This window comes from Xenorhabdus doucetiae (assembly GCF_000968195.1).
In the GTDB taxonomy this organism is placed as follows: Bacteria; Pseudomonadota; Gammaproteobacteria; order Enterobacterales; family Enterobacteriaceae; genus Xenorhabdus; species Xenorhabdus doucetiae.
This window is the reverse complement of record NZ_FO704550.1, coordinates 3,054,285-3,284,970: the sequence shown is the minus strand read 5'-3', so window position 1 is coordinate 3,284,970 and position 230,686 is coordinate 3,054,285. Positions and strand designations below refer to the sequence as shown.

Genomic DNA, 230,686 nt, shown 5'->3' with positions numbered 1-230,686 from the left:
CTGAATATAATTGTCATACCACCCATAACTGGTGAAGGCTACTAGCTTATTTGATTCTTGGTGTGGAGCAGACACCAGCCTCACGGGGTTACTTTCTTTCGGAGTAGTTTCTACCTGCTGAAATTGAAAAGAACCCGAATAACTGCCTCCACTTACTGATACTGCACCTATATTTTTTATAAACTCTGCTTTATCAGGAACATCTGCCCCGTTCTGCTTCTTCTCCAGATAAAGATTAGAATTATTGTTAAGGGCGTTTTGATTGGCGGTATTGGCTAGATCGTAGACTTTCTTAACAGCTTTAGAGGTTGCAACGGTTATCTCACTATCACTGTCTGTCTCATTACTGAGTGTAACGAATCCCGGCTCCGCCTGAGTTGCATATGGGTGATTACGGCTTTTTGCGTGCTGATCAATCGCTTCTTTGATTAAATCTTTGACATATTCCGGCGTGGTAACGATAGCAAGATTGCTATCTTCTGAAATAGGTACATCAGGTTTTTTATCTTGCATGGTTATTCCCTCATTTAATCAACAATACTACATATTGCTAAGTAACATGAAGGCGGTGGGATACTCCTCCGCCTGTGAACATCAATAAATGGGTTCATCAATACTGGAGAGTACGGCTTGGTTTAATTCAGTAAGTGAATTGCATGTTTTGATGGCAGGATGACATAAAATAACAAACGAGGAATTAATGAATTTTATTAGATGATTGATAAAACTTGGCAAAATAAAGATGAAATTTCTCACCTTTTAAGCCATTGGTTTTATTAATCTCGGCGCTGTACGGAAATTGATAAAAAAATCAATACTGTAACTAAATACCGTTAAAATCAGCCAGTCGCTGCTTCTGTTCATCGCTGAGACTGAAAGCAAAGTCCTCATGCTCACTCTGCCACGTGCCAAAACTCATCAGGAACGCAATAGCAGGGTCTATCTTATTCGCGGACTTCTTCTTGTTCGGCTTGATGTTGGCGTTTGCGTCGGTTTCCATCACCACATTGGACATTGCCCATGCGAGAACCGGATCGCCGTTGTGACGAATCACCTTGCGGTTAACGAATACTTCGGCAGATTTAGCCACCGGGCTAAAGCGCATATAGGTTTGCGGGAACGGCTCAACATCCAAACCAGCCCCCTGTAGCTGAGTTCTTAGGTGCGTGGCGTTCCATGTGTCAAAGCCAACCAGCTTGATATCAAACTGCTGGCTGTCCTTGAGAATGTCATCCCGGATACGGTCATAATCAATGCAGTCGCCTGTTGTGGTGCGTATCCAGCCCGCTTGCGCCCATTGGCGGTAGATTGCCCGGTTCTTATTGGCCGGATTCTGTAACTGCGCTTCGGGCAGGTAATGGCGGGTCAGTAGTAACAGTTCGTTATCCACGGGGAAGGTGTAGCAAACACTGGTAATGTCACCTGTTGAAGACAAATCTAATCCGGCGTAACACTCCAGCCCTTTAAGGTCGTTTTCATCATAATCTGTCTGGCAGGCGTTCCAAGCCCCTTCGCCCATCCACGGGGTTTCACCCTGACACCAGATATTAAAGCGTTTGGTTAGCATCTCTGTCCATTGTGAGGGAATGCCTCGCGCTTTCTGGATGGTGTCATGCAGTGATGCACTGTCCACGGAGACATTGAGATTCGGATTGGCCTTAATCCAAAGGGATTCGTCATCAATCTCGTTCTCGTCGTCCAGTTCGTAGATCAGGGCAAACAGGGATTCATTTTGCTCTTCGCCATCCAGTATCTGACAGCAATAATCATAGTGCTGCTTACAGGCCGATATCACGTTACTGCCCGCCGTGGTAATGGCAAACAGGAGTCCTTCGGGGCGGGCACCCATGCCTAATTCAAGGGCAGAATAGACCGCATTATCAGGGTGTAGATGATATTCATCGACAATGGCCAGACTGGGATTGGTGCCCTCAATCGTCGAGGCTTTGGCGGCCAGTGGTTTTAACAAGCTGTTGCTCTTCGTGTAAGTGATTTTGTGTTGCTGGATGGATACCCGCTTTTTTAGGGGCTTAGATAACAGGCTCATCTGGCGGGCATCATCAAACACAATACGCGCCTGATCCCGGCTGACGGCGGCGGTGTAAATATCCTGTTGTCCCTGTTCCATTACCAGAAACCAGTTCGCCAGTATCGCGGCCACGGTGGATTTCGCATTTTTGCGCGGCACTTGAATATAAGCGCTGCGGTATTTCCTGCGCCCCGTCGCTTTCACCTTGAAGCCGAACAGGTTAGCAAAGGCAAATTGTTGCCACGGCTCTAAGGCAATGGGTTGACCGCGCAAGTGGCCTTTGACGTGCGGACAGAGGCGGGAGAAGCCAATAAAACGCCCGACAACCTCGCTATCAAACGTATAAAGCGGGTTATTCAGGTCGTTATAGTAGCGTTTTACCGCCTGTTTCAGGCGCTGACAGGCCGGAATGGTGCCGTTTTGGATATCAAAGGCGTACTGTTCCCATGCGTTCATAAGCGATCTAATTCGTCCTCTGCCTCCGTTTCCACCGGGTTTCTACGCCGTGATACCGGGTCAAAGCCCAGCAAGGAGGACATTTTAATCATGATTTTTTCTGCGTCGGCCTTGGCCTTTAATGACGGGTTACTGGTCGCCGCGCCGCGTGAACCTTCCACCGCAAACCCGCGCAGTTCAATATCTTCAATGGCTTTACGGTAGATCGCATAATTGACGCAATACAGCTCTAAGTTGTTCCAGTCTGCCGGGCTGAGGTCGTCACGCTCATTTAACAGTTTTGCTTTCGATTTCCATTGATCGGCGGCGATAACGTTTAAGTAAACCGGGGGTTTGGGTGCTCTTGCCATAATGTATTGTTTCCTATAAGAATTACTGCTATCTAAAAAAGTGCCGCGCATAAAAATCTGAGGACGGCGGTGGTGCCACGAAAGGGGGTGTTTGTCATTTTTGACTCCCCCACTCCCTCTATATGCTCCCCTAACGATTCCGAAAGCATTCCATTAGCTCCCGTTCACGCTGTGTAGTACGCCTCGCCATGAGCTTTTCAGGCGCAATCTGTTTTGATTGTTGATAGTGTTCACTGTGCTTTAATAAGCCTTTAACTAATTGTTCGGTCTCTTGTTCGTTCATGATTGATACATCCAGTCATTACGCCTTGCCGCTCGTTCTTCCTGTTCCCGGTAGTGTCCTTGTCTTCGTTTCTCTTTCGTCGCGGGGTCAGTCGTGACCGTCTTTCGACTATGGCAGCTATTGCATAGGGGCTGGTGATTGAAGTCAGGCCAAAACAGTACATCACTACCGCCGTCAATGGGGATGATGTGATCCACAATGGTGGCTGGTGTGTAGACACCCAACTTAAGGCAGTGGACACATAACGGGTTCACTTTCAGGAATTGCAGACGGTATTTATCCCATGCCGGGGTATAGCCGCGCTCACGCCTTGAGCCTCGCTTGCTGTCTTGCATACGTCGGGCTTCCCGTTTGTGCTCATCACATCGGCCGGATTTTACCCGCTGTTTGCAGCCGGGATAGGTACAGCGTTTCAAAGGTTGCCAAGGCATTAGTAGACTCCGATATCACGATAGACAGACCACAGGGACTTGATGGTAAACGGCACTTCTTTAAGCTCAAGGTCGGTTGCCATCTCCCGGTTTTCATACAACAAGCCAATATAAAGCAGGCAGCCCACCTTGATTGCGGGCGTAAAGGCTAAGCCCTCATCAAACCGCTTGCCGATATGTTGCTGACAGGCTTCCAAAGCAGCATCGGCATAGACAGCCAAGATTACATCGTCGTAGTCCCCATCAATACGGCAATGGAGTTTGATTTCATCAAGGCTGATTTCTGGCTGATTCATTCATCCCCCTTACTGGCTGGCGTTTTGATTTGGATTTCTTGCTTCCATGCCTGGCTGAATTCATCACCCCCTTCACGCGGTGATAAGCCCTCCCGTTCACGGGCTTCATTCGGTGACATCACCCCTGACTTAATCGCCGTCTCATAGCTCTGGAAGCGTTCCCGTGGGTTAGCGCGCAGTAAGTCGGCTGTATCAAACTCGACTTGGTAACGTATCCCCCGTTTCGGTGAGGCCATCAATAAGGCTGATTTGATTTGTTGCTCAAAGTTGGCGAGCCACGGGCGCATGGTGATAGTCAGAAAGGCACGCGACGCTTCGCTAAAGTTGCTGTAGGTGCTGTTTGAGTACTCTTGCAGAAAGATAGGGCTGACGTTGAACATCCGGGCGATATCGTCAATGGTGAAACGGCGGGAAGACAACCACTCCGCATCTTGGTTACTCATCCCCAATTGTTGGTACTCCATCCCGCCCTCAAGAATGGGCGTCTTACCTGCATTACGGGCACCTTTATAACGTTCGAGGGCTTCCAGTGCCTTGGCGCCTTTCGTCCCGTCCAGCCAGTCAGCGGATTTAATTACCCCCGCCGCCATCATGCCCTCTTTCATAATGCTGGCGCCGTGGCGTTGTTGCGCCAGCCCCAAGCCCAAGGTTTCACGACAAACAGTGACGGGCGAGCGGCCAAGAAAACCGTCTTCGGTGGCATAGCGCAGGTGCAGGACTTCTTCTTGCAGGTAGGTTTTTACCTTGCCGCTATAGGGTTCGGTGATGGTGTAGGCGAATCGGTGATCGGATAACCGTTGTGGTACGACTGCTGACGCCGGGTAAGGGTGTAATGATTGCGGCTGACCATCCCGCCCCCAGACAATCACCGCATACGCATTGCCATTTAACAGACAATGACGCATCAGGGTTCTTTTAAACTGGTACGGGGTCTGGCAGTCATTCGGGCACTCATTGAGCAAGTAATCCACCGGGTGATCGCTGAGCCACTCGCGGGACTCTTTACTGTTTTGGTGCGCAACCCGATAGAGGTAGCAAGGCATAGAGGCAACGGCTTCACTAATGACAGTAACGGCATTCATCACGGCGGGTAAGCCCTCTGCCGTGGACGGTGAAACATGCTCCCCCGATTTAGTGTTAGATACGCCCGCCAGAGAAAGAAACTCCTCCATCGTCATACTACGGGTTTCAGGCGCTTTTCGCTTAAACAGCCACATGGTTACACCTCAGACAGTTGCAGCCAGTAATGACGCAAATCATCCACACGGGGCGTAACCCCATTGAGTGAGCGCTTGGCAATCTCCACCCCACTCTCAGGGTAGGCGGGCAGGCTGGTGATCGTGATTTCCCGTAGTTCAGCCTCCACGACGGTTCTGACATACGGTTCTTGACCAATATCCCATTGATCCTTCAATGCCCTGAACCCAAAGGACATACCAGAGATATCACCCCGTTCAACCAGCGTTAGTACATCGCGGCCTAATTGGGTATTCGGTGGGGTTAACTCGAAGCGTAGCCCGGTAGCATCTTCACTAAGCTGTAAGGTGCCGGATGTGGTGCGGCCTAACAGGTTCATATGATCATGCTCATACAATGCCCTGACATCTGCGCCAGAAGTTAAGCTGGCACGAAAGGCATTCGGGGCAAACTGTTCCACGAACTCATCCCACAAGAGATGGGATCGGCTGTTCCACCGGATCGCGTAGCCGACCAGCTTTTTATCTGATGCTGACAAGGAGGCGGTGCGGATTTCAAAATCATTATTCATCTATGGACTCCAGGACTGAAAAGGGGCGCTGTGCCCCTCTTGCTTATTTGCCGGCTTTCAGTTCCAGCACCTTGATTGCGTTGGAATCCACCAAGCCCCCGCCCAAATATTTATCAGTGTGAACCTTATAAAATCCCGGTTCGGTGATATTGTCAGGACGGGTGCGGGTGCCTGTTTCGTGGTCAACGATGAAGTAACCGCGCTTGAAGTCACCCAGACCGATAACGTTATCCGGCATAAATTCAAGATAGTGGACAGGCAAGCCCAGCAGCATATCGGGATCACCCGCCTGCAAACGTTCGCGCCAGATATAATCGCCGTTGCCGTTTTTCAGCTTCTGTACCTTGGCGGCTGTGTTGGAGTTCATCACCCATACGGCGTTCTTGCGGTACTTGTTCCTGAGCAAAAACTTAAGGTCAATCAGGCTGTCGGCTTCAAGGGTGGCAACTTCCAGCTTTTGCAGGGTGCCAAATGCGCGCGCTTTGTCGGCTTGGGTATCACGGGGATAGGACAGGAAGCCTTTCGCTTTTTTGCTGCCGTCACCGTTCACCAGATCCGTTTCTTCGGTATCGACGAAGGTGTCGGCAATTTCAGCGGTCAGCCAACCTAAGATATCCACGTCGCTAAAATCGATAATCTCTTGGGTAGTCTTGGGATAGGCGTAAATAGGGAACAGCTTAATGCTGACTTCTTCCATCTTCGGCGTAGCTGTCTCACCGCGTGCCTTGCCCTCTTCCCCGTGTACTACCGCTGCCCCACCGATCGAAACCAACTGTTTGTATTCGTTGCTGCGTGTGGTCTTGAGGGTACAGATCCGGCGCATGACCGATTCATCCGCCAATTGCTGCATGATCTGCCTGTTCAGTTCAGGAATAACGGTATAGCCACCCTCTGACGGGACACCCGTAGACAAGGCGCGGGTTTCGCCGGTCACGATATAGTGTCGCAGTTCGTCATTACTGAGTTTTTCACTGGTCGGCTGGGTCTTTGCCTGATGGCGCTCTTCATTAGCAATTGACTCATAACGGGCAATTTCAGCATTCAGGGTGTCGAACTGGTTGCGCAGTTCGTCAAACTGTTTGGCTTCATCTTCGGTTAGGGAACGTTTTTCAGTTTCGGCTTTGGTGAGCAATGAACGCATCTGGGTAGTTAAATCGGCTTTTTGCTGGCGTAATTCAAGTAGCTTTTTCATGGTGTTTTGTGGTTGGTTTTTATATGCTTTAAACACTATTTAACATCATGAAAAATGATAAAAAAGCCCCTAAAATTCAGAGGCTAAACTTGCGAAAACATGAGGACGGAATATTTACAAAAATTTTCATTCAGTTAATGGAAATATTGCAGTATTTTGCTCCACCATTCTTTTTTTGTTATTGATATATTATATTCATTACAGCAAACAATATAAAATTCATCATATTTTTCATTGGGAAATCCATAATTATCACCCATCATAGCGGAATCATCATCCATATAAAAAGGAGAACTTTGACCAATGTATTTATTGTTTTTATATAAAACAGCAAAATATGGCCTTGGGTAATTTATATAATAATAAATTCCGATAGCATTCACAGGAAGAGGTGTATAAAAAACCACTCTATAATCGTCTTTCTTACGTTCACCGCTCTCTAAAAAAGAAGGTAAGAAGGTTACATGTGATAACACAAACCACCATAGAAAAAATATGAACATAATGCCATATTTAATTATCTTAGTAACCTTCATATATTACCTTGTCCTTTTCTAATGGGTCAGTCCAATATACATCAGAAAATACAACGAAATCACCACCTTCATTATGTATGTCTTGCCATTTTCTGAAATCTTGATTGAACACAGGAACGTAACCTCTATAATTTTTGTATAACCATCCAAACGCACCAGAAACAAAACTCGCCATATAAACAGGGACTTCTTTTCTGGGTACAATACCTTGTCTTGACCATATACCTAGTGGCTCACTTATAATATGCTCATCCGTGAAATCATAGGTATCTTTTATGTAAAAGCCTAACTTCTCTACCGTGAATATCTTCTTATTTCCTTTTATGTCAAAATAACCTCTCACAGCAACTTTTAGAGTACCAACACCTATTGCTCCCATCAATTCATCCATAGTGTCCCGATACTTTCCAAAACGCCTGTAATTAATTTGAGATAAATAATCAAGTTCAATCGCGCTGTTTTCATAACCTATATGTATCAATCCATTAGCTTCTTTTTCTTTATTCCTTTCAAATATATCGGTAAACAATCTTTTTTTTCCATTTTCACTAGCCCAAATATTTTTTAACTCGTCAATATTATCAGTTATTACTTCATATCTTCTAGCCCAATCCATTTTTACAATTGAATTATTAACTTGTTCTTTAGGTATCTCCATTGCATTACCATTGACAAAACCATCTCTTATTCTTTCATTAAACTTAAATGCAGGTTTAATTGAAAACCAATGTTTCATCAAAGCTGATGCTGTCGTCCATCCCATCTTATCCATAATTTTTGGAATATCATAAAGCGATAATTCATCAAATAGAATCGTTGTAGTTTCACCGCCTTTAACGGTTTTTGTTTTTAAAATACTCATTTTTTCATCCCTATTTTTGTTTGGTATAAATATTCAACTTCGAGATCTTCCTCTTCTTTTGAATTTATCGTATCCGTGATGCCTGTCTCTTTCGATACGCCTTTTTTCAGTCCTTTTGCCGTATTAATACCATAAGCAACATGGCAACAATTATCCCCAGTAACCTCATTTTTCAGCGTAAATTTTTTGCTGAATAAAGCCTCTACTGCCGTTTCAAGTGGCTTAATTAACGACGAAAATCCAGATAAAAGCGGCCTTTCCTCTTCACGTCCCTGCAATTGCGATATCGCGTAACCCGTTGTCCCTGCCGCGCGGTGTGTGAATGACACCGACTTATAATCAAGCTGTACCGTTTCATACGGGATCTGGTCATTGTCATCAATTGAGTGCGGGTAGTGACAGGAAAAATCAACAATGGTTGCGCCAGTCAATTTTATTTCATAAAAGAATTCGAGTTGTCCGGCAAGGTTTACGCGGTAACACTTAAAAAGGGCATCCAGCAATTCGTTCTTGTCTATTGCTAACCCCAACAACGGGGAAGATTTATCAATGGGTTTGGTAAAACTGACCGGAAGGTGATTGACGTTCTGATCGCGCGTCATCCCATGTCTGATATGTAATACCTGTATTTCATCCTCCCGACCAGCCTGATAGCGGTTACCGATAGATTCCGGCGTTGAACAACCCGCCGAGATTAAGCCTTGTTTCTTGCCCTTTAACGACAAGTAAATGAGATATGACATTCCTGTCTCCTGTAATCTGATTTTCAATGGATGCTCATTACAGCATCAATTAAACAGGATATAACAGCAATGCTTATCTATTCCAGCATGAATAAAAGATCACCAACAAAATTGTGATTAATCTCTCTTCTTAAATAAAATCAGATAATTACCTAATTTAAATTTCAGATAGTACCCTAATAAAAAAACAAATTGATGCACTACATTTATCTTCTTATATTTATCCGGCTTTTATTTGCCTGCCAGAAGATACCCCCCTGAAAATCTTTTTGTCCCTCTCAACTGTACACCCTGTGCATTTACCTCTGAATGCCTTGTCCTGCCTGAGTTTGTGGCGGTGTACATGATATACACCAACTGTGCACAACTGTTCACCCTGACGATAACTAACTGGTGTATAGGATGTATAGTTGATGTACAGTTAAAAGATAACTATACACCTTATTTTTACCTTTAATATCATGTAATTATTCTATTTTATGCACAGGGTGTACAGTTAACACCAAAAGTTTATCTGGAGGTTAACCTCTGTGCAGTTCAGGCACTGCCGGAAGCCATTCTTCGGCCTCTTCGGATAACGCCACGTTATACGAATACCCTTGCTTTGTCCTGACTTTTCGATAGTCCTTCCGGTACTCCTGCATAATCTTGGGGATTGAATCACCAAATTTTGTCAGGGTTAACGGCCGTTCAAATCCGTGCGCTTCCATAAAAGACAAATAGGCATGATAAAGATAAATACGCGGTGCCCGTGGGCTGATATTTTTATTCCCCATCTTCATCCCGATAATATTATCCACGGACACCAGATAACCACAAAAGCGATATAAGGGATCTGAGTGGCATTTCACTGATAACGCTTCGCTGGAATCCCGTTGTGCCTGTAGTAATTTTTTAGCCTTATTCTGGTCGGCAAATTCGGTTAATAAATGGCGAATAATCACCGGCAATTCCCGGCTGATTTTCTCCAGCAATTGTGGATCTTTTTCTGATTCCTTGACCGGAATATTAAACGGGAATATCACCCGCCGCCGTGAAATGCCGCCATTGCGTTCGGTAAAGCTCATCGGTTCGTTATTGGTGGCTAATACCACGGCTTTAATAATCGTGGAAAACTGTTTTTCATATTTCCCGTCAACTTCAATCAGGTCGCCGCCTGTAATGGCCTTAATGCCCGCCCCCTCACCGACATATTTAACCTGATCGGGCAGCGTAATTAAACTCTTACCCACAAATTGATAACGGCCTCTCGCTTCATCCAGCGCTTTCATATTACCACTGGCCGTATTGTGTTCTCCTGCTAATAACGTTGCGATATACGTAAATACACTCTTGCCGCTGCCACCTTCACCAGTGACTTCAATAAATAGCTGCCAGTCATAGCGGTTTGCCAGGATCATAAACAGGGCGGCATTAATACGCGCCATCTTATCTTTATCCTGACCTGCCGAATGAGACAGCCAGCGATAAAAATAAGGCGCATGATCCTGTAAGTTTTCATCTGCGACAGGTTGGGTAAATTCAATGCCGTTATGGTTGATTAACCAATGTGCCGGCTGATGTGGCCTGAATACCTGTTCTGACAAGTCATACACACCGTTACTAAACCCAATTAAATCACGGCGTTGTTCACCAATAACCGGAATTTGTAATTTCATGGCACTGATAGCATTGTTGATCCCATTGGGGCTATAAGGGGTTTCATGCTGATTAAAGATTGCCACCATTGCGCGGAGCAGTTCACTGTCCGGCACCGTCTCCCATGTTGCGCCATTATAGCGATAGACCATTTCACTTTCAGGATTCACCGCCACTTTGCCGTAATATTCTGCAAGCAGTTCCCCGCGTTGACTGGCGGCCATTTGTGCCAGATGGGGACTTTTTTTCTTATTTTCGTGGATCACGGCTGCTTCTGCGTTCACTGCCTTTTTCTCCCCCACCTGATATAGCCCGTGACTGAATGCCTGCTTTGCTGCCTCAATGCCGTGACGCTGGCGATAGTCGTCCCAATCGGCTTTATACTCCGTGGGCGGTAGCGCGACCCAGCCATTAATCGCTTTGGCGGTCTTTTCTGCCGCTATCTTGCCGACGTTCTTCTTGGGTTTGCCGTTTTTGTCCAGCGCTCCCGGTTCGTGCCAATCGTTATCGGCGGCAAGAATGATCTTCGCGTCTGGCCACCGTTCCCTGACCTGTTCGGCCACGTTAGGTAAGTTGCCTTCATCAAGCGCTGCCAGTACCACGCCTTCATGTAACTGACTGATCGTTAACGCCGTTGCATAACCCTCGGTAATGATGCACGTGTCCGGTGTGCCGGTTATCTCAGATACGGGGATAACACTGCCCTTTTTCTGTGAGCCTGCAACAAGTCGTTTTTCACCATTGGGCTTAATAGTTTGCGCACCCGTGATAGTGCCGTTCAGTGTTTGGATGATCAGTAATAAAATCCCCTCTTTCAATAACCGTTGTTTGGGGCATTGCAGCCCTTTTTTCGCCAGATAACCGGATTGCCCAAGCGTGGCTTGAGACAAGAGCCTGTTCACCTTCTCGACTATCGAGGGAGCCTCCGATTTGGGAACCACTTGATTGGCAGGCTTGGGTTTCGGTAAGGGCAGAGCCAGCGCACCCGAAACTAACTTAGCGGCTGCAAAGACTGTGATCCCTTTGGTTCTCGCCACTAAATCCAGCCCGTCACCATGATTCGGCTCATCACACTGGCGACAATGCCAGTCGCCGTTATGGTGATCGTCGATGAAGTGAAAACGGTCAGTTCCCCCACATATCGGACAAGCGCCATGCTTGCCCTTTGCCGGAACCTCAACGCCACAGGCTGGCAACAGACTTTGCCAATGATTCATGGCGGATTTTTTCACGATATGGATAACGTCTATTGGGCGGATTTCTTCATTGTTTTTACGGCTGTTATATCCATATGCAGATGATTGACTCATGGCTTATTCCTCATAAACAGCCGCTTGAAGCGCATGGTAGACTTCCTGATTGATATCACAGGCCAACGCAATCAGGTTATTTAAATCGATAGAACATTCAGACTTGGCTTTTTCAAGAATGACGTAAAATAAGGAGGCCGCGAGCCTTGTATTGTGCATGGCCTGATCCAGTGATATCGGCGCTCTGCGCTCGTACACGCTGACGATTTCAGTATCAACGGTTTCATTATCTGGCACACAAGCACTGCGAATATTTTTGGCGGCTTTCTCCGCACCGCGCAATGTTTTGTATTTGTAGCGGACAGTTTCTTTTTTTATCTCGCCTGTATGCTGATTTGTCGTAGTGACAATGATCTTATACCAATCGCCATTGAAGATGCTTGATTTCTTATCCAAACCCGATCATGCTTGCAATCATGAAAATTCATCTGACACCAGAACAAAAACGTGCCCTCGAATTGATGCATGATACCACTCGTGATAGTCGAGTCTGTGATCGCATCAAGGCCGTGCTTTTGGCGTCAGAGGGCTGGACAGCTCAGATGATTGCTCAGGCCTTACGTATTCATGAAACTACGGTAAGCCGTCACCTAAAAGATTTCATCGCGCAGGAAAAACTCACCCCCGAAAATGGCGGTTCTGAAAGCCATCTCTCTGCCAAACAAACCGCCGATCTGGTTGATTATTTGACGGCAAATTTGCTGCATACGACCGCTCAAATTGTGGATTATGTACGAGCTCGTTGGCAGGTGTCTTTCAGCGTGGGAGGCATGACGAAATGGCTTCACCGACAAGGTTTCAGCTACAAAAAGCCAAAGGGCGTTCCTCATAAATTCGATGCGGATAAGCAGCAACAATTTATTGATGACTACCAGTCTCTGAAAGACCGGGCAGGTCAGAATGAACCTATCCTATTTATTGATGCGGTGCATCCTTCGCAGTCCACAAAGCTCAGCTATGGTTGGATGAAAGCGGGGAAAAATCAGGTAAAAGTGGTCGAAACCACCGGCAGTCGTACCCGTCTCAATCTTCTGGGCGCCCTCAATTTACAACGAATTGAAGACACCGTGATCCGTGAATACCCGAGTATCAATGCCGAAAATATCGCGTATTTTTTCGGCGCTATTAGAGAAACTTACCCACTTTCGCAAAAAATTCATATTATTCTGGATGGGGCGGGTTACCACCGGGCAGAATTGGTGAAAGAGGTGGCATATGTCCTTAATATTGAACTGCATTACCTACCGCCTTACAGCCCAAACCTCAATCCAATAGAGCGATTGTGGAAGTATATGAATGAGCAAGTACGTAACAATGTTTATTTTCCGGATGCGAAGACATTCCGTGAAACCCTTCGTCACTTTTTTCATGTCACTTTGCCAGAAAAAGCGAAAGAACTCACGACTAGACTGACTGACAACTTTCAGATTTTAAAACCTGCATCTTCAAGTTAGATTGGTATAAACATGGCTTACCCCCTGAATGGAGATAAGGCGCATAAGGTGAATATCCACCAGCCGTTGATTGCTTGATGCAATTAGGCATGTAAATTTAAGGCGAGTTTGGGTATGCTGTTGTACAGCCATAATCGTTACCTCAGCTAACGGTTTGGTTAGAAGCCCGGCTAGTGCTACAACACTGTTGGGCTTTGTTATTTTTGAATGCTACAACATTCAAGTGGATTCCAGTATAGGTATTAAATGGATTCCAGTTCAAGTGTTTATTTGTTATTTTTTCTATGTATACTGGATTCCATGTAAAACATGAGAATTCAGATATGACAAGAGACCACATAAATAACAAATCACAAAAGTTACAAGCTAGAGCGCCACATGAAGTTGTCGAAGCTATGGAAGCATTGAAGAAAGAAGGTGAGAGTACAGCACAATTTATCGTCACCGCACTACAAGGTGAGATCAAACGCCGCCAACGCAAAGCCAAGGCATCATCTGAGTAACAACCAACCAATCGACAATAAATCCGGTAGCTTAAATCAACTATGGGGGAAATCCCTATAGTTGCCACAGATAGGAAAATATGAGATATGGTTGACCTTCCACTACGGAAATTAGTAGGTTGGCTAACCTCGTCAACGTTATTGACTTGGTTCACAAACTCTCTTAAGAAGGATAAATTAACGGTTTGTTTTTCCTTGTAAAGCAAATCTGAAATACTCCCAAATTTAATAAATGAGATATCCGCTGAATCGATATTCAAAATATCCCTCTGGCTATTTTCAGAGTGAGCGAGTTCCTGACCGATTAAGGCCATATTTTTAGATGTCATATTTTTACCCTGCCTTAATTAATAGATTTTCGGCTGTACGGGTTATTTACATTGTCTACTGTTGGCGGGTTACGTACCCAGTGCAACAAATCACTGAGCAACCAAGCACAAGAATTGCGGCCTAATGGCTTACGGGCAGGGAAGCGCCCTTCATTTTCCAGTTTCCATGCTGACGTTCTAGAAATAGAGGTAATGTGATGGCGTTCCTTTTCGCGGACAAGGCGATCATAAGGTTCGCCATACTCGGAAAGGATAGAGCGGCGTTCTTCTGGTGTAGGAGAATTATACTGAATGGTCATGTTACCCTCACTGTTTAGTTGTTTTTGTGAGGGTATTTTACTTAATAGAAATTATTACGAAAGAAAGCCACATTTGTTACGTGTATATCACAATTATCATGTTCATCATCAACTTCATTAATTCCCATTATTGAACTGCTTTTAATATAACTACATTTTCATAATTACCCGCCAATACATCCAGTCGCTCGCACCATTTGTTTAAAGCATCTAACTTCTCTGGCAAGTATTGGCTCTTGTTATATATAGCCATAATGCCCGGTAAGGCATGACCTAGAAGCTGTTCTACGATATGTGGCGCTATGCCCATGTCATTTAATTTAGTTGCAAACGTTCGCCTTAAGTCATGCAAAGACCATTCCTCACCATGCTCTAACCTTCTCCATATATTTCTGCCACATTGTGATACAGATTCAGGGCTTTTAAGTTCCCCTAAGAGATAACCACTTTTATGATTTTGGTAAATTAGTTTTTCTAAAAAAGGTTTCAGGCATTCAGGTATTGGACGAATTATCTTATCATCTGATTTGCTATTTTCTTTTGGAACCGTCCATAACATGGAATCAAAATCCCATTCAGACCATTTAGATAACCTAGCTTCTTGTGAGCGACAACCAAATACAATTAAAATCCTCAACAAATTACTATAATAAGGTAAATACATGTTTGTATTTAGAGACTGCCACAGTTGACTAAGTTCATTATCTTCTAAATATCTTTTTCCTTTACTTTGTTTTCTTCCAACATCTGAAATAGTTAAATCATCCAGTGCATTACTGATTGCAAATCTTCTAACACGACAAAATTTTAGTGCTTGCTTGCACATTTGAAGAATATATCCAGCACCAACGGGAGCTGTTTTTTTAGTTCTATCAAAACATTGGAGCCAATAACGAGTTTCACAATCGGCCAATGCCATATTTCCAATGTAAGGGTATATATGCTTCTTTAATTGAGAAACGTGTTTATCAATGTTTTCCCTACTATCTTTTGCGTAGTTTTCTATCCAGTATTCCATAGCTTCTTTTACTGTGACAGGCTTTAGCGATTCCTGCATAGTCAAGTCAAATTGGAGCTTTGGATCTTTACCTGACGCAAGCCAGTTACGACATTTATCCCGCATATCACGAGCCAGTTTGAGACTCATATCAGGATAGCGCCCAATGGTAAGACGGTTTAACTTTTTACCATCAAGTCGGTAGGTAAACACCCAACTAATACCACCAACTTTAGATGCTTTTGCACTCAATCCAGCACCATCAGCAAAAAACTCAATATTATCCCTTTCTTTTCCGTGCAGGTTTTTAAGTTTTTTGTCACTGAGCTTGTTTAGTTCAGCAGCCATGATCACCCAAAATATTTATACAAATGTTTATACATAGTGTGCTGTAAAAATGAGTAAACGTCAATAAACACTGAAACAACACACAGCATGAAATAATTACATCCCATTGATTTATTGGTGTTTTATGAAATATCAAGAAAACACAAAAACATAAAATTATTTTATCTACCATGAAATGATGGCGCATGTCCCCCTGTTTGCCCACGGCCAAGCCAAAAAGGTGTTGATTATTGGCGGCGGTGATGGCGGGATGCTGCGAGAAGTTTGTCGCCATCATTATCTCGACAGTATCACAATGGTAGAAATTGATGCGGGTGTCGTCGAATTCTGCCGCCAATATTTGCCAAATCATCATGCCGGTGCCTATGACGATCCCCGGTTCAAGCTGGTGATTGACAACGGGGTTAATTTTGTCAAAACCACATCTGAAAAATTTGATGTCATCATTTCTGATTGCACCGATCCTGATGGGCCAGGTGAAAGCCTGTTTACCTCTGAATTTTATGCAGGCTGCGCCCGTTGCCTGAACGAAGGGGGGATTTTCGTCGCCCAAAACGGTGTCTGTTTCCTGCAACAGGATGAAGCCGTCAACAGCCATAAAAAGTTGAGTCACTATTTTGTTGACAGCAGCTTTTATCAAGCCGCTATTCCAACCTATTACGGTGGGATCATGACGTTTGCATGGGCAACCCAGAATTCGGCTCTACGTCAGGTGCCTTTGACAACACTGCAACAACGCTTTGAAGATACGGCCATAACCTGCCGTTACTACACGCCAGCCGTACATGCAGGCAGTTTTGCACTACCGCAATACTTACTGAATGCACTATTTGGAAATCCATAATCACCCATTAGCCGGGAGGTGAACTAAATTGCGCAAACTGAAATTGCACGGCTTTAATAATCTTACAAAAAGCTTGAGTTTCTGTATCTATGACATCTGTTATGCAAAAACGAAAGCCGATCGCGACAGTTATATCGCGTACATTGATGAACAGTATAATGCGACCCGCCTGACTGAAATACTCAGTGAAACTTGTTCAATCATTGGTGCAAACATTCTTAATATTGCTCGTCAAGACTATAACCCACAAGGTGCGAGCGTTACCATTCTGATTAGTGAAGAACCCATTGACCCTAAACTGGTGGATAATACAGAGAACCCTGGCCCACTCCCTGATTCTGTTGTCGCCCATTTGGACAAAAGCCATATCTGTGTGCATACTTATCCAGAAAGCCACCCAGATGGCGGTATATGTACCTTTAGGGCAGATATTGAAGTGTCAACCTGCGGTGTTATTTCCCCCCTTAAGACGCTGAATTATCTAATTTATGAATTGGAATCTGACATTGTGACGATGGATTACCGTGTTCGTGGTTTTACCCGAGATATTCATGGAGTAAAACTCTATATTGACCATGAAATTAGTTCCATCCAGAATTATCTGACAGAAGAAATCCAAGCTCAGTATCATATGATCGATGTGAATATTTTTCAGGAAAATCTCTTTCATACCAAAATGATGTTGAAACAATTTGATCTGAATGAGTATTTGTTCAATTCCACAGCCGAAGAATTAAGTGAAACGGAAAAGAGAGAAATCACCCGTTTACTCAAAAAAGAGATACAGGAAATCTATTACGGCCGGAATTTACCTGATCTGTAAATAAATTTACTCGACTTGATCTATTTGACTGGCAGAATATCAATCTGCCAGTCATTCATTTTACTTTCATCCAACTCAAGCATAGTGCGCTTTATTATTTTGACGGCACACCTAACTCAGTACTGGTTGTAATTTCAACACCATAAACGGTTTTTAGATAATCAAGTGCTTCACTATGATCAACCTCTGGTAAAACGCAAACTGCATCAGATAATACGGTGATGCCATAACCTCGGGTAAATGCACTATAGGCGGTATGCCGGACACAGCAATTGGTATGCTGCCCTGTTAAAACAACTTCTGTGACACCGTATTGCCCGAAAACCTCATCCAAATCGGTTCCATCAAAGGCACTATAAAAATGTTTGGGAGAAACAATTTCACGTTCGGAGCCAATAGGAGCCAATGCATCAACCACCTCAGCACCCCACGTTCCTGCCATAGCATGTTTTCCCCAAATGCCCATTTCCCGATCATCTGCATAATGGGCATCATTGGCATACACCACTAACCAATCAGGTTGATTTCTGGCATAGTTAATCACCCGCTGGATCACTGGGATAATTTCCGTTGCCTGCTTTTCATTGGCGAGCACACCTGTTACGAAATCATTCAACATGTCAATTACGATAAGAGCTTTCATCTGTAAGACCTTCTTTATGTTTTATATGCTGTTTTTCCTAAAAATAACAATAGAAAAACAATAAAGTGTATTTGATAATACAACAATATTCTTCCTATATAGAAAAATATTCCACTTTTTTATTAGGAGGAAAGGCCATAATAAAGACCGGCATTATAAAAACGCTTAAATATAATATAATTCATAACCTTATATTTCAACTCATCAATTATTCCAAAGTATTTTATGGATTTATAAACCTAACCTTTGAAAAAAGACTTTACTAATAACCATTAATATTTACTTTAATATGTTAATAAAATTACATCAATCCCATGACAGATTAAATAATGAACATAATTTGAGTGTTTTTTGGTAATGATTTTAGAGGAATAGAAACAGCAATTAAATAATAATAATCAATTGAAACCAGTATAGTTTGACAATTTAAAAATAAAATTTGTTATCTAACTAACAAATTTAGTTTATTTATTTGCATGAATTTTATTTTATGAACATTATGATATCTAAATGAATTCATTATAAAACACCCTACAACATACAATAAAAATGAAGATAAAAATCGCCCTCATTGATGATCATGTTGTTGTCCGTTCAGGCTTTGCCCAATTATTGACACTTGAAGATGACATTATCATCGTTGGTCAATACAGTAGTGCCAATGAAGCATGGCCGGATTTACTCAGAAAAACGATTGATATCGTCATCATGGATATCTCCATGCCCAACGAAAGCGGCCTACAGCTTCTGGCACGGCTTCGCCCCACCTGCCCAAATTTTCGCACAATCATGCTAAGTATTTATGACACTGCCGCACTGGTACAAAGTGCGCTGGATTCAGGTGCACGAGGTTATCTAACGAAATGTTGTGGGCCAGAAGAGTTAATTCAAGCAGTGCGTACTGTCCATAAAGGCGAAATTTACCTCTGTGCTGATGCCTTAAAAGCCCTGCGTCAAAAACCTCAGGAAGTTGTTGCCTTGCAAGCGCTGACCCCAAGAGAAAGAGAAATTTTCTCTCTATTAATTAATGGGAACAGTGTCAAAGCTATTGCTGAACAGCTTGAACTTAGCCATAACACAGTCCATGTCCATCGAACCAGAATCTTAGATAAATTACACTGTAATACCACTATTGATCTCGTTCATTATGCCTTCCAGAATCAAATCATTACGAGTTAATCAATGAATGAAAAATTTCTCTTCATTTTACAATCACTATTTCTCTGTCTATTTTATTCACTGATTTGGATTTCATTATGGGTAATTAGTTTTTATTTTCACAATAGTGGCCTACAGGCAACGTTGTTTTTACCCCAAGGAATACGTTTAGTATTTATGATCTTATTGGGACGACGTTATCTTCCAATCCTGCTGGTTAGCGAAACCAGCATCTTGCTGTGGCTAAAAAGCGAGCAACTCATTATCTACCCAATCATTCTGATCTCCCCATTTATTAGTGTGATAACAGCATTAGCCATTCAAAAGATATGGTGGAATTACTCCCTTTACTGGCAACAGCTTTCTATCCTGTTGGCAGGTGTTATCATTAATAGCCTTTTGCAAATCTTATTCTTGAGTGTTTCATTACCTGATAAAATCAGTTTTATTTTTCTCTCTTCTCTGACTGGAGGCGTCTTACTCTCTCCGTTCGTTTATCTGATTTATGTTTATTTATATGAGAAATATTGGAAAAACCAACATACCAAAGCCGATATATCCGATCCACAATTAAGAACATCTTTGCTGATGTGGTGTTTCCTATTTAGCCTACTGGGAATAAGTGGTCAATATCTTCTATCCTCGGAAATAGAGTGGTTACTGTCAATTTTAGTTTTTATTCCTAATATAGTTATGGCCTATCGCTATGGTTGGCAAGGCGGCGTTCTTTCCGCGTTGCTAGGAAGTTTACTTGTCACTTCTGCCCGCCAATTCAATGGCTCGTTCAGTGAATTACAGGAATTAGAGATTTTTTTAACCACTCAGGCTTTATTAGGGATAGGGCTTGGTATTGCTATCAGTCGCCAACAACAATTAGCCGGTAGCTTAACCTATCAAAAACAGTTGGCAAATAATTTAAACCGCTATCGTGAACGGTTAGAAAAAGAGTTATCAACACGCCATATTTTGATGCAAAAATTAGTTCATACAGAAGAAGATATTCGTAAAAATATTGCTAGAGAGCTTCATGATGCCATTGGGCAAAATATCACTGCCATTCAAATTCAATCCATGCTAATAAAACGGACTTCAACGTTATCATCAGCCCATAAATCTGCCGAACAAATTAAAAATCTCTCTCAACAAATACATCAAACAACGCGTCAACTTCTACGTGAACTGCGCCCACCTGCACTCGACGAAATGTCCCTTGAGCAATCAATTCATCACTTAATCAATGAGTTTGCCTTCGAGGAACAAAACATTCTCTGCCATTTTGATTACCAGCTACTACATACCCCCAGTGATAACACGATTACTCTGACGCTTTACAGGCTGGTTCAAGAGTTACTGAACAACATTAGTAAGCATGCTAACGCCAATCAAATAAATATTACATTGAAGCAAAAAAGGAATTTAATCGTGCTTCAGGTCAGAGATAACGGAATTGGTATCATTGATGATAAAAAAAATACGGGATTTGGGTTAAAAGGCATCGAAGAACGAGTCCGGGCACTGGGGGGTCATTGGAGACTCAATACCCAACAAGGAACCCATGTCATTATCTATTTACCGATAAATACAGACAGGGATAATGAATAGCCAGATATCCTCCACAGGAATACTAAAGCAACAACGACTCATATCTTATTTATGGAGACACTTATGCAAGGCACCAGCCATGAGCAAATATCACAACATTATCGTTATTGGCGAAACCATTTGCTCATGTCAATGATTATAGGCTATGCCGCATTCTACCTAACTCGCAAGAGCTTGAATGTGGTTATGCCAGCCATGCAGTTGGAATTGGCTCTTAATAAGAATGATATTGGCTGGATAACCAGTTTATTTTATCTTGCTTATGGCAGTTCAAAATTTTTTTCTGGCATTTTCCATGATCATACGGGTTATCGCTGGTTTATGGGGGTGGGGTTATTGATGACAGGCATACTGAACATTATTTTTACTTTCTGTTCATCACTGCCCTCCTTACTGTTTGTCTGGACGTTAAATGGCTTTTTTCAAGGATGGGGATGGCCAACATGCGCCCGGCTTCTCATTTATTGGTATTCTCGTAATGAGCGAGGTTTCTGGTGGGGTTGTTGGAACATATCCATTAATATAAGCGGTATTTTTCTTCCTTTATTATCTGCACTCTTAGCAACGCATTATGGTTGGCGCGCCGCATTATTCGTTCCTGGGATAATTAGCATTGTGCTTGGCATTTGGTTATGCCAGAGAATACGAGGAATTCCACAGGATCATGGTTTACCTAGCGTAGGATATTGGCGGCAAGATACTATGGAGTTACGACAAGAACGGTTATCTTCACCAATGCCCATGATGCAAATTCTACAGGAAACCATTTTATTCAACCGTACCATCTGGCTCCTTGGTTTTTCTTACATTCTCGTTTATTTCATTAGGATTGCAATTAATGATTGGGGTAATTTATGGTTATTAGAAAAACATCGGGTTAATTTACTTAATGCTAATGCCACGCTGTCATTATTCGAATTGGGAGGATTATTAGGTGCCCTTTGTTCTGGATGGGGATCTGATTTGTTATTTCGCAGCCAACGTGCCCCCGTGATCCTACTCTTTTCTCTTGGCCTTTTCTTTTCTGTGGCTGCTCTCTGGCTAATTCCCATTAATAATTATGTCCTATTATCTACCTGTATTTTCAGTATCGGCTTTTTTGTTTTTGGCCCGCAGATGTTAATCGGTCTTTCAGCAACGGAGCATTGCCACAAAAAAGCAGCAGCGACTGTAACCGGATATCTAGGATTGTATGCCTATTTTGGTGCTGCAATTGCAGGTTGGCCATTGAGCCGGATCATTGACAGCTATGATTGGGCAGGAATGTTTGCCCTGTTGACGCTTGCCGCTGCTATCATGGGATTACTATTGATGCCAATGTTAATGGCTGATGTCAGTAAAGTGCATAAAACACATTGATAGCATCATTGTCTCTCGTAATGTTAAAGTAGGTAGTGTTCACATAAGTTGAACACTACAAAGTACGGATGAAAGAATAAATATAAGTCTTGTTAAAGGAACAATTTAGTTATCATAAGTTTTACGTAATAAATTGACATTATAAATTACTGTCTTAAATTACTAATGAAAATTAAAACTTCGCCTTGGATTCGCATAGTAAGTGCAATTTCTAAGAAAGGCGGTCAGTTGCTATAGTAGGCATCTTTCTCGCCAAAGGAAAATGCACTATGGCCTATACGCAACTGACCGAAACAGAAAGATACCAGATTTTCGGCTTAAAAGAAGCCGGTTTTACACAACGTTTTATTGCAACGCCGCTTAATCGGGCCCCATCAACAATTAGCCGGGAATTGAGACGAAACCGGGAAGCCGAGAAATATGAACCTGAACAAGCTCAGCGTAAAGCATTAGAACGCCGTCATTCTAAGGTAAAAGCCGTAAAAATCACGCCAGAGATAACAAAGTGGATAAAACAGTTAATTTGGCAAGATTTAAGTCCGGAACAAGTTGTGGGTTATCTCAAGCGGGAAGCGAAAATCTCTTTACATCATGAAACAATTTATCGATTGATTTATAAAGATAAAATAAATGGCGGTGATTTATGGCAACATCTTAGGATAGCGAAAAAACCGTATCGTAAACGCTATGGAAGCCATGAGCACAGAGGAAAAATTAAAAACAGAGTCAGTATTGATAAGCGCCCAAAAATTGTTGATAAAAAGCAGCGTATTGGGGATTGGGAAGGGGATACTATCGTTGGCAAAGATCGTAAAAGTGCCTTATTGACTTTAGTTGAACGAAAATCGTTATTTACGATCATCATTAAACTTGAAGATAAAACAGCAGAAGGTGTTGCCAAAGCGGCGACAAGACATTTATCGATGATAAAACATAAAGTTAAAACAATTACCTTTGATAACGGACTCGAATTTGCCGAACACGAACGGATCGGTAAAAATTTAGAGACAAAAATTTATTTTGCTCATCCGTATTCCCCTTGGGAAAGAGGGATAAATGAGAACATAAATGGATTAATCAGAGATTACTTCCCAAAAGGAACCGATTTTAATAAGGTATCAGAGCGGGAGGTTAACCTTGTGGCAAACCGACTAAATAATCGACCACGTAAGACACGAGATTATAAAACACCGAATGAGTTATTTACAGGAACCCCAACTCATTTACTTCGTTCATTACGGTGTTGCGCTTAATATGCGAATCCAAGCGCATAATTTATTTTAATCAAAAATAAACAACCCACTTAATTATATAAGTAACAAAAAGACAGAGTTAGATTAAATACTTAACTAATTGACTAATAAAAAATGTTACTCACATTACAAATTCATCATTTCGAGTTGAATAAATTATTTTCACTCTTCATTATCTGTTTACAAATATCCAATGATATTTTCACCTTAATTAAAAGCAATAAGAATTTATTTTATTCATTTAAGTAAAAATAAGTAAAAGCCCAACTTATGGACAGTAAGGAAATTATAATGAAATTAAAATTGTTCTCTTCCCTTATCGCTATGGGATTAACTCTTACGGCCATGACCAGCAATACCCAGGCAGCAGGTCGGCTCACTGTTTATTGCAGTGGCACCAATGCGCTATGTGAAACAGAAACACGTGCTTTTAGCGAAAAGTACCATGTCAAAACCACATTTATCCGCAATGGTTCGGGGAGTACATTAGCCAAAATAGAAGCCGAAAAACGCAATCCACAAGCCGATGTATGGTATGGAGGAACCCTCGATCCCCACTCCCAAGCGGGAGAAATGGACCTCCTGCAACCCTATAAATCACCCAATTTAGACCAAATCATGCCTCAGTTCCGTGATCCGGCAAAACGCAAAGGTCATTACACTTCTGCGGTCTATATGGGAATACTGGGTTTTGGTGTGAATACCGAACGTTTAAAAGAGAAAAACCTGCCGATACCAACGTGCTGGAAAGATCTGACAAAACCAGAATATAACGGTGAAATTCAAATTGCCGATCCACAAAGCTCTGGCACATCCTACACCGCATTGGCGACGTTTATCCAACTGTGGGGAGAAAACGAGGCTTTTGATTACCTGAAGAAATTAAACAGTAATATTTCCCAATATACCAAATCTGGCATTGCCCCAGCACGCAATACCGCACGGGGTGAAACGGCGATCGGGATTGGCTTTTTACATGATTATTCAATGGAAGTCGAAAATGGTGCGCCAATGCAGTTAATTGCTCCCTGCGAAGGTACGGGATATGAGATTGGCGGAGTCAGCATCATTAAAAATGCCCGCAATCCAGATAACGCTAAGTTATTTGTTGATTGGGTACTGTCCAAAGAGGCGCAAGAGCTGAGTTGGAAAAAAGCGCAATCCTACCAGATCCTCACCAACACCACAGCAGAAGCCTCTCCCATGACATTAAAACCGGCTGAATTAAAGCTCATCAATTATGACATGGAGAAATATGGTTCCAATGAAGTACGGAAGGAATTGATCAATAAATGGCTCACTGAAGTCAAAATGGGGCAATAAATTCTCTAACCGTCAATAAAGTCTATTAATGCAGCAAGCCATCAATATGCGCTCGCTACCTGATAATACGATTTACATACTCTCATCATACAATTTATTGGGGGAATTATGTCTCACACCCTTACCTTGCAGAAAAAGCAAGGTCGGGATTCTGTTTTCTGGTGGATTATTTTGGCATGGCTGTCCTTTGCCCTGCTGCCATCATGGAGTCTGGATTACGGCCTTTTTGATTCAACACAGGAAGAACTACTGGCAGCTTACGGCTGGCATGGCATCAATATCAGCATATTGTGGTTCTTGCTGCCATCAGTATTGCTATTACGCTCACGATCTTCTGACAACCGCCAGCATAACTATTTTTATGCGGGATATGCCTTGTTATGTGGGCTGTTTATTATCGTCAGCGCAGCACTGGTCGGGCGCGGACTTGGCTATTCCACCGTTATCCTGTTTATCTCATTAGGTGCAGTGATTACCCTTGCCCTGACCCGTCTGGAATGGTTGGGGGGTGACAGCTTTGTTATTGGATCACTGGTCGCGGTTATTGCGTTGATTGGTGTATTTATTCTTTTTCCCAGTATCGCTATTTTTATCCCGATGTTTAGGGATGAATCCGGCCAATTCGCACCATTTGCGTTTATTTCGATACTCGGACAGTCCCATATCCTGAAAATCATTACTCATTCAGTGTTACTTTCCGTAGCCGTTGGTTTGGGGTGCACATTCTTTGGCTTAGTATTGGCGATTTACACCGCCAGAATCGCCAAACGTTCAGCCTTCATTGGCCGAGTATTTTCTATTCTGCCCATTGTAACGCCGCCGTTCGTTGTCGGGTTAGGTGTCACGCTCATGATGGGACGTTCGGGTTATATCACGGAATTTCTGTCTACATGGTTCGGTTTGACCAACACAAACTGGTTATATGGCTTTACCGGAATTTGGATCGCCCAAGTGCTGGCCTTCACGCCAATGGCATTTATGATCTTGGATGGCGCCATCAAGACGATCCATCCTTCTCTCGAAGAAGCGGCTTATACTCTGCGAGCGAATCGTTATCAAACTTTTTTCCATGTTTTTATTCCCTTGTTGAAACCCGCTCTCGCTAACGCCTTTTTGATTGTGATTGTCCAATCTCTGGCCGATTTCAGTAATCCGCTGGTTTTGGGCGGCAACTTTGACGTTCTGGCGACCCAGATTTATTTTTATATCACAGGCTCACAACTCGATTATCAGGCTGCCAGTACGTTAGGGGCGTCGCTACTGGTCTTCTCGCTCTTGGTTTTCTGTGTTCAATATCTTTGGATTGGTAAACGCTCTTATGTCACGGTTTCTGGTAAGTCTTACCGTGGTGATGTACAGCCTTTGCCAGTTTCGCTGGTACGGGGTGTTTGCACTCTGTTGTTTATTTGGGTGGCCTTCAATGTTCTGCTTTATGGCAGCATTTTCTATGGCAGTTTCACCGTCAATTGGGGCGTGGATTACACCCTGACACTGGATAATTTCATTAAACTGTTTGGTCAGGGAATGCGTGATGGTGCATGGCCTTCACTGTTGGATACGCTGCTGTATGCCGGCATCGCTGCCCCTATTACCGCTATATTCGGGCTATTGATTGCCTATATTGTGGTACGCCAGCAATTCCGCGGCAAAAAAGTCATTGAGTTCACGACCATGCTCTGTTTTGCCGTTCCCGGCACGGTGGCAGGGATCTCTTACCTGCTGGCTTTCAATAACGCGCCATTCTATATCACGGGTACAGCATTCATTATCATCATCTCTATGACAATGCGAAATGTGCCTGTTGGCATTCGAGCCGGTATTGCGGGACTTGGGCAAATTGATAAATCGCTGGATGAAGCCTCTCTCAGCCTGCGGGCGGGTTCAATGAGAACCATTTTATATATTCTGCTGCCACTCTTGCGCCCCGCTATCTTATCGGCATTGGTCTACAGCTTTGTCCGTGCCATAACCACAGTCAGTGCCATCGTATTTTTGGTAACGCCGGACACCCGCGTAGCAACGGCCTATACCAATCTAACTTGAAGATGCAGGTTTTAAAATCTGAAAGTTGTCAGTCAGTCTAGTCGTGAGTTCTTTCGCTTTTTCTGGCAAAGTGACATGAAAAAAGTGACGAAGGGTTTCACGGAATGTCTTTGCATCCGGAAAATAAACATTGTTACGTACTTGCTCATTCATATACTTCCACAATCGCTCTATTGGATTGAGGTTTGAGCGGTAAGGCGGTAGGTAATGCAGTTCAATATTAAGGACATATGCCACCTCTTTCACCAATTCTGCGCGTCGGGAACCCGCCCCATCCAGAATAATATGAATTTTTTGCGAAAGTGGGTAAGTTTCTCTAATAGCGCCGAAAAAATACGCGATATTTTCGGCATTGATACTCGGGTATTCACGGATCACGGTGTCTTCAATTCGTTGTAAATTGAGGGCGCCCAGAAGATTGAGACGGGTACGACTGCCGGTGGTTTCGACCACTTTTACCTGATTTTTCCCCGCTTTCATCCAACCATAGCTGAGCTTTGTGGACTGCGAAGGATGCACCGCATCAATAAATAGGATAGGTTCATTCTGACCTGCCCGGTCTTTCAGAGACTGGTAGTCATCAATAAATTGTTGCTGCTTATCCGCATCGAATTTATGAGGAACGCCCTTTGGCTTTTTGTAGCTGAAACCTTGTCGGTGAAGCCATTTCGTCATGCCTCCCACGCTGAAAGACACCTGCCAACGAGCTCGTACATAATCCACAATTTGAGCGGTCGTATGCAGCAAATTTGCCGTCAAATAATCAACCAGATCGGCGGTTTGTTTGGCAGAGAGATGGCTTTCAGAACCGCCATTTTCGGGGGTGAGTTTTTCCTGCGCGATGAAATCTTTTAGGTGACGGCTTACCGTAGTTTCATGAATACGTAAGGCCTGAGCAATCATCTGAGCTGTCCAGCCCTCTGACGCCAAAAGCACGGCCTTGATGCGATCACAGACTCGACTATCACGAGTGGTATCATGCATCAATTCGAGGGCACGTTTTTGTTCTGGTGTCAGATGAATTTTCATGATTGCAAGCATGATCGGGTTTGGATAAGAAATCAAGCATCTTCAATGGCGATTGGTATATATCATGGTGATTGGGGAAAGTGTTCGCAAAGATTTTATGAGTGCCTACGGGTTCCCGACGAAAAATACCCCTTGGTTAGACAACGCGAATGCCACCCTGTTAACCCACTATATTTCTGCGGCGCCATCAACCCAGTTATCACTGACTAACTCACTGGCCATGCGTGAAGCCAATGAAATTCACCTGAATAACAGCATAGTTTCACTGGCGAAAAAAGCGGGATTTGAAACTTATTGGTTGTCCAATCAGGGCATGAAGGGCGGGTTTGACTCTCCGGTCGCGCTGATTGGGCAGCAGGCCGATCATTACACTTTCCTGAAAGAAGGCAGTTCAGACGACCGCCGTTATCTGCCGGATGAAAATTTATTGCCTTATATTCGCAAGGCGTTAGTAAAGGAGGGGCAGAAGAAGAAATTGATTGTGATTCACTTAATGGGATCACACCCACAACCTTGTGCCAGAACGGATGAGAAATACGGTACCTATTTTCATTCCCAAAATATCTCCTGTTATCTCCAGAGCATCCAAAATACGGATAGTTTGTTGGCTGATATTGCAAATATGGCCAATAAAAATCAATTGCACTGGGCAATGCTTTACTTTGCCGATCATGGCTTGTCATTTGTGAATAAAAACACAGGCAGTGAAAATCTGACCCATAGCGATAGTCATAAGCAAAATTATCAAGTTCCATTTATGATTACCGGCTATGACTATGCCATTGAAAATGTTGATCAGAGTAAAGCAGGCAAACATATTATCAATGCTCAACGTAGTGGTTTGAATCTACTGTCTATGTTAGCGACATGGCTGGGCATTGAAGAACCTCGCTTGATATCTCAATGTGATTGGTTTTCTAACCAAGCATGTCAGAACCAACATACCGTGATTTCATTCAGTAACGAGTATCAAGACTTTAATCATCTGAAGGATGACGACATTAACTTCCATTGATGGATGGATTTTTAATGGATGTACTTTCGTTTTTCAACCTATTTAATCAGTGAGTTATCTCACAAAACGGGGGGCAGGTTTTCGGGGGATAAACCACTGATGGGAGGATTTTGACCGCTTAATGCGGGTATTCAACCGCTGGCTCAGATCCTCCCCTCTTATCAGGGAGAGTTTTGTATCATAGCGCAGTGTGGCGAGGAGTATATACCCTACGGGGTGCCGCTTCCTGCCGGCTCTTAGAGGGCTGGTTTATACAGAGGGAAGTAAAATTAAATAATGACTTGCTGTTCGTCTTACTGTGAAAAGGAAGTTTTATGAACAATAATAAATTCTTAAAACATGTCCCCTGGATGATATTGGGGATCATTGGCGCATTTTGTCTTGGCGTTGTTGCGCTGCGCCGGGGAGAACACGTTAGCGCTTTGTGGATCGTTGTCGCTTCCGTCGCGGTTTACTTAGTGGCTTATCGGTATTACAGCCTATATATCGCCACCAAGGTGATGAAGCTGGATGCTACGCGGGCAACGCCTGCCGTTGTCAATAATGACGGTTTGAACTATGTTCCCACCAACAAAAATGTCCTGTTTGGTCACCACTTTGCGGCGATTGCCGGGGCAGGCCCGTTGGTTGGGCCAGTCTTAGCGGCACAGGTGGGTTATCTGCCGGGCACATTGTGGTTATTGGCCGGGGTTGTGCTGGCCGGAGCAGTGCAGGACTTTATGGTGCTGTTTATCTCCTCCCGCCGCAATGGGGCGTCATTGGGTGAGATCGTCAAAGAAGAAATGGGGCGTGTGCCGGGCACCATCGCCCTGTTTGGCTGCTTCTTAATCATGATCATCATTCTGGCGGTACTGGCCTTAATCGTCGTGAAAGCCTTGGCGGAAAGCCCGTGGGGCGTATTTACGGTTTGCTCAACCGTCCCCATTGCGCTTTTCATGGGGATCTACATGCGATATATCCGTCCGGGGCGTGTGGGTGAAGTCTCCGTGATCGGTATCCTGATGCTGATTGCGGCCATTTGGTTTGGGGGTGTGGTCGCCGCCGATCCTTACTGGGGGCCGGCGCTGACGTTCAAAGACACCACCATCACTTATGCGCTGATCGGCTACGCCTTTGTCTCTGCGCTCTTACCTGTGTGGTTGATTCTGGCACCGCGTGATTATCTGGCAACCTTCCTGAAAATTGGGGTGATTGTTGGCCTTGCCGTCGGCATTGTCATCCTGAATCCAGAACTGAAAATGCCCGCCGTCACCCAATATATTGATGGTACAGGGCCGGTTTGGAAAGGAACCCTGTTCCCATTCCTGTTCATTACTATCGCCTGCGGTGCGGTATCTGGTTTCCATGCGTTGATCGCTTCGGGAACGACACCTAAACTGCTGGCCAATGAAAAAGATGCCCGTTTCATTGGTTATGGTGCGATGTTGATGGAGTCGTTTGTCGCGATCATGGCATTGGTGGCTGCCTCCATCATTGAACCGGGTCTGTATTTTGCGATGAATACCCCGCCGGCCGCATTAGGTATCACCATGCCTGACCTGCATAACTTGGGAACTGCCGAAGCACCGATGATTATGGATTCGTTGAAAGAGGTGACGATCCACGCGGCAGCGACGGTCAGTTCCTGGGGCTTTGTCATTTCGCCGGATCAAATTCTGCAAACGGCAAAAGACATTGGTGAACCTTCGGTGCTGAACCGTGCAGGGGGAGCGCCAACGCTGGCTGTGGGGATTGCCCACGTATTCCATCAGATCATACCTGCGGCAGACATGGGCTTCTGGTATCACTTCGGTATTCTGTTTGAAGCGCTGTTTATCCTGACTGCGCTGGATGCGGGGACACGCTCCGGCCGTTTTATGTTGCAAGATCTGTTGGGTAACTTTGTTCCCTTCCTGAAAAAAACCGATTCCCTGATTGCGGGCATCATTGGTACGGCCGGTTGTGTCGGCCTGTGGGGTTATTTGCTCTATCAAGGCGTGGTTGATCCATTGGGCGGCGTCAAGAGCTTGTGGCCGCTGTTTGGTATCTCTAACCAGATGTTGGCAGCCGTTGCATTGGTATTGGGTACGGTGGTACTGATCAAGATGAAACGCAGCCAATATATTTGGGTCACGGTGATCCCGGCGGTTTGGTTGTTGATTTGTACGACATGGGCGCTGGGGCTGAAATTATTCAGTGACAACCCGCGGCTTGAAGGTTTCTTCTTCCTGGCGAAAGAGTACAAGCAACGGATTGCAGAAGGCGGCGCAGAATTGACGGCGGCACAAATCAGTAACATGAACCATATTGTTGTGAACAATTACACCAACGCAGGTTTAAGCATTCTGTTCCTGGTGGTGGTGTACAGCATCATTATTTATGGTATTAAGACCGCGATCAAAGCGAGTAAAAACCCTGAGCGTACCGATAATGAAACCCCTTATGTTCCGGTGCCAGAAGGTGGGGTGAAAGTCTCTTCTACGCACTGATGCGATACTAAAACTGATACCCGCCAAGTGATTCGGTATCAGTAACGCTATACCCCACATAATCAACTTTGTATTATGTGGGGTATTTTTCTTTGGCAAGCCATTCCTTGCAGAACAAGCCTTGGAGAGCAATTTATGTTTGGTAATCTTGGTCGGGCAGGCAAATATCTGGGGCAGGCTGCCCGCATGTTAGTCGGTGTGCCTGACTATGACACCTATGTACAGCACATGCAGGAAAACCATCCTGATAAGCCTTATATGACGTATGAAGAATTTTTTCGTGAACGCCAAAATGCTCGCTATGGTGGCGATGGCAAAGGTGGCATGCGCTGCTGTTAAGGAAATATAAGGAAATAAAAATGCAACCCATATCCGTTACGATCCTGACCGGTTTTTTGGGATCAGGCAAAACGACGCTGCTGCGTCATATCCTCAATACCGATCATGGTTATAAAATAGCCGTTATTGAAAATGAATTTGGTGAAGTCCCGATTGATAATGAATTGATTGGTGAGCGCGCAACGCAGATTAAGACATTAAGCAACGGGTGTATCTGCTGTAGCCGTGCGAATGAATTGGAAGATGCGTTATTGGACTTGCTGGACAGTATGGACAAAGGGCAGATCAACGTTGACCGTCTGGTTATAGAGTGTACAGGCATGGCCGATCCCGGCCCGATCACACAGACCTTCTTTTCTCATGAAACGTTGTGCCAGCGTTTCTTACTCGATGGCATTATTACGCTGGTGGATGCGGTTCATGCGGAACAACAGTTAGATCGTTTTTCCATTGCGCAGGCTCAGGTGGGATATGCCGACAGGATCCTGTTAACCAAAACAGACATTGCGCCGGTTCATGATGCCTTAGTTGAACGTTTGCAGCGAATCAATGCCAGGGCACCTGTTTATAACGTGATTCAAGGTGAAACCGATTTAGGCTTACTGTTTGATATCGACGGTTTTATGTTGAATGACAAACTGACGGTTTCGCCGCCGGTGTTTCGATTTATACCCAAACAACCAAACTCGGTTCAGTCAATTGTCGTTAACTTATCATATCCGGTTGAACTGTCGGCCGTTTCTGACCTGATGGAAGAACTTTTGCTGAGTTTCGCGGATAACCTTCTGCGTTACAAAGGCATTCTTGCGATTAAAGAGGAGCCACGCCGGCTACTGTTTCAGGGCGTTCAGCGTTTATATAGCGCGGATTGGGACAGAGAGTGGCGCGATGATGAACCCCGTGAAAGTGTGCTGGTTTTCATTGGTATCGATCTGCCGGAACAGAAAATCCGTGCAAAATTTGCAGCGTTGGTTGAAGCTTAGCGGTTTGAATAATCATTTTTTGTGGCATTTTAATCGTTCATTTTTTATTTCTTATTGAGCAGTGAAATTGTTTAATATAAATTCGCTGCTCAAGTTTAAATAGAAATTTATTTTATATATTCAGCTATTAGACTTAAGTTTCTGTAAAGCATTGATTAGTGAATTAACAAATAAAAAACAATAAAAACAAAACCCATTCACAAGTTGTGTTTATCATGCGTATAAAATAGTCATCTATTTTTTTAGAGAATAATGGTGTTGTCTATTTTATCTACCGGCAATCTCCACAAACTAATGAGTGGAGATTGTTGCAATAACAGATCATGTTAGTGGAAACAGCAGAAAAAATAACACCATTATTTAGCGGGAGACTCCCAGATGCTGGAGAAACGTTTCACATTACTGGCGGTATAAATGACCGTATGCGAAATATTACGGTGTCCGAGATAATCTTGAATCAAGCGGGTATCACGACCGAGATCGGCTAATGCATAACCACAAGCGTGTCTCAACATATGCGGATGTGGAGAAACACTGACGGCTGCCTGCTTCCCATAACGTTTCAATAATCCATAAACTTGTTGCCGTGAAACAGGGCCTGATTTTTGCGAGAGAAATACCCACGGAGAATCGGCTTCCCGCCATTGTTGACGAATATCCAGCCATTTTTTCAACGCTTCAATTTCCTCTGGAATTAAAGGATGTGTGGTTGAAAGCCCACCTTTTAGCCGCCTGATGTGAATAATCGCTGAATTTAAATCGAGATCGGACAGGCATAGATTACATAGCTCACTTACCCTGAAACCGTGAATAAAACACATTAATAACATGCAGTAATCCCGCTCTGCGTGACGTCCTTGTTTTGTGGCTGCCAAAATTGCGTCTATTTCGTATCGGGTTAAAAACTTACGTTGCTTCATGAAATTATCATTCCTATGAAATCAGAGAGATGAATTGTGAATAGCCAGGTATTTAAGCCAATCGAATGCAACAACACATTAGTGTTTTTTTAACATGATTGGAGAAATACCTGATTAATTTAATTGGAATACCGCAAATAAAAAAGTTTGCGTCTTCTTTTCGTCATTATTCTTAATGAAAGTACTAATTGAAATCGTATAAATACGTGCTATGTGGTTCTGATATACAGAATGAGGCAATCATAAATAGAATTCCATACATAAAAACAGCTCTATTGAACTTTACAACTAATCATTTTTGTTGGTTTATTTTTTAGTTTTTTATTCTTTTAAAATTCCTTTTTGGTGTGTTGAGTTTGTATTTTTACTGCATTTAGTAGAAAAAGTAAATGATTTATCTAAGTTGTTTATATAACGCCTTATAATTGATTAAAAATTACCGTTTTATTGGTGTTTTTGAAATAATATTTTATATTTAAATTATTATTGGTTTTTTTATTCTATTTAACTGCGGGTTTTTGGGTTAAAAAAGAGCGATGTCGAGAGGGAAATTAAGGAAAGTACCCAGAATAACATTAGGTTGGGGGAGGCGTCCCCGGCAAATTGATAACCTTAGTTATAATTCCTCATGGTTACTATGTTGTTATTTGGGTTGACGGGATTAATCGTTTTTTATTCAATTTGTAAAATTTAATTAAATAGATATCTTCTATGATTAATTAAATATCGTGACATCAGCAAAATGATTATTTAATAAATGAGAGTTGCGGAATATGATTTGGTTGAGGCCAAAAAAACTGCAAAAAGAATTTTTTTGGCCTTATCTGCTTATTTACGCAAAAGCCAGAAAAGGGGAAACGCACAGCAAGATCCCGGTAAAGATGATCAAGATGAGCGATACGCCTTTGTAATGGTGCAAACTGGGAACTTTGTAGACTAAATAAGCCGGGATGAGGCAGCCAACGATGCCAAATATTGGGCTACAGAGAGAAGTAAAGCTCAATACCGGAGCATTCAGGATAATCGCGCTCCACGCTAATAAGATAGCAAAAACCATGATGCCTTTTTGCACCCACTTTTCGTTGATCTTTTCAACCGGCATCAGGCGGCCAAGCACATTCATTACAATGCCTTGGCTGGCTTCGCGAAACCCAAGGTAAACACCAAAAAAGGCTGTCATCACGGCAAAGACATTGAGCATGATACTGACGACAATGACCCAACCACCGGGAAAGAACTGGGCGGCAATCGCCAGTGCTGAAATATTCTGTTCATAGGCTTTGAGTGCTTCATCATGCCCCATCGCCAGTGTAAAAGAGATGGCATAGAAAAATACCGTACAAAACAGCACTACAAAGGCAATATTCATGGCTCGCAGTGCCTTGTAACGGGCGATTTCACGGTTTTTCTCCCGATTGCGGTAAGAGATTACCATTGGGCTTAGGGTTTGGATAAACAGGATCGAGGTGAGCGTAAAAGGTAACGTAATAATGGCTTGTTTGATCAATAGACCGAAGGGAGGCAATGCGCCAATATTGTAAAGGTGCCACATCCCGATCATGGAAAACCCTAATGCCGCGATAACCAATAACTTTGTTATCACCATCAGGCTGGATAATTTGAACAGCAATTGTTCACTACGGGAAGAAATAGCGACTAATACACAAATTAACACCAACCCATAAAGGGGATTTTTCGACATCAGTTCGTCGGTAATGCCAAATGTTTGCAGGTAAGATGCACTATCATTGGTGATAGCGGTGGAATAAACAAACATCCAGATCACCAGCATCATGAAGTAGAGTATGCCGAGCAGGATGCCCCAGTTTTTACCCAGATAACCACCGATGATACTGGGATAGTCCTTGCATTCGGATGACTCTGCAAGGGTATTGATGAAGAGTCGCTGAAAAAGATACATGGCAGGATAACCAATAATGGAAGAAAGCAGGAAAACCCACAATCCCATCAATCCAACCTGAACCGGCAAGAAAACAATGCCGGCCCCGATCGCCATACCAATACTCATAATGACCCAACCGGTATCGATATGGTCAAATTTTATTGCTTTTTTCCATTCCGCCTCCGTCATGTTGGCGCGTTTGGCCGACGAAGATAACGGTGACGTGATGTCACTGTTTTTTGTTGCTGTTTTCATAATCGCTCTCGCTTACATCTTTGATGCCTAAACATTCCATCTAATACGGCTTTTGAGAGAACAATTTCTTCATAAAGATGAAATTGCAAAGGGAAACGGCGCAAAAGAGAAAATTATAGCCAGTATCATTTTGATAAATAATGTTATTTATTCTCTATGCGAAGGTATTGTGAATATTCGTGACATTAACAATTGAGACGACCAGAAAGAAAAGTTGTGTACTTTATGACGTTCTTATCACATTTGTATCTGTTCAAAACACCCTGTCAGGATTAAATCCTTTTTATCGCTAATATTATGATGTATTTCAGCATGTTAATCTAGAATTTTTTACTGGTGAAAGGGAGTGATACATACCTTAATCTCTGCTTATCGATCATTGGGCATGCTGACGATGAAGTACCGGGTGTATTCAGCCAAACTAATATATGACCAATGAGATCAGATTAATTTTCTTTTTATTAAGATAACGAGTGTATTATTGGATTTATTTTATTTATCGATAATAAAATGGAAAGAGCACAACATTCTTTTCTTTATTTTGTTTTATTTGGTAAGGCAGCCTGAAATTAAGCAATCATGCAATTATTCAGTGAATTAAAATTAGTGATTAAAAATCAATTTGTTACTGAGTTTTTCCGGGAGGTTTTTTGCTAATTAAATGGACTTTTTCTGTAACAATACTTATTATTCTTCCGTTTTTATGTTAGCGGTATTCGCTGAATAAAAAATCGAACAGGTTTATTCTAACAATCATTCAGGAAGATGTAATAATGAAAAGCAAACTCACATTAACTTCACTTTGCTTGGCTTCTCTCATGCTGGCCGGTTGTGCAACGGAATCTTCATCAACACTGCCGGTACAAAAAGTTACTTCTTATAAAACGACCTACGCTGGTGTTCGCAGCCCGATTGCGGTAGGTAAATTCGAAAACCGTTCAAGCTACCAAAATGGCATTTTCTCTGACGGTGTTGACCGTTTAGGCAATCAATCAAAGACCATTCTGGTCACGCATTTACAACAAACAGGGCGTTTTAACGTCTTGGAACGCACCAATTTGGCTGAATTAAAAATGGAAGCGGGTTTACAAGGCAAGGCGCAGAAATTGAAAGGGGCTAATTACGTTATTACGGGTTCCGTAACTGAATTTGGCCGTAAGGAAGTGGGCGATCACCAACTCTGGGGTATTTTGGGACGCGGCAAGTCACAAGTTGCCTATGCAAAAGTGATGTTGAATGTTGTCAATGTGGAGACGTCTGAAGTGGTCTTCTCCTCCGCAGGGGCTGGGGAATATAAACTTTCCAGCCGTGAAATTATTGGATTTGGCGGGACTTCCAGCTACGACTCTACTCTGAATGGTAAGGTGTTGGATCTGGCGATCCGTGAAGCCATTAATGATCTGGTTGCCGGTATTGATAATGGAGCATGGAAGCCAACTAATTAATCACTTTTTTAAATATAATCAATGTGTTAAATATTAATTTGGTGAGATTTTTTTAGGGAAAATTGCTGTATGTTTTTGATAAAAAAGACCGGGATGTTGCTGGGCGCGCTATTATTGGCGGGATGTGTTCAGGCTCCTAAAAGTATATATGAGTGGGGTAATTATCAGTCAACCCTGTATCAATATTACCAGCAGGATAAAACCGGGCCACAGGAACAGCTTCAAGCATTGCAGAAAGTTATCGAGCAAGCCAAGGCCAAAGATAAACCTGTTCCACCGGGTCTGCACGCGCAAATGGGCTTGCTTTACAGCAAAACCGGCAATATTGAGGACGCTTTCCAGCAGTTTGAGATAGAAAAAAACCTATTTCCTGAATCAGCACCTTACATGGATTTTCTGCTCAGCAAAAATAAGGGAGTGAAATAATGAAGCGTTTTCTGGGGGCGATGGGTGCCTTAGTATTGCTGGTGTTGACAGGATGTGCCAACTATAAACCGTATGATTATTCAGCATTGAGAGAAAGTAAACCGAAATCCATTTTGGTTTTACCAGCCGTCAATAAATCGGTGGAAGTGCAGGCGTCTGGCAGCTTTCTGTCTCAAGTCACTTACCCGCTGGCAGAATCCGGCTATTATGTTTATCCCGTTGCGGTGGTTGAAGAGACCTTCCGCCAGAACGGCGTAACCGAAGCGCAGGATATCCACAATATCAGCTACCAAAAGTTGTATGACATATTTGGCGCAGATTCCGCGCTTTACCTGAATATCACGCAATACGGTACGCAATTCCAAATTATTAACAGCGATACCCGCGTCAGTGCGACTGCCCGTCTGGTCGATTTGCGCACCGGCAAGCAACTATGGAGTGGTGGTGCGACCGCCTCTTCCACAGAAAATGACAATTACTCCAGCGGGGGACTGGTCGGCATGTTGGTAGCGGCGGCTATCTCCCAGATCGCGAATACCGTTATGGACAGAGGCCATGATATTGCCGGCATTACCAGTAATCGCCTGTTGAGTGCGGGTGGGCATAGATATGGCCACTTGCTGTATGGCCCGCGTTCAGCGTTTTATGGCAAAGAAAAGTTATAAGATTTGCTTGACGTAAGTAAAATAAATGAAATAAAAATGCCGCAGACAGACCTGCGGCATTTTTTTGTATTATTTTGCGGTGATTTTTAATCAGATATCTAATCGCTTGGTTTGCCATCTTCTGGATTTCCAACGCCAGGCATTCACTAACCCACGAAGCCACTCATCGCAGAAGAACCCTATCCAGATCCCCAAGATCCCCATACCCATAGTGATCCCCAGAAAATAACCGACAGGAATGGAAACGCCCCACATGAAAATTAGTGCCGTATAGAGTGGGAAACGTGCATCACCAGAAGCACGCAGCGCATTGACCATGACAATGTTGAAAGAACGTCCGGGCTCCAAAAAGACCGAAAGCAGGAACAGTGGTAACAGAAGTTCAATAATCTTCTGATCTTCCGTCATGAGATCGAGGAGTGATTCTCTGAATATCCAGAATGTCAGGACGACGCCTACCGTGACAATGACACCAATTCGCAGGCTTTTCAGCCCCCTAAGATAGGCGTCTTCAAAGCGTTTTGCCCCAACAAGGTGACCCACCATAATCTCATTGCCAATGCTGGTAGAGATACCAAACAGCATAATGAACAGAGATAGCTGGAAATACAGCGTTTGCGCAGCCAGCGACGTTTCCCCCATCAGGCCGATAAACGCTTGTGCGGTCATATATTGCAAGATCCACACCAAATTTTCACCGGCGGCGGGTAAGCCGACATGTAGGATTTTGCTCAACATATTTTTAGACCAGTTGATGAGCAACTTAGGCTCTAGCTTGATCTTCAAACCACAGAACAGTAATCCGCAGAGCAAAATAACGGCAACGATACGACCAAATACCGTAGACCACGCCACGCCTTCCAGCCCATATTGAGGCAGTCCAAAGAACCCATACAGCACGATCATATTACCGACAATCGTGAGCAAGTTGGCAACCAGCGTGACATACATGGCCGATTTCGATTTGCCATAAACCCGCAGACAGGCCGCCAGAATAATCGAAATAGCTTCGGGTATCAGACAGATACCAAGCACATGCAGATAAGCGAACCCATCTTCCATCAGAGCTTCGGGCAGGTTCATGATATACAGGATCTTATAACCGAAGAACACCGTGATCAGCGCACAACTCAAACCCAGCACAAAATTAAAGGCAATGGAAATATGAATCGCCTGACTGGCCTTCTCACGTTTTCCTGAGCCTAAATATTGTGCGATGACAACACTACAACCTACGCTGATAAAGTTAAAAATGGTAATAAAGAGATCAAAAACATGATTACCTACTCCCATTGCGGCCAGATAAGCAGAAGAAATATGGCTGATCATGTACGTATTGATTAATAACGTCGCCATATGCAGAAAGATATCAATGAAAATCGGCCAGCTTAATGAAAAAAGAGAACGATCTACAACATCAGACTGATGCATTAGTAAAACCTATTTATTAGAAGTGAAATGAATGGTCTTTTTGCGGTATGACATCCCCAGAAAGCATAGATGATTTTACAAGGTTTATTGGTGAGTTGATAGACAGAATCGGTGATTTATGCCGTTGGTTTGTTGAGGAATTTGTTGGATAAAAAATCGCCTGCGGTGATAACCGCAGGCGCTTAGTTTGTTAGCCCTAATCTTATATTTTCTCATCCAGAATGAACATCCCGATTGGATGAATTTCCAGATAATAATCCTCACCGACTTTGGGTTGCCGTTGGGTGGCATTGACTTGCAGTAATAGCGTTTGTCCATACCAGTCAACCGTGACTTCATATTGTGCCCCCATATATGCAACATGCTTGACCTTACAGCGCTGGTTTTCGCTGCCTTGTAGAACTAAGCTAATGGCTTCAGGGCGAACGCCAACGGTAATTAATGCTTGCGTTGTAGTGAAATGGGTTGGGCGAGGCAGACGATATTGGAAGATTTCCACATAATCTGCTCCGAGTGTGGCAGAAAAAATATTGGCGTCTCCCATAAAGTTAGCCATAAATTTCGAGGCGGGCTGACGATACAAAGTTAGTGGAGAACCCATCTGCATGATCTTACCCTTATTCATCACTAAAACCGTATCAGAAACCGCAAAGGCTTCACTTTGATCATGGGTGACATAAAGTGAGGTGATATTAAATTGTTGCTGTAACTCGCGGATTTTCTCACGCATACTGCGGCGCAAGTTGGCATCTAAATTACTCAAGGGTTCATCGAATAGCAGAACTTTGGGTTTGAGAATAAGGGCGCGCGCCAAAGCGACACGCTGTTGTTGCCCGCCGGATATCTGGTCAACATAGCGATCTTCAAAACCTGCCAAATCGACCAATTCTAATGCTTCCCTGACGCGCTGACGGATCTCTGCTTTTGGCCGCCCCAGCATTTTCAGTCCATAACCGATATTTTCCCCCAATGACATATGCGGAAAAAGGGCATACGACTGAAATACCATGCAAATATCCCGCTGTTGAATAGAACGCTCGGTGACATCTTCTCCATCAATGAAAATGTTGCCTTCGGTGGGTTTTTCCAGCCCTGCCACCAACCTCAGCACGGTGGTTTTACCGCATCCGGATGGCCCCAATAGCGTCACCATATTCCCTTGTGGAATGGCTAAATTCAGCGAGTCGATGACGGTGTGATGACCAAATCGTTTGGTCACATTTTTTAATTCGACAAAATGTTGCTGTGTCATATCTTCACTCCGTGATTACTGGGTATTTTTGGCTTTTGAACGGGAAACACGCGCTTCGCCAACTAAATAGTCAAATAAGAAAATTATCGCCAGCATGACCACAATCAGGATGGAGCCATACGCGATAGCCAAACCATACTCGCCATCTTCAACGCGATTCAGGATATATACCAATCGCCATTGAAGATGCTTGATTTCTTATCCAAACCCGATCATGCTTGCAATCATGAAAATTCATCTGACACCAGAACAAAAACGTGCCCTCGAATTGATGCATGATACCACTCGTGATAGTCGAGTCTGTGATCGCATCAAGGCCGTGCTTTTGGCGTCAGAGGGCTGGACAGCTCAGATGATTGCTCAGGCCTTACGTATTCATGAAACTACGGTAAGCCGTCACCTAAAAGATTTCATCGCGCAGGAAAAACTCACCCCCGAAAATGGCGGTTCTGAAAGCCATCTCTCTGCCAAACAAACCGCCGATCTGGTTGATTATTTGACGGCAAATTTGCTGCATACGACCGCTCAAATTGTGGATTATGTACGAGCTCGTTGGCAGGTGTCTTTCAGCGTGGGAGGCATGACGAAATGGCTTCACCGACAAGGTTTCAGCTACAAAAAGCCAAAGGGCGTTCCTCATAAATTCGATGCGGATAAGCAGCAACAATTTATTGATGACTACCAGTCTCTGAAAGACCGGGCAGGTCAGAATGAACCTATCCTATTTATTGATGCGGTGCATCCTTCGCAGTCCACAAAGCTCAGCTATGGTTGGATGAAAGCGGGGAAAAATCAGGTAAAAGTGGTCGAAACCACCGGCAGCCGTACCCGTCTCAATCTTCTGGGCGCCCTCAATTTACAACGAATTGAAGAAACCGTGATCCGTGAATACCCGAGAATCAATGCCGAAAATATCGCGGATTTTTTCGGCGCTATTAGAAGAAACTTACCCATTTTCCAAAAAATTCATATTAATCTGGAATGGGGCGGGTTACCACCGGGCAAAAATTGGTGAAAAAAGGGGCCATATGTCCCTTATAATTAAACTGAATTACCCTACCGCTTACCACCCCAAACCTCCAAATCCAAAGAGAGCGATTGTGGAAGTATATGAATGAGCAAGTACGTAACAATGTTTATTTTCCGGATGCGAAGACATTCCGTGAAACCCTTCGTCACTTTTTTCATGTCACTTTGCCAGAAAAAGCGAAAGAACTCACGACTAGACTGACTGACAACTTTCAGATTTTAAAACCTGCATCTTCAAGTTAGATTGGTATAAGACCCCTATAAAAACATTATCAATGCAGAAAGAAAACACAAAATTACCTTATATACTAATCGATGGCGATGCTAACGGGGGTAATGGTTCACCGGGAGGTAACGGAGGTAGTGGTAATAACTCCCCTGGTGGCGACGGTGGTGACGGTGGTAACAATGGAAATGGAAGTAACGACGGCAATGGAAGTGGTAACGGCAATGGGAGCGGCGATGGAAGCAACAATGGAAGTGGTAATGGAAGTAATGATGGCAATGACAACGGAACAGCATAAGTAGTAAAGAATAACGCAGCTTATTAGTCAATTTTATAAGCTGCGTTACTTTAACGTTTACAAAAATATTACATTTATGTGGAGAAATAAAAATGAAACTCACAAAGATAATTGTATTTACATCTATATTAAGTTTTCCTTTTTTAGCATTACATGCAGAAACTGAAAATAAAGTTAATGATGTAAAAAATCTTGACTGCAATATATTAAATGGAAAACCTGGACAAAATGGTCAGGATGGAATACCTGATAGTAATTGCAAAGATGGAGGTAAAGGCGGAGACGGACAATCTCCAGGACAATCAGGTGGTAATGGTGGTAACGGTGCACTTGATGGTAACGGTGGTGACGGCGGTAATGGTGCTCCTGGTGGTAATGGTGGTAATGGTGGTAATGGTGGTAATGGTGGAGATGGTAATGCTAACGGTGGTAATGGTGGCAGAGGAGCAGACGGAATATGAATAATTTAAGTCCGTTATTCTTAATTGTTATCCCATTACTGACATCAACAATATCATATGCGTCAAGCACACTATCAACAAAACAATCCTCTGACATGCTAAACCATGCCCTTATTTCAGATAGAGATCATGGCAATGGAGGAAACGGTGGAAATGGTGGAAGCAACTCTAATGGGGGAAATGGAGGAAACGGTGGTAATGGTACTTATGGAGGTAACGGTGGTGACGGAGGAAACGGAGGGGCAGGCCATAATTCTGATGGAGGTAATGGAGGTAATGGAGGAGATGGTGGTAATAGTGGAGGAGACTCTCATTCCTCTGGTGGTAATGGTGCTAAAGGTGGTGATGGAGGAAACGGAAATAATTCACCTGGAGGTAAAGGTGGTGACGGTGGTAATGGGGGGAATAACGCATGTTAAATAAAAACAACTCATTGTTATCAAAAATATTTTCTTTATTTGTTCTTTCAACCTCTATATTTATTTACACCTACTCAGTCATATCACCTACAACAGCTTATGCAGCACAAGGAAATAGTAATGGAGGCAAAGGCGGAGACGCTGGCACAGGAAGTAATGGTAATGGAGGGCATGGTGGCAATGGTGGTAAGAATGGAGGGAATGGGGGGAATGGTGATGGCACTGGCAATGGGGGAGATGGTGGAAACGCATCAGGAGGCAACGGAAACGGTGGAGATGGAGGACATGGCGGTTCCAATGGGGGAAATGGTGGTAACGGAGGAAATGGAAGTGGTTCTGGAAATGGGGGAAATGGCGGAGATGGAGGACATGGTGGTAAAGGAGGAAAAGGTGGTAAAGGAGGCTCGGATGGCGGGCATAATGGACATGATGGCAAGGATGGGTATTTATAAATAGTAATAAAAAATCCCGTATTAACTTGCGGGATTTTATCACCATAGAATTTATTATTACGATACCCCTGTACATGAATTTGTAGGCAAATATTTTTATTTTCTATGGTTTTTGAATCGCAGGCTTATTAGCCAATTCCGCTTTTCGGGCTAATTGACAGGCTTTACGCTCACTGGGTTCACGCTCTTGAATGATTTTTGCTGTTTCATCGATGGCGGGAAGAGGAAAGCCCATATCGTCATAGGCAGCAAAACCGATTAAACGATAACTGCTTAACGAGGTATTGATTGGGATGCGAAACTCTCTCTTTTCCCCGGGAGCCAATGGCTCAAATGCGTGTACTGTCAGTGTACCCGGCTCACATTTGGTGTTTAGGGGTAAAATAGCCAGATAGCCTCCTGCTACAGGCTGGTTACCTTTATTTTGCAATGTACCGCCGACAAAGAATTTACCACTGGCTCCCAGCCCCATGTGAAATAACAAATGCGCTTCCCCTTTTGCCCATAATGCAGGGGAAAACAGGCTGCCGGCCATCAACATTATTGCACCGTAGGTATAACCACGCCATTTCATCGTCATGCTCCTATTTATGCGTTTTTAACACGAAATAGGTATTACAGTAATTGGAGCAAAAATCAAATGTTCTTACATAACTTGAGCTATGACATCCTCCCCCACCTTCGTACTTCCTGCTTATTAGATTGTATTTATCAATATCGAATTAATTAATTCCCTTTTGTTATAAGTAGTTTTTATTTATTCTTTCAAATTGATTGCTGTGCGGCGTTATTCTCTTCCGGTCTGAAGGTTTTATTTTCTGAAAGTTTTATTTGCAAATTTTACCGATTATCAAGAGGCAAATATGGCAGCACCACGCTCAGTTCTTGAACTGATAGGGAATACTCCGCTATTGGAACTGACTCATCTGGATACCGGCCCATGTCGGCTATTTATTAAATTAGAGAATCAAAATCCGGGCGGTTCGATTAAAGATCGTGTGGCGCTTTCAATGATTGAGCAGGCGGAAAAACAGGGATTGTTGCAGCCAGGTGGCACCATCATTGAAGCCACGGCAGGTAATACGGGGATTGGGTTGGCGTTGGTTGCCGCCATGAAGGGCTATAAGCTGATTTTAGTTGTGCCCGATAAGATGAGCAGGGAAAAAATTTATCACCTGCGGGCACTGGGAACCGATGTACGCCTGACCCGCTCTGATGTGGGAAAAGGGCACCCAGAATATTATCAGGACTATGCTCTGCGTCTGTCGAAGGAAATCAGCGGCGCTTATTATATTGATCAATTCAATAATCCTGCGAACTCAGCCGCCCATTTTGCTACCACGGGGCCAGAAATTTGGCAGCAGATGGAGCAGCATGTCGATGCGGTGGTGGTGGGGGTTGGTTCTGGCGGCACGCTGGGTGGTTTGAGCCAGTATTTTAAGGCGGTTTCCCCTCATACGGAATTTGTCCTCGCCGATCCTAAAGGTTCTATTCTTGCCGATTATGTTGAGCATGGTCACTATGACGAAGCCGGTAGTTGGTTTATCGAAGGTATTGGCGAAGATTTTGTTCCACCGCTTGGTGATTTTTCTCAGGTTCATCAGGCTCATCGCATTACTGATGCAGAATCGTTTGCCTGCGCCAGAGATTTACTGCTGAAAGAAGGCATCTTGGCCGGCTCTTCTTCAGGCACATTACTGGCAGCGGCGCTGCGTTATTGCCGTGCCCAGACCACGGCGAAACGGGTGGTGACATTAGCTTGTGACAGTGGCAACAAATATTTGTCGAAGATGTTTAATGATTACTGGTTATTGGAACAAGGGCTGCGTTCACAACCACAAGAAAATGATTTAAGCGATTATATTACCTATCGTTATCAGAATGGGGCGACGATTTCAGTCTCCCCGCAAGATACCTTGCAGATCGCCTATGGCCGTATGCGCCTGTATGACATTTCACAATTACCGGTGATCGAAGACGATCAAGTCGTGGGTATCATTGATGAGTGGGATCTCATGCATACTATTCAGGCCAATTCACACAATTTCTCCTTACCTGTGACTGAAGCGATGACCCGTCAGGTTCATACACTCAATAAAAAAGCGCCATTGGAACAGTTAACTGCTACCTTTGATGCGGGGCATGTGGCGCTGATTGTGGATGATAACAATCATTTTTTGGGCCTTGTGACTCGTACTGATGTGCTGAACGCATGGCGTCAACAACTCAATTGATCTCTTTCAGGAATAAATTAATGGCCGAGTTTAATAAGATTAAATTTGATACACAAAGCGTCCATGCAGGATATGTACCTGATCACACGGGGGCAGTCATGCCTGCAATTTATGCGACATCGACTTATGCTCAACCTGCACCGGGTCAACATACGGGATATGAGTACTCCCGTAGTGGGAACCCGACACGGGATGCTTTAGAGCGTGCAATTGCTGAATTGGAGAATGGCACTCGGGGTTATGCTTTTGGTTCTGGTCTGGCCGCCAGTTCGACCATTTTGGAATTACTTGATAAAGACAGTCATATCATTGCGGTAGATGATCTCTATGGGGGTACTTATCGGTTGCTGGAGAAAGTGCGCCGCCGGACGGCGGGCCTGAAAGTCACCTATGTTGAGGCAGGGGATACTGCGGCACTGGAAGCGGCAATTCAGCCTGACACAAAAATGATTTGGGTGGAAACGCCCACAAACCCACTGCTGAAATTGGCGGATTTAACGGCGATTGCACAGCTTGCCAGGCAGCATAATATTATCAGTGTGGCCGATAACACGTTTGCTTCTCCTTATATTCAGCGTCCACTGGATTTAGGTTTTGATATTGTCGTGCACTCTGCGACCAAGTATCTGAATGGGCATTCTGATGCTATTGCGGGTCTTGCGGTGGTGGGAGATAACGCCGAGTTGGCGGAGCAAATTGCGTTCCTGCAAAATTCCATTGGTGGCATTCTTGATCCGTTCAGTAGTTTTCTTGTCCTGCGTGGCATTCGGACATTGGCACTGCGTATGGAGCGCCATATTGATAACGCGGAGAAGATAGCCCATTGGCTTGAACAGCAGCCACAAGTCGATAAAGTGTACTATCCTGGCCTGACTGCTCATCCTCAGCATGAATTGGCAAAACGTCAGATGCGGGGTTTTGGTGGCATGATCTCTATCGTGCTGAAAGGCGACGAAGATTATGCGCGGCGCGTCATTAAAGAACTGCAATTGTTTACCTTAGCGGAAAGTTTAGGCGGTGTGGAAAGTTTGATTGGTCAGCCGTTTACCATGACCCATGCTTCCATTCCGCTGGAAAAGCGCTTGGCCGCCGGCATTACGCCACAATTGCTCCGTATTTCCGTGGGGATCGAGAATGCGGATGATCTAATAGCAGATTTATCTCAAGCATTTGAACGTGCTAAATAATATTTAAGAATTATCAATCACTTACTTACTCCTCGCGTCGCGAGGAGTAAGGAATTCTCATAATTTGAATGTATCACTATGATGGAAACCTATTTATACTCAATAGATTTCAAGCGGCGGTGCCGTCAACAAAGGATGATACGTTATGGCAATTCTAGATATCCTCACCATTCCAGATGAAAGACTGAGACAAAAATGTGTTGATGTTACTGATTTTAATAAAGTTCAAGCACTAATTGATGACATGCTGGAGACAATGTACAACACTGACAATGGCATTGGTTTGGCGGCTCCACAGGTGGGTCGGCAAGAAGCCGTTTTGGTCATTGATCTTTCTCCTAATCGCGATCAACCCATGACTTTGGTTAATCCAAAGATCGTCGAAAAAGAGCGCCGAGTAGTAAATCAGGAGGGCTGCCTGTCGATACCAGGATATTACGCAGAGGTTGAACGATTTGAAAAAGTGAAAGTAGAGGCATGTGATCGGTTTGGTCAACCGATGACCATAGAAAGCGAAGATTTTTTGTCAATCGTGATGCAGCATGAAATTGATCATTTACATGGCATTATTTTTATCGATTATCTCTCCCCACTAAAAAGGCAAATGGCCTTGAAAAAAGTGAAAAAGTCTCTCAGCAATCGCAAAAATTAATAGCGGGAGATAATAAAAATAATGTTAATTATTTGTTGGTGACATTATATCACCTGTAATGTTGTGGTTTTATATTTTGCTGTTATTTAATTTATTAATGATAAGGATACATAAAAAGGCTTAAGATTATGCCGCGTCATATGATAATTGGCATACTGTTTGAAACTAATGGAATTTGCATGATCTGGTGGTAATCATATAAGCAGAGGAACTATCGTGATTGGAATAAGTGATATTGCGTATTATCAACAACCGAATTTTTCCATTGATCTGAACCTAATAGATACAACTGATGCCAAGGTAGGCACATATTTGCTGATATTGGATGCGGAGGGAATCAGGGATGTTCAAGTTCCTTCAGTGAAAGTGGATAGTAACATGGAATATGTTAATATTCCTTCCATTGCCAGCAGTAATGAGCTGACATGTGCTATTTATATCAGAAACAGGATCAACCGCAGTTACCCGCTGATTGGTACTTTCTATCTTGACTATGATCCGTCAACCGGTTTTGTGGATATTTCCGCGGTAAAAATATCGCCTTATTCTCAATTAGAACTCGATGTCGATAGGGTGGGCGATACTAAGTTTGATTTTAAACTGAAAGCAAAATGCTAATTTAGCCAACCAGAATTACGGATCATAAGAAGAAGTGGCGAGCCAATAATGGCGCTGTAAAATTTTTCTTCAAATAAAAACCTCTGGGCAACGTCATGATTGGCTGACCGTATTCACCTATTGCTTCTGTCAATGCCCGGCTATTGGTAGCTTTTGGACGTAGCTGTAACACTTCACCATGACGGGCGGTAATGCTCTCGACTTTCCCTAATACAATGAGATCCATGAGTTCTTCCCAATCGCGCCGCAGTAACTCTTCTTCAATGACATTTGGGCTCCAGAGCAGCGGGGAGCCTACGCGACGATCGGAAAGTGGAATATGCCTTTCTCCCTCAACGGGTATCCACAGGACGCGGGATAATTTACGCCTGACGTGACAGTTTTCCCATCGAATGCCGCTGTTACCTGTTAAAGGCGCAACACAGACAAAGGTGGTTTCTAGTGGGTAACCTTTGCTATCTACAGGGATAGTTTTCAGCTCGACACCGATATGTTCAAAGTCTTGTTCGGGTTTGCTGCCGGCATTCGCACCTAAATAATATTCAAGCAACATACCGACCCAACCTTTATCACGTTTTAAATTGGGGGGAATGGGGAGCTTGGCGAGTGCAGCCAATTCACCCATAGAGAAGCCCGCCAGAGATTGAGCGCGATTGAATAGTTGTTGTTCGTTTTCAGGCGGTGCCGGAGGTGTAAAGTACATGTTATAGAGTCTATTTTTTACTGGTTAAAAAATGTTCGCGTCATTTTTGGGAAATCATTATTAATTTATCATTGGCGTGATCATTTTGATAATAGCATGATATAAAAGATTTTTTCATTGGTGTTTTCTGCATTAAAAATAGACTTGTTATGATTGTTCACCTATTCCCAGTGATAATAAACAGGATCTTACACCATGTTATCCACAGATTTATGGGATAAGTGATAAAAAGTGAGATCACTGGTTTGATTTACAGCCCTAATGAATGATGTTTTCTACAAAAATAGGCGATTTTTGTTTAACTAAAAGGCATATCCTGTGGATAAAATCATCACTGATTGATATTTGTTCATCGTGAGAAAAGACGAAAATTTTCATCGGTAAGATATCTTGTTAAAAGCGGTATAAAATGTATTAACATATTGAAATTTAATAATTATTAATTTACACCTCTCGCGAGTGTAAAAGTATGTAATAAAAGTATACCCGCTTTACCCCGTTCTTTTTCACATACATATCCACAGAAAAAGTGAATAAAATGGTTCTGGTTAGACAATAAATGTTTATAACTTTAGCTTTTCCTGTGAATTATCCTTCCGGAGGCGTAAATCACGCAGATTTGAAATCAAATTCGCCAAAGGTGGTCATTTTTACGCCTCTCACTCTGCATTTACCTTGTAATTCGTGTCAATGATGAAATAGGGGACAACCAGTAAGTTAACTTACTGGCTTTTTCAATGGGTTCGCTTTACCTAAACCTCTTCGGTGATATAACGTGCAATGATATCGCCCATTTCATCGGTGCTGACCGCTCTGCCATTACCCGCGAGATCGGCGGTACGATAACCTTGTTCCAAAGCACGGTTGATTGCCCGTTCAATAGCATCTGCGGCATCAAGGCGCCCAAGGCTATAACGCAGTAACAGGGCTGTGGATAATATTTGGGCAATTGGATTGGCGATGTTTTTGCCTGCAATATCAGGGGCTGAACCGCCCGCAGGTTCGTATAAGCCGAACCCTTTTTCATTCAGGCTGGCAGAAGGTAACATGCCCATTGAGCCGGTGATCATGGCACACTCATCGGATAAAATATCACCGAAGATATTGGAACATAATAGAACGTCGAATTGCGCCGGATCTTTGATCAGTTGCATGGTGGCGTTATCGATATACATATGTTCGATTGCAATGTCAGGATAGTCTTTGGCGATTTCGCTGACGACTTCACGCCATAGCACAGAGCTTTGCAAAACATTCGCTTTATCAATCGAAGTGACCTTATGGCGACGCTTGCGCGCGGATTCGAACGCAATGCGTGCGATCCGCTCTATCTCGAAACGATGATAAATCTCAGTATCGAAAGCACGCTCATATTTCCCTTCACCTTCACGCCCTTTGGGTTGACCAAAATAAATACCCCCCGTCAGCTCACGGACGCATAAAATATCAAAGCCCTTGGCGGCAATGTCATGGCGAAGGGGGCAAAAAGATTCTAGGCCTGCATATAAGCGTGCCGGACGTAAGTTACTGAACAGTTTGAAATGCTTGCGCAGTGGCAATAATGCGCCCCGTTCTGGCTGTTCTGCTGGCGGGAGGTGTTGCCATTTTGGCCCCCCTACGGAGCCAAATAGGATCGCGTCGGCTTTTTCACAGCCAGCAATCGTTTCTTGAGGCAACGGCGTGCCATGACGATCAATGGCAATCCCACCCACATCATATGCGCTGGTTGTGATATGGATATTAAAACGGTGACGGATGGCATCCAACACTTTGTAGGCTTGCTTCATCACTTCCGGGCCAATGCCATCACCCGGCAAAACCGCAATATGACAGTGATGATCTTGCTTGCTTGGCGTCGCGTAATTTGAAATAGATTGGCTTGAGGACATGATTATGCAGTTTCCTTTGTGTTGTTCCGGTTATCGTTTTGAATATTGCTCTGGACATTATTGCCTTGGGAGAGGCGTTGCTTCTCTTTTTCGACTTGTTCAGCTTGCCAGATGTTATTCAAGACGTGGATCATTGCCTTGGCAGAGGATTCGATGATGTCAGTTTCCAAACCCATTCCATGAAAACGGCGGCCAAAACACTCGACAATAATATCAACCTGACCGAGAGCATCTTTACCATGTCCCTTGCCGGATAATTGATAAGAAATTAATTCCAGTGGATAACCCGTAATACGGTTAATGGCTTGATAGATAGCGTCAACAGTCCCATTACCTGTCGAGGCTTCCGATTTGAGTTCATCTCCGCAAGCCAGACGAACAGTGGCAGTGGGTACAATATTGGTGCCCGACTGGATACTAAAATAGTCCAGACGGAAATGTTCATTCTCTTGCTGTTGTTGATTGATGAACACTAAGGCTTCCAAATCGTAATCAAACACCTGTCCTTTTTTGTCTGCTAATTTTAAGAATGCTTGATACAGCGCATCCAGATCATAGTCATCCTCTTGATAGCCCATTTCTGTCATGCGATGTTTCACTGCGGCACGCCCGGAACGCGAAGTCAGGTTCAATTGGGTATCTTTCAGACCGATGGATTCTGGCGTCATGATTTCGTAAGTTTCACGGTTTTTCAGGACACCATCCTGATGAATGCCGGACGAGTGGGAAAATGCGTTACTGCCAACAATGGCTTTATGGGCGGGGATCGGCGTATGGCAAATTTGGCTGACTAACTGGCTGGTACGGTAAATTTCTTTATGGTTGATATTGGTATGCACCCCCAACATTTGCTGGCGTGTTTTGATCGTCATGATCACTTCTTCCAACGAACAGTTGCCTGCGCGTTCTCCCAATCCATTGATTGTACCCTCAATTTGACGGGCACCTGCCTGCACTGCCGTAATCGAGTTAGCGACGGACATGCCTAAATCGTCGTGGCAATGGACGGAAATAATCGCTTTATCAATATTAGGTACACGGTCAAATAAAGTGCGGATAATACCGCCAAATTGGTAAGGTGTGGTATAGCCCACCGTATCTGGAATGTTGACAGTGGTGGCGCCCGCTTTGATGGCTTGCTCAACGATTTTGCACAAATTATCGATATCGGTACGGCCTGCATCTTCACAGGAAAACTCGACATCATCAGTGTAATTGCGTGCCCGTTTGATGGAGCGAACCGCCATTTCCACAACATCATCAAAGGTTCTTTTTAATTTATGTTCGACGTGCAGGTTTGAGGTAGCCAGTACCATATGCAGGCGGAAGGCTTCAGCCACTTTCAGGGCTTCCGCGGCGACATCAATATCATTGTCAACGCAGCGGGATAAGGCACAGATACGACTATTTTTGATTTCACGGGCGATGGTTTGAACGGATTTAAAATCGCCCGGAGAAGAAACGGGGAAACCGGCTTCAATGATATCAACCCCCAGCCTTTCCAGTGCATAAGCGATTTGCAGTTTCTCTTTTACACTCAGGCTGGCCTGTAATGCCTGTTCTCCATCACGTAATGTTGTATCGAAGATAATAACTTGCTGGCTCATGTTGTGCTCCTGTTAAATAGACTAACCAGATGATTTAATTAGGTAACTTAGTTGTAACTGTGTGTTATTTTTGAGCGCCGAGCAGGTAAAAAAAACCCGCGCCGTGCGCGGGTTTTCTGTTTCTGATTGGAGGTTAACTTAGCCCTGTTTCCCACCCACCAGCATACCGCGCACACGAAAGGCGATAAGTAGTAGGCTTAGTAGAAAAATAGGGGAAATCATGTGAGTTAACCTTTTATAAATTTGTTAAATTAATTTTAACTGTCAGTCAATGTATTTATAGATACTTTATCTAAAAAATAATGTCAAGCGCTATGAGTCTAAATTCAGAGTGAATCATGCTCATTAATGGTTGTTTGTTGAACAATTGTTAGGTTTGGTGACTATTTTTTACATTTTTAGCGATGTTTTTATCTATTTTTCGTCGCTATATATGGAGTAAAATCCGGCTCTGATGGATGATAAATGTGATGCCTGTTATTTTATACAGGCATTATATTTCTAAGGAACAAGGATAGATGGATGTTAATCACACTGTTTTTAGGTTAAGAAATCATAACCATATAGAATATTAATAAATTGTTTTTCAATATATTGGAAGAAGCGAATGTTATTTAATATATTCGATCGTTTTCTTGATAGAGAATATTAATAGCGAGTTCTGATAATGGGTTGGAATATGATTATTTTATTATGAGATATTACTGCTCATATATAGCGTATTAATATTCATGCCTATAAAAATATTACGTTTACGTAGATAAAACGCATGGGTTATGCCTATTTAATTTTTGTACAAGGATGAATCTCAATTTATTTTACAACGAATTGGGGTAATTGATCTTATTTATTTAATGAGGTCACTGCTATAAGTTTAGTGGAGTGAAACAATGACTGAATACAACTCAGCAACCACAGGAAAAAAAGGGCCATGTGATGTTCAATTGCGTAGTGTCGATCTCAATTTGCTTACGGTTTTTGATACGGTCATGCAAATGCAGAATATTACACGCGCGGCTCAGGCATTGGGAATGTCGCAACCGGCTGTCAGTAATGCCGTCGCGCGTCTGAAGACCATGTTTGATGATGAATTATTTGTTCGTTATGGCCGGGGGATTCAACCAACGGCGAGAGCTAAACAGCTTTTTGGACCACTCAGGCAGGCACTGCAAATTGTTCATAATGAGTTGCCCGGAGTGGGGTTTGATCCCGGCAATAGTACAAGGATATTTAATCTTTCTATTTGTAGTCCCCTTGATATCCGTCTGGCGGCTCAAATTGTTGGGAAAATAAAAAAACATACCTCTAATATTGAAGTTGTCATTAAAACCCAAATTAGTGATGATATTGAAAAGCAATTAAAATATCAGGAAATAGAATTTGTCATCAGTTATAATCCATTAGATCGCCCTGATTTCCATAATTATCCTCTGTTTAATGATGAATTGGTTCTGGCAGTTTCTAAACATCATCCCAGAATTGGTCAGCGAATTACTCAGCAACAATTGCAGGAAGAAAGACATGCCATTGTTGCGTTAGATAATGCAGATTCATTGAGTAAGCCTTACTATGAAAGTCAGGAATTATTGGGCTCCATTTCTTATCAGGGGACGGATTTAAATAGTGTTCTTAATATTGTTTCTCAAACATATTTAGTCGCTATCGTGCCAAAATGGATGGTTGAACATTATTCCGAACAGTTGAATATTTGTTCAGTGCCGCTGCCCAATGGTCGGATCTCTCGTCCTTGCTATTTAATATGGCATGCTTCAACAGACCGGGATAAGGGCCACCAGTGGATGAAATCACTGTTGAGTCATCTTGGTGAACAAAAATAGATCACGCTAAGGCAAGACAGGGGGAGAAGAGAGCAAAATAGACTTCCCCCTTTTACTCGGAATAGGTAGACTGCGCGGAAATAGCTAACATCTGTAAGCTGAAAAGTAGGCAATACACTTACTGAAGACGCTAAATAAAATATTTATACAGGAATATATTGTGACAACAGATTCTCTGCACGCCTATCACTTGGTTAATCGATTTCAACAGCAATTCCATGAGCATCCAGAAAAAATCGCATTTCGGCAATGGTCACCATCAGAACAGCTTGAAATGAACTGGCGACAGGTTGGATGCACAACGCAATCCGTGGCAAAAGCATTACTGTCATTGGGCGTTGAGGTGCAGGGAAAAGTGGGCATTTTTGCGCAGAATTGTATGACGTGGTCATTGGCTGATTTAGCGATTCTTCAGCTTCGGGCGGTGACGGTGCCGCTATATGCGACGAATACCCGTGATCAGGCGGCATTTATTCTCAATGATGCAGAAGCACAGGTGTTATTTGTCGGTGGGCAGGAGCAATATGATATTGCATTAGCGCTGATTGAATTGTGTCCCAAACTTGCTCATCTGATTGTGATGGATGAATCTGTGGATTTGCGAGGATGTCCGCAGGCAGAGTATTTATCCGCCTTTATTGACAATGACTATTTGCAATATCAGGCCGAATTTGATAACCGTATTGCGGGTCAGGATTTAAATGACCTCTTCACATTGATCTATACTTCAGGAACAACCGGAGAGCCAAAAGGCGTGATGTTGGATTACCGCAATATCGCTTCACAGCTTTATCTGCATGACCAGAGATTAACCTTGACCAACCACGATGTCTCGCTCTGTTTTCTGCCCCTGTCTCATATCTTTGAACGGGCGTGGAGCTACTATGTCATGCACACGGGTGCCCTGAATGTCTACTTAACTGACACCAATCTTGTGCGTGAAGCGATGTCTGATGTGCGTCCGACCGTGATGTGTTCTGTTCCCCGCTTTTATGAAAAAGTGCATAGTGCGATTTTAGAAAAAGTTTCCCGTGCACCTTTTTGGCGCAGGATGATTTTTCATTGGGCGCTGAAACAGGGGGAAAGCCGCTGGCTGCGTCAGCAGAAGAATAAAAAAGGGTGTCCGTTCACGCGCGGTAGTGATCAATTGGCTGACAAATTGGTGCTCAACAAGCTGCGCCATCTTTTGGGAGGGCGAGTGCGGTTCTTGCCAGTGGCGGGAGCACGCCTTGATGATGCCATTACCCGTTTTTTCCTGTCCATCGGCCTGAATATCAAATATGGCTACGGTATGACAGAAACGTGTGCCACGGTCTCTTGCTGGGAAGAAAAAAATTACCTGTTGGGTTCCATTGGCACGCCATTGCCGGGGGTTAATGTTCGCATCAGCGCGGAAGGGGAGATTCAGGTGCGTGGCCCGATTGTCATGAAAGGTTACTTCAACCGCCCAGAAGAAACGGTCCACGCTTTTACCGAGGATGGTTGGTTACGGACAGGCGATGCCGGCGGATTGGATGATGACGGTAATCTGTTTATCACTGAACGCCTGAAAGATTTGATGAAAACGTCAACCGGCAAATATATCGCACCACAAATGATTGAAGGGATGTTAGGGCAGGATCGTTTTATTGAACATGTTGCCGTCATTGCCGATGCCCGCCAATTTGTTTCTGCACTGATTGTTCCCAGCTATGAAGCACTGGAGGAATATGCGAAATCGATTAATCTTCATTATTTTGATCGTCTTGAGCTGCTGCGCCATCATCAGGTTATCGCGCTATTTGAACGGCGATTAAACGAAATACAGAAAAATATTGTTATATTCCATCAGGTCAAACGATTTATTCTGCTACCGGAAGCCTTCTCAATGGAAAAAGGCGAACTAACGCCAACATTGAAATTACGCCGCAAAGTTATTTCTCAGCATTATCAGAACGAAATTGAATCCATGTATCGGGATTGAGGCAAACATTCGGCTCTTTATTCAACAAATGTTTTCAGTGTGTAAATTGATGTTTGCTAACGTTTGTATCTAACGTTATGTTAGTTAACTCAGTGTTATCGAACAGTACGTTATCGAATAGCGCGTTTTCGAAAGAGTGTTAAACGCAATTCACGCTATATAAATAAATAGAAATGGAATAAATAAGGTCACTTTTTTCGTTACCTTATGAAATTTCGATAATTAACTTGCAAACAGAGCCTGGAGGCAAACTCGATGGAGATGTTGTCAGGAGCCGAAATGGTTGTCAGATCGCTAATCGATCAGGGCGTTGAACATGTGTTCGGTTATCCGGGCGGGGCGGTGTTGGATATCTATGATGCCCTGCATACGGTGGGAGGCGTCGAACATATTTTGGTGCGTCATGAACAGGGTGCGGTTCATATGGCGGATGGATATGCGCGTTGTACAGGAAAAGTCGGGGTGGTTTTAGTCACTTCCGGGCCAGGAGCCACGAATGCCATCACGGGAATTGCAACGGCATACATGGATTCCATTCCGTTGGTCGTATTATCGGGTCAGGTTGCCAGTTCCCTGATAGGCAATGATGCTTTTCAGGAGTGCGATATGGTGGGCATATCCCGCCCCATTGTGAAGCACAGTTTTCTGGTGAAAAAAGCCGAAGATATCCCCAATACCATTAAAAAAGCGTTTTACCTGGCGGCAAGTGGCCGGCCAGGGCCTGTCGTTATCGATTTTCCCAAAGATACGGTCAATCCGGCATTGAAATTCCCGTATGTGTACCCTGAAAAAATGACCATGCGTTCTTACAATCCTACCGTTCAGGGACATAAGGGACAAATTAAGCGCGCATTAAAGACCCTGATGGGCGCGAAAAAGCCCGTGATTTATGTCGGGGGTGGCGCCATCAATTCAGCATGTACAGCCGAGTTATTGAAGCTGGCTGAACAGTTACATATTCCGGTCGTCAGTTCGTTGATGGGATTGGGCGCATTTCCGGCAACCCATCGCCAAAGCCTGGGAATGCTAGGGATGCACGGTACTTTCGAAGCGAATAAAGCCATGCACAACTCCGATGTCATTTTTGCCGTCGGTGTGCGTTTTGACGATCGAACCACTAATAATCTGGAAAAATATTGCCCGGAAGCGACTGTACTCCATATTGATGTCGATCCCACTTCGATTTCGAAAACGGTAACGGCAGATATCCCGATTGTTGGCGATGCCAAACAGGTACTTGGTCAAATGCTGGAATTATTGGATTCCACGCAAGATACCCAAGATCCTGATGCCCTGAAAGATTGGTGGCTTTCTGTTGAACAGTGGCGCAGCCGCAAGTGCCTTGATTACGATCACACGACCGCGAAGATCAAGCCACAGGCGGTTATCGAAACCCTTTATCGTCTCACCAAGGGAGAGGCCTATCTTGCGTCAGATGTGGGTCAGCATCAGATGTTTGCCGCGCTGCATTATCCGTTTGATAAACCGAGGCATTGGATCAATTCCGGTGGCTTAGGGACGATGGGATTTGGTTTGCCTGCCGCGCTTGGCGTGAAGCTGGCAAAACCCGAAGCCACGGTAGTATGCGTGACAGGGGATGGCAGTATCCAGATGAATATTCAGGAATTATCCACTGCCTTGCAATATGGCTTGCCTGTTCTGGTATTGAATCTGAACAACCGTTTCTTAGGGATGGTGAAACAGTGGCAGGATATGATATACGCGGGTCGTCATTCTCAATCCTACATGGAATCCCTGCCTGATTTCGTCAAATTGGCAGAGTCTTATGGTCATATTGGTATCTCCATCCAAACTTATGATGAATTGGAGGCGAAATTGGCTCAGGCACTGCATGAAGTGACTGAAAATCAACGTTTGGTTTTCGTCGATGTTACCGTTGATGAAACAGAACATGTTTATCCAATGCAGATCCGTGGTGGGGCAATGGATGAAATGTGGTTAAGCAAAACAGAGAGGACCTGATCATGCGCCGGATTTTGTCTGTATTACTTGAAAACGAATCGGGAGCATTATCCCGCGTGGTGGGTTTATTCTCTCAGCGAGGTTATAACATCGAAAGTTTGACTGTTGCTCCCACTGAAGATCCCACATTGTCACGCATGACCATTCAAACCAAAGGTGATGCCAAGGTATTAGAGCAAATTGAAAAGCAATTACATAAGTTAGTGGATGTGTTGCGGGTCAATGACTTAACGGCAGGGCCTCATGTTGAGCGTGAAATCATGTTGGTTAAATTACAAGCCAGCGGATATGGCCGGGAAGAAATTAAGCGTAGCACAGATATTTTTCGTGGGCAGATCGTGGATGTGACTTCAACACTCTATACGGTTCAATTAGTGGGGACGAGCGAAAAACTGGATGCTTTTCTGGATTCCGTCCGGGATGTGGCGGAGATTGTGGAAGTCGCGCGATCAGGCATCGTGGGTGTCTCCCGCGGAGATAAAATTATGCGATGAAAAATCGCAATCTGCGGGTTAAAATACAGATATTTATTGAGCCCTACTGTAAAGTAGGGCTTTTTCATAATCTTACTGAGGGGTTAATGTGAAACTGGATGAGATCGCCCGCTTAGCAGGTGTTTCACGTACTACGGCCAGTTATGTTATCAATGGTAAAGCCAAGCAATATCGGGTCAGCGATAAAACAGTAGAAAAAGTGATGGCAGTGGTTAGAGAACATAATTACCATCCTAACGCTGTTGCCGCTGGCTTGCGGGCGGGGAAAACCCGTTCAATTGGCTTAGTCATACCCGATTTGGAAAATACCAGCTACACACGTATTGCCAATTACCTTGAACGTCAGGCTCGGCAGCGTGGCTACCAGTTATTGATCGCCTGCTCTGAAGATCAGCCTGATAACGAAATGCGCTGTGTTGAACACCTTTTGCAACGTCAGGTTGACGCTATTATTGTTTCCACCGCCTTGCCGCCTGAACACCCGTTCTACCAGCGTTGGGCAAATCGTTCATTACCCATTATCGCACTTGACCGTGCTCTGAATAGCGAACACTTTATCAGTGTGGTTGGGGATGATCTCGAAGATGCGAAGATGTTGGCACAGGAGCTGCGTCAATTCCCGGCGGAATCTGTCCTTTATTTGGGCGCATTGCCTGAATTATCGGTCAGTTTCTTGCGTGAACAGGGCTTCCGTGCAGCGTGGGAACATGATCCACGGGAAGTCAACTATCTTTATGCCAATAGCTATGAGCGTGAAGCTGCGGCTGAAGTATTTGCATCATGGTTGGAGATGAACCCTGTTCCTCAGGCTCTGTATACCACTTCATTCGCGTTACTTCAGGGCGTTATGGATACGCTTCTCAAGCGCAGTGGCCGCTTACCCAGTCAACTGGTTATTGCCACATTTGGCGATCATGAGTTGTTGGATTTCCTTGAATGTCCGGTATTGTCTGTAGCGCAACGCCATCGTGATGTTGCTGAACGAGCCCTTGAGCTGGTATTGGCCAGTTTGGATGAGAAACAGCGCCCATCTCCTGGAATAACCAAAATGCGTCGTCATCTATGTCGTCGCGGCAAGTTGAGTCGAAAAGCTTAATTAAGCACCCTCATTAAAGATGAGGGTGCTGTTTACCTGCTGGAAACCACCAAAATAGGCTTGTTAAGGTAATTTTGAGACTATTCTGACTAAAACTCCTGCTAAATCGCTTTTTATGACCGTTAAAATCGATAAGGTGTTATTTAAATTCACAAGATGAATAATTTCCAAATGAAACATTATTATTGGCATATGCTATTTGTTCTTTGAGAATAATTTTCTTATTTGGTTGATATATAATCATTTTATATTTTTAGTTAAATGATGAATTTCACTATGTTATTATTTTTTATACTATTATAACTTAAATATATTGTTATTATTGGTAGGTTGTCAGCAATTAACAATTGGGTAACAATGAGATATGAGTTACATAAATTAATTTAAGTGGTAATTATTTGCGCTAAATTCCACTCCCAATAAGGCTCTCTGTAGATTTATTAAATTATTTAAAATTATCATAGTGTTATCTATTATTAATATAGCTAAAACTGAAAAATCCTTCTTTTTATCTTCCCAATCTTTCTGTAAATCTAGCTAAAGCGCACGGGCTCTGGCTTGACAAGGTTTTCATACCATCCGTAAACTCTTAATTGTGGTGATTTGTGGGATAATGTGGAGATTTGGGCCATCAAGGGGTAACCTGAGTATGTTTCGTGGAGCAACACTGGTTAATCTCGATAGTAAAGGGCGGCTCACTGTACCAGCCCGATATAGAGAAATGCTGAATGAAGAGTCAACAGGCCAAATGGTTTGTACTATTGATCTTCATCAGCCGTGTTTGTTGCTTTATACATTACCCGAATGGGAAATCATCGAAGAAAAATTATCTCGCTTATCCAGCATGAATCCAGCCGAACGTCGCGTTCAACGTTTGTTATTGGGACACGCCAGTGAATGTCAAATGGACAATGCAGGACGTCTTTTATTAGCCAGCACACTGCGTCAGCACGCAGGGCTAACAAAAGAGGTCATGCTGGTTGGGCAATTTAATAAATTTGAATTGTGGGATGAGCAGGTTTGGTATCAACAGGTACAGCATGATATTGCGGCTGAGCAATCCACACAAGAACCTCTATCAGCAAGGCTACAGGACTTATCATTATAAACATGGCAAAGAGTCATTTTGAGCATACCAGTGTATTACTGGATGAAGCTGTCAATGGACTGAATATTCAAGAAGATGGAATTTATATCGATGGGACATTTGGGCGAGGGGGACATTCCCGCCTGATTTTGTCGAAATTAGGGCCTAATGGGCGTTTGCTGGCGATCGATCGTGACCCACAAGCCATTGAAGCGTCAAAGGCCATTACTGACACGCGTTTTTCTATTACGCATGGGCCATTTTCTGAATTGGCAACTTATATAGAAGACGCGGGTCTGGTTGGAAAAATTAATGGCGTATTGCTGGACTTAGGGGTTTCTTCCCCACAACTGGATGATCCTGAACGTGGTTTTTCATTTATGCGTGATGGACCATTGGATATGCGTATGGACCCTACCCGTGGGCAATCTGCCGCAGAGTGGTTGATGAAAGCGGAAGCAGATGACATCGCATGGGTGCTGAAAACGTTTGGTGAAGAACGTTTTGCCAAGCGTATTGCCAGAGCCATTGTGGCCCGCAATCAGGAACAACCCATTACGCGTACCCGAGAACTGGCAGAGTTAATTGCTCAGGCAAGCCCAGTTAAGGAAAAGCATAAACATCCGGCAACGCGCAGCTTTCAGGCTATCAGGATTTACATTAACAGTGAACTGGAAGAGATAGAACGCGCATTAGAGGGTGCACTGCGCGTTCTGGTACCACAGGGGCGATTATCTGTCATCAGCTTCCACTCGTTGGAAGATCGCATAGTGAAACGCTTTATCCGACAACACAGTCAGGGGCCACAGGTTCCAGTCGGTTTGCCTCTCACGGAAGCGCAGTTAAAAACGCTGGGGGGAAGAAGTCTGAAATCCATTGGCAAAATGAAACCCTCAGAGGGTGAAGTCGCCACAAACCCAAGAGCGCGGAGCTCGGTTTTGCGGTTTGCTGAAAAGGCGGGTGAATAATGGCTGGTGAACGTCATGGGTTAGTTGGGGTGATTGGCCGGGATTTAATTCGCAATGCCAAACTCCCACTAATTTTACTGGTGGCAATTGTTGTTTCAGCCATCAGTGTTGTGACGGTCACACATCAAACCCGCTTATTGACTGCGGAAAAGGAGCGTCAAGTGATCCAGCTTGATGCTCAGGATATTGAGTGGCGTAACCTGCTCCTTGAAGAGAATGCTCTGGGTGATCACAGCCGGGTTGAACGGATTGCAACTGAAAAATTGCAGATGCAACACGTTGATCCAGGTAAAGAAAATATTGTGATAACGCAATGAGTCCAGTTGACAACTAAAAGGTAAGCGATGAAAGCTGCACGCTCTTTAAAGTTGAAAAAGCAAGAAGATAAAGCAAGTTTTGTAAGCTGGCGTTTTGCCTTGCTGTGTGGGGGCATTGGCTTTGCTTTAATCGGGCTTTTGATTCGTGTTGCCTATTTGCAGATCATCAATCCTGATCGTTTGGTCAAAGAGGGTGATTCGCGTTCCCTGCGTGTCCAAGCTATTCCGACAGCCCGTGGCATGATTAATGATCGCAATAATCGTCCATTAGCCGTGAGTGTCCCGGTTAATGCAGTCTGGGCAGATCCCAAAGAAGTGTTTGAAAAAGGGGGGATCACAGATGACACTCGCTGGCAGGCTTTGGCCGATGCACTTTCCATTCCGCTTGAGCAATTAACCAGTAAAATCAGCGATTACCCCAAGGGGCGTTTTGTTTATCTTGCCCGTCAAGTCAATACCTCCATCGGCGATTATGCCGAGAAATTGAAGTTACCCGGTATCTATTTACGTCAAGAATCCCGCCGCTATTATCCGGCCGGGCAGGTGACAGCACATATTATTGGGGTGACTAACATTGATGGTGCAGGTATTGAGGGCGTTGAGAAGAGCTTTGATAACTGGCTGACAGGTAAGCCGGGAAGCCGAACGGTTCGTAAAGATCGCACAGGGCGTGTGATTGAAGATATTTCATCTACAGATAGCAGGGCTGCTCACGATTTGACTCTCAGTATAGATGAGCGCCTTCAAACTTTGGTGTATCGCGAATTGACGAAAGCTGTCGTGCTGAACAAGGCTGAATCAGGCTCAGCGGTATTGGTTGATGTTAATACCGGCGAAGTGTTAGCGATGGCAAACAGCCCATCTTATAATCCGAATAATTTGGCCGGCACACCAAAAGATGCAATGCGTAACCGCGCCATCACCGATATTTTTGAACCTGGCTCCACAGTGAAACCGCTTGTGGTGATGAGTGCACTGAATAGTGGCATCGTCAAAGAAAATACGGTGTTGGATACCCGACCATACCGATTAACCTATGGTTCGCGAGGGCATGAAATTAAAGATGTTGCTCCGCGCCCTGAATTAACTATCACCGGAATATTACAGAAATCGAGTAACGTTGGTGTCTCTAAGCTGGCGTTAGCGATGCCTGCCTCAGAGCTGGTAGATGTTTATTCACGCTTTGGGATGGGAAAACCGACCAATCTGGGGCTGGTCGGAGAAAGTAGTGGCACATTTCCAACCAATAAGCAGCGGTGGTCAGATCTTGATAGGGCCACCTTTTCTTTCGGCTACGGGCTGATGGTAACACCGTTACAGTTAGCGCGAGTCTATGCAACGATAGGTAGTCTGGGCATTTATCGCCCACTGTCAATTACCAAAGTCGATCCTCCCGTACCGGGCACCCGAGTATTTCCTGAAGCGATAATGCGAACCGTGGTGCACATGATGGAGAGTGTGGCATTACCGGGAGGAGGGGGTGTACGGGCTGCGATAAAAGATTATCGCATTGCTATCAAAACCGGGACGGCAAAAAAAGTCGGGCCGGATGGCAAATACGTCAAGAGGTATATTTCTTATACCGCAGGGGTTGCACCTGCGAGTCACCCACGGTTTTCACTGGTTGTGATCGTTGATGATCCACAAGCAGGTAAATATTACGGCGGTGCAGTTTCGGCGCCTGTCTTCGGTGCAATCATGAGTGGGGTTCTGCGTACCATGAATGTTGAACCCGATGCACTGCCTGTCGGTAATAAAAACGAATTTGTGATTAATAACTAAATGAATAACTAAAGAGGATAAAAGTGGCAGATCGTAATTTACGCGATTTATTGGCTCCCTGGGGTGTTAATACACCGGAGCTTGCGCTGCGCGAAATGACATTGGACAGCCGTAAGGCGGCTGCCGGAGATCTGTTTGTTGCGGTTCAAGGGCACCAGACGGACGGTCGAAAATATATTCCTCAAGCCATCGCTCAAGGTGTCGCTGCGGTGATTGCAGAAGCGAAGGGAAAAGCGGATAACGGCACGGTGCAGAAAATGCACGGTGTGCCTGTTATCTATCTGGACGACTTAAATAGTAAATTATCAACACTGGCTGGCGAGTTTTACCAGCATCCCGGCAATAAATTGAAGTTGGTTGGGGTGACCGGCACCAACGGGAAAACCACCACCACACAATTGTTGGCGCAATGGAGCCAAGGGCTTGGTGAAACCAGTGCCGTGATGGGAACGGTGGGAAATGGTTTATTAGGCATGATCGCTCCCAGCGAAAACACCACGGGTTCTGCGGTTGATATTCAGCTTGATTTACAGCAACTGACTCGTCAAAACGCCACATTTTCCGCGATGGAAGTCTCTTCGCATGGTCTGGTTCAGGGCAGAGTGGCAGCCTTGCCGTTTCAAGCCGCGGTTTTTACCAATCTAAGCCGTGATCACCTTGATTATCATGGTGATATGCAAAATTACCAAGAGGCTAAATGGCAACTGTTCAGCCGCCATAATGTCAAGCATAAAATCATTAATGCGGATGATGCTGTCGGGCAGCAGTGGTTGTCCCGCCTGCCGGACGCGGTTGCGGTTTCAATGGAAAATAACGTGCCAGAAAATTGGCAGGGGCGTTGGTTATCGGCCAGTGAGGTTCATTATCACGACAAAGGCGCTGCCATTGCATTTACCTCCAGTTGGGGGAATGGAACGCTTAATAGCCCGCTGATGGGCGCGTTCAATGTCAGTAACTTATTACTGACGCTGGCCACTTTGTTATCGCTGGAATATCCGCTGGAAAAACTGTTGGCGACGGCTGCTTGTCTGGAGCCTGTTTGTGGGCGGATGGAAGTCTTTTCCGCGGCTGGCCGCCCGACGGTGGTGGTGGATTATGCCCATACCCCGGATGCCCTGGAAAAAGCCCTGTCTGCCGCTCGCCTGCACTGCAAGGGGCAACTCTGGTGCGTATTTGGCTGCGGGGGGGATCGTGATAAAGGCAAACGTCCATTGATGGGCGGTGTGGCGGAGCAGGGCGCTGATCGTGTGATTGTGACTGATGATAATCCCCGCAGTGAAGAGCCTCAGGCCATTGTGGCGGATATCCTGCAAGGGTTCATCGATCCGGGGCGGGCGGTGGCGATCCATGGTCGCGCAGAAGCGGTCACCAGCGCCATTATGCAGGCAAGGGAAGAAGATGTTGTGCTTGTGGCCGGCAAAGGCCATGAAGATTACCAACTGGTTGGCCATCGTCGGCTGGACTATTCCGATCGTCTGACCGTGGCGTGCTTGCTGGGGGTGGTAGCATGATCCCGCTGACACTACAGCAATTAGCACAGTTGACGGAGGGCGCGTTATATCGCGTGACCCAACAGCAGGCTGACACGCTGCAAATTCATGCCGTGGAGACGGATAGCCGTAAGGTTGAGCGTGGTGGTTTGTTCATTGCCTTAAAAGGGGAAAAGTTTGACGCGCATGATTTTGCTGCGGATGTTGCGCAGCAGGGTGCCGGTGCTTTATTGGTCAGTCGCCGTCTGGAGATTGATTGCCCTCAGGTCGTGGTCGAAAACACCCGTCTGGCGATGGGAAAACTGGCGGGTTGGGTGCGTCAGCAAAGCAAGGCACGCATTGTGGCTTTAACCGGTTCGTCGGGCAAAACCTCCGTCAAAGAAATGACCGCGGCAATCCTGCGTCAGTGCGGTAATACCCTCTGTACCGCGGGCAACTTCAATAATGACATCGGGGTGCCGTTGACGCTGTTCAGGCTGACTGATGAGCACCAGTTTGCGGTTATTGAGCTGGGCGCTAACCATAGCGGCGAAATTTCCTATACCACGGCAATAACCCGCCCTGAAAGTGCCTTGGTCAATAACCTCTTTTCTGCCCATCTGGAAGGATTTGGTTCTTTGGCGGGCGTGGCAAAGGCAAAAGGTGAGATCTTTACCGGCCTTGCTGCGACCGGAACGGCGATTATCAATCTGGACAGCCATGATTGGGATCATTGGCAGCACAGCATGAGTGACCAGCAAACAGTGTGGCGTTTTTCCGCTTCATCAACCGCGGGGGCGGATTTTTACGCAACCGATATTTTAGAACAACCACTGGCAACCCATTTTTGCCTGCATAGCCCGATTGGGCGCGTAGAACTGACATTGCCGTTGCCGGGGAAACACAATATCGCTAATGCGTTGGCCGCCAGTGCCCTCGCCATCTCTGTTGGTGCCTCGTTGGAGGATATTCGGACTGGATTATCGGCGTTGAAAGCCGTGGCGGGGCGTCTGTTTCCTGTCCCTCTAACTGAGGGAAAAGTGATATTGGACGACACGTATAACGCCAATCCCGGCTCCATGATAGCGGCGGCGCATGTGCTGGCGCAGATGCCCGGTTATCGCGTCATGGTGGTGAGTGATATGGGCGAATTGGGGGCGCAGGCGATAGCGTGTCACCGAGAGGTGGGCGAAGCTGTGGCAGCGACCCAGATAGATAAGGTACTCAGCGTTGGGGATTTGAGTTCCCATATTAGTGACGCAAGTGGTCGGGGGCAGCATTTCGCGAACAAGGCTGAATTAGTTGCCGCGCTGCTTCCTTTACTGGAACAACACAAAATGATTTCCATATTAATTAAAGGTTCACGTAGTGCCGCGATGGAAGAGGTTGTGAACGTATTGAAGGAGAACTTCCAATGTTAGTTTGGCTGGCCGAATATCTGGTTAAGTATCACACCGGTTTTAACGTCTTCTCTTATTTGACGTTCAGGGCCATTGTCGGCTTGCTGACTGCATTATTCATCGCGTTATGGATGGGGCCAACGTTGATTGCTTATCTGCAAAAATTGCAGATAGGTCAAGTTGTGCGCGACAACGGCCCTGAGTCCCATTTTAGCAAGCGTGGCACTCCGACGATGGGGGGATTGCTGATTTTATTCTCCATCACGATCTCGGTGTTGTTGTGGGCGCGTCTGGATAACCCCTATGTCTGGTGTGTGTTGGCCGTTTTAGTCGGTTACGGCATTGTGGGGTTTGTGGATGATTACCGCAAAGTGGTTCGCAAAGATACCAAGGGGTTGATTGCCCGTTGGAAATATTTCTGGCAGTCGGTTATTGCGCTGGGCGTGGCGTTTGCACTGTACAGCATAGGCAAAGATACGTCGGCAACCCAATTAGTCGTGCCGTTCTTTAAAGAGGTCATGCCGCAACTGGGCTTGCTTTATATTCTGCTGACTTATTTTGTGATTGTCGGCACCAGTAACGCCGTGAACCTGACGGATGGGTTGGATGGCCTTGCCATCATGCCGACCGTCTTGGTTGCGGCAGGTTTTGCTTTGGTGGCATGGGCAACCGGTAACGTGAATTTTGCCAACTACCTGCATATTCCTTATCTGAGCCATGCAGGTGAGCTGGTGATTGTCTGTACGGCAATTGTCGGTGCAGGGTTAGGTTTCTTGTGGTTTAACACGTATCCGGCGCAGGTATTTATGGGGGATGTGGGTTCATTGGCCTTGGGTGGGGCACTGGGCACCATTGCCGTCTTGCTGCGTCAGGAATTCCTGCTGATCATCATGGGGGGCGTTTTCGTGGTGGAAACTCTGTCTGTCATTTTGCAGGTTGGCTCATTCAAACTGCGCGGACAGCGGATTTTCCGCATGGCGCCGATTCACCATCATTATGAATTGAAGGGGTGGCCAGAGCCACGCGTTATCGTGCGCTTTTGGATTATCTCCCTGATGTTGGTGTTGATTGGTCTGGCAACGCTGAAGGTACGTTAATCATGGCTGAACGACTTATGACAGAATACGGGAACAAAAAAGTCGTCATCGTTGGGTTAGGGCTGACAGGCCTGTCCTGCGTTGACTTTTTTATCACACGTGGCGTGATTCCACGTGTGATGGATACCCGTACCGTGCCACCGGGCAGCGATAAGCTGCCTGATAACGTCGAGTGTCACACCGGCAGCCTGAATCAACAGTGGCTGATGGAGGCTGATCTCATCGTTGCCAGCCCCGGCGTTGCACTGGCAACGCCTGAATTGCAGGCGGCGGCAGAGGCGGGTATTGAAATTATCGGCGATATCGAACTGTTTTGCCGTGAAGCCACTGCCCCGATTGTGGCCATTACGGGGTCAAATGGTAAAAGCACCGTGACTACGTTGGTTGGCGAAATGGCGAAAGCAGCGGGCTGGCAGGTCGGCGTGGGGGGCAATATTGGTGTCCCTGCGCTGGCGTTGCTGAAACAGCCTTGTCAGCTTTATGTGCTGGAATTGTCCAGCTTCCAACTTGAAACCACACATAGTTTGCAAGCAGTGGCGGCGACGGTACTGAATGTGACTGAAGACCACATGGTTCGCTATCCGCAAGGATTATCACAGTATCGGGCGGCGAAGTTGCGCATTTATGATCAGGCAAAAGTTTGCGTAGTTAATGAACAGGATGCCCTGACATTTCCAGAAACAGGCAAAGATAGCCGTTGTATCAGCTTTGGTGTGGATAGCGGTGATTATCAGCTTGATAGTGAACATCAACAACTGTTGATCAATCAACAGCCTGTGTTGGGAATACAGGAGATGCAGTTGGCAGGGCTTCATAACTACACCAACGGATTAGCCGCGTTAGCACTGGCAGATGCGGCAGGTATTCCCCGGACAGCCAGCCTTCAGGCTTTGCGTACCTGTGCCGGGCTGGAACACCGTTTTCAGGTCATTCACATGAGGAAGGGGGTTCGTTGGGTGAACGACTCCAAGGCAACGAATGTTGGCAGCACCCAAGCGGCACTCAGTGGATTAAAACTGGCAGGAACACTCTATCTTCTATTGGGCGGAGACGGGAAAGCGGCGGACTTTACCCCATTGAAACCCTATATATCGGGGGATCATATCCGTCTTTACTGTTTTGGTCGTGATGGCGGGCTGTTAGCCCAATTACGCCCTGACATTTCAACACGGACAGAAACCTTAGAACAGGCGATGAAAGAAATTGCACCCAAGCTGGTTTCTGGCGACATGGTACTACTGTCACCCGCTTGTGCGAGCTTCGATCAGTTCAACAGCTTTGAACATCGCGGTCATGAATTTGCCCGTTTGGCAGAGGAGTTAGGCTAATGACCATTCCAGGCCTTGGTAAATTTAAAACTTGGTTGGCGGGAAGTGTGGAAACCGATGCCACAGATACCGTTATGTATGACCGTACCTTGGTCTGGATGGTCTTAGGGTTGGCTGTGATTGGCTTTGTCATGATAACGTCGGCATCCATGCCCGTTGGTCAGCGTCTTGCCCAAGATCCTTTTATCTTTGCACGCCGTGATGCCATTTACTTGTCGCTGTGCTTTTTCATGTCGCTGGTTACGCTGCGCATTCCGATGGATTTCTGGCTGCGTTATAGCAACGTCATGTTATTAATGACCATCATGATGCTGGTTGTGGTGCTGTTTGTGGGGAGTTCAGTCAATGGGGCATCACGTTGGGTGGCGATTGGCCCATTGCGTATTCAACCGGCCGAATTGTCGAAACTGTCACTCTTTTGTTATCTCTCCAGCTATCTGGTCAGAAAAGTTGAGGAAGTCAGAAACAATTTCTGGGGCTTTTGCAAGCCGATGGGCGTCATGATTGCCTTGGCGATTTTATTGCTGGCGCAGCCCGATTTGGGAACCGTGATCGTGCTATTCGTGACCACCTTGGCATTGCTGTTTATGGCGGGCGCGAAATTGTGGCAATTCCTTGCCATTATTGGTTGCGGAATATTTGCCGTGTGCGTACTGATTGTGGCTGAACCTTATCGCATACGCAGGGTCACCTCGTTCCTCAATCCGTGGGAAGATCCTTTTGGCAGCGGTTATCAGTTAACCCAATCGTTGATGGCATTTGGTCGTGGCAATTTCTTTGGGCAGGGGCTGGGAAATTCAGTCCAGAAACTCGAATATTTGCCGGAAGCCCATACTGACTTTATTTTTTCCATTCTGGCCGAAGAGTTAGGGTATTTCGGTGTGGTTTTAGTATTGGCAATGGTATTCTTCGTCGCTTTCCGCGCAATGATGATCGGTCGTCGGGCATTGCAACTTAATCAACGGTTTTCTGGTTTTTTGGCTTGTGCAATCGGCATATGGTTCAGCTTTCAGGCATTCATCAACGTTGGCGCGGCGGCAGGCATGCTGCCAACAAAGGGATTAACATTACCGTTGGTCAGTTACGGTGGTTCAAGTTTGATCGTGATGTCAACGGCCATCGTCTTATTATTGCGAATTGATTATGAAGTCCGTCTGGCAAAAGCACAGGCGTTTGTAAGGAGCCCTAAATGAGTGGCAAAAACCGGCGTTTAATGGTGATGGCAGGGGGGACGGGCGGTCATGTATTCCCCGGGCTGGCTGTTGCCCACCATTTAAAAGAGCAGGGGTGGGATATTCGCTGGTTAGGAACCGCGGATCGCATGGAAGCGGATTTAGTGCCGAAACATGGCATTGAAATTGAATTTATTCAGATTTCAGGCTTACGGGGCAAGGGAATCAAAGCCCTGCTTACTGCCCCCATTAAAATTTTTAAAGCTATTCGCCAGGCAAAAGCGATTATGCGCCGCTATCAGCCAGATGTTGTGCTGGGAATGGGGGGGTATGTCTCCGGGCCGGGGGGCATAGCGGCCTGGTTGTGCGGTATTCCGGTTGTACTGCATGAGCAAAATGGCATTGCGGGGCTAACTAATCGTTGGTTAGCCAAAATTGCTAAAACGGTTTTACAGGCTTTTCCGGGTGCATTTCCTACCGCACCGGTTGTCGGCAACCCCGTCAGGGAAGACGTACTGGCATTGCCAGCACCCGTGCAGCGTTTGGCCGGGCGTGAAGGGTCGGTTCGGGTGCTTGTGGTTGGCGGCAGTCAGGGCGCAAGGGTTCTGAACCAAACGATGCCAGAAGTGGCGGCTCGCTTGGGCGATAAAATCACCTTATGGCATCAGGCAGGGAAGGGAGCCAGAGAAGAAACGCAGGCAAAATATGAAAATTCAGTCCAGTCTGAATTCAAAGTGACTGAATTTATTGACGATATGGCACAGGCTTATGCGTGGGCAGATATTGTCGTCTGTCGTTCTGGTGCACTGACGGTCAGTGAAGTTTCCGCCGCAGGCTTACCGGCGATTTTTGTTCCCTTCCAGCACAAAGATCGCCAGCAATATTGGAATGCTTTGCCTTTGGAAAGGGCAGGAGCCGCAAAGATACTTGAACAGCCCGCATTTACGGTTGATGCGGTCGTCGAGTTATTAACTCAGTGGCAACGCCCACAATTGCTGGAAATGGCAGAAAAAGCCCGCTCAGTCGCCATTATCAATGCCACTGAGCGTGTCGCCGCAGCGTTAATCGATGCGGTAGAAAATTATTCAGGCCGTTCTAAATAGAACGGTGATGTAACTATAACGAGTGAAGATTAAAACGTGAATACACAACAGTTGGCGAAATTAAGAGCTTCAGTGCCTGAAATGCGAAAAGTCAGGCATATCCACTTTGTTGGCATCGGGGGTGCTGGCATGGGTGGTATCGCCGAAGTGTTGGCTAATGAAGGTTATCAGATAAGCGGTTCTGATTTGGCTCCCAATCCTGTCACACAACAGCTAATTGCATTGGGTGCAACAATTTATTTCAATCATCGCCCAGAAAATGTGCGGGATGCCAGCGTCGTGGTGGCATCGACGGCTATTTCGGCAGAAAACCCAGAAATCGTGGCAGCGCGTGAAGCGCGAATTCCGGTCATCCGTCGGGCGGAAATGCTGGCAGAGCTGATGCGTTACCGCCACGGTATTGCGATTGCAGGAACGCATGGAAAAACCACGACGACGGCAATGATTACGGGCATTTATGCCCAGGCGGGTCTTGATCCCACATTTGTGAATGGTGGGTTGGTGAAAGCCGCGGGCACCCATGCCCGTTTAGGCAGCAGCCGCTATTTGATTGCGGAAGCCGATGAAAGTGATGCTTCATTCCTGCATTTGCAGCCCATGATGGCAGTTGTCACCAATATTGAAGCCGACCACATGGATACCTATCAAGGGGATTTCGAAAACCTGAAACAGACATTCGTTAACTTCCTGCATAACCTGCCATTTTATGGGCGTGCTGTGATGTGTATTGACGATCCAGTCGTGAAAGAACTGGTTCCCCAGATTGGGCGTTATATCACGACTTATGGTTTCAGTGCGGAAGCCGACGTTCGTATCACCCATTACGAACAAAAAGGGGCGCAGGGGTTTTTCACCATCAGCCGATCTGATTTACCGGATTTGCACGTGGTGTTGAATGCCCCCGGACGCCACAATGCGCTGAATGCAGCGGCGGCGGTCGCCGTAGCGACAGAAGAAGGCATTGATGATACCGCGATCCTTGCTTCGCTGGCAGAGTTTCAGGGAACCGGGCGCCGCTTTGATTTTCTGGGAAATTTTCCCCTTAAACATGTCAATGGCAAAGAAGGTAGCGTGATGTTGGTCGATGATTATGGTCATCACCCAACCGAAGTGGACGCCACGATTAAAGCAGCACGAGCGGGTTGGGGGGATAAACGCATTGTCATGGTATTCCAGCCCCACCGTTATACAAGAACTCGTGATTTATATGATGATTTTGCCAATGTCTTGAGTCAGGTAGACGTTCTATTAATGTTGGATGTGTATGCCGCAGGTGAAACGCCGATCCCAGGCGCGGACAGCCGTTCTTTATGCCGTACTATCCGCAGTCGTGGCAAATTGGACCCGATTTTTGTATCAGATCCTGAGCAAATTTCAGCCATCCTGTCACAGGTGATAGAAAACAACGACTTAGTTTTGGTACAGGGTGCCGGTAATATCGGTAAAATAGCGCGCAATTTGGCTGAAACAAAGTTGCAGCCATCTTTTTATGAGGGATAACATCATGGTTGATAAGGTTGCTGTTCTGTTGGGCGGAACGTCTGCTGAACGCGAAGTTTCATTGCAATCAGGACAAGCGGTTGTGGCTGGGCTGAAAGAAGCGGGCATTAATGCTTATTCAGTTGATACAAAAGACTTTGATGTAACTAAACTCAAAGAGGCAGGATTCAATAAAGTCTTTATCGCACTGCATGGCCGTGGCGGTGAGGATGGTACATTGCAAGGCTTGCTGGAGTTTTTGCAAATTCCTTATACCGGCAGCGGCGTAATGGCATCGGCCTTGTCAATGGATAAATTGCGCACAAAACAGCTATGGCAGGGGGCAAAACTGCCTGTTTCACCTTATGTTGTCATTAATTCTCAACAATTTGAACAGATTAATGATTCTCAACTCAAAGAGTATGTTCAAGAATTAGGTCTACCATTAATGGTTAAACCGAATCTGGAAGGCTCCAGTGTAGGAATGACCAAGGTGAATGAGTATGCCGAATTGCGTGGCGCATTGGCGCTGGCATTTAAATACGATACTGATGTGTTGGTTGAAAAATGGCTGTTTGGCCCTGAATATACGGTGGGATTTTTGGGGGATGAGGCGCTTCCTTCTATTCGTATTCAAGTTCCAGACGTGTTTTATGATTACGATGCGAAATATATTTCCAACCAAACGCAATATTTTTGTCCAAGTGGCTTGAGTGCGGAAAAAGAGCAAGCGCTGTTAGATATCGCATCAAAGGCGTATAAGGCGCTGGGATGTCGTGGTTGGGGGCGAGTTGATATCATGGATGATGGTAATGGTAACTTCTATTTGTTGGAGGTTAACACTTCCCCTGGCATGACCAGCCATAGTCTTGTGCCTATTGCTGCGCGTCAGGCTGGACTCAGTTTTTCGCAACTCGTCGCGAGAATTTTGGAGTTAGCTGATTAATATGTCGCAGGCAGCCCGGAATAGCCGGGAGCGGGAGAATGAAGCTCAGGGATATCGTCCCAGTAATGGTTACTATCTGGCAGGGATTTTTTTCTTCTTGATGGTGGTTGGTACCATCATATGGGGAGGATGGATGACACTGGACTGGATGAAAGATCCTAACCGATTGCCGCTCTCAAAGCTGGTGTTGACGGGTGAACGCCATTACACCACAAATGATGATGTAAGGCAGGCTATTTTGTCCTTGGGATCTCCTGAAACATTTATGACTCAGGATGTCAATGTCATTCAGAAAAAGATTGAACAATTGCCATGGATTCGGCAAGTCACTGTACGTAAACAATGGCCTGATGAACTTAAAATACATCTGGTAGAATACGTGCCTTATGCGCGCTGGAATGATACCCAACTATTAGATGCTGAAGGGCGGGTATTCAGCTTACCTATGGAGCGTAGTGCACATGGGCAATATCCGATGTTATATGGGCCAGAAGGCACAGAAAAAGACGTATTGAGTGAATATCACAAGATGGCGGATTTTCTTAAAAAAAACCAGATAAAACTAAAAGCAGTGATTATGACAGCACGTCGTTCCTGGCAACTCATATTGGATAACGATATCCGTTTAGAGCTAGGAAATCGAGTTGAAACAGAACGAATGAGACGTTTTGTTGAACTTTATCCTGTATTGCTGAAAAACACTGAAAAACGTGTGGCTTATGTTGACTTACGTTATGACAGCGGTGCGGCGGTAGGTTGGGCTCCTTTATTAACTGATACGCCGGTTTTAATGAACGGGCAAGAAAACAAACAGTGACGGATAATAATACAGAGACAGGCAGAATAGCGATGATCAAATCAACGGACAGAAAATTGGTAGTTGGCCTTGAAATCGGTACAGCAAAGGTATCTGCCCTGGTTGGTGAAATTCTGCCCGATGGTATGGTTAATATTATCGGAGTAGGAAGTTGCCCATCCCGCGGCATGGACAAAGGCGGAGTCAACGACCTTGAATCGGTCGTCAAATGCGTACAACGTGCGATTGATCAGGCCGAACTGATGGCGGATTGCCAGATTTCTTCAGTCTATCTGGCACTTTCCGGCAAGCATATTAGCTGCCAGAACGAAATAGGTATGGTACCGGTTTCGGAAGAAGAAGTGACACAAGATGATGTGGATAGTGTTGTCCATACCGCTAAGTCAGTTCGTGTTCGTGATGAGCACCGTATTTTGCATGTGATCCCACAGGAGTACGCGATTGACTATCAGGAGGGGATCAAAAATCCGGTTGGGCTTTCTGGTGTGCGTATGCAGGCGAAAGTCCACTTGATTACCTGCCATAACGACATGGCGAAAAACATTGTCAAAGCGGTTGAACGTTGTGGGTTGAAAGTTGATCAACTTATTTTTGCAGGACTGGCAGCAAGTTATGCTGTGTTAACCGAAGATGAACGTGAATTGGGGGTCTGTGTCGTTGATATCGGCGGCGGGACGATGGATATCGCGGTATATACCGGCGGCGCATTGCGCCATACCAAGGTTATTCCCTATGCAGGTAATGTCGTCACCAGTGATATCGCCTACGCGTTTGGTACTCCCCCCAGTGATGCTGAAACCATCAAAGTTCGTCATGGTTGCGCATTGGGTTCGATAGTGAGTAAGGATGAGAGTGTAGAAGTTCCAAGTGTGGGAGGTCGCCCTCCTCGTAGCTTGCAACGTCAAACACTGGCTGAAGTTATCGAGCCTCGTTATACCGAACTGCTGAATTTAGTGAACGATGAGATTTTGCGATTGCAGGAGCAATTGCGGCAGCAGGGAGTGAAACACCACCTGGCGGCAGGGATTGTCCTGACAGGGGGAGGAGCCCAGATTGATGGTCTGGCCGAGTGTGCTCAACGGGTATTCCATACCCAAGTTCGCATTGGCCGTCCCCTGAACATCACAGGGCTGACAGATTATGTGCAGGAGCCTTGCTACTCAACCGCAGTTGGGCTTCTGCATTATGGCAAAGAATCCCACCTTGGCGGAGATTCTGATGCCGATAAAAGAACGTCAGTGAGCGGCTGGTTTAAGAGAGTCAGCAACTGGCTGAAAAAAGAATTTTGATTTTTTATACAGAAGCCACGACAACCATGTCGTTGGCCTCGATATAAAGGCATAAAACGGAGAGAAATTATGTTTGAACCACTGGAATTAACCAACGACGCGGTGATTAAAGTCATCGGCGTCGGCGGCGGCGGCGGTAATGCTGTGGAGCACATGGTGCGTGAGCGTATTGAAGGCGTTGACTTCTTTGCGGTTAACACGGATGCTCAGGCGCTGCGTAAGTCGGCTGTTGGTCAGACTATCCAGATTGGCAACGGCATTACGAAAGGATTAGGCGCGGGTGCAAACCCTGAGGTTGGCCGTACTGCCGCGGAAGAAGACCGCGAATCACTGCGTACCGCACTGGAAGGTGCAGACATGGTATTTATTGCCGCAGGGATGGGAGGTGGTACGGGAACGGGGGCAGCACCGGTTGTGGCTGAAATTGCCAAAGAACTTGGCATTCTGACCGTTGCCGTCGTCACTAAGCCATTTAATTTCGAAGGCAAAAAACGTATGGCCTTCGCGGAACAAGGGATCACTGAACTGTCCAAACATGTGGACTCATTGATCACAATTCCAAATGATAAGTTATTGAAAGTTCTGGGGCGGGGCATTTCCCTATTGGATGCTTTCGGTGCAGCCAATGATGTTCTCAAAGGCGCCGTTCAGGGTATTGCCGAACTGATTACTCGCCCAGGTTTGATGAACGTTGACTTCGCTGACGTTCGTACCGTGATGTCAGAAATGGGTTACGCCATGATGGGATCTGGTATTGCACAGGGCGAAGATCGTGCGGAAGAAGCCGCAGAAATGGCGATTTCCAGCCCATTGTTGGAAGATATTGACCTTTCTGGTGCACGTGGTGTTCTGGTTAACATTACAGCGGGCTTTGACCTGCGTTTGGATGAATTTGAAACAGTGGGTAACACAATCCGTGCATTTGCTTCTGATAATGCGACGGTAGTTATCGGTACGTCACTGGACCCAGACATGAATGATGAGCTGCGTGTCACTGTTGTGGCAACTGGTATTGGCATGGACAAACGTCCAGAAATTACGCTGGTGACCAATAACAAGGCGCCTCAGGCAAACACGATTGATCGCCGTTACCCGCAGATGCCTGGCGGAATCTCTTCATTGTCTGATGAGAGCAAAACAGCAGCAAAAGTTGTTAATGATCAAAATGCACATACAAGCAAAGAGCCTGATTATCTGGACATTCCTGCCTTTTTGCGTAAGCAGGCTGATTGATTGCTAAAAAATTGGCTTCTCCGCTTTTTGTGCTAAACTATCCTGCCAATCATACCTTATAGTGATTGGCAGGATAAGTAACATTGCGAGATATAAACGATGATCAAACAAAGGACACTAAAACGTATTGTTCAGGCGACCGGCGTCGGTTTGCACACCGGTAAAAAAGTCACGCTGACAATGCGTCCAGCGCCGGCTAATACCGGGGTCATCTATCGTCGTACTGACTTGAATCCTCCGGTTGATTTTCCGGCGAATGCCAAATCTGTGCGTGATACCATGCTCTGTACTTGTCTGGTGAATGAGCATAATGTGCGTATTTCAACCGTTGAGCATTTGAATGCAGCGCTGGCAGGATTAGGGATCGACAATATTGTTATTGAAGTCGATGCACCCGAGATCCCGATTATGGATGGCAGCGCCAGCCCGTTTGTTTTCCTATTATTGGATGCGGGTATTGAAGAGCTGAATGTCGCGAAGAAATTCGTGCGCATGAAAGAAAGCATTCGTGTGGAAGAGGGTGATAAATGGGCTGAATTGGCACCCTATCATGGTTTCAGTCTGGATTTTACCATCGATTTTAATCATCCAGCGATTGATGCCAGTTCACAGCGCTATAGTCTGGATTTCTCTGCGGATTCATTTGTTCGCCAAATTAGCCGTGCGCGTACTTTTGGATTTATGCGCGATATTGAGTACTTACAATCCAAAGGCTTGTGCCTTGGTGGCAGCTTTGATTGTGCGATTGTCGTTGATGATTATCGTGTGCTCAATGAAGACGGCCTGCGTTTTGAAGATGAATTCGTCCGCCATAAGATGCTGGACGCCATCGGCGATCTGTTCATGTGTGGCTATAATATTATTGGCGCCTTTACTGCGTTCAAATCAGGCCATGCACTGAATAACAAATTGCTGCAAACCGTTTTGGCACATGAAAGCGCTTGGGAATTTGTCACATTTGACGATGAAGCTGAAATGCCATTGGCTTTCCGGGCTCCATCACTGGTGTTGGCATAATGGCTAACCTGTGTATTGATAAAGAATGTTGAGAACATTCCTATGATGCACCAGTGGGTTATGTTATCTATTACGCTCCTTTCGCTGATATTTTTCATTCAGCGTTAGCGCTTCTTTTTGGCTGTACTGGTACCCTCTCCGGCCAGCGCAGCCAACCGCTCCAATTTCCTTTTCAATCTTTCAGGGCTGTTTTCAGCCAGCATCATTAATGTTTTTGCACTTTCATGAGTGAGCTGGCGCTTTGGTAATTCCTGATTATCATTACTGAATGCTTTTGTTGATGATTTTGAGAAACCTTGCTCATTATTATCACACTTAACCATTAATGATGGGTTAATCCTGATGTCGATAGAGGATAAAGATGGTAGAATTTCGCTTCTCAATGTAGACAGCAAAACAGGAATTTCATACCGGAGCCGAGTCATCCAACTGGCATTTCCTGCTTCCAGTACCAGAATTTGTTTGCGATAATTGGCGACCCTGCACCACGGGTGCAATTGCGCAGGAAGCAAACTGAGAACAGCACGGTTGAGTTTCAATAATGCGATGGTATGTTGTTGAATGACTTGAAGTGGGCTTTTTCCGACAGTTGCCGCATCTTCAAACAGCTTATCCAGTGATTGTGGGCGGCTATCTCGCATAATAGAGGCAGTTCCAGTATTTATTAATGAAGGATTAATGAGTATTTTAAATCTTTGGCGACAATTTGGTAGGCGTTATTTTTGGTCTCACCTTTTGCTGGGCATGGTTGCCACAGGAATCGGTGCCCCTACTGTTTTCGCTGGAGTGGCAGAAAATCTGCATCATACCAATACTTCTTCTGCCCAAGGAAGCCGTACTCAAGCACTTTCTTCTTTTGAACACCTATTTAAATTACATTTGCTGCAATTAAAAAGTGTCCAGCGTCAACCCGCTAATTATTTAAATTACTGGCAGCAACATGCCGTTCGTAATGTGATCCGTCAACTTTCTTTTGTTTTTTCGGTTGCAGAGCCCGTCAGGAACGAAAGCGCAAACGAAAGTCATCGGGTTTCTTCACCATCCATGCAACAACTGATGCTGGATACGTTGCATGCCATACTGACACAAGCACCAGCACCCTTTGGAGAAATTATCCCGGATATTGCGGTGGTGGTTCTGGTGCTTCCTGATATCCATACTCCGGCTCTCTGGGTCGCCAAAGTTCAGGGAATTAGGGCTGGGCCAACGAACGCTTAATCATTTATTTTTGCTTTAATACTGCTGTCTTATTCATTCTAAGTTGAATATACCCGATAAACTTCAAGTTGCAGCTCACAAAATAAATGCCTCTTGAAGTGTGACGAGTATAGTTGAATAAGGCAATTTTGAAGAATGATTGATTGGCTACAACCATAGCCTTGTCTGAGATGCACTAATTATGCTGATTAAATTACTAACAAAAATTTTTGGTAGCCGTAATGACCGTACTTTGCGCCGTTTGCGCAAAATGGTTGATGTGATCAACCACATGGAACCGGATTTTGAAAAACTCTCTGATGAAGAGCTGAAAGCGAAAACGGCGCAATTTCATGCCCGTTTAAAAGAGGGAGAGTCACTGGATAAAATTCTGCCAGAAGCGTTTGCCACTGTGCGTGAGGCCAGTAAACGTGTATTTGGTATGCGTCACTTTGATGTGCAGTTACTGGGCGGGATGGTATTGAATGAACGCTGTATCGCAGAGATGCGCACAGGTGAAGGTAAAACACTGACCGCAACATTGCCGGCTTATCTGAACGCGTTAACTGGCAAAGGTGTTCATGTCGTTACTGTGAATGATTATCTGGCACAGCGCGATGCGGAAAATAACCGTCCACTGTTTGAATTCCTTGGCTTGAGTGTCGGCATTAACTTACCGGGTATGCCAGCACCGGCAAAGCGTGAAGCCTATGCTGCGGATATCACTTACGGTACTAATAATGAATTTGGTTTTGACTATCTGCGTGACAATATGGCCTTTAGTCCGGAAGAACGTGTTCAACGCAAGCTGCACTATGCGCTGGTGGATGAGGTTGACTCTATTCTGATCGATGAAGCGCGTACCCCATTGATTATTTCAGGGCCGGCGGAAGACAGTTCTGAGCTTTATATCAAAGTAGATAAGCTGATCCCGAATCTGGTTCGTCAGGAAAAAGAGGATTCGGATACCTTCCAGGGAGAAGGGCATTTCTCTGTTGATGAAAAATCACGTCAAGTCAACTTGACAGAGCGTGGTCTGGTACTGATTGAAGAGTTATTGGTGGATGCCAAATTGATGGATGAAGGCGAATCCTTGTATTCACCGACCAATATCATGCTGATGCACCATGTGACAGCCGCCCTGCGTGCTCATGCCCTGTTTACCCGTGATGTTGATTATATTGTTAAAGACGGCGAAGTTATCATCGTGGATGAACATACCGGGCGTACCATGCAAGGGCGCCGTTGGTCCGATGGCCTACACCAAGCCGTGGAAGCTAAAGAAGGTGTCGAAATTCAGAATGAAAACCAGACACTGGCTTCAATCACCTTCCAGAACTATTTCCGTTTATACGAAAAACTGGCAGGGATGACGGGCACAGCCGACACGGAAGCCTTTGAATTCAGTTCCATTTATAAACTAGATACCATCGTCATTCCAACCAATCGTCCAATGATCCGCCAGGACTTATCGGATCTGGTCTACATGACCGAAGCGGAAAAAATTGAAGCGATTATTGAAGATATCAAAGAGCGGACAAGCGCTGGCCAGCCTGTTTTGGTGGGGACCATCTCGATTGAAAAATCAGAACTTGTGTCCAAGGCATTGACTAAAGCTGGCATTAACCACAACGTACTGAACGCAAAATTCCATGCGATGGAAGCTGACATCATCGCGCAGGCGGGTCAGTCTGGCACCGTGACGATTGCAACCAACATGGCGGGACGTGGTACAGATATCATGTTGGGCGGAAGTTGGCAGGCGGAAGTCGCTAAGCTGGAAGAGCCAACGGAAGCGCAAATCGAGAAAATCAAGGCCGAGTGGCAAGAGCGCCATGACGCAGTGTTGGCAGCGGGCGGCTTACATATTGTCGGTACAGAGCGTCATGAATCACGCCGTATTGATAACCAGTTACGTGGTCGTGCGGGACGTCAGGGGGATGCGGGATCTTCACGCTTTTACCTCTCAATGGAAGACGCCTTGATGCGCATTTTTGCTTCCGATCGTGTGACGGGCATGATGCGTAAACTGGGTATGCAGCCGGGAGAAGCAATTGAACACCCGTGGGTGACTAAAGCGATTGCTAATGCCCAACGTAAAGTTGAGAGCCGCAACTTTGATATCCGTAAACAATTACTTGAATATGATGATGTTGCGAACGATCAGCGCCGCGCGATTTATGCTCAACGTAACGACTTGCTGGATGTCAGCGATGTCAGCGAAACCATCACCAGTATCCGCGAAGATGTCTTCAAGGTCACTATTGATGCTTATATTCCACCGCAATCATTGGAAGAAATGTGGGATGTTGAAGGCTTACAGGAGCGTTTAGTCAACGAGTTTGATTTGGATCTGCCGATTAAAGAGTGGCTGGACAAAGAGCCTCAATTACACGAAGAAACGTTGCGTGAACGTATTCTTGAAAAAGCGATCGAAATCTATCAGCAGAAAGAAGAGATCGTCGGTGCAGAAATGATGCGTAGTTTTGAAAAAGGCATCATGTTGCAAACCTTGGACACATTGTGGAAAGAGCACTTGGCTGCAATGGATTACCTGCGCCAAGGCATTCATCTGCGCGGTTATGCACAGAAAGATCCAAAACAGGAATACAAGCGTGAATCTTTTGCCATGTTTGCCAACATGCTGGAATCACTGAAATATGAAGTGATCAGTACCTTGAGCAAAGTCCAGGTTAGAATGCCGGAAGAAGTCGAGGCGCTTGAGCAACAGCGTCGTGAAGAGGCTGAACGTTTGGCAAGACAACAACATTTGAGCCATGAAGTTGAACAGGGTGCGTTGATGTCACAAGCTGAAGCTCAAATGGCAACGGGAGAGCGTAAAGTTGGCCGCAATGATCCTTGCCCATGTGGTTCTGGCAAAAAATATAAGCATTGCCACGGCCGCTTATAAGTAAAGTCAGTTGCACCAATAATATTAGTTGCACCAATAATAATAGTGTCAATGCACTGACGATCCCTGTCATCATTGGCACTGCTTGTTTAATGAAAACCCTTAAATCTTACTCTGCAAGAATATACTCATCGTACTTCAAGATACATTGACTATCTCCTCCGCGGCGCGGGGAGATAGTTAGCTGCTTTCATTTTGCAGACTGCAACTTGCAGTTTATAGGGTATATATTTCAATGAAATTTATTTGAGGAATAGCATGGAAAAAAAACACCTGCATATTGCAGCCGGTATCATTAAAAATAGTAATGATGAAATTTTTATCACTCAGCGTAGCGTTGATGCACACATGGGTGGCTTTTGGGAGTTTCCCGGAGGAAAACTTGAACAGGGAGAAACACCTGAACAAGCATTGATTCGAGAATTAAAAGAAGAGGTTGGGATCACGGTAACGCACTGTGAGTTAATTGACACCATCAAGCATGATTTCCCTGACAGAAGCATCACGCTGGATTTTTTCCTGGTTGACAAGTGGGAAGACGAGCCATTTGGTAAAGAAGGGCAACCTTCCCGTTGGGTTTTACAATCAGAGTTAGTTGCTGATGAATTTCCTCCGGCAAACCGTAGCATTGTAGGCTTTCTAACCCAAAATGGTTCCCGTTAAAACGTTTTTTAATATATTAACATTCTAATAATTCAATATGCCGCGGCACCAAATAAAATAGGCGCCGCTATGATATTCGTCATATTATATTGATAATATGACTTGGATTATTCTGGCTCTTCGCTCCAGTTATCATTTTCTGAACTGTCGCTTTGGCTGGGTATTTTCTTTTCCTCATTGGCCCATTCACCCAAGTCAATTAATTGGCAACGTTTGCTACAAAATGGGCGATATGGGCTAATTTCTCCCCATATTACCGTGTTGCCACACGTTGGACATTCGACAGTCAATACTTCAGACATATTACTTTTCTCCTGCTTGATTTGAAGGTGATACCTTCCATTTTCACGTCGCTGCAACCTGAAATCTATTGGGTATATGTTAACAGCAGGCCAATTCAAATGACAAATGGGCAGGTACAACACCATGCTCACTATCCATTGGTAAGAAACGGATGGCGAAACGTGTCTTATAGCCGGAGATTTGTGGGTAAACCAAAGCATTTGGTACAACATCCAATTTTAATCTTAGCAAATCGGCTTCATCTGCATTCCCTTGATAAAACCCGTTGTGGCTGGCTTTAGGGGTGAAAATGGCAGAGTGGCGTATGAGTTCCAGTATGCTTTCCAAGGCTTGTTGTAATGGGCGTAGGCTGTTTAGCCAGATTTTGACAGATTCATCCCTGACGGACTGTGGCAGATGTAGCCACAGATGCAGTGTTGGCAAGTCAAAACTACAACATCCACCGGGGATACTGAGTCGCTGGCGTACTATGCTGATCATACGATCTTCTTTAATATATTGACTAAGCCGAGGGGCTTGGTTTAAAGCAACACTGCGTTCTTTAAGTTGCTCCGTCAAACGATGGATCATAGCCGTATCGGCATTTGGCGCGCTGAGCCATTGTTTTAATTTTGTCTGCTGGCGATCTAACTCTTTTAATAGTTCAGAACGGACTTCACCACGTTCTAGGATCTCAATTAATTCGGCAATGGTACGGAAAAACGAGAGGCTACTGGCTTGAGAATCCAGATGGCGTTGTTGTTCCAACTGTTGCAATGAAGATTCAATCCTCAGCCATGAACGCATTTTTTCATTGAGTGGATGTTCAAAAATAATAGTGGAAGTTGCATCACTCATTATGTCACTCATTACGGTTTTCCTGTCTGACTGATTTTGCTTGTTTTAAATACTGTAGATGTAATTCGGCCACACGGGAGGTAATGCCCTGTTCACTGCTGTGGTTGACGATGACATCATCTGCCTTTTCCAGTCTGTCCTGACGGCTGGCCTGTGCAGCCAGAATATTTTCGACGTGCTCACGGCTCACTCCATCACGAGCCATTGTTCGGTTAATCTGTACTTCAGTTGGGACATCGACAACTAAAATACGATCTGCCAAGTGCATTAAGTTGTTTTCAATGAGTAGAGGAACCACCCATATGGCGTAGGGGGCTGTCACTTGGTTCAATTGCCGCTGTGTTTCTCTTTGGATCAGGGGATGTAACAGGGCATTGAGCCACTGTTTTTCTTCCGGGACAGCAAAAATTTTTTGGCGTAACATGGCGCGATTAAGGCTGCCATCGGGTAATAATATGTCGGGCCCAAAGTGCGCTGTGATTGCTTGTAATGCGGGAGTGCCAGGCGCTACAACGTCTCTGGCGATAATATCTGCATCAACAAGCGGGACACCAAGGGATGAAAATACATTAGAGATAGTCGTTTTACCGCTACCGATTCCACCTGTAAGTGCAACAATATAAGTCATTCTATCCCTTTAAATATCTCTGATAGCATAATCAAATTGTAACCCAAGGAAAGCTGATGAGCTATAAACAAACACCTACAATTCCTGTTATTGCGACCTTAAGAGAAAATAGCGAAACATGTAAATATCTTGTTACGTTAATATTGCGCCTAATTGAAAAATAGGCAGGTACATCGCCAGTAATAATAAACCAACAATCAAAGCCATTATCAGCATCAGTAAAGGCTCCAATAATTGAATCAAACTGTCAGCAAGGTTGATTGATTTTTCTTGATACCATTGTGCAAGACTGAATAGAAATAATTCTAATTCTCCTGACTCTTCACCTATCGTGACAAATTGTTGGCATAGCGAAGGGAAATAGGCTGTTTGTTTTAATGCCTCACTCATTGGAATGCCTTGTTGAATTTGTTTGTGCAGGCTTTTTACTCCAGCAATAAAAACAGGATGCTGAGTTGCATTTAGAGCACATTCAAGCCCTGTCATGAGCGTCAATCCCGCTTTTTGTGTCATAAACAGGATATGAAATATTTGATTAGCCTGTTGATAAATAGTGAGTTGCTTAAAAATGGGCAGTCTCAGAAAAAGCATTTTTTCTTTTGCTTTAAAAATGGGAAAACGATGGCGTAGCCATAGATAACTCATTAACGATATCAGTATTATTAACAGTAGTAATATCCCATGATGGATCAATAAATCAGAACCAGCTAGAACCCACTGAGTTAACAGAGGCAGAGTGGCATTTAATGAAGCATAGACTTGTCGAAATTCTGGCAGAACGAAAATCAACATCAAAATAATCACCAAAAGACTCACAAAAGCGACTATCAAGGGATAGCGATAGGCTTTCTGAATTTTCTTCTTCAATATATTCTGCTGTTCCAATCGATTAATGATTAATTGACAACAGTTTTCAAGCTGACCCGTTTGCTCGCCTACTGCGATAAGTTGGCAGAACAAGGGAGAAAATAGCTTCGGATAATATGCGAGTGTTGAGGAAAATGATTCTCCCTGACGAATTTTCTGAATCATATCCACCAATACACATCGCCAGAGAGCATATTTACACTCTTGCAATAAAATAGACAGTCCCTTGAGTAAAGGGATGCCGGATGTCAGTAATGTGCTTAACTGATGAATAAAATGTAGGCAATATGCCATTTCCTTTTTGCTGTAATAAATGATTTTTTTACATTTAATAGTATAGGGTTGAAGATCGAGATGGCTGAGGTGCTGGAACACACTTCTTTTGTTGTGACCAATACACTCTCCTTTTATTGCTTTGCCGTTCTGGTTAATTGCCTGCCATTGATAAATATATTCTATTTTCATACGGTTTCATGGCCTGTAATCTGATAAATCTCTTCAAGAGTCGTTATTCCTTTCTCCACTAATGTCAGCCCCGCTGAAAAAAGCGTTGCATTCTGCTGAGAAGCAAGTAAATGTGAAAGGCTGGCGTTAGAACACTCAGACAGAGTTTGCTGGAGTTCAGGTTTGACTTCGAGAAATTCATAGATGGCAGTTCTGCCGTAGTAGCCAGAAAAACAGTGATCACAACCTACTGCATGCCATTTTTTTATTGACAGCGGTTGTTTTATAGAACCCGATCTGGCAGAGACAGCTTCCTTTGTTGAGTAAATATTCTCTGAATGAACAGTATCAGGGATCACGGTAGGGATATTGTCTTGTTGTCGGCAATGGGGGCAGAGCTTACGCACCAGCCGTTGTGCGATGATTAATTTCACACATGAGGCTGTGGTATAGCCAGAGATCCCCAGATTACGCAGACGAGATAACGTATCAATAGTGGAATTGGTATGCAGTGTTGATAAAACCAAGTGCCCTGTTTGTGCTGCTTTCATTGATATTTCGGCGGTTTCGTTGTCACGGATCTCACCAACCATAATAATATCGGGATCTTGCCGTAATAATGCCCTGAGAACTTTAGCAAAATCGAGACCAATCTTGTTATTAACCGGTGTTTGGTTGATGCCATCCAAGGGAATTTCAACAGGATCTTCGACGCTACAAATATTCTTTTTAGCCTGGTTTAAATATTGCAGACAGCTATACAATGTGACCGTTTTCCCGCTGCCGGTTGGTCCCGTTACTAAAATCATTCCTTGTGGTAAATGGAGTTTCTGTTTTAAAAGTTGTAATTGTGATTCAGGCAAACCCAATTGCTCTAAGGATAATTGGTGTATGGTATTTAAAATACGCAGGACTATTTTTTCTCCATGTAGTGTAGGGAGTGTTGATATCCGTATCGCATAACTGTTTTTGTTGTCACTCCAGTCAAATTGCCCATCTTGTGGCTGACGTTTTTCAGCAATGTTGAGTTTTGCCATGATTTTTAAGCGGGCAGGAATACCGGTATTCATTTGAGGAGGAGGTGCCTGCATGGAATGCAATGCACCATCAACTCGAATACGTATCTGATAGCCACGTTGAGAAGGCTCAAGGTGAATATCTGAAGCCCTTTTTTGTATTGAAGTTAAGATCGTCTGGTTAATTAGCTGAATAACCGGGGTGTCTATTTCCTCATCATGGAGATCATTTGTTTGCATTAGATTATGATGACGGGAATGATTGCTATCAAGGTGCTCTATGCGATACGGTTCCTCTTCATCACTTTCTGAACAGTAATTCTTTGCTGATATTAATGAATTTTCTTGTGTCAGCATGGATTCTATTTTTGCTTGTGGCCAAATATCGACATTAACGATTAAACCTGAAATAAATCTTAGTGCAGCGATGAAATCTTCATTAGGTGATTGGCTACAGGCAATGGTGATCGTGTGAGAGTCTTTTTTTATAACAATCGCCTGATGCCGTTGGCATAGTTCTTTTATTTCTTTTTCCATCAAGAGATGATCCTTATTTATCATGATCTTTATTCCTTTGATATTGGTGTGACTTAATAATTTCTCTTCAATTTAAAGCTGATTAGCTGTGAAAAGTGATGCTTAAAATTTCAAAGTTTCCTGACATTTTATTTTTAACGATTCATTTTCAGACTCACAAATCGCTTTCCATTGGGTAAGGCCAGTTTTCGTATCTTGGCTGGGTCTCAATGTGGCATGAAGTCCATTGAGATTCTGTTGTCCCAATACAGTTATTTCTCCCTCTTTCACTGAGATGGTGTTGATATAACGGCTATTGTGACCTGATGGAATCGAGGGATGGCCAGAGTGGCAATCTTTGTAATTTTCAGCTTCGAAGCGACACAGTTCCACACCGGATTTATAAGGCACAATAGCTTGTAGCATATCGGTTAATGCCGCTTTTTGGATATATCCCTGATAACTGGGAATGGCAATGGCTCCGAGAATAGATACGATAGCCATAACAACCATCACTTCAATTAATGTAAATCCTTGTTGTTTCATTTTTTCTCCTTTATGTGTATTTGGACAGTTTGCTAGGTTCAATAGCAGATATCCCCTTCATCTTTTCAGTTGCAAACTATTGGGTCTGAATGTCGGTGCCAATAAGCATGGAGAAAAATAAGAGAAATAAAATATCGTTAGTAAAATTTATGAAGCCGACTCGAAAAAATAACCTTATGTTGCATTTTTTTGCAAAAATTTTTCGAGTTCACTCATAAATAAAAAAACGTCAGAAATATTGGCTGGCTGATTGAAGGCGCTAACATGCTAAGCTGTTACACTTTAAGGGGGAGTAAAAGAATGAAGCTACATGAAGGATGGATTGAGGGAGTAAGAAAAGTTATTTCTCCACATTGTGATCTTCGCCCAGAGGGAGAGATGCCATCATTATTGGTCATTCATAATATCAGCTTACCTCCCGGTAAGTTTGGTGGCCCTTATATTGATCAATTATTTATGGGAACACTGGACCCTAAAGATGATCCTTTTTTTGATGAGATCAAGCACTTGTGTGTTTCTGCTCATTGCTTAATTCGGCGTGATGGAGAGATTGTGCAATATGTTCCTTTTAATAAAAGAGCTTGGCATGCTGGCGTTTCTTGCTACTGTGACCGTGATACATGTAATGATTTTTCGATAGGCATCGAACTGGAAGGCACAGATTATGAGGAGTTTACTGAAATTCAGTACACTAAATTAACCGAAGTTACTGAGCTACTTATTAGTCAATATCCTGATATTCGTAACAATATTACCGGGCACAGTGATATCGCGCCAGGCAGGAAAACTGATCCTGGGCCTTATTTTTACTGGGAACATTACCGTCAATTATTGAAGGAGCGAGTTGGATGACTCTCTTTATTCTATTATTAATACTGGCATGGGAACGTGTTTTTAAGTTGGGAGATCACTGGCAACTGGGACGCTATTTAGCACCGTTTTTTGTCAGACTCAGGTCACATTCACTATGGGGCAGTCTGGGTATGACCTTGCTGGTCGCCTTATTAACGTGGAAACTGATTGATATTTTCAGCGCTGTTGCTTTTGGCATTCCCGCCATTGTGCTAGGTATTATTATCAGTTTGTTATGTATTGGTGCAGGTGGGCTGCGTCATGATTACCGTGGATATCTCCAGGCTGTGCGTCAAGCTGATCTTGAACAGCAGAATAACTACCTTGCCCGTCTGACGAGGATTCAGGGAACGTTACCTGATACCACAAAAGAGGAGCGGTTGCGCGAGATACAGAATTCATTGATCTGGACAAATTTTCGTTATTATCTTGCTCCTATTTTTTGGTTGGCTGTGTTGGGTAAATGGGGGCCGGCTATTTTGATGGGGTATGGCTGCCTTAGCGCTTACCAAGGCTGGTTGGCACAGCATGCCACCGCAGTGCAGAGAGCACAATCGGGCGTTGATGGCATATTGCATTGGCTGGATTGGCTTCCGGCACGTTTGGCGGGTATTACCTATGCTTTATTAGGGCATGGTGAGAAAGCCTTACCCGCTTGGATTGCATCACTTACTGATTTTCGCTCATCGCAATACAAGGTCGTCAGTCAATTGGCTCAATTTGCCTTAAGCAAGGAGCCTCATCTTAATCCGGTAGAAACCCCTGTTGCTGCGGTAACATTAGCAAAAAAGGCGACTTTTACTATTGTGATTATTGTTGCATTGTTAACGATTTATGGCGCATTAGTTTAACAATGAAAGGATCGGGAGCTGGTGTTAGCAATCATCTGTTCCCTATCTTTGTTATTTTATTTACACATGATTGTGCAGAATAATTTCAGTTTTTCATTTGTTGATTATTGTTGAATAATATATTTTCTTTTTTTATCTTTATGTTATTTCGTTATTTCGTTATTCCGAGTGTTGGGTGTTGTTATTTATTTTGTTAATATAATGGGGTTTTATTATATAAGTAAAATTTTTTATTAAGTTATCACTGAACGTTTTTTTATTTTAGGTGATATTTTGACATTCTGTGGAAATGTACTAATTTAAAGATAAGGGAGTTGTCATTTTTTATTTGAGGGTAAAATTATGAAAGATTATGATGTGCAATATTATTATTGTAATGATGAGGTTATTACAATTAAAAATTATACTGAACATTCATTTAAACTAATAGAGGCAAAATTGAATTCAGGGTATTGGAACAAATACCCGCAACATCTTATTCCTTCTCAAAAAAAAGTAACATGTTGTTGGGGTAGGTATGTTTTTAAGGGAGTATCAGGAAAGATAAAGTATGAATTCATCGATAAATTTGATGGCAAGCTTCATTTTCCACAATATATAGATATAAATTTTGGTTCACCTTATATTGGTCAACCTGTTTGTAATGTTTATTGTTATTTACAGTATGGTGATCAACAATACCCACTTGGGAAATACGATCTATTATATTCTGTGAATTTTCCAATATCTGGTGTGTTCAATGCTATAATTATATTGGCGCCACCAGGTACTACTGATATGGATAATCTTCCTGATTTGCCAGAGCATAATGAATAATAAGATAATAGTGATGTTGATTGTAAATATAAATAGTGATTTAGAACAGAAAATTGATATTTACTTTAGTTTCCCATTTTCTATCTTTGATAAAAATCATTGTGAAATTTCATTTTATGGGCTGCCTGAATTTGGATTTTAGAGTTTATAATAATTCCGGATATTTTCCCGATCCTACACTTGTAATGGCAAAGAAAGATACTAATTTTGATGATATTCCTGATTTGCCATTATATACGGGGCAATAATTTTTAGATAATATATAAATAATTATCATTAAAATTTATGATTAACATTGTATTTTTAACAGTTAGAGCATGAAGATTGAACTCATCATTAACATTAATAAACTACAATTTATGAGTGGCTAATTCCTGGTTATGGCAATGAAATGCTGTTATCGGGAATTTTTTTATGGCGTTAATAAGCAGCTTTCATCTTGAAAGCTGTAACTTGAAGTTGATGGGGGTTATATTTTTAAAATGGTTACTGATTGATTTTTCTCATCTATGCGTTATACGAACGTTAAATACCATCAGATTGCCCGCCTAAAAAGTACTCTCCGGTTATAATTTTCTGATAAAATTTAAAATAGTTTGTTAAAATTTGCAGATTTTTATGATTTAGCTCAAGGTCTTTATAGACAGCTAGTGAATACTTTGTTACTTTAAGACCCTGTACTCTAAATTGGTATTACCAATTGACTTTGGCCCATTAGCCAGAGTTTAGTGACTGACGCTTAGTTGAGTAGAGTATATAGCCCGAAGCAACATTGACTCATTGAATGGCTTACAGCAGATATGGCCTATAGCAAGATTCGCCAACCAAAGTTATCAGATGTGATTGAGCAGCGTCTTGAACAGCTCATTCTCGAAGGCTCGCTACGCCCGGGAGAAAAACTGCTGCCTGAGCGTGAGCTGGCAAAGCAGTTTGAAGTATCACGTCCTTCATTGCGCGAAGCCATTCAAAAATTGGAAGCCAAAGGCTTTCTTTTCCGTCGTCAAGGGGGAGGAACTTTCGTACAGAACAATCTGTGGCAGAGTTTCAGCGACCCGCTTGCCCAACTTATTGCAGAGAATCAAGAATCCCAGTTCGATCTCCTTGAAGCGCGCCATGCGCTAGAGGGGATTGCGGCTTATTATGCCGCCCTTAGGGGAACTGATGAGGATTTCAAACGCATTGAGCAAAGCCATCTCGCGATCCAAGTCGCACAGCAAAGTGGTGATGTGAATGCGGAATCTGATGCTGTCCTGCAATATCAGCTTGTTGTCACGGAAGCTGCCCATAACGTGGTATTGCTGCATTTATTGCGCTGTATGATCCCTATGTTAGAACAAAATATCAGGCGCAATTTTGATGTCATCTATACCCGTAAAGAAATGCTGGCGGCCGTCAGTGACCATAGGGCTGAGATTTTTCACTCTATCATGGCGAGAGAACCGGAAAAAGCCCGTGAGGCTTCGCATCGCCATTTGGCCTTTATTGAAGAAGTTTTATTGGATCTGACTCGTGAACAGACTCGGCGTGAGCGTTCATTGAGGCGGCTCCAGCAACATCAGGAATAAGAACCTGTCCCTTGGGGCGTCATAGACAAATTAAATTCCCGAATGGGGTAGGTTCTAAACTTGACTGTACAGATCCTGACTGCTGCGTTTGTACAGTTCGTCGACTCTTTATCCAAGAGTTTTAGCGGCAATATACAGCAGGGCCTATCTTCCGGTCATAACAGGCAGTTTCGTCAAAGGGTATGACCAGAAGATAGGCTCCAATAACCATTAGAAATAGATAACAGATAAGGAATACACCATGTCAGATATTTTGAAAAATGACGTGGACCCGATCGAAACTCGCGATTGGTTACAGGCGATCGAATCGGTCATCCGTGAAGAAGGTGTTGAGCGTGCTCAGTTCCTGATTGATCAGGTTTTGAATGAAGCTCGTAAAGGTGGCGTTAGCGTTGCCGCAGGTACTGCAAGCCGCGATTACATCAACACCATTCCTGTTGAAGATGAGCCTGCTTACCCTGGCAACATGGATTTAGAGCGTCGTATCCGCTCTGCTATCCGCTGGAATGCCGTGATGACCGTTCTGCGTGCATCCAAAAAAGATCTGGAACTGGGTGGTCACATGGCTTCATTCCAGTCTTCCGCTACTGTTTATGACGTTTGTTTTAACCACTTCTTCCGCGCTCGTAATGAAAATGATGGCGGCGACTTGGTGTACTTCCAGGGCCACATTTCTCCGGGCGTTTACGCACGTGCATTCCTTGAAGGTCGTCTGACTGAAGAGCAGATGAACAACTTCCGTCAGGAAATCGGGGGTAATGGCCTGTCTTCTTACCCGCATCCAAAACTGATGCCTGACTTCTGGCAGTTCCCGACTGTTTCAATGGGTCTGGGTCCAATCTCCGCGATTTATCAGGCTAAGTTCCTGAAATATCTGGAACATCGTGGCCTGAAAGATACCTCTAAACAAACTGTTTACGCTTTCTTGGGCGACGGTGAAATGGATGAGCCAGAATCCAAAGGTGCGATCACTATCGCAACCCGTGAGAAACTGGATAATCTGGTCTTCATCATCAACTGTAACTTGCAGCGTCTGGATGGCCCAGTCACCGGTAACGGCAAAATTGTTAACGAACTGGAAGGCATCTTCGCCGGTGCTGGCTGGCAGGTACTGAAAGTCCTGTGGGGTGAGCGTTGGGACGCACTGCTGCGTAAAGACACCAGCGGTAAACTGGTTCAATTGATGAACGAAACCCTGGATGGCGACTACCAGACATTCAAGTCCAAAGATGGCGCTTATGTCCGTGAGCACTTCTTCGGCCGTTACCCAGAAACGGCTGCATTGGTCAAAGATATGACTGATGACGAAATTTGGGCACTGAACCGTGGTGGTCATGATCCGAAGAAAGTTTATGCTGCACTGAATAAAGCACAGAATACTACGGGTCAACCAACGGTCATCCTGGCTCAGACCATCAAAGGTTACGGCATGGGTGATACCGCTGAAGGTAAAAACATTGCCCATCAGGTCAAGAAAATGAACATGGAAGGCGTTCGCCACTTCCGCGATCGTTTCAATGTGCCTGTCTCTGACGAACAGATCGACAGCCTGCCATACGTGACTTTCGATAAAGATTCTGAAGAATCTAAATACCTGCATGAGCGCCGTAATGCACTGGGTGGTTACCTGCCAAGCCGTCGCGTGAACTTCGACGAGAAACTGGAAATCCCAGCGCTGGAAGAATTCAGCTCCCTGTTGGAAGAACAATCCAAAGAAATTTCTACCACTATCGCTTTCGTTCGTGCGCTGAATGTCATGCTGAAGAACAAGTCGATCAAAGATCGTCTGGTTCCAATCATTGCTGACGAAGCACGTACCTTCGGTATGGAAGGTCTGTTCCGTCAAATCGGTATCTACAGCCCGAATGGTCAGCAGTATACGCCGCAAGACCGTGAGCAGGTTGCATACTATAAAGAAGATGCAAAAGGTCAGATCCTGCAAGAAGGTATCAACGAACTGGGTGCGGCTTCATCTTGGCTGGCGGCGGCAACGTCTTACAGCACCAACAACCTGCCAATGATCCCGTTCTATATCTACTACTCCATGTTCGGGTTCCAGCGTATCGGTGATCTGTGCTGGGCAGCAGGTGACCAACAAGCTCGTGGCTTCCTGGTGGGTGGGACTTCTGGTCGTACCACGCTGAACGGTGAAGGTTTGCAGCACGAAGATGGTCACAGCCACATTCAGTCCCTGACTATTCCTAACTGTATCTCTTATGACCCTGCATTCGCTTATGAAGTGGCTGTTATCATGCATGATGGTCTGGAGCGTATGTATGGTGAGAAACAAGAGAATATCTACTACTACATCACCACTCTGAACGAAAACTACCACATGCCAGCTATGCCGCAAGGGGCTGAAGAAGGTATCCGTAAAGGTATCTACAAGCTGGAAAGCCTGGAAGGCGAGAAAGGTAAAGTGCAGTTGCTGGGTTCTGGTTCTATCCTGCGTCATGTTCGTGAAGCCGCGAAGATCCTGTCTGCGGAATACGGCGTTGGCTCAGACGTCTACAGCGTAACTTCCTTCACTGAACTGGCTCGTGATGGTCAGGATTGTGAGCGTTGGAACATGCTGCATCCATCAGAAGAACCTCGCGTTCCTTATATTGCTCAGATCATGAACGAAGCGCCAGCGGTTGCTTCCACTGACTACATGAAACTGTTTGCAGAACAAGTGCGTAACTTTGTGCCTTCAAGCGAGTTCCGTGTACTGGGTACTGACGGTTTCGGTCGTTCTGACAGCCGTGAAAACCTGCGTCATCACTTTGAAGTTGATGCTTCTTATGTGGTTGTTGCAGCGCTGGGTGAACTGGCTAAACGTGGCGAAGTTGATGTGAAAGTCGTTGAAGAAGCTATCAATAAATACAACATCAACCCAGAAAAAGTTAACCCACGTCTGGCATAAGAGGTAAAGATTCATGTCTATCGAAATTAATGTGCCTGATATTGGGGCAGATGAAGTTGAAGTGACCGAGATTCTGGTGAAAGTCGGTGACACAGTAGAAGCAGAACAGTCACTGATCACCGTTGAAGGTGATAAGGCTTCCATGGAAGTCCCATCGCCACAGGCGGGTGTGGTGAAAGAAATCAAAGTTGCAGTTGGCGATAAAGTTGAGACCGGCAAACTGATTATGATTTTTGAATCCGCAAACGGTGCAGCAGAAGCTGCGCCTGCCCAGCAAGCAGCGCCAGCGCCAGTAGCGGCACCGGCAGCAGTGGAAAGCAAAGAAGTCAATGTACCAGATATTGGTGGTGATGAAGTTGAAGTAACCGAAATCATGGTCAAAGTGGGTGATACGGTGACTGAAGAGCAGTCACTGATCACGGTTGAAGGTGACAAGGCTTCGATGGAAGTTCCTGCACCATTCGCGGGTACAGTGAAAGAGATCAAAATCGCGACTGGCGATAAAGTAAAAACCGGTTCTCTGATCATGGTATTCGAAGTCGCAGGTTCTGGCGCAGCACCAGTAGCAGCGGCTCCGGCAGCAGCGCCTGCGGCCTCTGCGGCAAAAGAAGTCAACGTACCGGATATCGGTGGTGACGAAGTTGAAGTGACTGAAATCATGGTCAAAGTGGGTGATACCGTTGCCGAAGAACAGTCACTGATCACGGTTGAAGGTGACAAGGCTTCAATGGAAGTCCCTGCGCCATTCGCGGGTACAGTGAAAGAGATCAAGATCGCGACCGGCGATAAAGTGAAAACCGGTTCTCTGATCATGGTGTTCGAGGTGGCGGGTGCAGCACCTGCGGCGGCTCCAGCACCTGCGGCTGAACCGGCGAAAGCCGCCTCAGCACCGGCAGCAAGCAAACCAGCAGAAGGTAAAAATGAATTTGCCGAAAATGACGCTTACGTTCATGCCACGCCGGTTATCCGTCGTCTGGCGCGTGAATTCGGCGTCAATCTGGCGAAAGTAAAAGGCACTGGCCGTAAGGGTCGCATCCTGCGTGAAGACGTTCAGGCTTACGTGAAAGAGGCGATTAAACGTGCGGAAGCTGCACCTGCGGCTGCGGGTGGCGGTTTGCCGGGTATGCTGCCTTGGCCAAAAGTTGATTTCAGCAAGTTCGGTGAAATCGAAGAAGTTGAAATGAGCCGTATCCAGAAAATTTCTGGTGCGAACCTCAGCCGCAACTGGGTCATGATCCCTCACGTTAACCTGTTCGATGAAGCGGATATCACTGAAGTTGAAGAGTTCCGTAAACAGCAGAACAAAGAAGCTGAGAAGAAACAGCTTGGCGTGAAGATCACTCCGCTGGTCTTCGTCATGAAAGCGGCTGCGAAAGCACTGGAAGCCATGCCGCGCTTTAACAGCTCCATTTCTGAAGATGGCCAGAAGCTGATCCTGAAAAAATATGTCAACATCGGTATCGCGGTTGATACGCCTAACGGTCTGGTGGTTCCGGTATTCAAGGATGTCAACAAAAAAGGCATCATGGAACTGTCCAGAGAATTGGCTGAAGTTTCCAAGAAAGCCCGTGCCGGTAAGCTGACCGCTTCCGACATGCAGGGTGGCTGCTTCACCATTTCAAGCCTTGGTGGTATCGGTACTACCGGCTTTGCACCTATTGTGAATGCACCAGAAGTGGCCATCATGGGGCTGTCCCGCTCTTCCATGAAACCGGTCTGGAATGGCAAAGAATTCGTTCCGCGCCTGATCCTGCCGATGTCTCTGTCTTTCGACCACCGTGTGATCGACGGGGCTGATGGTGCACGCTTCATCACTTATATTAATCAATTGATGAGCGACATCCGCCGTTTGGTGATGTAATGCAAAGGCTGGTAAATAGACCGGCCTAATGATTACAGCCGTGACAGATATTTTCGCCCTGCATCTGGCAGGTTGGGAGTTCTGTCACGTTAACGCGCTTTTCAGGTTATTTACAATTCTGTAAACTGCTCGCGGTGTGTACGTCCCGGGAGAATATGGTTTTTTTCGTCTGACTCGCCGGACAAACAATTAAGAGGTCATGATGAGTACTGAAATTAAAGCCCAGGTAGTGGTGCTTGGAGCAGGCCCAGCGGGGTATTCTGCTGCTTTCCGTTGTGCAGACTTAGGTTTGGATACCGTTTTGGTTGAGCGCTACTCTACTTTGGGTGGTGTGTGTCTTAATGTGGGTTGTATCCCCTCCAAGGCGCTGCTTCATGTAGCAAAAGTGATTGAAGAAGCAAAAGCTCTGGCACAACACGGTATCGTGTTTGGTGAGCCACAAACTGATATCGATAAGATCCGTCTCTGGAAAGAAAAAGTTATTTCTCAGTTGACAGGCGGTCTGGGCGGCATGGCTAAAGGCCGTAAAGTTAATGTTGTTAATGGCGTGGGTAAATTTACCGGTGCTAACACTCTGGTAGTCGAAGGCGAGAACGGCGCAACAACGATTAATTTTGATAATGCCATTATCGCAGCGGGTTCACGCCCAATTCAATTGCCATTCATTCCACATGAGGATCCGCGCGTATGGGATTCTACCGATGCGTTGGAGCTGAAAACCGTTCCGGGACGCCTGTTGGTCATGGGTGGCGGTATTATCGGTCTGGAAATGGGAACGGTTTACCACGCTCTGGGTTCTCAGATCGACGTGGTAGAAATGTTCGATCAGGTTATTCCTGCTGCGGACAAAGACATTGTTAAAGTGTTCACTAAGCGCGTCAGCAAGAAGTTCAACCTGATGCTGGAAACGAAAGTGACCGCAGTAGAAGCGAAAGAAGATGGCATCTACGTCACAATGGAAGGCAAAAAAGCACCGGCAGAGCCACAGCGTTATGATGCCGTTCTGGTTGCTATCGGCCGTGTACCAAACGGTAAATCTCTGGATGCGGGCAAAGCGGGTGTTGAAGTTGATGAGCGCGGCTTTATCCACGTGGATAAACAAATGCGCACTAACGTGCCTCACATCTTTGCTATCGGTGATATCGTTGGTCAGCCAATGTTGGCACACAAAGGTGTTCACGAAGGTCACGTTGCCGCTGAAGTGATTTCTGGTAAGAAACACTACTTCGATCCAAAAGTGATCCCATCTATTGCTTACACTGAACCAGAAGTTGCATGGGTGGGTTTGACAGAGAAAGAAGCGAAAGAAAAAGGTATCAGCTTTGAGACTGCGACTTTCCCTTGGGCCGCTTCCGGCCGTGCAATCGCCTCTGATTGTTCAGACGGTATGACCAAACTGATTTTCGATAAAGAAACCAACCGCATTATCGGTGGTGCTGTTGTCGGTACTAACGGCGGCGAATTGCTGGGTGAAATCGGTCTGGCTATCGAAATGGGCTGTGATGCAGAAGATCTTGCTCTGACTATCCATGCTCACCCAACGCTGTACGAATCAATCGGTATGGCTGCGGAAATTTACGAAGGCAGCATTACTGACTTGCCAAACCCTAAGGCAAAGAAAAAGAAATAATGCTTTAGCTTTTGCAGTGGTGAAAACGGCTTCTATTCTGGAAGCCGTTTTACGTGCAATTGATGACCCAAAGATATCATCAATGACACCGTTAAGCATATGACCTATTTTTTTAAGGTGATATGTATCTTCTGAGGCGATAAGTATTGCCGGCAACAACCCAGTCTTCTCCCCGTTCGTCTGGAACCAATCTCATTTGTGTGGTTTCAGAGCCACTGAATCCATCAGGTTCGAATCCCAGTTTTTTATAAAATGGAACAGAATGCGGTTTGGCTTCCACCAGCAACTCTCCGCCATTGCCCAAACTACAAGAAAGTTCTACCGCTTTTTCAACGAGTAAACTGCCGCAACCTTGGTTGCCAGGATGGGTGAGCATAAATCCGATTTTATCTGTACTTTCATTGTTAAAAGCAGAACCGCCTGTAACAAAAGTCATTATGCCGATGGGAACGTTTTGCACCAGACAAATAAAGTAACGATGATGCGTTGTGGCATTTGTTTGGCTAGCATCTTGATATACAACTCCCATTTCACGGGATACGGTAATAAAAGTATTATATCTTTCCATATCTGAACCAGAAAACAGATTTAATGTTGAATACCAATCACATGTGTTGCCCTTAAGTTGCGCGAGTGAGGTAAACATTTCACTCCGACTGACTTCTTTTATCATTGTTTGAAATAATCGAAAATACCTTTCTTTTGGGGATTCTCTGATATGTATTTTGGAGAAAATATTATGAAATAGCTCTCTGGTCGTTTTCATCGTATGTCTCCTATAGGCTCATTTTACTTTAACATTCTTATTAGTATTAGTTTTCCCCCCCTTAAATCAATGCAATAAATGTTATTTTTTCATGTACCTTCAAGTCAGTTGAATCTACAGTATATGACATTGCCAATTTGAATTACGTGGACGAGGGGTTCTTTTAAGTTGATATTTCCCATTGAGTTGATGCCATTTACTGTTACCAGTTGGAGTTAACCTCATACGTTTTAGACCAAGAAAGTCACTAATAGTGACAAAGCCTAATTTTGGGTAAAAAATTTCGGCATCAGGTTCTGCTTTAACATCTAATATACCTTGATGGCCTAAGGCGTGGGATATATTGACCACATGTTGAACGAGCAAACCACCGTAACCATAACCGTTAGGATAGGTTGCTATGAATGCTATTTGATCCGCATCATCAGGTTCATTAGGTTTAGCAAGCATTAATATAATAATTCCAACGGTTGTCCCTGACGCGGAACAGACAAAATGTCGGCAATTATCTAAACCGCCGGTCACATATTCAGGATTAAAGGTATTTCTTATGGAGCCACAGGTTTTGCTAAAGGTACTATGGTGTCCATCTCCCAATATTGTTTCTTTTATAGATTCATACCAGTAACGGGATTCATTTAGCTGGAGTTCTCCAAGTGCAGATAGCATGGCATTTTGATTCACTTCCTTAATTTTCGCCTGATATTCAGGGTAAATTTTTTCTTCCATAATCACTGGAGAATGATAACTTGTGCTTGCGATAGCGTTATCTCTTTCTCTATTAGGCATGATGATATCCTTTTAAACGAGGTTGATATCCGCTTTTTTGCAGTGGGTAGAAAGTAAGGTATTTTCAGTCTGAAATAGCAACATATAGCATTTAAAACTTTAATACACTCTTCAAGTTTATTTATCCAGAATTTTATCATGGTTCAATGTTGATTTTATGTGAATGAATTAACATGCTATTCAAATTTTGGTATGCTAAACGCCCGAAGCTGGGCATAATCCTGATGTTATGCGAGCAAAATCCTCTGACCTGGCACCCATGATGATTGTCTTAGCTGATTGTTCTTTGATAATCGTTACCGGGTGCTGACAGCCGGGTAGATAAAATGACAATGAGAGCGAGGAGAAAGTCGTGCTAGAAGAATACCGCAAGCACGTAGCCGAGCGTGCAGCGCAAGGCATCGTCCCTAAGCCGTTAGACGCAGCTCAAGCAGCAGCGCTGGTTGAATTACTGAAGAACCCACCTAAAGGTGAAGAAGATTTCCTGCTAGATCTACTGACCCATCGTATTCCCCCTGGTGTAGATGAAGCGGCTTATGTTAAAGCGGGTTTCCTGGCTGCCATTGCTAAAGGGGAGGCGGCTTCTCCTTTGGTGACACAGGAAAAAGCCATTGAATTATTGGGAACCATGCAGGGTGGGTATAATATCCACGCGTTAATTGATGCCCTCGATGATGAAAAGCTGGCTCCGATTGCGGCGAAAGCACTTTCTCATACGTTGCTGATGTTCGACAGTTTCTATGATGTGGAAGAAAAAGCCAAAGCGGGTAATGTCCACGCCAAACAGATTATTCAGTCATGGGCTGATGCAGAATGGTTCCTTGGGCGCCCTGAATTAGCGGAAAAAATCACCATTACTGTCTTTAAGGTCACGGGTGAAACCAACACCGATGATCTTTCCCCTGCGCCTGATGCGTGGTCACGCCCTGATATTCCCCTACATGCTCTGGCAATGCTCAAGAATGCCCGTGAAGGTATTGAGCCTGATCAAGCAGGTGTCGTAGGCCCGATTAAGCAAATCGAAGCCCTGAGCAAGAAAGGTTATCCGTTGGCCTACGTGGGTGATGTGGTGGGAACCGGCTCCTCCCGTAAATCGGCAACGAACTCCGTATTGTGGTTTATGGGAGAAGATATCCCGTTTGTGCCAAATAAACGCGGTGCTGGTGTGGTTCTGGGCGGAAAAATCGCGCCGATTTTCTTCAATACCATGGAAGATGCCGGTGCATTGCCCATCGAGGTAGACGTTTCTAAGCTGAATATGGGAGATGTCATTGATATCTACCCCTATAAAGGTGAAATCCGCCATCACGAAACCCACGAACTGCTGGCGACTTTTGCACTGAAAACGGATGTGCTGATCGATGAAGTGCGTGCCGGTGGTCGTATCCCCTTGATTATCGGTCGCGGTTTGACGGGCAAAGCACGTGAATCATTGGGTCTGCCACACAGCGATGTCTTCCGTCAGGCGAAAGCGGTGGCGAAAAGCGATCGCGGTTTCTCATTGGCACAGAAAATGGTTGGCCGTGCCTGCGGTACAGCGGGGATTCGTCCCGGAGAATATTGTGAGCCTAAGATGACTTCTGTCGGTTCTCAGGATACGACCGGCCCAATGACACGGGATGAATTGAAAGATTTGGCGTGTCTGGGCTTTTCTGCGGATCTGGTCATGCAATCATTCTGCCATACTGCCGCCTATCCAAAACCGGTTGATGTGACGACCCACCATACTCTGCCTGATTTCATTATGAACCGTGGCGGGGTATCGCTGCGTCCGGGTGATGGCATTATCCACTCATGGTTAAACCGTATGTTGCTGCCCGATACGGTGGGTACCGGCGGAGATTCCCATACTCGTTTCCCGATTGGCATTTCTTTCCCGGCGGGTTCCGGACTGGTGGCATTTGCGGCGGCAACGGGCGTTATGCCGTTGGATATGCCGGAATCCGTGCTGGTTCGCTTTAAAGGAAAAATGCAGCCCGGCATCACCTTGCGTGATCTGGTTCATGCCATTCCTTATTATGCGATTCAACAAGGTTTGCTGACTGTCGAGAAAAAAGGCAAGAAGAACATCTTCTCCGGCCGTATTCTTGAGATTGAAGGGTTACCGGAACTCAAGGTCGAACAGGCATTTGAGTTGGCGGATGCGTCTGCGGAACGTTCCGCAGCAGGATGTACCATTAAACTGGATAAAGCGCCGATCATTGAATACCTGCAATCGAACATTGTATTGCTGAAATGGATGATTGCGGAAGGTTATGGTGATCGCAGGACATTGGAACGCCGTATCATAGGCATGGAAAACTGGCTGAAAGATCCCCAGTTGTTGGAAGCGGATGCCGATGCGGAATACGCTGCTGTGATTGAAATCGATCTGGCAGAGATTAAAGAGCCTATTTTGTGTGCGCCGAATGATCCTGATGATGCACGCCTGCTATCTGACGTAGCTAACAGCAAAATTGACGAAGTTTTCATTGGCTCTTGCATGACGAATATTGGTCATTTCCGTGCAGCGGGCAAGTTGCTGGATCAGCATAAAGGCCAGATACCCACTCGCTTGTGGATTGCGCCTCCGACGAAGATGGATGCTGCTCAATTAACGGAAGAAGGTTATTACAGCGTCTTTGGTAAGAGTGGGGCGCGCATTGAGATCCCGGGTTGCTCATTGTGCATGGGGAATCAGGCGCGTGTGGCGGATGGGGCAACCGTGGTATCCACTTCCACCCGTAACTTCCCTAACCGCCTGGGTTCTGGTGCCAATGTTTACCTTGCTTCTGCGGAGCTGGCGGCGGTGGCGTCACTGTTGGGTCGCTTGCCAACACCAGAAGAGTATTTGCAGTTCATGGATAAAGTGGATGAAACCGCCGCAGATACTTATCGCTACCTCAATTTTGATCAATTGAATCAATACACAGAAAAAGCGGATGATGTGATCTTCCAAACCGCAGTATAAAAAAGATTATTGCAATAAATGGGGGGGCAAATGCCTCCCCTTTTTTGTGCCTGTTGTTTTATGATGATTTCGCAGTATCTTGTATCAGTTTGTCATAATAAAAAAATAGTGGAGGTGCGTGATGGAATATGAATTTATGCAGGATCTTACCGGTCAGGTCACATCATCCTTTTCAATGGATCATGAAGCTATCGGTCATTGGTTGAATGAAGAAGTCAAAGGCGATTTGCGTGTATTGGATAAAATCACCGCAGCCTTGCAAGAAATTAAAGGCAGTGAACGTCAATGGCAGTTGGCGGGTCATGAATATACGCTATTGATGAGTGAAGGTGAGATCATGATCAGGGCTAATCAACTGGAGTTTGACACAGAAGTGATAGAAGAGGGCATGAGTTACTACGATAACGAGAGTCTGGCTTTTTGTGGGACAGACGATTTTATCGATATGCTGGCCCATTACAAAGGGTTTGTTTTGCAAAAAAACAAAACATAAGTATGAGCTTTCAATCAATAAAGGCTTTCTGCCATAATCTATGTTCTATCACCCAAAAATCACGGTGGACTTTGTATGGAACAGATCGATCTGTCACATGAGATTGATAAAGCGGCAAGCTGGTTTACCCATAATCAGGATCTCCTGATTCAGTATGCGGTAAACGTGGTATCTGCCATTTTGATCCTGATCGTTGGCTTATTCATTGCTAAGTTGGTGAATAAAGCCGTTAAGCGTGTGATGTCACTGCGTGGCATTGACACGACCATTTCTGATTTTTTATCCGCGATTATTCGTTACGCCATCATCGCGTTTACGATTATCGCCGTGCTTGGGAAATTGGGCATCCAAACTGCATCTGTGATTGCCGTCATCGGTGCCGCAGGTTTGGCGGTTGGTCTGGCATTGCAAGGCTCGCTGTCTAATTTTGCTGCCGGTGTTTTATTGGTGATTTTCCGTCCACTTCGTACCGGCGAATATGTCAGTATTGGTGCGGTGGAAGGTACTGTCATGCAGGTTCAGATTTTCTCAACCACATTGCGCACCGCAGATGATCGCATCATTGTGATCCCCAACGGTAAGATCATTGCAGACAATATTATCAATACCAGCCGTGAACCGAACCGCCGTACCCAAATCATGGTGGGCGTTGCGTACGACGCGGATATTGATGAAGTAAAAAGGGTGTTGGGTGATGTGATTAAACAAGATAACCGCATTCAACATGAAAAAGGCGTCACGATCCGCTTGCATGAAATGGCACCTTCCTCATTGAATTTTATTGTGCGGGTATGGACAACCAATGGTGACGCCTGGAATGTCTATTGGGATTTGATGGAAAACTTTAAGCGTACGTTGGATAAGCACAATATCGGCATCCCATTCCCACAAATGGATGTTTATCTGCATCAGCAAAATACGGCCTTACAGAAGAAGGCTGACGAATAATTAAAATATCCGGTGTGAGAATAACGATTTCTCACACCAAATTCTCACCCCAAATTTGAATAAAACCTCCATTACCATTCCTAATGATGTATTAGAATGATTCATTTTTACTCATGCACAATCTTGCTTAATATGCATTGGTTATCGTAACTCATTGAATAATGATTAGGGATCTGTGCATGTTTTCAACATTAATTCAGGGTTTTTTTCTCAGTGCGGCGATGATCTTGCCGCTTGGGCCGCAAAATGTCTTTGTCATGCAGCAAGGGAGCCGGAAACAGTTCCATTTAATGAGTGCAACATTATGCTCTATCAGCGATGCGCTTTTCATCATGGCGGGAATATTCGGTGGAAGTGCCTTGCTGGGACAATCGACACTGTTATTGCACGCCGTGACATGGGGAGGCGCTGCATTTTTACTGTGGTATGGGTGGGGCGCTTTGCGCACGGCATTATCGGCAGACGTTGAACTTTCCTGTACAGAAAAAACGGTCCAAAGCCGTTGGCGAGTGGTAGTCACACTGTTCGCTGTGACATGGCTGAATCCCCATGTGTATTTGGATACCTTTGTCGTATTGGGAAGCATAGGAGGACAATTGTCTGCCGAGCTTAGGCCATGGTTTACCACTGGGGCGGTAATGGCATCGATCAGTTGGTTTTTTGCCTTGTCATTGTTGTCTGCATGGTTTGCGCCTGTACTGAATCAGCCCAGAGCGCAACGCATCATCAATATTTTTGTTGCCTGTGTGATGTGGTATATCGCCTGGAGCCTCATCAGGAAAGGGATACAGATTTTTTATTGATGGCAATACTTTTCTATAGATCGTCTATAGATTGTGCTAATGTTTCTGAAAGCACCTTACTAACCTAATCTTGCTGTATTTAAGGAGGTTTTGTGAAACGCAAATCACTGGTATTGGCCGCGATAATGGCTCTGGGAAGCGTCTCCTGCATGACGGCTTCCGCTGCTGACTTGCTCTCTATCCCACATATTTCCACTTCTGGCAACGCGGTAGTTAAAGCAACGCCGGATATGGCGACATTGATAATCCATGTGAGCGAAACTCAAAAGAGTGCGGCAGAAGCAAAGAAAAACGTCGATCAACGTGTGGCGAAATATTTTGATTTTCTGAAAAACAGTGGCATCGACAAGAAAGATATTGATGCCGCCAACTTACGCACTCAACCAGAATATCAATATGAACAAAAGACGGGGAAATCCAGTATTACCGGTTATCGGGCGTCACGTTCAGTTGAAGTGAAAGTTCACAAGCTGGAACAACTGAACACGTTACTGGATGGTGCCCTGAAAGCCGGATTGAATGAGATTAACTCGGTTCAGTTTAGTGTTAATAATCCGCAACGCTATCGTGATGAAGCCAGACAAAAAGCTATCGAGAATGCTATCCAACAAGCGACGGTATTGGCCAAGGGATTCAACGGTAAGTTAGGCCCGGTATATAGCATTAACTATCGTGCGCCTGATGCTGTGCCTGAACCCATGAGCCGTCTGAAATACCAGACAGCCCTGTTGTCATCACCCGCTGCTGACTCAGCCAGTGAAACTTATGCACCACAGAATATTGAGTTTTCTGATCACGTTGATGCCGTTTTTGAATTACAGCGTTAATTGATTTTATCTTCCTGACGTAACATCTGGCGCCCTAGTTTTAGCAGGGCGTCAGTGACTTTTCTCATCGCTCCGCTTTCAGGGGCAAAACGATGCCAATACAGCATACGGCGTTGGTATAATCCCGGCGTGAGATCGACTAGCTCACCGGCTTTCAATTCCTTGTCGATTTGCAAGTGTGGGATCATACAGCAAGTTGAACCTTGTTTTGCCAGTTGGACAAATGCTTCGGAAGAATTCACGATATGGCAGGGCACACTTCCCGGCGATAAATCAAAATTCTGTTGCAAGAATGCCTGATGCATATCATCTAAATGGTCGAATGCCACAGCCGGTGCTTTCAGCAAGGCTGAACGTGTAACGCCATTCGGGAAAAAACGGTTTGCAAACGCGGGAGAGGCAACAAACAGATAATCCAGAGCACCTAATTTATCAACCAAACAGCTTGGCAGCGGTTGTGGCTGAATACTCACCGCGCCGACCACTTCGCCACGCCGCAAACGCTCTTGGGTTCGGGTTTCATCTTCCACTTGAATATTGAGCCGAATAGGCAAATCGGACAAAACCGGATGGAGAGCCGGTAAAAGCCACGTCGCCAGACTGTCTGCATTGACCGCAAGGGAAAGCAGTAACGGGATCTGATCACCATTTTCATCACCAAGCCATTGCGCTTCCAGCAGTTCAACCTGATGCAACAGCGCAAGCAGCTTTTGCCCTTGTTCGGTGGGGTGGGGAGGCACAGTGCGTACCAATAGCGGTTGACCAAACATATTTTCCAACTGCTTGATCCTCTGTGATACCGCTGATTGGGTGATACAAAGTTTTTGCGCTGCTCGCTCGAAGCCACGTTCTTTGATCACGGCATCTAACGCTTGCAGTGATCGGTAATCAGGACGTTTCATTAAAAATAAGATTCTCCGCGTTTGCTCTTCTGGGGTTATGGCTCAATATTAAAACCATTATGTGGCCTAACTAGCATTATGCCACTAGAACTATGCCATATTTTTTCATGGGATGAGCCAATATTGTTTATACTAGCCGTCAGATTTTTCCTTGTAACTGATTATAGGCTGTGATCGATATGACTCAGGACGAACTGAAAAAAGCAGTAGGTTGGGCAGCATTGGAATACGTTAAACCAGGCACTATTGTCGGTGTGGGTACAGGTTCTACCGCAGCGCATTTTATTGATGCGTTAGGCACTATCAAAGACAAAATTGAAGGTGCGGTATCGAGTTCAGAAGCATCGACTGAGAAACTGAAAAGTCTCGGCATTCCTGTGTTTGATTGCAATGAAGTTGACACCCTAGATATTTATGTTGATGGTGCTGATGAAATTAATGGTCAAATGCAGATGATCAAAGGTGGCGGCGCAGCATTGACCCGGGAAAAAATCATTGCGGCGGTTGCGAAGACATTTATCTGCATTATTGATGCGTCCAAGCAAGTCGATGTGTTAGGCAAATTCCCCCTGCCGGTTGAAGTTATCCCAATGGCACGCGCTTATGTGGCACGTGAGCTGGTGAAATTGGGGGGGACACCGGTTTATCGTGAAAACGTCGTGACCGATAATGGCAATCATATTCTGGATGTTCACAATCTCTCTATTGTTGATGCCGTTGGGCTGGAAAATAAAATCAATGGCATTACTGGCGTGGTCACTGTAGGTCTTTTTGCCAATCGCGGCGCGAACGTGGTACTGGTCGGTACGGCGGATGGCGTTAAGACGCTCACCGAATAATCACTTATTGAGGGCAGAATAGTCTGCCCTCAAAATATTTTTGTATTTATTCAAAACAGAAAATTTGGTGAGATATATCACATTTTCTCCCAAAAAAACCTCAATATCCTTTCGATATCCCATAACGAATTATTTTACTTTGCATAACAACTTATTTACTGTTGCTTATTCTGTAATATAAGCAAACGATTGTATTGCTGTTACCGTTTTTTTTGTTATTTTGGTGCAATCGATATGCGTTATGAAAGTTAACAACGAGTAGGGCGGGCAAATGGTTAAGGTATCGTTAGAAAAGGACAAAATTAAATTTCTGCTACTGGAGGGGGTTCATCAAAGCACAGTAGACAGCTTAAAAGCAGCAGGGTACAGCAATATTGAGTATCACAAAGGGGCATTAGAGCCTGAAGCGTTGAAAGAAGCGATTCGTGATGCCCGATTTGTCGGCGTTCGTTCCCGTACCCAATTGACCGAAGAAATTTTTGCCGCAGCGGAAAAGCTGGTTGCCGTCGGGTGTTTCTGCATTGGTACGAACCAAGTTGACCTGAAAGCCGCTGCAAAGCGTGGTATCCCGGTATTTAATGCGCCTTTTTCCAATACCCGTTCAGTCGCTGAAATGGTATTGGGTGAGCTGTTGTTGCTGTTGCGTCGTGTTCCTGAAGCGAATGCAAAAGCACACAATGGGATATGGGATAAGCAGGCAAAAGGCTGCTATGAGGCGCGTGGGAAAAAATTAGGCATTATCGGTTACGGGCATATTGGTACACAGCTTGGCATCTTGGCTGAAAATATTGGCCTGAATGTCTATTTCTATGATATTGAAAATAAATTGCCATTGGGTAACGCACAGCAAGTTCATCATTTATCTGAATTATTGAATATGAGTGATGTTGTAAGCTTGCATGTTCCTGAAACGGCTTCAACCAAGGATATGATTGGGGCGGCAGAATTAGAGTTGATGAAGCCGGGTTCCATTTTGATCAACGCATCACGGGGTACGGTCGTCGATCTTCCTGCACTTAGCGAAGCACTGGAAACCGGGCATCTTTCTGGCGCAGCGATTGACGTTTTTCCTCATGAACCCGCAACCAACAATGATCCTTTCATCTCTCCATTAAGTAAGTTTGATAATGTACTGTTGACTCCCCATATTGGCGGGTCGACGCAAGAAGCCCAACAAAATATCGGTTATGAAGTTGCAGGTAAACTGGTCAAATATTCTGACAATGGCTCGACATTATCAGCGGTTAATTTTCCGGAAGTTTCACTCCCTATTCATGCCAAAGATACGAACCGATTACTGCATATCCATGAAAATCGACCGGGTATCTTGACCAGCATTAACCAGGTGTTCACGGAGCAAGCGATCAATATTGATGCGCAATATTTGCGGACTGACAGCGATATTGGTTATGTGGTGATAGATATCACGACGCAAAATTCAGCTCAGGCTGAATTGGTCTTGCAGAAACTGAAAGCCCTGCCGGGCACGATCCGTTCTCGCCTGCTTTACTAAGATTTAACCAACCGGGGCGATTAAAGACAAATGGCCCCGGTTAATCCTTCAGCGGTTCATATCCATCGCCAGACTTTTTCTGGTGTAATGATCTCCGGCAGGGGGATATCCCAACTCGCGCTGGGTAATTTTTCAACTAACTGAAAATTGTGTGCCAATCCAATCGGGTAAAAATGCTGTTGTTGCCACTTTGCGAGCGTTCTGTCGTAGAAACCGCCTCCCATCCCCAAACGCTGGCCTGTACCATCGAAAGCGACCAGTGGAATAAACATGATATCAAGTTCAGAGATCGGTAAAACCTGCCGGACATCCAACTGAGGCTCTTCGATATTAAAGCAGTTACGAACAAGGGGCGTGTCGGGGCAATAACGGAGAAACAGCAGGTGATTCCGGCTGAAAGGGTGCAATATTGGCAAGTAGACTTGTTTATTTTGCTGCCAAAGCTGTTGAATGAGCGGACGTGTGTCTAGTTCCCCATCAAAAGAGAGATAGAGAGCAATGTTATCAGCTTGCTGGATTTTAGGGTGAGCCATGACCTGTCTAACGGCTTGCCGGGCAAATTGCTGTTGTTGTTCGCGGGACAGGCTTTGACGCCGTTGGCGGTTTTTTTTTCTAATGGATTGGCGGAGAGAAAGGAAACAATCTGATTGCATGATACCTGCCTGTTAATGAATGCAGAAAAGGATACAAAACAGATAAAAAGGGAGGTTCTCCAAGATGCCGTTGCAGGTGGTAACCCTTGAACCCTTGGTTCAAGGTGAACGCAGAGTCGTTGCTATTAGGCTTCTTGGTCTAGCCAAGCCTGCTCACAAGAAACGGAGCACCACATTCTATAGATATGAAATATCGGCTCAGGGGACTGACCTGCTGACGAACACCTCAGAGAAAATTTTTTGCTGCTTAAACTACCTAAATAGGCTCTAAGCAATGCTATGAAGCCTATTGTATGGAACTAAATGAAGAAAGCAACTGCTTATATTAATCTATAGTGACTACTGCCTGATTTATCAACAAAATTGGACGGGTAAGGCGTATCAGGTAATCTTACCTTGCTCTAACAGTGCCTTTTCGATGCTCTGCTGGAGCATTTTTATTTTTTGTTCCATATTGTAAGCATAATCACGGGTTTTCATCTTCTCCTGTGCCAACTCGTGACAGACATTCAGTGCCACAATAAAAACCAGTTGCTCGGTGTTAGTGACTCTGGTGCGTTCTTTGAGGTTATTCAAACGCTGATCAAGTTCCTCCGCCGCAGCTTGCAATGCTTCAATCTGCTCTGGTGGACAATTGACACGTAATGACCGCCCAAAAATCTGAATATCTACTGGTTGTGCAGACATGACACCTTCCTGATTTATTACTGTGCTGATACCTTGATGTTGACATATATCCCTTATCTTGCAAATTGCGGCTTGGTTAGTCCTGTTGCAATTTGAAATCGATTGGGCATAAAGTAAATTATGGTATAAAACAAGGCCGACACCAATCATTACCGTACAATACCAAAAGCTTTCCTTTTCCTTCCCTTCATTTTTCAACTTGCCGTTTTTAGGTCATGTCCACTTACCCCAGTCAATGAGTTATAGATACAAAGTAATCTATGTCCCTGGGGATGGTGCCCTTGCCATCACGTTGCAACTCGAAATCTATTGGGGATATATCGGTGTGTGCTGTCTGGTATAGCGACTCCCCTTGATGGTAGCATAGCATGAACTTATATCGCCAACGATGATCAATATACATGTCTATACAAAACTCATTACCTAATTATCAATCATTTGATGAAATTTTGCATCAACAGTCCGTTGCGCTGACAGCCGCAGAAATGCATGGCTTAATCAGTGGATTACTATGTAGTGGAAAACATGGTAGTGGAAATCATGGCGGTCATCATGACAGTAGCTGGCAGGCGTTGGTGCATGATCTTGCTAATGATGGTCTGGCATTTTCTCAGGTTTTGGCTCTGCCGCTTAGGGAATTGTACGAAACGACGTTTGAATTGCTGGATGACAATAACTTCGCGTTTAATCTGTTGCTCCCTGATGAAGAGGCCGGGGTTTTTGCATGCGCAGACGCGTTGGCGGGATGGGTGAACCACTTTCTGCTTGGGTTGGGCGTAGCCAATCCCAAATTGATAGAAAAGCCAGAAATTCAGGAAATTATTACCGACTTACGTAATATCGGCATGTTGGGCTATGAGGAAAGCGAAGATCAAGAAGAACTCTCTCAAGCCCTTGAAGAAGTACTGGAATATGTCCGTGTTGCGGTTCAACTCTGCTATATCGCATTAGCGACACCGAAAACCGCAGCCAGTGCAAAAAATGACAAACCCACATTGCACTGATTAGCGATATTCACCCGACATTCACTCAACTAATAATAATGGAATTGCAGGAGAGGGTATGACTAAACAAGAATATTTATCCCGTCGTCAGGCACTATTGTCAAACATGGCTCCGGCCAGTGCGGCCATTATTTTTTCAGCTTTGCCTGCGACACGTAATTCAGATAGTGAGTATCCCTACCGCCAGCACAGTGACTTTCTGTATCTGACCGGGTTCAGTGAGCCGGAAGCGGTTCTGATACTGATCAAAAGCGATGAAACCCACAATCACAGCGTGTTGTTTAATCGTGTTCGCGATTTGAGTGCGGAAATTTGGTTTGGTCGCCGTCTTGGGCAAGAAGCTGCACTGGAAACATTGGGGGTGGATCGTGCCCTGCCATTTGATGATCTCGATGAACAACTCCATTTGTTATTGAATGGCTTGGAAGTGGTTTATCACGCTCAAGGAGAATTTGAATACGCTGATAACATTGTATTTCGTGCCTTGGATAAATTGCGTAAAAATAGCCGCCGTAACTTCCGTGCGCCAACGGTCATGGCCGATTGGCGTCCGTGGCTGCATGAAATGCGTCTGTTTAAATCAGAAGCTGAATTAGACATCATCCGCAAAGCCGGGGAAATTAGCGCCCAAGCACATACCAGAGCCATGCAGGCTTGTCATCCGGGTATGTTTGAATATCAGCTTGAAGCCGAAGTTCACCATGAATTCACCCGTCAGGGGGCACGTTACCCGGCTTATAACACCATTGTTGGGGCGGGAGAAAACGCCTGTATCCTGCATTACACTGAAAATGATCGCTGTATGAAAGAGGGCGATCTGGTGTTGATCGATGCGGGATGTGAATATGCGGGCTATGCCGGCGACATTACGCGGACGTTTCCGGTCAATGGCAAGTTTACACGCCCTCAACGTGAAATCTATGACATTGTTCTGGAAGCCATCAACCTTTCCCTTGAATTGTACCGACCCGGCACCAGCATCAGCGAGGTCACGGGGCAAGTTGTGCGTGTTATGGTGAAGGGGTTGGTAAAATTGGGAATTATGCATGGTGAAGTCGAACAATTGATCGAAACCAATGCTTATCGTCAATTTTTCATGCATGGTTTGAGTCACTGGTTGGGGCTGGATGTCCATGATGTCGGCTATTACGGCGTCGATCGCGATCGGATTCTGGCACCCGGCATGGTGTTGACGGTCGAGCCGGGGCTTTACATTGCCCCAGATGCTGATGTCCCGCCGGAATACCGTGGTATCGGTATCCGTATTGAAGATGACATTGTGATAACGGAAACCGGAAACGAAAACCTGACGGAGTCTGTCGTCAAAGATCCGGATGAGATAGAAGCTTTGATGGCACAGGCAAAACAGGGTTAAGGATACAGGGTTAAGATAAAAGTAATCAGGAAGTGATAATGAACGTGATTATTGTGGGCGGAGGAATGACAGGCGCGACATTGGCGCTGGCCATTGCTGCGCTGAGTCGGGGGCACTTGCAAGTCTCCTTGATTGAAGCGGCAGAACCGACCAAGGAACACCCAGGTTTTGATGCAAGGGCGATTGCCTTGGCTTATGGCACATGCCAGCGCCTGAATCAGCTCGGTATCTGGCCTGCACTGCAACATTGGGTGACCCCAATCACTCACGTCCATGTCAGCGATCGTGGTAGCAGCGGTTTCGTCAACATCCGCGCTGATGATTATGCTATTCCGGCATTGGGTAATGTGATTGAATTGCACGATGCCGGTATCCATCTTTTTGATTTATTAAAACAGTCTCCCAATATTACGCTTTACTGCCCGGCCAGAGTGAGTTCCGTTGAACGTTTGGAAAACTCGGTGGAAGTTTTGCTGGATAATGGCGAAAAACTGACCGGGAAGTTGTTAGTCGCGGCGGATGGCAGCCATTCGGCGATAGCCCAAACGTGCAACATCCCCTTCCAGCAGCACGCTTATGGGCAGACCGCCATTATTGCCAACGTCCTGACTTCCGAACATCCGCAAGGCAGGGCATTCGAGCGTTTCACCGAACATGGCCCATTGGCGCTATTGCCCATGTCGGAAGGGCGCAGTTCGCTGGTGTGGTGTCAGTCACTGGAAAAACAGTCAGAAATCAATCACTGGAGCCAGCATGAATTCCTGCAACACCTGCAAAAAGCCTTTGGCTGGCGTTTGGGGAAAATGCGGGAAAGCGGTCAACGGCACAGTTATCCCTTAGCGTTATCGACAGCCGGCAGGCAAATTAGCCACCGTCTGGCGTTGGTCGGTAATGCTTCCCAAACCTTGCATCCGATTGCCGGGCAGGGCTTTAACTTAGGAATGCGTGATGTTATGGCGCTGGCGCAAGTCATTTCAGCCGCGGCGGTTTCAGGGCGGGACATTGGTGCCTATCACGTGCTGGCACAATACCAGCAACAGCGTCAGGCCGATCGTGAAACCACCATCGGGATCACGGATGGATTGGTCAGGTTATTCGCCAATGACTACTTACCGTTAAAAATGGGGCGTAATTTGGGCTTGATGGCAATGGAAAAATTATCCCCGCTGCGGGATCAATTTGCCCGTCAGACATTAGGTTGGGTTGCACCGTCACCGTTGGCAGATTAAGAGGAAAGAAAAAATGCAATCATTTGATGTGGTGATCGCAGGGGGCGGAATGGTTGGCCTTGCGCTGGCCTGTGGTTTGCAAGGTAGCGGTCTACGCATCGCGATTGTAGAAGAGCATCCACCAACCCAGCCATTTGATGCTAATGCTGAATATGCGTTGCGGGTTTCGGCCATCAATGCTGCCAGTGAACGATTACTCACCCATCTCGGTGTCTGGCAGGATATTCTCGCGATGAGAGCCAGCGCTTATCAGGGCATGGAAGTGTGGGATCAGGATAGTTTCGGGCGTATTCAGTTCAGTGCAGCGGAAAATGGTTTGACACATCTGGGTCATATCATCGAAAACTCAGTGATCCGCCAAGCGCTCTGGCAACGTGCGGAAAATCTGCCGGATGTGACGATATTCACTCCATCTTCCCTTAAGAATGTGGCTTGGGGAGAAAACGAAGCCTTCATCACGTTATCTGATGGAACCATGCTCACGTCTCGTCTTGTCGTGGGTGCAGACGGTGCTCACTCTTGGTTGCGTCAACACGCCGATATTCCGTTGACTTTTTGGGATTATGAACACCATGCGCTGGTCGCCACCATTCGTACTGAGGAGTCTCATGAAGGCGTTGCGCGTCAGGTTTTCCACGGTGATGGCATACTGGCTTTCCTGCCACTGCCGGATGCTCACTTATGTTCAATTGTTTGGTCACTACCGACTGAATCTGCGCAACAGCGCAAGGCTATGACGCCGGCGCTGTTTAACCGACAATTAAGCGCAACATTCAATATGCGCCTTGGTCAATGTGAACTCATCAGTGATCGGCAAACCCTTCCACTGACAGGACGTTATGCCCGCAATTTTGCTGCTCATCGATTGGCACTATTGGGCGATGCGGCACACACGATCCACCCGCTGGCGGGGCAGGGGGTTAATCTCGGATTTATGGATGTAGCCGAGCTGATAGGTGAATTGAATCGCTTAAATCAGCAAGGCAAAGACATCGGTCAGTACCTCTATTTGGGGCGTTATGAACGTCGCCGCAAACACAGTGCTGCGCTCATGCTCGCAGGAGTGCAGGGTTTCCGTCAGCTATTTGATGGCAATAACCCGGCTAAAAAAGTATTGCGGGGGATTGGATTAACCTTGGCTGATCACTTACCGGGCATGAAACCGCAATTGCTTCGCCATGCCATGGGATTGAATGACCTCCCTGATTGGCTGAGTTCTCAACCCCCTTCGCTTGAAAAAATCTAATTCGGCCTGTTATTTAGAATTAGTTTTTCTCATATCAGACGAAAGTGTGTTAAGACGATTCACTTCACACTTTCGTCTTTTTTTAATCAAAAAAGAGTGTTTTTTGCCATTTATTAAAAATAATTAGCGTCTGGATGTCATAAATCAGACAAAAATTCTGCATGTCGGCGAGCACTTTTTCGGGTTATCACGGCCATGTCGCTAATTTATTTTATGGTTCATTTCCTGTTTCAGTGATAACGTCTGATACCCAAGGTATCGTTTGCGTGATTAACCGCTTCTTTGCTTCATGATCCAACACCTGCCGGTTAATGCGCCGTATTTTTTCAGGTCACGAATGTTTTCATGTCAAGAACGTCAAAGAGGGAAATAATGTCAAAACACACCCCACTATATGATCAACATCTGGCATGCGGGGCACGCATGGTCGATTTTCATGGCTGGATGATGCCGCTGCATTATGGTTCACAAATCGACGAGCATCATACCGTGCGTACTGATGCCGGTATGTTCGACGTTTCCCACATGACCATTGTGGATCTGCACGGTCCAGGTTGCCGTGATTTTCTCCGTTACCTTCTGGCCAATGACATAGCCAAACTCACCGAACAAGGCAAGGCCCTGTATACCGGCATGTTAACGGCTTCTGGTGGCGTCATTGATGACCTGATTGTCTATTTCTTCACTGATCACTTTTATCGCATGGTGGTTAACTCGGCGACCCGTGAGAAAGACTTGGCATGGATTAACCAACATGCTGAGCAATATGACGTTGAGATCACCGTGCGCGATGATTTGGCGCTGGTTGCTGTTCAGGGGCCAAATGCGCAAGCCAAAGTCCAGTCCCTGCTAAGTGATGAGCAAAAGCAAGCGGTAATGGGCATGAAACCCTTTTTTGGCGTTCAGTCGGGAAATTTATTTATTGCCACGACCGGTTATACCGGTGAAGCCGGTTACGAAATTGCCTTGCCCAAAGAACAAGCGGCAGATTTCTGGCAGCAGTTGCTGGCCGTCGGCGTGAAACCTGCCGGATTAGGGGCGCGTGACACCTTGCGCCTTGAGGCGGGCATGAACCTGTATGGGCAAGAAATGGATGAAACCGTTTCACCACTGGCTGCCAACATGGGATGGACCATAGCCTGGAAACCGGAAGATCGGCAGTTTATCGGCCGTGAGGCGCTGGAGAGACAACGTAAAACCGGGACTGAACAATTGGTCGGCTTGGTGATGCGTGAAAAAGGCGTATTGCGCGGTGGTTTAACGGTCAGTTTTACTGATGGCGCCGGTGAAATGCGTTCTGGCGTGATTACCAGTGGAACATTCTCCCCGACGTTAGGATTTAGCATAGCCCTTGCGCGTGTTCCGCAAGGCATTGGTGAACAAGCGGTTGTCCAGATCCGTAATCGCGAAATGCCCGTTCAGGTTGTTAAGCCGGGCTTTGTACGGATGGGCAAACCACTTGTAGATAAATAAAAAAGGAGAAGGCAACGATGAGTCATGTACCAACAGAATTAAAATACACAGAATCCCATGAGTGGGTTCGCGCGGAAGGCAATGGTGAATACACCGTCGGGATTACTGAACATGCCCAGAATTTATTGGGCGATATGGTTTTTGTTGATTTGCCTGAAATAGATACCGAAGTCAATAGTGGTGATGATTGTGCCGTTGTCGAGTCAGTAAAAGCCGCTTCTGATATTTATGCGCCATTGAGCGGTCACATTATCGCGGTTAACCCTGAGCTGGAAAGTTCTCCCGAATTAGTGAACAGTGAACCCTATAACGAAGGTTGGCTGTTCCGCATTAAAGCCACTGATGAGAGTGAATTGGCGCATTTGCTTGATGCCGAAAGCTACCAGTCACTCTTGGAAGAAGACGAGTAATGACTTTTGAATCGCCCCATATCACTGTGTGAATGGGGCATTTTTTTGCATAAAAGGCTAGCGAGTTTCAGGAAATTATCATCAATGACTCAGACACTCATCCAACTTGAAAATCAAGGTGAATTCATTCGTCGTCACATTGGTTCTTCTGCTGAACAGCAAACCGAGATGCTGGCGATAGTCGGTACACATTCTCTTGATGAGCTGACCAATAACATCGTTCCCCGTGATATCGCATTACCAGAACCTCCGGCGGTCGGTGAAGGCGCAACGGAACAACAGGCATTGGCCGAATTGAAAGCAATGGCGAGCCAGAACCAGCGCTATCAATCGTATATTGGGATGGGGTATTCACCTGCAATCCTTCCCCCCGTTATTTTGCGTAATTTGCTGGAAAATCCCGGCTGGTATACGGCATATACCCCTTATCAACCGGAAGTTTCCCAAGGCCGGTTAGAGGCGTTACTGAACTTCCAGCAAGTCACCATTGACCTGACGGGATTAGAACTGGCTTCTGCTTCCCTGCTGGATGAAGCAACAGCCGCCGCAGAAGCGATGGCAATGGCAAAACGGATTAGCAAACTGAAAGGGGCTGAACGTTTCTTTGTGGCCGATGATATTCATCCACAGACCTTGGATGTGGTGCGTACCCGCGCCGAAACCTTTGGATTTGACGTCATTGTTGATAAAGCAGAAAAAGTACTGGAACTGGAAGGTATCTTTGGTGTCCTGCTGCAACAAGTCGGCACCACAGGGGAAGTTCACGACTACCGCGATCTGATTGCAACACTGAAAGCGCGTAAGATCATTGTCAGTGTTGCCGCGGATTTCATGGCTCTGGTCATCCTGACCGCGCCGGGTCAACAAGGTGCTGACATTGTATTCGGTTCCGCCCAGCGTTTCGGTGTGCCGATGGGATATGGTGGCCCTCATGCGGCTTTCTTTGCGTGCCGCGATGAATTCAAACGTTCCATGCCGGGACGTATTATCGGCGTTTCCCGTGATGCAGCGGGTAACAGGGCATTGCGCATGGCGATGCAAACCCGTGAGCAACATATTCGCCGTGAAAAAGCGAACTCCAATATCTGTACTTCCCAAGTCTTGCTGGCGAATATCGCAGGTATGTACGCCGTTTATCATGGCTCAAAAGGCTTGCAGCGCATTGCCAACCGTATCCACCGGCTGACCGATATTCTGGCCGCCGGCTTGCAACAAGCGGGTATCACGCTGCGTCATAAAACTTGGTTTGATACGCTGGCCGTTGAAGTGCCAGATAAAGCGCAGGTACTGGCAAGGGCGGCGAAAGCGCAAATTAACCTGCGTACCGATATTCTTGGTGCGGTTGGCGTCTCCTTGAGCGAAAAGACCAGCCGGGATGATGTGATCACGCTGTTCCAGGTGATCACGGGTTCTGATGCAATACTGGATATTGATACGCTGGATCGTGAAGCCGCGGCCGGCAGCCAGTCTATTCCAGCCGCTATGCTGCGTAATGACGATATTTTGACCCATGAAAATTTCCGCCGTTACCACAGCGAAACCGACATGATGCGCTATATGCACAGTCTGGAGCGTAAAGATCTGGCATTAAACCAAGCTATGATCCCGCTGGGCTCATGCACCATGAAACTAAACGCAGCGGCGGAAATCATGCCGATTACCTGGCCTGAATTTACCGATATGCACCCTTTCTGCCCGCCGGAACAAGCGCAGGGTTATCACCAACTGATCGGCCAGTTTTCCCATTGGCTGGTGCTGTTGACAGGCTATGATGCAGTGTGTATGCAGCCGAACTCCGGCGCACAAGGAGAATATGCGGGGCTGTTGGCTATTCGTCGCTACTATGCCAGCCGCGGCGAGCAACATCGCCATGTTTGCCTGATCCCAAGTTCTGCCCACGGCACCAATCCGGCTTCTGCGCATATGGCGGGGATGACCGTCGTTGTCGTCAGTTGCGACAAAGAAGGCAACATCGATCTGGCCGATTTGCGTGAAAAAGCGGAAAAACACCGTGACGATCTGGCTTGCATCATGGTGACTTACCCCTCCACTCACGGTGTGTATGAAGAAACCATCCGTGAAATTTGTGAAGTGATTCACCAACATGGTGGTCAGGTTTACCTTGATGGCGCTAACATGAACGCTCAAGTGGGGATTACCACGCCGGGCTTTATTGGTGCCGATGTCTCGCACCTGAACCTGCACAAAACCTTCTGTATTCCACATGGCGGCGGTGGCCCCGGCATGGGGCCGATTGGCGTGAAAAAACACCTTGCCCCCTTTGTGCCCGGCCATTCCGTAGTTGAAATGGATGGCGTCACGACATTAGGTGCCGTATCCGCCGCGCCATTCGGCAGTGCCTCCATTTTGCCGATTAGCTGGATGTATATCCGCATGATGGGAGCAAAAGGGCTGAAACAAGCCAGTCAGGTGGCGATCCTGAACGCAAACTACATTGCCGCCCGCCTGAAAGGGGCGTATGAGATCCTCTATACCGGGCGTGATGGATATGTGGCCCACGAATGTATTCTGGATATTCGCCCATTGAAAGACGAGTTCGGCATCAGTGAGATGGATATCGCCAAGCGTCTGATTGACTACGGTTTCCACGCACCAACCATGTCTTTCCCGGTTGCGGGTACCTTGATGGTTGAGCCAACGGAATCAGAAAGCAAAATTGAAATCGATCGCTTTATTGACGCCATGCTGGCGATTCGGGAAGAGATCCGCCAAGTCGCCAGCGGAGAATGGCCTTTGGAAGATAACCCACTGGTTAATGCGCCACACGTTCAGGCTGAATTAATTTCTGACTGGAACCACGCATACAGCCGTGAAATTGCCGTTTTCCCGACGGCGGAAACCAAAGCCAATAAATACTGGCCGGCGGTTAAACGCCTTGATGATGTTTACGGTGACCGCAATTTGCATTGTTCTTGTGCACCGATTGAAGATTATCGTTAATCATAAGTCAATTAGCGAAACTTAACGAAAGCAGCAGCGTTAGAAACTATTTCTAATGCTGCTTTTTTTATTAATGAAATTATTATTAAATTAATATTTCGTATCTTCATGTTTAAAAAGGTGTATGTATTTTGAATTTAAAATTCCATTAAATTTATTTGTATTAAATAGATATACAGAATGTAAATGGACTTGAATAAATATATCTGTTTTTCTGGTGATGATTAATCTGGTTTGATAGGGTTACTTATAAATTTTCATATAATCGTTTTGTTTGACTATAATGGAGTTAGGCATTGAAATCTTTTTATGATAGTAAGAATATTAAATTCTGGGATGAACTATCTCATATTCATTTTAGTTATTCCGATTATGATGTTGATAATTATGATCCATTGAAATATAAACTAAAAAATATAGAGTTATCAGAGCTGGGAAATTTGGAAGGAAAAAAGTCCTTCATCTACAATGTCATATTGGATTAGATAGTTTCGCTCTTGAAATTTTAGGAGCAGAAGTGACAGCTATCGATTATTCTTCTCTATCTATTAATTATGCCAAAAAAATCAAAGATAAATTTGGCCTTAAAACGGACTTTTATTGTGCTAACGTCTATGACTTATCTTATTTAAATCTAGGGGAGTTTGATCTCATTTACACTTCTTATGGAGTTATTGTTTGGCTCCAGGATTTAAGCTTGTGGGCGAAAACAATATCCTCACATCTCAAGTTAGGTGGTGATTTTATTATTGTTGACGAACATCCCTTTGCTCGTATGTTTAGTAATCCTAATCAGGATAACACTCCTTATAATAGTAAAGATATTTTTATTAATACGAGTTCAGGAGAGCCTATAAAAGCAAACTATAAATATTCTTACGCGAATAGAGATAGCGTGGTCACAAATCAGGAACAATATATATGGTTCCACAGTATTTCTGAAATAATAACAAGTTTGATTAATGAAAATCTTCATTTAACTGTGTTTAAAGAGTTTGATAAGAGTTTTTATAAAGCTTTTTCTCAATTATCCAAAAATGAAGAGGGATGGTGGTGTTTTGATAATAAAATGTCATCTATACCATTGATGTTTTTACTACATGCTCAAAAGTATTAAGTTGGAGAATAAGATTCTATTATGAAAGAAATAGTTTTAGCTATTAATATTCCTATATTAGCAGACGGTACCGTGACTTATGATGGAAATGTCGTATTGGCTGATAGAAATAAAGTTATTATGGCAATAGCCGAAGAGCGGGTTTCAAAGGAAAAGTATGATGGTAAAGTTACTTATGCAGTAAAGGAAACGTTGGAAAGAAATAATCTCACTCTGTCTGATATTTCAGCAATTTCTGTTGTCAGTTTTGGTCAACCGATGACTGACTTAGATATGATTGATGATAACCTCAAAAAAGAATTAGATGAGTTATTTCCTGATTTTAACAATATTCATATTGTGAAGTCACATCATTCTGCCCATGCTTTGAGTGCTATTAGTCAAACGGATATTAAGCGTGCATTGGTTGTTGTTGCTGATCACACAGGTAATATTATTGGTGAAAGAACTGATCCTATAGTGTTGGAAAATAATGCAGCTGAACAGGTTAGTTATTATTTGTATGAGAATGATGACTTGCATCTGATAGCCCAAGACAATACACATCCTTGCGACCAAGGTTATGGGCGATTTTATGGTGATGTAACTTGTTATCTCGGATTTGACAGTTATCGTGAATCAGGTAAAACCATGGGGCTTGCTTCATTTGGTGATCCTGATGTTTTTTCTGACTATTCGCCGTTTATTGAAACTGATACTGGTGTGGTATCTGCCCTGATAAATGAAGATTATACTGAGGATTGTACGAAAGATATTCAGAGCTGGTTTAAAAAGCAGGGCATTGACATCCCAGATCGGCGTACAAAGTCTGGTGTCATTCGTCCTTTTGACATGCATTTGGCCGCGTGGGCTCAGGAACAGTTACATAAATCAATTATTCATCGAGTGAAGGGACTAATTGATAAATATAATGTTGATACACTATGTGTTGTTGGTGGTGTGGCTATGAATTCAGTGATGAATCGTAAACTGGAAGAAGAGCTGAATATTACTGTTTATGTGCCCCCTTCTCCTGGTGACGCAGGTTTGGCTCTCGGAGCAGCAGCTGATTATTTCTGGAAAAAAGATAATAGCATTCCTAAATTTAACTCTTCACCTTATTTAGGTCCTATTTATTCAGAAGATGAAATTGCGAAGAGTGTTCGTGCTTATGAAAAGGAATTCATTATTAAGCGAATAAATGATCCTGAACATCGAGCTGCACATTTAATTGCTGATGGTAAAGTAATTGGTTGGTTTCAGGATCGTAGTGAATATGGGCCAAGAGCATTGGGTAATCGCAGCATTCTTGCTTTGCCATCGAATAGTTGGACAAAAGAAATTCTCAATAGCCAAATTAAGTTACGTGAATGGTTCAGGCCTTATGCTCCTGTGGTTTTAGAGGAAGATGCTGATAACTATTTTGATATGTTATCTCCTGTTTCGTATATGATGAAAGTTGCTCCGGTTAAAGCACGAGCTAAACTTGATATGCCTGCCTGTATTCATGTGGATGGTACAGCCAGATTACAAACTGTATCCTCTGCTTCGAATCAAAAATTTTATAATTTGATTCAAGAATTGAAAAATATCACGGGTGTGCCTGTAGTGCTCAATACTAGCTTTAATTTGGCGGGTATGCCAATTGTTGAATCTCCTATTGATGCTATTAATTGTTTTAGAAAAGCGATTGGAATGTATGCGTTATTTATTGGTAATTATATGTTGTAAAAAAGAAAATCAATTTAAAGTGGTAAGTTTAATTCTATGATAAATAATAATCTTATAGTCAATCTGTTATTGATTGGATTTGGTCCTCATGATAAAAGAATATATTATCCATTGTTGGAGGAGGAGATTAATAATCCTCAATTGAATCTATGTGCTGCGGTGGATTTAATATCTGAAAAGTCAAATATTGAATCATATTTGTCAGATAAGAAACTTAAGCCAGAAATAATATATTTAGGTGATAATAATATTAAGGATGAATTAAGTTTATATGAAAAAAAGATACTAACTGAAATTTTACATAAATATTCTATCAATGGGGTTATTATTGCAACTGAGCCATTGGTTCATCTTAAATATGCTAAATGGGCTCTAAATGCAGGGTTATCTATCTTGATGGATAAACCAATATCTTCTTACGAAAATATCTCTACTTCAATTGAGAAGTCGATAAAAATTTCTGATGATTACTATTTTCTCAATTCACTATATCAGGAAAAAAAACGTAGTAATCCATGTCAGGTTTTTTCTTTGATGGCACAAAGGAGGTATCAAACATCTTTTAATTTAATTAAAGAGCGTCTTACTGAATGTTTTACTATGACGAATTGTCCGGTAACAAACATACAAACTTTTCATTCTGATGGACAATGGCGTATGCCAACTGAGATTGTGGAACAGCATTATCATCCTTATAACCAAGGATATGGAAAATGTTCGCATAGTGGTTATCACTACTTTGATATCATTCCTTTTGTGTTAGAGGCTGCTATCAGTGAAGACAAAAAATACGATAATATTGATGTGTTCTCGATGGCAATTCGACCTGATGACATTCTGCATCAGTTTACTTTAAATGACTACCGAAAATTGTTTGGTCGGCAATCTTTTGATGAGGTTAATCATTATGATGAGAATCAATTAAACGTATTATTAGGAAGTTTTGGTGAAGTTGATTGCAGTAGCAATATTTGTTTTAAACGAGGAGATAGGACGATAACTGCTGCTTCTATAAATTTGTGTCATAATGGATATTCGCAGCGAAATTGGATAACAGCTGCTGGCCGTGATCTTTATAGGGGTAATGGTCGTGTCGCACATGAATCTCATATATTGCAGCAGGGACCCTTTCAGTCAATTCATTTTCATTCATACAAATCAGATGAACTTTCTGTTGGTCATCATCATGACAATCATCATTGTATTGGCACAAAGGAACATTTGGAGATTTATGTTTTTCGAAACCATAAAATCCTTGGTGGAAAACATATTGAGGTTATTGATATTAATGACATTATTGCTATAGAAGGTGGACGAAAGGGTCTGAAAGGTAAATCAAAAGCCAAAGCATTTTATGAATTTATTGCTGGTATAAGGGGCGAAATTTCAGCGGAAGATATGGTATCGGATTTCAGTAAACACGAAATTGGTGCCACTCTGACATCAGCGATCTATCAATCTATTAGTCATCGCTATCATCAATTAAGTCCTCTGATTAATCGTCGTTTTTGTGCCAACAAAAATGTTTTAAAGCTAGAGGAACCTGTTAATTGATGACACGGAAAAGAAGTATTATTGTACAACTTATCTGGCTATTTCCGTTAGTGATTGCGACACCATTGGGTTTGGATCTCTGCCTGCCAGGTATGCCAATGATATCTCGTGAATTAGGTAGCTTACAGGGAATGACCCAATGGTTGATTAGTGGGTTTGTACTGTGCTTAAGTTTAAGTCAGTTACTTTTTGGGCCGATGGTCGATCAATTGGGATCTCAACGTGTCTTCTTATATGGAGGTGTCTTTTATACGTTGGGAAGCTTAGGCGTATATTTTGCTGATAGTTTCTCTTTAATGGTAGTATTGCGGTTGATGCAAGGCTGTAGTGCGGGTGCGATGGGAGTTTCCGTTCTTGCCAGTATTCCATTACGTTTTCAAGGCGCGGCAATAGGAAAAGCATTCAGTATACTTAATGGCGTAATAAGCTTAGTGCCAGTATTGGCCCCTATTATTGGTGGCGTATTGGTCGTGAGCTATGGTTGGCGGTCTAGCTTTTATGTACTGGGAATTTTCACTCTATTATGCTGTCTTCTTGCTTTATGGAAACCGTTACCTAAAAAATGTCAGGATACGGAATTTCAGCTTGTAACGATATTTTCAGGATATCTAAAAGTGCTGCGTCACCCCGAATTTTTACTTGGATGTTTTGCAAGTAGTTTTGGATTTGCGTCCCAATTGATCTTCTTCTCCAGTTCACCCATTGTACTTATTGAAGTGTTACATATTCCGGTTGATAGATTTGGTTATTATTTCTCTGTTAATGCAGTTGCTATCACTGCTGGTAGCCTGTTAACGGCCAGATTATTAGGGGTAGTAAAAGTAACTAAGATGCTGAGTGGTGGTGCATTGTTGTTATTATTGGCAATGTTCGGTTTTGTTTTAACTGTTTATCTTTTTAGGATTTCAGTTTGGCCATACCTCATTTCGGCCACATTTGGAAGTTTAGGGTTTGCCATATTAATTGGCACAGGTGCAGCTATTGCATTGTCTCCATTTACTCATTTAGCTGGTCGTGCATCTGCAATGATGGCAGCAATACAGATGTCATTTTCATCATTGATTGCCTGGCTAGTTATAACCTACTGGAGTAGCAGCTGGTGGTCAATGATGATTGCTTATTTCTTGTTAGCTATAGCGATTTGGATACTGCTATTTGTATATAAAGTAAATACTCCAATTATGGATACCAATTAATGTTGCTTATAAAAAAATCTTCTCTGGAAAAATAGCAGGATATTATATGCCTTATAATTTTGATGACATTATTGATCATAAAGATTCTCATTTAATCAAATGGCAGTATCCATCACCTTATTTATCATATGGTACTGATAAACCTCCTCTCCCTTTATGGATCGCAGATATGGATTTCAAATGTCCTAATGAAGTATTGAATGCTCTCCATGATGCTATAAACAAAGGGATATTGGGATACACCGGAGCCAGTGATGATATGTTTGCGGCCATAATATAGCAAAATCAATATAATTAGACATAATTCACGTGTTTTTTGAATAGTTCATCAATAGAACATCTTTCTCGCCTTCTTGTGGCTTTTGCTCCCGCCCATTTATGTTCGATAGGATTTAAATCCGGGCTGTAAGGCGGTAACCACTCCAACTGGCATCCGTGGTCGGCTATTGCTTGTCGCGTGTCATGGCGTTTATGGAATGAGGCATTATCCATGACAATCACGGCTCCACTTGGGAGCTTTGGCAACAAATCTTGGGTCATCCAGGCATGAAAGACATCCGCATTAATATTCCCGCCAAATACGCTTAAGGTTACAAAGGTATTTTTAATGATGGCACCGATGACATTAATCCGCCCTTTGGCCTGCCAATCGTGTAGACCGAAACAGCGCTGTCCTTTTGGGGAATAACCGTGCATTCGTGGCATCGATTGCTCAAAACCGCTTTCATCCAGATAAACAATCGGTTTGCCTGCCTGCTCATGGTGGCGGATACGCTCGTTAAATACCTGACGAGCGTGTTCGCAAGCGTCAGGGTGTTTTAGCGTTTTTTTTCAAGGTGAGCTTCAGCCGTTTCAAGGCGTAATGGATAGCAGACTGTGAAACCCCCAGACGTTTTGCTCTTTCCCATTGATAGTCATCGGGATAATTTCGGACATCGGCAATAAGTGTTTCGTCACTCATTTTCGTGGGCGGTTTATCCCGTGTCATACAGGGTTCTATTTTATTGCACCACCGAAACAGAGTGCGGATAGAGACCTCAAAGTGGGTGCTCTTTTGTTCGAACGTCACCAATGGTTGTCTTTGTTTGCCAAAACTCTTTTTTCGAAATCGGAACTGTAACCCAATTTCAATCTTCCTTGTCATTTGGAATTGGGGTATTATGACACAATATTATGAATTTTGCTATACAGTGGCAATTACAGCGTCACGGTTGGTCAATTAAAGAAGAGTGGATCGTACAGACTCCTGGTGTGGTAAATAGCCTGAGTCTTATCATCCAGACTTTTACTCAACAGGGGGATGGTATTTTAATTCAGCCGCCGGTTTATGGTTCTTTTTATAACTGTTCATTGCTGAATGGGCGGCATGTAGTCACTGCGCCATTGATTGAGAAAACAGCGAATTATGCGTTGGATATTGATGAATTTGAAGCTGCTATCACACCAAAAACCAAACTGTTTTTTTTGTGTAATCCGCATAATCCAACAGGACATGTATGGAGTAAAGAAGAGTTAACAGCAATGGGAAATGTTTTTTTGCGTCATGGCATTATGGTTATTTCTGATGAAATACATCAAGATTTAATCTTGACCACGGGTAAATGTCATCAGCCCTTTGCCAGTATTCATGATGAGTTTGCAGATATCTGCATTACTTGTACGTCCCCAAGCAAAACATTCAATCTTGCTGGGTTACAGACTTCTAATTTATTTATTACCAATAAAAGAATACGTGAGGAACTCAAACAGACATATACGCGTTGTTCATTGCACATTCCAAATATGTTGGGGCTTGTCGCTTGTGAAGCAGCTTATCGCTATGGGGCATCATGGTTGTCTGAATTATTGATATATTTACGAGGTAATCAAATGTTTCTACAGCAATATTTCGATCAACTTCCTCAAGTTAAATTTTTTAAATCTGATGCTCTTTATCTTGGTTGGCTAGATTTCAGGAACAGTGGCATTGAGCCGAAGAATTTGCAGGATAAATTACTTAACCATTCTCGGTTGTGGTTGGATGACGGTATAAAATTTGGTGCCGACTATGCTGGATTTGCCCGAATTAATTTTGCATGTCCTCGTTCAACGTTAAGTGTCGCTATGCAACGATTAAGCCGACTCTTTGAAGAATAGCCTTTCAAGGCGTTCTTTTCTTCAGTATCCGGGAAAGGCGCAACATAGCCGCCTCGATTTCATAGCCAGCCAGAGAAGAATAACCCAATATCCAGCCTTGTTTTTTGTCCTCGCCAAAATACAGCCGGCTCAGTCCGGGGAGCTGTATTCCCGCCATGGCGGCTTGGCGGATGGTTTTTTCCTCTGACCAGCCATGTTCTAATAAGCAGGGGATTTGCAGTCCTCCTTCTGGTCTGAGCGCCGTGACAATGCCGTCTAAATGTTGGCTAATGGCATCCAGCATAATTTTCCTGCGCCCGGCGTATAATTTACGCATGGCACGAACATGGGAATTGTAGTAACCATCCTCCATAAAACGGGCTAATGTTAACTGTAGTATTTGCGGCGTGTGTCCATCCATGATGCTGCGTGCATAAGTGAACGCATCAATTAATTCATGCGGCACCGCCATATAACCCATTCTGAGGCCAGGGTAGAGTGTTTTACTGAAAGTGCCGAGATAGATTGTTCTTTGATACTGGTCCAGACCCTGGACGCAGGCGATAGGGAGTCCATCGTAATGGAATTCACTGTCGTAATCGTCCTCGATAATCCATTTATTATTTTCGGCAGCCCAATTGATTAACTCAAACCGACGCTCCAGCGATAAAGTGACGCCAGTCGGGTACTGGTGAGATGGGGTGACGTAGACACAGTTAGCCCCGCTACCATCAGCCTTTAATAGATCGGTGCGGATGCCTTGTTCATCGACATTGACAGGAACGATGTTGGTTTCTGCGGCTTCAAATGCTTTTTTAGCGCCAAAGTAGCCGGGATTTTCCATTAAAATGGGGCCTCCGGCATCGACCAGCAATTGGGCACATAAAAACAAGGATTGTCGGGTACTACTCAGCACCAAGATTTGATCAGGAGAAACTTTAGCCCCGCGCTCAAGGTTTAGGTAAGCCGCAATCGCTTTGCGTAACGGTTCCGCACCTTGTGGATCGCCATGCAGTAACACATTGGCGCGGTAGTCCTTCATCGCCTGACGTTGCAGACGTTCCCAAACATCAGTCGGGAAAGTGCGGGTTTCAGGTAAGCCTGTGGCAAATGGCCTAATCATCTGCTGGTCGGTAACGCCGCCGCTGTTAAAAATGACTCTCCCGCGTTGGCTAAGGCCAGAACCTATCGCTTTCCTTCTACTCGGAAGTTCCTGCGATTTTATTCGCTTACGGGCTAATCCCCGTAGTTCCATACCCAAGGTGTCGGACACATAGCTCCCTGAACCGGCACGACGAACGATGAAGCCATCGCGATGCAGTAGCACATAAGCGTTTTCAACGGTGTCACGGGCAACCCCAAGTGATTTAGCCAGCGTGCGAGTGGCCGGCAATTTCATCCCAGGAGCAAGGGCACCCTCAAGGATCAGGGCGCGCAGGGCACGCTGGATACGCTGATGCAGGTCTAGCCGTTGAAAGTCAGCCTCATTCAGCCGTATTTTTAGCGTTTCAAGTTCGAACGTCTTTATCATAAGTCAGCTTAATAAATCTCCGATATTTTAACTAAATTAATATATCAGACTAAAGTGGTCTGCTGATCCTGTCAAAAGTGTACTGACTTAACAGTCCAATTTCACGATATAAAACGCTCCTCGATATTCATTATTTTGTCTTTTGGGAGGAGTAGTAAATTATGTCTTCTTCATATTCATCTGTTCACTTACGTGATCTTGCCCATCCTATTATTGCTGGCCTGATTTCCGTCATCGTTAACTACGGCGGCACTTTTATTCTGGTTTTTCAGGCGGCAAAAGTCGCTGGTCTCAGCCCGGAGCTGACCGCTTCGTGGGTATGGTCGATATCGATTGGCGTGGGGATCACGGGGATACTGCTCAGTGGGTTTTCCCGTGAACCGATCATCACCGCATGGTCAACGCCAGCGGCAGCGTTTCTTGTGGTATCGCTGGCGACAACACCTTACGCCGAAGCAATAGGGGCTTACCTGATTTCTGCCGCTGCATTCGTGCTGCTTGGCTTGTCAGGTTACTTTGAGAAAGTCATTCGTCTGATCCCGACGGGGATAGCTTCTGGGTTGCTGGCTGGTATTCTCCTCCAGTTTGGTATCGGGGCTTTCAGTGGCATGAGTATTGATCCCTTTTTGGCGGGATTACTGATGGTTACCTACATCGTGCTAAAACGCTTTACTGCCCGTTACGCGGTGGTGGGTATCCTCGTGCTAGGTCTGGCTTTCCTGCTTATGCAAGGGAGAGTTTCCCTGTCTGAATTGGAACTCAAGTTTGCTGCCCCTGTTTTCACCATGCCGGAATTTTCATTGAATACCTTGCTGAGTGTCGCATTACCGCTGTTCCTGATTACCCTGACGGGGCAATACATGCCCGGCATGTTGGTGCTGCGCAATGATGGCTTTAAAACCAGTGCCAACCCGATCGTGGCTATCACCGGATTAGGATCTTTGCTGATGGCACCGTTCGGCTCACACGCATTTAATATTGCCGCAATCACGGCGGCAATTTGCACTGGCAAAGAAGCCCATGAAGATCCGTCCAAACGTTGGATTTCAGGTATTGCCGCCGGTATTTTTTACATCCTTGTCGGCATATTTGGTGTGACACTGGCCGCCGTTTTCATGGCTTTCCCACCCGTATTCATTACCACGTTGGCAGGGCTTGCCCTGTTGGGAACGATTGGCGGTAGTCTCGCTAACGCAGTGGCTGATTTAAAAGGCCGTGAGGCCGCGTTGGTCACATTTCTTGCTGCCTCCGCCAACATCAATTTACTGGGGATTAGCGGCGCATTCTGGGGATTATTGATTGGCCTTATGGCTTATGCCGTGCTTAATGGTCGTTTGCTATCCCCGTGTTAATTAACCGATTTAGATTGAAACAGTAATTAATCAACGGAATCTGTTTAAGAACGTATTTAAAGCTGTCAGAAACAACATCTGACAGCTTGATTTAGAAGATAAAGGCGGGGGAATTATTTTAACCAGCCTTTTTCTTTTGCCGCTTCTAACTGTGGCAGCAGGTATTGCCAGAGTTCAGGGTAACTTTCAGCCACAAATTGGAGCAGATTATAAACTTGCTCAAAGCGAATGTTATTCTCAACCCAGCTTTGCCCGTGATTATGCAGGTTCATAAAGACTGGCATAATTCGATCGAGTGTTTTCGCAAAACATGCTTCAGGCGTGATGGCATCTTCGTATTCGTGCCAAAGTTGCAGAAAATATTCTCTCTGTGTTTCCGGCAGTAAGCCAAAAATACGGTCAGCCGCTTTAACCTCTTGTTCGTGAATGGCTTCACGGGCAGCCTGATCGAAGACGATAACATCACCCGCATCGATCTCAACAATGTCGTGAATCAACGCCATCTGTACGACGCGGCTAATGTTCACATCGCCGGCATAAGGGGCAAAACCAAGCACGGCAATCGCAAAATGCCAGCTATGTTCAGCGGAGTTTTCATGACGTGCATTGTTCAATAACTTGGTTTTACGATGGACATATTTTAATTTATCCAGCTCCATGATAAACGCAATGACATCGGTGAAAGGGCCGAAATCAACAGGAGGTACAGCTAACGACATACATAAACCCCAATAGTTATTTTTCTTCGTTTAGTGAATAAGGCAAGGTTTGAATAGTCAGAACGCTGCCTTCATCGTCACGGATACGGAATACACTCTCAGCTTCCATATCATTATTCATCACAACTTGTACCCAGATTGAACCATCAACCAGTTTGACCGCCGCCAATACTGAACCTGTCCGCCGCCATTTATCGCCTAATTGCCACTCCAAATCATCGCCAACGGCAGGCAGGGAAGCCGCATTACCCGCCAGCCAATACATGGCCCGCTTGTTTGCCCCACGATATTTGGCGCGGGCCACCATTTCCTGGCCGGTATAACAGCCTTTCTTAAAGCTGATACTGTTTTCGATGGCCTGAAGGTTCGTTGCCTGCGGAATAAATTGGGCACTGCTGGCGGCATCAATCACCGGGAAGCCCGCTTCAATCTCCAGCGCCAGCCATTGCCGGCTGTCATTTAACTGCGATTGAAATTCTTCGACTAACGTTTCGGTTAATTGAGCGGCCGTGGTTTTGTCCGTGATTAACAGGAAACGTTCAGCGGGAAGCGCTAAGTGGAGCAGTGTGGTGGCTTCGTGCTGGATAACAGGCGATTCGGCATCGGGCAAGGTTGGGAAGTGGGTTGCCAGCGCTTCCCGGCTGCCCGTGCCGGCGACACCGAGCAAGAGATTTTCTTCATCTTTGGCAAATGTCACTTTGGAAAACACGGCATACTTTTTCAATTCGGTGAGCTGCGTTTCCAATAGCGAACGGCGTTCAATATAGGCAAATCCTTCGCCACGCTGAAACAGCCGTAAGTTAGTCCACATCTTGCCTTTGGCATCACAATGGGCAGTTAACACATGCTGGTTATCACTCAAGGAGGTCAGATCAGCGGTCACCTGACCTTGCAGGTATTTTTCCGCATCAGCACCAATCGCAGTCACTATTCCCCAATCATCAAGGGAAATTAACGTTAACGGAAGTGTTGCAGAAGGGGATGGAACTTGTGCAGAAAACGGAATTTGGTAAGCCATAACAACTCCTGCCAGTAAACTCTCGAAGAAATAACGCTAATGGTAAAAGAGAAGTCGCTTAATGCAAAGGAGTTCTTCTTGTTATTGCGGGATAATAAATTTGTTGCGATACGCTTCGCATCTTGTCGATATATCCCGTGATTTTCCCTGTGCAGATAATGAAAAACAGGCCAGAATTGTTGATAATCTTATTGCCGCCTAACTGGCACGAATAAAAATGATAAAGAGGCTTTTTAAACATGGATATTGATAATAAAGCACGTATTCACTGGGCATGTCGTCGTGGAATGCGTGAACTGGATATTTCTATCATGCCATTTTTTGCATATGAATATGATTCATTGAGTGATGATGACAAACGGATTTTCGTTCGCTTGCTGGAGTGCCCGGACCCTGATCTGTTCAATTGGCTGATGAATCATGGACGGCCTGAAGACGAGGGGCTTTACCAGATGGTGAAATTGATCCAGAGCAGAAACCAAGCCCGTGGTCCTGTGGAACAATAAATTAAGGGGATCTCGCCAGACTCGCTTGTTTTCCACGGGCGTACATGGTGCCGCTGCAATGGCTGCTTTGTTGGCACCCTGGCCGGTTAACAGTACCTGTTTCTGGTTGCTATTTTTCTACTTGCCATTGTTTGCCATTATCATAAGCAGTTGGGCATGGAGTCAGAAAAATATCCGCCAGTGTCAGGGCAGGTTGGTCTTGTTCAGAGGCAACAAAGTGCATTGGCAAAACGCCGCCTGGAGTATCGTCCAACCCCCGTGGTTCCATCGCTGTGGCATGGTCGTGATGCTCCATGCTTTTAGTCGGCGCGACCAGCCGCCAATCCGGTTATGGATAGCCTCAGATAGTATGTCGCCCACAGCGTGGCGCCATTTGAATCAACTGATGCGCCAATACTCTGACAATAAAAACAACCGATAACATCACAGCGAAAACAGCGGTTAAAACAGGGCTTCCATTTCAGCTAATATCTGCATGCACCATTCGCTTAAACGTTCATCGGTTTGCTCGAATTGGTTGACATCATCCAGCGCCAGCCCGACAAAATGTTTGCCATCTTCGGTTAACGGTTTCGGGCTGGTAAATTCATAACCGTCTGTTGGCCAGAACCCAATAAACTGCACACCTGCCGGTCGCAGATGGAGGTACAGCATTCCCAAGGCATCCAAAAACCACTCGCTATAATCGATTTGGTCACCCATGCCATACATGGCGACGATTTTTCCTGCCAGATCTAACGAGGGAAGTTGATCCCAAATCGCCAGCCAATCTTCCTGTATTTCGCCAAAATCCCATGTGGGGATACCGAGGATCAGGACAGAATATTCTTCCATCAGGCGGGGATCGCAATCCTTGACATTATGCAGGTCGATCAGATCTTCACCGAGTATGTCGCGTATTTTTTCTGCTACCATTTCTGTATAGCATGTGCTGGAACCGTAAAAGAGACCAATTTTCATCATTATTTATCAGGGAATTTCGAATATCAGGGGCGGTATTGTAACAGAATAATTGCTTTTTCAGGCATAATAGCCGATCGGAAGGCGAAGGTAGGCAAATAATAAAAAGGAGGGCTTGTGCCAAGAAAACGCAACCTATCAGATAACCCTTTATCGGAACCGCATTCACCGGCTAATCCCCTGATAGAGCAATTTCTCGATACCATCTGGCTGGAAAAAGCGCTGGCCGAGAACACCTTGGCTTCTTATCGGCTGGATTTACAAGCTTTGAACAATTGGCTGGTACATTATGGCCATGATTTACTTTCCGTACCGTCGATAGAGTTACAATCATTTTTAGCGGAACGCGTCGATGGCGGTTATAAAGCCAGTAGTTCAGCCCGATTGCTGAGTGCGATGCGGCAGTTGTTTCAGTATCTATATCGTGAAAGAATGCGGGCAGATGATCCAACAGCACTATTATCTGCGCCCAAATTGCCCAAACGCTTACCCAAGGATTTAAGCGAACAGCAAGTTGAAAATTTGCTTAATGCGCCTGTGGTTGACCAACCCATTGAGCTGCGGGATAAAGCCATGCTGGAAGTGCTGTATGCCTGTGGCTTGCGGGTTTCAGAATTGGTTGGCCTGACTTTATCCGATGTAAGCTTACGTCAGGGAGTGGTCAGAATAGTGGGTAAGGGAAATAAGGAAAGATTGGTTCCTTTGGGAGAAGAGGCCGTTTATTGGCTGGAGAAATATCTGGAACATGGGCGCCCGTGGTTATTGAATGGCGCTGTCTCTGATGTCTTTTTCCCCAGTAAGCGGGGAAAGCAGATGACACGCCAGACGTTCTGGCATCGGATCAAGCACTATGCCGTGTTGGCAGGCATTGATGCTGAACGCTTGTCACCCCATGTTTTGCGCCATGCTTTTGCAACACATTTACTGAATCACGGCGCAGACTTACGTGTTGTGCAGATGTTATTAGGCCATAGTGACCTCTCCACAACGCAGATTTACACTCATGTAGCAACCGAACGCCTCAAAATGCTGCATCAACAACATCATCCCCGTGGCTAGCGGCGGAGTTAGATGAAAATAAGGAACAAATCATGAAGAAGATTGCGTTTTGCCTTTCATTACTGTTGAGTGCTGTTATCAGCAATGCCTTTGCTGATGAGAGTGCGATCAATAACTCACTGTCTAAAATGGGACTTAAGGCAGAAAGTATCACTCCATCACAACTGCCGGGTGTGAATGCGATTTTAACCGAACATGGCATTGTTTATATCTCTGATGATGGCAAATACCTGTTACAGGGGCCACTTTATGATATTAGTGGCAAAGTACCGAAAAATGTCAGCAACCAAGTTCTGGTTAAAAAACTGGAGGCTTTGAAAAATCAAATGATTATTTACAAAGCACCAAAAGAAAAACATGTTGTGACGGTGTTTACTGATATTACCTGTGGTTATTGCCGCAAATTGCATGAGAACATGCAAGAATATAATGATTTGGGGATCACAGTTCGTTATCTGGCGTTTCCTCGTCATGGCTTGCAACACCAATCCGCCAAAGATATGCAGTCCATTTGGTGCAGTGCGACACCGAATAAATCACTGAACGCTGTGTTCAAAGGTGAAAAAGTCTCGCCAATCAAAGCGTGTAAGACGGATATTGCGAAACAATACAATCTGGGCTTGCAGTTTGGTGTTCAAGGCACGCCAGCAATTGTTATGAAAGATGGCAACGTGCTGGGGGGGTATTTGTCACCGAAGGATTTACTGGCTACGTTGGAACAACATGGCGAATAATCGAAATTGCTAATGTATCCCGCTTTAGTGCATACAGTTAATAAATATACCCTATAAACTTCAAGTTGCCGCTCGCAAGACGAAAGCTGCTGATTATCTCCCTCGCAGCGCGGGGAGATAATCAATGCCTCCTGGAGTACGACGAGTATAAAAATCAGTGAATAAGAAACTGTGAATAGAGAAATACAACTCCGCCGCCGACCAGTGGCGGATTCTAGCCATCTTCCCGACAATATCCATCCATTATTGCGCCGTTTATACGCCATGCGCGGTATCCGTCAAGCTGATGAGCTGGAACGTGGTGCAAAGGGACTTCTCAATTACCAATCCCTCAATGGGATTGAGCAAGCCGTTACCTTACTGGTCACTGCGTTACATGAACATTGGCGTATCGTGATTGTCGGCGATTTCGATGCAGATGGCGCAACCAGTACGGCATTGAGTATGCGTGCCTTGCGTGCGATGGGATATCGCAACCTTGATTACCTTGTGCCAAACCGTTTTGAAGATGGTTATGGATTAAGCGTTCAGGTGGTGGATGAAGTTGTCAAAAAAAGCGCGGATCTGATTATCACCGTGGATAATGGGATCTCATCCCATGAGGGTGTTGCCGCCGCACATCGACACGGCATCAAAGTGATCGTCACGGATCACCATTTACCGGCTGAAACATTGCCAGCCGCAGACGCCATTATCAATCCCAATTTAGTTGACTGCGCCTTTCCTTCTAAAGCGTTGGCAGGGGTGGGCGTCGCATTTTACCTGATGTCCGCACTCAGGGCAGAATTGCGTCAATTGGCATGGTTTGACCAACAAGGCATTCCATTGCCCAATCTGGCGGAACTGCTGGATTTAGTGGCACTGGGGACAGTAGCAGATGTGGTTCCCCTCGATACCAACAACCGCATTCTGGTCTATCAGGGATTAAATCGCATTCGGGCAGGGCGTTGCTGTGCGGGAATACGAGCTTTGCTCGAAGTCTCCAAGCGGGAAGCGACAAAATTGGCTGCCAGTGATTTGGGATTTGCCTTGGGGCCACGATTAAATGCCGCCGGCCGTCTGGATGATATGTCTGTCGGGGTGGCGTTACTATTGGCTGATGACATGATGCAGGCTCGCCAAATCGCGTGTGAGTTGGATGGCCTGAACCAAACTCGCCGGGAAATCGAACAGGGCATGCAGCAGGAAGCCTTGCAGATTTGCGATAAAATCGAGCGCACCCATACTCAGCTTCCTTACGGGCTGGCCATTTACCATCCCGAATGGCATCAGGGAGTCGTGGGTATTTTGGCTTCACGCATTAAAGAGCGTTTTCACCGCCCGGTCATTGCTTTCGCTCCGGCGGGGGATGGAACGTTGAAAGGGTCAGGGCGTTCCGTCAATGGCCTGCATATGCGCGATGCCCTTGAGCGACTCGATACCCTGCATCCGGGGCTGATGTTGAAGTTTGGCGGTCATGCGATGGCAGCGGGATTGTCGATTGAGCAAGACAAATTTGAACTCTTTCAGCGCTATTTTTCCGAGCTGGTCGCCGACTGGATGGATATTGCCCAACTTGAAGGCGTTGTTTGGAGCGATGGTGAATTAGCATTGGGTGAATTATCGTTGGAAATGGCTGAAATTCTGCGTGATGGTGGCCCGTGGGGTCAGGCATTTGCAGAGCCGGTTTTTGACGGCAAATTCAAGTTACTGCAACAGCGCCTAGTGGGTGAAAAGCACCTGAAAGTCATGCTTGAGCCATTAAATGGCGGGCCGATATTAGATGGCATCGCATTTAACATTGATGTCAGCCGCTGGCCGGATAACAGTATCAAAACAGTAGAATTAGCCTATAAGCTGGATATTAACGAATTTCGCGGTAATCGTGATCTCCAGCTTTTGATCCAACATATTTGGCCGTATTGAATGAACTTAAAAGACGAAGGCTATAAACCCTCTGCCAGATCCGTTACAATGCACGGTTCGAAAAACTCCATGCGACCATCGTTTATTCATAATACACAACGTATAAGACACAAAATATGTTTGAAATTAATCCGGTAAAAAATCACATTCAGGACCTGTCTGAGCGGACAGCCGTTCTGAGGGGGTATCTTTGACTATGATGCCAAGAAAGAACGTTTAGAAGAAGTCAATGCTGAACTTGAACAGCCTGATGTCTGGAATGAACCGGAGCGGGCACAGGCGTTGGGTAAAGAGCGTTCATCACTTGAAATCATCGTAGAAACCATTGATCAGCTCTCCCAAGGATTGGAAGATGTGAACGGCCTGCTGGAATTGGCCGTTGAAGCTAATGACGAAGAGACCTTCAATGAAGCCGTTGCTGAATTGGAACAGTTAGAAGAAAAACTCGGCCAACTTGAATTCCGTCGCATGTTCTCCGGCGAATATGATAGCGCAAACTGCTATCTGGATCTTCAGGCAGGTTCGGGGGGAACAGAGGCTCAGGATTGGGCCAGCATGTTGATGCGCATGTACCTGCGTTGGGCTGAATCCAAGGGCTTTAAGACTGAAATCATTGAAGAGTCCGATGGTGAAGTTGCCGGTTTGAAATCCGCCACCATCAAGATCATAGGTGAATATGCTTACGGTTGGTTGCGCACCGAAACGGGCGTCCATCGTTTAGTCCGCAAGAGTCCTTTTGATTCAGGTGGTCGCCGCCATACATCATTCAGCTCTGCCTTTATCTATCCCGAAGTGGATGATGATATTGATATCGAAATCAACCCGGCGGATTTGCGCATTGATGTATACCGTGCCTCTGGTGCGGGTGGTCAGCACGTTAACAAAACCGAATCGGCAGTACGTATCACCCACGTACCGACGGGGGTTGTCACCCAATGTCAGACCGACCGTTCTCAGCATAAAAACAAAGACCAGGCGATGAAACAGTTGAAAGCAAAACTGTACGAACTGGAAATGCAGAAGAAGAATGCCGATAAGCAAGCAATGGAAGAGAATAAATCGGACATCGGTTGGGGCAGCCAGATCCGTTCTTACGTTTTGGATGATTCCCGCATTAAGGATTTGCGTACCGGTGTAGAAACCCGCAATACCCAATCTGTGCTGGATGGGGATTTGGACAAATTCATTGAAGCAAGCCTAAAAGCTGGCCTATGAGGAACTAAAATGTCACAACAACAGCAAGGTGCTGAACAGGCTCCTGATTTAAATAACGAACTGAAAACCCGCCGTGAAAAACTGGCTGCCCTGCGCAGCAACGGTATTGCTTTCCCCAATGATTTTCGTCGCGAAAACATTTCCGAAGATCTGCACGCAAAATACGATGACAAGACCAAGGAAGAGCTGGAAGCGCTGGATATCGAAGTGAGCGTGGCCGGTCGCATGATGACACGCCGCATCATGGGTAAGGCCTCTTTTGCTACCCTGCAAGACATGGGCGGCCGCATTCAGATCTACGTTTCCCGTGACGACCTGCCGGAAGGCATTTACAACACTCAGTTCAAGAAATGGGATTTGGGTGACATTTTAGGCGCACGCGGTAAGCTGTTTAAAACTCAAACGGGTGAACTTTCCATCCATTGTACTGAACTGCATCTGCTGACCAAAGCACTGCGCCCGCTGCCGGATAAATTCCACGGTTTGGCGGATCAGGAAATGCGCTATCGTCAGCGCTATTTGGATCTGATCTCGAATGATGAATCACGCAAGGCATTCCAGATCCGTTCCCGTGTGATGTCGGCATTACGCAACTTCATGATCAAAAAAGACTTCATGGAAGTTGAAACGCCAATGATGCAGGCGATCCCCGGTGGTGCCAGTGCGCGTCCATTTATCACGCACCATAACGCGCTGGATATCGACATGTACCTGCGCATCGCGCCGGAACTGTACCTGAAACGTCTGGTGGTCGGTGGTTTTGAGCGTGTTTTCGAAATCAACCGCAACTTCCGTAACGAAGGTGTTTCTCCGCGCCACAACCCAGAGTTCACCATGATGGAACTCTATATGGCGTATGCGGATTACCAAGATCTGATCGTCCTGACCGAAGAGCTGTTCCGGACTTTGACCCAAGAAGTGCTGGGAACAACCTTGGTAAAATATGGCGAACAAGAGTTTGATTTTGGTCAGCCTTTTGCCAAACTGACCATGAAAGAAGCGATCTGCAAATATCGTCCAGAAACCAACATGGCCGATCTGGATGATATGGATAAAGCGGTTGCTATCGCGAAATCCTTGGGCATTGATGTTGAAAAAGGCTGGGGCCTGGGTCGTATTCAGTGTGAAATTTTTGAAGAAACCGCTGAAAGCCACCTGATTCAGCCGACCTTTATTACGCAATATCCGGCAGAAGTTTCTCCTCTGGCGCGTCGTAACGATGATAACCCATTCATTACCGATCGTTTTGAATTCTTTATCGGCGGCCGTGAAATTGGTAACGGCTTCTCGGAGCTGAACGACGCGGAAGATCAGGCAGAGCGTTTTGCCGAGCAGGTTCGTCAGAAAGATCAAGGTGATGACGAAGCGATGTTCTATGATGAAGACTACATCACTGCGTTGGAGCACGGCTTGCCACCAACAGCGGGTTTAGGGATTGGTATCGACCGTATGGTGATGTTGTTTACTGACAGCCATACCATCCGTGACGTTATCCTGTTCCCGGCGATGCGTCCGCATAAGTAATCATTTTTGATTAAAACCCGTTAAACGTCTTGTCTGGTTAACCGGGCAGGACGTTTTTTTATATTCATTAAAAATACTTAAACAGCTGACTGAAATATAGACAAATATTAACGATATACTACTTGCTGAGATTCAGTAACAGGTATATATTTGACAGCACATTTCGTTGATGCGAGTGTAGTTCAATGGCAGAACGAGAGCTTCCCAAGCTCTATATGAGGGTTCGATTCCCTTCACTCGCTCCAGATTAACCTCTCTTGAAGTCAATAAAAGTCCACTAAGCCCAGTAAAATAAAAGAGTTATCAGTATTTCATTCTCTCTAAGTCCAGTGTTGTCTTTCTAAATCTACACAATTTGTTGTATGGTTTTTTGTGGTGGGTTATGAGTCTGACAGACTTAGTGATCAAGCGAGCTAAAGCACCCGTTATTACTGCCAACTAAAAACTTAAGCTCCTTTCAACATATCAAACACCACTCGCGCAAACCCTTTTGCCAGCTCAGGGTTAGACAGGTACTGCATCATCATATCTTGCTGAGCGTCATTGCTGTCCATAACCGCATCATCAATGGCTTTAGGAAAATCACCTAACATGGCTTGCTCGCGTGTGTTATTTGCAATCTGCGTCATCACCGCCTGGTTTTCTGACAGCTTATCACGCACGGTAAAAGCATAATTGATCATGTCTTTGTCTGTGAGATTGTCAGTGATAAACAGGTCGTTTAGACGTGCCAGAATATTTGACAGAAACTCTTCTTTCTTGTCCTTTGGCTTCGCTGTACCAATATCATTGCCTGGTTTGATTTTGTATTCTTCAGCATCTTCCTGAAGTTTGAGATGTTGTTCGTGGAGTTTTGACAAACGGTAATGGCTCATCTCCACATTACTTAAATCAATCTCATCTTCTTCAATGCGTTGCTCATGGAGCAAAGGGCGAAGGTGACGAGCAAACAGGCTCAGCTTCTCTAAATCCTTGTCATCGTAGTCAACGATCTGCGATATAAATTCGTAGAAACGGACAAAGCTGCCGAGATCCTTTTTGAAGATATCCAGTTTGTCTTTTTCCTGTTTGCTTGCTTTAAAGTTGTTTTCGGCGTTAGTGATTAGCACCACATCACCGGTCTTCTTAGTACGTTCAAACATCTCCTTTGCCAGTGCATAGGCATCAATCGCGGAGATATAGCGTTGTTTCCAGCGCTCAACAGCAGGCTTACAAATATTGCTAATCGCTGCGTTAGATTTGTTTTTGGTGAAGAATGCCTCACAGAATTGCTCAACTTCTCTCCACAGAAAAATGCCGCTGGTGCGAAGTTTCTCGAACAACTCGAACACTAACTGTGGATCGCTGACGTCGGTTAGCTCCGCTGTTTGATAGTAAGGCTGGAAAGCGCCCAGAATGTCGTCCGGTTCATTATAGAAATCGAGCACAAATGTTCCCGATTCTGCTTTACCCGGATAAATACGATTTAGCCGTGAAAGTGTCTGCACACACTCCACTCCGCCCAAAGCTTTGTCGACATACATGGCGCACAGCTTAGGTTGGTCAAAACCGGTCTGGAATTTATTCGCTACCAGCATCACCTGATAGTCATCACTATCAAAAGCTTTACGCATATCCCGGCCTTTCAGCCCAAGGTTCATACTAATTTCAGTAAACTTCTGATTCAGCAGTGCGAGGCTGTTGTGGTCGCTTTCAACGAATTCGACTTCGCCTGAAAACGCCACCATCGCATTGATCTTCTGGTAACTGTTCTCAGCAATGTATTTATCAAACGCCAGTTTATAACGTACGGCCGCTTTACGTGAGCTGGTAACAACCATCGCTTTAGCCTGCCCACCCAGCAAATGCATCACATGCTTACGGTAGTGCTCAACAATGACTTTTACTTTCTGCGAAACGTTATATTCGTGCAACGCTACCCACTGATTCAGTTTTATCTTCGCTTTTTTGCTGTCGACTTCCCGGTCTGGATCGTCCAGCTTCTGCAAAAGCTTATAGGCCACCTTGTAGTTGGTGTAGTTCTTCAGGACATCAAGGATAAAGCCTTCTTCAATAGCCTGACGCATAGAGTAGACATGGAACGCTTCGGGCTTATTGGTTTTTGACGCAGGTTCAAGCGGATTGGGGAGACGGCCAAACAATTCCAGCGTTTTGGCCTTCGGTGTCGCGGTAAACGCATAGTAGTTAAGATTATGACTACCTTTACGTGCGGCGACGGTGGCATCCAGAATATCTTCCGAAGACAGCACCACATCGTCATTCGCTTCCTCGGTCATCAGCACTTCTTTCAGCTTGCGTGCCGTTGAGCCGCTTTGTGAAGAGTGGGCTTCGTCGGCAATCACCGCATATTTACGCTGTTTGAGGCTGACGCTGTTTTCAATTGCTTTCAGCACAAACGGGAAGGTCTGAATAGTGACGATAATAATTGGCTGCGAGTTTTCCAGCGCGCTGGCGAGCTTTTCAGACTTCGAACCATCGCCTTCTTTATTGTTGATGCGTGCGACCACACCATCCTGATGCTCAAACTGATAAATGGTGTCCTGAAGCTGATCGTCCAGCACGGTACGATCGGTTACCACAATCACCGAATGGAACTGCTTCTCGCCTTTCTCATCGTACAGGCGGGAAAGCTGATGGGCTGTCCAGGCAATCGAGTTGGATTTACCGGAACCCGCGCTGTGCTGAATCAGATACTTATTACCGGTGCCTTCCATCGTAGCAGCAGTAATCAGCTTGTTCACCACATCCCACTGGTGATAGCGCGGGAAGATCAGGCTTTCTTTCTTGCTTTTCAGGCCGTTCCACTCTTCTTTCTCTTCGATTTGCAGATGCACAAAGCTGGCGAGAATTTTCAGCAGATTGTCCGGCAGCAATACCTCATTCCACAGGTAGCTGGTGGCGTATTGGTTTGCATCTTCCGGGATATCATTCCCCGCACCGCCCTCTTTTGTGCCTTTGTTGAAGGGCAGGAAGAAAGTTTTATCGCCGTCGAGTTTGGTTGCCATAAACACTTCATACTGACTGACGGCAAAGTGCACTAAAGCGCCACGTTTGAAGGTGAGCAGCGGTTCCGGTTTATTGGTGCCAGGGTCTTTGGGCAGACGCGTTTTCTTATACTGCTTGATGGCGTTTTGTACTGCTTGCTTAAACTCAGACTTCAATTCAAGCGTCGCCACTGGCAGGCCGTTAACAAACAGCACCAAGTCAATGCGCCACTTTTTCGCTTTTACGCCAGATTCTTCAAATGCCGCTTTTGAGGCATGAGGGCTATAAACCAGCTCCGGTACAATGCGGCAGATATTTTGCTTATAGCGCGCCAGCGTTTCCGGGTTGAGGTTATGTTCCGGCTTAAACTGGCACAGGGAAAAGCGTGCACTATGGCTTTTTATGCCGTGACGCAATACACCGAGCGTGCCGTAAGTACGCGACAGCATATCGGTGGCATTGATATCCGCTTTTTTCAACTGAGCTACCAGCGCATCGAGGAAATGGCGCTCGGTATCGGTGGGATAAATCTTTGAAAACTTATCCCACTCCTGCGGCTGCGTGGTCTGCACGAAGGTTAGCGCATCCTGCGAATACAAAGCACGTTCGCGATCATAGCCATCAGATTTACCACGAATCCAACCTTTTTCGACCATCTGCGCGATCATGTCATCCTGAAAAATCAGTTCCTTGGTGGTGTCCATACTCATGCGGCGGCCTCCTGTGACTCCTCAACATCCTGCGTGTTCGGTGCAACCCAGTTGCGAACGTCGATTTTTCCGATGACGGCAGCGGAGATTAGGGCGGTGCGGCGTTCTTGCATAAGCCTAATTGCAGTGTCTGCTGAAAGAATTAAATAATCATATTTATCAGAAATCACTTTGATGTAGTCCAATATTGCCTCTTGCTCTCTAATTGGCGGAACAGGTAATCGAACGCGTCCCAAGGTTTCAGTATTCAAATTTGCCATTGTCGAGCCTTTAGACTCCAATATCAGTTCTGAAACAACGCCCTCTGAAGAAATTAGAATATATGCATAGTCTGGAATGATTTTTTTTGTGAGTTTAGCTTTTAGACTACCAGTCCCGCATAACCAACCTTCATGCTCTTTTTTTACAACCGCACACCTTCCTAATTCACCACGACGAGAAAAGATGATTTCACCATCTAATAACTTATGTCTCTCTAATCTTTTCTGTGTTGCTTCATCAACAGTGACCTGTAAATCAGGTATAATTTCACCTGAATTCATATGCGCGGGGTTTATTAATGGAATACCATCAACTATATAATCTTCAGCATGCAACTGACTACCGAATGGACCTGTTTGCATTTCTAAAGTATTAAACTTTAATTGAGCAACAACCCAATGTTCCGGCACTTCACCCAACCACTCAACACCAGAATCTTTCATCGGCACATCAGGATTTAGCCCGTTGGTTACGGCATGACTAATCACTGCCTGGCGTTTTTCTTTTAGCAGTTCAATAAGTTGCTTTTGCTTGTCAATTAGGTTATCAATTTTTGCGGTTTCGTGGTCGAGAAAACTGTATATTTTTTTCTGTTCGTGCTTGGTAGGCAAAAGCAGTTCAATTTTTCTAAATTCGTCAGGATCTAGATCCCACTGATTTACACGTATGCCCTTGGAACAACTCAGATATTGAGTAACATAAATCGGATTGCGAAGTAAATAATGAACATATCTTGGATATGCTTGTTCAAAAAGAACCTTATTTGGTTGATAAACAAAATATGCAGGACTGACTATCCCTTCATACTCTGAAATTGCGATAGAACCTTGCCAGGCCTTCATCTTATTCATTACCAAATCATTGGGTTGTACTAACTGATAAGGTGATAAGTCCTCTGAAGGTTTGTTATTGTTATCTTCTCTACTGGATTTGGGTATAACGCCATAATCCCGATAAACAGAAAGTAATTCTTTTTCTGTATACCCAGCACGCTTCGTTCTAAAAAATAATCTAGATATAGATATCACTTTCCAGTGACAAGGTACTTCACCCAACCACTCAACCCCAGAATCCTTATATTCCGGATACGCCTTATATTTCGCCATCAGGAATGCACCTCTTGCAGCAGCTTCATAATCTCGGCGCTCACTGCATCCAGATCGGCATCAATCTCTTCCAGCGGACGCGGCGGCTGATAAACGTAGAAATGGCGGTTAAACGGAATTTCATAACCGACAACACCCACTTCTCCGTCTTTCGCATCGCGCTTATCGGCATTAATCCAGGCATCGGCCACATGCGGCAGCACTTCCGCTTTGAAGTAATTCTCAATCAGAGCGCTGGTAGATACAGCCGGATTCAGCGGAACGTTTTCGTTATCACGCAGGTCACCGTCCTGCTCAAACTCCACCACTTTGCCTTTGTACTCAAACGCACCATACAGTGGCTGGGCAGCTTCTTTCAGCACCTTTTTCACAACCGGCTCGGCGTCAGGATTTTTGGTGGTAATAGCACCGATAAACTGTTTGTTCTCTTTGGTATCCAGCTTAACACCTGCGGTTTTCAGTGCTCCTTTCAAAGTGAGCTGGAACTGGTTGAAGTCATCGCTGACTAACGTTTTGCCACCTGCCTGTGCACCCAATGCCGTCTGAATCTGCTGCGCTTTCTCCATTAACGCACGCTGCGCCAGCCAAAGTTTACTGTCTAGCAGGTCTTTAATTTGCTTCTCTTTCAACTCAACAAATTCCTTTTTGATGATGCCACGGGCTTCCGCTTCAATCTCTGAGAAATCACCATAGTTATCATCCTGCCACTGTGCAGCGAACTCGTCATGCAGACGTTCCATTGGCGCGTTAAACGGCTTCGGTGCAAAGCGCAGAGAGGCGATGGCCTCATCGGTCACTTGGGCAGACAAACGCAGCGGGCGTTCAATCGTCAGGCGGCGATAGCCAAAGTCAGTGCTGTTAAAGATTTTGCTGGCGAAGGTTTTCGGCGCTTCGGTTTTAACGGTGGCAGACCGACGACCACGGTTGGATTTTTGCTCTGCGGCTTTTTCCAGTCCCAAATCTTCCAACGGCGTGGTATCCACAACCTCAAAATCACCAAAGGTGCGGGTGATGAGTTTAATATCATCTTCACTCATCAGATTACGTTTAGAACCCAGCGACTTACGCATTTTGCCGCATAGGTGAGTACCATCAATCAACTGTACTTTGCCTTTGCGCTCTGACGCTTTCTTATTCGACAGGATCCAGACGTAGGTCGCAATACCCGTGTTGTAGAACATATCGGTCGGCAGCGCGACAATGCCTTCCAGTAAGTCGGCTTCCAGAATATAGCGACGGATTTCACTTTCACCGCTGCCTGCCCCGCCGGTAAATAGCGGCGAACCGTTGAGGATAATTCCGATACGCCCACCATTAGTCACGGTGCCATCAACATTGTGGCTGTCGCGCATTTTGCTGATAAGGTGCAGCAGGAACAGCAGCGAACCATCAGACACACGTGGCAAACCAGGGCCAAAACGTCCGTTAAAGCCTTTTATCTGGTGTTCGTCGTTGATCTCGCCTTCAATCTTTTTCCAGTCCACGCCAAACGGTGGGTTAGACAGCATGTAGTCAAACTGGTCCTGCGGTAGCTGGTCGTTAGAAAGGGTATTGCCCAGTTTGATGCGGCTGACGTCCTGACCTTTGATCAGCATGTCGGCTTTACAGATAGCGTAAGATTCCGGGTTCAGCTCCTGACCAAATGCGCGCATCACCGCGTTAGGGTTCAGTTCATGGACGTATTCCATGCCGGAAGAAAGGAATCCGCCAGTCCCGGCTGTTGGGTCGTAAATGGTACGGATAATGCCGTCTTTCGATAACGCTTCGTCATCCTCCATAAATACCAGCGAGGTAGTTAAACGTACGATATCGCGCGGGGTAAAATGTTCTCCCGCCGTCTCGTTTGAGCTTTCCGCAAAACGGCGGATTAATTCTTCAAACACTAAGCCCATATCATGGTTAGATATTTTTTGCGGGCTGAGATCGGTGGTAGCGAATTTTTTCACTACTTTGAACAACAGATTGGCATCCTGTAAGAGGCTGACAAAGTCACTGAAATTAAAGTGTTCGAAGATTTCACGCGCATCTTTTGAGAAAGACTGGATGTAATTCTCCAGGTTGACCGCGATATCGTTTTGCCCCATCTTTCCGAGGTTCATCGGAGAGGAGTTGAAGAATGTCAGGCCGCTGGCCCGGAGCAGAAATTTCTCTTTTGCTTCTTCTGGCAGCGGGCTGGTTTTCAGTTTTTCAGCCTCGGCTACCACGGCATCTTTAGTGGCGGCTAACACGCACTCAAGACGACGCAGCAGTGTAAAAGGCAGGATCACACGACCGTACTGAGATTGTTTAAAATCACCGCGAAGCAGGTCAGCAACCGACCAGATAAAAGCCGCCGTTTGAGAAAAGTTAGTGTCAGACATGATTGATACCCGGAAAATGACATAAAAACGTAACTTGATTATACCTCACTAGACATATAGTGCTTTAACTTATAGCGCATTAAGTTCAACTTAAGTAGATTGACATCAATTACTGTACCGAAGTGGAGTCAAAGCTGGCATAAACCAAGACGACCAGCATATTACAAAACATTAGCAGGCCAAAAAGGCGGTGGAGGCTCATCTGCCCAAACATGTCAGCAGATTGCCTGACCTGTCCCACCCCCTGAGTATGTGTGATTTAAAGGCGAGGGGGTGAACGTGAAGAATTTCAGCCACTGGTTAACCAAGTTAGAATATGACGAGCTGATTAACCGAAACGGGCAGGAATCCACCATTGTTAACCAGAACAACGGGGATTAAAAAATGAGGAGAAAAATGAGGAGAAAAATGAGGAGTGGGTGAGGCGTTAACCTTTTTTCTGGCAGGTATTTTTTCAGATCTCCGTGTTATCGGGTTAATTTATTAGCCCGATAACACGGAGAAGACAAGCGAAAAACTCAAAGTGACCGCTTTACCACTCTCCGTAAGGATATTTTTTCCCTTTGATAAAATTTTTGATATGTTCGGAATATTCACCATAACCATCAGGATGGTTTGTTTTATCCCGACAAATCGTCATATTATCACCAGAAACCGATTCACCTGTGGCCACTAAGATATTATCACCGTTGTTTTTATCATAGCCCCGTAACCAAGCCTTGGCAGTTCCGCCGGGGGCTAATCCGATAAAAATTCTATCTCGATAGAATACACGATCTTTAACTAAGTGCCCGGCAGAAGGTTCACGCATCAGTTGTCTAACGTATGGTGAAAATTTAAATAGTGTTTGATAGGATTTTTTATCAATCACTGAATCCCAACAGACTGTCAATGATAGGGGCAAAGCTTCACCATGGTTTTTAATAACATCGGATACCCCTCCAATCCGTTTATTCCAAGTATTTACACTTCTATAATCTGAATTAGAGCCATCATTCATAAATTTTTGTACGATATAATTATCTTCATCCAAAAACTGGACAAAACTAATGCTGGCAGGGAAATATTCTGGAGTATTGATTTTAAATTCCCACCGTTTATAAGGCAATGGTTCGCTGTTACGTACAATAGGCTTATAAGTTATCTCTCGCGTGCCAAATGGTGTAGCAGGCTGAAAGCTGGCGGCTAACAAACGTATATAAACCCAACCAAGTCCTAGCGATAATATTACCAAAACTAGCAATATTATTAAGATTTTCCTCATTTTGAGATATCCTTGCTGTTATTATCAAAAATCACTCTGCCCCAATTATGATTGGGGCGGTTCGCATAAGCTATTTCTGCTGGAAGAACATTACCTTGGATGCTATTATCTTTTGTTTTCGCATTGTTCCAGTTTGCTAAATGGGCTAACGCCGTTGGAAGTCTATACGAGGAAGAGTGTTGCACATATTGTATTAATTCAGTCCTTTTCTATCAATATTGCTGGCACCCTTGGTTAATTTAGGTCGATTTTTTTTCTCGTACTGATTTCAGAATGACCGCCTAAGCGGTCACATTTAACATGAAATAGCGATTACAAAAAAATGTAAATAAGGTCGTTATTTCCAAATACAATCTTTTCTTTCTGCGTCATAAGCAGACAAATTTTCCTCAAAATCTACTTGTTTTCCTCTTGTATTTATATATGTAAGACCATAGTATCTTGCTCCCTGTGAAATGACCGTATACGAACCATTAAATTTTCCTTGAATCATTTCATTCCATACAGTTGTATACTGATATGGCCTATCCTCAGCTAATATTTCAGAATATTCCTTAACCAAAGCAATTGGTATAGCCATATGGGAATTTTCATACTTAACATAACCAACTCTGGCATTATCTTTTTTGAAATACATATCAGATAACTTTATGTTTATTGGTTTTTTACCACTGGAAGTAAAACAACCAATATCAATAGACCATTCAGAGGCATAAGCATTAGTAGATAATATAACCAACACCCCAAAAATAATATTTTTATTTGTCATGTTAACCCTTTCCATACTGGAAGACTCATCCTTTTTTAATTTAGAATGAGCCAAATAATAAAAGTGAATTTCCCCATGCGCTCCTACTATTTTTCGGGAGTGATCATTTTATCTATTTTATTAGAATCGATATTTGTTCTGTTTTTTATTTCTATATTTTGATGTTCAATAATATACTCTCCTTTTTCATGTGTTTTTTTTATGATTTTTAATTTATCTACTTTTGGATTGATATTAATATAGCCATTATTTCCTTTTTTTACCCATAAGCGATATTTGTATTTATTTTGTGGTGATGAAAATATAATTGAAGGAAAATTTATAGAATTATTATAGACTGTATGGAAAACAGGAGAGTAATTTATATTGTTATATTCATATTTTTCTTTATAATTTGGGTTTATAGTAACATCATTTATAAAAACAGTTAATATAGCACTTACATAAAAGTTTGTATCTTTTGTCGCAAGAGGATGCTGAGTATAAGCAAGCCCAATGTTGATTTCACTCAATTCCCATTGACACCAACCACCTCCACCAAGAGGAATTTTTGTTTCAAATCTTTGACCATTTTGATCTGATAAATCCCATTTAATTTCTCTTGTTCTCCTGTCTTTTCCAGTAGGACGAAAACTTGAATTATAGTGCGTTCTGGTACATTTATCGGATATGTACTTAGCAGTAATATGAGTTTTAGTATCTGATGGAGAGATATTGGATACCATAATAAATTGGCCTCCATTTTGTGGATTGATTGGCGAATATTTATCAAGTTTTTCATCTAAAATCCTATCACATCCAATCAGAGGTAAAGATAACATAATAATAGTTAATATTTTTATTCTACTCATGTTTTATCCCTTATTTGATCTTTACATGATGTGTATAAATATTGATGGCACGTTGCTCCACCTTACTTTTCTTATTGGAAAATAAGCATTTCTCTAATTCTTTTTCTAACTTTATGAAATACGGATACGATAGTGAATGTTTCTCTATTCGCATGTTATCGACATCTTTCTTCTTTTTAAAATCATCCATGTGTTCTTTATAAATTCTATTCTGTTCAGGAATGCATAATTCTATTGGTTTATTTTTTATCCTCTGAATGTAGTTGCCACTAAGATGAGCTAATGGAGTTATTCCGTGTGCATTTTTAGGTTGTGCATTATCAGGGTAATAATATAGACTTGATTCATCATATGGTAATAAATGAGGGGCTGAATAAAAATTGAATATATCTCTTTTGAGATTGCCAACGGCAATAAAATTTATTTTATTTGCGGATGCTGGCTCAATGTGGTGCATATCATGGAAATGTATGACTCTACCATGATGTAAATATAATTCTTCTGACTTTGTTTTGTATAAGGAGTCAAGTTCGGATGGCATTATAGTTGATTTTATTTCTGATGAATACCCTAAATTATCTAATCCTAATTTAAATAAATAATTATCCATATCTTTTTCAAATGGTAGACGTGGGACAGGATCATTTTTATTGACATGTCTATAATGGATGAAATTTCCAATTTCCTCTATCGCACTATAAGTAAATACTCTAGGAATACTATATGTATATAGGCAAGGATTGTAATATCTTAATTGAGAACTATGAAGGAATGCTAATGCACCTCCTAGACTATGACCACAGATAAATAGCTTTTTCCCTAAAGCTAATTCTTTTATGCCATTTAGTACAGGCATCTCTTGTTTATCATTATCAACATCGAATAATGCAGTTTTATGATTTACCTCCATAAATGCATTCCAAAAACCACTATGAACTTTTCCTTTTGAAACAAAATCATTTTCACTAAGCCATCTTGGTTTAAATTTAAGGTCAGTCAAAACATCTGTCCCACTGGCTGTTCCACGCCAACTAATAATTAACTCGGTTTTGTTTGCTACATAAAACATCTGGGTATCCAAATTGTCTTCAGTATCAATGAATTCCACATGAGTATAGCGATCTTTGAAAGGAACATCATAGACAATTGGTTCAAATTGGTTATCTTCAATACGATTAGGTATATGTGATAAATCTAAGAGCTGCGTTGTAAAAAAGTGCGAGATAGAACCTATACCCTTTTTATTTTCATCATCTCCAGTTTTCAGTAGATCCGCATAAACTAAAACAGCCATCAATCCCTGATTATAAGCATTAATCAAAGAATAATCTCTTTGGTGATGCAATAACAACGACCAAGCCCGGAATGGGCAAACTTCTATTATATGACGGGAGTCCATTTCTTCAATACTGATTCCTGCTATTGAACGTTCAGGGAAATGATAGGCAGGTAGTTTTTCTTCTTCCCATCCTTCAATATTTGGCATTCTATCTATCAATTCCCCAATAGTCACATAATGGTAAAGGTGCCCGGCAGATTCAGTTTCTGGCCTGACAGTAGAGTGTTCTTCTCCGCGTTTTATCCTTAGTGGCCGCTGTTCCATTTCATCGGTTAAAGGCTGAGCAGCTATTTCTAACATTAAGGGAATAGCTGTCAGACTTTCTTCACGGATTAAGCCATTGCCATCAGTCATTCCCTTGCGGACATCACAGCGATTGTGAAGATGTGGTGGGCGGAATCGGACATAATGCTAACGGCCAGATACGGGACAAAATACCGTGGGTAATTTCGGGAAAATCATCCTCCAGTTTATCCCGTAAGCGGGCAATCAGTAGCGCAAAAGCTTCAAAGAGGCGCTGAATATCCGGGTCATGGGCGGTGACCAGAAAATCCGTTAAATGAGGGGATGATTTCGCCACGCGCTGCGCCAGCTCCCGCAGGTAAGCGCGTTCTTGCAGGTACAGTGATTCCTTGTTATTTTTCATTAAATTTAACTTATGTTGTTATCCATCAGATATCGGAATGGTGCTGAATTAATAGAGATTCGGTCTATAATTGTACACATTCATCAGTGAAATTAATTAGCCAGTTAGATTCAATTTTCGTCTAATTTTGGTGGAATATTGGCCTGTTAGCGGAATTTGCACGGGAATTCAGACAAAAATAAGGATGGCAGGCAAGTCAACGGCTTGACTCCACCTAGCCTGAAAGGGAGAGCAAGATTGCGGTACATCTGTGCACTTTTGGAAACAGATATCGCTGGACAGATAACCCAATGTCTACTTTGGAATCACGACCATTATTTGAAAGACGAAAAGTCCAAATTTCTTTCAAAAAGATAAACGATGCTTAGGAAATATCTCAATACTTTCCGAAGACAGGGTTAGTGCTGAACATTGTTGTGCAAAGCGGACGCTTTCTTTTAGTTCCATGCCTTCTAACCAGCAATGTACAAGACCTGCCATCATAGCGTCGCCTGCACCATTGGTATTAATGATATTGGTGCTGATTGCGCTTGACCATCCTGATGTATTATCTCTTTCGCTGTAATAAACACCTTCGGCATCCATGCTCAAAATTAAGCGTTGGACGCCATGTTGATGAAACCAATGTGCAGCATCCGCGGCATCTTCTTGAGTTTCAATTTTTATCCCACTCAGAATTTCTGCTTCGGTACGATTGGGCTTCAAGGTATGGATATGTGATAGTAAATGGCGGATTTTGGATGCCTTGGCTCTGGAAACGGTATCAACAAAAATCGGAACAGTATCGGCATGATTAAATAACCAGTCTAAGGCTTCTTCCGTTAAGTTACAGTCAACCACTAACACGCTCGCATGTTGGATTAAAGATTTAGATTGAGATAATAAAGTTGGTGTGAGTTTTTCCAGAATGCACATATCATTAACAGCAACGATACACTTTCCATTTTCGTCAATAATAGAATTGCAAATTGATGTTTTTTCTCCTTCTAATTTATATAAATATTTAACGTTAACACCGGCTGATTTTGTTTGCTCAAATAGTGTTTTTCCATATGCATCATCACCAATGACAGAAATTAAATAACTTTCATTTTTTAATAAAGCAATGTTCTGAGCAATATTTCTACCGACGCTACCTGGTGTCGAAATAATTTTCCCTGGGTTGGAATCTTCATAAATGAGTTTGGCAGAGGTATAGCTTGTTAGATCTATATTGGCTGCACCAATTGTTACAGTGTAAACATCGTTAGATAAAATATACCCCTTGCCTTTAATATAACCTTTTTTACTTAGGTTCATAATATGTCCTGCAACACATGAGCGACTGATTCCGAGGATATCAGCAATTTCTTGTTGCTGAATAAAAGGATCACGCTTTAGCAGTTGCAATATCTGGTTTTCCCTTTTTGACATATCACACCCTTGATTGTTTTTTTGCACTGATGTTGTATTTCATGTCTGACAGACAGTAAAGACTATTTTTATATTTCTTTTCCATTATGAGAATATGATCGTAAGATTGATAAGGCCAGAAAATGACATAAAAATGTGACAAGCATCTCGAATATTATGCTAAAAAATTAATAAAAATCAGATTGTTAAATACGTAAAGTAAGTAAACTATATTTTATCCTGTTTTAATGTTTTTAAAAACAAAGTGTTATATTGATCTGTGAAAATCACAAACATATGTTTGGTTTTGATGATTTATTGATTTCTATGATTAGGTAAAACTGGGGATGTGATGAAATGATGACAGTTGATAATCATGAATGGCACTAATATGTTATTAATGGTTATATACCAAAATCATAGGTATAAAGGTTAATCCTGATGCTATGACTGACTTTTGTTTAAAATCCCCCTGCCACATAGTTAGCTATATGGCTAGGGGGACTCTTTACCACTAATCTACGGCTCAAATTCTATTCGCTAAGTATTATTTTTTGTCATCCAGCATATGGTATGAAACGGCAATACCTGCGGCTTGACCTGCAAGTGAAGGCTCATCACTGGCTAAATAAAGCCCTGCAATATAGTGGCTATCAACAGCATATTTTTTGTATTTTCTGGCGTAGCGCTCACCGATACGGAATAGGCGTTTATCACTTAACGTAAATAATGCCTCATCAACCGCGCCATCTCCCCAGACTTCCAAGCTTTCGATCACACTGCCATTGAGCTCAATTGACGTCGTTTCTGATGTTACTGTACCCAGTGTGTAAGATGCACCGTTGGCAAATGTGATCGTCATCCCCCCCACTCTGGGAGCATTGCCAATTCTACGGACATATCCAGTCAATGATTTTATTTGATTGTATTTGCCGTTGATTAAAGATGGCTTTAATGGCTCCTGCATTTGATCGTCTTCTGTCAGAGCCTGAATTCTCATTTTGGGAGTCTGACGATCGAATACGGTAGAATAACTGATGGTTTTGGGATAGAAACCACTTTCAAGGCTATTCTTTTGTAGATGCTCAATCATTTCAAGACACTCTAAACCGTGTAACAAACAATATCCTCTGACAGAAAATAAATTATTGGTGATATTTGCTGCGGTTGACGTGTTTATCGCATCGTTATATTGACGCGTATACGTTTCATGAATATAGCTGTTAGCCTTGGTATATAATTTATCGATAAGCTGTTTTAATTCATTAACTTCTATATCGGATAAACCAATATCCTTTTGCTTCTCTATGCCCATTTTCCAATAAGGAACCTGTAACATGAGAGTGTTGGTATACATCGGGAGAATTTGGTAATTTGTTTTATTATCAAAGGACTTGAATTTTTCATCTATACTCACCAGATATCTCGCCAGAAACATATAAGCTTCACGGCTTTCTTGGCTACCCGGTGAGGTTTCCAACATGTATTGGACATGTTCCATTTTACCTTTAATTTCTTGTATATCGCCATTCAATATACCTTGAATGGTTTTGAGAACAGCATCCTCTATCATCTGCTCGACTTTTTGCAGAATTTGTTCCCAAGTATTGTCTGCCTGTTGAGGCCAAAAGAGTCCTAACAGAAAAGATATTGCCGGACCTGGGCCAGGAATAAATCCTATACCACCAATAATGGCATCTTTTATTATTCCGGAGGCATCCCATTCATAATCAGGAGTAGAAGTTGCATAAGGAACGATTAACATGGGTTCAGGCATTGAAGGGATAACTTCTAAAGGTAATGTTTCATTCTCATTGATATTTATAGATGTGTTATTCATAAGTTTATTTTTTACCTTAAAGGTGAATTTAAAATTTATTGGTTATAGAATATTTTTCCTTATCATTACTTATTATATCCAGTCACAAAGGCGCGTTTATCTGTATCATTATAAATGACAACCTTGCTGTAATATAGCGAGTTGCTTGGTGATTGTAATATGCCGTCTTCCCCTGCTTTCACTATGATAGAGGAAGATTCGAACCATTGTGATGTGAAAGAATGCGACCAATAAAACACTGCTCTAACTTCTGATGCAGGGCCGGAATTGGCGATATAATAATTGGGGCGTGTTTCAGGAATAATAGGCGTATCAGTTCTTGTTGCCTCAATAGAAGAGTGTGGTTCTATTGTCATATCTCTATAAGGAATGACGGTGAGAGGTTCTGAGGCAGGGGTATTTTGAATGCCAGATTCTGATGTGATATTGTAAGTGTTATTAATTGTTACTGAACCACCACTTATATTAATTGTAATCATAAGATATACTCCTGTTAAATTTAAGGTGATTTAATAAATAAGATCATAAACATAATGTGAATGTGATTTCGGTGGGTATTCTAAACAGGTTTTTAGGGCGGAGTAAAAGATAAAAAATAGCAGTTTGATTTAAGATTTATATAATTCCATGAAATAATATCATCAGTAATTAGGTATGATTGGATAATGTATATTAGTCTATTGCTATTATTTTATTTTTTGTAGATTGGTAATGTATTATATAGCCCAATATAATTGGGCTAATAGTGATATTTATAGAAAGGCTCTAAGCCATTGCATTCTGGTATAAATCCCAACGGTTACCATAAATATCTTCAAAAACTACGACCATACCATACTCTTCCTGACGAGGTTCTTGGCAGAAATGGACGCCATTCTCTTTCATTTTATGATAATCACGCCAAAAGTCGTCAGTTTGCAGGAACAGGAAGACTCTGCCACCACATTGATTACCGATAAACGCTTCCTGTCTTTCATTAGATGCCCTTGCCAGTAATAAATTGCAATCACTCTCAGGGTTCGGGGTGACAACAACCCATCTTTTATCAGGCTGAGGCGTATCTTCCACCAGCGTAAATCCTAATTTATTAGTGTAGTAATCAATGGCCTTGTCGTAATCATCTACAACAATAGCAACATAACCCATACATCTTTTTTGTGTTCTCATGGTATTCCTATAGTTACTGATTTAAAAATTACAGCATTCGGGTGCCTAGGTTCACATCTTTTTCTGGTTGGATCAAAACAGTGCCTTGATCGTCACAAACGGCCGCTAAAACTAACACTTCGGATTTAAATCCTGCTACCCGCCTTGGGGGAAAGTTCACGACTGCCAGTATTTGTTGACCAATTAATTGCGCTTCCGTGTAGTTTTGGCATATCTGGGCAGAGCTCTGTTTTTCGCCGATATCACTGCCAAAATCGATATACAGTTTATAGGCAGGTTTGGTGGCTTTTTCGTTTTTTTCGGCTTTGATAATTTTGCCAACGCGAATATCGAGAGACATAAAGGCGTCGAGGGTAGCGGGTGTAGTCGTTATATTTTCCATAGGGTTTAATTCATTGTTTAAATTATGTTATTTAGCATAAGAGAAATATGGAAAAATGTATAGATGTCAGCGAACTCCGCCCACAATTTATGGATACGTTTTCTTATTGTTTGGCGTTCAATTGGGGCTATCAGTGCTATGGTTGGCATAACTCAGTCAGTAAAAAATAGTCAGTAGAAAAATCGGGCAATTGCACCATAGTTATAGATAGCTTGCCGGAGATTATGCAATGAAACAATTTAATAAGAATGCTCAGGCTTACAATATCGTAAGAAGGAAAATCACTTACCCAGACACGTTATATGTCTCTCTTGCCAGTCGAACCCCAGCTAAAGAAGCGGCGCTGGATATCGGATGCGGTAACGGCGTTTCTACAGTGCGCCTGCAAGGGTTATTTGAACATGTGGAAGGCTGTGATATTGGTGACGCTTTGATCGACAAAGCCAGGCACAACTCCCCTGATATTCAGTTTAACGTATCTCCGGCCGAAACCTTTTCACCCTCGCATTCCTTCGATCTCATTACCAGTGCCACTTCCTTCTATTGGATGGATCGTAAAAGAATACTGATGAACCTACGGGAGTGGCTTAAACCCGGCGGGCTTTTTTGTGCGTATAAATATGGTTTTCCTGTGGTATATGGCCCGCTGCGCGATTATATCGAACGGGAGTTGGTTACCCGCTGGTCACGTTATCGTGATCCCCGCCTTACCCAATATGACAATACGCTGGAACTGATGGGCGATTGCCCACATCTTCAAGATGCGTGTCGGGAACTTTTTGCCAACATGATTTTCCTCAGCCCAGAAGAGGTCGCGTTATTTTTTCTATCCACCAGTTATGTCACCCGATATATCGAAGAGGAAGGCGGCGAAGAGTATGAACATCAATTTATGACGGCGGTAACGAACATCGACAAGTCATCATCGGTTGCCGTCAATTTCGATATTCATGCGTTTACTGCGGTCAAACTTAGGTAATTAATTGATGCGATCCAATCCCTGAATCAGTGAAAAATGGGATCAGCCTGCCTGCATAAAAAAAGGCCGCTTATAGTGCGGCCTAAAACATAAAATAAGCAAGGAATTAAATTTAATAAACCAGGAGTATATTATTAAGAGAGTATTGATTTCTGATCCAAAATAAGACCGGGTTCCATAGCAATGTAGCCCATCAGAGTCATTTCTCTATAAACTGCGATAATACACTCGTAGAACATAATACGTGCTGTACCCGCGTGTGGCAAGTCAGTAATTGTAGACATCCAGCAACAATTTTTCATATGCTGCATATCTATATTTAATGGATCTGTCATATCGACGCTAGGCATAAATGTCATGAAACTCTTCATGACAGGCATGCTCATCATCATTTGCATGTCGTTAGTATTCATCGACTGCATATTCATTGGTTTCATCGAGGACATATTCATCGGTGAAATTTTTACGGTGGTACACGAATACATTGTATCAATATTTAATGTTGTGACATTCCAGCGAAGAGTATCACCTATATTGGCTTTAAGCGTAATATTCAGTTCGTTATCGACTGAAACAAGCATATCATCTTCAGGCATAATACGAACATATTTATGGTACATAGAGGAGGGGTGAAGTGCGGAAGGATTATTGATATCTTTGCTCAGTTTACCATAATCATTCATAATTTCTTCAGCTTTTACTGCAACTAACATATCAATGTTTCTCATTGTAGTACCCTCATTAGTTAACGTGATTTTATAAGCTGCTTGCGGACTATATAATAACAAAGAAATATAAACGCCAAGCCATAAAAAGAATCTTATAAAAAAATAAATTTATCATGATAAAAGTTTTTTAAATAATATTTTAGGCGTATTGGTTATCAATTATATTTATTTAAATGGTTTCATGGGATTTGTTTGGCTATATTGCCATTTAAAATGGCTTTATTATTCAATGTGAATTTTTTCTTATCTAACTTATTAAATTACACTATGATATTGTTTAGTTGAGTGTATAATTTTCATTATCATTATACCCAATGGATTATCAATCTCAGCACGGCTAATAAAATAGCAACTTGAAAAATTTGAGAGATAAAGGGAGAACATGGTGGTTATTAGGTAGATAGTGATTATCAGGTAAGTTAACCGTGTTGGTTATAAGAATATTTATCTCAATGCTTACCTGATATTAATTTACCGTTATTGGTTTTATGCTTGTAATATCATTTTTTGACACGTTTTCTCAGTTGATCTTTTACAACTTTGCCATTGGCATTTCGGGGTAAGGTTAAAAAAGTATATCCTTTGGGGCGTTTATATCGTGCGACTATCGTACAAATATAATCATCTAACGCTTGCTCTGTGATTGATATATTTTCATCGAGTTCAATAAAGGCATGGGGAACTTCTCCCCAATAGGGATCGGGTTTTGCCACAATCGCGGCAGCCAAGACACCGGGATAACTGGATAGGGCATTTTCCAGTTCAAGGCTGGAAATATTCTCACCACCGGAAATAATGATATCTTTTTTCCTGTCGATGATTTTGATATAGCCATCAGGTTCGACGACCGCCAGATCACCGGTATAAAACCATTGATTGGTGATCTCCGGTGTGACATGACGGACAGGATCATAAGCGGCCACAATATTACCGCGGATTGCGACTTCACCGATGGTTTTGCCATCAAAAGGTACTTCCGACTGGTTATCTCGATCAATAACGCTCACCTGTCCCTGTAAATTAGAGACAATTCCCTGACGCATCCGCTTTAAGATTTTTTCTGATCTTGGCAATATCTGCCATTCCTGCTTATTGTCACAAACCACCACCGGGCCATAAGTTTCGGTTAACCCATAGACATGGGTCGCATTGATACCGACCTCATCCAGTAATGAAAACATCATTTCTGTCGGTGGGGCACCGGCAATAAGACCATAAACGCGGCCACCAAAATGCTGGCCATGCTTTTGCGTTATTTTGCCTAACGCGTAGTGAATAATGGGGGCACCACAATAGTGGGTGACGTTATGTTCCTGCATAAGCAGCATGGCTTCTTCTGCATCAAATTTCCTTATACAGATATGTGTACCCGCCCGTGCTGCCACTGTCCACGGGAAACACCAGCCATTGCAGTGAAACATGGGCAGCGTCCATAAAAAGATAGGATGCCTGGGCATATCCCAATCCAGAATATTGGAAATCGCATTTAAAAACGCGCCACGGTGAGAATAAACCACCAGTTTAGGTTGTCCGCTGGTGCCCGACGTTGAATTAATACTGATGGCTTCTTGTTCGTCAATTTGGATAAATGAGAGGGTTTTTGATGGATGTGCGGTGAGCAGTGATTCATAAGGCAGGCTTTCACATCCAGCAGGAAGTATAGGAACCGTTGGGCTATTTTTATTATCAATTTCATTATCAACAACAATTATCTTAACTGGATTATTAAAAGAGACATTATTTAATAGTGAAAGATAAGTTTTATCAACAAATAATATTTTTGGATGCAGTTTTTCAAAGACAAAATTTAATGTGGCGGTATCTGTACGGGTGCTCAAGGCATTGAGAATGCCGCCGGACAAAGGAACAGCAAAATGTAATTCAAGCAATTCGTGGATATTCGGTAAAAGGGCTGAAACTACGCTCCCCTTATCCACCCCCATTTGCTGGAGAGAGATAGCGATCTTTTCGCAGCGATTAGCGTATTGGTGCCAAGTCCAACGCTGTTTTCCATCAATGACGGCGATATCATTACCATTGCTTAATACCGCTCTTTTGAGAAATAAAATCGGTGATAATGCCGTGCCGGTATATTCATTTAAGAATGAATTATCGAGAATCATACTCTTCACCTCATATTATTGTCTTTAACAAAATTATTCTGTCTTTTAAAAGTAATCTCTGGCAGAAGAATAAGCAATCTTGATAAGATAACTACGCAAAAATAGATTGAATAGTGCTATTTAAGCTAATAAAAAACGTTATCCACGAATACGAAAAGAAAATACAAAAGGAAAAACTATGTTTAATTTAGCAGGAAAAATTGCTTTTATTTCAGGTGGAACTAAAGGCATTGGCAAAGGGATTGCCAACGTGTTGAAGCAAGCGGGGGCTGTGACCATTATTGCAGGAACTGATGAGGTGCGCGGAGCCGCCATTGCCAAAGAACTGGGCGTCGATTTTATTCCTCTTGATGTGACTGATCAGGCGGCATGTAAAAATGCGATTGATCAGATTGTTGAAAAGTATGGCAGGCTCGATATTCTTTGTTCCAATGCCGGTATTTTCCCACAACATTACCTTAAAGATATGACTGCGGAAGAGTGGGATTTAGTGCATACCATCAACCTTAAAGGGACGTTTTTCTTGGTGCAAGCTGCATTGAATGTGATGGAAAAGCAGCGTTACGGGCGTGTGGTTATCACGTCATCCATAACGGGAGAAATAACGGGGATTTCGGGTTACAGCCACTATGGTGCCAGTAAGGCAGGGCAACTTGGGTTTATGCGCAGTGCGGCGTTGGAATATGCGCAGCAGGGGATCACCATTAATGCGGTGATGCCCGGTATGATCATGACGGAAGGCTTGCAATCATTTGGTGATGAATTCCTCAGTGATGCGAAAGCGTCCACACCAATGCGGGCGTTGGGAACGCCTGAAGATATTGGTTATGCTGCCTGTTTTCTGGCTTCTGATGAGGCGAAATATATTACCGGACAAACGATTGTGGTTGATGGCGGGCTAATTTTGCCAGAAGTACCCGCGTGATTATCTTACAAAGATTGTCGTAAGAGAGTAGAAAAAGGTAAGATGACCTATCAAATAAACACAGGGAGGGGAATCGTTCTCTTCCTGGTTTTTTTATTGTCTGAATCAGGTAGAAATATTATGTCACTGAATAATGAGCGTAAATCGCTGCCACTGCCAAGCGGGCACAATAAAGTGCTGCTGCACTCATGTTGTGCGCCATGTTCTGGGGAAGTGATGGAAGCCATGTTGGCTTCAGGCATTGATTTTACAATATTTTTCTATAATCCCAATATTCATCCGCTGAAAGAATACGAGCTGCGCAAAGATGAAAATATTCGTTTTGCACAGCAGATGGGTATTCCTTTTATTGACGCTGATTACGACCGTGATAATTGGTTTGAACGCGCAAAAGGCATGGAAAATGAGCCTGAACGAGGTATTCGTTGCACAATGTGCTTTGATATGCGTTTCGAGCGAACCGCACTGTATGCCCATGAACATGGTTTCCCGGTGATTACCAGCTCACTCGGTATTTCACGCTGGAAAAATATGCAGCAAATCAATGATTGTGGTGTTCGTGCTGCTTCTCGTTATCCTGACCTGACGTATTGGGAATATAACTGGCGCAAAGGGGGCGGATCTGCCCGCATGATAGAAATCAGCAAACGTGAAGAGTTCTATCAACAGGAATATTGTGGCTGTATTTATTCTCTCAGAGATACTAATCGCCATCGTCTGGCAACTGGCCGTGAAAGAATCAAATTAGGTACGGTCTTTTATAGTGCAGATAACGGCAAAAAAGATAGCGAATCGCTGTAATCAAAAAAAAGCCTGCGCGAAGCAGGCTCAAAATACGGCAAAGATAAAAATCCCTGGTGGTGACTTAGAGCCTAGTCGGATTAGCTCTAAAACTGGCGATGAGTCACCATGACTATATGTGAGTGGGATACTGCCGTCCAATGGATTGCACAGATCAATCAGCGGAGATTGATCGATAAAAACGATCATTCATGACTTCTCAGGCATAACAAGCTCTGGCGCGGTTAGGTGTCCCACCAAAACGTCGGCGATAGCTTTGGGTGAAATAGGACTGACTGGAAAAACCCGATTCCAATGAAATATCAGCAATACTCATTTCGCTATTCAATAATAATTGATGAGCGTAAAGAATACGCTGTTCACTGATCCACGCTTTGGGTGAAGTGCCATAGACACTGTTAAACAGCTCCTTGAAAGAGGTCAGCCCCATACCGAATTCGCGTGCGAAGTCATTTAATTTCCATTCCTTGAGATAATGCGCTTCCATAAATGTTTGCAAACGTTCTACCTGACGGTTACTTAATTTCCGCAGAATAGACATTAACAAGGCTCCCTGTTGACCCAAAGAAAGCAACAACAATAACTCTTCAACCCTTAATTGAACCAAAGCGGGAGGGGAATCATGCGCCAGTAAGTTAGCTAGCCCGCGAATGCTTTCCGTTAACAAAGGGAATTGGCGAAAAGGAATCAACCGATAAGCCGGAAATTCCTGTCGCTCTATCTTACTGAGTAATGGCCCAAAACGTTTCAAAAAGCTACGTAAAAAATCCATATGTAAAGGTAGCCATAATAACTGGCAACTTTCCGTATGGGTTTTGGCTGTATAGCTTCCGGGGTGGGTAAACAGGATCTCATGCGATTTGATGTGATAACTATTGATGCAATCTTTCCATACCATTTCACCATCGAGTAAAATATATAGCCCTCTTTGTTTATGCTCAATGATATTGAAATCCGGCATAGATAATTGGGTTGTGCAAATATTCTTTTGATTTAATCCCGTCGTCCTTTTCATTTAATATCCCTAAATTTCCGTATCATGAGTAATCATTTTTTGTGATGAGTATATTTATTTTATATATTATATAACTAAATAAATATTTGTGTTAGGGTTAAGTGTAAATTTTTACGATAAAAAATAGTTTGTCTGTTTTTTTACCTTATGTTGATTAATCTTTAAGACGAACGTGGCTTATTATCTCTCCGCTGCGTGGGGAGGTAATAAATGTATTTTGAAGTGAGAAAAGTATACAAATATTTATATATCCTGATTATTGAGTTGGTTATCCTAAAAAATTTTATCGGCAATAAATATCAATAATATTCGAAATTTTAAAACCCAAACTAATTCATTTTTAAATAAATACTGCTATTTTCATTCACTAAGTGAGTTTTAACGGTTGGCTATTGGCAGAACTCTTTAACCTTCAGATTAATGTGTTCTTATGATTTTGATATGCTACTGGCTTATTAATGTTTTGTATCCATTGTTATGGAATTATGAATTTATATGGCTTGTGCCTATAAAAATAGGCAAAAAATGGGTTTTTCTGGATTATTTTATTCAATAAATATGAGATAATTCAACGACAAATCAGAGGATTAAACTCAAATGGAAACTTTATCCGTGTAATAACGCTATAAATGCCTCTGTTATAGCTTCGTAGATTGTTTTTTATACTTGTACAATGCTAGGATGTGTTTTCACAGCCTATTTCTGTTACCTGTGTTTCTATTACCTGCTAAGGCATATGCAAGATATATTGCTGATGAAATATAAGAAAAAACCACAAAAACGAGAACAATATGAAAAAGTATCGTTTTTCAGATAACGCTTTTTTATGCGGCGTATGGCTCCTTTGGGCAATTGCATTGGGACTATATCTGTATGGTGCCCATCGTAGTTGCGCCATAACAGCAATTTTATCTTTTTTCGCCTTAGTGTCTTACTTTATGAACATGAAATTGAGAATAAACGCTATGTTTGGAAAAAAAACAACCGAGTCACCTGCTGCCAGTTCTGTGGCACCCATTGTGGGCATTAAGACCGAAGAGAAAAAATTACCTGAAGCCGAAACTCGTCCCAATACCATTATTGCAAAAAACTCTGTATTCAAGGGTGATATCGAAATGGAAGGGGATATCCAAGTCTGGGGTAAAGTCATTGGTAATATTCGTGTAAAAGGCGGAGCCATTCGTATTATGCATGCCGGTAAAGTGGAAGGTGAGCTGAATGCCCCTGAAATTATCATTGACGGCCATGTTGAAGGGACGTGCTGTGCGGATACATTGGATATTCTTGAACATGGCGAATTACGGGGCATCAGCCGCTGCGGCAGCATGTCAATCCGGCGTGGCGGGCTATTTGTAGGTCAATCCGAACAGGTTGAGAATAAGAAAAAATCAGACATCGAGCGGGTTATTTCCATCAGAGACAACCAAGGTGACAAACCAAAAGCGAAAAGCAACGCTTGATTTATAGTGGCTTATAAAATACAACGGCCGGGAAATGGGTATAATTTTCCGGCAGTTTTGTTTTTATGGCTTGTATTTCAAGGGGGTGCTGTGATTGTTGAATGTAATCAGCAATGCAGCATAATCAGTGGTACCTACACTTCGATTAACCCAGAGAAGACAAGCACAGCGTGTCAGTATCGCCATAAGCCAAACTCACACCTATCGAAGTTTGCGTTATTGATTTACCCACGGCTTGGCAAGCGCCAGCGTAATCAAATATCGCTCTTCATCAGGATGCCGGTCATCTTCGAAAAGCGCCATACTCAACATAATCTGGTACTGATCATTGGCTTGCCAATAGGTTGTTCCTGCACCGCCTTTCATATTGCGAAGGTTCTCATGCAATTCTGGAGTATTAGCCAAGGGTAGATACCCTTTAGTAAGCTCCCAACCCGCTTTATGCCATTGATCTTGTAAATCCAATACAATCTTGATCGCATCGTCATAGAGTAACGGCTCAATTTGTGGTGACATACGTACGCCATCAATTATTCCATCATCAAACATAACAGTAAAAAATCGAGCTGGGGGGGTAACAAATCCATATTTAGGGTCAATAAAGCGCAAACGCGCATCTGTTTTTGGGACGTTGTACCAAGCATGCCCCGGAAGGTGCGGAGCAATATCGGCACTGGAACGCTGTCGCATATTCTCGTAAGGTTCACCAATCACCAATGCTATCTCTGGTTTATTGGAATAAAAAGAGTGATAGAAGTAGGCAGCAATCAGACTGAGAGCTATTAATAATGTGAGGATTAAACCAGCACGTCGTTGACTTATTTGTTGCAATAAACTCATTCTACACCTTGCCCTGCCGCAATATTTTTTAGAGATTTTTCGAGCAAATTTCGGTTGCTGTTATGTAGCATCTCATCAAAACGTTCTGCTGCCTTAAGCACGAAAGGCATACGTTGATTAACATCAGCGAGATTGGCATATGGTTTCTTATCGCTAAAGCTAATAGTTCTATCATCATCGACACGTCGGCATTGACTCGCCAGCGTTAACTCGACAGGTTCTGTTACATTAGGGAGAAGATTTGTGACATAGGCGAAATGGTTGCCACGCAATAATCCTACTAAAATAGCATCACTGTACATTGAGGGTTGTAAAATATTGACTTGTTCATGATAAGCGAGATATTCAACACTTTTAGCAATATTACCTGCTTCTATCGCTTCAAAGGTTTGCAGGATCTCTTTATAAAAGCGGCCAAATGGCAACTTCTTTTGGCCTATCGGCCACAATATTGGGAACTGGCTATTATCGTAGATTTTTTCGCGTAAGCGCAGACAAGTTTTAAGTTCTTTCAATCCGCGTTGCTTATAAAAAGCATGCAATGGATACACATCCAGAAATAACGTTGTGTTTCCCAATGCCATCATTTCATACACATGATTAAATGATGCCTGTGTTAAACCTGCATCAGGGATCGCCGTTGTCGCTGACAAGGGATTGTTGTCGCTGGTTTGCTGACGCTTTTTCATCGCTTCAGCAATATTCGCACTTTCACGTTCGCTCATCGGTTGTGGGTGAATTGGCCAATCCGATTGCCATGATGTATCTACCTCTATCATGCGCTCAACCATGCGTTTTTGGGCGTCATTGTCAGCTTGCATCTTTTCGACCATATCAGAGGCATGTAACAAACCACAACCGACTTGCTTAGAAGCGAAAGCAGCAAGACCCGCCCATTGGAAACGGTTATCGTGCAACCATAACTTAGCATAAGCTGCATTAATGCGTTTATTGCGCTCCTTGGGGTCTGCAATCAGTTTACCACCGGGTGCGACAATGTCTTCGGCCTCTTTCTGATACCTGCGCCAAATACACTCACAGGTGAGTATGGGGACATCAATGACTTTAATTTGTTTTCCATCTTTTTCTTCGAAATGACAATCGCACGCTGCGACAGATTGGGTGCTTTGGTACAAATCTATGTCATCATATTTATGTTTTTTAAAGATTTGGGTCATTTACGTCTTCCTGATTAAAATATGTTTAATATCATCCTGTTACTAAAATACGTATTGCCTTCCACACGCCTCATTTGTATTTTTAATGATGCGTGACAGCTATACTGGCTGAGGAGGATCTATTTTGACAGTGAAGGGGGTGCTGGTTAAACCTTCTGCAAGATTCATCCCACTACCATCACTCGTTCCTGAGTGCTCCAATTTGTTATTTTTCAATGTGTAAGACACATTAGGTATCGGTTTATTCGTGTCATCTTCAACAAGTTTAATGTATAAATCACGTTTAAGTATTTTCTGACAATCATGGCAATAAATAGAATTTTCATTACTCATCAATCTTTCTCCTGTTATTTCTCTTATTCCATCACCATTCATCATCACCTGCTGTCGTCGTTGCCAGTTCCCGCAGGTACAGCGATTCTTGGTTGTTTTTCATTGAATTTTACTTATATCTTATCCATCAGAGATCGGTGTCATGCTAAATTAAAATAATATCCAGTCAGTTGAGGTGATTTATTGTACACATTAATCAATAAAATTAATGAACTAATTAAATCCAATTTTTGTCTGGTTTTGGCGGAATATGGGGTGTTAACGGAATTTGTACAGGAATTCAGGGCATTAAAAGAGGCATAAAAATGATATCTAAAAATACATTAAATATAGTTAATAAGTTACAACCATTTTCGATTGTTGAATTGGAAACCGAAAGATTGTGGCTGCGTGGCTGGAAGGAAGAAGATCGGGAGCCTTTCTTTCGCCTAAGTCATCATCCTGAAGTCATGGAATTTTTCCCTAACACACTGACCAAAGAGCAGAGCAATATTTTTATCGATAACTGCATACGTAAATTTGCAACGCAGGGCGGTTGGGGGTTATGGGCGGTTGAATTAAAACAGAGTGGTGAATTTATCGGGTGTGTCGGCTTGAATATCCCGAATATTGAATTTCCATTCTCTCCTTTTGTTGAAATCGGCTGGCGTCTGGATAAGCCATTTTGGGGGCAAGGTTATACTTGTGAAGCTGCCCGCAGAATTTTTGCTTTCGCATTTACGGAAATCGGGCTGGAAGAAGTGGTCGCTTTTACTACCGTTTCTAATTACCGCTCGGAAAGTGTGATGAAGAAATTGGGCATGACCAGAGATGAAAAAACCTTTTTGCATCCGGGCCTGAAAGAGAATCATCCCTTGAGAGAGCACGTTCTGTATCGGCTGCGGCGTTCCGATTTTGTGTGAAACACAAGGTCATCCCTGATGGAAAGGGATAACCTTGATGGACGCTATTTTAGGCCGAAGGTGTATGCCGGAGGGTTATTGTCTGGAGATAACCAGAGCGACGCGGCCGATAAATTTGATGTCGCTGACGGCACAATCAAACGTGACATCGCTGTCGCTGACCCGAATCTTGCTGATTGGGATTTTGGCGATCTTTTTAATGCTGTGCATACCCTCAATATCCACCAGCCATAAGCCATCCTGAATATTATCTTCTTGGGTATCCAGCAGATACCATGAGGCACCATCATCAATAATCAGCGGATTTTTCAGTTCCTTGGAAATCAACTCGCTGTCCAAAATCACCGGATTAGCTTCATTAAGCTTACCGCCCGATAATTTTACGCGAGAGATGGACGGGGCAATGATATCTTCCAACCGTTCCGCTTTTTTGCCGCTTTCTCCATCTGGAAACATTTCTCCCTGACCCGTGCTCAACCACAGCAGTGAAGCGCCCGTTTCGAGATTGCACTGGATGATCCAATCCGCCGGAAAACTATCACGAAGGTAGCGATTTGCCATCGTGCTTTTGGAAACGCCCAAATGGTCACTCAGGGCCTGACGTGATTTATATCCATACGCGCGGACAAGACGTTCAATAGCAGGTCTTCCCCCACTATCGGCCCCCATTTTGATCTCAATATTGGTATTTTTCATTGACAGTACAGATAAGAGCTATTAGTATCCCACAAAAGTTCTCATATTGAGATCTTTAATGAGCCAAGATTGGTTAAGCCGAAAACCATCGAGAGATATTGCATCATGAACGCCCAAATTTCAATCTTTATACTCGTCGCATTTCAAGAGGCATTTGAAATGGAGGGAACATATGGCGAATACTGAAAAAGCAAAGTTTGCCCAGATTAACCTCGGCCAGCGGCTGGAAGGATTGAATCATTTGTCGAGGATCAGGGCGACCTATTGGGGGGAAAATGAGACGGAGTTAAACCGGTTTTTAGCTGATATGCGCGATAAAACAGACAGCTACTACGAAGAGAATAAACGAGCGTTATCGGCCATTTTCTATTTGGCGAATATCCCGCGCTCCCGCCATGACAGTGAATTCAACCATTTTACCCAAGCGGAAAAACAGGCGCTGATCAAGGCAATGAATCATATCAAGGTCGTGGTCAGTCAGTTTCCTAAGCACCTGACACTGGTTGGCTAATCACCGCTTTCTGTTAAACATTTTCTACTAAACACATTACCTCTTTGAACAAATGGCATGAGTACGCCAGGCCCTTGCACATCCTTAATATGGTGAAATTGATGAATTTTGATGTTATCTCGCATAAACAACATGGCATACCACAAGGCGTTTCAATGGCAGAGCGCTTGCTCTGGGAAGTCAACGCAGAAGATCATCAATGGCGTCACCAATATATCGGGCAGATGCCGGATTTTCTGGCGAAATATTTCAGCCATCGTTATGCCGATATCTTTACTCGTTCAGGCCGGCGTGAGGCAAATGCTTTCCTGAGAAAAACGGTTGGGCAGAATGTGTTGCCAAGATTGCAGTTGGCAAAAGCAAGGTATCAATTTCACCATCGTATCTCCGGTATGGCGCCTTTTCCTTTTATTGAGCAATTAGAAAATGTGGCGACCTATGATCGCAAACAGCTTTTGAAACTTGCCCACACGATTTCTGTTTTTATTTCCGGCAATTATGAGCACTATTCTGTGCTTGTTACCCAAAAGCCCTCATCAACCCCTGTTGACGGCCAAAACGATCAACCATTTTCCCGTGTTACCCGATTGTACCGATTGCTGGCAAAACTGACGTTGCAATGTGGTACTCATCCGCCTTATTGGCAGCGTTTCAATCGCGGCCGCAAAATGCCTTCTGTCGATCAACTCTGTTCGGGGATGTTGCGCATGATGTCGGCTCGCTGGTGGTATTTTCGTCTAAAGCACCTGCGTGATATTCAATCTGAACATATGGCCATTGCCGTTGGGCAGGTACAGCAAGCTGCTTCTCCTTACGTTTCACGTCAGGCATTGCGGGAATGGCTGGAACAAAAGCGGCGCAATCGTGAATTTTTCAAACACTTTGATTTGGAAAATGAAAAGGGGGAACGTATTTCACTGGCAGATACGGTTGTGCATAGCAATGCGAACCCGGCGATCCGCCGTTGTGAATTGATGGTCAGAATGCGTGGTTTCGAAGATGTTGCCACTGAAATGAACTGCGTTGGGGAGTTTTATACCATCACGGCACCGGCAAAATACCATGCTGTTCAGGGTCGGGGCGGATTTGTCAAATCCTGGAATGGCGCAACACCACGTGATACGCAACGCTATTTATGCCGGGTCTGGGCAAAAGCACGGGCGGCGTTCGCCAGAGCGAAAATCAATCTATTTGGTTTCCGGGTGGTGGAACCCCATCATGACGGTACGCCGCATTGGCATCTGGTGCTGTTCATGTTGCCAGAGCATTTGCAGCAGGTCAGAAGCATTCTTGGGCATTATGCCTGTCAGGAAGAGCAGGACGAGTTGCAGAACGATGAAGCTAAAAAGGCACGTTTTCATTATCAGGCGATCGATCCCAATAAAGGCAGTGCCACGGGTTATATTGCCAAGTACATTTCCAAAAATATCGACGGTTATGCACTGGAAGAAGAAAAAGACCATGAAACCGGAGAATTCCTGCGCGATATGGCGAAATCAGTGACGGCTTGGGCGAGCCGTTGGCGTATTCGCCAATTTCAACAAATTGGTGGTGCCCCGGTTTCGGTTTGGCGCGAATTACGCCGGCTCAGGGAAGTCCGTCTCGCTGATCATCATAAGATCAACGCCGTGTTACAGGCGGCAGATAAGGGGAATTGGGCGGATTATACTCAGGCACAGGGCGGGCCTTGGGTGGCGCGTCGTGATTTAGTCATTCGCTTATTTTACAAGAACATCCCTTTTGGCAGCCCTTACGGTGAAGATGTTCAATCCATCCAAGGTGTGACTTCCCCCTTTTTGTCCCACGCCGGATTTATTTGTACGCGAATTCACCAATGGTCTATTGTGCCGAAATCAGAATCTACAGTGACACCTGAACGAATTGTGTATAAAAGGAGCAAAAAAATTTCCCCTTGGAGTTCTGTCAATAACTGTACGGATGAACAGGAAAACAGCAAGATAAAGGGTTATCCAGACCGCCGCATTGCCATAGTAGAAAAATCAATCAAATTGGCAAATGTTTCTGCTAAAACAGCAAACAATAGTCACTAACTATCAAATTTAATCCTCAAAAAAGGCAAAAAATACTTTAAATTTAATCTTATTACGTGTACTGTATATACATACAGCTTATTATATGGAGGCAGGTAAATCAGTGGAATCTCTTATGGAATCATTGGTAGCGCAACGGATCAATTTTATTGCTCGAATGGCAACAAGTTGCGAATGCAATCATGCGGAAGACAAAGAGCTGGCACTGGTTTGGATAGCTGAGCTATCTGCACCTTATGAAACAAGGTTTAACAGTTACCCGAGTAAACTGGAAAACGATCTGTCAGATAATAAGGTGGCCGGTAACAAAGTGTTAAGCAATAAAGTGTTAAGAAATTCGGACTCAACAGAAAAATAGATTACTACACTATCCTGATACCAATTTTAGCATTGGAACCAGAAGCAGTACCTCCGTAAGAGTGACAGGGACTCAAAAGAGCAGTGACCACGATCATATAATGGAACTCATTTAAGAGGTTTGGGAGGATAATAGCCAAGGGGCAGGAAATGATTTCCTGCCCCTTAGTTTATGTGTGCTGCTTATCAGACAATCTCATCGCATTGAGGCATTTCGCTAATTATTTGATCATCACTCTCCGATTAACTAACTATTTTTTGCAAATTTTCTGCAAAAGAGAGAGGAGAGTGTATGCAAGTTATTGCACAACAAAATGAAACGGTTGATGCCATCTGCTGGCGTCATTATGGCCGTACATTGGGTATGACTGAACGTGTGTTGCAGGCCAATCCAGGATTGGCGGATTTTGGCGCGGTATTGCCTCATGGAACGCCAGTTGAAATGCCCGAATTTATGCCTGCCGCCAGCAAACCCATCATCCAACTTTGGGATTAATCAGGAGGCTGAACGGTTTTGTTAGGGATCAGAACGACCAACAAACTACCTTTGATTGTGAGCCTGATTGTTGGCGGCAGCCTTGGCTGGTGGGGGCATCGCTCGCTGGTTCTCAGTGAAGTGGCGAGCCTGAAACAACAACACGTAGCCCAGCTTGCCGCCATCAGCCAACAAGCTCAATCGGAAACGTTGGCTGTTATTCAGCAAATGAAAGCGGCACAAAATCGGGCAGCACAATTGGATGAATACTATGCAGGAAAATTAGCGGATGTTACCGAAGAAAATGCGACTTTGCGTGCTGACATCGCTGCTGGTCATCGGCGGGTGCAAATTGCCGCCGCCAACCTTGCTACCTGTCAGCTCACCCAAGACCGAGATACCAACGCCCGCAGCATGGGCGATGGAACCCAAATCGAACTCACTGCAAAAGCTGGACGCACTATTTACGATATCCGAGCCGGAATTATTCGCGACCAAGCCAAATTAGACTATTTGCAACAGTATGTACGCGAGGTTGTTCGGCAGTGTAAATCACAATGATCGCGATTTATTTCAAAGACCTTCTTTTATCCTGAAGAAGGTCTTTTATTTTATTGATTTAACATGATTTTATGGCTGGATTTGTAGGGTGTTTCCTACAAACCCAGTTTAATGCCCAGCCGGCTTTTCCATGGCATTCTTACGTCATGAACACACAACTCACTGAACTGATGCGCTTATTGCGCAACCTGATCCGCACCGGCGTGATTACCCAAGTGGATACCACAAAGGGAATGTGCCGGGTCGCGACAGGCAATCTTGAAACCAACTGGCTGCACTGGTTGACATCCAGGGCGGGAAACTCCCGCACATGGTGGGCGCCCAGTGTCGGTGAGCAGGTTTTATTACTGTCCATAGGCGGAGAGCTGACCACCGCCTTTGTATTGCCTGCGATTTTTTCAGATGAGTTTCCGGCGCCATCAACCTCACCGGAAGCAACGCACATCCAGTTTCCGGATGGTGCTGTGATGGAGTATGAACCGCAATCCGGCGCACTGACGGTGACTGGCATCAAAACCGCGACAGTGATTGCTTCGGATTCTGTCCATATTACCGCACCGGAAATGACCTGTGTCGCCAGCAGCCGAATTACGCTGGATACACCGGAAGTCATCTGTACGCAGCTCATGAGCACAGGCAACTTGATTGTGCGCAACGGCGGCAAAATGACGGGCAATATTGAACACACCGGAGGCACATTCAGTTCCAACGGCGTGATCGTGGACTCCCATAAACACACCGGCATCCGGTCAGGCGGTGACACATCAGGAGGCCCCGTATGATGTATCTGGGAATGAATCGGCAGACCGGCCGGGCGTTGACCGATTTGGCGCATATCCGGCAATCCGTCAGCGATATTTTATTAACCCCCGTGGGCAGCCGTCTCGCGCGCCGAACCTACGGCTCTTTGCTGCCTGAACTGATTGACTGGCCGCAGAATCCGGCGCTCCGGCTTCAGGTCATGGCGGCAAGCTATACCGCAATCAGTCGTTGGGAGCCACGTGTAGCGCTGACTTCCATCACGATGGAAACGCAACAGGACGGCAAAATGGTGGTGGATATTACGGGGACTTACCATCAATCCGCCCAGGAATTTTCACTTTCTATTCCGGTGAGTCATTCCCGGTGAGGTAAGACTATGCCAACAATCGATTTAAGCCAGTTGCCACCGCCGGATGTGGTGGAGCTACTGGATTATGAACAACTGCTGGAGGAGCGCAAAAAAGGCCTGATATCGCTCTATCCAGAGGATCAGCAAGACGCCATTGCCCGGACGTTGCAACTGGAATCCGAACCTTTGGTCAAGTTGCTGGAAGAAAACGTTTATCGCGAGTTGCTTTTGCGTCAACGGGTTAACGAAGCGGCCAGCGCGGTGATGGTGGCCTATTCAACCGGCCGGGATCTGGATCAATTGGGGGCGAACAATAACGTCTCCCGCATGGTTCTGCGTCCGGCGGATAACGCGACCGTACCCCCGACACCGGCGGTGATGGAATCTGACAACGACTACCGCGTTCGCATTCCACAGGCTTTCGAAGGTTTGAGCGTTGCCGGCCCGGTCGGGGCGTATGAATACCATGCCCGCAGTGCCGATGGCCGGGTCGCGGATGCGTCGGCCATCAGCCCAGCGCCGGCCAACGTGACCGTGACCGTTATGTCGCGGGAAGACAAGGGCATCGCTTCCAAAGCATTGCTGGAAATTGTCGAGAAAGCGCTGAACGACGAAAACGTGCGTCCGGTGGCGGATCGCCTGAAAGTCCAGTCAGCGAACATTGTGGAATATGAAATTGATGCGGTGCTGTACATTTTCCCGACCCCGGAATCAGAACCGATTCGCAAAGCAGCGGAGCAGAAACTCAAACACTATGTCGAAGCGCAACATCGTTTGGGGCGTGACATTCGTTTGTCGGCGATTTATGCGGCACTGCATGTGGAAGGTGTCCAGCGCGTGGAACTGAAAGCGCCGTTGAAAGACGTGGTGCTGGATAAAACCCAGGCATCTTACTGCACCAAAACCACCCTGACGATGGGAGGTTCGGATGAGTGATCGCCTTCTGCCGATGGGCTCGACCCCGCTGGAACTGGCGGCAGCTAAAGCCTGCGCTGAATTGCAGCAGGTGAAAGTGCCACTGCGCGAGCTGTGGAACCCCGACACGTGTCCGGTATCGCTGTTGCCCTATTTGGCATGGGCCTGGTCGGTGGATCGTTGGGACGAGCACTGGTCTGAGAGCACCAAAAGGGAAGTGATCAAAAGCTCACTGTTCCTGCATAAGCACAAAGGAACGATTGGCGCGATCCGGCGGGTTGTTGAGCCATTGGGTTATCTCATCCGCGTCAAAGAGTGGTGGCAGACGAACGAAACACCGGGCACGTTCCGGCTGGATATCGGCGTACTGGAAAACGGCATCACCCATGAAATGTTCGAGGAGCTGGAGAACCTGATTTTTGATGCCAAGCCTGTCAGCCGGCATTTGATTGGGCTGGATATCAATCTGGATACGCGCGGTGAATATCACTACTCGGCAGCGACTTACAGCGGTGACGAACTGACTGTTTACCCTTATTTCCCGGAACAAGTAACCGTATCCGGCGCAGAAGTTGTGGGCGCGGGCATACATATTATTGATGACATGAGGATTAGACCATGAGTACCAAATTCTTTGCGCTGCTGACGCAGTTAGGCGCGGATAAATTGGCAAATGCCGCGGCACTGGGGACGAAAATTGAAATTACCCATATGGCCGTGGGTGATGGTGGTGGCAGCCTGCCGACCCCAGACACCAAACAAACCAAACTGATTAATGAAAAACGTCGTGCCGCGATTAATACGTTGAGCATCGATCCAAAAAACACCAATCAGATTATTGCCGAGCAGGTTATCCCTGAAAACGAAGGCGGCTGGTGGATCCGTGAAATCGGCCTGTTCGACAAAGACGGCATTCTGATTGCGGTAGGTAACTGCGCAGAAACCTACAAACCGCAATTGCAGGAAGGCTCCGGCCGCACCCAGACGATCCGCATGATCCTGATCGTCAGCAGCGCTGACGCCGTGACATTGAAAGTTGACCCATCTGTGGTTCTGGCGACGCGTGAGTATGTGGATAATTCCATTACGAAACACGCGAACAGCCGTAACCATCCTGACGCAACGCTGAAAGAGAAGGGATTTGTTATCCTGAGCAGCGCCGTGGACAGCAATAGCGAAACCCATGCCGCAACGCCGAAAGCGGTGAAAGCTGCGTATGATTTTGCGAATGCGGCGAATAATAACGCGAATGGCCGCGTTCCGGCAGGGCGTAAGGTGAATGGTAAGGCATTAACTGCGGATATCGATCTTCGCGCGGGGGATGTGGATGCTTATAACAAAACCGAGACCGATGCGCGGGTAAATGAGGCGAAAGCCCAGGCAAAAGCCGCAAATGATAATGCCAATGGCCGCGTTCCTTCTGGCCGTAAGGTAAATGGTAAGGCGTTGAGTGCTGATATTTCACTGAATGCAGGGGATGTTGGTGCGTATAACAAAGGTGAAACTGATGCACGGGTGAATGAGGCGAAAGCTCAGGCAAATGCCGCAAATGATAATGCGAATGGTCGCGTTCCTTCCGGTCGTAAGGTCAATGGCAAAGCGCTGAATGCGGATATTTCACTGAATGCGGGGGATGTTGGTGCGTATAACAAAGGTGAAACTGATGCCCGGGTGAATGAAGCGAAAAACTTAGCAAATGCTCGTTTGGAGAAAAGCAAAAATGGTGCTGATATTCCTAATCGAGATGAGTTTGTGAAAAACCTCGGTTTGGCGGAAACGGTGGAGCGGGCGGGAAATGCCTATCCGAAAACAGGTGGAGATATTGCAGGTTACATTAATGCTACTGGTGAAATTACAGGGGCCAATATTATCAGGTCAACGGGGCGGTCTACAGTTGAGATTAAAAGCACAGCTGTCCCCGAGCTAACCAGCCGCATCGGGGACGCTGCGTGGTTTCATGCGTATATTCCGCAAAAAAACGGCACGATCGCATTGTTGGATGACATTCCTACTCCAACACCGCCAACGAACATCGTTCAGTCTGTGGGACAATCAACAGCTAGCGTAATGAGTCAAAAATCGGTGACTGACGCGCTGAACAAAAAATTTAACAAAACAGGTGGAGAGACGTCGGGCGAGATTACCGCCGCCGGGATAGTGCGTGCCAGAGCGGTGTCAACAATAGAAATTAACGCTAATGATTCACGCCCTCGGATTACGAGTCGTGTCGGCTCAGAACAGTGGAATAATGCGTATCTACAGCAAAAACACGGGACCATTGCATATCTGGATGACATTCCGGCACAGACTCATATCGTTCAGTCAACAGGGCAATCAACGTCGTCGGTTATGAGTCAGAAATCAGTGACTGACACCATCAATGGTCACGGGATTGGTTACTCACAGTCATGGGTTAATGTCACTGGAAATAGATCGGCGGGTGCGTGGTATACCAATCATACAGGGCGCCCAATATTTATAGCGGTATTCGTAGCCAGAGACTCCAATGGTGGCACAGAACAGTCGAGCGCCAGCATTGCATTTAGTCAAAATGGAAACGTCATCAAGCTGCCTCTGATACGAGGTGCCAATAGTGGCGGTGCCCAGCGTGGTGCAGGCAGCACAATAATTCCTGTTGGGGCGACATATACCGTGACGACGGAATTTGGTGGAGAAATTAACGCATGGTGGGAGCTGCGATAGTGAAATATAAATATTTTTTAGATCCGCGCGGTGAGGTTTACGGCTACCCTATGGATGGTTCTCAGGATGAGTTGATAGGCAATAAAAAGCCCATCAGCTACGAGGAGATGTTAAAAATAACTAATCCGCCGCCAACGCTGGAGCAGCTACAGCAACTGGCTGAATCTCAGAAACGGCACCGACTGAAAACAGCCGCAGAAAAAATCGATATCTGTCAGGATGCCGTAGATTTGGGGATCGCCACCAATGCCGAAAAATCCGCATTAACCGAATGGCGACGCTACAGGGTGCTGCTCAATCGGGTTGATTGCTCTACCGCGCCCGATATCCAATGGCCGGAACAGCCGGAATAAACAAAGGGGCGCGATGCCCCTAATAATCATTCTGGCGCGTTAGGCCAGTCAATATTTGGTGCTGCCGAACAGTCTACACGGTTCAATAGCACACAGTATTTTTTCCACGCTGTCAGTGCGGCCCGTTCTCCGTCCGTTGCCATATCGAGATCAACGGCGTATTGCAGCGGGGCTATTGAGTTTGACGCTTGAGACATGAGGTATTGTTTCTGGAATGTAGCCTGTTCGCGCAGTTGTTCTGCGGTGGGCGGAGGATTGGCAATCGCCAGCGCCTCCGCTTCTGGAATGGGGGTTAATTCCAGACTATCAATCTCATTTTCGTACGCGTAAATTTCCCGCGTGTTTTCATTAATGTAGTAATGCATTATCGTAACTCCGACCAATTCAATACCGTGGAATCCCCCTGTGTTGCCGTCGCGCTATAATGCGCCTCCGGCGGAACAATGGCGAATGCACCCTGTGATGTATGTTGATTTCCACCAGATGATGTCCACAGTCCCGCAACGGTTCCATTAACCCGAATCTCTGTCGTTTGTGTGGTAGCCATTCCCAAACGAACAAAAACGCATATGGTGCGACCAGTCTCATTTTTATAGTTAACACCTGCGCGACAGCTTCCAGTTAAATCAACCCATGATTGTCCCACACCAAATAAATCACGGGTTAGCGCCAACGTGCCCGCCCGCCCCGGATATCGTGCTAGCCCCTGAAATTGCGTTCCATCCCAAAAATTTAATCCCGCTCCGTTATTGTCGTTCATCAGATACATCGCGGTACGGTCGATTGTTGCTGCGACTCCTCCCCACGCCTGCACATTGGATTCAAACGCCTGAGTGCTCTTGGTGGATTTATCAGCATAATTACCGCGAGGCTGTGCATTCTCCGCCCGCTCTACCGTTTTCGACAAACCGAGGTTTTTCACAACCACCAAGATCCTTACGATCCAAACAAGATCCCATTCCCTGTACCCTGAAAACCAAACTCCAATGGCAAAAATAACCCATTTTAACCTGTCAAAAAATAACCAAAATTTAAAATTACACCGAATAACACTAAGAAGGATAAATTTTGAACCAAATTAAGATCAATAAATAATCAAAACAAGACCATTATTCAATCAATTTAAGGTTGCAACCAACGAAACCGCTTAATCCCCCTAAATCCAACCAAAAATTATTAAATTTAGACTCAGTCAATTGATTATTAACAAAAATTTCATTACACATTTGTACCTTCCCCCACACATCCCCAATCGAATGATTTCCCCCGTCCAATCCGCCAATATATCAGCACACCTTAACAGGAGAACCGCTAATATGGCACAAGACTATCATCACGGCGTCCGTGTACAGGAAATTAACGAAGGTACTCGTACCATCACTACCGTTAGCACCGCTATCGTAGGTATGGTGTGTACTGCCCCTGACGCAGACGAAAAAACATTTCCATTAGATACTCCCGTTCTGCTTACTGACGTTATGAGCGCCAGTGGTAAAGCCGGGAAAAAAGGGACGTTGTCCGCATCACTGAAAGCAATCGCAGCTCAAGCTCAACCTGTCACTGTTGTTGTGCGTGTTGCTGAGGGCGAGTCTGAAGAAGCCACCATTTCTAACCTCATCGGTGGTGTCACTGATGCAGGTAAGAAAACTGGTATGCAGGCACTGTTGGCGGCACAAAGCCAGCTCGGTGTTAAGCCTCGCATTTTGGGGATTCCGGGTCTGGATTCAAAAGCAGTGGCTGTTGAACTGGCAAGCGTTGCTCAGAAACTGAAAGCAATGGCCTATGTCAGCGCTTATGGCTGCAAAAATATCTCAGAAGTGATCAAGTATCGCGACAATTTCAATCAGCGTGAGCTGATGCTGATTTGGCCTGATTTCTTGAGCTGGGATACCGTGACCAACAGCGAAGCTATCGCTTATGCGACCGCCCGTGCTCTGGGCCTGCGCGCCAAAATCGATCAGGAAACCGGCTGGCATAAAACGCTGTCCAACGTGGGTGTCAACGGTGTGACTGGCCTGTCTGCTGACGTTTTCTGGGATCTGCAAGATACCGCAACTGACGCTGATCTGCTGAACAAAGCGGGCGTGACTACGCTTATCCGCAAAAACGGTTTCCGTTTCTGGGGTTCCCGTACTTGTGCGGATGATCCTCTGTTCCAGTTCGAAAGCTACACCCGTACCGCTCAGGTTCTGGCTGACACTATGGCTGAATCCCATATGTGGGCTATCGATAAACCGCTGACGCCATCACTGGTGCGCGACATTATCGAAGGCATTAATGCCAAGTTCCGCGAACTGAAAGCCGGTGGTTACATCATTGATGGCCGCTGCTGGTATGACGACAAGGCGAATGACAAGGACACCCTGAAAGCCGGCAAACTGACCATCGATTACGACTATACACCTGTACCGCCACTGGAAAACATGATGTTACGCCAGCGCATTACAGATAGTTACCTGATGGATTTCGCGAAAAGTATCAATAATTAAGGGGCTAACTGATGGCATTACCTCGCAAACTCAAATACCTGAACTTGTTCAATGATGGCAACAACTATCAGGGGATCGTGGAAGAACTGACGCTTCCGAAGTTAAGCCGCAAGCTGGAAGCCTATCGCGGAGCCGGCATGAACGGCAGCGCAATGGTGGATCTGGGTCTGGATGAAGGCGCATTGGATGCGGAATTCACTCTGGGCGGCATTGAAGCCCAACTTTACAAACAGTGGGGCATCGCAAAAGCCGATGGCGTCATGCTGCGCTTCGCCGGCTCTTTTGAGCGTGATGACACCGGTGACGTCGTTGCCGTTGAAGTTGTGATGCGTGGTCGTTTCCAGGAGTTCGATCACGGCACGTATAAACAAGGTGATAACACACAGACCAAAATCACCGCCAAAAACACTTACTTCAAACTGACATGGGATGGTGAAGAACTGATTGAAATCGACACCGTCAACATGGTTGAGAAAGTCGGCGGAATCGATCGTCTGGAGCAGCATCGCCGCGCTATCGGTCTTTTTTAATCGCTCTTTTAGCCATTAGCTTTTTTAAAAACGTATTTCCTGTCTCTTCGTGTCGGTTGAGACAGGTTATCTTATCGGATAAACAAGGTTGAACCATGACAGAAACACTGAACACTCAAAATGACGATCTGCGCACCATCGAACTGGAAGCACCACTGGCGCGGGGCAACGGCGAAATCACGGAAGTGATGATACGCAAACCGAACAGCGGCGCGTTGCGCGGTGCACGTTTACAGGCTCTGCTGGAAATGGATGTGGATTCTATGCTGCTGGTCCTGCCGCGTGTGACCACCCCTGCATTGACCAAAAATGACCTGATGATGATGTCACCGGGTGATCTGATTAATCTCAGTGTGGAGGTGGTCAATTTTTTGTTGCCGAAGTCGGTCAAGTCCGATTCCCAGAACGATTAACCGTTGATGAACTGGTGGCAGATATCGCCACCGTTTTTCATTGGTCACCGACAGTGACAGATGAAATGTCACTGTCGGAACTATTGGACTGGCGACATCGGGCCATTTTAAGAAGTGGTGCAGAAAATGAGTAATATACAGTCGCAGCTAGATAAGGTGCTGGGTGCCGTAGGAAAGCTGACCAGTTCCTTTAAATCTTTTCAACAGTATCAGAAAAAACTGGTAGGTTCAGTCGATAAAGTTCATAACCAGTTTAAAAAGCTCAATAAGACGGTTGAAGGATTAAAACCCATTGTCGGTTATGCGCAGGAAACTGCGCGTATGCGTGCTGATCTTAAAGCCTATAATCAAACAATTAAACAATCTTTCTCTGCGCGGCAAAACACCTCAAAAGTTATGCAGGTGAGTGCCGCCAATCAATCAGCTAATATTATTCAAACTACCCAGATTATTAAACAAGAAAATTCATCCAGTAAAAAAAATGAATTTAATCTTGGTGTCACCGGGAATATGACTAACAATTTTTCATTGTTAGATAAATTGGTCATTAATATTAACCCAAGAATAACGATTCTATTTGGTATTCTGAATAGAATTAATGCCGTTTTGAAATTAACTACGGGTTCAGTCAAAGTCGTATTTCAAATGCTGGTTGGTTATCTACAAATTTTTGGCAATCTTGGCATAAGCGTATTTGACTCTTTAAGAGTTAATTTGAATCTATTTGCTCAATTGGGCATTCAGGCCTTTGCTGAATTAAGAGCCAGCCTGAACTTTTTTGTGCAACTGGGTGTTAGGGCGTTTGTTGAGCTACGAGCCAGCCTGAACTTTTTTGTGCAACTGGGCGTCAGGGCGTTTGTTGAGTTACGAACCAGCCTGAATTTCTTTGTACAACTGGGCGTCAGGGCGTTTGTTGAGTTACGAGCCAGCCTGAATTTCTTTGTGCAACTGGGCGTCAGGGCGTTTGTTGAGTTACGAGCCAGCCTGAACTTTTTTGTGCAACTGGGCGTCAGGGCGTTTGTTGAGTTACGAGCCAGTTTGAACTTTTTTGTGCAACTGGGCGTCAGGGCGTTTGTTGAGTTACGAGCCAGTTTGAACTTTTTTGTGCAACTGGGCGTCAGGGCGTTTGTTGAGTTACGAGCTAGCCTGAATTTCTTTGTGCAACTGGGCGTCAGGGCGTTTGTTGAGTTACGAGCCAGTTTGAACTTTTTTGTGCAACTGGGCGTCAGGGCGTTTGTTGAGTTACGAGCCAGCCTGAACTTTTTTGTGCAACTGGGCGTCAGGGCGTTTGTTGAGTTACGAGCCAGTTTGAACTTTTTTGTGCAACTGGGCGTCAGGGCGTTTGTTGAATTACGGGCCAGCCTGAACTTTTTTGTGCAACTGGGTGTCAGGGCGTTTGTTGAATTACGAGCCAGCCTGAATATTTTTGCCCAAGTTGGGATTCAAATTTTTGTTGATCTAAGAGGTAGCCTGAATCAGTTTGCAGAACTGGGTCGTCAGGCTCTGGATACCTTAAAGTCCAGTTTGAATACTTTTGCGCAGGTAGGTATTAAGGCATTGGAAACATTGAAATCCAGCCTGAATACATTTGCGGAGCTGGGTCGTCAGGCGCTGGAAACCTTAAAATCCAGCTTGAATGCTTTTGTGCAGTTAGGTACTCAGGCTCTGAATAAACTAACATATCCTTTGGATGTGTTTGTTCAATTGGGACTTAAAGCGTTTGAAGAATTAAAAGCCAGTCTGAATTTCTTCGCACAATTAGGTGTTCAGGCACTGGACAAATTAAAATCCACACTGGATGCGTTTGTGCAATTGGGCGTTCAAGCACTGAATAAATTAACCGCCCCGCTTGATATATTTGCCCAGTTAGGCACTCAGGCACTGGACAAATTAAAATCCACCCTGGATGCGTTTGTGCAATTGGGCGTTCAGGCACTGAATAAATTAACCGCCCCGCTTGATATATTTGCCCAGTTAGGCACTCAGGCACTGGACAAATTAAAATCCACGCTGGATGCGTTTGTGCAATTGGGTGTTCAGGCACTGAATAAACTAACCGCGCCTTTGGATGTCTTTGCCCGGTTAGGCACTCAGGCACTGGACAAATTAAAATCCACGCTGGATGCGTTTGTGCAATTGGGTGTTCAGGCGCTGAATAAATTAACCGCGCCTTTGGATGTCTTTGCCCAGTTGGGAACTCAGGCACTGGACAAATTAAAATCCACGCTGGATGCTTTTGTGCAACTGGGTGTTCAGGCGCTGAATAAATTAACCGCGCCTTTGGATGTCTTTGCCCAGTTGGGAACTCAGGCACTGGACAAATTAAAATCCACGCTGGATGCTTTTGTGCAATTGGGTGTTCAGGCGCTGAATAAATTAACCGCGCCTTTGGATATATTTACTCAGATTGGCTCTCAGGCTCTGGAAGATTTAAGAGCCAATATTAATAAATTTGCGGAAGTCGGTATTCAGGCGCTGGAGAATTTAAACGTTGGTTTGAAGGCATTTGCGCAATTAGGCACTGAGGCTTTGGAAGCGCTAAGAGCTGCCATGGATTTTTTTGGTAAAACCGGAAACAAGGTTTTTGGCTCACTGAATGATGGCGCTGATCTGTTATCGAATAAAGGAGGCAAAGATACTTTTGGCAACCAAAGAAAAGGCTTGGGGTTATTAGGCAATATTGGTCAAAAAGTTTTTGGTGTTCTGGGTAGTGGAATAAATATTCTGGCAAGTGTTGGCGTAAAAGGATTATCTTTTTTAAGTGGTGCTTTCAGCGTATTAGGCAAGGCAATAATGTTTATTGGTCGGGCTATGATGGCAAACCCAATTCTTGCGATTATTGGTATTATCGCAATGGCGGCTATTTATATTTGGCAGAATTGGGAATCATTGGGGCCAAAATTTACCGCTTTATGGGAAAGCATTAAAAATATCTTCAGCGGTGCTTGGGAAGGAATTAAAAACCTCGTTAATACTGCATGGGAAGGTATTAAAAGTTATTTCATGAATGGTGGATTAATCGGAATTATCTACCAAAACTGGGATGCCATTAAACAAAGTGCCTCGGAAGTTTGGGAGGGGATTAAAGCTAAAATAAGTGAAGTTTGGGAATCGGTTAAACAGAATACTTTGGAAATCTGGGAAAGCGTCAAAAAATCCATTTCCGATAAATGGAATGAAATTGTTGCGGATGTTCAGGCTATTCCAGAAAAATTAAAAGCGGCGGGATCAGAAATGATCGACGGTTTGTTAACCGGTATTCAAGAAAAATGGGAGGCATTGAAAGGCAAGATTTCCTCTATTACTGACATATTTAAATCGTGGTGGTCAGGTGATGATAAAAAGGAAGTTACGGTAAAAACTTCCCAGGAAATCACCCAGAGTGAAACCGCTGAAAAAGCGAAGCAAGTCAGTGGGCTTTATGATGGTGGTGGTGTTATTCCCGCCGGAAAAATAGGCATTGTCGGTGAATATGGCCCTGAACTTGTTAATGGGCGAGCCGATGTCACCAGCCGGAAAAAGACGGCGAAATTTGCTGCCGTGGGGCTTGCCGTTAGCTCAATGTCATTGCCTGTTGCGGCGCAGGATGCACCGTTACACGCACAAAGTTTGCCTGCCCACGCTTATGAGGAAGTTCAGGTGAAACAGGCGCGGAGCCAGCCTCAGCAGTCCAGCGCGGCACCGCAATATAACATCTATGTCTATGGATCTCAGGGACAGTCTGCGCAGGATATTGCCCGTATGGTCAGACAGGAACTGGAACAACGGGAACGTGCGCAGCAAGCCCGTATGCGTAGCTCATATTCTGATAGGGAGGAATTCTTCTCATGATGGCAGCACTGGGTTTATTTGTTTTTATGTTGAAAACAACGCCATACCAAAGTTTTCAACATAAACAAAGTTGGCGTCATGCCTTTAATAGCCGTGTGGGAGCACGGCCTGCATGGCAATTTGTGGGTTCAGATAACGATACCATCACGCTTTCGGGTGAGCTTTATCCTGAACTGACGGGGGGATCGCTTTCTCTGACTGCGTTGAAGTTGATGGCAGATAGTGGCAAGGCATGGTCTTTTATTGATGGCAGTGGTGCGATTTATGGCATGTTTGTTATCGAAAGCATTGATGAGACAAAAACGGAATTTATGTCTGGTGGGGCAGCGAGAAAAATCAGTTTTACGCTGACCTTACGGCGTGTTGACAACAATCTGTTTGAAATGTTGGGGGATTTGCAGGATCAACTTTCTGATATCAAGAAAGAGTTACCTAATTTGTCGAAGAAAATTGCTGATTTCAACAATGAGGTTGTCGATAAAGTCAAGGGAGCATTCTCATGATTGACTCTGAAAAGTGGATACCGAATACAGATTGGGTTCCTCAATTGGATTTGGTCACCGGAAAAACCAGCAAGCCTGCTTTTCGTCTGGAAATCAACAACAAGGATATCAGTGGGAAGATTCAATCACGCCTGATGTCGTTAACGTTGACGGATAACCGTGGCCTGGAATCAGACCAGCTTGATATTGAGTTGGACGATGCAGATGGTATGTTGAAGCTGCCTCGCCGGGGCGATATTCTCACATTGGAACTGGGGTGGCACGGCCATCCCTTAACGCCAAAAGGGCAATTTGTTGTTGATGAAATTGAACATTCTGGGGCACCTGATCGACTGACTATTCGTGCCCGCAGCGCGGATTTTCGTGGTGATTTGAATGTCAAACGCGAATATTCCTATCATAAACACACGTTAGAAAGCATTGTGAGTACGATTGCCACGAGAAACCAACTGAAATTTAAAATCAGTCAGGAATTGAAAGGCATCTCTATGCATATCGATCAGACTAATGAGTCTGACGTGAGCTTTTTGACACGAGTGGCAAAGCAGGAAGGGGCGATTGCCTCAGTCAAAAATGGTGAATTGCTGTTTATTCGCCAAGGGCAGAATAAGGCGGCGAGTGGTCAGGATATTCCACTGGTATTGATTACTCGTCACTCAGGGGACAGTCATCGGTTTTCTCTGTCCGATCGTGAAGCCTATACGGGTGTCGACGTCCAGTGGCTGGATACACGCACAGCCACTAAGCAGACGGCTAAGTTGAGGCGAATAGAATCAAAGGACGGAAAAGCCGAAATTACCATTAAATATGAAAGCAGTGAGAAAAAATCCGCTGGCAAGGACGGCGCTCAAAAAGGCAAAATTTCTTCCCCAAAAAAGAGCAGTTCTCATCTTGCCGAGAAAAAAGAACCGCAATCCTTTAAGAAGGAAAAAGATCTTAAACACAAATCACCCGGTGATGCCAATCTTGCTAAGTCTGGCGGAGTCAGTCTGGCTAAGCCTGGCAAAGCTAATTCGGTGAAGAAAAATCCAAAAAAGAAAGGTAGAGAAAAACCCGCTTATATTAAAAATGAACGCAAAAGGAAAAACAGAGGTAACGGAAATCGCGAGACAGAAATCAATCTCGAGATTGAGGGAAGCTTGTCTCATGAAGAGAGGCGTGAATCAAAGATTGAACGTCATCAAACAACCACGGTGAAGCAAGAATCCTCAAACTATTTGATGGGAACCCAAGAGAATATTCTGACTCTGTCGCGCACTTATTCTAATAAGGAAGAGGCGGAACGTGCCGCTAAAGCCGTATGGGAAAAAATGCAGCGAGGGGCGGCACAGTTTTCTATCACGTTGGCGATGGGACGTGCGGATATTTACCCTGAGACGCCTGTCCAATTAGAGGGGTTTAAGAAGGAAATTGATGGGACGCATTGGACGCTGGTTAAAGTGACACATGTGCTCAATGACAGTGGTTTTACCACATCATTGGATCTCGAAATAAAAATCGATGAAATTTAAAATGAGTACTTGATCTCAATATGAGATCTTTGATATATTGTTCACCAGACGAGATGGCGTTATTGCAAGGCAGTGATTACAAAACAACGATTTCAAGAAAGGTGAACAATATGATTAAGTGTCCTCTGTGTGGTCAGTCAGCGCATACTCGTAGCAGCTTTGAGCATTCAAGCCAAACAAAGGAGCGCTATAACCAATGTCAGAATATCAATTGTGGAGCAACGTTCGTCAGCCATGAAACCTTTGTACGTTTCATTTCTAAGCCGGGTGAAGTCCAGAATGTCACGCCGCATCCAAGGGCAAAAACCAAGAGACAACCTCGCCAGAAAGCTGCTGCCGTGCAGTAATTAATGTAAAAACATCAATAACGAAAAAACCTTGCTCCCGTTTTTGCCACCGTAATGGTGGCTTTTTTGTGGATATTGAATTGAAGGGAGGGTCTCTAATTGAGAACCTTTGTGACGCCTACTTGTCAACAAAGCAGGCGTCAAAACCATTAAGCAGGGTCACTTCCACTTCTGGCTCTGATATTCTTCCTGCAAAATCCTTTGCATTTCATCTTTGACGTGTAGTTTTTCTTTTTTCAGGCGCACAACTTTATCGTTGTAGCCGGCTCCATTAGGGCCTTCAAGTTGGGTTATCTCGTGGTCAAGTTGGTGATGTTTTTCAAACAGGGATTGGAAACGGGGATGAGATGATTTTAAGTTGGATACTAAATCACGATATTCTGGAAACATGAGACCTCCTAGACGAAATTTACTACCACACTCACACTTAATGAGTGTAGCAGCTCATTGTAATATCAGATTTGAGAGATATCACATAAAAAAGAACTGGTAGCACCTGTTTGTCTGGTTGATTGTTAATAAAATTTGACATTGGTTGTTAGTAAATATTCCACATTGTATCTAATGCCGTTAAAAATCAGTTCCTTGCCAAAAAACATAATTTACCTCAGTCTTTTTGTTGTTATTATCCAGTCTCCTTTTTAAATACATTCTGAGGTGATATATGAAAAACTATTTATTCCCTTTAGCAGCATTGATGGTCTCGACTTCTGTTTTTGCGGACAAAAAACTTGAAGATATCGCCCCGTATCCTGCGCCTTCTGAAAACATGGCCCGTAGTGTGATTGAATTGCCGCAGAAAGAGCATGAAAACAACTACATGGTTGAGTTAGTGATTGGCAAGGAGATGAAGGTGGATTGTAATCACCACTGGTTTGGCGGTAATTTGGCGACAAAAACGCTGGAAGGATGGGGGTATGATTATTACGTGCTAAATAATGTTACCGGCCCCGCTTCAACCAAAATGGCTTGTCCGACTCAAGAAAAAACAACGCGCTTTGTTCAGGTTCAGTTAGGTAAAGATGCGTTTGTACGTTATAACAGTAAATTACCTGTCGTCGTCTATACGCCAAAAACGATGACTGTTAAATATCGTATTTGGCAGGCTCACGATGAGGTAAAGACCTCCGTCATTGAATAAGTGATTGATTAGGTAAATCAACAACCTGAGTTTTTCATATTAAACTCAGGTTGTTGAAAAATACATTTCTTCATTTCTGCCTGTGATTCCTTGCTCATATTTAAAAATACTAACTAAACTATTTTTGGATTCTTTTGTATTCATGCAGATATCATTGAGGAATCAAAGAATGTTTAAAAAATTATCGGCAGAGTTTTTGGGTACTTTTTGGTTGGTATTGGGGGGATGTGGTAGCGCTGTTTTAGCGGCGGCATTTCCACAGTTGGGGATTGGTTTTGTCGGCGTATCTCTGGCTTTTGGCTTAACGGTGGTCACAATGGCCTATGCGGTGGGGCATATTTCAGGCGGGCATTTTAATCCGGCGGTCACATTGGGGTTGTACGCAGGTGGGCGTATTGCGGCGAAAGATGTCATTCCTTATATCATTGCCCAAGTGATTGGCGGCATTGCGGCAGCCGCGGTACTTTATCTGATCGCCAGCGGTAAAAGTGGTTTTGATGCAACGGCAACCGGTTTTGCATCGAATGGTTATGGAGAACATTCTCCCGGTGGTTTTTCATTACAAGCGGCCATTATTATTGAATTAGTCTTAACCGCATTTTTCTTAATCGTCATTCTTGGGGCAACCGATAAAAATGCGCCGGCAGGTTTCGCACCATTAGCGATTGGTTTGGCACTGACACTGATTCATTTAATCAGCATTCCCGTCACAAATACCTCGGTTAACCCGGCAAGAAGTACAGCGGTTGCTATTTTTCAGGGGACTTGGGCGTTGGAGCAGCTTTGGGTATTTTGGTTGATTCCATTAATTGGTGGTGCTATCGGTGGCTTGATATACCGAATATTATTACAGAAAGATAATTCATCCGTTGATTAATATTCCCCTCATTTTGACAAGCCATGTTTAGCATGGCTTTTTTGATCCTTTTTTATGGTAGATTTATACACACTTCAATCTTTTTTAAAGGAAGAATGATGGAAAAAAATCTAACATGGGAACGAGACGAATATTGGGTTACAACGGATAAGAGTAAGATTGATATTCATTTCGTACATAGTGAATTAACACAATTATTTTGGGCGCGTGGTGTCGAGGTTGAAAAAGTCAAAACTGCGATAGAAAATAGTATATGTTTTGCATTATTTCACCGTGATAAAGAAATAGGTTTTGCAAGGTTAGTTACTGATTTTGCAATGTTTTCATATATTTCAGATGTATTTATTATTGATGACTATCAGAAGAAAGGATTAGGGCGTTGGTTGGTAGAATGTATTTTACAGCATCCAATCATTCCTCATGTAAAACATGTGATGTTGGTGACTTCTAATGCAGGTTGGCTTTATAAAAAACTTGGTTTTTCACCTGTCGTAGATCAGGATTTTGTCTGGACGTTAGATGGAACGAAAATACCTGGAACATCTGAATAAATGCTAAGAAAGCAGGCGGTTATTATGATATTTGGGTAATGCCGCCTGTACTATTTGTATCATTTGATTAGAAAGAATAATGGAAAGTGACTTTAAAAATAAATACCATTACTTTTTAGTCATATTATTTTCTTTATATAAGGTGTAAATATCGGGTAATAAAGTTATCAGGCCAAGTAAGGCCATACCTCCACCAACCCACAGTGGTGCCCGCAATCCCCAACCTAAGTGAATACAAAATCCACCAAGAAAAGAGCCAGTAACAACACCAAGCGTAATCACTGAAGTATGAATAGTATTAATGAGTTGGCGGCCGTTAGCTGTTCGCATAACTCGTGTCGCCATGGCAGGATTCATCGTGACTCCCACTAATCCGATACCGATGAGGGATAGGGCGGCCAGTAACTTTTTGTCTGCAAATAAACTAAATAGCAGGAGAAATACAGTAAGGGAAATTAAGCCTATGGTTAAGGTTGGGATGGTATGGCGATCCGCTAGCTTTCCAACGGCGATATTGCCTATTATTGTGGCGGCTCCATAGAGAATAAGTAAACTGGCGATCATGTTATCGTTATAGCCCGTGACTTCTTTTAATATAGGTGTGAAATAGGTAAATGCTGCAAAAGTTGCCCCGATAATCAGTAGGCTAGTGGAAAAAACACGCCATAATCTTAGATTCTTTAGACCTCCCAGTTCTGTACGTAAGCTAATTGTGGAGGGGGGCGAAATAGGAGGAAGATAAAATACACTGATGACGCCTGCTATCACAGCTAATAAGCTGGTTGTCCAAAAACTCTCTCGCCAGCCGGCATAGGTACCGATCAAATTAGCCATGGGCAAGCCTAAGATCGTCCCTAACATAATGCCAGAAAGTACAATTGAAATGGCCCATCCTCGTTGCTGTTCCCCTGCAATTTCCACACAAATTGCCAGTGCAACGCCAAAGAAAGCTCCTGAAACAGCACCAGTGATAACTCTTGCTACCATTAGCATAAGATAGGAATTCGCCAGTGCGCCAACGACTTCACCGATAATAAAAATCATGTATAGGATAATTAATGCCCTTTTGGGCGGTGTTTTTAATAATCCTATGGCGAGAAGTGGACCGCCAAATGCCATCGCCAGTGCATATAAAGAAACAAGATAACCAATTTGAGAAATGGATACGCCTAGATCGTAAGCCATAATGGGCACCATTCCCGTTACCTGGAATTCACTGGTTACCATGGCAAAAATGCCGATTGCCAGTATGTAAGTGGCCGGGGAAGCTGATTGATGCTTTGTTGTGGCAGGGTGATGATTAGCAATATTGAATAGCGAGTTTTTCATATGATCATCTTTTGTTTATTTATTGATTAATTTTATAGTGGTGATTACAAAATTATCTGACTTGCGAAAATGAATCAAGATAATTATGTTATAGTCACTACAAAATTGATGAGGATACAGACAATGACACCACGGGGACGTCCTTTGAGCTTTGATCGCGAAGCTGCGCTTCAACAGGCCATGGAGCTGTTTTGGGCTAAAGGCTATGAGGGCACACAGCTTGTTGATCTTACGGCTGCAATGAAGATCAATCCTCCGAGTTTTTATTCGGCATTTGGCAGTAAGAAAAAAGCCTTTTATGCCGCGGTTGAACTCTATATTAAAACGGTAGGGGCTAAGGCGATGGACAGGCTTAACGATGCTGGTACGGTAAGAGAAGGAATACAGGCCATGCTGGAGTGTTCTGTAGAGGTCGCGGTTTCAAATCGGACTGGTTGTTTGCTTATTTTAGGCATCGTTAACTATTCACAAGAAAATGAGGATGTTTATACCTACCTGAAAACTGTGCGTAAAAACACGCTGGCCTTAGTCCATAACCGGATAGAAAAAGGTGTGAAAGAGGGGGAATTACCTGCTGATACTCATGTCGGAAAATTGGCCACATATTTTTTAGGAATTATGCAAGCAATTTCATTTCAAGCACGTGATGGCGCATCAAAAGAGGATCTGATGGATTTGATTGAACCCGCGATGGCGGCAATATCTTTTTGAACGAATCCAACCTGTGCCAATCATCTTCACCCGTTTGTTGGTTAATTTCTCTCATTATAATAACTTAAAGTTATTATATGAGTTGATTTTGAGTATATGGTGTTGTTGTCATCTCTTTTTTGATCTATTGGTAAATTCGCCATACATTATTTTTTCTCCTGTAATAAATATTGTTAGATATCTAAATAATATGGCTTTAAAAAATAATATTTTCTAAAAATTTTGAACTTTATTTCACTTTTGTAACATCATCAAAAAAATTGAATTATTTTTTTAAAAAAATTAATTTTTTTATGAAATTATAATGCGATATATTTATAGGCATGATTTTTATAGTTATATAACACGTGTAATAAAATAAGATAAAATGAAAAAGCCTCAATATATTTATAGTTAGTTTTGGTTGTATATTGTTATTTTACTTTTGTCAGTTTTATTTCGAAGTTTTTACTTTGCTATATTCAAAAGCATGTGAGCGGGTGTTTGATATTCAGAAATATCTGCATATTGCCCATTGCATTAATTAGCTGTGATGTAAATGTAATAAATTAGGAATGAATTATGGAACGTCTTGATATAGAAGAAGTGTCGAACAAAATTCTACATGAGTTATTGCAGTACCGGCGCCGTTTCCCTGAGTCCGAACATACCCTTCAATATGAAGAAAACAGGGTTGCTGACGTTCAGCTTCCACGTATTCGTGCCTTTGTGGAACAAGGGAAACCGATTGAATGTATCTTACCTGCATTTCCGACAAAATCCCCAAATCCCAGAAAAGTATTGGGTAAGATGCCGGATATGGCAGAAAAATTATCACTGATTTTTCTAAACTCCCTGTGTCAACGTATCCAGCTTTATTATCCACCGGGAGCTAATATTGTTATCTGTTCTGATGGGCATGTCTTTAGTGATCTTATCCATGTTGATGATAACACTATTACCTATTACCAATTAGAAATTGAAAAGCTGCTGCATGAACTGGGCGCAACGCATCTTTCTGTTTTTAATTTGGGCAACGTTGAATCATTGACACAATATACTAATGACTACGATCAACTGCGTGAATTATTGGTCAGCCGTTATGCTCAATCGATTGAGGAGATTAAAGAAGAACTCAAAAAAACCGAAGAGGGCGTGCAATTATATCGAGCAATTACGCGTTTTCTTTATGAAGATAGTTTATTGCCGGAATACACAGGCTCGAAAAATGCGTTGCAAAAAGATGCCCGTCAGCGTTCAGCCGGAGTTATCCAACGTAGCTGGGCGTGGGGGAATTTGCTGGCAGAACAGTTCCCATTGGCGATCCGCCTTTCTATCCATCCGCAGCCCGTGGACAGCATCAAAATCGGTATTCATATGATGCCGACGCGGGATGATTGGTTGACGCCGTGGCACGGCGTGGCAGCCAACATTAACGGTCAGTTTGTGCTGATGAAAAGTGATGAAGTGAAAAAGATGAATGGCAAGCTGATCGAAATTCGGGGCGTTCCGAGTCATTACTTGATTGAAACACCCCTTGCAGGAAACCGGCAAACAGAATCCCAGACGGCAACGGCATAAGCAAAATATATCGCATCGTAGAGAGAAAAATCATGAATACCTATGAACTTGATTGTCATATTGAGTTGGTGAAACCTTTTGGCGTGTTTATTACGCCCAATTACCCTGATCAGGATATTACCACACTGTCAGTGGATGCTTTGCGTGAATTAGCTCGTGATCATCTGCTGGTGGTATTGCGTGGCTTTCAATCCGGTTTTACGCATAAAGAGAAATTAGCGGAATATGCTAACCGCTGGGGTGAAATCATGATGTGGCCGTTTGGCGCTGTATTGGATGTGATGGAATCCCCCAAACCGTCTGACCATGTTCTGGACAGTGGTAGTGTGCCGTTGCATTGGGATGGAATGTATCGGGAGACAATCCCTGAATTTCAGATCTTTCACTGTGTCTCTGCCCCGGAAGCGGCACAAGGAGGGCGTACTACATTTGTTAACACGGAACAATTGATCATTGATGCCAGTGATGATGAGCGTAATAGCTGGAAGAATACCACCATTACCTATCGCACAAGCCGGGTGACCCATTATGGCGGTGAAGTGGTTTCCCCGTTAGTTTGTCTTCATCCCGACGGTAAAAAATGGGTGATGCGTTACAATGAGCCGATGGGTAAAGAGGATGTAAAATATGCGGATCATCACGCTTTGAAGATAGATGGCGTGTCACCGGAAGAGCAAAAAGCCTTTGAGGAAACACTGTATAACCGATTGTATGATCCGCGTTATTTCTATGCCCATCAATGGCAGTCAAGTGACATCGCGATTTGTGATAATTTCACTTTATTACATGGCCGTGAGGCTTTTATTTCCCGTTCTCCCCGTCATATTCAGCGGGTACATATTCACGGCGTGCCTGTGTGTAACAATCACAGTTTCCGCACGATTTCGGTTCCCAATGCGGATTGAGCCGACGTTGCCTTGAAGGAGATTTGATAATGTCTCGTGTGGTTTCTCGTATTGTTTTAGCGGCTGTTGCAACGCCTGGCCATGTTTTTCCCATGTTCACGATTGCGGAACATTTAATCGGGCAGGGACATGATGTCACGATATTCAGTGGAACGCTGTTCCAGCAGCAAACGGAAGCATTAGGCGCCACGTTTGTTCCCTTCGATCAGCAAGTGGATGTTGATTACCGCTGTCTGGAAAAATATTTTCCTGAACGGGCAGAACATCCGCCGGGAAATACCCAGATGGCGCTATCGTTAAGGAAATTTTTTGCCGCGCCGATCCCGGTGTTGTCGACGCAGTTGATGCAGGTGATTGCCGAGGGGCAGGCTGATTTGCTGATTATCGACAATACCTTTTATGCTGCGTTGCCATTATTGCAACAACCGGCTGACAAACGTATTCCTGTCATTGCGATTGGCGTGACGCCGCTGCCGTGGTCATCAAAGGATGCCGTATTCTGGGGAGCCAGAATTCCCCCTGAATTACTGCCTGCGGATTTAACCCGCGAACAATTAGTGGATGCGGAAACGCACGAGCTAATTGCACAGGTCAGGGAAGCTTTCAATCAGTCGCTGGCTGCCGTGGATTGTCTCCCACTGACCGAGGATTATAATGATGTGTTGATGAGCGGGGTGGATCGTTACTTGCAATTGGCAACGCAAGCATTTGAATTTACCCGTGATGACTTACCTGCCACGGTGGATTTTATCGGCGCGCTGCCGGTGAAAGTGGAAGATGATAAAACGCACCTCAGTTGGCCGGATGAAAGCCTGCCGTTGATTTTGGTGACGCAGGGAACACTGGCGAATATTGATTTTAGCCAGTTGATATTACCGACATTGCGTGCATTGGCCGCTTTACCGGTTCGGGTATTGGCGATCACCGGCGGTCGTTCTGTCGATGTTTTGGGTGAAGATATGCCCGAAAATGCCAGAGTGGTAGAATATCTCAATTTTGAACACTGGCTGCCAAAATCATCCATTTTTATTACCAATGGGGGTTATGGTTCACTGAATTCAGCCATTCGTCACGGTGTCCCTTTGGTGGTCGCGGGAACAGGAGATGGTAAGCTGGAAGCGGTTGCTCGCGTTATCTGGTCACGTTGTGGTATCAGCCTGCATACGGATACACCCAGTGAACAGCAATTGTATCAGGCAGTGACAAGAATATTATCTTCCCCGATATGGCGCCAGCAGGCACAGATCATTAAGGCAGATTATGCTGCCCATAATGCCTTGGCAGCAATAACGCGTCATGTTAATGAGCTGATTGCCGATAACTAAACCATAAAACAGAACGCGGTAGATTTTTTATACCGCGTTCTATTATAGACAGTTTTTTGGACAGTTCTTTGATGGGTAGATGATAATCAGGCTTTTTCCCGCACACCTTCAACGGAAATGATCAACTCAACTTCCTGCGATTTTGGCCCCAGATCTTGTTTGATATTAAAATCTTTTAGCTTTAGTTTACCTGTCGCCTCGAAACCCGCACGGTATCCCCCCCACGGGTCATTGCCTGCATTAAGCAATTTTGCATCCAGTATGACCGGCTTGGTGACGCCATTTAAGGTGAGATCGCCGGTAACAAAGTAATGTTCACCCTCTTTCTTAACATGGGTTGAGGTGAATTTTGCGTCAGGATATTTCTTACTGTTTAAAAAATCCGGGCCACGCAAGTGCTTATCGCGTTCGGCATGTTTGGTGTCTACACTATCGGTTTTGATAACGACATTCACTTTATCATTGGCCGGATTTTGCGGATCAAAAGTAAAACTACCATCGAAATCCCTGAAACCACCATACAGCCAGCTAAATCCCAGGTGTTGAATGCGGAATTCAATAAAGGCATGTTGGCCGATTTTATCGAACTTATAGTCAGCCGCCAGTGCGCTGCCTGTACTCATAAGCCATCCCCCGACAGTCAGGGCGATTAGCGTCTTTTTCAGCATAATCATTCTCCAAAAGTTATTTTAATCGGGTTTGTAACCCAACATTCTTTTTAAGGTGGTATCACGATCGATAAAGTGGTGTTTCAGCGCTGCAAGCCCATGTAATAGGGAGAGCACCACAACCATCCAGGCAAGATAGAGATGAATAACGCCTGCCGTATCAGCCTGAAACCCTTGCCCTGTTACGGTTGCAGGAATTTCAAACCAACCAAAAATGCGGATAGGTTGCCCATCGGCAGTAGAAATAAGGTATCCACTCAATAGAATACCAAACAGGGCGATATAGAGAGTGAACTGCATCAGTTGTGAACTGATACGTATCAAATGACGGTAGCTTGCCAGGGGTTTTGGGGGTGGGGAAATAAATCGCCATATGACACGGAAGACCATAGCAATAAATAATAAACACCCGATGCTTTTATGTAATTCCGGCGCACGATGATACCAAGTATCGTAATAACTTAATGTTACCATCCATAATCCCAGTGCAAACATGCCATAAACGGCGATCGCCACTAGCCAATGAATAAAAATAGAAATATGACCGAATCTCGTGGATGTATTCTTGAGTAACATATTATTATCCGTATCTTTAATATAAAGACGTTTCTATAATATAGACGACTGTGTTTGAAATTCATAGTGAATTAATTTCTTTGTTTTATATGCTGATTGTTTTTATAGATTTTTATTCTAACAATATGATGTTTTTTCATGGGTGGCCGTAATTTTATAAGAGAGGAATTATTTTGCAGAATTAACGGGTTTACTATTTTAATAGAAAAATATAATGTACCTATGTAATCACACCATTTTATTATTAGTGCGAGAAAGACGATGTATACATTGTGGATAGCCAATAAAAATTATTCTTCCTGGTCACTGCGTCCGTGGATTTTGCTCAAGGCGCTGGGTATTCCTTTTCATGAGAAGCTGAGCTATTTCGAAGATGGGAAAAGCAGCCATGAGAAATTTAAAATGTTTTCCCCCACGGGGCAGGTTCCCTGTTTGATTGATGGTGCCATCACGGTTTGGGATTCGCTGGCGATTATGGAATATCTCGCGGAGGAACATACCCAAATCTGGCCGTCAGATAAAACCGCCAGAGCATGGGCGAGAAGTGCTGCGGCGGAAATGCACTCTGGTTTTACCACATTACGTCAGATTTGCATGATGAATTGCTCCATCAGAACGCAGTTGCCTGAAATAACCGCTGAATTACAGCGCGATATTGCACGCATCGATGCACTTTGGGCAGAAGGGTTAACGCAATTTGGCGGTGAATGGTTGGCGGGAGATAAATTCACGGCGGTTGATGCGTTTTATGCGCCGGTGGCTTTTCGTGCCCAAACTTATGGATTGACATTTTCGGCGATCAGTCAGGCATGGGTTGATCGTATGCTAAACCATCCTGCGATGGTGGAATGGGCAGAGGCGGCGGCCAAAGAACCGACAATAGCCCATTGATTCACTTTATCTGGCATTTTATCTCCCCGTTCCGCGGGGAGATAATAAGGACATTTTGCAGTATTTAAGGATATTTATAGTTGTTGTTATATTTATAAAAATAATAAATAAAGTGATTATTTTAATTATTTGTAAAATAACCAAACTGAATAAGTGATTGTTTGCCTGTTTTTATCCATAATATGTTCTTTCATTTTCTGCAACAGAAAGGATAACGGATGGCTTGGGAACATATTGTCTTTAGTGGGATCTTCAGTGGGCTGGTGGGTGCTATTCTCTGGTTTATACAGAAAAAAGGAAAAATAAGTAAAACAATCGCCATTGTCATCTTTATTATTGCCACGGTAGGTTGGAATTTATTTGATTTTAAAGTATTGCGCAGTAATAAAGGGTTTGGTGTTGAGGGGACAGAATTTGTCATATCAAAAGGGGATGAATCTCTTTTTCTGATTATTAAGCATAAAGATCCGAAACTTTATGATGAATTTAAACAGAAAATTATGACCTTACAAAAAGAAGGTAAAGGCCATGATATTATTTATGGTGAAGTGGCTAATCAAATCATCTCACTCACCAATCAGCGTATTTTATTTGCTCCTGATAAAGAACTTCTCTCTCATATAAACATAATCGTAAAACAACTGGAACATTTACAGAAAGAGAGTGCTGAAAAATGTCTTAGGTTTGCGCTGCCAGAGATGAATAAAAATATTTATGATCTTTTGGATATAGCAAAATCGTTACCAAAGGCATTGTATCTCGAACGGAGTCAAATTGACCGGGAGATGATTATCGCCTCTTATAGTGAGAGACAATATCAATCCTCCGCCGAAGATTATATCCTTGCCTTGCAAGATTTAGAAACCATTATGCTTGGGATGGTGCATCAATACGGTGACGATATTGCCTTGTTAGATTCTGTTCAAAGTGTCAATGCGAATAAAGAGAAAGGCTGCGAGCTGCTTGTTGATATCAATAAACGATTTCTTGCATTACCGCCAGAGAGAGCGGCTCGCCTGTACCGTTATATGATGCATCAGAAGCAATAAGCCAGAGAAGATCCTCTAAATGCAGTCAGTTTTCCCAAAAAAAAAGCTCCGTGTAGGAAACGGAGCGGGAATGGGTAAAAGTAGCTGGGAAAATGTAGTACGCAGATATAATAACCTTGCGACATTAAATGAGGGTTAAACAAAAGAAGGGTTGTGTAGAAAACAACCTTTCATCCGTTTTTTAATGGGAAATGGCGTCCCGGATGGCTTCCAATGAAGCGGGGTTCTCAATCAGGGCGATATCTTTCGGTTCCCGCCCTTCACAAATGGCCTGCATGGTACGGCGCAACATTTTTCCTGACCGGGTTTTTGGTAATTGCGTGACAAAATAGACCCGTGCCGGGCGCCCAACGCTGCCGATTTTTTTATCCACCAAGGCCATTAACGCCTTCTCCAACGCTGCAAAATGGTCAGCGTCCCGGATTTCCCGTCCTTCTTTGAGCACCGCAAAAGCCACTGCGGCTTGCCCCTTGACGTCATCCTTGATGCCAATGACGGCAACTTCGGCGACATCTTCATGGCTGGCGATGCACTCTTCGATCTCGCGTGTCCCCAAACGGTGGCCGGAGACGTTAATCACATCATCCGAACGCCCCAAGATAAAATAGTAACCGTCGCTGTCGCGCAGCCCCCAGTCGAATGTCGAATAAACTTGCTGGTCAAAGTGCTTCCAGTAAGTATTGATAAAACGGCTATCGTCGCCATAAATAGTCTGAATGCAGCCCGGAGGCAACGGGCCTTTGATCGCCAGCATGCCCTTTTCATTGGCACCGCATTCTTGGCCGGTCAGTTCGTTGATCAGTTTGACGTTAAAACCGTACATGGGAAACCCCGTGCTGCCAAAACGGCTTGGCCTGTCGTCTAAGCTCCGTGCAATGGCCATAATCGGCCAGCCGGTTTCAGTTTGCCAGTAGTTATCAATCACCGGCACATGAATAGTTTCGGCAATCCAGCGGGCGGTATGTTCATCCAGCGGCTCCCCCGCCAAATAGAGCGTTTCAAGCGATGAGATATCATAGTTGGCGATGCAATCCGTCGGGTATTTTTTCAGGACGCGGATTGCGGTGGGGGCAGAAAACATTCTGGTGACCCGGTATTTTTCGACAATCTGCCACCAAATGCCGGCATCCGGGCGTATTGGCAGCCCTTCATACATGACGGTTGCCATACCGGCGATCAGCGGTGCATAGATAATATAAGAGTGCCCGACCACCCAACCGATATCCGACGTACAGAAAAAGACGCCGCCCGCCTGACCACCAAAAATAACCGCCATGGAGGTTGCCAGCGCGACGGCATAACCGCCGACATCCCGCTGAACCCCTTTCGGGGTTCCGGTGGTGCCTGAGGTATAGAGCACGCAGGAAATTTCGTTGGATTCCAGCCAGGTGACGGGAACGTCGGCATCAAGGTGCTTCTGCCGCAATGTGGCGAAATCCACATCTCTGCCCTCCACCCAATCAATATCAGACAGCCCGCGATCGACCAGCAAAACATGGCGTGGCGTGTGATTGGCTAACGCAATGGCTTCGTCCAGCAGCGGCTTATAGGGAATGATTTTGCCGCCGCGTGAACCGGCATCCGCCGAGACGACTAAAACAGGTTCGGCGTTATCCAACCGGCTGGCAAGGCTGTGAGAAGCAAAACCGCCAAAAACCACTGAGTGGATAGCACCAATTCGGGCGCAGGCCAGTAAAATAAACAGGGCTTCGGCCACCATCGGCAGATAAACCACCACACGATCGCCCTTTTTTACGCCGAGTGACAACATCATCGCGGCAACTCGGTTCACTTCGCGGTGTAACTCTTTATAGGTGAAAACGCGCTCGCTATGGGTTTCCGTTGAAATGGCGATCAATGCCTTGGCATCGGGTTGCCTTTCCAGCCAGCGATCCAGTGCGTTGTAGCAGAGATTGGTCTTTCCGCCACAAAACCAGCGGGCAAAGGGGGGATTATGGTGATCCAACGTCTGTGCAAAAGGCTGTTGCCAATGTATGCGTTTGGCTTGCTCTGCCCAAAACGTATCGGGATCATCAATGGAATGCTGATAGAAATCTTGGAATGACATAATCTCTCCTACATAGGCAGATGAGCGGCATATAAATTATATAACGTACAAATCGAGGTATTCGTTGACGGGAATATCTCGCAATGCCATCAGATCAAGGGATACCGCCAAAATTTTTTGTTGCTGCTCTGGCGGGAAGCGGCGCGCCAGATTGGTTCTGAATTTTTCTTCTAACAGCGGAATACCCTCTTTACGGCGACGGGCGTGCCCAATCGGGAACTCAACAATGACTTCGTCCAGTTGCGTGCCATCGGTAAATACCACCGTTAACGCATTGGCAATGGAACGTTTTTCGGGGTCGTGATAGTCACGGGTGAAATCAGCATCTTCCACGCAGACTATTTTTTCCCGCAAGGCATCAATGCGGGGATCGGCCGCAATATCATCCTCATAATCTGCCGCCGTCAGGCGACCAAAAATCAGCGGGATAGCCACCATATATTGAATGCAGTGATCCCGGTCAGCGGGATTATTCAAAGGCCCCTGTTTATCAATGATCCTGATACAGGCTTCGTGAGTACGGATAGTGATTTGGGCAATATCGTCAATTTGTTTGCCGTGCGCTTTCAGTTGCTGATGCAGGATCATTGCCGCTTCTACCGCGGTTTGTGAATGGAATTCTGCCGGAAAAGAGATTTTAAACAGCACATTTTCCATCACATACGAGCCATAGGGACGCTGGAATGTGAAAGATTGGCCCTTGAACAAGACGTCATAAAACCCCCAGGTTTCGGCGGTCAACGCGGAGGGATAGCCCATTTCGCTGGTTTGGGCGATCAGTGCCAGCCGCACGGCACGGGAAGTGGCATCGCCCGCCGCCCAGGATTTGCGGGAACCGGTGTTGGGTGCATGACGGTAGGTTCGCAGGGATTGGCCGTCAACCCAGGCCAATGAAACCGCACTCAATATGGCTTCACGCGTTAGCCCTAACATTTGGGCAACCACCGCGGTGGACGCGACTTTGACCAACACTACATGATCCAAGCCGACTTTATTGAACGCATTTTCCAGCGCCAGACAGCCCTGAATTTCATGCGCCTTAATCATCGCTGTCAGCACTTCCCACAGGGTGAGTGGAGATTCTCCGCGGGCAATCGCGTTTCTCGACAGCCAGTCGGCAGTGGCCAGTATGCCGCCAAGATTATCAGAAGGATGTCCCCATTCCGCCGCCAGCCAAGTGTCATTGAAATCGAGCCAGCGGATCATGGCCCCAATGTTGAAAGCAGCCTGAACGGGATCGAGCTGGAATTGGGTTCCCGGCACGCGCGCACCGTTGGGCACCGTGGTGCCCGGCACAATCGGCCCCAAGAGTTTGGTGCAGGCGGGGTATTCCAGCGCTTCCAGCCCACAGCCCAAGGTATCGATCAGGCAGTGGTGGGCGGTGGCGTAAGCAATCGGGGAGGTGATGGTGTAGTCCATGACATAATCCACAATATCCACAATCACTTGATCGTAGTCAGGGCGATGGTTAACAACAGAGGTAGACATAATCAATCCTTAAATCGTGTTATTTATGAATCGGGTGATTAACGCTGTGCAATCGGTATAAATGCCAAGTTTTCAGGGCCGGTATAGTTCGCCGATGGACGGATGATTTTGTTATCAATGCGCTGTTCAATAATGTGGGCAGCCCAACCGGAAGTACGGGCCATCACAAACAGCGGGGTAAACATGGCCGTCGGCACGCCCATCATGTGATAGGACACCGCCGATAACCAATCGACATTCGGAAACATTTTCTTGTGCTCCCACATCACAGATTCAATCCGACCGGCAATGTCATACATCTGGGTGGTGCCGGCTTCTTGGGAAAGTTGCAAGGCAATAGTTTTAATCACTTTATGGCGGGGATCAGAAACGGTATACACTGGATGGCCGAAACCAATAATGACCTCTTTTCTTGCCAAACGGGCCAGAATATCGGCTTCGGCTTGTGCAGCGCTATCATAGCGTTGCTGGATTTCGAAGGAGACTTCATTGGCTCCGCCATGCTTTGGCCCCCGCAGGGCACCAATCCCTCCGATAATGGCAGAATAAATATCCGAACCCGTGCCCGCAATCACCCGGCTGGTAAAGGTGGACGCATTAAATTCATGTTCAGCGTACAGGATCAGGGAAGCGTGCATGGCCTTTTCCCACGATCCGCGCGGTTTTTGACCATGCAGCAGGTGGAGGAAGTGCCCGCCAATGGAATCGTCATCGGTTTCAACGTCAATACGGCGGCCATTATGACTGTAGTGATACCAATACAGCAGGATTGAACCGAGAGAGGCGAGCAGGCGATCCGCGATATCACGGGCAGCGGCGAGGTTATGATCTTCTTTTTCCGGCAACGTGCAGCCCAAAACCGAAACGCCGGTACGCATCACATCCATTGGGTGGGCTAGCGCCGGCAGGGCTTCCAGTGCGGCCTTGACGCTGCTGGGCAGGCCGCGCAAGGATTTCAGTTTGTTTTTGTAGGCGGTCAGTTCTGCGCGGGAAGGGAGTTTATCGTGGATAAGCAGATAAGCGACCTCTTCAAACTCACAATGGGCGGCCAAATCGAGAATATCATAGCCACGGTAATGTAAGTCATTGCCATTTTTGCCGACGGTACAGAGTGCCGTATTGCCTGCCGTCACGCCGGACAACGCCACTGATTTTTTCGGTTTGAATGAGGTCGGTTCAGAAACGCCCGTTGTCGTATTTTGCTTACTCATCAGTATCACCTCTGCTATTTTTCAGGGAAAACAGGGCATCCAGTTTTCGTTCAAAATCGTAGTAGTTGATGCTTTCATAAAGTTCATTACGGGTTTGCATCATATTGATGACATTTTTCTGGGTGCCATCGCGACGCAATGCGGTATAGACCTGTTCGGCCGCCTTATTCATCGCCCGAAACGCCGACAGGGGGTAAAGGGCAATGGCGACGTTGACGCTCCTTAACTCTTCGACAGTAAAAAGTGGCGTTGCCCCGAACTCAGTAATATTAGCCAAAACAGGCACCTGTGTTCTGGCCGCGAATGCCTGATACATTGGCAGCGCGGTAATGGCTTCCGGGAACAGCATATCGGCACCCGCTTCGATATACGCCATAGCCCTGTCCAGTGCGGCATCCAGCCCTTCTACTGCCAATGCGTCCGTGCGGGCCATAATGACAAAATTCTCATCGGTGCGGGCATCAACGGCGGCCTTGATGCGGTCGACCATCTCCTGTTTGGCAACAATCTCTTTATTTGGACGATGGCCGCAACGTTTGGCACCGACCTGATCTTCAATATGAACACCCGCAGCACCTGCTTTAATCATAGAACGAATTGTGCGGGCGATATTAAACGCTGAGGAACCGAACCCAACATCGGCATCGACAAGCAGGGGTAGGTCACAGACATCAGTAATGCGGCGGACATCAATCAACACATCATCCAGTGTCGAGATCCCCAAATCGGGCAGCCCCAGCGAACCCGCAGAAACCCCGCCACCTGAAAGGTAAATCGCCTTGTAACCCGCCCGTTTTGCCAGCAGTGCGTGGTTTGCGTTGAGGGTTCCGACGACTTGTAACGGAGATTCGGCTTCTATTGCTCGACGAAAAGCCAAACCAGCGGAATAAAATGCCATATATAACCTCATTGTTACTAAAATGAAACCAATTTGTATTTGATTGTGATTCAAGCAAGGTTTATGCCAATGGTTAAAATCAGAGAAGTGGATAAGTTGGAGTTCTAACCAATACATTATTTTTATTATCTAAATTAATAAGATGGATGGATTTTGGTTAATTAATGGTGACGGTTTAACGATGGGCTATAATGTCTGTTTGTTTCATCTTGAATTGACTGTGTTTCATTTTTGTTTCAAATTTCAGGAATGAAACAGTCAACTGAACCTATTCAGATAAACGCCTGACAGGCAATAGGGGAGAAAATATGGCTTCAGTACACGCAGGAGAAAATAATAGGCCGGTGATCTGGACGGTTTCTGTTTCCCGGCTTTTTGACCTTTTTCGTGATATTACCCCGGAATTTGATCATCAGGCGGATATCACGCCGATTCAATTGGGTTTTGAGCGCGCAGTTCAACATCTTCGCAAACGGCTGGAAACTGAACACTGTGACGCTGTGATTTGCGCGGGATCGAATGGTGCTTATTTAAAAAGCCGTTTGTCCGTACCCGTCATTATTGCCAAAGCCAGCGGATTTGATGTTATGCAGGCACTGGCGCGCGCCCGACAAATCAGTTCCCGCATCGGTGTGATCACTTATCAGGATACCTTGCCGGCATTAGAAGAATTTCAGCAGCGTTTCAATTTACGCATTGAACAACGTAGTTATGTTACGGAGGAAGATGCCAGGGCACAGGTTAATGCGTTGAAGGCGGCAGGCATTAAGGTGATTGTGGGCGCAGGATTAATTACCGATCTGGCTTATGAAGCTGAACTGGTGGGAATTTTTGTCTATTCGGCAGACTCCATTCGACAAGCATTTCAAGATGCCTTAGAGATAGCGCGCATGACCAAACTCAATCAGGCGGCGATTTCGCCTTATCCGACAGAAGATAAGCTACGCACACGGCACACAATCAGCGATATCAGGGGAAATTCCACTGCGATAGAGCATGTCCGCGATACGATTATGCTGTATTCCCGTTCGACCGCCACGGTTTTGATTCAGGGAGAAAGCGGTACAGGAAAAGAGTTGGTGGCACAGGCGATTCATCATGAATATGCCTTGCGTTACGGGCAGTTGGCGGGTAAGCATCCACGGCCGTTTGTTGCCGTTAACTGTGGTGCGATTACCGAGTCTTTGCTGGAGGCTGAACTGTTTGGCTATGAGGAAGGCGCTTTTACGGGTTCAAGGCGTGGCGGGCGTGCAGGGTTATTTGAAATTGCGCACAGGGGGACATTATTTCTGGATGAAATTGGTGAAATGCCGTTACCGTTACAAACACGGTTATTAAGGGTATTGGAAGAAAAATCCGTGGTCAGGGTTGGCGGATATCGTCCGATTGCTGTCGATGTTCGGATCATCTGTGCCACGCATTGTGATTTGGATACTTGGGTCAGGGAAGGGCGTTTTCGGGCCGATTTGTTCTACCGTTTGAGTGTATTACGCATCAATGTACCGGCATTAAGGGCGAGGGAAAATGATATTGGCTTGTTGGCAATAGAGTACTTACAACGGGCTTTTGCGGCACTTAACTTACCCGTTTCTGCATCGCGAATAGCGGAACTGGCTAAGTGTCATGAGGTATTGCACGCCTACCATTGGCCGGGAAATGTGCGTGAACTGCGTAACTTGATGGAACGGACAGCGCTTTATTTGAGCGCTCATCCTGAACAGGTGCTGACGCCGGCATTGGTATTATCTCTCTCACCTGAGCGTCATATTGATACGCATGTTATCAGCAACGATATGAAAACCGCCCAGATTGAAATATCTTCTTTGATTAAAAACCCTTCTTCAATGAAGAATATTTCAATACACGACGTTGTCGCGCGATTTTCAGGTGATCGACGTGCGGCCGCAGAATATCTGGGAATTAGCCGCACGACGTTATGGCGGAGGTTAAAGCGGGAACAGGACAAAATGAAAACCATTTCAGAGGATTAAAGATTATCAATGACCATTTTGGCGTTAGCAAATCTATTTTCTACCTGAACGAATTCTATATGATGATCTGTTTTCCTTTTTGTTAATTCAGTGGCATATTTTAGCTCTGAATAAGTAATCGGAAAATTTCTATTGTTGGAACCAATATCCTTGAAATCACTATGTCTCCATTTATGATGGAAGTTATGTACATTCATATTATCAACTTTTGCAATATTAAGGGGTGGATGTTCTTCTACATAAAAGATAATTTTCTTTATAGGTGAGTCTGCTTTACTGGCTTCTAGTTCAGCCCAATCAATGGATAATTTGCATAATTTTCGGATAAAAGACTTTGCAAAACAATTTGTAATGACATCTCCATGTGCGAACATCTCTCTGTCTTTTTCAGTAATTTTATCCTTCTCTGGGTAATAACGATTTCCACGTTTATCTATATTCTCCTTAAAGTTAAGCAGGTTTTTAAATCCTTCTTTATCACTTTGATGGAAAGCATTAAAAATGCCAGAGGTATATTCTCTATTGCCAATATTATAATGGCCGTAAGAAGAATTTGAGATAAACCTACCACTTGAACGATTAGGGTAATTATCATACTCTAATATAGGATTGACTACATCTTTTTTTGTATTGGCTGAGAAAGGATTAGGGCGTTTAAGATTATTTTTGGCGAGAAACCCAGCCTGATAATTTTTATACTCTTTATAGTCACCTTTTTTGGTTACATTTCCTTTTCTCCTATTTAACGTGGTACTGATTGATAATTCGGAATAATTTCCCTTTAAAAAGTCGTATCTCAAAAAATAACTAAGGCTGCGAAATAGGTAATTTATGGTATTTGTATCTATTTTTTTTGTCATGTTTTCACAGAGTTTTGGATCAAAGAAATTATTGTTTTTAACTGATTCGTAAAAATAATTAACATAAGTATCTTTTTTTGTGTTGACAAGATATTCACTTTGTCCATTGTTTTCAAAAAATTGTTTAAATTTCATTATGTTGTTCCCACTGCGTGCGAGTATTCCTGAGCTAAAGAGTATATTATCCATAGTGATATAAATATCATTAGGGTTGGCGTTTTGAATATGATACAGATAATTTCTTCTATATTCCGAAAACCCATAAACAATAATAATGTTTTTGTTCATCTTAGTGACCTCTTCAATATTTCAATATTATTTCATTAATGATGTTGATATTTTTAATCAGCAACGGTGATTTTTCTGGATTATGATTAGCATTTATTGATTTGTTTATCAACCATGCAATGAGTGAAGTTAAATGGTAATATTTTAATAATGTGGCTATATTACGATGAGTTGCCCCGGAGCTGTCATCATTATTTCTTACTTTATTCTAATGACTAACCCCGTTTTTTATCATGCTAATCGGATAGGTTAATTGATAAACAATGAGTGTTAATGAAATTTATTTTCCAATAAATGGGCATATTGTTTTATATCGATATTTCCGCCACTTAAGATAATGCCAATACGTTGACCTTTCAATTGTTCCCGCATGGCCTTTGCCGCAGCAAACCCTAAACAGCCGGTAGGTTCGACAATGGTTTTCATTCGCTCGGCTAAAAAGTACATAGCATCAACGAGTTGATCATCTGACGCCGTAAGAATATCTTTGACAAGATGGCGGATGATAGCAAAATTGCGTTGCCCCAAATGCTGGGTTTGGGCACCATCTGCAATGGTTTTTGGGGTATCTATATGGACGATTTCACTTTTTTGAAAAGATTGCTGACCATCATTACCGGCCGCGGGTTCGACACCAAAAACCTGGCAGGTAGGGGATAAATGGGCGGCAGCAAGCGCCGAGCCGGATAATAAACCCCCACCGCCGAGCGGCACAAACAGCGCATCCAACTCGCCGGTTTCTTCGAACAGCTCCTTCGCCGCCGTGCCTTGACCGGCAATGATATGGGGGTGATCGAAAGGCGGAATCAGTGTCATGCCATGTTTCTCTGCCAATTGCCGGCCGATTACTTCGCGATCTTCCGTATATCTGTCGTAAAAAACGACGTTTCCACCATAGCCTTTTGTTGCGGTTATCTTAACCTGAGGAGAATCGTGCGGCATGATAATGGTGGCAGAAATATTCAATAACTTAGCGGCTAGTGCAATGGCTTGGGCATGATTGCCCGATGAAAAAGCAATTACCCCTGCTTTTTTCTGTTCATCACTAAACTGGCATAGGGCATTTATGGCTCCACGAAATTTGAATGCCCCCATTTTTTGATAATTTTCACATTTAAAATAGACTTGGGCACCGAAAATTTCATTGACTGTTGTTGAGGTGAATACCGGTGTTTTATTGATATAGGGTTTAATACGAGAATGGGCTTCAGATATATGATGATAATCAGGAATAAACTTCATGACTTGAGACTCCTACGCGATGTAGCGTATCTTATTAATGCTATTGGAAATTTTATTTGAGAAGAAACAGTATAATCACAATATTATGGCGAATACTGGGATGGCAGTCATAATTATGGCATTTTAAAATTCAACATATTCCAGGGGTATCCAACCAGCCTCTCCTGATTTTTTATGCGCCCAGTACCAACCGTTGCCATTGCATGGAACGCGGTTATTCTTTTATGAAAAACTGATGAATTAGTGTTACACGGGAGAAAAATCTGCCAAATTGGTATTCGATAAGGTGAAAAAATAAACCGTTGCTTTTTGTTCAATGCTGGCCTACCATCGCTAAATAAAGGTATATATTTATAGCACTTTGCGGATTTGTGTATAGACTTACTCAAACACAAAGGTAAAACAACTAGAGACGACAGATTATGGCATATATGAATCAAATAAATACAGAGAGAATGCCCTTCTAATTAAATTATCTCATTAATTTTTTTAGAAGGGTAAAAATGTGAATTATACAAAATTTGATATCGAAAATTGGAATCGGAAAGAGCACTTTGCTTATTATCGTCATAGTGTTCAGTGCGGGTTTAGCTTAACAACGAAAATTGATATTACACGTTTAATCTCTTCATTGACTGAAAAAGAATATAAATTTTACCCAGCAATAATCTATATCCTTTCAAAGGCAGTTAATTTATATTCTGAGTTCAAGTTAGCGATAAAAGATGATGATTTGATTATCTGGGATAAGGTAGATCCCGCTTTTACCATTTTCCATCAGGAGACTGAAACCTTTTCTTCGCTTTGGGCTGAATACTCTCCGGATTTTCATTGTTTTTTAGCAAACTATGCAACTAATTTTGAACGTTACAAGGCCGATGTGAGTTTTTTTCCACAACCGAATCAGCCAGCGAATCATTTTCATATTTCATCGTTGCCATGGGTAAGTTTTGATGGATTTAATCTTAATGTAGCTAATTTTACGGATTATTTTGCACCGATATTTACTATGGGTAAATATTATAAAGACAGTGATCAGATTATTTTGCCATTAGCTATTCAGGTTCACCATGCGGCGTGTGATGGCTTTCATGTTGCAAGGTTAATGAATACCATACAGAAAATGTGTAACGAAAGATTAGAGTAAGTAACTATGAGGTGATGGCCGGATAGATTTTTATAGGATCATAATATCTACATAAGTGAAAGAAAATCACGGTATTTAAAGGGTCGCTTTAGCGACCTTTTTAGTTTCTGTCAGTAGTCAATTTTGGATGCAATATTGTCCGCTGATTGTGTCCAACCATTCGAGTTCACTTCAAATATTGTGGGTGTGAAATATTACCATCGAGAAAAATCAGAAATTGTTGCCTTATGTAATAATTTTCAATGTCCACAACAGTTTTCTGCGCTTCAGGCCAGTTGATTGACGGTTCAGATCACATTTTTTTGTGCAGGTTTAAACAGCATAAACCATCAATACACAGTGAGGGTTCTGCTTTATCGCATCTAATCGTTTTATCCGAACAAAACTTTAAAACCAATAATTCCTGAAAATGTCATTATTAGGCAAAAAAACTGGCGCTGCGACAGAGAGGGAAAGCAGCCTTGTTTGGCTAGTGTACATATTACACCTGCCAGTAAAATAAATGCAGTCGTCGAAGATGGCAACCCACTAAGTAGATCCAAAAATGAACTGTCCATCAATATATCTCACCATTGCCAAAAGTGAAGGTTACATTTTGCTTTTTTGTATCCCTGACACCTCCCATACTGAGCAGTTTTTCAACTACTTCATTTATTGCGGCTCTTATTACTTCATCGTCATCTAAATCTTCATACTCATCAAGGTATGGTAGTACTACTTGCCCTGCAACCAAATCGATAAAATTTACTCTCGCAAAAGACACCTTTCCTGAAAAACCGGAGGTACAAAGCGAGCGAAGTTGCGTACGGATAAAGCCACTGATATAGGCAGCAAACCAAGATCTACTGAATACTTTTTTATATTGCTCTTCTGAAGGCCAGAGGTAGCTGTCCAGTTCTCTGCATTTGTAGTTCAACGTGTTTCCATTAACATACAGATATCCATACATTTTGAACCCAAACCAGGGAAAACTAATATGAGGATTTACTGTCTTGATACGCCCCTTCAATGCTGTCCGTTTGGCAAGCAACACCAAGCATCTGTCGGTCTCATCAAGTACGTCATACCAAGAAACCGTCGGCTCACTCCAATATTCTTTATCATGCAGGCAATTATAGAACTGAACGATATCCAGATCGTTTAGTGCTTTTATGCGGTCATTCTCAACAGCCTCCGTTAAGGTTCCAGATTGCGCCGTTAATTGGGTTACTCGCAGCAGGTCAGCAGCTGGCAGACTTTTTCTGTATGTCTGGAGCACCTCTCGCATTTGGGCAACGTTTCTCTGATTCTCGATAGCTATATTGCTATTGGTATAGTTAATCAGATCTCCCCAGTTAGAAAACCGATAGAAATACGCTACCATTTCATAGGCATGGTTCAACTGAACATTGCAGTGATCTCTAAGAAAACGGGCCTGCTTGCGTAGTTGATCTACTGGTGGAACATAACGGTGGTTGTTAACGCTGAGACGTGGAAGCATTGCATATTCCTTTTACAAATACTCTGCGGCCTGTAAACACAGAGCAAAGTTAAAAGGATATGCTCTGAAAAGCTGAATGGGTAAAAAGCGCGTTGGCGGATTTGTCTACAGGCTGACAGGTCTGCGCAGAACCTGTCAGTTACGATATGAAAAAATCCAAAGACAGTCAATAGCCTGTATGGATTTTGTGCATATTAGTGAACTACTTCCATGGGCTGTTATAGTTCCTGGCACTGGCATCCCATATATACATTCATGCTTGGCACAAGTGAATCTCCATCAACGTCTGCTCCTCGCTCATAGCTTCCAGCGTGTTGTGGTCAATAAAAATTGGTCACCACATGGGAGTTTTCCCAAAATAATCTTTCTGATTCATTTGGTGTCAATCCATTGTTATACCAATGGGGACGATGTTGGCTGTAATAACCCGTGATATAATTTATAATTGACCGATAGGCTTCCTCAGCACTCCGATATCCCATCAACGGGTGTCATTTTCAGAAGACGATTGCATGGAATGTCAGAAGTCGGCTTCACTGAACTACTGGGGAATTTAGAAGCCGGAAATTTCCATCCTTTCCCAGCTTAGAACACGTCAAAAGTTTTCTAACACTCTACCTTGATTAGTACTTTTCGCTGTTATTTATATTAACTCTTTTTCTGATAATTGACGGTAATGCTCGCCGAGGGCAATAAGGCGTAATGCCTTACTTTCCATAGCTGCGTGGTAACAATGAGGTGCACCAACAGGAATAAGTAAATTCACTCGATTGTAACGTTGTAGAATAGCAAAAGTAGCTGTTTTATCTGGGTCAGGATTAGAACTTTCTGGCTCATAACTCGGGTCAAGTTGAAATTCGTTGCCCGCTGAGGGAAAAAATTCTGAAATCCATTGGTTTATCGGGAACGCTGAAAATTGGAGATTATGGCGTGGGGACACTAGTAGTGGGTTCTCCGGGGACATCTCCCGCGATGGATGCAAATGCGCTATCAGCATCAGGTTGGTATTCTGGACATGGTGCCCAAGCTATAAATTTCTACAATAAATATGCGCCTATTATGGTGATGACGCGTACTGGTGGTGATGGAACAGGGATGATTGCCCAGATTCAGGTGGATGATTTAGGAATAGCGAGCCGCTATCGACAAAATAATCGGTGGAGCAAATGGAGCGAGGTGTGGAGCACCGGAAACACCACCAAAGACGGAAACGGTTTTCTCAGGGCATCCTCCCCCATTATCCAAATTCACCCCGATGGCACCTTTACTACTAACGATGAATCCGAAGGTGCAACCGTTGCTAAACTCGGCACTGGTCACTATCAAGTCTCCGGCGTCCTCGGCTATAACGCAGACGGAGCGTGGGGTGTACATGGCGGTATACCTCACCGAAGAACAACAACGGCCTTGAACTCATCTACATTGATGATAAGGTGCACAAGGATGGCAGCATCACGATTGAGACATTTCACCGTCAACACGCGCACTTGCCTGAGCGGTTCCATCAAATTCATTATATACCAATCGCCATTGAAGATGCTTGATTTCTTATCCAAACCCGATCATGCTTGCAATCATGAAAATTCATCTGACACCAGAACAAAAACGTGCCCTCGAATTGATGCATGATACCACTCGTGATAGTCGAGTCTGTGATCGCATCAAGGCCGTGCTTTTGGCGTCAGAGGGCTGGACAGCTCAGATGATTGCTCAGGCCTTACGTATTCATGAAACTACGGTAAGCCGTCACCTAAAAGATTTCATCGCGCACGAAAAACTCACCCCCGAAAATGGCGGTTCTGAAAGCCATCTCTCTGCCAAACAAACCGCCGATCTGGTTGATTATTTGACGGCAAATTTGCTGCATACGACCGCTCAAATTGTGGATTATGTACGAGCTCGTTGGCAGGTGTCTTTCAGCGTGGGAGGCATGACGAAATGGCTTCACCGACAAGGTTTCAGCTACAAAAAGCCAAAGGGCGTTCCTCATAAATTCGATGCGGATAAGCAGCAACAATTTATTGATGACTACCAGTCTCTGAAAGACCGGGCAGGTCAGAATGAACCTATCCTATTTATTGATGCGGTGCATCCTTCGCAGTCCACAAAGCTCAGCTATGGTTGGATGAAAGCGGGGAAAAATCAGGTAAAAGTGGTCGAAACCACCGGCAGTCGTACCCGTCTCAATCTTCTGGGCGCCCTCAATTTACAACGAATTGAAGACACCGTGATCCGTGAATACCCGAGTATCAATGCCGAAAATATCGCGTATTTTTTCGGCGCTATTAGAGAAACTTACCCACTTTCGCAAAAAATTCATATTATTCTGGATGGGGCGGGTTACCACCGGGCAGAATTGGTGAAAGAGGTGGCATATGTCCTTAATATTGAACTGCATTACCTACCGCCTTACAGCCCAAACCTCAATCCAATAGAGCGATTGTGGAAGTATATGAATGAGCAAGTACGTAACAATGTTTATTTTCCGGATGCGAAGACATTCCGTGAAACCCTTCGTCACTTTTTTCATGTCACTTTGCCAGAAAAAGCGAAAGAACTCACGACTAGACTGACTGACAACTTTCAGATTTTAAAACCTGCATCTTCAAGTTAGATTGGTATAGACGGTGAGAAGGTCTACTATGCTGATGGCGAACTGTGTGACATCTCGGAAGGTTGTCGCTTAGACGTCCGTGTTCAAATGCCGGCTGATTCAGTGTGGAACCAGGAACAAGCATCATCCGGGGAGGAATAGGGGCGCGCAGCCCTTACAACAGAATCGTAAACAGGGTCAATAACTCATAGCAACCCGCACTTTATGCGGGTTGCTATGAGTTATCAGGGCCATCAATCTTTCTGAGAGGTAACAAAAAGTCAATGTTAGCTAATGTCCAGCAAATAATGTGCGACTAAATTTTTCATCAGGCAGTAATATGCGCCTAATATAAGGTCCCAATAAGTATCTTTGCTCCGCTGGAGGGCGGTAATGTCCGCTGGCATTTGTCCAACAAGTCAATTCACCCTGACTAAACAGTAAAGTTCCTGCAAAAATTACCGAGGCTCTATGGCTTATTGAAGTGTGCCCTTCAACTACGTCATTTCCATGATAATTGGGATCTCTAGCACTTCTAGCGCAGCGTACATTACAGGGATCCCATTGAGTAACAACAAAGATACATTGGCCATCAGCTATTTGGGGAGCCTTAGTCTCATGGGATAAAATGTATTTACCATCTAATTTTTTCAAAATATAAAATAATTCCTCTCCAGCAGGGGCTTGTAATGCTTTATTTTTCTGTACTGGAAGTGGATTTTTTATCATGTTAAATCTACTTGATAGAAGAATTTCAAGTTTTTCATTAGGATCATCCTCTTCATCGCTTTCTTTATATTTTTTTAGCCTGTCAGCTACCCACTGATCACCATATAGCTTCCCTTTGCTCTCCTTCTCTTTATTCCGCCTCTGCATTTTTTCTAACCATTCATCAAACTTCATAATACGTTACCTCTTGTAGTTAGACTTTTAGTTGCTTCACATTAATAACAGATGGGAAAATAACATTGGTAAAATTATCATTTCGTGATTAAGTTCAATTAACAGTAATCTCAATGCGATGGAAATGCTTTAAAGGAAATTAATCATAAAAATAAAATAGATAGAATGGGTTTTGTTATAAGCTATTGATTCCATTCATCTCTGGCACAGTGACAGAATTTCGCAAAATCAACGACTTACCCAAGGACGAGATTTTTCGTCTTTTAACTCACTGCCTCCGTTTCAAACGGAGCGATTAAACACTGAGCAATTTGGAGAGGTCAATTTGAGGGGGGCAGCTATAGATACGGGAAAATCCCGTATGTAAAAGGGCAGGTTTCTGCCTTATAGTGATTACCATCCTTCCTTGGAACTGATCTCAATTTCTTTAGCAAAATCACACCTGATTGCCAAATACCATCAAAAAATTTGAATACTTAAAGCCACTGTTTATATGCACAGAAATGGAATGTTTCGGAGATGAATTTCGGCCGTGGATTTTTCAGGCTTTATTATGATGCCCGTTCTTCAATATCGGTTTTAGGGGAGGTGATCGGAAGGGTAAACAAGACCCAGAACGGGTAAAAATGGTACGTATTCTTGTTACACTTTGTTACAAATAGAAACATATTCGTTATAAATAAAAACACCTCAGAGGGGGAAATCTGAGGTGTCTGGAAGAAAGAGCCGCGTATCTTTTGCGTATCTTTTTAAGTCCATTTACTGTCATGACAGTGACCACTCAACTTTGCTAACTTACTGTTTTTCAAGTTGTTGTCCTGACACTGTCCTACCAAATTTGGTGGAGCTGGCGGGAGTTGAACCCGCGTCCGAAATTCCTACATACTATTTTAATAATATTAAAAACAATAGTTTATTTTATTTTTCATGTGGTTAGTTTTATCTGGTTTTATCTAGTTTTATGCGCTTTTATCTCTTTGTCGCCAAAGTGCCGCCATAAATTAGCGGTTCCAATTGAGATTGTGAAGTGGGTTTTTTGTCACTGCATCTTCCAAGTGATCGGGCGCAAAGTGAGCGTAAATCATGGTCATTTTAATGTCTGCGTGACCTAAAATATCCCTCAATACCAATATGTTTCCGCCGTTCATCATAAAGTGGCTGGCGAAAGTATGGCGCAGAACATGAGTGCATTGCCCTTCCGGTAGGTCAATCCCGGCTCGTTTAACTGCACGTTCAAAGGCTTTTCTGCAAGGGGTGAAGAGTTTTCCCCTGTTTTTGGGGAGTTCCTCGTACATGTCCTGAGATATCGGAACGGTTCTGTTTTTCTTGCCTTTAGTTTTTGTGTAGGTAATTCGGTACTTTGATATTTGATGACCCTGTAGGTTTTCGGCTTCGCTCCAGCGCGCCCCGGTAGCTAAGCAAACTTTTGCAATCATTAACAGGCTAGAGCTTTGGGAATCAGCGCAGGCATCCAGCAGGCGTTTAATTTCTTCCGGCGCTAAGAACGCAAGTTCACCCTCTGCGATTTTAAATGTTGGCAGACCAGCAAGGGGATTGGGTGCCGACCAGTGGCCTAACTTTTTCAGAGTACCAAAAACAGAGGATAGATTACGTTGTTCAAGGTTCACTGTCCGGGGCTTAACTGGCGACATCAGCGTACCTTCTTCATTTTTGACCTCTCCTTTTAACCGGGCTTCACGGTATTTGGTGAAATCGCCAGCCGTTAGCTCTGAGGCAACGGGATCACCCAGCCCGTTACAGATAATGTTTAGTTTCGCCATTAGCCGCTTGGGGTCAGCCAGCGTCTGTCCGTAGAGTGAATGCCATTGCTCAATCACTTCTGACAAATGCCGCCTATCTTCCTTTTCACCCAGCCATGGTTTTTTATTTACCTCTTCCATGGTGAAGTTTTCGAAAGCAGTGGCCTCGCCTTTTGTCGCAAACTGCTTACGCACACGCTTTCCATCCCGTCCGTTCGGATAGCATTCACATAACCACTTTCCATTCGGCTGCTTTCTAATAGTCATGATCAGATACTCTTTATGGCTTTTACAGCGCGTCCAATGATATCAATATCATCAATGGAGCATTCGAAGGACGATTCGCCTTGGTGAACGACCATCCTATTACCGGGGATTCGCACAATTTTGACTATGTTTTTTATGCCATCAAGATCAACTAACCACACGCCATTTACTGGGAGTGTTTGGCTTCGGTCAATCACGTAAGAGTCGCCTGTGGTATTAACAAGTAGAAGATTGCTTACATCTGAGGAGAGTAGGCTACTATCCAAAAATGCTTTACCTGTATCAATTAGTGAACCATTGGAGAGGGTCGCTTTATCAATTTCGGGAGATACAAGGTCAGAAAGGTGTTTTATTTTGTTCTGGTTCGAAAGATTAATACCATTATCTGAACCAATATTGGAACTTAGTTCCCCTTGCCCGGTGGTTAACCATAACAAAGATACTCCAGTTTCCAGAGTGCACTGAATTACCCATTCAGCAGGAAAGCTATCATTTGAGTATCTGTGTGCCATGGTACTTTTGGCTATGCCAAGGTGATTACATAGCTGTTGCCTAGATTTAAAACCGTAGGCGGTTATTAGTCTGTGGATGGCCTCTTTCCCACCAGTATTCTCACCTGATTTCACTTGTATCATTTTTTTGCCTGTTGACTGTTCTGTTTATTGTAACTAACATGTCTTTTAGTTCGGTTTGTTAGAACTCATAAAGTAAGATAAAACGACATAAAACGACATAAAACGAGCTTAAACCTAGAGATGATGAACTATGAGCATAGATATTTCAATTCGTGTACCAAAAGAGATTGCAACACCTGCCGAGTTTGCAGAATGGGAAGGTATTACTATCGGTTCTGTTTATCAAAAAATTCATTATGGAAAACTTGCTAAGTATATGTTTAAAAAGGAAAGAAATAGGGATCGTGTAAGCCTGCGCTATTTAATGTATAAAACTGATCAGATTCGTGAAGCCCTTGGTCATTCCAATTTTCGTATCATCGTTGGTTAGTAAGACCAACTATAGAACTTTTGGAGGGTTAGAATGATTGATTGCCGAGTATCCCAAAAATCTTACTTTGATAATGCGTACTGTGCGTTTTTCAATACCCATAATGGAAGTTTAGTACAAGATTTGGAACTCGTCGGGTTAATTCCGCAAATACTGCGAAATAAATTTAACCCTGAGCAGCATTACATGCTGGTTGCTTATTTTATTTTGTTTCTTATTCGTGGGGTTTAAATGAACACCGAATACCATTTTGAATCAACAGAACAACGTGCTGTCGAGATGCCCTTTGAAATGCGCGTTAATGGTTTAAATTCAGTCGCTAAACTCAAAGCGGAAGTCTTTAAGTCGTCTGATAATAAAGAGTTGACGCTCTTTGTTGATGAAATGCGCAATAAACGCAATGCGCACTACGCGGATAATAAGCGTTTTTTAGCGGCTATTTTCTATCTTGCCTACATTCCCACAGAACGGCATGAGTTGGAATTAAATCAATTCACCCGTGAAGAAATGTGTAGCCTGATACGGGCAATAAACTTAATTAGGGCAGCAAGTCCATTATTGCCAAGTAAGTTATCGTTGCCCAATTAAATAACAATAATGACCGATTTAATTTTAATGGCGTCAACACGTCAGGGATTCTTTTTATCTAAAAACAGGAAATGAATAAATGGAAAATATAAATATTGAACAGTTAATAAAACAAGTCCGGGAGGATGAACGCAAGCATTATGCCGATTGGTATTCATCCCGTTTAGACAAATTGTCAACGTATGTTTTGAAAAACAAAATGGAATATTCCGCCAGTGCCGAACTTCTGCAAAGTGAATCCGAAAGCATCAACCGTCAAGCACAGGAGTGGAGTTATGTTTGATGTGATTGATCGTGCTTGCCAGCACGCAGAAAAAGTACTGGAACGCAGGATCGCAGAGCATGTAAACCGTCCTGTCAGTAGTTCAGCGTTTGAATGTGAAGATTGCGGCGAAGCAATTCCGGAAATACGCCGTACTGAAGTTATTGGTTGTTCTCGCTGTGTTGATTGCCAGAATGATTTTGAGTTAATTAATAAACATTATCGGAGTATATAAGATGGCTAATCTTCACTTTGTTAACCTTGATGAAAAATCCTTCTCTATCATCATAAATAATCAATACGATTGTATTGGCGTTATAAATGGCAATGGTAACGATTTTAATTTAGAAGCGTTAGAAAAATTCAGAAACTCTTTTGTTAGTGAAAGTCTATGTGTTGAAAGCTTTTTTGGTATTGAAAGCTTTTTTGATAATCAGCATTTTCCTACCCGCTTTAAAAAAGGGGATTATGTCGTACTTTCTCGGGAAGATGGATGGGATTGGCTTGATGATATTGGATGCCGAATCACTGTGCTAATTGATGACGTTCATCATTTTCATAGCAGAATCAACACGAGCGATGAAATCAATGTGTTAGTTTATGCATATTCATTATTAACACCTGAGCATTTTTTTGATTCTGCTGATCACGTGATTGCCGCATATGATGCACGTCGCTCAGTGTCTGCCGGGGTTTGTGAGTGAACCCCGTACCAGAAAACAGCGGCGCACAACCCCAACCTCGCCGCCAATACAGCAAATTCCAGCCAGAGATGCCACACAGCGCAGCTCTGGCTGCGTGCGTTTCTACACCGTGGGATAAAACCATCCAGCCGATAACAAGGCCGTTCCCGACTTATGCCGAGCAATACCAGAAGGAAGAAGAGCACCGCGTGCTTGCAAAGGAGCACAAAGCGCGTGCCCATATTCAGGACTTATTGCGCGAGCTTAAAAATCAGCCCAGAGTTGTCCGCCTTGATGTCCATTACAAAGCGAGTGTTTTAGAAAAGGAGCAAGGGCTTTACCGTGCCGAGGCTTTTTTATCTAAAACAGTCGTCGAGCGCATCTTACCCCGCGTCAATTTGGTGACCGAGCGTTATCAGATCCAAGAAGTAGAGGCGGATAACGCGTTTTATCGGGATCGGTTTAACCGCATTCCGGATATGAAAAGGGAAGATATCGAGTTACTGTCGAGTGATATTGCTCAATTTGTCCTTCAGAAGTTGGAGGCCGTCGCGAGTGAAAGGCCAGAAGAAAGCGATCTGAAAAGGGCGCATGTTTTATATCTGCGCGCGGCAGCGATTACTAAAGCCTATCGTCAGCCTGCCCCTCACTGGGATAAGCTGACAGGCCGCTTTTTTGCTGAAACCGAGGCTATCGCGGCCATTTCTCGCATGACTTCGGATAAATGGTGGTTAGGCCGCTTGCGTCGTCTGGCGGCCGAGTGGCGCGAGCACTTGCAGATATCCATTAATCGCGTCAGCAAGCAAGCCAGTATCTACGCCAGCAAAATGACCATTGCCGAATGGAAAGAGCAAAAGCACCGTACCAAAGAATTTATCAAATCCATGGAGCTGGAAGATGAAGAGGGCAACCGCATCAGCCTGATTGATAAATATTATGGCAGTGTGGCTAACCCGGCGATCCGCCGTACTGAAATGATGGTACGCATTCGCGGCTTTGAAAATATCTGTAACGAACTGGGCTACGTTGCTGAATTCTACACGTTAACCGCGCCCTCTAAATATCACGCCACAACCCGCCACGGACACCGCAACCGCAAGTGGAACGGCAGCAGCCCGGCAGACACCCAGAAGTATTTAAGCGGTGTCTGGGCAAAGGTCAGGGCTAAATTACACCGTGATAATTTGCGTATCTTTGGCATCCGCGTGGCTGAACCTCATCATGATGGCACGCCGCACTGGCATATGCTGTTTTTTATGCGCCCCGAACAAGCTGAGCAGATACGTGAAATTTTGCGCCATTATGCCTTTCAAGAAGACGGTGCCGAATTACGCACTGAAAAAGCCATGAAAGCCCGCTTCCATGCTGAGGTGATTGATCCGCAAAAGGGGTCTGCGACCGGGTATGTAGCTAAATACATTTCTAAGAATATTGATGGCTACGCGATGGACGACGAGCTGGATGATGAAAGCAACCGCCCCATTAAAGACGCCGCTATAGCAGCCAGTGCCTGGGCGGCGCGTTGGCGCATTCGCCAGTTTCAATTTGTCGGTGGTGCACCTGTGACAGTTTACCGTGAGTTACGCCGGATGGCCGATCATGAGACAGCCATGGGTTTAAGTGTGGAGTTCGCCGCCGTGCATGATGCTGCGGATAACGGGGACTGGGCAAATTATATCAATGCACAGGGTGGGCCTTTTGTTCGCCGGGAAGATTTGGTTGCCCGCCTGTGGTATGAAACTGAGCAGGAAACCAACGCCCACGGGGAAGATGTGATCCGGATTAAGGGGGTTTTCTCGCCTTTTGTCGGGATGGATACGCCGATATTAACCCGGTTGAAGAGCTGGAAGATTGTGCCGAAGTTGGCCGAAGCGACAGCGGAGGCGGGTTTTAGCGGTGCGTCCGCACCGCCTAGGAGTTCTGTCAATAACTGTACGGTGGCACACTGTACAATTGATAAGGCCATACAAGAAAGTGACCTGTGTCTGGATGAGTTTTACCACGGTTGGCTCCAGCTCAGTCAGCCAGAACAGGTAAAACGGGTGCAGGAATCGGCTAATTTACAGGACTTAGAGGTTAGTGAGGGTTTAGCACAGGCATTAATCAGGGGGAGCAGTACGACTGTAGAAGGTCAGCGCTATCGTTTATCGATGTTTGGCCAAATCGTCAAAGCCAAGCCGCCGTATACAGAAAGAACAAAATCACTGCTGGACAGGGTAAGTAAAATTTCCCGTATCAGTATGAATAATAAAGAAAATAAGGGTGAACTTAAAGGCCGTCCGCCGGGTATTTTGCAGGAAATATCTGAAAATACTACATTAATCACATAACTTACTATTTCTTAATGAAATTAATTCGGTTGTTAATTATATTTATATGTATTGTATAAAAACACAGCAGTATAGATTTAAGAGGATGATATGGTAGATTTTTTTTCTGAGTCAATTTCACTGGAAAGAATTGATTTGTTATTGCGCTTGGCTACTAAAGAAGGATGTAGCCATGAGGAGTGCCATCAGGCTCTTATTTGGTGTTCAGAATTGACTGCTCAATTAATTAAACAGTTTGATGAAAATGAAAAAAAGCCACTCAATAGTGGCTCACGGTTAACATTAAGCGGCACAGGTCTGCAACAAATCTAAGGCCATCTGGCGCTGTTGCGGATTGAGGTTATTGATCACAGTCTGCAACAGGATATCACCTGTTTTTGCGCTGGGGCTGATAGTGTGTGAAAAGGTTAAATTCATCACAAACGTATGGCCGCACTCTACATCCGCACAGGCACAATAAATATCTGCAATTTCGTGGTGCATCCGGTTGGTTTTGCGAATGACAGCCTTAGCGCCGCACTCCGGGCAGGTTATTTTTAATACGCGCATGTTCCTCATTCCAAAAGTATCGAATTTCTTCGATTTTACCATTTTCTTGCTCATTCTGCACCCGAACTTGCGTTATCTTGTTTGAAATGAAGGTGTAATATTTCTGGCACATCGCGGCGGTTTATCGCATTCATGAACATATTTTGCACGGGAATGACTTCATCCTTGCGATAGGCATCACGGGCTTTTTCCGGGTCACCCAACCCGCCGACATTGGTCGGGATAATGCCCGCCAGTCCGGCCGGGAATCGGTGGGCGGTCAGCACATCCTGTGAACTGATGCTTTTCACATTGGCAAACTCATCATTGGCGGAAATATCCCCGACCGGAATAAACTTGATGCCGTCCGGGTCGCCATTGGGAATATTCACAAACAGGGTGTCAAAATTGCCGATCCCCTTGCTTTGTTGCAGTTTCCAGATAATTTCTTCCTCGGTTTCATCGGAGATATTCGGGTCGTTGGTGTAGATGATACCGCCCGTGTGGGCACCATTGTGGTAATAGCGGCGGCGGAATATGGTGGCTTCCGAGTTCAGCAAGGCAGCATGGATACCGCCGATATAATCCGGCAGGCCGTAAACCTGTTGCTGGGGATCATATTGCTTGATAAAAATAACCTCGTCCGGGGTGTAAACCAACGGTTCACCCTCCTGCAAGACCACAAAATCCCCGTCCTTACGGCGCCGCAGGTAGAGCGAGGGCAACACGTCCAGTCTCGCCACATCGCCCCAGAAGTTGCACACTTTCAGGATGGCCACATCGCCGAAAATCAGGAAGTTCATCATGGCCGCCTTGAATTGTTCATGGCTCAGGCCGCCGCCGAGGTAATCGGAGGCAATCATATTGTGGCGGGCATAGAGCACGCCGCCATGCTGCCCGTTCATATTGGTCAGTTGCGCCAGTGCCAAACGGTCAATCGGCAGCGTGTAATGGTCATAATCATTGTCATACCAGATTTTCTGGTAATCGGTCTGGGTCGTCAGTATCGGCTCCGGCTTGCCCAGCGTGATCAGGCTCATTTTCCGTTGCTGTGGTTGGGGCTGTTTTGCCTTGGCGGTCTTCCTTAACGTCTTCTTGCTCATTATGCGGCCTTTTGGAATTGATATTTAGACTTGCGTTTCTTCTCGTAATTTAACGGTTCGTTCATCAGGGCGTGGGCGATAGCCCAGAACACGTCAGCGTGCCCGGTTTCCTGTGAACGGTCGGCCACAAAGGTCATGGCACCGCCTTTGCCCGTGGTGGTGTGCCGGATAGCCAGAAATGAGGCCAGGATTTCTTTTTGTTCCTGATCCCATTCCAGGCGTTCTTCACTGACCACATCGATCATCTTCATTACCAGTTGATTTTTGCTCTGCTGGCTGTAGTGGATAGCCTGCGTCTGGCGTGGGGCGAAGTCCTGTACCATCTCATAGACCCCGTGCCCAATCCCCGTGGTATCAATGCCGATATGGGTAAAGCGATAACGCTTGAACAACTCTTCAATCAGCTTCGCCTGATGCTTCCAGTTCATGCCTTGCCAGTAGAACGTGGCGAGCACCCGAAAGGCTTCGCCTGCCATCAGCGGCGGGGCGACAATCACAAAGGTGGAGGTATCACCGGAGCGTGCCGGGTCGAAGCCGCCCCAGACTTCACGCTCACCAAAGGGGCGCGGGGCGTTGGGGGCGTGGTCTTCCCACAGCCTGACTTCAACCCCGCATTTTTCCAGTTGGTGATATTTAAAGACCGATGCGCCGCTATCAACAAATACGCACATATAGAGCATGTTAAAGGTGTCAGCATTATACTTGTTGCGTAGACGGTCGATATTGGCAAGGTTATACCCACCTTTGATAGCATCGGCCATGGTGATGACATAACGCCACTGGCTATCAGGGCAATCGCGTCCGCCATCGCGGTATTCATCAAAAGCAGGAAAGGCCACATTCTTACGTTTGGCATCGTTGCCGCGCCATGTATCACCTGTCCAGAACGGGTAGGCGGAATGCGTTTTAGCACTGGGGGTTGAAAAATAAGTGGTACGCCATTGCTCAATAGTCGCCATTGCGGAAGCCACTTCATTCAGGTGCTTAAAATCAGGTATCCAAAAGTATTCATCACAATATAAATGACCGTTGTAAGATTGCGCGGTGTTCTTATTGGTGGATAAGAAACGCAGTTCAGCCCCATTGCTTAAGCGTATTGGGTTACCCGTCAGTGTTACACCAAAGAATTGCTCGGCAAAATTGACAATATAGGAGCGGAAGACTTCTGCCTGCGGTTTGGAGGCGGACATAAATATTTGCGGATTACCCGTTAGTACCGCATCTTCCAAAGCTTCAAACGCAAAATACCAGGTTGCCCCAATTTGGCGCGATTTTAAAATATTGCGTATTTGCTTATGCTTGTTGTTGCGCAGGTGTTTCTGATAGCCAAACAGATTGCCATCAACAAAGGTCTGGAAGTCTTCTTCCGTCAGCGCTGAAATATCATTTTTACGCTGGCGTTTCTTTTTCTTCGGCTCACCGTCACCGGATGGCACATCGTCACCGCCCGATTGTGACTGAACCTTAATTTCAGCCAGCTTTTCTTGGTGCTTATTCTCCTGTGCCATCAATTTCACATGATGGGCAATCAGGCGGTCGAGTTCGTCCAGCTCCAGCGCATTTTTATTATTACGTTCACTGAGCAGGGCAATACGGCGGTTGACTGCCTCAATCACACTTTCATGGCTGAGCATATCCGCCCAGCACCCTTTTTCCGCCCAGTAGTAAATGATCCGCCGATTGGGCAGGTTGAGTTCTTCGGCAATCTCTGCCGGGGTATAGCGGCGCAGGTAGAGCGACTTTGCCACTTTGATTAATTCATCCGAATATTTAGCCATGCCTTAAGCATCCTTGTCTTGAGTCACTTTATTATGCAGGGCGAATACCTTGCTTTCGTCCGGCCAAATTCGGTTTGATTCGGTTATGCGGGATATCCGAATTCATCCGAATTGCGCCCCTCGCGGCCGCCGATGGAATTCGCAATACTGTGTGGGAAGCAAACGAAAAGGATGCGATATGTCTCAGTTAATGACTAACTGGATATGTATTGCCATGGAGGGCGACACGGTTGATGGCCGGGATATGGAACCACAATGGATTCTGGATGCGGCCGAGCTTTATGACCCTCAACTGTATACCGCCCTGATTTGGCCGGAACATGAACGCTGGATGGGGCCAATGGGTGAAGTGCTCGCGGTCAAGGCCGAACGCGGTGAGGACGGGGCTTTGCGTCTTTATGCGCAATTGCGACCCAATCACCGTTTGTTGGACGCCAACCGGGACGGGCAACTGCTGTTTACCTCCGTGGAGTTTACGCCCGATGGTAACTGGGCGCGGCACAGGCAAAACCTATCTGCAAGGGCTGGCAGTGACAAGTTCGCCAGCGAGTGTAGGCACAACCCGCCTACAGTTTAGTAAAAAGAAAAAATCTCATCGGTCAGGCACCTATAAGCCGCTGGTGATTGACGAAGTTAAACAGATTAAGGAAAGCAAGATGGCAAAGGCCAAAAAAGGATGGAGAAGTTTTTTTAACGTTGAAGAACCGGAAGAAACCCCGGCCGAAACCACGGGTGATGATGCGTTGCAGGCCATCGCTGAGGCACTGGCCGAGATGGATAAGCGCATGACCGCCGTTGAAAGCCAACTGGCATCCACTGAACAGGTCGTGGAAGAAGTACAGGAAGATGTCGAAACCGTTAAAGAAGTGGTTGATACCGAAGATTTTGCACTCCTGCGCGATAACCTGTCAAAGATTGTGAAAAACTTCAACAAGCTGGACACGCTGGCAACCCGTGTGCCGTCTAAAAACCCGAAAGGCAACAAAAACAAGCAGTTTAAATTTCTGTGATCCCTGACGGGAAAAAGCAAAGGGAAGAGCGATGCAATTAAATAAACGGGCACGAGCCTTTTTACAGCAATATTCAGCGGGCTTGGCCGAATCCTATGGCGTTGAGGACACAGCGCGTTACTTTGCGCTGAGCGACCCTAAAGAAACCGCCCTGCGCAGTGCGCTGCTGGAGTCGGTCGAGTTCCTCAGCATGATCACCTGTGCGGATGTGGATCACCTGTCCGGCCAAGTGGTGTCGGTGGGCAACCCCGGCCTCTTTACGGGGCGCAAGAAAGATGGCCGCTTTATCCGTGCAACGGGTGTTGACGGCAATGAATATAAGTTGCAGGAAACCGATTCCGGTGCCGCGCTGAAATGGGACTTGTTGTCCATCTGGGCGAATTCCGGCAGTGAAGAAGAGTTTTTCCAGCGTATGCAGGCGTTTACCAATGAATCTTTTGCGCTCGATATGCTTCGCGTCGGCTTTAACGGCCAGCGTGTGGCGGAGACAACCAACCCCGACGAGAACCCGAACGGGGAAGATGTCAATAAAGGCTGGCACCAAATTGCCAAGGACTGGAACGGCGGCAAGCAGGTGATCACTACGTCAGTGAAACTGGATGAACACGGCGATTTTAACTCGCTGGATGCGATGGCGTCCGACCTGGTTAATACCTGTATTCCGCAACAGTTCCGCCATGACCCGCGTTTGGTGGTACTGGTCGGCGCGGATTTAGTGGCAGCGGAGCAGTACCGGCTTTATCAGGCTGCGGATAAACCGACAGAAAAAATTGCCGCGCAGATGCTGGGCAGCTCGATTGCTGGCCGTCCGGCGATGGTGCCGCCGTTTATGCCGGGCAAGCGCATGGTGGTCACCATGTTGCCAAACCTGCAAATTCTGACCCAGCGCAATACCCGTCAGCGCAAGGCGGAATTTGTGGACGACCGCAAACAGTTCGAAAACAAGTACCTGCGTAATGAGGGCTACGCGATTGAAACGCCGGAATTGTACGCGGCCTATGATGAGAACGCCGTCACGATTGGCAAAGTGGCCGAACCGGCTGAAAAAACGGGTACAGACTAATGCTGTCACCTGCCCAACGACACCGGGCAGCGGTTGAACTGCGCCAGAAACTGGCACGGCAACAAGCGGTTGCCATTGCGGACGGTGCCAGCCAGCACCTGCAAGCCCGTGCCATTGAGCAGGATGTCAAGCGGTTGCGCCAGTTAACGACAACGGCGGAACGGGTGGAGATGAAACGGCGGGAACTGCTGCCCAATTATCTCCCCACGGCACAACGCTATCTGGATGAAGGCGAGGTGTACTGCAACCCGATTTTTGTTTACTGCGTGATTTGGTTGTTTGATATCGGGGAGTTTGCCCACGGATTGGATTGGGCAGATATGGCCATTGAGCAAGGACAGCTCACCCCCGACCATTTTCGCAGTGGCTTTCCGGCGTTTGTGGCCGACACCGTTTTACTCTGGTCACAGGCGGAAGCCGAAGCGGGTAACCCGGTGGAACCCTATTTTTCAAGGACATTTCAGAATGTCACTGAAAAATGGCAAGTTCACGAGAAAATCAAGGCCAAATACTACAAATTTGCTGCCTTAAACCTGCTGAAAGGGGATAACGCCGAAATTAAGGCAAGTTCGGTGGAGAAACTGGATGTGCTGGAGCAGGCCGATAACTGGCTGACCAAAGCCCATCAGTGTAATCCCAAATCCGGGGTTAAAACCTATCGGCAACGGATTGCCGCCCGTATACGGGCATTATCCATGGAATAACAACGACTACCGCAAGCCGGAGCGGGCGCGGTGGAGGCATCGCAACGTGGTTGCAGATGGCCGTGGAAACCGGACAGCCCGCTTTTTTTCTCAGGAGAGGCACGATGTTTAATGGCAATACCGTGGATTACCGGGACGCCCCGCTGACCAATGACGGCTTTTGGCCGGATTTGAATTTGCGGGAATTTCAGGTTAACCGCAAGCTGCCTGCTGATCTGGATAATGACATGCTGGCCAATGCGCTGCTGGCAACGGTGGCCGAAATCAACCTTGACCTGCAACGCCTGAAATCGCGCTTGCAGGCCAAGGGCTACCGGACAGCGGCCAACGTGCCGGGCATTACCATTAATGGCAGCACCGCGTTGGTCAGCCAGTATAAAAAAGCGGTTTATGCGCGGGCAAAGGCCGATTTACTGGGGGAATATACGTCACTGGTCAGCCGTGCCCCCAATCCGGGACAGGAAAGCCCGGAAGTGCGCAATCGGCTGCTGGCCGAAGCCTCAATGGTGCTGCGCAATATGAAAGGACATGGACGTGTCACGGTGTGTTCAATATGAGCCAATTACAGCAATTAACGACCTTTTTGCGGGAAAACCTGCCGGAAAGGATTTGTGAGACGGAATTTACCAGCGAAATGGATGAAATCCGCTTTATTCCGGCGCAACGGGATCTCGGGCTGGGGCAATACCAGATGTTTGTCCAGCAATATGAAGCGGTGATTGCGTGGGGGCGTTTCCCCTATCGGGAGTGTGATCCGCGCAATATTCCGCTGTTGATTGATATCTGGCTGACTGAGCAGGGGGATAGCCTCAGTAATGCCAATGTTGAGCAGGAACGGCCGACCTTAACGGTGGAAGTGGATGGCGAGACGGCGGTTGTCGTGGTGTCGCTGTCATTGGCGGAACCTGTGGTGATACGGGAAGACCCCAAGGGCATGATCCCGTTTGACGGCAAGCGCTGGTCACTGGCTGAGGCTGAGGTGTGGTTTGCGGA

General features: G+C 44.6%; 213 protein-coding genes, 1 tRNA gene, 1 other RNA gene and 7 pseudogenes (2 of these 222 only partly in view). 135 read left to right on the top strand and 87 right to left on the bottom strand.

Annotated elements, in window-relative coordinates; all coding sequences use genetic code 11:
• The 14 genes and pseudogenes from XDD1_RS14275 to XDD1_RS14215 all read right to left on the bottom strand — a co-directional run.
• Nucleotides 1–513 carry the 5' portion of a phage tail fiber protein gene (locus tag XDD1_RS14275; protein WP_197540993.1) on the bottom strand. The gene continues 693 nt to the left of window position 1, outside the view, so 513 of the gene's 1,206 nt are visible here — the first part of the coding sequence; the start codon lies at nt 511–513; the stop codon falls past the left edge of the window.
• Between the two features lie 310 nt (nt 514–823).
• Nucleotides 824–2,485: a terminase large subunit gene (locus tag XDD1_RS14270; protein ID WP_045972195.1), complete on the bottom strand. Its 1,662-nt coding sequence runs from the start codon at nt 2,483–2,485 to the stop codon at nt 824–826.
• The gene (locus XDD1_RS14265; RefSeq protein ID WP_045972193.1) at nt 2,482–2,835 is read right to left on the bottom strand and encodes a phage terminase small subunit P27 family; all 354 of its coding nucleotides are present in this window, start codon (nt 2,833–2,835) and stop codon (nt 2,482–2,484) included. Before XDD1_RS14265 ends, XDD1_RS14270 begins: the two co-directional genes overlap by 4 nt.
• Nucleotides 2,836–2,965: 130 nt before the next feature.
• Nucleotides 2,966–3,118, bottom strand: coding sequence for a hypothetical protein (locus tag XDD1_RS19680; RefSeq protein ID WP_167541635.1), 153 nt, complete (start codon nt 3,116–3,118; stop codon nt 2,966–2,968).
• Nucleotides 3,115–3,549 (bottom strand): HNH endonuclease, encoded by a 435-nt coding sequence (locus XDD1_RS14260; protein ID WP_045972191.1) that lies wholly within the window; start codon nt 3,547–3,549, stop codon nt 3,115–3,117. The genes XDD1_RS19680 and XDD1_RS14260 overlap by 4 nt, the downstream gene beginning before the upstream one ends.
• Nucleotides 3,549–3,845 carry a head-tail connector protein gene (locus XDD1_RS14255; protein ID WP_045972189.1) on the bottom strand — a complete coding sequence of 99 codons (297 nt, stop codon included), beginning with the start codon at nt 3,843–3,845 and terminating at the stop codon, nt 3,549–3,551. Before XDD1_RS14255 ends, XDD1_RS14260 begins: the two co-directional genes overlap by 1 nt.
• Nucleotides 3,842–5,062 (bottom strand): phage portal protein, encoded by a 1,221-nt coding sequence (locus XDD1_RS14250; RefSeq protein WP_045972187.1) that lies wholly within the window; start codon nt 5,060–5,062, stop codon nt 3,842–3,844. Before XDD1_RS14250 ends, XDD1_RS14255 begins: the two co-directional genes overlap by 4 nt.
• Nucleotides 5,063–5,064: 2 nt before the next feature.
• Entirely contained in the window at nt 5,065–5,613 is a 549-nt protein-coding gene (locus XDD1_RS14245; RefSeq protein ID WP_045972186.1) for an HK97 family phage prohead protease, read from the bottom strand.
• A gap of 43 nt (nt 5,614–5,656) precedes the next feature.
• The gene (locus XDD1_RS14240) at nt 5,657–6,805 is read right to left on the bottom strand and encodes a phage major capsid protein (protein WP_045973649.1); all 1,149 of its coding nucleotides are present in this window, start codon (nt 6,803–6,805) and stop codon (nt 5,657–5,659) included.
• A gap of 134 nt (nt 6,806–6,939) precedes the next feature.
• Nucleotides 6,940–7,341 (bottom strand): DUF6201 family protein, encoded by a 402-nt coding sequence (locus tag XDD1_RS14235; RefSeq protein WP_045972184.1) that lies wholly within the window; start codon nt 7,339–7,341, stop codon nt 6,940–6,942.
• Nucleotides 7,328–8,203, bottom strand: a complete 876-nt coding sequence (locus tag XDD1_RS14230; RefSeq protein ID WP_045972182.1) for a DUF6402 family protein — start codon at nt 8,201–8,203, stop codon at nt 7,328–7,330. The genes XDD1_RS14235 and XDD1_RS14230 overlap by 14 nt, the downstream gene beginning before the upstream one ends.
• Before the next feature lie 284 nt (nt 8,204–8,487).
• Nucleotides 8,488–8,946 (bottom strand): annotated as a pseudogene (locus XDD1_RS20070) (Hcp family type VI secretion system effector); the annotation flags it as partial.
• 521 nt (nt 8,947–9,467) lie between these two features.
• Nucleotides 9,468–11,801, bottom strand: coding sequence for a primase-like DNA-binding domain-containing protein (locus XDD1_RS14220; protein WP_045973647.1), 2,334 nt, complete (start codon nt 11,799–11,801; stop codon nt 9,468–9,470).
• A 96-nt stretch (nt 11,802–11,897) separates the two neighbouring features.
• On the bottom strand, nt 11,898–12,290 hold the full coding sequence (locus XDD1_RS14215) for a hypothetical protein (protein WP_231854414.1): 393 nt from the start codon (nt 12,288–12,290) through the stop codon (nt 11,898–11,900).
• Between the two features lie 20 nt (nt 12,291–12,310).
• Between XDD1_RS14215 and XDD1_RS14210 the strand changes: the two genes are divergently transcribed.
• Together XDD1_RS14210 and XDD1_RS20065 are read left to right on the top strand one after the other, a co-directional pair.
• Nucleotides 12,311–13,348, top strand: a complete 1,038-nt coding sequence (locus XDD1_RS14210) for an IS630 family transposase (protein ID WP_045968390.1) — start codon at nt 12,311–12,313, stop codon at nt 13,346–13,348.
• A gap of 323 nt (nt 13,349–13,671) precedes the next feature.
• On the top strand, nt 13,672–13,851 hold the full coding sequence (locus XDD1_RS20065; RefSeq protein WP_045972176.1) for a YlcI/YnfO family protein: 180 nt from the start codon (nt 13,672–13,674) through the stop codon (nt 13,849–13,851).
• A 343-nt stretch (nt 13,852–14,194) separates the two neighbouring features.
• Here the strand turns inward: XDD1_RS20065 and XDD1_RS14200 are convergent, their stop codons facing one another.
• Nucleotides 14,195–14,479, bottom strand: a complete 285-nt coding sequence (locus XDD1_RS14200; RefSeq protein WP_045972174.1) for a helix-turn-helix transcriptional regulator — start codon at nt 14,477–14,479, stop codon at nt 14,195–14,197.
• A gap of 127 nt (nt 14,480–14,606) precedes the next feature.
• Nucleotides 14,607–15,824 carry a tyrosine-type recombinase/integrase gene (locus XDD1_RS14195; protein ID WP_045972172.1) on the bottom strand — a complete coding sequence of 406 codons (1,218 nt, stop codon included), beginning with the start codon at nt 15,822–15,824 and terminating at the stop codon, nt 14,607–14,609.
• A gap of 160 nt (nt 15,825–15,984) precedes the next feature.
• Between XDD1_RS14195 and speE the strand changes: the two are divergent.
• Together speE and speD are read left to right on the top strand one after the other, a co-directional pair.
• Nucleotides 15,985–16,668: pseudogene (gene speE, locus XDD1_RS14190) on the top strand (polyamine aminopropyltransferase); the annotation flags it as partial.
• A gap of 28 nt (nt 16,669–16,696) precedes the next feature.
• On the top strand, nt 16,697–17,491 hold the full coding sequence (gene speD, locus XDD1_RS14185; protein ID WP_045972169.1) for an adenosylmethionine decarboxylase: 795 nt from the start codon (nt 16,697–16,699) through the stop codon (nt 17,489–17,491).
• Nucleotides 17,492–17,585: 94 nt separating this feature from the next.
• Here speD and XDD1_RS14180 read toward each other — a convergent pair whose 3' ends face one another.
• Complete coding sequence (locus XDD1_RS14180) at nt 17,586–18,134, bottom strand: cysteine hydrolase family protein (RefSeq protein WP_071827282.1); 549 nt, start codon at nt 18,132–18,134, stop codon at nt 17,586–17,588.
• A 549-nt stretch (nt 18,135–18,683) separates the two neighbouring features.
• Between XDD1_RS14180 and XDD1_RS14175 the strand changes: the two genes are divergently transcribed.
• From XDD1_RS14175 to XDD1_RS14150, 6 genes and pseudogenes are all read left to right on the top strand, one after another.
• Entirely contained in the window at nt 18,684–19,313 is a 630-nt protein-coding gene (locus tag XDD1_RS14175; RefSeq protein ID WP_045972167.1) for a response regulator transcription factor, read from the top strand.
• A gap of 3 nt (nt 19,314–19,316) precedes the next feature.
• Complete coding sequence (locus tag XDD1_RS14170) at nt 19,317–20,894, top strand: MASE1 domain-containing sensor histidine kinase (RefSeq protein ID WP_045972165.1); 1,578 nt, start codon at nt 19,317–19,319, stop codon at nt 20,892–20,894.
• A 63-nt stretch (nt 20,895–20,957) separates the two neighbouring features.
• Nucleotides 20,958–22,253 carry an MFS transporter family glucose-6-phosphate receptor UhpC gene (uhpC, locus tag XDD1_RS14165; protein ID WP_045972163.1) on the top strand — a complete coding sequence of 432 codons (1,296 nt, stop codon included), beginning with the start codon at nt 20,958–20,960 and terminating at the stop codon, nt 22,251–22,253.
• A gap of 269 nt (nt 22,254–22,522) precedes the next feature.
• Nucleotides 22,523–23,506 (top strand): IS30 family transposase, encoded by a 984-nt coding sequence (locus XDD1_RS14160; RefSeq protein WP_045972161.1) that lies wholly within the window; start codon nt 22,523–22,525, stop codon nt 23,504–23,506.
• A gap of 291 nt (nt 23,507–23,797) precedes the next feature.
• Nucleotides 23,798–24,829 carry an ABC transporter substrate-binding protein gene (locus XDD1_RS14155; RefSeq protein ID WP_045972159.1) on the top strand — a complete coding sequence of 344 codons (1,032 nt, stop codon included), beginning with the start codon at nt 23,798–23,800 and terminating at the stop codon, nt 24,827–24,829.
• A gap of 108 nt (nt 24,830–24,937) precedes the next feature.
• Nucleotides 24,938–26,857 (top strand): annotated as a pseudogene (locus tag XDD1_RS14150) (ABC transporter permease); the annotation flags it as partial.
• A 6-nt stretch (nt 26,858–26,863) separates the two neighbouring features.
• Here XDD1_RS14150 and XDD1_RS14145 read toward each other — a convergent pair.
• Complete coding sequence (locus XDD1_RS14145; RefSeq protein ID WP_045973637.1) at nt 26,864–27,901, bottom strand: IS630 family transposase; 1,038 nt, start codon at nt 27,899–27,901, stop codon at nt 26,864–26,866.
• 64 nt (nt 27,902–27,965) lie between these two features.
• On the opposite strand from XDD1_RS14145, the gene XDD1_RS14140 reads away from it, so the two are divergent.
• The 4 genes from XDD1_RS14140 to yjiA all read left to right on the top strand — a co-directional run bounded on the left by XDD1_RS14140 (nt 27,966) and on the right by yjiA (nt 32,706).
• A complete protein-coding gene (locus XDD1_RS14140; RefSeq protein ID WP_052705722.1) occupies nt 27,966–28,916 on the top strand; it encodes a phosphoethanolamine transferase in 951 nt (316 codons plus the stop codon).
• A gap of 314 nt (nt 28,917–29,230) precedes the next feature.
• The gene (locus tag XDD1_RS14135; RefSeq protein ID WP_045972157.1) at nt 29,231–31,384 is read left to right on the top strand and encodes a carbon starvation CstA family protein; all 2,154 of its coding nucleotides are present in this window, start codon (nt 29,231–29,233) and stop codon (nt 31,382–31,384) included.
• A gap of 135 nt (nt 31,385–31,519) precedes the next feature.
• Nucleotides 31,520–31,723, top strand: coding sequence for a YbdD/YjiX family protein (locus XDD1_RS14130; protein WP_045972156.1), 204 nt, complete (start codon nt 31,520–31,522; stop codon nt 31,721–31,723).
• 20 nt (nt 31,724–31,743) lie between these two features.
• Nucleotides 31,744–32,706, top strand: a complete 963-nt coding sequence (gene yjiA, locus XDD1_RS14125; protein WP_045972154.1) for a GTPase — start codon at nt 31,744–31,746, stop codon at nt 32,704–32,706.
• A gap of 356 nt (nt 32,707–33,062) precedes the next feature.
• Here the strand turns inward: yjiA and XDD1_RS14120 are convergent, their stop codons facing one another.
• Together XDD1_RS14120 and XDD1_RS14115 are read right to left on the bottom strand one after the other, a co-directional pair.
• On the bottom strand, nt 33,063–33,626 hold the full coding sequence (locus XDD1_RS14120; RefSeq protein WP_045972152.1) for a tyrosine-type DNA invertase: 564 nt from the start codon (nt 33,624–33,626) through the stop codon (nt 33,063–33,065).
• 832 nt (nt 33,627–34,458) lie between these two features.
• Nucleotides 34,459–35,784, bottom strand: a complete 1,326-nt coding sequence (locus XDD1_RS14115; protein ID WP_045972150.1) for an SLC5/6 family protein — start codon at nt 35,782–35,784, stop codon at nt 34,459–34,461.
• 773 nt (nt 35,785–36,557) lie between these two features.
• Here XDD1_RS14115 and XDD1_RS14110 point away from each other — a divergent pair.
• The 3 genes from XDD1_RS14110 to XDD1_RS14100 all read left to right on the top strand — a co-directional run bounded on the left by XDD1_RS14110 (nt 36,558) and on the right by XDD1_RS14100 (nt 38,320).
• Nucleotides 36,558–37,229, top strand: a complete 672-nt coding sequence (locus XDD1_RS14110) for a CsgG/HfaB family protein (protein WP_045972148.1) — start codon at nt 36,558–36,560, stop codon at nt 37,227–37,229.
• A 69-nt stretch (nt 37,230–37,298) separates the two neighbouring features.
• A complete protein-coding gene (locus tag XDD1_RS14105) occupies nt 37,299–37,655 on the top strand; it encodes a DUF4810 domain-containing protein (RefSeq protein ID WP_045972146.1) in 357 nt (118 codons plus the stop codon).
• The gene (locus XDD1_RS14100) at nt 37,655–38,320 is read left to right on the top strand and encodes a DUF799 domain-containing protein (RefSeq protein ID WP_045972144.1); all 666 of its coding nucleotides are present in this window, start codon (nt 37,655–37,657) and stop codon (nt 38,318–38,320) included. The genes XDD1_RS14105 and XDD1_RS14100 overlap by 1 nt, the downstream gene beginning before the upstream one ends.
• Nucleotides 38,321–38,410: 90 nt before the next feature.
• Here the strand turns inward: XDD1_RS14100 and XDD1_RS14095 are convergent, their stop codons facing one another.
• The 3 genes from XDD1_RS14095 to XDD1_RS19495 form a co-directional block, all read right to left on the bottom strand.
• Nucleotides 38,411–39,751, bottom strand: a complete 1,341-nt coding sequence (locus tag XDD1_RS14095) for an MATE family efflux transporter (protein ID WP_045972142.1) — start codon at nt 39,749–39,751, stop codon at nt 38,411–38,413.
• 202 nt (nt 39,752–39,953) lie between these two features.
• Nucleotides 39,954–41,003, bottom strand: a complete 1,050-nt coding sequence (fbpC, locus tag XDD1_RS14090; RefSeq protein WP_045972140.1) for a ferric ABC transporter ATP-binding protein — start codon at nt 41,001–41,003, stop codon at nt 39,954–39,956.
• 15 nt (nt 41,004–41,018) lie between these two features.
• Nucleotides 41,019–41,177, bottom strand: coding sequence for a hypothetical protein (locus XDD1_RS19495; RefSeq protein WP_156979661.1), 159 nt, complete (start codon nt 41,175–41,177; stop codon nt 41,019–41,021).
• A gap of 52 nt (nt 41,178–41,229) precedes the next feature.
• On the opposite strand from XDD1_RS19495, the pseudogene XDD1_RS14085 reads away from it, so the two are divergent.
• From XDD1_RS14085 to XDD1_RS14065, 5 genes and pseudogenes are all read left to right on the top strand, one after another.
• A pseudogene (locus XDD1_RS14085) lies at nt 41,230–42,275 on the top strand (IS630 family transposase).
• 120 nt (nt 42,276–42,395) lie between these two features.
• Nucleotides 42,396–42,560, top strand: a complete 165-nt coding sequence (locus XDD1_RS18500; protein WP_156979660.1) for a hypothetical protein — start codon at nt 42,396–42,398, stop codon at nt 42,558–42,560.
• Between the two features lie 88 nt (nt 42,561–42,648).
• On the top strand, nt 42,649–43,017 hold the full coding sequence (locus XDD1_RS14075) for a hypothetical protein (RefSeq protein WP_231854413.1): 369 nt from the start codon (nt 42,649–42,651) through the stop codon (nt 43,015–43,017).
• Nucleotides 43,018–43,146: 129 nt separating this feature from the next.
• Nucleotides 43,147–43,440, top strand: coding sequence for a hypothetical protein (locus tag XDD1_RS14070; RefSeq protein WP_148885960.1), 294 nt, complete (start codon nt 43,147–43,149; stop codon nt 43,438–43,440).
• Nucleotides 43,441–43,556: 116 nt separating this feature from the next.
• Nucleotides 43,557–43,892, top strand: a complete 336-nt coding sequence (locus XDD1_RS14065) for a hypothetical protein (protein WP_052705719.1) — start codon at nt 43,557–43,559, stop codon at nt 43,890–43,892.
• Nucleotides 43,893–43,991: 99 nt separating this feature from the next.
• Here XDD1_RS14065 and XDD1_RS14060 read toward each other — a convergent pair whose 3' ends face one another.
• Complete coding sequence (locus XDD1_RS14060; protein WP_045972133.1) at nt 43,992–44,462, bottom strand: hypothetical protein; 471 nt, start codon at nt 44,460–44,462, stop codon at nt 43,992–43,994.
• Between the two features lie 289 nt (nt 44,463–44,751).
• On the opposite strand from XDD1_RS14060, the gene XDD1_RS14055 reads away from it, so the two are divergent.
• From XDD1_RS14055 to XDD1_RS14040, 4 genes are all read left to right on the top strand, one after another.
• Nucleotides 44,752–46,122, top strand: coding sequence for a pyridoxal-phosphate dependent enzyme (locus tag XDD1_RS14055; protein WP_045972131.1), 1,371 nt, complete (start codon nt 44,752–44,754; stop codon nt 46,120–46,122).
• Nucleotides 46,123–46,142: 20 nt separating this feature from the next.
• Nucleotides 46,143–47,309 carry a trans-sulfuration enzyme family protein gene (locus XDD1_RS14050; RefSeq protein WP_045972129.1) on the top strand — a complete coding sequence of 389 codons (1,167 nt, stop codon included), beginning with the start codon at nt 46,143–46,145 and terminating at the stop codon, nt 47,307–47,309.
• A 145-nt stretch (nt 47,310–47,454) separates the two neighbouring features.
• Nucleotides 47,455–47,961, top strand: a complete 507-nt coding sequence (gene def, locus XDD1_RS14045) for a peptide deformylase (protein ID WP_045972127.1) — start codon at nt 47,455–47,457, stop codon at nt 47,959–47,961.
• A 216-nt stretch (nt 47,962–48,177) separates the two neighbouring features.
• On the top strand, nt 48,178–48,579 hold the full coding sequence (locus tag XDD1_RS14040; protein ID WP_045972125.1) for a hypothetical protein: 402 nt from the start codon (nt 48,178–48,180) through the stop codon (nt 48,577–48,579).
• Nucleotides 48,580–48,601: 22 nt separating this feature from the next.
• On the opposite strand, the gene mutH is transcribed toward XDD1_RS14040, so the two are convergent.
• From mutH to leuA, 3 genes are all read right to left on the bottom strand, one after another.
• The gene (mutH, locus tag XDD1_RS14035) at nt 48,602–49,282 is read right to left on the bottom strand and encodes a DNA mismatch repair endonuclease MutH (RefSeq protein ID WP_045972123.1); all 681 of its coding nucleotides are present in this window, start codon (nt 49,280–49,282) and stop codon (nt 48,602–48,604) included.
• A gap of 752 nt (nt 49,283–50,034) precedes the next feature.
• Nucleotides 50,035–51,171, bottom strand: coding sequence for a 3-isopropylmalate dehydrogenase (gene leuB / locus XDD1_RS14030; protein WP_045972121.1), 1,137 nt, complete (start codon nt 51,169–51,171; stop codon nt 50,035–50,037).
• A 2-nt stretch (nt 51,172–51,173) separates the two neighbouring features.
• Entirely contained in the window at nt 51,174–52,778 is a 1,605-nt protein-coding gene (gene leuA / locus XDD1_RS14025; protein ID WP_045972119.1) for a 2-isopropylmalate synthase, read from the bottom strand.
• An 890-nt stretch (nt 52,779–53,668) separates the two neighbouring features.
• On the opposite strand from leuA, the gene leuO reads away from it, so the two are divergent.
• From leuO to lpxC, 21 genes are all read left to right on the top strand, one after another.
• Nucleotides 53,669–54,616, top strand: coding sequence for a transcriptional regulator LeuO (gene leuO / locus XDD1_RS14020; protein WP_045972117.1), 948 nt, complete (start codon nt 53,669–53,671; stop codon nt 54,614–54,616).
• A 160-nt stretch (nt 54,617–54,776) separates the two neighbouring features.
• Nucleotides 54,777–56,579 carry an AMP-dependent synthetase/ligase gene (locus tag XDD1_RS14015; protein ID WP_045972115.1) on the top strand — a complete coding sequence of 601 codons (1,803 nt, stop codon included), beginning with the start codon at nt 54,777–54,779 and terminating at the stop codon, nt 56,577–56,579.
• Between the two features lie 255 nt (nt 56,580–56,834).
• Nucleotides 56,835–58,562 carry an acetolactate synthase 3 large subunit gene (gene ilvI / locus XDD1_RS14010; RefSeq protein WP_045972114.1) on the top strand — a complete coding sequence of 576 codons (1,728 nt, stop codon included), beginning with the start codon at nt 56,835–56,837 and terminating at the stop codon, nt 58,560–58,562.
• 2 nt (nt 58,563–58,564) lie between these two features.
• Nucleotides 58,565–59,056 (top strand): acetolactate synthase small subunit, encoded by a 492-nt coding sequence (gene ilvN, locus XDD1_RS14005; RefSeq protein WP_045972112.1) that lies wholly within the window; start codon nt 58,565–58,567, stop codon nt 59,054–59,056.
• 88 nt (nt 59,057–59,144) lie between these two features.
• Nucleotides 59,145–60,152 (top strand): catabolite repressor/activator, encoded by a 1,008-nt coding sequence (gene cra, locus XDD1_RS14000; RefSeq protein WP_045972110.1) that lies wholly within the window; start codon nt 59,145–59,147, stop codon nt 60,150–60,152.
• 649 nt (nt 60,153–60,801) lie between these two features.
• Nucleotides 60,802–61,260: a division/cell wall cluster transcriptional repressor MraZ gene (gene mraZ, locus XDD1_RS13995; RefSeq protein WP_045972108.1), complete on the top strand. Its 459-nt coding sequence runs from the start codon at nt 60,802–60,804 to the stop codon at nt 61,258–61,260.
• Between the two features lie 2 nt (nt 61,261–61,262).
• Entirely contained in the window at nt 61,263–62,207 is a 945-nt protein-coding gene (gene rsmH, locus XDD1_RS13990) for a 16S rRNA (cytosine(1402)-N(4))-methyltransferase RsmH (RefSeq protein ID WP_045972105.1), read from the top strand.
• Complete coding sequence (ftsL, locus tag XDD1_RS13985; RefSeq protein ID WP_084721047.1) at nt 62,204–62,524, top strand: cell division protein FtsL; 321 nt, start codon at nt 62,204–62,206, stop codon at nt 62,522–62,524. The genes rsmH and ftsL overlap by 4 nt, the downstream gene beginning before the upstream one ends.
• Before the next feature lie 27 nt (nt 62,525–62,551).
• Entirely contained in the window at nt 62,552–64,306 is a 1,755-nt protein-coding gene (locus XDD1_RS13980) for a peptidoglycan glycosyltransferase FtsI (RefSeq protein ID WP_045972101.1), read from the top strand.
• A 23-nt stretch (nt 64,307–64,329) separates the two neighbouring features.
• Nucleotides 64,330–65,817 (top strand): UDP-N-acetylmuramoyl-L-alanyl-D-glutamate--2,6-diaminopimelate ligase, encoded by a 1,488-nt coding sequence (murE, locus tag XDD1_RS13975; RefSeq protein ID WP_045972099.1) that lies wholly within the window; start codon nt 64,330–64,332, stop codon nt 65,815–65,817.
• Complete coding sequence (murF, locus tag XDD1_RS13970) at nt 65,814–67,196, top strand: UDP-N-acetylmuramoyl-tripeptide--D-alanyl-D-alanine ligase (RefSeq protein WP_045972097.1); 1,383 nt, start codon at nt 65,814–65,816, stop codon at nt 67,194–67,196. The genes murE and murF overlap by 4 nt, the downstream gene beginning before the upstream one ends.
• The gene (gene mraY / locus XDD1_RS13965; RefSeq protein ID WP_045972095.1) at nt 67,190–68,272 is read left to right on the top strand and encodes a phospho-N-acetylmuramoyl-pentapeptide-transferase; all 1,083 of its coding nucleotides are present in this window, start codon (nt 67,190–67,192) and stop codon (nt 68,270–68,272) included. Before murF ends, mraY begins: the two co-directional genes overlap by 7 nt.
• 17 nt (nt 68,273–68,289) lie before the next feature.
• Complete coding sequence (murD, locus tag XDD1_RS13960) at nt 68,290–69,600, top strand: UDP-N-acetylmuramoyl-L-alanine--D-glutamate ligase (protein WP_045973629.1); 1,311 nt, start codon at nt 68,290–68,292, stop codon at nt 69,598–69,600.
• Entirely contained in the window at nt 69,600–70,793 is a 1,194-nt protein-coding gene (ftsW, locus tag XDD1_RS13955) for a cell division protein FtsW (protein WP_045972093.1), read from the top strand. Before murD ends, ftsW begins: the two co-directional genes overlap by 1 nt.
• Entirely contained in the window at nt 70,790–71,875 is a 1,086-nt protein-coding gene (gene murG / locus XDD1_RS13950; RefSeq protein WP_045972091.1) for an undecaprenyldiphospho-muramoylpentapeptide beta-N-acetylglucosaminyltransferase, read from the top strand. Before ftsW ends, murG begins: the two co-directional genes overlap by 4 nt.
• Before the next feature lie 36 nt (nt 71,876–71,911).
• Nucleotides 71,912–73,375 (top strand): UDP-N-acetylmuramate--L-alanine ligase, encoded by a 1,464-nt coding sequence (gene murC, locus XDD1_RS13945; protein ID WP_045972089.1) that lies wholly within the window; start codon nt 71,912–71,914, stop codon nt 73,373–73,375.
• 4 nt (nt 73,376–73,379) lie between these two features.
• Nucleotides 73,380–74,300 carry a D-alanine--D-alanine ligase gene (locus tag XDD1_RS13940; protein WP_045972087.1) on the top strand — a complete coding sequence of 307 codons (921 nt, stop codon included), beginning with the start codon at nt 73,380–73,382 and terminating at the stop codon, nt 74,298–74,300.
• Nucleotide 74,301: 1 nt separating this feature from the next.
• Nucleotides 74,302–75,117 carry a cell division protein FtsQ gene (gene ftsQ, locus XDD1_RS13935; RefSeq protein ID WP_045972086.1) on the top strand — a complete coding sequence of 272 codons (816 nt, stop codon included), beginning with the start codon at nt 74,302–74,304 and terminating at the stop codon, nt 75,115–75,117.
• A gap of 32 nt (nt 75,118–75,149) precedes the next feature.
• The gene (gene ftsA, locus XDD1_RS13930) at nt 75,150–76,406 is read left to right on the top strand and encodes a cell division protein FtsA (RefSeq protein WP_045972084.1); all 1,257 of its coding nucleotides are present in this window, start codon (nt 75,150–75,152) and stop codon (nt 76,404–76,406) included.
• Nucleotides 76,407–76,475: 69 nt separating this feature from the next.
• On the top strand, nt 76,476–77,639 hold the full coding sequence (gene ftsZ / locus XDD1_RS13925) for a cell division protein FtsZ (protein WP_045972082.1): 1,164 nt from the start codon (nt 76,476–76,478) through the stop codon (nt 77,637–77,639).
• Nucleotides 77,640–77,738: 99 nt separating this feature from the next.
• Complete coding sequence (gene lpxC / locus XDD1_RS13920) at nt 77,739–78,656, top strand: UDP-3-O-acyl-N-acetylglucosamine deacetylase (protein ID WP_045972080.1); 918 nt, start codon at nt 77,739–77,741, stop codon at nt 78,654–78,656.
• 104 nt (nt 78,657–78,760) lie between these two features.
• On the opposite strand, the gene XDD1_RS13915 is transcribed toward lpxC, so the two are convergent.
• Nucleotides 78,761–79,297, bottom strand: a complete 537-nt coding sequence (locus XDD1_RS13915) for a DUF721 domain-containing protein (RefSeq protein WP_045972078.1) — start codon at nt 79,295–79,297, stop codon at nt 78,761–78,763.
• A 37-nt stretch (nt 79,298–79,334) separates the two neighbouring features.
• Here XDD1_RS13915 and secM point away from each other — a divergent pair, with 37 nt between their 5' ends.
• The 3 genes from secM to mutT all read left to right on the top strand — a co-directional run bounded on the left by secM (nt 79,335) and on the right by mutT (nt 83,427).
• Nucleotides 79,335–79,874, top strand: coding sequence for a secA translation cis-regulator SecM (gene secM, locus XDD1_RS13910; protein WP_045972077.1), 540 nt, complete (start codon nt 79,335–79,337; stop codon nt 79,872–79,874).
• A gap of 181 nt (nt 79,875–80,055) precedes the next feature.
• The gene (gene secA, locus XDD1_RS13905) at nt 80,056–82,764 is read left to right on the top strand and encodes a preprotein translocase subunit SecA (RefSeq protein WP_045972075.1); all 2,709 of its coding nucleotides are present in this window, start codon (nt 80,056–80,058) and stop codon (nt 82,762–82,764) included.
• A 258-nt stretch (nt 82,765–83,022) separates the two neighbouring features.
• A complete protein-coding gene (gene mutT, locus XDD1_RS13900; RefSeq protein WP_045972073.1) occupies nt 83,023–83,427 on the top strand; it encodes an 8-oxo-dGTP diphosphatase MutT in 405 nt (134 codons plus the stop codon).
• A 107-nt stretch (nt 83,428–83,534) separates the two neighbouring features.
• Here the strand turns inward: mutT and yacG are convergent, their stop codons facing one another.
• The 6 genes from yacG to ppdD form a co-directional block, all read right to left on the bottom strand.
• Nucleotides 83,535–83,729, bottom strand: coding sequence for a DNA gyrase inhibitor YacG (gene yacG, locus XDD1_RS13895; RefSeq protein WP_045972071.1), 195 nt, complete (start codon nt 83,727–83,729; stop codon nt 83,535–83,537).
• A gap of 79 nt (nt 83,730–83,808) precedes the next feature.
• Entirely contained in the window at nt 83,809–84,567 is a 759-nt protein-coding gene (gene zapD / locus XDD1_RS13890) for a cell division protein ZapD (protein WP_045973627.1), read from the bottom strand.
• Between the two features lie 4 nt (nt 84,568–84,571).
• Entirely contained in the window at nt 84,572–85,195 is a 624-nt protein-coding gene (gene coaE, locus XDD1_RS13885) for a dephospho-CoA kinase (protein WP_045972070.1), read from the bottom strand.
• Nucleotides 85,196–85,327: 132 nt separating this feature from the next.
• The gene (hofC, locus tag XDD1_RS13880) at nt 85,328–86,527 is read right to left on the bottom strand and encodes a protein transport protein HofC (protein ID WP_045972067.1); all 1,200 of its coding nucleotides are present in this window, start codon (nt 86,525–86,527) and stop codon (nt 85,328–85,330) included.
• Nucleotides 86,524–88,083: a type II secretion system protein GspE gene (gene gspE, locus XDD1_RS13875; protein WP_045972066.1), complete on the bottom strand. Its 1,560-nt coding sequence runs from the start codon at nt 88,081–88,083 to the stop codon at nt 86,524–86,526. The genes hofC and gspE overlap by 4 nt, the downstream gene beginning before the upstream one ends.
• Before the next feature lie 78 nt (nt 88,084–88,161).
• Nucleotides 88,162–88,584 carry a prepilin peptidase-dependent pilin gene (gene ppdD / locus XDD1_RS13870; protein WP_045972064.1) on the bottom strand — a complete coding sequence of 141 codons (423 nt, stop codon included), beginning with the start codon at nt 88,582–88,584 and terminating at the stop codon, nt 88,162–88,164.
• 300 nt (nt 88,585–88,884) lie between these two features.
• Between ppdD and ampD the strand changes: the two genes are divergently transcribed.
• The 7 genes from ampD (at nt 88,885) to lpdA (ending at nt 99,064) form a co-directional block, all read left to right on the top strand.
• A complete protein-coding gene (ampD, locus tag XDD1_RS13865) occupies nt 88,885–89,436 on the top strand; it encodes a 1,6-anhydro-N-acetylmuramyl-L-alanine amidase AmpD (RefSeq protein ID WP_045972062.1) in 552 nt (183 codons plus the stop codon).
• Entirely contained in the window at nt 89,433–90,287 is an 855-nt protein-coding gene (ampE, locus tag XDD1_RS13860) for a beta-lactamase regulator AmpE (protein WP_045972060.1), read from the top strand. The genes ampD and ampE overlap by 4 nt, the downstream gene beginning before the upstream one ends.
• Before the next feature lie 342 nt (nt 90,288–90,629).
• Nucleotides 90,630–91,103 carry a hypothetical protein gene (locus XDD1_RS13855; protein ID WP_045972058.1) on the top strand — a complete coding sequence of 158 codons (474 nt, stop codon included), beginning with the start codon at nt 90,630–90,632 and terminating at the stop codon, nt 91,101–91,103.
• Nucleotides 91,104–91,903: 800 nt separating this feature from the next.
• Entirely contained in the window at nt 91,904–92,668 is a 765-nt protein-coding gene (gene pdhR, locus XDD1_RS13850) for a pyruvate dehydrogenase complex transcriptional repressor PdhR (protein WP_045972056.1), read from the top strand.
• 241 nt (nt 92,669–92,909) lie between these two features.
• Entirely contained in the window at nt 92,910–95,573 is a 2,664-nt protein-coding gene (gene aceE, locus XDD1_RS13845) for a pyruvate dehydrogenase (acetyl-transferring), homodimeric type (RefSeq protein WP_045972054.1), read from the top strand.
• Nucleotides 95,574–95,586: 13 nt separating this feature from the next.
• A complete protein-coding gene (aceF, locus tag XDD1_RS13840; RefSeq protein ID WP_045972052.1) occupies nt 95,587–97,434 on the top strand; it encodes a pyruvate dehydrogenase complex dihydrolipoyllysine-residue acetyltransferase in 1,848 nt (615 codons plus the stop codon).
• 202 nt (nt 97,435–97,636) lie between these two features.
• The gene (gene lpdA / locus XDD1_RS13835; RefSeq protein WP_148885956.1) at nt 97,637–99,064 is read left to right on the top strand and encodes a dihydrolipoyl dehydrogenase; all 1,428 of its coding nucleotides are present in this window, start codon (nt 97,637–97,639) and stop codon (nt 99,062–99,064) included.
• Between the two features lie 112 nt (nt 99,065–99,176).
• Here the strand turns inward: lpdA and XDD1_RS13830 are convergent, their stop codons facing one another.
• A complete protein-coding gene (locus XDD1_RS13830; protein ID WP_045972048.1) occupies nt 99,177–99,830 on the bottom strand; it encodes a GNAT family N-acetyltransferase in 654 nt (217 codons plus the stop codon).
• A gap of 114 nt (nt 99,831–99,944) precedes the next feature.
• A complete protein-coding gene (locus tag XDD1_RS13825; protein ID WP_045972047.1) occupies nt 99,945–100,619 on the bottom strand; it encodes a GNAT family N-acetyltransferase in 675 nt (224 codons plus the stop codon).
• Nucleotides 100,620–100,971: 352 nt separating this feature from the next.
• Between XDD1_RS13825 and acnB the strand changes: the two genes are divergently transcribed.
• The 5 genes from acnB (at nt 100,972) to XDD1_RS13800 (ending at nt 106,640) form a co-directional block, all read left to right on the top strand.
• Nucleotides 100,972–103,569: a bifunctional aconitate hydratase 2/2-methylisocitrate dehydratase gene (gene acnB, locus XDD1_RS13820; protein ID WP_045972045.1), complete on the top strand. Its 2,598-nt coding sequence runs from the start codon at nt 100,972–100,974 to the stop codon at nt 103,567–103,569.
• A gap of 121 nt (nt 103,570–103,690) precedes the next feature.
• A complete protein-coding gene (locus tag XDD1_RS13815; RefSeq protein ID WP_045972043.1) occupies nt 103,691–104,062 on the top strand; it encodes a YacL family protein in 372 nt (123 codons plus the stop codon).
• Nucleotides 104,063–104,137: 75 nt separating this feature from the next.
• Nucleotides 104,138–105,010 carry a small-conductance mechanosensitive channel MscS gene (mscS, locus tag XDD1_RS13810; RefSeq protein ID WP_045972041.1) on the top strand — a complete coding sequence of 291 codons (873 nt, stop codon included), beginning with the start codon at nt 104,138–104,140 and terminating at the stop codon, nt 105,008–105,010.
• Between the two features lie 179 nt (nt 105,011–105,189).
• A complete protein-coding gene (argO, locus tag XDD1_RS13805) occupies nt 105,190–105,813 on the top strand; it encodes an arginine exporter ArgO (RefSeq protein ID WP_045972038.1) in 624 nt (207 codons plus the stop codon).
• Nucleotides 105,814–105,905: 92 nt separating this feature from the next.
• Nucleotides 105,906–106,640, top strand: coding sequence for an oxidative stress defense protein (locus tag XDD1_RS13800; RefSeq protein ID WP_045972036.1), 735 nt, complete (start codon nt 105,906–105,908; stop codon nt 106,638–106,640).
• Here the strand turns inward: XDD1_RS13800 and XDD1_RS13795 are convergent.
• Nucleotides 106,637–107,542, bottom strand: a complete 906-nt coding sequence (locus XDD1_RS13795) for a LysR family transcriptional regulator ArgP (RefSeq protein WP_045972034.1) — start codon at nt 107,540–107,542, stop codon at nt 106,637–106,639. The two genes, XDD1_RS13800 and XDD1_RS13795, sit on opposite strands and share 4 nt — an antisense overlap.
• A gap of 179 nt (nt 107,543–107,721) precedes the next feature.
• Between XDD1_RS13795 and rpiA the strand changes: the two genes are divergently transcribed.
• Both rpiA and serA read left to right on the top strand, forming a co-directional pair.
• Entirely contained in the window at nt 107,722–108,381 is a 660-nt protein-coding gene (gene rpiA, locus XDD1_RS13790) for a ribose-5-phosphate isomerase RpiA (RefSeq protein WP_045972032.1), read from the top strand.
• A gap of 271 nt (nt 108,382–108,652) precedes the next feature.
• Nucleotides 108,653–109,894 (top strand): phosphoglycerate dehydrogenase, encoded by a 1,242-nt coding sequence (serA, locus tag XDD1_RS13785; RefSeq protein ID WP_045972030.1) that lies wholly within the window; start codon nt 108,653–108,655, stop codon nt 109,892–109,894.
• A 56-nt stretch (nt 109,895–109,950) separates the two neighbouring features.
• Here serA and XDD1_RS13780 read toward each other — a convergent pair whose 3' ends face one another.
• The 3 genes from XDD1_RS13780 to zapA form a co-directional block, all read right to left on the bottom strand.
• The gene (locus XDD1_RS13780; protein WP_045972028.1) at nt 109,951–110,547 is read right to left on the bottom strand and encodes a 5-formyltetrahydrofolate cyclo-ligase; all 597 of its coding nucleotides are present in this window, start codon (nt 110,545–110,547) and stop codon (nt 109,951–109,953) included.
• A gap of 52 nt (nt 110,548–110,599) precedes the next feature.
• Nucleotides 110,600–110,783: non-coding RNA, 6S RNA (gene ssrS, locus XDD1_RS18660), on the bottom strand.
• Nucleotides 110,784–110,928: 145 nt separating this feature from the next.
• Nucleotides 110,929–111,234, bottom strand: a complete 306-nt coding sequence (zapA, locus tag XDD1_RS13775; protein WP_045972026.1) for a cell division protein ZapA — start codon at nt 111,232–111,234, stop codon at nt 110,929–110,931.
• Nucleotides 111,235–111,635: 401 nt separating this feature from the next.
• Between zapA and XDD1_RS13770 the strand changes: the two genes are divergently transcribed.
• From XDD1_RS13770 to XDD1_RS13715, 12 genes are all read left to right on the top strand, one after another.
• Nucleotides 111,636–112,238 (top strand): YecA/YgfB family protein, encoded by a 603-nt coding sequence (locus tag XDD1_RS13770; protein ID WP_045972024.1) that lies wholly within the window; start codon nt 111,636–111,638, stop codon nt 112,236–112,238.
• Nucleotides 112,239–112,296: 58 nt separating this feature from the next.
• Nucleotides 112,297–113,613, top strand: coding sequence for a Xaa-Pro aminopeptidase (gene pepP / locus XDD1_RS13765; RefSeq protein ID WP_045972022.1), 1,317 nt, complete (start codon nt 112,297–112,299; stop codon nt 113,611–113,613).
• 38 nt (nt 113,614–113,651) lie between these two features.
• Nucleotides 113,652–114,842 (top strand): 2-octaprenyl-6-methoxyphenyl hydroxylase, encoded by a 1,191-nt coding sequence (ubiH, locus tag XDD1_RS13760; RefSeq protein ID WP_045972020.1) that lies wholly within the window; start codon nt 113,652–113,654, stop codon nt 114,840–114,842.
• A gap of 13 nt (nt 114,843–114,855) precedes the next feature.
• Nucleotides 114,856–116,088 carry an FAD-dependent 2-octaprenylphenol hydroxylase gene (ubiI, locus tag XDD1_RS13755; protein WP_045972018.1) on the top strand — a complete coding sequence of 411 codons (1,233 nt, stop codon included), beginning with the start codon at nt 114,856–114,858 and terminating at the stop codon, nt 116,086–116,088.
• A 372-nt stretch (nt 116,089–116,460) separates the two neighbouring features.
• Nucleotides 116,461–117,561, top strand: a complete 1,101-nt coding sequence (gcvT, locus tag XDD1_RS13750) for a glycine cleavage system aminomethyltransferase GcvT (RefSeq protein ID WP_045972016.1) — start codon at nt 116,461–116,463, stop codon at nt 117,559–117,561.
• A gap of 17 nt (nt 117,562–117,578) precedes the next feature.
• Nucleotides 117,579–117,971, top strand: a complete 393-nt coding sequence (gene gcvH / locus XDD1_RS13745; RefSeq protein ID WP_045972014.1) for a glycine cleavage system protein GcvH — start codon at nt 117,579–117,581, stop codon at nt 117,969–117,971.
• 84 nt (nt 117,972–118,055) lie between these two features.
• Nucleotides 118,056–120,932, top strand: a complete 2,877-nt coding sequence (gene gcvP / locus XDD1_RS13740) for an aminomethyl-transferring glycine dehydrogenase (protein WP_045972012.1) — start codon at nt 118,056–118,058, stop codon at nt 120,930–120,932.
• Nucleotides 120,933–121,356: 424 nt separating this feature from the next.
• Nucleotides 121,357–122,049 carry a class I SAM-dependent methyltransferase gene (locus tag XDD1_RS13735; RefSeq protein WP_084721045.1) on the top strand — a complete coding sequence of 231 codons (693 nt, stop codon included), beginning with the start codon at nt 121,357–121,359 and terminating at the stop codon, nt 122,047–122,049.
• A 21-nt stretch (nt 122,050–122,070) separates the two neighbouring features.
• Nucleotides 122,071–123,759 (top strand): carbamoyltransferase C-terminal domain-containing protein, encoded by a 1,689-nt coding sequence (locus XDD1_RS13730; RefSeq protein WP_052705716.1) that lies wholly within the window; start codon nt 122,071–122,073, stop codon nt 123,757–123,759.
• A gap of 36 nt (nt 123,760–123,795) precedes the next feature.
• The gene (locus XDD1_RS13725) at nt 123,796–125,313 is read left to right on the top strand and encodes a Gfo/Idh/MocA family oxidoreductase (RefSeq protein WP_045972009.1); all 1,518 of its coding nucleotides are present in this window, start codon (nt 123,796–123,798) and stop codon (nt 125,311–125,313) included.
• A complete protein-coding gene (locus XDD1_RS13720) occupies nt 125,313–126,509 on the top strand; it encodes a multidrug effflux MFS transporter (RefSeq protein WP_045972007.1) in 1,197 nt (398 codons plus the stop codon). Before XDD1_RS13725 ends, XDD1_RS13720 begins: the two co-directional genes overlap by 1 nt.
• 46 nt (nt 126,510–126,555) lie before the next feature.
• On the top strand, nt 126,556–126,789 hold the full coding sequence (locus tag XDD1_RS13715; RefSeq protein ID WP_045972005.1) for a hypothetical protein: 234 nt from the start codon (nt 126,556–126,558) through the stop codon (nt 126,787–126,789).
• Nucleotides 126,790–126,803: 14 nt separating this feature from the next.
• On the opposite strand, the gene XDD1_RS13710 is transcribed toward XDD1_RS13715, so the two are convergent.
• Both XDD1_RS13710 and XDD1_RS13705 read right to left on the bottom strand, forming a co-directional pair.
• Entirely contained in the window at nt 126,804–127,280 is a 477-nt protein-coding gene (locus tag XDD1_RS13710; protein ID WP_148885953.1) for an IS630 family transposase, read from the bottom strand.
• A gap of 37 nt (nt 127,281–127,317) precedes the next feature.
• Nucleotides 127,318–127,634, bottom strand: a pseudogene (locus XDD1_RS13705) (IS630 transposase-related protein).
• A 48-nt stretch (nt 127,635–127,682) separates the two neighbouring features.
• Here XDD1_RS13705 and XDD1_RS13700 point away from each other — a divergent pair.
• Nucleotides 127,683–128,645, top strand: coding sequence for a MalY/PatB family protein (locus tag XDD1_RS13700; RefSeq protein ID WP_052705715.1), 963 nt, complete (start codon nt 127,683–127,685; stop codon nt 128,643–128,645).
• A 4-nt stretch (nt 128,646–128,649) separates the two neighbouring features.
• Here the strand turns inward: XDD1_RS13700 and pdxR are convergent, their stop codons facing one another.
• Complete coding sequence (gene pdxR, locus XDD1_RS13695) at nt 128,650–130,155, bottom strand: MocR-like pyridoxine biosynthesis transcription factor PdxR (RefSeq protein WP_045972000.1); 1,506 nt, start codon at nt 130,153–130,155, stop codon at nt 128,650–128,652.
• Nucleotides 130,156–130,316: 161 nt separating this feature from the next.
• On the opposite strand from pdxR, the gene XDD1_RS13690 reads away from it, so the two are divergent.
• On the top strand, nt 130,317–131,507 hold the full coding sequence (locus XDD1_RS13690) for a benzoate/H(+) symporter BenE family transporter (RefSeq protein WP_045971999.1): 1,191 nt from the start codon (nt 130,317–130,319) through the stop codon (nt 131,505–131,507).
• Between the two features lie 113 nt (nt 131,508–131,620).
• On the opposite strand, the gene XDD1_RS13685 is transcribed toward XDD1_RS13690, so the two are convergent.
• Together XDD1_RS13685 and ygfZ are read right to left on the bottom strand one after the other, a co-directional pair.
• Nucleotides 131,621–132,226 (bottom strand): HD domain-containing protein, encoded by a 606-nt coding sequence (locus XDD1_RS13685; protein ID WP_045971996.1) that lies wholly within the window; start codon nt 132,224–132,226, stop codon nt 131,621–131,623.
• 16 nt (nt 132,227–132,242) lie between these two features.
• Nucleotides 132,243–133,244 carry a tRNA-modifying protein YgfZ gene (ygfZ, locus tag XDD1_RS13680; RefSeq protein ID WP_045971994.1) on the bottom strand — a complete coding sequence of 334 codons (1,002 nt, stop codon included), beginning with the start codon at nt 133,242–133,244 and terminating at the stop codon, nt 132,243–132,245.
• 239 nt (nt 133,245–133,483) lie between these two features.
• Here ygfZ and sdhE point away from each other — a divergent pair, with 239 nt between their 5' ends.
• Together sdhE and XDD1_RS18945 are read left to right on the top strand one after the other, a co-directional pair.
• Nucleotides 133,484–133,750, top strand: a complete 267-nt coding sequence (sdhE, locus tag XDD1_RS13675; protein WP_045971992.1) for an FAD assembly factor SdhE — start codon at nt 133,484–133,486, stop codon at nt 133,748–133,750.
• Complete coding sequence (locus XDD1_RS18945) at nt 133,731–134,171, top strand: protein YgfX (RefSeq protein ID WP_071827279.1); 441 nt, start codon at nt 133,731–133,733, stop codon at nt 134,169–134,171. The genes sdhE and XDD1_RS18945 overlap by 20 nt, the downstream gene beginning before the upstream one ends.
• 20 nt (nt 134,172–134,191) lie before the next feature.
• Here XDD1_RS18945 and fldB read toward each other — a convergent pair whose 3' ends face one another.
• Entirely contained in the window at nt 134,192–134,710 is a 519-nt protein-coding gene (gene fldB / locus XDD1_RS13670) for a flavodoxin FldB (RefSeq protein WP_045973622.1), read from the bottom strand.
• Nucleotides 134,711–134,827: 117 nt separating this feature from the next.
• Between fldB and xerD the strand changes: the two genes are divergently transcribed.
• The 6 genes from xerD to XDD1_RS13640 all read left to right on the top strand — a co-directional run bounded on the left by xerD (nt 134,828) and on the right by XDD1_RS13640 (nt 141,392).
• Complete coding sequence (xerD, locus tag XDD1_RS13665) at nt 134,828–135,769, top strand: site-specific tyrosine recombinase XerD (protein WP_045971990.1); 942 nt, start codon at nt 134,828–134,830, stop codon at nt 135,767–135,769.
• Nucleotides 135,770–135,801: 32 nt separating this feature from the next.
• Entirely contained in the window at nt 135,802–136,503 is a 702-nt protein-coding gene (gene dsbC / locus XDD1_RS13660) for a bifunctional protein-disulfide isomerase/oxidoreductase DsbC (protein WP_045971988.1), read from the top strand.
• 171 nt (nt 136,504–136,674) lie between these two features.
• Entirely contained in the window at nt 136,675–138,408 is a 1,734-nt protein-coding gene (recJ, locus tag XDD1_RS13655) for a single-stranded-DNA-specific exonuclease RecJ (RefSeq protein WP_045971986.1), read from the top strand.
• A gap of 116 nt (nt 138,409–138,524) precedes the next feature.
• A protein-coding gene (prfB, locus tag XDD1_RS13650) for a peptide chain release factor 2 (protein ID WP_148886046.1) occupies nt 138,525–139,623 on the top strand; the annotation gives its coding sequence in 2 pieces (ribosomal slippage) (nt 138,525–138,599 and nt 138,601–139,623; 1,098 coding nt in all).
• A 9-nt stretch (nt 139,624–139,632) separates the two neighbouring features.
• Nucleotides 139,633–141,147: a lysine--tRNA ligase gene (gene lysS / locus XDD1_RS13645; protein ID WP_045971982.1), complete on the top strand. Its 1,515-nt coding sequence runs from the start codon at nt 139,633–139,635 to the stop codon at nt 141,145–141,147.
• Between the two features lie 171 nt (nt 141,148–141,318).
• Nucleotides 141,319–141,392 (top strand) — tRNA-Gly (locus XDD1_RS13640).
• A gap of 201 nt (nt 141,393–141,593) precedes the next feature.
• Here XDD1_RS13640 and XDD1_RS13635 read toward each other — a convergent pair.
• From XDD1_RS13635 to XDD1_RS13570, 13 genes are all read right to left on the bottom strand, one after another.
• Nucleotides 141,594–144,842 carry a type I restriction endonuclease subunit R gene (locus XDD1_RS13635; RefSeq protein ID WP_045971980.1) on the bottom strand — a complete coding sequence of 1,083 codons (3,249 nt, stop codon included), beginning with the start codon at nt 144,840–144,842 and terminating at the stop codon, nt 141,594–141,596.
• Complete coding sequence (locus XDD1_RS13630) at nt 144,839–146,209, bottom strand: restriction endonuclease subunit S (RefSeq protein WP_045971978.1); 1,371 nt, start codon at nt 146,207–146,209, stop codon at nt 144,839–144,841. Before XDD1_RS13630 ends, XDD1_RS13635 begins: the two co-directional genes overlap by 4 nt.
• Complete coding sequence (locus XDD1_RS13625) at nt 146,209–148,569, bottom strand: type I restriction-modification system subunit M (protein WP_045971977.1); 2,361 nt, start codon at nt 148,567–148,569, stop codon at nt 146,209–146,211. The genes XDD1_RS13630 and XDD1_RS13625 overlap by 1 nt, the downstream gene beginning before the upstream one ends.
• 532 nt (nt 148,570–149,101) lie before the next feature.
• The gene (locus XDD1_RS18655; RefSeq protein ID WP_065814097.1) at nt 149,102–149,833 is read right to left on the bottom strand and encodes a DUF2931 family protein; all 732 of its coding nucleotides are present in this window, start codon (nt 149,831–149,833) and stop codon (nt 149,102–149,104) included.
• 337 nt (nt 149,834–150,170) lie between these two features.
• Nucleotides 150,171–150,602, bottom strand: coding sequence for a hypothetical protein (locus XDD1_RS13615; RefSeq protein WP_045973618.1), 432 nt, complete (start codon nt 150,600–150,602; stop codon nt 150,171–150,173).
• 86 nt (nt 150,603–150,688) lie between these two features.
• Nucleotides 150,689–151,453, bottom strand: a complete 765-nt coding sequence (locus XDD1_RS19485) for a hypothetical protein (protein ID WP_148886044.1) — start codon at nt 151,451–151,453, stop codon at nt 150,689–150,691.
• Between the two features lie 10 nt (nt 151,454–151,463).
• Nucleotides 151,464–153,146, bottom strand: coding sequence for a lipase family protein (locus XDD1_RS13600; protein ID WP_052705713.1), 1,683 nt, complete (start codon nt 153,144–153,146; stop codon nt 151,464–151,466).
• A gap of 13 nt (nt 153,147–153,159) precedes the next feature.
• A complete protein-coding gene (locus XDD1_RS13595; protein WP_052705712.1) occupies nt 153,160–153,438 on the bottom strand; it encodes a type VI secretion system baseplate subunit TssF in 279 nt (92 codons plus the stop codon).
• 345 nt (nt 153,439–153,783) lie between these two features.
• On the bottom strand, nt 153,784–154,851 hold the full coding sequence (locus XDD1_RS13590) for a PfkB family carbohydrate kinase (protein ID WP_045971971.1): 1,068 nt from the start codon (nt 154,849–154,851) through the stop codon (nt 153,784–153,786).
• A 526-nt stretch (nt 154,852–155,377) separates the two neighbouring features.
• Nucleotides 155,378–156,670: an insecticidal delta-endotoxin Cry8Ea1 family protein gene (locus XDD1_RS13585; RefSeq protein WP_045971969.1), complete on the bottom strand. Its 1,293-nt coding sequence runs from the start codon at nt 156,668–156,670 to the stop codon at nt 155,378–155,380.
• A gap of 65 nt (nt 156,671–156,735) precedes the next feature.
• Nucleotides 156,736–157,149, bottom strand: coding sequence for a hypothetical protein (locus XDD1_RS13580; protein WP_045971967.1), 414 nt, complete (start codon nt 157,147–157,149; stop codon nt 156,736–156,738).
• A 286-nt stretch (nt 157,150–157,435) separates the two neighbouring features.
• On the bottom strand, nt 157,436–157,837 hold the full coding sequence (locus tag XDD1_RS13575; RefSeq protein ID WP_045971965.1) for a VOC family protein: 402 nt from the start codon (nt 157,835–157,837) through the stop codon (nt 157,436–157,438).
• A 28-nt stretch (nt 157,838–157,865) separates the two neighbouring features.
• Nucleotides 157,866–158,219: a tRNA-binding protein gene (locus XDD1_RS13570; RefSeq protein WP_045971963.1), complete on the bottom strand. Its 354-nt coding sequence runs from the start codon at nt 158,217–158,219 to the stop codon at nt 157,866–157,868.
• A 229-nt stretch (nt 158,220–158,448) separates the two neighbouring features.
• Here XDD1_RS13570 and XDD1_RS13565 point away from each other — a divergent pair, with 229 nt between their 5' ends.
• Nucleotides 158,449–159,198, top strand: a complete 750-nt coding sequence (locus XDD1_RS13565; protein ID WP_045971961.1) for a class I SAM-dependent methyltransferase — start codon at nt 158,449–158,451, stop codon at nt 159,196–159,198.
• 134 nt (nt 159,199–159,332) lie between these two features.
• Here XDD1_RS13565 and XDD1_RS13560 read toward each other — a convergent pair whose 3' ends face one another.
• Nucleotides 159,333–159,926, bottom strand: a complete 594-nt coding sequence (locus tag XDD1_RS13560) for an AidA/PixA family protein (RefSeq protein WP_045971960.1) — start codon at nt 159,924–159,926, stop codon at nt 159,333–159,335.
• A 500-nt stretch (nt 159,927–160,426) separates the two neighbouring features.
• Nucleotides 160,427–162,049 carry an AMP-binding protein gene (locus XDD1_RS13555; RefSeq protein WP_045971958.1) on the bottom strand — a complete coding sequence of 541 codons (1,623 nt, stop codon included), beginning with the start codon at nt 162,047–162,049 and terminating at the stop codon, nt 160,427–160,429.
• A 178-nt stretch (nt 162,050–162,227) separates the two neighbouring features.
• Between XDD1_RS13555 and XDD1_RS13550 the strand changes: the two genes are divergently transcribed.
• Nucleotides 162,228–162,974 (top strand): SDR family oxidoreductase, encoded by a 747-nt coding sequence (locus XDD1_RS13550; protein WP_045971957.1) that lies wholly within the window; start codon nt 162,228–162,230, stop codon nt 162,972–162,974.
• Nucleotides 162,975–163,094: 120 nt separating this feature from the next.
• Complete coding sequence (locus XDD1_RS13545; protein ID WP_045971955.1) at nt 163,095–163,775, top strand: epoxyqueuosine reductase QueH; 681 nt, start codon at nt 163,095–163,097, stop codon at nt 163,773–163,775.
• A 199-nt stretch (nt 163,776–163,974) separates the two neighbouring features.
• Here the strand turns inward: XDD1_RS13545 and XDD1_RS13540 are convergent, their stop codons facing one another.
• Nucleotides 163,975–164,790: a helix-turn-helix transcriptional regulator gene (locus XDD1_RS13540; RefSeq protein ID WP_045971953.1), complete on the bottom strand. Its 816-nt coding sequence runs from the start codon at nt 164,788–164,790 to the stop codon at nt 163,975–163,977.
• Nucleotides 164,791–165,755: 965 nt separating this feature from the next.
• Here XDD1_RS13540 and XDD1_RS13535 point away from each other — a divergent pair.
• A complete protein-coding gene (locus XDD1_RS13535; RefSeq protein WP_045971951.1) occupies nt 165,756–166,250 on the top strand; it encodes a bactofilin family protein in 495 nt (164 codons plus the stop codon).
• A 216-nt stretch (nt 166,251–166,466) separates the two neighbouring features.
• Here the strand turns inward: XDD1_RS13535 and XDD1_RS13530 are convergent, their stop codons facing one another.
• From XDD1_RS13530 to XDD1_RS13520, 3 genes are all read right to left on the bottom strand, one after another.
• The gene (locus XDD1_RS13530) at nt 166,467–167,090 is read right to left on the bottom strand and encodes a hypothetical protein (RefSeq protein ID WP_045971949.1); all 624 of its coding nucleotides are present in this window, start codon (nt 167,088–167,090) and stop codon (nt 166,467–166,469) included.
• Entirely contained in the window at nt 167,087–168,268 is a 1,182-nt protein-coding gene (locus XDD1_RS13525) for a DUF2515 family protein (RefSeq protein ID WP_045971947.1), read from the bottom strand. The genes XDD1_RS13530 and XDD1_RS13525 overlap by 4 nt, the downstream gene beginning before the upstream one ends.
• Before the next feature lie 99 nt (nt 168,269–168,367).
• Nucleotides 168,368–168,646 (bottom strand): hypothetical protein, encoded by a 279-nt coding sequence (locus XDD1_RS13520; RefSeq protein WP_148886042.1) that lies wholly within the window; start codon nt 168,644–168,646, stop codon nt 168,368–168,370.
• Between the two features lie 260 nt (nt 168,647–168,906).
• Here XDD1_RS13520 and XDD1_RS13515 point away from each other — a divergent pair, with 260 nt between their 5' ends.
• Nucleotides 168,907–169,503: a GNAT family N-acetyltransferase gene (locus XDD1_RS13515; protein WP_084721043.1), complete on the top strand. Its 597-nt coding sequence runs from the start codon at nt 168,907–168,909 to the stop codon at nt 169,501–169,503.
• 75 nt (nt 169,504–169,578) lie between these two features.
• Here the strand turns inward: XDD1_RS13515 and XDD1_RS13510 are convergent, their stop codons facing one another.
• Nucleotides 169,579–170,199, bottom strand: a complete 621-nt coding sequence (locus XDD1_RS13510; RefSeq protein WP_045971943.1) for a phage repressor protein CI — start codon at nt 170,197–170,199, stop codon at nt 169,579–169,581.
• A 172-nt stretch (nt 170,200–170,371) separates the two neighbouring features.
• On the opposite strand from XDD1_RS13510, the gene XDD1_RS13505 reads away from it, so the two are divergent.
• The 11 genes from XDD1_RS13505 to XDD1_RS20250 all read left to right on the top strand — a co-directional run bounded on the left by XDD1_RS13505 (nt 170,372) and on the right by XDD1_RS20250 (nt 179,236).
• Nucleotides 170,372–170,710, top strand: a complete 339-nt coding sequence (locus tag XDD1_RS13505; protein WP_045971941.1) for a DUF5347 family protein — start codon at nt 170,372–170,374, stop codon at nt 170,708–170,710.
• A 101-nt stretch (nt 170,711–170,811) separates the two neighbouring features.
• Nucleotides 170,812–172,761 carry a replication endonuclease gene (locus XDD1_RS13500; RefSeq protein ID WP_084721144.1) on the top strand — a complete coding sequence of 650 codons (1,950 nt, stop codon included), beginning with the start codon at nt 170,812–170,814 and terminating at the stop codon, nt 172,759–172,761.
• 115 nt (nt 172,762–172,876) lie between these two features.
• Entirely contained in the window at nt 172,877–173,119 is a 243-nt protein-coding gene (locus XDD1_RS13495; protein ID WP_045971938.1) for a hypothetical protein, read from the top strand.
• A gap of 291 nt (nt 173,120–173,410) precedes the next feature.
• Nucleotides 173,411–173,614 (top strand): tail protein X, encoded by a 204-nt coding sequence (locus XDD1_RS13490; RefSeq protein WP_045971936.1) that lies wholly within the window; start codon nt 173,411–173,413, stop codon nt 173,612–173,614.
• Nucleotides 173,615–173,632: 18 nt separating this feature from the next.
• A complete protein-coding gene (locus XDD1_RS13485) occupies nt 173,633–174,154 on the top strand; it encodes a lysis system i-spanin subunit Rz (protein WP_045971934.1) in 522 nt (173 codons plus the stop codon).
• Between the two features lie 146 nt (nt 174,155–174,300).
• A complete protein-coding gene (locus XDD1_RS13480) occupies nt 174,301–174,936 on the top strand; it encodes a phage baseplate assembly protein V (protein WP_045973611.1) in 636 nt (211 codons plus the stop codon).
• Nucleotides 174,933–175,283, top strand: a complete 351-nt coding sequence (locus XDD1_RS13475; protein WP_045971933.1) for a GPW/gp25 family protein — start codon at nt 174,933–174,935, stop codon at nt 175,281–175,283. Before XDD1_RS13480 ends, XDD1_RS13475 begins: the two co-directional genes overlap by 4 nt.
• A gap of 9 nt (nt 175,284–175,292) precedes the next feature.
• Complete coding sequence (locus XDD1_RS13470; protein WP_045971931.1) at nt 175,293–176,201, top strand: baseplate assembly protein; 909 nt, start codon at nt 175,293–175,295, stop codon at nt 176,199–176,201.
• Nucleotides 176,194–176,802, top strand: coding sequence for a phage tail protein I (locus XDD1_RS13465; protein ID WP_045971930.1), 609 nt, complete (start codon nt 176,194–176,196; stop codon nt 176,800–176,802). Before XDD1_RS13470 ends, XDD1_RS13465 begins: the two co-directional genes overlap by 8 nt.
• Entirely contained in the window at nt 176,799–178,883 is a 2,085-nt protein-coding gene (locus tag XDD1_RS20060) for a phage tail protein (RefSeq protein ID WP_231854412.1), read from the top strand. The genes XDD1_RS13465 and XDD1_RS20060 overlap by 4 nt, the downstream gene beginning before the upstream one ends.
• On the top strand, nt 178,883–179,236 hold the full coding sequence (locus tag XDD1_RS20250) for a tail fiber assembly protein (protein ID WP_269450521.1): 354 nt from the start codon (nt 178,883–178,885) through the stop codon (nt 179,234–179,236). Before XDD1_RS20060 ends, XDD1_RS20250 begins: the two co-directional genes overlap by 1 nt.
• Nucleotides 179,237–179,262: 26 nt before the next feature.
• Here XDD1_RS20250 and XDD1_RS20245 read toward each other — a convergent pair whose 3' ends face one another.
• Nucleotides 179,263–179,601: a tail fiber assembly protein gene (locus XDD1_RS20245; protein WP_084721041.1), complete on the bottom strand. Its 339-nt coding sequence runs from the start codon at nt 179,599–179,601 to the stop codon at nt 179,263–179,265.
• Nucleotides 179,601–180,158 carry a hypothetical protein gene (locus XDD1_RS13445; RefSeq protein WP_156979659.1) on the bottom strand — a complete coding sequence of 186 codons (558 nt, stop codon included), beginning with the start codon at nt 180,156–180,158 and terminating at the stop codon, nt 179,601–179,603. The genes XDD1_RS20245 and XDD1_RS13445 overlap by 1 nt, the downstream gene beginning before the upstream one ends.
• A 394-nt stretch (nt 180,159–180,552) precedes the next feature.
• Here XDD1_RS13445 and XDD1_RS13440 point away from each other — a divergent pair, with 394 nt between their 5' ends.
• The 8 genes from XDD1_RS13440 to XDD1_RS13410 all read left to right on the top strand — a co-directional run bounded on the left by XDD1_RS13440 (nt 180,553) and on the right by XDD1_RS13410 (nt 188,860).
• Nucleotides 180,553–181,725: a phage tail sheath protein gene (locus XDD1_RS13440; RefSeq protein ID WP_045971923.1), complete on the top strand. Its 1,173-nt coding sequence runs from the start codon at nt 180,553–180,555 to the stop codon at nt 181,723–181,725.
• An 11-nt stretch (nt 181,726–181,736) separates the two neighbouring features.
• On the top strand, nt 181,737–182,255 hold the full coding sequence (locus tag XDD1_RS13435; RefSeq protein ID WP_045971921.1) for a phage major tail tube protein: 519 nt from the start codon (nt 181,737–181,739) through the stop codon (nt 182,253–182,255).
• A gap of 95 nt (nt 182,256–182,350) precedes the next feature.
• Entirely contained in the window at nt 182,351–182,668 is a 318-nt protein-coding gene (locus XDD1_RS13430) for a phage tail assembly protein (RefSeq protein WP_045971919.1), read from the top strand.
• A 14-nt stretch (nt 182,669–182,682) separates the two neighbouring features.
• Nucleotides 182,683–182,802 (top strand): GpE family phage tail protein, encoded by a 120-nt coding sequence (locus XDD1_RS18935; RefSeq protein WP_071827277.1) that lies wholly within the window; start codon nt 182,683–182,685, stop codon nt 182,800–182,802.
• A complete protein-coding gene (locus tag XDD1_RS18650; RefSeq protein WP_045971917.1) occupies nt 182,795–186,499 on the top strand; it encodes a phage tail protein in 3,705 nt (1,234 codons plus the stop codon). The genes XDD1_RS18935 and XDD1_RS18650 overlap by 8 nt, the downstream gene beginning before the upstream one ends.
• A complete protein-coding gene (locus XDD1_RS13420) occupies nt 186,496–187,002 on the top strand; it encodes a phage tail protein (protein ID WP_045971915.1) in 507 nt (168 codons plus the stop codon). The genes XDD1_RS18650 and XDD1_RS13420 overlap by 4 nt, the downstream gene beginning before the upstream one ends.
• Nucleotides 186,999–188,513 carry a phage late control D family protein gene (locus XDD1_RS20415; RefSeq protein WP_045971913.1) on the top strand — a complete coding sequence of 505 codons (1,515 nt, stop codon included), beginning with the start codon at nt 186,999–187,001 and terminating at the stop codon, nt 188,511–188,513. The genes XDD1_RS13420 and XDD1_RS20415 overlap by 4 nt, the downstream gene beginning before the upstream one ends.
• Nucleotides 188,514–188,623: 110 nt before the next feature.
• The gene (locus XDD1_RS13410; RefSeq protein WP_045973604.1) at nt 188,624–188,860 is read left to right on the top strand and encodes an ogr/Delta-like zinc finger family protein; all 237 of its coding nucleotides are present in this window, start codon (nt 188,624–188,626) and stop codon (nt 188,858–188,860) included.
• 159 nt (nt 188,861–189,019) lie between these two features.
• Here the strand turns inward: XDD1_RS13410 and XDD1_RS13405 are convergent, their stop codons facing one another.
• On the bottom strand, nt 189,020–189,250 hold the full coding sequence (locus XDD1_RS13405) for a YdcH family protein (protein ID WP_045971911.1): 231 nt from the start codon (nt 189,248–189,250) through the stop codon (nt 189,020–189,022).
• A 274-nt stretch (nt 189,251–189,524) separates the two neighbouring features.
• Here XDD1_RS13405 and eco point away from each other — a divergent pair, with 274 nt between their 5' ends.
• The 3 genes from eco (at nt 189,525) to XDD1_RS13390 (ending at nt 191,429) form a co-directional block, all read left to right on the top strand.
• Nucleotides 189,525–190,001: a serine protease inhibitor ecotin gene (gene eco, locus XDD1_RS13400; protein ID WP_045971908.1), complete on the top strand. Its 477-nt coding sequence runs from the start codon at nt 189,525–189,527 to the stop codon at nt 189,999–190,001.
• Nucleotides 190,002–190,170: 169 nt separating this feature from the next.
• Nucleotides 190,171–190,878: an aquaporin Z gene (aqpZ, locus tag XDD1_RS13395; protein WP_045971906.1), complete on the top strand. Its 708-nt coding sequence runs from the start codon at nt 190,171–190,173 to the stop codon at nt 190,876–190,878.
• A 32-nt stretch (nt 190,879–190,910) separates the two neighbouring features.
• Nucleotides 190,911–191,429, top strand: coding sequence for a GNAT family N-acetyltransferase (locus XDD1_RS13390; protein WP_231854411.1), 519 nt, complete (start codon nt 190,911–190,913; stop codon nt 191,427–191,429).
• A 108-nt stretch (nt 191,430–191,537) separates the two neighbouring features.
• Here the strand turns inward: XDD1_RS13390 and XDD1_RS13385 are convergent, their stop codons facing one another.
• Nucleotides 191,538–192,758, bottom strand: a complete 1,221-nt coding sequence (locus XDD1_RS13385) for an MFS transporter (RefSeq protein ID WP_084721039.1) — start codon at nt 192,756–192,758, stop codon at nt 191,538–191,540.
• A gap of 123 nt (nt 192,759–192,881) precedes the next feature.
• Here XDD1_RS13385 and XDD1_RS13380 point away from each other — a divergent pair, with 123 nt between their 5' ends.
• From XDD1_RS13380 to XDD1_RS13365, 4 genes are all read left to right on the top strand, one after another.
• Nucleotides 192,882–193,469, top strand: coding sequence for a TetR/AcrR family transcriptional regulator (locus tag XDD1_RS13380; protein ID WP_045971902.1), 588 nt, complete (start codon nt 192,882–192,884; stop codon nt 193,467–193,469).
• Nucleotides 193,470–194,030: 561 nt separating this feature from the next.
• Nucleotides 194,031–195,029, top strand: a complete 999-nt coding sequence (gene pvcA / locus XDD1_RS13375; RefSeq protein ID WP_045971900.1) for an L-tyrosine isonitrile synthase — start codon at nt 194,031–194,033, stop codon at nt 195,027–195,029.
• A gap of 32 nt (nt 195,030–195,061) precedes the next feature.
• On the top strand, nt 195,062–195,934 hold the full coding sequence (gene pvcB / locus XDD1_RS13370; protein ID WP_045971897.1) for a tyrosine isonitrile desaturase/decarboxylase: 873 nt from the start codon (nt 195,062–195,064) through the stop codon (nt 195,932–195,934).
• A 29-nt stretch (nt 195,935–195,963) separates the two neighbouring features.
• Nucleotides 195,964–197,259 carry a glycosyltransferase gene (locus tag XDD1_RS13365; RefSeq protein WP_045971896.1) on the top strand — a complete coding sequence of 432 codons (1,296 nt, stop codon included), beginning with the start codon at nt 195,964–195,966 and terminating at the stop codon, nt 197,257–197,259.
• 86 nt (nt 197,260–197,345) lie between these two features.
• Here XDD1_RS13365 and XDD1_RS13360 read toward each other — a convergent pair whose 3' ends face one another.
• Entirely contained in the window at nt 197,346–197,927 is a 582-nt protein-coding gene (locus tag XDD1_RS13360; protein ID WP_045971894.1) for a YceI family protein, read from the bottom strand.
• Nucleotides 197,928–197,948: 21 nt separating this feature from the next.
• Nucleotides 197,949–198,503, bottom strand: a complete 555-nt coding sequence (locus XDD1_RS13355; protein WP_045971893.1) for a cytochrome b — start codon at nt 198,501–198,503, stop codon at nt 197,949–197,951.
• Nucleotides 198,504–198,764: 261 nt separating this feature from the next.
• Here XDD1_RS13355 and XDD1_RS13350 point away from each other — a divergent pair, with 261 nt between their 5' ends.
• Together XDD1_RS13350 and XDD1_RS13345 are read left to right on the top strand one after the other, a co-directional pair.
• On the top strand, nt 198,765–199,394 hold the full coding sequence (locus XDD1_RS13350; RefSeq protein ID WP_045971891.1) for a glutathione S-transferase family protein: 630 nt from the start codon (nt 198,765–198,767) through the stop codon (nt 199,392–199,394).
• A 218-nt stretch (nt 199,395–199,612) separates the two neighbouring features.
• A complete protein-coding gene (locus XDD1_RS13345) occupies nt 199,613–200,443 on the top strand; it encodes a hypothetical protein (RefSeq protein ID WP_045971889.1) in 831 nt (276 codons plus the stop codon).
• Between the two features lie 181 nt (nt 200,444–200,624).
• Here XDD1_RS13345 and XDD1_RS13340 read toward each other — a convergent pair whose 3' ends face one another.
• Genes XDD1_RS13340 through prpB form a run of 4 tightly spaced genes read right to left on the bottom strand, consistent with a single transcriptional unit; the run spans nt 200,625 to nt 206,108 of the window.
• Nucleotides 200,625–202,511, bottom strand: coding sequence for a propionate--CoA ligase (locus tag XDD1_RS13340; protein ID WP_045971887.1), 1,887 nt, complete (start codon nt 202,509–202,511; stop codon nt 200,625–200,627).
• A 36-nt stretch (nt 202,512–202,547) separates the two neighbouring features.
• Nucleotides 202,548–203,999 (bottom strand): bifunctional 2-methylcitrate dehydratase/aconitate hydratase, encoded by a 1,452-nt coding sequence (locus XDD1_RS13335; RefSeq protein WP_045971885.1) that lies wholly within the window; start codon nt 203,997–203,999, stop codon nt 202,548–202,550.
• Nucleotides 204,000–204,037: 38 nt separating this feature from the next.
• On the bottom strand, nt 204,038–205,210 hold the full coding sequence (prpC, locus tag XDD1_RS13330; protein ID WP_045971883.1) for a bifunctional 2-methylcitrate synthase/citrate synthase: 1,173 nt from the start codon (nt 205,208–205,210) through the stop codon (nt 204,038–204,040).
• Nucleotides 205,203–206,108: a methylisocitrate lyase gene (gene prpB / locus XDD1_RS13325; protein WP_045971882.1), complete on the bottom strand. Its 906-nt coding sequence runs from the start codon at nt 206,106–206,108 to the stop codon at nt 205,203–205,205. The genes prpC and prpB overlap by 8 nt, the downstream gene beginning before the upstream one ends.
• Before the next feature lie 308 nt (nt 206,109–206,416).
• Between prpB and prpR the strand changes: the two genes are divergently transcribed.
• The gene (gene prpR, locus XDD1_RS13320) at nt 206,417–208,099 is read left to right on the top strand and encodes a propionate catabolism operon regulatory protein PrpR (RefSeq protein WP_045971881.1); all 1,683 of its coding nucleotides are present in this window, start codon (nt 206,417–206,419) and stop codon (nt 208,097–208,099) included.
• On the opposite strand, the gene XDD1_RS13315 is transcribed toward prpR, so the two are convergent.
• Together XDD1_RS13315 and XDD1_RS13310 are read right to left on the bottom strand one after the other, a co-directional pair.
• Complete coding sequence (locus tag XDD1_RS13315) at nt 208,096–209,247, bottom strand: hypothetical protein (protein WP_045971880.1); 1,152 nt, start codon at nt 209,245–209,247, stop codon at nt 208,096–208,098. The two genes, prpR and XDD1_RS13315, sit on opposite strands and share 4 nt — an antisense overlap.
• A gap of 270 nt (nt 209,248–209,517) precedes the next feature.
• Nucleotides 209,518–210,489, bottom strand: a complete 972-nt coding sequence (locus tag XDD1_RS13310; protein WP_045971879.1) for a threo-3-hydroxy-L-aspartate ammonia-lyase — start codon at nt 210,487–210,489, stop codon at nt 209,518–209,520.
• Between the two features lie 505 nt (nt 210,490–210,994).
• Between XDD1_RS13310 and catA the strand changes: the two genes are divergently transcribed.
• Entirely contained in the window at nt 210,995–211,636 is a 642-nt protein-coding gene (gene catA, locus XDD1_RS13305; protein ID WP_045971878.1) for a type A chloramphenicol O-acetyltransferase, read from the top strand.
• A 556-nt stretch (nt 211,637–212,192) separates the two neighbouring features.
• Here catA and XDD1_RS13300 read toward each other — a convergent pair.
• From XDD1_RS13300 to XDD1_RS19470, 3 genes and pseudogenes are all read right to left on the bottom strand, one after another.
• On the bottom strand, nt 212,193–213,116 hold the full coding sequence (locus tag XDD1_RS13300) for a hypothetical protein (RefSeq protein WP_045971877.1): 924 nt from the start codon (nt 213,114–213,116) through the stop codon (nt 212,193–212,195).
• 320 nt (nt 213,117–213,436) lie between these two features.
• Nucleotides 213,437–213,604: pseudogene (locus XDD1_RS20035) on the bottom strand (IS3 family transposase); the annotation flags it as partial.
• A gap of 155 nt (nt 213,605–213,759) precedes the next feature.
• Nucleotides 213,760–214,056 carry a hypothetical protein gene (locus XDD1_RS19470; RefSeq protein ID WP_148886143.1) on the bottom strand — a complete coding sequence of 99 codons (297 nt, stop codon included), beginning with the start codon at nt 214,054–214,056 and terminating at the stop codon, nt 213,760–213,762.
• A gap of 32 nt (nt 214,057–214,088) precedes the next feature.
• Here XDD1_RS19470 and XDD1_RS19465 point away from each other — a divergent pair, with 32 nt between their 5' ends.
• Nucleotides 214,089–214,745, top strand: a complete 657-nt coding sequence (locus tag XDD1_RS19465) for a phage tail fiber protein (protein WP_156979657.1) — start codon at nt 214,089–214,091, stop codon at nt 214,743–214,745.
• Entirely contained in the window at nt 214,693–215,730 is a 1,038-nt protein-coding gene (locus XDD1_RS13290; protein ID WP_045973602.1) for an IS630 family transposase, read from the top strand. Before XDD1_RS19465 ends, XDD1_RS13290 begins: the two co-directional genes overlap by 53 nt.
• A 270-nt stretch (nt 215,731–216,000) precedes the next feature.
• On the opposite strand, the gene XDD1_RS13285 is transcribed toward XDD1_RS13290, so the two are convergent.
• The 3 genes from XDD1_RS13285 to XDD1_RS13275 all read right to left on the bottom strand — a co-directional run bounded on the left by XDD1_RS13285 (nt 216,001) and on the right by XDD1_RS13275 (nt 219,274).
• Complete coding sequence (locus tag XDD1_RS13285) at nt 216,001–216,612, bottom strand: hypothetical protein (protein ID WP_045971875.1); 612 nt, start codon at nt 216,610–216,612, stop codon at nt 216,001–216,003.
• A 1,001-nt stretch (nt 216,613–217,613) separates the two neighbouring features.
• Nucleotides 217,614–218,639: a site-specific integrase gene (locus tag XDD1_RS13280; protein WP_045971874.1), complete on the bottom strand. Its 1,026-nt coding sequence runs from the start codon at nt 218,637–218,639 to the stop codon at nt 217,614–217,616.
• A 2-nt stretch (nt 218,640–218,641) separates the two neighbouring features.
• The gene (locus XDD1_RS13275) at nt 218,642–219,274 is read right to left on the bottom strand and encodes a phage repressor protein CI (protein ID WP_045971872.1); all 633 of its coding nucleotides are present in this window, start codon (nt 219,272–219,274) and stop codon (nt 218,642–218,644) included.
• Nucleotides 219,275–219,404: 130 nt separating this feature from the next.
• Here XDD1_RS13275 and XDD1_RS13270 point away from each other — a divergent pair, with 130 nt between their 5' ends.
• The 7 genes from XDD1_RS13270 to XDD1_RS19460 all read left to right on the top strand — a co-directional run bounded on the left by XDD1_RS13270 (nt 219,405) and on the right by XDD1_RS19460 (nt 223,819).
• Nucleotides 219,405–219,644, top strand: coding sequence for a hypothetical protein (locus XDD1_RS13270; RefSeq protein ID WP_045971870.1), 240 nt, complete (start codon nt 219,405–219,407; stop codon nt 219,642–219,644).
• A gap of 231 nt (nt 219,645–219,875) precedes the next feature.
• Entirely contained in the window at nt 219,876–220,232 is a 357-nt protein-coding gene (locus XDD1_RS13260; protein WP_045971866.1) for a DUF5347 domain-containing protein, read from the top strand.
• A 79-nt stretch (nt 220,233–220,311) separates the two neighbouring features.
• Entirely contained in the window at nt 220,312–220,515 is a 204-nt protein-coding gene (locus XDD1_RS13255; protein WP_045971864.1) for a DUF2732 family protein, read from the top strand.
• Nucleotides 220,508–220,729, top strand: a complete 222-nt coding sequence (locus XDD1_RS13250; protein WP_045971862.1) for a TraR/DksA family transcriptional regulator — start codon at nt 220,508–220,510, stop codon at nt 220,727–220,729. The genes XDD1_RS13255 and XDD1_RS13250 overlap by 8 nt, the downstream gene beginning before the upstream one ends.
• A gap of 1 nt (nt 220,730) precedes the next feature.
• Nucleotides 220,731–221,198 carry a hypothetical protein gene (locus tag XDD1_RS13245; protein ID WP_045971860.1) on the top strand — a complete coding sequence of 156 codons (468 nt, stop codon included), beginning with the start codon at nt 220,731–220,733 and terminating at the stop codon, nt 221,196–221,198.
• Nucleotides 221,199–221,266: 68 nt separating this feature from the next.
• On the top strand, nt 221,267–223,507 hold the full coding sequence (locus tag XDD1_RS13240; RefSeq protein WP_084721140.1) for a replication endonuclease: 2,241 nt from the start codon (nt 221,267–221,269) through the stop codon (nt 223,505–223,507).
• Between the two features lie 90 nt (nt 223,508–223,597).
• Nucleotides 223,598–223,819 (top strand): hypothetical protein, encoded by a 222-nt coding sequence (locus tag XDD1_RS19460; protein ID WP_071827276.1) that lies wholly within the window; start codon nt 223,598–223,600, stop codon nt 223,817–223,819.
• Here XDD1_RS19460 and XDD1_RS13235 read toward each other — a convergent pair.
• The 3 genes from XDD1_RS13235 to XDD1_RS13225 are packed head-to-tail and all read right to left on the bottom strand — an operon-like array spanning nt 223,790 to nt 226,916.
• On the bottom strand, nt 223,790–224,110 hold the full coding sequence (locus XDD1_RS13235) for an ogr/Delta-like zinc finger family protein (protein WP_045971858.1): 321 nt from the start codon (nt 224,108–224,110) through the stop codon (nt 223,790–223,792). The two genes, XDD1_RS19460 and XDD1_RS13235, sit on opposite strands and share 30 nt — an antisense overlap.
• Nucleotides 224,107–225,138, bottom strand: a complete 1,032-nt coding sequence (locus XDD1_RS13230; protein WP_045971857.1) for a phage portal protein — start codon at nt 225,136–225,138, stop codon at nt 224,107–224,109. The genes XDD1_RS13235 and XDD1_RS13230 overlap by 4 nt, the downstream gene beginning before the upstream one ends.
• Nucleotides 225,138–226,916: a terminase large subunit domain-containing protein gene (locus tag XDD1_RS13225; RefSeq protein ID WP_045971855.1), complete on the bottom strand. Its 1,779-nt coding sequence runs from the start codon at nt 226,914–226,916 to the stop codon at nt 225,138–225,140. Before XDD1_RS13225 ends, XDD1_RS13230 begins: the two co-directional genes overlap by 1 nt.
• A 178-nt stretch (nt 226,917–227,094) precedes the next feature.
• Here XDD1_RS13225 and XDD1_RS13220 point away from each other — a divergent pair.
• From XDD1_RS13220 to XDD1_RS13200, 5 genes and pseudogenes are all read left to right on the top strand, one after another.
• Nucleotides 227,095–227,926 (top strand): annotated as a pseudogene (locus XDD1_RS13220) (GPO family capsid scaffolding protein).
• A gap of 31 nt (nt 227,927–227,957) precedes the next feature.
• Nucleotides 227,958–228,989: a phage major capsid protein, P2 family gene (locus tag XDD1_RS13215; protein ID WP_045971853.1), complete on the top strand. Its 1,032-nt coding sequence runs from the start codon at nt 227,958–227,960 to the stop codon at nt 228,987–228,989.
• The gene (gene gpM, locus XDD1_RS13210) at nt 228,989–229,693 is read left to right on the top strand and encodes a phage terminase small subunit (RefSeq protein ID WP_045971851.1); all 705 of its coding nucleotides are present in this window, start codon (nt 228,989–228,991) and stop codon (nt 229,691–229,693) included. Before XDD1_RS13215 ends, gpM begins: the two co-directional genes overlap by 1 nt.
• Before the next feature lie 104 nt (nt 229,694–229,797).
• Nucleotides 229,798–230,250: a head completion/stabilization protein gene (locus XDD1_RS13205; RefSeq protein WP_084721037.1), complete on the top strand. Its 453-nt coding sequence runs from the start codon at nt 229,798–229,800 to the stop codon at nt 230,248–230,250.
• Nucleotides 230,247–230,686, top strand: partial view of a phage tail protein gene (locus XDD1_RS13200; RefSeq protein WP_045971849.1) — the 5' portion only. 58 nt of this gene lie beyond the right edge of the window; only the first 440 of its 498 coding nucleotides appear in the window; it begins with the start codon at nt 230,247–230,249; its stop codon lies beyond the right edge, outside the window. Before XDD1_RS13205 ends, XDD1_RS13200 begins: the two co-directional genes overlap by 4 nt.

Bases quoted from the DNA above. Each gene is read 5' to 3' on its own strand.
- XDD1_RS13825 (WP_045972047.1), bottom strand. From the start codon at position 100,619: ATGCCTAATAGAGAAAGAGATAACGCTATCGCAAGCACAAGTTATCAT.
- XDD1_RS13280 (WP_045971874.1), bottom strand. From the start codon at position 218,639: ATGACTATTAGAAAGCAGCCGAATGGAAAGTGGTTATGTGAATGCTAT.
- XDD1_RS20060 (WP_231854412.1), top strand. From the start codon at position 176,799: ATGAGTACCAAATTCTTTGCGCTGCTGACGCAGTTAGGCGCGGATAAA.
- XDD1_RS13355 (WP_045971893.1), bottom strand. From the start codon at position 198,503: ATGTTACTCAAGAATACATCCACGAGATTCGGTCATATTTCTATTTTT.
- XDD1_RS13500 (WP_084721144.1), top strand. From the start codon at position 170,812: ATGAATTTTGATGTTATCTCGCATAAACAACATGGCATACCACAAGGC.
- fldB (WP_045973622.1), bottom strand. From the start codon at position 134,710: ATGAAAATTGGTCTCTTTTACGGTTCCAGCACATGCTATACAGAAATG.
- XDD1_RS20065 (WP_045972176.1), top strand. From the start codon at position 13,672: ATGACAAGAGACCACATAAATAACAAATCACAAAAGTTACAAGCTAGA.
- XDD1_RS13510 (WP_045971943.1), bottom strand. From the start codon at position 170,199: ATGAAAAATACCAATATTGAGATCAAAATGGGGGCCGATAGTGGGGGA.
- XDD1_RS13405 (WP_045971911.1), bottom strand. From the start codon at position 189,250: ATGTTTCCAGAATATCGTGATTTAGTATCCAACTTAAAATCATCTCAT.
- XDD1_RS13225 (WP_045971855.1), bottom strand. From the start codon at position 226,916: ATGGCTAAATATTCGGATGAATTAATCAAAGTGGCAAAGTCGCTCTAC.
- gpM (WP_045971851.1), top strand. From the start codon at position 228,989: ATGCTGTCACCTGCCCAACGACACCGGGCAGCGGTTGAACTGCGCCAG.
- XDD1_RS13535 (WP_045971951.1), top strand. From the start codon at position 165,756: ATGTTTGGAAAAAAAACAACCGAGTCACCTGCTGCCAGTTCTGTGGCA.
- XDD1_RS13635 (WP_045971980.1), bottom strand. From the start codon at position 144,842: ATGAGTATGGACACCACCAAGGAACTGATTTTTCAGGATGACATGATC.
- XDD1_RS13520 (WP_148886042.1), bottom strand. From the start codon at position 168,646: ATGATGAATGGTGATGGAATAAGAGAAATAACAGGAGAAAGATTGATG.
- lysS (WP_045971982.1), top strand. From the start codon at position 139,633: ATGTCACAACAACAGCAAGGTGCTGAACAGGCTCCTGATTTAAATAAC.
- XDD1_RS13940 (WP_045972087.1), top strand. From the start codon at position 73,380: ATGGTTGATAAGGTTGCTGTTCTGTTGGGCGGAACGTCTGCTGAACGC.
- XDD1_RS13555 (WP_045971958.1), bottom strand. From the start codon at position 162,049: ATGATTCTCGATAATTCATTCTTAAATGAATATACCGGCACGGCATTA.
- mraY (WP_045972095.1), top strand. From the start codon at position 67,190: ATGTTAGTTTGGCTGGCCGAATATCTGGTTAAGTATCACACCGGTTTT.
- prpB (WP_045971882.1), bottom strand. From the start codon at position 206,108: ATGGCATTTTATTCCGCTGGTTTGGCTTTTCGTCGAGCAATAGAAGCC.
- argO (WP_045972038.1), top strand. From the start codon at position 105,190: ATGTTTTCAACATTAATTCAGGGTTTTTTTCTCAGTGCGGCGATGATC.
- zapA (WP_045972026.1), bottom strand. From the start codon at position 111,234: ATGTCTGCACAACCAGTAGATATTCAGATTTTTGGGCGGTCATTACGT.
- murG (WP_045972091.1), top strand. From the start codon at position 70,790: ATGAGTGGCAAAAACCGGCGTTTAATGGTGATGGCAGGGGGGACGGGC.
- ftsQ (WP_045972086.1), top strand. From the start codon at position 74,302: ATGTCGCAGGCAGCCCGGAATAGCCGGGAGCGGGAGAATGAAGCTCAG.
- XDD1_RS14115 (WP_045972150.1), bottom strand. From the start codon at position 35,784: ATGAAAACAGCAACAAAAAACAGTGACATCACGTCACCGTTATCTTCG.
- XDD1_RS14095 (WP_045972142.1), bottom strand. From the start codon at position 39,751: ATGCATCAGTCTGATGTTGTAGATCGTTCTCTTTTTTCATTAAGCTGG.
- XDD1_RS13615 (WP_045973618.1), bottom strand. From the start codon at position 150,602: ATGACAAATAAAAATATTATTTTTGGGGTGTTGGTTATATTATCTACT.
- XDD1_RS14055 (WP_045972131.1), top strand. From the start codon at position 44,752: ATGGCAGCACCACGCTCAGTTCTTGAACTGATAGGGAATACTCCGCTA.
- uhpC (WP_045972163.1), top strand. From the start codon at position 20,958: ATGCAAGGCACCAGCCATGAGCAAATATCACAACATTATCGTTATTGG.
- lpxC (WP_045972080.1), top strand. From the start codon at position 77,739: ATGATCAAACAAAGGACACTAAAACGTATTGTTCAGGCGACCGGCGTC.
- XDD1_RS14160 (WP_045972161.1), top strand. From the start codon at position 22,523: ATGGCCTATACGCAACTGACCGAAACAGAAAGATACCAGATTTTCGGC.
- XDD1_RS13235 (WP_045971858.1), bottom strand. From the start codon at position 224,110: ATGAGCAAGAAAATGGTAAAATCGAAGAAATTCGATACTTTTGGAATG.
- ftsW (WP_045972093.1), top strand. From the start codon at position 69,600: ATGACCATTCCAGGCCTTGGTAAATTTAAAACTTGGTTGGCGGGAAGT.
- XDD1_RS19485 (WP_148886044.1), bottom strand. From the start codon at position 151,453: ATGAGTAGAATAAAAATATTAACTATTATTATGTTATCTTTACCTCTG.
- mutT (WP_045972073.1), top strand. From the start codon at position 83,023: ATGGAAAAAAAACACCTGCATATTGCAGCCGGTATCATTAAAAATAGT.
- XDD1_RS13310 (WP_045971879.1), bottom strand. From the start codon at position 210,489: ATGAAGTTTATTCCTGATTATCATCATATATCTGAAGCCCATTCTCGT.
- XDD1_RS14265 (WP_045972193.1), bottom strand. From the start codon at position 2,835: ATGGCAAGAGCACCCAAACCCCCGGTTTACTTAAACGTTATCGCCGCC.
- XDD1_RS14250 (WP_045972187.1), bottom strand. From the start codon at position 5,062: ATGTGGCTGTTTAAGCGAAAAGCGCCTGAAACCCGTAGTATGACGATG.
- XDD1_RS13240 (WP_084721140.1), top strand. From the start codon at position 221,267: ATGCCACACAGCGCAGCTCTGGCTGCGTGCGTTTCTACACCGTGGGAT.
- XDD1_RS13700 (WP_052705715.1), top strand. From the start codon at position 127,683: ATGAATTTTGCTATACAGTGGCAATTACAGCGTCACGGTTGGTCAATT.
- XDD1_RS13630 (WP_045971978.1), bottom strand. From the start codon at position 146,209: ATGGCGAAATATAAGGCGTATCCGGAATATAAGGATTCTGGGGTTGAG.
- XDD1_RS13365 (WP_045971896.1), top strand. From the start codon at position 195,964: ATGTCTCGTGTGGTTTCTCGTATTGTTTTAGCGGCTGTTGCAACGCCT.
- XDD1_RS13340 (WP_045971887.1), bottom strand. From the start codon at position 202,511: ATGTCATTCCAAGATTTCTATCAGCATTCCATTGATGATCCCGATACG.
- rpiA (WP_045972032.1), top strand. From the start codon at position 107,722: ATGACTCAGGACGAACTGAAAAAAGCAGTAGGTTGGGCAGCATTGGAA.
- XDD1_RS14210 (WP_045968390.1), top strand. From the start codon at position 12,311: ATGAAAATTCATCTGACACCAGAACAAAAACGTGCCCTCGAATTGATG.
- XDD1_RS13590 (WP_045971971.1), bottom strand. From the start codon at position 154,851: ATGTCAAAAAGGGAAAACCAGATATTGCAACTGCTAAAGCGTGATCCT.
- XDD1_RS13690 (WP_045971999.1), top strand. From the start codon at position 130,317: ATGTCTTCTTCATATTCATCTGTTCACTTACGTGATCTTGCCCATCCT.
- XDD1_RS13530 (WP_045971949.1), bottom strand. From the start codon at position 167,090: ATGAGTTTATTGCAACAAATAAGTCAACGACGTGCTGGTTTAATCCTC.
- XDD1_RS13250 (WP_045971862.1), top strand. From the start codon at position 220,508: ATGTTTGATGTGATTGATCGTGCTTGCCAGCACGCAGAAAAAGTACTG.
- ilvI (WP_045972114.1), top strand. From the start codon at position 56,835: ATGGAGATGTTGTCAGGAGCCGAAATGGTTGTCAGATCGCTAATCGAT.
- XDD1_RS14170 (WP_045972165.1), top strand. From the start codon at position 19,317: ATGAATGAAAAATTTCTCTTCATTTTACAATCACTATTTCTCTGTCTA.
- XDD1_RS13495 (WP_045971938.1), top strand. From the start codon at position 172,877: ATGGAATCATTGGTAGCGCAACGGATCAATTTTATTGCTCGAATGGCA.
- XDD1_RS19465 (WP_156979657.1), top strand. From the start codon at position 214,089: ATGGATGCAAATGCGCTATCAGCATCAGGTTGGTATTCTGGACATGGT.
- XDD1_RS13315 (WP_045971880.1), bottom strand. From the start codon at position 209,247: ATGAACAAAAACATTATTATTGTTTATGGGTTTTCGGAATATAGAAGA.
- XDD1_RS18655 (WP_065814097.1), bottom strand. From the start codon at position 149,833: ATGAGGAAAATCTTAATAATATTGCTAGTTTTGGTAATATTATCGCTA.
- XDD1_RS13575 (WP_045971965.1), bottom strand. From the start codon at position 157,837: ATGAGAACACAAAAAAGATGTATGGGTTATGTTGCTATTGTTGTAGAT.
- XDD1_RS13550 (WP_045971957.1), top strand. From the start codon at position 162,228: ATGTTTAATTTAGCAGGAAAAATTGCTTTTATTTCAGGTGGAACTAAA.
- XDD1_RS14200 (WP_045972174.1), bottom strand. From the start codon at position 14,479: ATGACCATTCAGTATAATTCTCCTACACCAGAAGAACGCCGCTCTATC.
- ampE (WP_045972060.1), top strand. From the start codon at position 89,433: ATGACTCTCTTTATTCTATTATTAATACTGGCATGGGAACGTGTTTTT.
- mscS (WP_045972041.1), top strand. From the start codon at position 104,138: ATGGAACAGATCGATCTGTCACATGAGATTGATAAAGCGGCAAGCTGG.
- XDD1_RS13285 (WP_045971875.1), bottom strand. From the start codon at position 216,612: ATGAAGTTTGATGAATGGTTAGAAAAAATGCAGAGGCGGAATAAAGAG.
- leuA (WP_045972119.1), bottom strand. From the start codon at position 52,778: ATGAGCCAGCAAGTTATTATCTTCGATACAACATTACGTGATGGAGAA.
- XDD1_RS14220 (WP_045973647.1), bottom strand. From the start codon at position 11,801: ATGAATCATTGGCAAAGTCTGTTGCCAGCCTGTGGCGTTGAGGTTCCG.
- XDD1_RS14240 (WP_045973649.1), bottom strand. From the start codon at position 6,805: ATGAAAAAGCTACTTGAATTACGCCAGCAAAAAGCCGATTTAACTACC.
- aceF (WP_045972052.1), top strand. From the start codon at position 95,587: ATGTCTATCGAAATTAATGTGCCTGATATTGGGGCAGATGAAGTTGAA.
- XDD1_RS13720 (WP_045972007.1), top strand. From the start codon at position 125,313: ATGACACGGAAAAGAAGTATTATTGTACAACTTATCTGGCTATTTCCG.
- yjiA (WP_045972154.1), top strand. From the start codon at position 31,744: ATGCAACCCATATCCGTTACGATCCTGACCGGTTTTTTGGGATCAGGC.
- XDD1_RS14110 (WP_045972148.1), top strand. From the start codon at position 36,558: ATGAAAAGCAAACTCACATTAACTTCACTTTGCTTGGCTTCTCTCATG.
- XDD1_RS19680 (WP_167541635.1), bottom strand. From the start codon at position 3,118: ATGAACGAACAAGAGACCGAACAATTAGTTAAAGGCTTATTAAAGCAC.
- pdxR (WP_045972000.1), bottom strand. From the start codon at position 130,155: ATGATAAAGACGTTCGAACTTGAAACGCTAAAAATACGGCTGAATGAG.
- ampD (WP_045972062.1), top strand. From the start codon at position 88,885: ATGAAGCTACATGAAGGATGGATTGAGGGAGTAAGAAAAGTTATTTCT.
- XDD1_RS13360 (WP_045971894.1), bottom strand. From the start codon at position 197,927: ATGCTGAAAAAGACGCTAATCGCCCTGACTGTCGGGGGATGGCTTATG.
- ftsZ (WP_045972082.1), top strand. From the start codon at position 76,476: ATGTTTGAACCACTGGAATTAACCAACGACGCGGTGATTAAAGTCATC.
- XDD1_RS13600 (WP_052705713.1), bottom strand. From the start codon at position 153,146: ATGACTGATGGCAATGGCTTAATCCGTGAAGAAAGTCTGACAGCTATT.
- pdhR (WP_045972056.1), top strand. From the start codon at position 91,904: ATGGCCTATAGCAAGATTCGCCAACCAAAGTTATCAGATGTGATTGAG.
- murF (WP_045972097.1), top strand. From the start codon at position 65,814: ATGATCCCGCTGACACTACAGCAATTAGCACAGTTGACGGAGGGCGCG.
- XDD1_RS14070 (WP_148885960.1), top strand. From the start codon at position 43,147: ATGGCAATGGAGGAAACGGTGGAAATGGTGGAAGCAACTCTAATGGGG.
- ubiI (WP_045972018.1), top strand. From the start codon at position 114,856: ATGCAATCATTTGATGTGGTGATCGCAGGGGGCGGAATGGTTGGCCTT.
- XDD1_RS13345 (WP_045971889.1), top strand. From the start codon at position 199,613: ATGGCTTGGGAACATATTGTCTTTAGTGGGATCTTCAGTGGGCTGGTG.
- XDD1_RS14120 (WP_045972152.1), bottom strand. From the start codon at position 33,626: ATGAAGCAACGTAAGTTTTTAACCCGATACGAAATAGACGCAATTTTG.
- gcvH (WP_045972014.1), top strand. From the start codon at position 117,579: ATGAGTCATGTACCAACAGAATTAAAATACACAGAATCCCATGAGTGG.
- XDD1_RS13255 (WP_045971864.1), top strand. From the start codon at position 220,312: ATGGAAAATATAAATATTGAACAGTTAATAAAACAAGTCCGGGAGGAT.
- serA (WP_045972030.1), top strand. From the start codon at position 108,653: ATGGTTAAGGTATCGTTAGAAAAGGACAAAATTAAATTTCTGCTACTG.
- gspE (WP_045972066.1), bottom strand. From the start codon at position 88,083: ATGATAAATAAGGATCATCTCTTGATGGAAAAAGAAATAAAAGAACTA.
- XDD1_RS13595 (WP_052705712.1), bottom strand. From the start codon at position 153,438: ATGAAAAATAACAAGGAATCACTGTACCTGCAAGAACGCGCTTACCTG.
- XDD1_RS13715 (WP_045972005.1), top strand. From the start codon at position 126,556: ATGCCTTATAATTTTGATGACATTATTGATCATAAAGATTCTCATTTA.
- XDD1_RS13335 (WP_045971885.1), bottom strand. From the start codon at position 203,999: ATGTCTACCTCTGTTGTTAACCATCGCCCTGACTACGATCAAGTGATT.
- rsmH (WP_045972105.1), top strand. From the start codon at position 61,263: ATGGCAAAGAGTCATTTTGAGCATACCAGTGTATTACTGGATGAAGCT.
- aceE (WP_045972054.1), top strand. From the start codon at position 92,910: ATGTCAGATATTTTGAAAAATGACGTGGACCCGATCGAAACTCGCGAT.
- XDD1_RS14260 (WP_045972191.1), bottom strand. From the start codon at position 3,549: ATGCCTTGGCAACCTTTGAAACGCTGTACCTATCCCGGCTGCAAACAG.
- prpR (WP_045971881.1), top strand. From the start codon at position 206,417: ATGGCTTCAGTACACGCAGGAGAAAATAATAGGCCGGTGATCTGGACG.
- XDD1_RS13420 (WP_045971915.1), top strand. From the start codon at position 186,496: ATGATGGCAGCACTGGGTTTATTTGTTTTTATGTTGAAAACAACGCCA.
- ygfZ (WP_045971994.1), bottom strand. From the start codon at position 133,244: ATGGCTTACCAAATTCCGTTTTCTGCACAAGTTCCATCCCCTTCTGCA.
- ftsA (WP_045972084.1), top strand. From the start codon at position 75,150: ATGATCAAATCAACGGACAGAAAATTGGTAGTTGGCCTTGAAATCGGT.
- XDD1_RS13830 (WP_045972048.1), bottom strand. From the start codon at position 99,830: ATGAAAACGACCAGAGAGCTATTTCATAATATTTTCTCCAAAATACAT.
- XDD1_RS13855 (WP_045972058.1), top strand. From the start codon at position 90,630: ATGAAAGATTATGATGTGCAATATTATTATTGTAATGATGAGGTTATT.
- XDD1_RS13795 (WP_045972034.1), bottom strand. From the start codon at position 107,542: ATGAAACGTCCTGATTACCGATCACTGCAAGCGTTAGATGCCGTGATC.
- XDD1_RS13570 (WP_045971963.1), bottom strand. From the start codon at position 158,219: ATGGAAAATATAACGACTACACCCGCTACCCTCGACGCCTTTATGTCT.
- XDD1_RS14060 (WP_045972133.1), bottom strand. From the start codon at position 44,462: ATGAAATGGCGTGGTTATACCTACGGTGCAATAATGTTGATGGCCGGC.
- XDD1_RS14195 (WP_045972172.1), bottom strand. From the start codon at position 15,824: ATGGCTGCTGAACTAAACAAGCTCAGTGACAAAAAACTTAAAAACCTG.
- XDD1_RS14140 (WP_052705722.1), top strand. From the start codon at position 27,966: ATGGTGATTGGGGAAAGTGTTCGCAAAGATTTTATGAGTGCCTACGGG.
- XDD1_RS14230 (WP_045972182.1), bottom strand. From the start codon at position 8,203: ATGAGTATTTTAAAAACAAAAACCGTTAAAGGCGGTGAAACTACAACG.
- XDD1_RS14075 (WP_231854413.1), top strand. From the start codon at position 42,649: ATGAAACTCACAAAGATAATTGTATTTACATCTATATTAAGTTTTCCT.
- XDD1_RS13260 (WP_045971866.1), top strand. From the start codon at position 219,876: ATGAACACCGAATACCATTTTGAATCAACAGAACAACGTGCTGTCGAG.
- ilvN (WP_045972112.1), top strand. From the start codon at position 58,565: ATGCGCCGGATTTTGTCTGTATTACTTGAAAACGAATCGGGAGCATTA.
- mutH (WP_045972123.1), bottom strand. From the start codon at position 49,282: ATGTACTTTACACCTCCGGCACCGCCTGAAAACGAACAACAACTATTC.
- XDD1_RS14235 (WP_045972184.1), bottom strand. From the start codon at position 7,341: ATGAAGGTTACTAAGATAATTAAATATGGCATTATGTTCATATTTTTT.
- XDD1_RS13275 (WP_045971872.1), bottom strand. From the start codon at position 219,274: ATGATACAAGTGAAATCAGGTGAGAATACTGGTGGGAAAGAGGCCATC.
- XDD1_RS14105 (WP_045972146.1), top strand. From the start codon at position 37,299: ATGTTTTTGATAAAAAAGACCGGGATGTTGCTGGGCGCGCTATTATTG.
- pvcB (WP_045971897.1), top strand. From the start codon at position 195,062: ATGAATACCTATGAACTTGATTGTCATATTGAGTTGGTGAAACCTTTT.
- hofC (WP_045972067.1), bottom strand. From the start codon at position 86,527: ATGAAAATAGAATATATTTATCAATGGCAGGCAATTAACCAGAACGGC.
- XDD1_RS13580 (WP_045971967.1), bottom strand. From the start codon at position 157,149: ATGATTACAATTAATATAAGTGGTGGTTCAGTAACAATTAATAACACT.
- XDD1_RS14270 (WP_045972195.1), bottom strand. From the start codon at position 2,485: ATGAACGCATGGGAACAGTACGCCTTTGATATCCAAAACGGCACCATT.
- XDD1_RS18650 (WP_045971917.1), top strand. From the start codon at position 182,795: ATGAGTAATATACAGTCGCAGCTAGATAAGGTGCTGGGTGCCGTAGGA.
- fbpC (WP_045972140.1), bottom strand. From the start codon at position 41,003: ATGACACAGCAACATTTTGTCGAATTAAAAAATGTGACCAAACGATTT.
- prpC (WP_045971883.1), bottom strand. From the start codon at position 205,210: ATGAGTAAGCAAAATACGACAACGGGCGTTTCTGAACCGACCTCATTC.
- secM (WP_045972077.1), top strand. From the start codon at position 79,335: ATGAGTATTTTAAATCTTTGGCGACAATTTGGTAGGCGTTATTTTTGG.
- secA (WP_045972075.1), top strand. From the start codon at position 80,056: ATGCTGATTAAATTACTAACAAAAATTTTTGGTAGCCGTAATGACCGT.
- XDD1_RS13435 (WP_045971921.1), top strand. From the start codon at position 181,737: ATGGCATTACCTCGCAAACTCAAATACCTGAACTTGTTCAATGATGGC.
- XDD1_RS13490 (WP_045971936.1), top strand. From the start codon at position 173,411: ATGCAAGTTATTGCACAACAAAATGAAACGGTTGATGCCATCTGCTGG.
- coaE (WP_045972070.1), bottom strand. From the start codon at position 85,195: ATGACTTATATTGTTGCACTTACAGGTGGAATCGGTAGCGGTAAAACG.
- XDD1_RS13230 (WP_045971857.1), bottom strand. From the start codon at position 225,138: ATGAGCAAGAAGACGTTAAGGAAGACCGCCAAGGCAAAACAGCCCCAA.
- XDD1_RS13540 (WP_045971953.1), bottom strand. From the start codon at position 164,790: ATGAAAAGGACGACGGGATTAAATCAAAAGAATATTTGCACAACCCAA.
- XDD1_RS13730 (WP_052705716.1), top strand. From the start codon at position 122,071: ATGAAAGAAATAGTTTTAGCTATTAATATTCCTATATTAGCAGACGGT.
- XDD1_RS13470 (WP_045971931.1), top strand. From the start codon at position 175,293: ATGCCAACAATCGATTTAAGCCAGTTGCCACCGCCGGATGTGGTGGAG.
- XDD1_RS13215 (WP_045971853.1), top strand. From the start codon at position 227,958: ATGCAATTAAATAAACGGGCACGAGCCTTTTTACAGCAATATTCAGCG.
- XDD1_RS13245 (WP_045971860.1), top strand. From the start codon at position 220,731: ATGGCTAATCTTCACTTTGTTAACCTTGATGAAAAATCCTTCTCTATC.
- XDD1_RS13725 (WP_045972009.1), top strand. From the start codon at position 123,796: ATGATAAATAATAATCTTATAGTCAATCTGTTATTGATTGGATTTGGT.
- XDD1_RS14175 (WP_045972167.1), top strand. From the start codon at position 18,684: ATGAAGATAAAAATCGCCCTCATTGATGATCATGTTGTTGTCCGTTCA.
- XDD1_RS14065 (WP_052705719.1), top strand. From the start codon at position 43,557: ATGGAGGCAAAGGCGGAGACGCTGGCACAGGAAGTAATGGTAATGGAG.
- XDD1_RS14100 (WP_045972144.1), top strand. From the start codon at position 37,655: ATGAAGCGTTTTCTGGGGGCGATGGGTGCCTTAGTATTGCTGGTGTTG.
- XDD1_RS20245 (WP_084721041.1), bottom strand. From the start codon at position 179,601: ATGCATTACTACATTAATGAAAACACGCGGGAAATTTACGCGTACGAA.
- XDD1_RS13585 (WP_045971969.1), bottom strand. From the start codon at position 156,670: ATGAATAACACATCTATAAATATCAATGAGAATGAAACATTACCTTTA.
- XDD1_RS13465 (WP_045971930.1), top strand. From the start codon at position 176,194: ATGAGTGATCGCCTTCTGCCGATGGGCTCGACCCCGCTGGAACTGGCG.
- eco (WP_045971908.1), top strand. From the start codon at position 189,525: ATGAAAAACTATTTATTCCCTTTAGCAGCATTGATGGTCTCGACTTCT.
- XDD1_RS13350 (WP_045971891.1), top strand. From the start codon at position 198,765: ATGTATACATTGTGGATAGCCAATAAAAATTATTCTTCCTGGTCACTG.
- XDD1_RS14245 (WP_045972186.1), bottom strand. From the start codon at position 5,613: ATGAATAATGATTTTGAAATCCGCACCGCCTCCTTGTCAGCATCAGAT.
- XDD1_RS13505 (WP_045971941.1), top strand. From the start codon at position 170,372: ATGGCGAATACTGAAAAAGCAAAGTTTGCCCAGATTAACCTCGGCCAG.
- pvcA (WP_045971900.1), top strand. From the start codon at position 194,031: ATGGAACGTCTTGATATAGAAGAAGTGTCGAACAAAATTCTACATGAG.
- XDD1_RS13475 (WP_045971933.1), top strand. From the start codon at position 174,933: ATGATGTATCTGGGAATGAATCGGCAGACCGGCCGGGCGTTGACCGAT.
- pepP (WP_045972022.1), top strand. From the start codon at position 112,297: ATGACTAAACAAGAATATTTATCCCGTCGTCAGGCACTATTGTCAAAC.
- leuB (WP_045972121.1), bottom strand. From the start codon at position 51,171: ATGTCCTCAAGCCAATCTATTTCAAATTACGCGACGCCAAGCAAGCAA.
- zapD (WP_045973627.1), bottom strand. From the start codon at position 84,567: ATGAGTGATGCAACTTCCACTATTATTTTTGAACATCCACTCAATGAA.
- XDD1_RS14130 (WP_045972156.1), top strand. From the start codon at position 31,520: ATGTTTGGTAATCTTGGTCGGGCAGGCAAATATCTGGGGCAGGCTGCC.
- XDD1_RS13390 (WP_231854411.1), top strand. From the start codon at position 190,911: ATGGCTTTTTTGATCCTTTTTTATGGTAGATTTATACACACTTCAATC.
- ppdD (WP_045972064.1), bottom strand. From the start codon at position 88,584: ATGAAACAACAAGGATTTACATTAATTGAAGTGATGGTTGTTATGGCT.
- XDD1_RS13560 (WP_045971960.1), bottom strand. From the start codon at position 159,926: ATGAGAAACATTGATATGTTAGTTGCAGTAAAAGCTGAAGAAATTATG.
- XDD1_RS13915 (WP_045972078.1), bottom strand. From the start codon at position 79,297: ATGCGAGATAGCCGCCCACAATCACTGGATAAGCTGTTTGAAGATGCG.
- sdhE (WP_045971992.1), top strand. From the start codon at position 133,484: ATGGATATTGATAATAAAGCACGTATTCACTGGGCATGTCGTCGTGGA.
- XDD1_RS13780 (WP_045972028.1), bottom strand. From the start codon at position 110,547: ATGCAATCAGATTGTTTCCTTTCTCTCCGCCAATCCATTAGAAAAAAA.
- XDD1_RS14255 (WP_045972189.1), bottom strand. From the start codon at position 3,845: ATGAATCAGCCAGAAATCAGCCTTGATGAAATCAAACTCCATTGCCGT.
- XDD1_RS19460 (WP_071827276.1), top strand. From the start codon at position 223,598: ATGGTAGATTTTTTTTCTGAGTCAATTTCACTGGAAAGAATTGATTTG.
- XDD1_RS13270 (WP_045971870.1), top strand. From the start codon at position 219,405: ATGAGCATAGATATTTCAATTCGTGTACCAAAAGAGATTGCAACACCT.
- XDD1_RS13515 (WP_084721043.1), top strand. From the start codon at position 168,907: ATGATATCTAAAAATACATTAAATATAGTTAATAAGTTACAACCATTT.
- def (WP_045972127.1), top strand. From the start codon at position 47,455: ATGGCAATTCTAGATATCCTCACCATTCCAGATGAAAGACTGAGACAA.
- ubiH (WP_045972020.1), top strand. From the start codon at position 113,652: ATGAACGTGATTATTGTGGGCGGAGGAATGACAGGCGCGACATTGGCG.
- lpdA (WP_148885956.1), top strand. From the start codon at position 97,637: ATGAGTACTGAAATTAAAGCCCAGGTAGTGGTGCTTGGAGCAGGCCCA.
- XDD1_RS13440 (WP_045971923.1), top strand. From the start codon at position 180,553: ATGGCACAAGACTATCATCACGGCGTCCGTGTACAGGAAATTAACGAA.
- XDD1_RS13385 (WP_084721039.1), bottom strand. From the start codon at position 192,758: ATGAAAAACTCGCTATTCAATATTGCTAATCATCACCCTGCCACAACA.
- XDD1_RS13525 (WP_045971947.1), bottom strand. From the start codon at position 168,268: ATGACCCAAATCTTTAAAAAACATAAATATGATGACATAGATTTGTAC.
- murD (WP_045973629.1), top strand. From the start codon at position 68,290: ATGACAGAATACGGGAACAAAAAAGTCGTCATCGTTGGGTTAGGGCTG.
- XDD1_RS13770 (WP_045972024.1), top strand. From the start codon at position 111,636: ATGTCTATACAAAACTCATTACCTAATTATCAATCATTTGATGAAATT.
- mraZ (WP_045972108.1), top strand. From the start codon at position 60,802: ATGTTTCGTGGAGCAACACTGGTTAATCTCGATAGTAAAGGGCGGCTC.
- XDD1_RS14180 (WP_071827282.1), bottom strand. From the start codon at position 18,134: ATGAAAGCTCTTATCGTAATTGACATGTTGAATGATTTCGTAACAGGT.
- XDD1_RS13480 (WP_045973611.1), top strand. From the start codon at position 174,301: ATGAACACACAACTCACTGAACTGATGCGCTTATTGCGCAACCTGATC.
- XDD1_RS13545 (WP_045971955.1), top strand. From the start codon at position 163,095: ATGTCACTGAATAATGAGCGTAAATCGCTGCCACTGCCAAGCGGGCAC.
- XDD1_RS14135 (WP_045972157.1), top strand. From the start codon at position 29,231: ATGAACAATAATAAATTCTTAAAACATGTCCCCTGGATGATATTGGGG.
- XDD1_RS13685 (WP_045971996.1), bottom strand. From the start codon at position 132,226: ATGTCGTTAGCTGTACCTCCTGTTGATTTCGGCCCTTTCACCGATGTC.
- XDD1_RS13410 (WP_045973604.1), top strand. From the start codon at position 188,624: ATGATTAAGTGTCCTCTGTGTGGTCAGTCAGCGCATACTCGTAGCAGC.
- XDD1_RS13205 (WP_084721037.1), top strand. From the start codon at position 229,798: ATGTTTAATGGCAATACCGTGGATTACCGGGACGCCCCGCTGACCAAT.
- XDD1_RS13565 (WP_045971961.1), top strand. From the start codon at position 158,449: ATGAAACAATTTAATAAGAATGCTCAGGCTTACAATATCGTAAGAAGG.
- leuO (WP_045972117.1), top strand. From the start codon at position 53,669: ATGACTGAATACAACTCAGCAACCACAGGAAAAAAAGGGCCATGTGAT.
- XDD1_RS20415 (WP_045971913.1), top strand. From the start codon at position 186,999: ATGATTGACTCTGAAAAGTGGATACCGAATACAGATTGGGTTCCTCAA.
- yacG (WP_045972071.1), bottom strand. From the start codon at position 83,729: ATGTCTGAAGTATTGACTGTCGAATGTCCAACGTGTGGCAACACGGTA.
- XDD1_RS14155 (WP_045972159.1), top strand. From the start codon at position 23,798: ATGAAATTAAAATTGTTCTCTTCCCTTATCGCTATGGGATTAACTCTT.
- gcvT (WP_045972016.1), top strand. From the start codon at position 116,461: ATGTCAAAACACACCCCACTATATGATCAACATCTGGCATGCGGGGCA.
- gcvP (WP_045972012.1), top strand. From the start codon at position 118,056: ATGACTCAGACACTCATCCAACTTGAAAATCAAGGTGAATTCATTCGT.
- XDD1_RS13380 (WP_045971902.1), top strand. From the start codon at position 192,882: ATGACACCACGGGGACGTCCTTTGAGCTTTGATCGCGAAGCTGCGCTT.
- XDD1_RS13300 (WP_045971877.1), bottom strand. From the start codon at position 213,116: ATGCTTCCACGTCTCAGCGTTAACAACCACCGTTATGTTCCACCAGTA.
- XDD1_RS13815 (WP_045972043.1), top strand. From the start codon at position 103,691: ATGGAATATGAATTTATGCAGGATCTTACCGGTCAGGTCACATCATCC.
- XDD1_RS13980 (WP_045972101.1), top strand. From the start codon at position 62,552: ATGAAAGCTGCACGCTCTTTAAAGTTGAAAAAGCAAGAAGATAAAGCA.
- aqpZ (WP_045971906.1), top strand. From the start codon at position 190,171: ATGTTTAAAAAATTATCGGCAGAGTTTTTGGGTACTTTTTGGTTGGTA.
- XDD1_RS13430 (WP_045971919.1), top strand. From the start codon at position 182,351: ATGACAGAAACACTGAACACTCAAAATGACGATCTGCGCACCATCGAA.
- dsbC (WP_045971988.1), top strand. From the start codon at position 135,802: ATGAAGAAGATTGCGTTTTGCCTTTCATTACTGTTGAGTGCTGTTATC.
- XDD1_RS13290 (WP_045973602.1), top strand. From the start codon at position 214,693: ATGAAAATTCATCTGACACCAGAACAAAAACGTGCCCTCGAATTGATG.
- XDD1_RS14050 (WP_045972129.1), top strand. From the start codon at position 46,143: ATGGCCGAGTTTAATAAGATTAAATTTGATACACAAAGCGTCCATGCA.
- XDD1_RS13625 (WP_045971977.1), bottom strand. From the start codon at position 148,569: ATGTCTGACACTAACTTTTCTCAAACGGCGGCTTTTATCTGGTCGGTT.
- XDD1_RS14145 (WP_045973637.1), bottom strand. From the start codon at position 27,901: ATGAAAATTCATCTGACACCAGAACAAAAACGTGCCCTCGAATTGATG.